This window comes from Myxococcus sp. AS-1-15, assembly GCF_020037055.1.
Classification (GTDB): Bacteria; Myxococcota; Myxococcia; order Myxococcales; family Myxococcaceae; genus Myxococcus; species Myxococcus fulvus.
In genome coordinates this window covers 288,358-456,920 of sequence record NZ_JAIQDF010000007.1, presented here as the reverse complement: position 1 = coordinate 456,920, position 168,563 = coordinate 288,358, and the positions used below count along the sequence as shown (strand labels likewise).

Sequence of the window (168,563 nt, the reverse complement as noted above, 5' to 3'; positions counted from 1 at the left end):
GTGATGCCGGGCGACAACATCGCGATCGAGGTGGAGCTGATCACCCCTGTCGCGATGGAGAAGGAGCTGCGCTTCGCCGTTCGCGAGGGTGGCCGCACGGTGGGCGCCGGCGTCGTGGCGGAAGTGATCGAGTAGCAGACCTCCTCCCGGCTCCCCGGAGCTCCCTTCCGGGGAATTTCCAGGGAGCCGGAGGAAATCCAGTTGCATACACTGGGGCGGGATGGTAATCACCGCGCCCCTTCGTTCTGAAGAAACGGCTCTGTGACAACCAGGGGACGTCGGTCGTAGCGCCTTCCGGGGCGTTGGCACAAAGTTCGTTCTAAGAGGTTCTTGCGAATGGCGACACAGAAGATCCGCATCCGGCTGAAGGCATACGACTCGAAGCTCCTGGACCAGAGCGCGGGTGAGATCGTCGAGACGGCTAAGCGCACTGGCGCGAAGGTGGCCGGTCCGATCCCCCTTCCTACGCGCATCAACAAGTTCACCGTGCTGCGTTCCCCGCACGTGGACAAGAAGAGCCGCGAGCAGTTCGAGATCCGCACCCACAAGCGCCTGCTCGACATTCTCGAGCCTACGCAGCAGACGCTGGATGCGCTCATGAAGCTGGATCTGTCGGCCGGCGTTGACGTCGAGATCAAGTCCTAGGAAGCGGGTGGGCGTCTGAGTGGTTTCACTCCGACCCCCGCGAGGAAAGTGCCATGGCGAAGTTTGACGTTGTCGACCTGGATTTGAAGAAGGTGTCGGAGATCGAGCTCTCCGACGACATCTTCGGCGCTGAGCCGAACACGCACCTCTTTTACGAGGTCGCGAAGATGCAGCAGATCAACCGGCGCCGCGGCACGGTGGGGGTGAAGAACACCTCGCTGGTCAGCGGCGGCGGCAAGAAGCCCTGGAAGCAGAAGGGCACCGGCCGCGCCCGCCAGGGTTCCATCCGCGCTTCCCACTGGGTGGGCGGCGGCAAGGCGATGGCTCCCAAGGCTCGCGACTACTTCTACCGCCCGCCCCGCAAGGTGCGCCGCGGTGCGCTCAAGTCCGCGCTGTCCCTGCGCGCCAAGGAGAAGACGCTCATCATCCTGAGCGGGTTCTCCCTGGACGCCCCCAAGAGCAAGCAGGCCTTCGAGGTGCTGACCAAGCGCCTGAAGCTGCAGAACGCCCTGGTGGTGGACGAGAAGGGCAACACCAACCTGCACCGCAGCGTGCGGAACCTGGCCAAGTTCGACGTGCTTCCTCCCGAGGGTGTCAACCTCGAGATGGTGCTGAAGCACTCGCACCTGGTCCTGACCTCCGCGGCCGCGAAGACCCTCGAGGGGGCGCTGTCATGAAGATCCACGACGTCATCAAGGGCCCGCTCATCACGGAGAAGCTGGACAAGGCCCGCGAGAAGCTGCGTCAGTACTCGTTCATCGTTGACCTCAAGGCCACCAAGCACGACGTGGCCAACGCGGTGTCGACGCTGTTCAAGGTCACCGTCGAGGACGTGAACACCAACATCGTCCGCGGCAAGATCAAGCGCGTGGGTCGGAGCATCGGCAAGCGGCCCAACTTCAAGAAGGCGGTCGTCACCCTCAAGGAAGGCGACTCGATCGAACTCTTCGAGGGAGGGGCGGCCTGACGCTACGGCGTTGAGGTCAGCCTGAGGAACACACCATGGGCATCAAGAAGTACAAGCCGACAAGCGCCGCCCGCCGTCTGATGACGGTGTCCGATTTCGCGGACATCACCAAGGACGCGCCCGAGAAGAAGCTGACCGAGCCGCTGAAGCGCTCGGGTGGCCGCAACGTTCACGGCCACATCACCCGCCGTCACCAGGGTGGTGGTCACAAGCGCCGCTACCGCGTCATCGACTTCAAGCGTCGTGACAAGGACGGCGTGCCGGCCAAGGTCACCGCGGTGGAGTACGACCCGAACCGCACCGCCAACATCGCCCTGCTGACGTACGCGGACGGTGAGAAGCGCTACATCCTGGCCCCCGTGGGCCTGAATGTGGGCGACACGGTGTTCGCCGGCGAGAACGCGGACATCCGTCCGGGCAACTCCCTGCCGCTGCAGAACATCCCGGTGGGTACCGTCATCCACAACGTGGAGCTGAAGCCGGGCCGTGGCGCCCAGGTCATCCGCTCCGCCGGCACGTCCGGACAGCTGATGGCGAAGGAGGGCCGCTACGCGCAGGTGCGCATGCCTTCCGGGACCGTCCGCATGGTCCTCATCGAGTGCCGCGCCACCGTGGGCCAGGTGGGCAACATCGAGCACGAGATCATCCGCGTCGGCAAGGCGGGTAAGAGCCGGTGGCTGGGCATCCGCCCGACGGTTCGTGGTCTCGCGATGAACCCCGTGGACCACCCGCACGGTGGTGGTGAGGGTAAGTCCGGTCAGGGTAACCCGCACCCGGTGTCGCCGTGGGGCAAGAAGACCAAGGGTCTCACCACGCGCACCAACAAGCGTACTGACAAGTTCATCGTGAGCGGCCGCCGCCAGGGCGCGCGCAGCCAGTAAGAGGATTCGCAAGCCATGGCTCGTTCGATCAAGAAGGGTCCGTTCGTCGACGACTTCCTCGTCAAGAAGATCGAGGACATGATCAAGACGAACAAGAAGACTGTCGTGAAGACGTGGTCCCGCCGCTCCACCATTCTGCCGGAGTTCGTGGGTCACACCTTCGCGGTGCACAACGGGAAGAAGTTCATCCCGGTGTTCGTCACGGAGAACATGGTGGGCCACAAGCTCGGCGAGTTCGCCCCGACGCGTACGTTCGGCGGTCACTCGGCGGAGAAGAAGGTCGCCAAGGCCCCGGGCAAGTAGCCTGGCGCATTGCCTGAGAGCCTGAGGAGATGACCATGGAGTCGACTGCACATCTGCGTTTCCTGCGCATGAGCCCCCGCAAGCTGTCCACCGTTGCGGCGCTCGTCCGGGGCAAGCCCGTTGAGGCGGCCCTCAACATCCTGAAGTTCACCCCGCGCGCCGCGGCCCTGCCGGTGGAGAAGCTCATCAAGAGCGCCGTGGCCAACGCGACCGACAAGTCCAAGGGACAGGTCGACGTGGACACGCTCTACGTCAAGACCATCTCGGTGGACCAGGGTCCCACCCAGCGCCGGTTCATGCCGCGCGCCATGGGCCGGGCCACCCCCATCAAGAAGAAGACCGCCCACGTCCACGTGGTGCTGGCCGAGGCCAAGAAGTAGGACCCGTCGGGCCCTGCCCGGACGTTCAAGGAGATTCACGTTGGGACAGAAAGTTCATCCGATCGGGTTCCGGCTTGGCGTCATCAAGACCTGGGACTCCAAGTGGTTCGAGCACAAGAACTACGCGCAGTGGCTCCATGAAGACATCCGCATCCGCGAGTTCGTGAAGAAGTCGCTGAACCACGCGGGCGTGTCCAAGGTGGAGATCGAGCGCGCCGCCAACAAGGTGAAGGTCAACGTCCACACCGCGCGTCCGGGCATCGTCATCGGCAAGCGCGGCGCGGGCATCGAGACGGTGAAGAAGGACCTCCAGCAGTTCACGAAGAACGAGGTCTTCCTCAACATCGTCGAGGTCCGCAAGGCGGAGACCGACGCGCAGCTGGTGGCGGAGAACATCGCCACGCAGCTCGAGCGCCGCATCGCCTTCCGCCGCGCCATGAAGAAGGCGCTGCAGACGGCCATGAAGTTCGGGGCGAAGGGCATCCGCGTGGCCTGCTCGGGTCGCCTGGGTGGCGCCGAGATGGCTCGCTACGAGTGGTACCGCGAGGGCCGCGTGCCCCTGCACACCCTCCGCGCGGACATCGACTACGGCTTCGCCGAGGCCAAGACGACCTACGGCAAGATCGGCTGCAAGGTCTGGGTCTGCAAGGGCGAGGTTCTCCCGGGCAAGGGCGGCCAGGCCCCCATGCCCTCCAACCGGTAATTGCCCTCCCGCGCCGGGTGTCTCCGCGAGGAGGCGCCCGGGGCAGGGTAGGGAAGGACAGCGACGATGCTTCAGCCTGCACGTACGAAGTACCGCAAGATGCACAAGGGCCGCATGCCGGGCGCCGCTCACCGTGGCAGCGACCTGACCTACGGCGAGTTCGGTCTGATGAGCCTTCAGCCGGGCTGGATCACCTCCCGGCAGATCGAGGCGGCCCGTATCGCGATGACCCGCCACGTGAAGCGCGGCGGCAAGATCTGGATCCGAATCTTCCCGGACAAGCCCATCACCAAGAAGCCCGCCGAGACCCGAATGGGTACCGGTAAGGGTGGCGTGGAGTACTACGTCGCGGTGGTGAAGCCCGGCCGCATCCTCTACGAGATGGAGGGCATGACGACCGAGGTGGCCACCGGGGCGCTGAAGCTGGCGCAGGCGAAGCTGCCCGTGCTCACGAAGATCGTGAAGCGCGCGGACCTGAGCCTCTAGGCACCGCGGCGGGAGCCGTCCTCTGGGTGGCTCCCGCACGCATGTGGAGATTGCAATGGCGACTGCGAAGGAACTGAGGGAGCTGTCGGCGGACGACCTGCAGCGGCGGGCGACGGAACTGCGTGAGACGCTGTTCCAGGACCAGCTCAAGCGGCGGACCGGTTCGCTGGACAACCCGGCGGAGCGGACCGGGCACCGGCGTGACCTGGCCCGTGTCCTGGCCGTGCTGACCGAGAAGAAGAAGGCGGCGAAGGCGTAACGCCTTCACCCGCGAATCCTCCAAGCGCGCTCGCCACAGGTCGGGTGCGCAAGGCCATCCGGGACGTGAGAGCGCCCGGGTGCATGAGAGACAGTGAGAGAGAAGATGGCTGAGACGACCGAAGCGCCCAAGGCAGAGACCTCCACCCGCGGCCGTCCCAAGACGCGCGTGGGAATCGTCACCTCCAACAAGATGCAGAAGACGGTGGTGGTCACCGTCCAGCGCCGCGCTCCCCACCCGAAGTACGGGAAGATCATGAGCCTGCGCGAGAAGTACAAGGCCCACGTGGAGGACCACGACTACCCGAAGAAGGTCACCATCAACGAGGGTGACCGGGTCCGGATCGCCGAGACCAAGCCCGCTTCGAAGGACAAGCGTTGGCGCGTGGTCGAGGTGCTGGAGAAGAGCAAGAACGTCTAGCACGCACCTCCACATGCGCGGCCGAGAGGCTGCGCGGTGGAGACACCGGCGATAGGAGATTCCCAGATGATTCAGATGACGAGCGTGCTCGACGTGGCGGACAACTCGGGCGCGAAGAAGGTGTTCTGCATCAAGGTGCTCGGCGGTTCGAAGCGCAAGTACGCGTCCATCGGCGACGTCATCGTCGTGTCGATCCGCGAGGCGCTGCCCAACTCGAAGGTGAAGAAGGGTGACGTGGCCAAGGCCGTCATCGTCCGCACCAAGCGCGAGGTGGGTCGTCCCGACGGCAGCTTCATCAAGTTCGACGGCAACTCCGCGGTCCTCATCAACAAGGACATGGAGCCCATTGGTACGCGTATCTTCGGGCCGGTCGCCCGTGAGCTCCGCGCCCGCAAGTTCATGAAGATCATCTCGCTGGCGCCCGAAGTCCTCTGAAGAGGACCCACCAGGCCGGACGGCGAGCAGCCAGAGAGACGAGGAAGCCATGCAGAAGATGAAGGTGGGAGACACGGTCCAGGTCATGGCCGGGGCCGAGGCCTCCGAGAAGACCCCTGCGACGAAGCGCGGCAAGGTGCTGAAGATCGACCAGGAGGCCGGCCGGGTGACTGTGGAGGGCCTGCGCCTGGTCAAGCGGCACCTGAAGAAGACGCCGCAGAACCCCGAGGGTGGCATTGTCGAGAAGCCCGGCACCATCGCCCTGGCGAATGTCCAGGTCGTTTGCGTGAAGTGCGACAAGCCGACCCGCGTGGGCATCAAGACGGACGGTGAGAAGCGCCAGCGGTTCTGCAAGAACTGCGACGCGCTGATTGACTAGGAGTCCCTGTTGGGGCATGTATGCGCGCCCTTCTGTCCGCCCTGGTAGGCGGGTAGGGGGGCGTGCAGGCAACGAGGGCCTGGGTAGTCCACGGGGCCCTCGCGGTGTTTTCAGTTTCCAGGTGAAGGACTGATCGGACGCGCTGGGTCACGACGGCGCCCGAAGCAGAGGATACGACGATGGCTGACGAGAAGAAGCCGGACCAGAAGGAAAAGAAGGCGAAGCGGGGCAAGAAGGAAGAGGCCAAGAAGGTTGGCTTCGCGGCGAACATCGAGGAAGGCCTCGAGAGCAAGCCGGCCCGCATGAAGGAGCGCTTCCGCAAGGAAGGGGTGCCCGCCCTGATGAAGGAGCTGGGCCTCAAGAACCCGATGGAGGTTCCGCGTCTCCAGAAGATCGTCGTCAACATGGGTCTGGGCGAGGCGCTCGCCAACAACAAGATCCTGGAGTCCGCGGTGGACCAGCTCGCGGCGATCACGGGTCAGAAGCCCATCGTGACGCGCGCCCGCAAGAGCATCGCGAACTTCAAGCTGCGCCAGGGCCAGGCCATCGGTGCCGCCGTCACCCTGCGTGGCGCCCGCATGTACGAGTTCATGGACCGCCTCATCACGGTGGCGCTGCCGCGCGTGCGTGACTTCAAGGGCGTGTCCCCGAAGGCCTTCGACGGGAAGGGCAACTACACGCTCGGCGTGCGCGAGCAGATCATCTTCCCCGAAATCAACTACGACCAGATCGAGAAGGTGAAGGGGCTCAACATCAGCTTCGTCACCACTGCCCGGAACGACGAGCAGGGGTTGGCGCTGATGCGTCACTTCGGCATGCCCTTCCGCCAGTAAGCCCTCGAGCCAAGGACCTCAAAGACAATGGCCAAGCTCTCCAAGATTGCCCAGGCGAAGCGCAAGCCGAAGTTCGCCGTGCGCCAGTACAACCGCTGCCCGCTGTGCGGCCGGCCGCGCGCGTTCCTGCGCAAGTTCAAGATGTGCCGCATCTGCCTGCGCAACCGTGCGCTGCGCGGTGAGATCACCGGCGTGACCAAGTCGTCCTGGTGAGTCGGTAGGGCAGGGTGCCAAAGGGGCCTTGACGGTCCCGTTGGCGCCCTGGACGCGCTTCGGAAGGAGCGTGTCCACGAGCAGTTTCAACCCAGGTAGTTGCGCTCGGCGCGAACCCCCGGGATGGGCCCGGCAGGCGCGACGAACGCGAACACGAAGCACCCGGACAGGGTGCTCGTTCGGAAGGTAGCCCATGCCGGTCAATGATCCCGTTGGCGACATGCTGACCCGCCTGCGCAATGCGTCGCGCGCGCGTCACGACAAGGTCGTCATTCCCCACTCGAAGCTCAAGCTCGAGGTCATCAAGGTCCTCAAGGACGAGGGCTACATCGGGGAGTACGTCGTCCACACGCAGGACGGCTCGCCCCAGAGCGAGATCAGCGTTCAGCTCAAGTACGGGCCGGACCGCGCTCCCGCCATCACCGGCATCCGCCGCGTGTCCAAGCCGGGCCTGCGCCGCTACGTCGGCGTGAACGACATCCCGCAGGTGCTGGGAGGCATGGGTATCTCCATCCTCTCCACGTCCCGCGGCATCCTGGTGGACTCCGAGGCCCGCAAGCAGAAGGCGGGCGGCGAGCTGCTCTGCACCGTCTACTAGCCAGCGGCCTGGTGGCCGCGCCTCGTGAGAGTGCGCGCCCCGGGCATACAGGACCGAGGCAACCATGAGTCGGATTGGAAAACTGGCGATCAAGCTCGGCGACAAGACGAAGGCCGTCGTCGCCGGCCAGCAGGTGAACTTCGAGGGCCCCAAGGGCAAGCTGTCCGTGAAGCTGCCCGGCAAGGTCAAGGTGGAGATCAAGGACGGTCAGGTGACCGTGCAGCGCGCGGATGATTCGCGCGAGGCGCGCAGCCTGCACGGCCTGACGCGCACCATCCTCGCCAACGCCGCGAAGGGCGTGTCCACGGGCTTCGAGAAGAAGCTGGACATCCGCGGCGTCGGTTTCCGCGCCGAGGTGAAGGGCAAGGCCATCCACTTCGCGCTGGGCTACTCCCACCCCGTCGTCTTCGACCTCCCCGAGGGCGTGACGGCGGAAGTGGACAAGACGGCCCGCACCGAGGACAGCCTCCCTACCGTGGGGCTGACGCTGCGTTCGGCGGACAAGGAAGTGCTCGGCGCGACGGCGGTGAACATCCGCTCGCTGCGCCCGCCCGAGCCGTACAAGGGCAAGGGCATCAAGTACTCCGAGGAGCGCATCCGCCGTAAGGAGGGCAAGACCGGAACGACGTAATCGTTCCGTCTGTCCTGAGTGTTCCCAATCCCGCCGGGCCCATGGGGTCTGGCGGCATCATCCGGCGGCGGAAGACCGCATCGCCGCCGGAAGGACAAGGAAGCAGCCATGCCGACGAAGATCGATCCCCGTATCAAGAGGAAGAACCGCATCCGCAAGAAGCTCTCGGGTACCACCGAGCGGCCGCGGCTTACCGTCTACAAGAGCCTCAAGCACATCTACGCGCAGGTGGTGGACGACACCACGGGCAAGACCCTCGCGTACGCCTCGTCGCTGTCCAAGGAGCTGAAGGGCCAGGACGAAGGCGACAAGAAGGCGGACGCGAAGCGGGTGGGTGCCCTCATCGCGCAGCGGTGCAAGGCTGCCAACGTCGAGGCGGTGGTGTTCGACCGCAACGGCTTCCCCTATCACGGGCGCATCGCCGCCGTGGCTGACGCCGCGCGCGAGGCCGGGCTGAAGTTCTAGCTTTCGAAAGGATTTCCAAGTGGCAACTCCGATCAATCCGAACGATCTGGACCTCACCGACCGCGTGGTGAACATCAACCGCGTCGCCAAGGTGGTGAAGGGCGGCCGGCGGTTCTCGTTCGCCGCCCTCGTGGTGGTGGGTGACGGCGCCGGACACGTGGGCGTCGGCCTGGGCAAGGCCAACGAGGTTCCCGAGGCCATCCGCAAGGGTGGCGAGAACGCGAAGAAGAACCTGTTCCGCGTTCCGCTGATGGGTCACACGATTCCGCACGAGGTGCTCGGGCACTTCGGCGCCGGCTGGGTGCTGCTGAAGCCGGCCAGCGAAGGTACGGGCGTCATCGCGGGTGGCGCGGTGCGCGCGGTGCTGGAGGCGGCGGGCATCCGCAACATCCTGACGAAGAGCCAGGGTTCGCGGAATCCGCACAACGTGCTGAAGGCCACGGTCGCGGGTCTGAAGCTGCTGCGCAGCGCGGCGCAGGTGTCGCGCCTCCGCGGCAAGGACGTCGAGTCGGCGAAGCTCGCCGGGGAGCAGAGGGGCTAGTCATGGCGCTCAAGGTGAAGCTGACGAAGAGCTACGCGGGCGCTTCCGAGGACATGCTGGCCACCATCCGTGGCCTGGGTCTGAAGAAGTTCGGTGATGAGCGCCTGCTGAAGGACACGCCGGCCATCCGCGGGATGGTGTTCAAGGTGAAGCACCTGGTCTCCTCGGAGACGGTGTCCACCGAGGCGCCGGCGCCCAAGCGCCGCAAGCCGCGCAAGATCGCCCTGCGGGACCGCGCGCGCGCCTACCAGGCCAAGGCCTGAGCACGAGAGGACCTAAGACAATGAGCACTCTGCACGGTTTGAAGCGCCCCTCGCGCTCGTGGCACCGCAAGAAGCGCGTGGGCCGCGGTCAGGGTTCCGGCCTGGGCAAGACGGCCGGCCGCGGTGGCAAGGGCCAGAAGGCCCGCACCGGTAACATGCGGTTCGAAGGCTTCGAGGGTGGCCAGAGCCCCCTGCAGCGCCGCCTGCCGAAGTTCGGCTTCAACTCCCCCAACCGCACGGTGTACGCGGTGGTGAACCTGTCGGATGTGGACACCCACTTCGACGCCGGTTCCACGGTGGATGAGGCCTCGCTGAAGAAGGCGGGTCTGGTGAAGGGCCGCTACGACGGCGTGAAGCTGCTGGGTCGGGGCGCGCTGACGAAGAAGGTGACCATCCGGGTGCACAAGGCCTCCGAGACCGCCAAGTCGGCGGTCGAGAAGGCGGGTGGCGCGGTGGACGTCCTTCCCCTGATGGCCCACAAGCCCGAGGCGGCCGCCAAGGCGCACGCTGGCAAGGGCGTCAAGGCCCCTCGGCAGCCGAAGGCCTGAGCATGTCCGACGCGCATCACTTGTCGGTGGTGCGCGTCATTTCGCTTGTGTAGGCTTCTGCGCCCCTTTCCCATCCGTGGAACAGGGGCGTTTTGTCGTCCTGGCAGAACCCTCACGAAGAGGATGGCTACCCCGTGGCTCTCAATGCCTTCGCCAACGTCTTCCGCATCGCGGAGCTGCGCAGCCGGCTCGCGTACACGCTAGCCCTGCTGGCCGTCTACCGCATCGGCATCTTCATCAACACGCCCGGCGTGGACCGGGCCGCGATGAACGCCTTCATGGACGCCCAGAAGCAATCGGGCGGTCTGGTCTCGCTGTTCAACCTCTTCTCCGGCGGCGCGCTGGAACAGATGTCCATCTTCGGATTGGGCATCATGCCCTACGTCAGCGCCTCCATCATCATGCAGCTCCTGGCGGTGGTCATCCCCAGCCTGGAGCGCCTGCAGAAGGAGGGGGCGGCGGGCCGGCAGAAGATCAACCAGTACACGCGCTACGGCACCATCGTCCTCTCCGTCATCCAGGGCATCGGCATCTCCCGCTGGCTGGCGTCGCTGGGGCGCTCGGACGCGGGGCAGAGCGGCTTCAACCAGGTGGTGGTGCCGGACGACAGCGTCTGGTTCACCTTCATGACGGTGGTCAGCCTGACGGCGGGCACGGCCTTCATCATGTGGCTGGGTGAGCGCATCACCGAGCGCGGCATCGGCAACGGCATCTCGCTCATCATCTTCGCGGGCATCGTGGCGGGTGTGCTCCCCGGCGCCAGCACGCTGCTGGACCTGACGCGGCAGGAGGTCATCGCGGTCGCCGAGGTCCTGGCGCTGCTGGTGTTCATGCTCCTCATCATCGCGGTGGTGGTCTACGTGGAGCGCGGCATGCGCCGCATCCCCATCCAGTACGCCAAGCGCATGGCGGGGCGGCGGATGTTCGCGGGCCAGGCCACGTACTTCCCGATGAAGGTCAACACGGCCGGCGTCATCCCGCCCATCTTCGCGGGCGCGGTGCTGTCGTTCCCGGCGACGCTGGGCACGTGGTTCCCGTTCCTCCAGGACGTGCAGCGGGCCATCGAAGGCAACCTGTGGATCTACAACGGGCTCTTCGTGCTGATGGTCATCTTCTTCGCCTACTTCTACACGGCGCTGACCTTCCGTCCGGATGACGTGGCGGACAACATCAAGAAGCAGGGCGGCTACATCCCGGGCATCCGCCCGGGCCGGCAGACGGCGGAGTTCATCGAGCGGGTGCTGAACCGGCTCACGTTCGGCGGCGCCATCTACCTGGCGGTCATCTGCGTGATTCCGTCGGTCATCAGCGGTCTGCTCAACGTGCGCTTCACGTTCGGCGGCACGGCGCTGTTGATCGTCGTGGGCGTGGCCCTGGACACGGTGCAGCAGATCGAGGGTCACCTCATCAGCCGCAACTACGAGGGCTTCGCGGGTCCGCGCGGCCCCCGCATCCGCGGCCGGGTGCGCGTGGCGGCCTGAGTCACGGCGACAACGTCACGGGCGCCTCTCCTCGTCGTGGGGAGGGGCGCCTCGTCGTTCCGGGGCGCAGTCATTCGAGTTATTCGGTGGTGCACATGGGGGGCGCGTGAAAGTTTCGTGGCTGACGACTTCCGTGCCTTCCTTGGGAGCTGAGAGGAGCACATGAACCTGATCCTGTTGGGACCGCCGAACGCGGGGAAGGGTACCCAGGCGAAGAAGCTCTTCGCCGACTTCCACATCCCGCAGATCTCCACCGGTGACATCCTCCGCAAGGCTGTGGCGGAGAAGACGGAGCTGGGGAAGGTCGCGGGGCCGCTGATGGCGGCGGGCCAGTACGTGCCGGACGAGGTCGTGATTGGAATCGTCGAGGAGCGCCTGAAGGAGGCGGATGTCGCTCAGGGCTTCGTCCTGGACGGTTTCCCTCGCACTCCGGGCCAGGCGGACGCGCTGGACAGGATGCTGGAGCGGCTGGGCAAGAAGCTCGACGCCGTCGTGTCGCTCGAGGTGCCGCACGAGACGCTGGTGAAGCGTGGCTCGGGACGGCGCGTGTGTCCGAAGGACGGCAGCGTCTACCACGTGGAGACGAGCCCGCCGAAGCGCACGGGCTTCTGCGACAAGTGTGGCGAGGGCCTGGTGCAGCGGCCGGACGACATGCCGGAGGTCATCGAGAAGCGCCTCCAGAAGTACGACGCCGAGACCAAGCCCCTGAAGAACTTCTACGAGAAGAAGGGCGTGCTCAAGAGCGTGGACGGCGTGGGCTCTCCGGAGGGCATCTACGAGGAGATCAAGGCCGCCGCGGGTCGGAGCAAGGCCTGATGGACGGACGGGCTGGCGAGCGGAGCTCGGGGGCTTGCGGTGCCTCGAGTCGCTGGCCACCCGTGTCCCGTGCAGGTGAGGTTGGCGCGGGACTCCGATGAGCCAGGTGGAGATCAAATCCCGGGAGGAGATTGCGCTCATGCGCGAGGCCGGCCGCATCGTGGCCGACGTCCTGGATGCGCTCGAGCAGGCCGTGGCGCCGGGCATCACCACCTGGGAGCTGGACGCGCTCGCGGAGAAGATGACCGCGGAGCGGGGCGCCAGGCCGGCCTTCAAGGGCTACCTCGGCTTCCCGTGTGTGCTCTGCGCCTCCATCAATGACGAGGTGGTGCACGGCATCCCCAGCCGGAAGCGGAAGCTGGTCGAAGGCGACCTGATGAAGCTCGACTTCGGGGTGTCGTACCGGGGGTGGTTCGGGGACTCGGCGCGGACGGTGCCGGTGGGGAAGGTGTCCCCGGAGGCGCGGTCCCTGGTGGAGACCACCCGGGAATCGCTCCAGAAGGCCATCCAGGCCATGAAGCCGGGCAACCGGCTGGGGGGGACATTGGCCATGCCGTCCAGCGGCACGTGGAGGCGCGGGGGTTCTCCGTGGTCCGGGATTTCACGGGCCACGGGATTGGCCGCAAGCTCCACGAGCACCCACACGTGCCCAACTACGGGCAGGCAGGGGCGGGGATGAAGCTGCGCGCGGGCATGGTGCTCGCGGTGGAGCCGATGGTGAACGCCGGGACCTCGGACATCGAGATCCTGGAAGACGACTGGACGGCGGTGACGGCGGACCGGAAGTTGTCCGCCCACTTCGAGCACACCATCCTCATCACGGATGGGGGGCCCGAGGTGCTCACCCGAGGGCGTTGAGGACGGCCGGGACTGCGGGTGAAATAGGTCCTTGTTACGGTGGGTTGGTAGGAATCCGAGTTTTGCTGCGCGGGACGCTTGCCACTTGCGGACCAAAGTGCTACTCCGCCGCGCTTCCAAGAGGTTCGTGGTCCGGGAAGAGGTTTGACGCTTGCCGAAGGATGATTCCATCGAAGTTGAGGGGACGGTGATGGAGCCCCTCCCCAACGCGATGTTCCGTGTGGAGCTGGACAACGGCCACAGGGTGCTCGCGCACATCTCGGGCAAGATGAGGATGCACTTCATCCGAATCCTTCCCGGTGACAAGGTGAAGGTCGAGCTGTCTCCGTACGACCTGACGCGTGGACGGATCACGTACCGGGCGAAGTAACGAAAAGGGCGGCCCGCCGATGTAGGGGTGGGTGGCCCGCTGGCTTTTCTCTGTTCGAAGGAAGGAAGTTCGCTCCATGAAGGTTCGGGCGTCCGTCAAGAAGATCTGCGACAAGTGCAAGGTTGTCCGCCGCAAGGGTATCGTGCGCGTGATTTGCGCCTCCAACCCCCGGCACAAGCAGCGCCAGGGCCGATAGCCGCAAGGCTGTTGGCTTCAGACCAACTCCACTCCAGAAGGAAGACCGAAGATGGCTCGTATCGCCGGCATCGACCTGCCGCCCAACAAGCGCGCCGTGATCTCGCTCCAGTACATCTACGGGATCGGCAACAAGTCCGCGCAAGACATCATCGCGGCGGCGGGTATCGACCCCACCACCCGGACCAAGGACCTCACCGAGGACCAGGCTCGAAAGATCCGCGAGATCATCGAGGCCAGCTACAAGGTCGAGGGTGACCTCCGGCGTGAAGTGACGATGAACATCAAGCGCCTGATGGACCTGGGCTGCTACCGGGGCCTGCGTCACCGCAAGGGTCTGCCCGTCCGCGGCCAGCGCACCCACACCAACGCGCGCACCCGCAAGGGTCCGAAGCGTGGCATCGTCCGGGCGAAGCCGGCGGCTCCGGCTCGGTAAACCGCAGCGCCGGCGCCATGAGGCGCTGGCGTCGATCACCTCTCAGGAGCAGCAACTCACATGGCTGACGAGACCAATACTTCGGCTGCGGCGCCCACGGGTGCCGAGGGCGAGGCCCCGGCCGCGAAGAAGTCCAAGCGCAAGGGCAAGAAGAGCATCCTCAACGGCGTGGTCCACATCCAGTCCACGTTCAACAACACCATCATCACGATCACGGACGTGTCCGGGAACGTGATCTCCTGGTCCTCGGCCGGGGCGCGTGGCTTCAAGGGAAGCCGCAAGTCCACCCCGTTCGCCGCCCAGGTGGCCGCCGGCGACGCCGCCGCGAAGGCGATGGAGCACGGTCTGAAGAACGTGTCCGTGTTCGTGAAGGGGCCGGGCGCGGGTCGTGAGTCGGCGCTGCGCGCGCTGGCCGCCGCTGGCCTGAAGATCAACCTCATCCGCGACGTGACGCCCATCCCGCACAACGGGTGCCGTCAGCCCAAGCGTCGTCGCGTCTAAACCCTTCGTCCGGGTCGCCCCGCGTGCTCACGCGCGCCGGGGCGGCTCCAGATCATCTCCAAGGACAAGACCATGGCCCGTTATACCGCGAGCGCTTGCCGTATCTGCCGGCGCGAAAACCTCAAGATGTACCTGAAGGGCGACCGCTGCTACACGGACAAGTGTGCCATCGAGCGCCGCCCGTATCCCCCCGGTCAGCACGGCCAGGGCCGCGTGAAGTTCTCTGGTTACGGCGTGCAGCTGCGCGAGAAGCAGAAGGTCAAGCGCATGTACGGCCTGCTGGAGAACCAGTTCCGCGGCTACTACCACCGCGCGTCCGCCGCCAAGGGCAAGACGGGTGAGAACCTCCTGCAGCAGCTGGAGCTCCGCCTGGACAACGTGGTGTTCCGCATGGGCTTCGCGGACACGCGCAACGAGGCGCGCCAGCTGGTGCGTCACGGTCACTTCCAGGTGAACGGCCGTAAGGTCAACATCCCCTCGTTCTCCATCAAGCCGGGCACGGCCGTCGAGGTGGTGGAGAAGAGCCGCAAGGTGCTCCGCATCTCCGAGGCGCTGGAGACGGTGGACCGCCGTGGCGTTCCGCAGTGGATCGACCTGGACAAGAAGGCGTTCAAGGGCACGGTTCGCACGGTCCCCAACCGCGAGGACCTGACCATGCCCATCCAGGAGCAGCTCATCGTCGAGCTGTACTCGAAGTAATCGTCCACGCCAGGCGCAATCTGGCGCCTGGAAGTGGAACCCAGCGCCCTGGCCGACGAGGCCGGGGCGTCGTGCTTTATCGCAGTCCCCTACGTGTCCATCCTCCCGCCGTGCTGGTGGGTAAGTCGGTGGTGGCGCACGTCTTCAGGAGCCGTACACCATGGCAGATACGTTCGTTGCGAAGAACTGGCGTGACCTCATCAAGCCGCGCCGGATGGAAGTGGACCAGGACAGCCTGACGCCCACCTACGGCAAGTTCGTCGCGGAGCCGCTCGAGCGCGGCTTTGGCACGACGCTGGGCAACTCGCTGCGCCGGGTGCTCCTGTCGTCGCTGCAGGGCGCGGCGATCACGTCCGTGAAGATCGAGGGCGTGGACCACGAGTTCACCACCATCCCCGAGGTGTCGGAGGACGTCACGGACGTCGTGCTGAACCTGAAGGAAGTCCTCCTTCGGATGCACACGAACGAGACGAAGACGCTGCGCATCGAGGCGGAGGGCCCCAAGGAGGTCAAGGCGGGTGACATCATCGCCGACGCCGACGTGGAGATCCTCAACCCGGGCCACCACATCTGCACCATCTCCGAGGGTGGCAAGCTCCGCATGGAGCTGACGTGCCGCCGGGGCCGTGGCTACGTGCCGGCCAACTCGAACAAGGTGGCGGGCTCGCCCATCGGCACCATCCCCATCGACTCGCTGTTCTCGCCCACGCGCAAGGTGAACTACCAGGTCACCAACGCCCGCGTCGGTCAGGTCACCGACTTCGACAAGCTGTCGCTCGAGGTCTGGACGGACGGCTCGGTGTCGCCGCAGGACGCGGTGGCGTACGCGGCGAAGATCATCAAGGAGCAGCTGACCGTCTTCGTGAACTTCGATGAGACCGAGGAGCCGGTCATCGCCGAGGCGCCGAAGGAGGAGGCGAAGCTCAACGAGAACCTGTTCCGCTCGGTGGACGAGCTGGAGCTGTCGGTTCGCTCGGCCAACTGCCTGCAGCAGGCGAACATCAAGACCATCGGCGACCTGGTGCAGCGCACCGAGGCCGAGATGCTCAAGACGAAGAACTTCGGCCGCAAGTCGCTCAAGGAGATCAAGGAGATCCTGGCGGAGATGGGCCTGTCGCTGGGCATGAAGCTGGAGAACTGGCCGCCGAAGCAGGCCCCGGCTCCCGCGGCGCCCAAGGCCTAGGTCTTTCGCGGTACGTGGTACTTTCCCCGCGCGCCCGCGACATGGCGGCAGGCGGCGCGCGGCGGGAAGGAGCCCGGTGAAGTCCTCCGGGTTCGACGAGCAGTGGTGGGCCTCGTGTCGGGTCCACCCTTCCCACCCGGTACCTGATACGGCCGGAGTGGTGGGTCCCCACGGGGGCCCGGAGCACGACGATGCGTCACAGGGTAGGACAGAGGAAGCTGCACCGCACCACGAGCCACCGGCTCGCGATGCTGAACAACATGGTCACCTCGCTGCTCGAGCACCAGGCCATCCGCACCACGCTTCCCAAGGCCAAGGAGGCCCGGAAGCTGGCGGAGCGCATCATCACGCTGGGTAAGCGTGGTGGGCTCTCCAACGTGCGCCTGGCGGCCCGGACCGTGAAGGACCGTGACGTGCTGAAGAAGGTCTTCAGCGAGTACAAGGACCGTTACGCCAACCGCCCCGGCGGCTACACCCGCATCGTTCGTCTCGGCTTCCGCCGGGGTGACGCCGCGGAGATGGCCCTGCTGGAGCTGGTGGATCGGCCCGAGAAGAAGGCCGCGCCCGCCGCCGAGGCTCCTGCGTCCACCGAGGAGACCAAGGCCGAGTAACGGCCGCCAGCCGCGCCCCTTCGCGAGGAGGGGCCGGTGGCAACGCGAGGGCGCTCTTCCCGCTGGGGAGGGCGCCCTTCGCTTTTGCGGGGCTACTTCTTGGGGCTCAGCAGGCGCTTCCACTCGTTGCGCAGGTCCTCGGTGAGGTTCGCGCTGTCGTCGTGGCTGCGCATCTCCAGCGTCTCGAAGCGCAGGTCCGCGGGGGCCGCGCCGCTGGTGCCCATGAGCTGCTTGGGGGTGATTGTCATGAACTCCCCCGCGCCCACGGACGCCACCGCCGCGCGGTACTGGCCGTTGACGATGAGGGTGACGTCCTTCCACTCCTCCTTGCTCTCGTTCCAGATGGTGATGGACGGGCGGTCCAGCTTGTCGCTGAGCACCAGGCGCGCGTCCATGTCACCCGTCTGCACGGAGCTGCCAGGGCAGGCGATGGCGAAGCTCGCCGCCGTCATCACCAGCCACCCGGCGACGATGGAGGCCTTGTACTTGAAGAACCTGTCGCGGTTGCTGAAGTCCGCCGCGAACTCCTTGAGGACGGAGAGCGCGTTGAGGGCCTGATTGGAGGCCTCGCCCGCGAGCCGCTTGCCCAACGGCCCATCCTGCTTCGACTTCTCCAGCGGCGCGGTGCGCGCGGCGGACATCACACGCATGCCGGGGCTCGTCGGCGTGCGCGGCATGCCCGGATTCGTCGGAGTGCGCGGCTGGGAGCCCGTGGGGGCGGCCGTGCTCGGAGACTTGCGACCTTCGCTCATCGGAACTCGAAGTGTAGAGGGCCGGGCCCGTCGGTGGCTACTGGCCCTTGAGGCTTTGCAGCGCGCGCGAAGCCATCGCGTTCTCCGGCTGCGCTTCCAGCACCTTGGAGAGCCAGCGCTCCGCCTCCTCGGCCGCCGCCTTGCGCACCTGCGGGCGCGTGGACTTCAGCGTCTGCTCGGTGAAGAGCAGCCCCAATCGCAGCGTGAACTCGACGTTCTCCGGGTCCTTTTCGACCACGTGGCGCAGCTCGCGCTCGGCGGCGGGGTAGTCCCCCTCGAGCTGGTACACGAGGGCGAGCTTGCCGCGCGCGGGGAGGGAGTCGGGCGTGAGCGACACCGCGACGGTGAACGCCTCGCGCGCCGCGGGCAAATCCCGCCGCTCCAGGTGCAGGTCTCCCAGGCGGAACCACGCCGCGTCCAGGAGAGGGTGCAGCGCGACGGCCTTCTCGAACGAGCCGCGCGCCGCGTCGGGGCGCTGGCGGGCCGCGTAGAGCTCGCCCAGGTACAGGTGGTTCTTCCCGTCGCGCGGGGCGCGCTCGATGGCCTGCTTGAACTCGTCCACCGCGCGGCCCGCGTCGTCCAGGCGCTGATAGGCCAGGCCCAGCAGCGAGTGGAGCACCGCCAGGTCCGGGTAGTCGTGCAGCACCTCCTCGAAGGCGAGGATGGCGTGCTGCGGGGCGTCCAGGTCGTTGAGGTAGCGCAGGCCCTCTTCCAGCTTGGCCTCGGCGGCCTTGGGGATGCCTCCGAAGGGGTCGCTGATCTGCTCCATCAGCGCGCGCGCCGTGGCCACGTCCGCGGCCGAGGGGCGGCCTCGCACCACGACGCCGAGCGCCTCCACCGCGCCCGGGGAGTCCCCGGTGCGATGCAGCGCCTTGGCCAGCGGCAGGCGCCACGCGGTGCGCTCCGGCGCGAGCAGGGCCGCGCGGCGCAGCGGCTCCACGGCGGCGGGGTACTGCTCGGACTCGAGGCGGGCGACGCCCAGGCGGTAGTGGTACTCGGCCGTGTCCGGGGCGAGGGCGATGGCGCGCTCGAAGGCGGCCACGGCGGGGGCGCCGGCGTCCCTCGCGCGGGAGAACAGGGCCAGGCCCAGCATGTACTGGTCCACGGCGCGCTCACCCGTGGCGATGCGCCCCTGCAGCTCCTGGATCCACGCGTCCGCGCGGCCCGCCTTCACCTGGGCTTCCGTCAACGTGCGCGCGACATCCAGGTCCTCGGGGGAGCGGGCATGCAGGTCCGCGAGAATCCCGAGGGCCTTCTGGGGCTGGTTCTCCTCCAGGTAGGCCCGCGCGCGGGAGCGCTCGTCGGTGGGGGCCTCGGCGCCCGTCTTCGTGGCGGAGGTGTGGCCGCAGCCAGCGGCGAGCAGTCCCAGACCCAGCACGGCGGCGCGAGCCCAGGGGCGGAAGCGGAAGGCGGGAGTCATCGTCACGGAGCGTGTCTCAGGGAATGAGGGAGGCGTGGGCGGAGCCGACGCCCTCGTGGCCGGCGGAGGCGATGGCGTCCTCGCGGTCGCCGCCCTTGCCGCCCATCGCCAGGTTGTCCGCGATGATGGCCTCGCGCACGGCCCGGGCCAGGCCCTCGCGATCATTCTCCGCGAAGCCCGTGGTGTCGATGGGCTTGCCCACCCTCACGCGGATGGGGCCGGGGGTGATGTTCCAGCTGTCCTTGGGCATGAGGTCCCCGGAGCCCTCGATGGTGACGGGGCAGATGGGGACGCGGGCCTTGAGCGCGAGCGCGAAGGGGCCCTTCTTGAAGGGCAGCACGCGGCCATCCGAGGAGCGGGTGCCCTCCGGGTACAGGAAGATGCTGGTGCCGCCGCGAATCTTCGCCGCGGCCGCCTCCAGGGAGCTGATGGCCTTGGCGCGGTTGGAGCGGTTGATGAAGACGTGGCCGCCCAGCGCCAGGTACCAGCCGATGAGCGGCACCCACTTGAGCTGATCCTTGGCCACGAAGCGGAAGGGCACCGGCACCGCCATGAAGTGGGCCGGGATGTCGATGGTGGACTGGTGGTTGCCCACGTAGATGGTGGGGCGCTTGGGGTCCACGTTCTCCTGGCCGGAGACCTCCAGCCTCGCGCCACCGGCCCACAGGAGCACCGGGGACCACAGCTCGCGGACGACCCACAGCGCGCTCGAGGAGCGCAGCGTGACGAGCATCGCGACGAGGGTCAGGGGAAAGCAGACGAGCGTCCAGACTCCAGCGGTCAACATGCAGAAAAGCTTGCGCATCCCTCGGCCCCCTCCTCGGGGCCGGCTCGACGCCCAGGCAGAGGCCTGGACCCGAGGGCAGTCCCGCCGCGAGATGTCCTGTCCCGAACGTCCAGACGGGCGGCCGCACCCTGGGTGGTGGCGGCTCCCGGGACGTGGCGGGACGGTGAGGGCGGGGGCATGCACTTCTTCTACCACGAGCCTTCCGTACCTTGTTGCTGGTGTGCTCCGCTCGCCGGGGTTACAAGCAGGGGTGGCTTGGCCAGGAAAAAGTTCATCGCCATCGCGGGCAACATCGGCGCCGGGAAGACGGAGCTCACGTCCTTCTTGTGCCGGAAGTACGGGCTGACTCCGTCCTTCGAGCCCAATGACCAGAACCCCTATCTCGCGGACTTCTACAAGGACATGAAGACGTGGGCGTTCCGCTCACAGCTCTTCTTCCTCACGCACAAGTTCCGCCTCCACCGGGAGTTGGAGCGCACCTCCGGTACCGTGTTGCAGGACCGCACCCTCTACGAGGACGCGGAGATCTTCGCGAAGAACCTCCACCGCCAGCGGCTCATCGACAAGCGGGACTGGAAGACGTACTGCGAGCTGTACGAGACCATCTCCGAGTCGCTGCGGCCCCCCGACTTGATGATCTACCTGCGCTGCCCGGTCCCGACGCTCAAGGCGCGCATCCGCCTGCGCGGCAGGTCCATGGAGAAGGACATCCCCACCCGCTACCTCCAGCGCCTCAATGCCCTGTATGAGGAATGGTTCGGTGCCTACCGGTTGTCTCCAGTGCTGGTGCTGGCCACCGACAAGCTCGACTACCTGACCAACCTGGTGGACCGCGTGGACCTCTTTCAGCAAATCGAGAAGCACCTGTGATGGAGGTCTACCTCCTGGCGACCGAGCAGGAAGGGCCCGTGCCGTTGGATGCCCTGCGGGCCTCGTTCGCGACCGATGAGGTGGAGTTCACCCCGGACGAGGATGCGCAGGGGTTCGTGCTCCGGGCGGACAGCTCGGAGGTGCGGGTCCGGCTGACCGTGGGCCCCCAGGAGCTGCCGAAGTTCAACAAGGCGGCCTACAGCGGCAGTCCGGAGGCCTTCGCCAGGCTGGGCAAGGCGCGCGCGTACTACCACCTGTCCCTGGAGCCCGGTGGGGCGCAGCCCACGCTGCCGGTGTTCGAGGCGCTCTGGGCGGTGCGCACGCTGCTGGAGCACGTGCCCGGCGTCCTGGTGGACCTGGCGGCCTACAAGCTGCACGAGCCCGAGGACGTGGTGGAGATCACCGAGCTGGACTTCGACATCCGGGACCACGTCCACCTGCACGCGGTGGAGGTGACCGAGGGTGACACCCCGCTGTGGGTGCACTCGCACGGGATGGAGAAGTTCGGGGCGAGGGATTTGGAGATCTTCCACCTGGCGGAGCAGGACCTGCTGCCGGCGGAGAGCTTCCTGCACGAGCTGTGCACGGACCTGGCCTTCGGGCAGGGGCCGGCCTTGCGCTCGCAGGTGGGCACCAGCGAGGGCCAGGCTTTCATGGTGGTGCCGTCGGAGGAGGCCCGGGCGAACCTGCTCGGCGTGCCGCTGGAGACCTTCGAGGGGCATGAGGGGCTGTTCCTCACGGTGGTGTCACCCCTGGGGCGGCACAACACGTCCCAGCTGTTGGCACCCTACCGGGAGCGCTTCTCGCAGGAGCCGGAGGAGCAGACGGAGTCCATGCGCCGCGAGGCCCAGGCGCTGCTGCCGGCGTTCCTGGCGCGCTTCCAGCGCCGGGGGCTGATGGAGCCGCTCACCTTCCTCGTGCGGGCGCCGTTCGACACCCACCCGGATGGGAACAAGGTGGTGGAGAACCTGTGGCTGGAGCTGATGGCCCGGGACGACGGCAGCCTCGTGGGCAAGCTGGTGGATGGCGCGGTGCACACCACGGAGTGGCGCAAGGGCGCCCACGTGGAGGTCGAAGAGACCCAGGTCAACGCGCTGGCGCTCAGCCGCGAGGGCCGGGCCCTGGACGAGTCCGAGATCCGGGCCCTGCTCAACGCGGAACGACCGATGTAGTGCGACGCGGCTCCGCTTGCCCGCGTCGTCCAGGGCGCTAGGCTCGCGCGCCGCATGCCCGCACTCCTGCTGCTCACCGGCCCGTCCGCGGGGCGCCATTACGAGGTGCTCTCGGACATGGCCATCGGCCGCAGCCCGTCCTGTGAAATCCCCCTGCGGGATGACCAGGTGTCGCGCAAGCATGCCCAGCTCACCGTGCACGAGGGGCAGGTCCGGCTGACGGACCTGGACTCGCGCAACGGGACACTCGTCAACGGCGCTCGCATCAGCGGGCAGGTGGTGCTGCAGCCGGGAGACCGCGTCCGCGTGGGCTCCACGATGGCCGTCTTCGAGCCGGCGCCGGTGACGCTGGTGGAGGGCGGGCCGACGTCACCAGGGCATGTGCCCATCGAGGAGGTGCTGCCTCACGTCGGCGCGGCGGCGGCGCTGTACTCGGCGGGCACCGCGCTCCTGGGCGCCACCAGCGAGGCCATGGTGCTGCGCAGGCTGGCGGACGAGACGGCGCGCGCGCTCAGCGCGGACCGGGCGGCGGCGCTGCTCGGGAGCAACACGGGCCTGCTCACCGCGGCGGTGTCGGGCGCGGACGCGGTGGCGGTGCCCCGCTCGCTCGCGCAGGTGGCGCTGGACCGCAAGGAGCTGGTGCAGGCGGAGACGGAGATGTGCGCGCCGCTGGTGGCCTCGGGGGGCATGCCGTTCGGCGTGCTCTATGCGACGCGGGCGGACTCGTCGTTCACCGGTGGAGAGGGACAGCTGCTCGCCGCGCTGGGGCGGTTGGGGGGCGAGGCGTATACGGCGGTGCGCTCGCGGGTGGAGGCGGAGGCGCCGGTGCCCTTGCTGCTTGGCACGTCCAGGCCGCTGCGCGCGCTCGCGGATGCGGCGCGACGGGCCGCCAACAGCGCAGCGCCAGTGGTGCTGCATGGCGAGCCGGGCACGGGCAAGACGCTGCTGGCTCAAGTCATCCATGCCCGCTCTCCGCGCGCGCTGGAGCCCCTGGTGACGGTGGACTGTCGTCTTCCACAGGCCGCCGTGGAGGAGGCCCTGTTCGGCCGCGCCAGCGCGCCGGGACAGCCTCCGGTGGCGTCCGCGTTGCTGCGCGCGGACCGGGGCTCGCTGCTGCTCCAGCACGTCGAGGCGCTGCCTCGCGCCACGGCGGAGCGACTGGTGCGGCTGCTGGCCCGGAGGACGGCCCCCGCGCGGCAGGGCGGCGAGGAGCCCGTGGACGTGCGGCTGCTCGTCACGTCGTTGGCGCCGGTGGCGGCGCTGGGCTCCAAGGGCGAGGTGGACGCGGCCCTGGCCCGGGCGCTGATGGGCTTCGAGCTGGAGGTGCCGGCGCTGCGGGAGCGGCGCGCGGATGTGATGGCGCTGCTCGAGGGGTTCCTCGCGCGGGCCTCGCGTCGGGTGCGCCGTGAGCCGCCGACGCTGGGGCCCGATGCCCGCCGGCTGCTGACGGACTACCCCTGGCCCCACAACGTGCGGGAGCTGGAGCTCGTGGGCGAGCGGCTGGGGTTGCTGTACGCCGGTGCTCGCGTGGGCGCGCTGCACCTGCCGCCCGAGGTGCAGCAGGGCGCGGCGGCGAGTGATGCGCAGACGCTCCAGGCCCGTGTCGGGAGGCTCGAGCGCGACGCCATCGCGGAGGCGCTGCGTGAGGCGGGCGGCAAGAAGGTGAAGGCCGCGGCGCTGCTCGGCATCAGCCGGCCCACGCTGGACAAGAAGATCGAGGAGTACGGCCTGTCGGTGGAGCGCGGACGGCGAGGCGAGGACGGGCGCTGACGGCCGGCGCGGCTTGGTTTCCGGCCCCGCGCTGTCAATCCTCGACGCGAACCAAGGCGAAGGGCCTCAAGCGGGCCGCGAGCCGAGGACGGACGCGGTGCTGCCTCGAGGTGGAGGGGCGCTCAACGACTCACGGGTATCGCGATGTGGCTGGGGCCGAGGCTCCGCGGCTCACTCTAGCAGGCGCCCTTGCTGCCTCGGGACTCTCTCGGTCGCGCCGAGGGAACGGGAGATGCGTCGAGGGGCGTGATGGTCGTCCGCTCACTTCCTGCGGCTGAGCAGCACGCCCCCGAGGATGAGCACCGCGCCCAGGGCCTGGAGCCACGTGGGCCGCTCGCCGCGCACGCCCCACGCCGTGAGCGCCGCCACCACGGGCACGCCCGTGTTGTAGAGCGACGCGCGGGCGCTGCCGACCTGCTGCACGGTACGGCCCCAGATGAAGTAGCTGAGCACCAGCGGCACCAGCGCCGAGTACACCACGCCGGCCCACGCCCCGAAGCCGATGCTCCCGACGTCCAGCGCGAGCACCTCCGGCACTCCCGCGAGCACCACGCCCGGCGCCCCCGTCAGCATGGTGATGGCGGTGATGCGCAGCGCCGACACCTCGTTGCCCACCGAGCGGATGCCCACCGTGTAGAGCGCCCAGCACGCGCACGCCCCCAGGATGAGTCCGTCGCCCAGTCGCGTCCCCGTTCCCAGCGACGGGCCTCGCGCGGCGACCACCAGCACCATCCCCACCACCGCCAGCGACATGCCCATCACCAGCGGACGGCCTGGACGCTCCACGCCCAGCACCGCGCCCAACGCCGCCACCAGCACCGGCGTCACCGCCGTCAGCAGCCCGCTGTTCGCCGCCGTGGTGTTCGCCAGGCCCAGGATGAAGCACAGCTGGTACAGCGTGTTTCCCACCAGCCCCAGCGCCGCGAGCTTGAGGAACACCGGCCGGCTCAGCGGCTTCCAGCCCTCCACCACGAGCAGCAGCGCGGCCATGGCCACCGAGGCGATGGCGAAGCGCACCGCCATGAAGGCGAGCGGCGGAATCGTTCCCAGCGCCTCCTTCACCACCGTGTAGTTGGTGCCCCAGACAACGACGACACACAGGATGGCCACGTCGTTCGCGGAGAAGGTGCGAGGCGGCGCGGCGGGAGCGCTGGCGACAGTCGTGGACACGGCGCGCGAGGGAATAAGGCCCGGCACTCCCGCGTGCAAGCCGACGTTTCCGCGCGCGCCTGGCTTGTGCCCCAACGACAGCCATGGCTTAACCGCGCGTCATGGAACTACGCTTTTCGGACGAGGTGCGTCGCGCCCTCGACTCGCGCCAGCCTGTGGTCGCGCTCGAGACGAGTGTGGTGGCTCAGGGGCTTCCCTATCCGGACAACCTCGCCGCCGCTCGCGCCTGTGAAGAGGCCATCCGCCGCGCGGGCGCCGTGCCCGCCGCGACCGCCGTGGTCGATGGTCAGGTGTGCATCGGCCTGGAGGACGCGCAGCTGCGTCGGCTCGCAGAGGGCAAGGAGAAGCTGCTGAAGCTCGGCTCTCGTGACCTGGCCATCGCCGTGGCCACGCGCGCCACGGGCGGCACCACCGTCAGCGCCACGTGCGAGCTGGCCGCCGCGGCCGGCATCCGCGTCTTCTCCACGGGCGGCATCGGCGGCGTCCATCGGGGCGCCTCCGAGCACTGGGACATCTCGCAGGACATCGCCGCGCTGGCGCGCTTCCCCGTGGCCGTGGTGTGCGCGGGCGCCAAGTCCGTGCTGGACCTGCCCAAGACGATGGAGTTGCTGGAGACCGCGGGTGTGCCCGTCATCGGCGTGGGAACGCGCGAGCTCCCGTCCTTCCACAGCCGCGAGTCCGGCATCCAGCTGGAGCACAGCGTGGGGGACGTGGCGACGGCCGCGCGCATCGCTCGCGCTCGCTTCGAGACGCTGGGGCAGGGAGGGGTGCTCTACACCGTGCCGCCGCCGGAGGAGACGGCGCTGCCCAAGCACGAGGTGGAGCTGCAGATCGCCTCCACGCTCGCGGAGGCGGAGCGTCAGGGCATCCGTGGCAAGGACGTGACGCCGTTCCTGCTGCGCGAGCTGGGCAATCGCACGGGAGGCAAGACGCTCAAGGCCAACCTCGCGCTGCTCGCCAACAACGCCCGCTTCGCCGGACAGCTCGCCGTGGCCTACGCGCGCGGGGACTGAGCCCGCGCGCCCGGGCCCGCGTCGTCTACTCCTGGAACCAGCGCATCATCGTCTCGAGCTCGCGGCGGTCCACCTCGTCGAAGGTGGACTTGCTCGCGGAGTCGATGTCCAGCACGGCGATGAGCTCGCGGTTCTTCCCGTACACGGGCACGACGATCTCCGACGCGGAGCGCGCGTCACAGGCGATGTGCCCCGGGAAGGCGTGCACGTCCGCCACCACCTGCGTCTCACCCTTCTCCGCGGCCGTGCCACACACGCCCTTGCCGAACTTGATCTCCAGGCACCCCAGCGTGCCCTGGTAGGGGCCCACGCGCAGCAGCTTGCCCGGCGTCACCACCCGGTAGAAGCCCGTCCACAGGTGGCCGAAGGCGTGGTGGATGAGGCAGCTCATCGTCGCCATGCCGGCGATGGGGTCGTCGATACCCGCGAGCGCGGCCTTCACATGCTGCTGAAGCTCCTCGTACGCCTGCGCCTTGGGAACCGCGGTCAGGTTCAGCGTGATTTCCGCCATGATGGGCTCCTCGAGCCAAGGGCTTGCGCACCCACGAGTCAGCCCCGGGGGCGGTCAACGTCCCGCTTCATAACCTGAATCCCATGTCGTGCAGGAGGCTCCATGGAAACGCTCCTTCTTGATTCCAATACCTGGCTGCTCGTCCTCACCGGCGCCGGCGTCTCCGCCGAGAGCGGAGTGCCCACCTTCCGAGGAATGAACGGCTTGTGGGAGGACCAGCCCGTGACGGAGGTGGCCTCGCCGCGGGGCTTCGCCAAGGACCCGATGCGGGTGTGGCGCTTCTACTCACAGCGCCGGGCTGGAGCAGCCGACGTCTCGCCGAACCCGGGCCACGAGGCCCTGGTCGCCTGGGAGCGCCACCTGGGAGACCGCTTCCTCCTGGCCACGCAGAACGTGGACGGCCTGCACCGCCGCGCCGGCAGCCAGCGCGTGGTGGAGATGCACGGCAACCTCTTCACCTCCCGCTGCAGCAACCCCGACTGCACGCGCCCCCCGTTCCCGGATACCACCGTGTACGCGTCCGGCACCGTGCCCGGCTGCAAGGAGTGTGGAGCCCTGCTGCGGCCCCACATCGTCTGGTTCGGGGAGCAGTTGGACCCCGACGACCTCACCCGCATCGAGTCCTTCGCGGTGAAGGCGATGCGCTCGGGCGGGCGCCTCGTCTTCCTCGCGGCCGGCACGTCCGGCGCCGTGTATCCCGCGGCGGGCATGGTGGACAACGTGCGGGCCGCGGGCGGAGAGACGTGGCTCGTGAACCTGGATGCGTCGGAGAACGCCTCCAGCTTCGAGCACTTCGTCCAGGGCAAGAGCGGTGAGGTGCTGCCGAAGCTGGGCCGGCTCGTCTGAAGCCCCCGTCGTGCGGCGCGGCTCCCCGTGAGGTGACGGGGAGCCCGGGCCACGACTCACTCGAAGACGTTGATCTCCTGCCCGGAGTTGGTCGGCCGGGTGGGGCGCGGCTTGGGCGGCGTGGCGGCGCGGATGGGCTCCAGCGACACGTCCACCGTCTGGCTGTCTCCCGCGACGCGGCTGAAGTTGAGCGAGCGCTCCTCCGACTTGTGGTTCGCCAGCCGGAAGGTGAGCTGGTGCGACTTGTCGCGCGGGAGCATCAGCTCGATGGGGGTGGTGCCGATCTGCTCCTCACCCTCGAAGATGGCGGCGCCCGCCGGCGACGAGTTGAACTTCACCCGGATGGACTGCGCCGCGGCCTGCGTGGGCGGCGTGTTCGCCGTCGTCGGCGGAGGGCTCGTGGGACGATCTCTCGGGACCTCGACGACCTGCGTGGGGGGCGTCTTGGAGCCGCCCTGGCCTCCGATGACCACCGCGGCGGCGATGCCGATCAGCAGCAGCGGCACCACCACGAGAGCCGCCTTCTTGCCCGTGGACATGCCCTCCGGCGCGGGGGGCTCGGGAGGCGGGGCCTGGACCGGCGCGGGGCGAGGCGGGCCCTGGCGGACGCGGCTGGGAGATGAGCCGCTGCCTCCAGGCACTCCCGCCTGGCTGCGGGCCACGACGACGTTGGACGGCGTGGAGCCCCGGCCCGGTGCGCCGCCGGCGCGAGACCGCACGCCACTGCCGCTGCCCGCGGAGGGACGTCCGGCGCGGCTGCTGGCCCGGCTGCCGCTGCCGCGCTCGTTGACGCCGGAGGAGGAGCCGCCGCTGGGCATCGCGTCGAACTGCTCGGGCGTCGCGTCCGCGACCGAGTCCATCATCGCGTCGATGAACTCCTGCGCGTTCTGGTAGCGGTCGTCCTTCTCGGGCGCGAGCGCCTTGCGGAAGAACGCGTCCAGCGCGGGCGGGACGGGGGCGCCCTGGCGCTTGGTGTTGACCGCGGGCACCTGCTGCGTGAGCGACGCGGTGAGCGCCTTGCGCACGGTGTTCGCGCCGAACGGCGAGCTGCCCGTGAGGCAGAAGTAGAGCACGCCCGCCATCGAGTACAGGTCCGAGCGCTGGTCCACGGACTCACCGCCGGCCTGCTCCGGCGGCATGTACTGGGGCGTGCCCAGCACCTGGCCGGTGGAGGTGAGCTGCTCCTCCTCCTCGGCCTCGAGCGCCTTGACCAGACCGAAGTCCAGCACCTTGACGAAGTCCCGCCCGCCCAGGTCCTGCACCATGATGTTGTGGGGCTTCAGGTCGCGGTGGACGCAGCCCTCGGCGTGCGCGTGCGCGAGACCCTGGGTGGCCTGCTCCAGGAGGCTCGTCGCGCGGCGCAGGGACATGGGCCCCTCTCGCTTGACGACCTCCTTGAGGCTCTCGCCCTGGAGCAGCTCCATCACGTAGTAGCAGGTGCCGTCGGGGGCGCGGCCGAAGTCGAAGATGGTGATGACGTTCGGGTGGCGCAGGCGGCTGGCGATCTCCGCCTCGCGGCGGAAGCGCTCGAAGAACTGGGGCGCGGCGGCGAGCGACGGGTTGAGCGTCTTGACGGCGACGGGGCGCTGCACCGACGTCTGGGTGGCGCGGAACACCATGCCCATGCCGCCCTGGCCGAGCACGCTCTCAATCTTGTAGCGGCCATCGAGCACCTGTCCGATGAGCTGGAGGCTCTGGCCTGCGCAGAGGTGGTCGACGCCGTCGGTGCTTCCGCAATGGGGACAGGGGGCAGCCATGTGGGGCCGGAGTATAGGCAGGCCCCGGGCGGGTCCGGAAAGGGGGCGTTGGGCCGCAGGGCCTCCGGGCAGGCATCTGCGCCATTTCCCGAGGCGCCGGAGGCTGTTACATCCCCGCCCGCCATGAGCCTCGTCATCGCCCAGGACCTCAGCCTCTCCTATGGGAAGAAGGTCCTCTTCGACAGCGACAACTTCACCCTCGGCCCCAAGGACCGTGTAGGCCTCGTGGGGGCCAACGGGACGGGGAAGAGCACCCTGATGAAGATTCTCGCGGGGGTGCTCCAGCCGGACTCGGGGACCTTGACGTACCGGCGCCGCGCGCGGTGGGGGTATCTGCCCCAGGAGATCGCCGGCCTGCCGGAGGGCACGGTGGTGGAGGCGGTGATGAGCACCGTCCCCGGGCGCGACTCGCTGGAGGTGCGCCTGAAGGACACCGAGGAGGCGCTCGCGGCGGCCACCGACGAGGAGGAGCAGCTCGAGCTGGCCCAGTCCCTGGCCGACCTGCACGCGGAGCTGGACGACTTCGAGAACCGCTTCGGGAAGCACCACGCCGAGCGCATCCTCAAGGGCCTGGGCTTCAGGGACCTGGACCTGGCCAAGCCCACGTCGGCGCTGTCGGGCGGCTGGCGGATGCGCGCGGCGCTGGCGGGCCTGCTCCTCCAGGACCCGGACCTGTTGCTGCTCGACGAGCCCACCAACCACCTGGACGTGCCCACGCTGGCCTGGTTCGACGGCTTCTTGCGCCGCTCGAACAAGGCGCTGGTGCTCATCTCCCACGACCGCGACTTCCTCAACCGGCAGATCGACCGGGTGGTGTCGCTGGAGCTGGAGGGCGTGCGCGAGTACGCGGGCAACTACGACGACTACAAGCGCCTGCGCGCGGAGGAGAAGGAGCTCCTGAAGGCGCGCGCCGAGAAGGTCGAGGCGCGGCGCGCGGAGCTGCAGGGCTTCATCGACCGCTTCGGCGCCAAGGCCACCAAGGCGAAGCAGGCGCAGAGCCGCGCGAAGATGCTGGAGAAGCTGGAGAAGGTGCACGTCCTGGAGGAGCGCTCGACGATGCGCTTCCGCTTCCCGGAGGTGGATCGGAGCGGCCGGGACGTGGTGACGCTGGAGCGCATCACCAAGAAGTACGGCGCGCAGACGGTGTACGACGGCCTCACGGGCCGGGTGGAGCGCGGGCAGCGCATCGCCGTGGTGGGCGCCAACGGCGCGGGCAAGACGACGCTCCTGAAGATGGTGGCGGGGGAGCTGGCGCCGGACACGGGCACGGTGACGCTCGGGCACAACGTGGTGGTGGGCTATTACGCGCAGCACCACGCGGACAAGCTCGACCGGCAGAACACCATCATCGAGGAGGTGCGGCCCCTGGCGGCGGACAAGCCGGAGAGCTACGTGCGCGGCGTGCTGGGCGCGTTCCTCTTCAGCGGTGACGACGTGGACAAGCCCATCGGCGTGCTCAGCGGTGGTGAGCGCGCACGCGTGGCGCTGGCCAAGCTGCTGCTGGTCCCCTCCAACTTCCTCTTGATGGACGAGCCCACCAACCACCTGGACCTGGACTCGTCCGAGATGCTGATTGAAGCGCTCAAGGGCTACGGCGGCACGCTGCTGTTCGTCAGCCACAACCGCAGCTTCATCAACGGGCTGTCGTCGCACGTCTGGGAGGTGGCGGAGGGCAAGCTGACCCCGCACCCGGGCAACCTGGACGACTACCTGTACCACCAGGAGCAGCAGCGACTGGAGGCGGAGGCCGCGGCGGCTGGCGCGTCACGCGGAGGGGAGAAGGTGTCCTCCGGGCCCGTTTCGGAGAAGGACCGCAAGCGACTGGAGGCCGAGGCGCGCCAGCGTCGCAGCGTGGTCGAGGGGCCGCTCAAGAAGGAGATCGCGAAGCTCGAAGAGCAGATCGCCAAGGTGGAGGCGGAGCAGAAGGAGCGCGAGGCGCAGCTCGCGGACCCCGTGCTCTACAACGACTTCGCGCGCGCCAAGCCGCTGATGGATGCGCACCGCGCGGGCAAGGAGTCGCTGGAGGACCTCTACGCGCGCTGGGAGGCGGCGCAGGAGAAGCTGGCGGAGGCGACGGCGTCGTTGGGCTGAGCCGTCCGTGAAACGCGGGTCCGCGCGCGGGCCGCGTCACCCCGTGACGTGAGCCTCAGCCCGCCTTGCGCTTCCGCTCGCGCTTGCTGGCGCGCGGGGCGGGGGAGGGCGGCTTGGGGGGCTCGCGCAGCTCCTCGGGCACGGGAATCGACTGGGAGATGCGCGTGGCCGGAGGCGGCGTTCCCGTTCCTTCCGGCAGCGCCTCCACGGGCTTCTCCACCGGCAGCGCGGGCATGCGGATGATGAACGTGGTGCCTTCGCCCGCCTTGCTCTGCACGGAGATGCTGCCTCCGTGGTTCTTCACGATGCGCTGACAGATGGCGAGCCCCAGCCCCGTGCCCTTCTGCTTCGTCGTGAAGAACGGCACGAAGATGTGCGGCTGCTGGTCCAAGGGGATGCCCGGGCCGGTGTCGGAGACCCGCACCTCCAACAGCTCGCCGCCCGCGTTGCGGAACTCACCGAAGCGCTCCGGCCGCTCCGTGCGCACCGTGATTCGCCCCTCGCGCGTGTCCAGCGCCTGCACCGCGTTCTGGACCAGGTTGATGAGCACCTGCTTGAGCTGCTCCGCGTCTCCGTCCACTCGCGGGAGCTGCAGGTCCAGCTCCACCGCCAGCGCGACGCTCGACGGCACGTCGTTCTGGATGAGGCGCATGGTGCGCGTCACCACCTCGTTCAGGTCCGTGGGCCCGAAGCTCTGCTTCATCGGCCGCGCGTAGTCGAGGAACGCCGTCACCACGCCGTTGAGCCGGTTGACCTCCTCGACGATGACCTCCAGGAACTCGCCGTCCTCGCCCGGCAGCCGCCTGGGGTCCAGGCACTGCGCCGCGCCCTTGATGGCCCCCAGCGGATTGCGGATCTCGTGCGCCAGACCCGCCGCCATCTCTCCCAGCGCCGCCAGGCGATCCCGCTCCCGGATCTTCTCGTAGAGCTTCGAGTTCTCCAGCACCGTCGCCAGCTTCTCCGCCACCTCCAGGATGAGGGCGATCTCGTCGGACGCGTACGCCTCCGGCACCCGCTCGTCCCACAGGTTCAGGAAGCCGATGACCCTGTCGTTGCCCACCAGCGGCACGCTGATGCCCGCGCGCATCTGCACCAGCGCCGCGCGCGTGTCGTTCAACCGCTTGAGCTCGTCGCGATACCGGCGCCCCTCCACCGACTGGAGCCGCATCGTCGCGCCCCGGCGCTCCACGTTCTCCAGCAGCACCGCCTTCTGCCCGCTCGCCACCGCGAACAACAGGCCCCGCGCCGCCGCCGTGTCGAGGAACGCCACCGGCAACGGCCCGCGTGAGTCGAGCAGCCGGTAGCCGGGCCGGTCCTCCGCGAGCAGGTACACCGAAGAGTGCGTCACGCGCCCCGTCTCGTGCAGCGTGTCCAGCACCAGCGTGGCCAGCTCGGAGATGTCGATGACGTTCGCCATCCGCGCGCGCAAGGTCCCCAGCGCGTCCAGCAGCGCGAAGCGCTCGCGGAAGAAGATGCGCACCACCATCTCCTCCACCTTTGTTCGCAGCGGGTCCAACAGGATGAGGATGACGAAGGCCGCCACCACCGTGTTGAACAGGAACAGGCCCGTGTCCTCGTCCACCCACGCCGTCAACACCGTGAAGACGGCCGCGAGGATCACCGCCAGCACCGTCTGCGACGCAATCTTCCCCAGCAGCTCGTGCAGGTCCATCAGCCGCAGCCGCAGCAGCGTCTGCGCGAGGAAGAACAGGTACAGCGTGGTGAAGACCGGCCCCAGCGTCGGCAACGGCACCGAGCTGCCGATGAAGTCCAGCGCGGAGAACAGGATGCCCGCCGCCGCGCCGATGGCCAGGTACATCAGCCGCAGCTGCTCGATGCGCGACTCGTTGCTGCGGACCCGGTGGAGCAGCAACGACACCGAAGCGAGCAGGGAGCCGTGCACCCAGACGCCCATGGCCACCCGGGCCCACAGCTTGTCGGCCAGGGGGGTGACCGCCACGGCCAGGCCCAGGAAGACCGACAGGAGGGCGAGCCGGCGGCCCACCAGGTGTGTTCCCTTGCTGACATCCAAGAACTCGAGGAAGAACCCCACGGCGGCGCCCGGGATGAGCGAGGCGACCAGGACGGTGATGCCCAGGGTGATGCGGTGCGCCCAGGGGTACGTCACCTCGGGGAAGAGGCTGTGGAAGAAGAACGAGAGGTAGTACCCGGCCACCGTCAGGGCGAAGACGGAGTACAGGGTGAGCACCTTGGGCCTGGCCGGGCGCAACAACATGGACACGCCAAGGGCGAGGCCGATGATGGATGCCAGCAGCGCGCTCTGAGTCCGGATGTCCATGGGCGGGCGGACAGTCTAACCTGTGACAGCCTCCGGAAATTTTCCATGCACCCCCGGTTGTCCTGGGGCGAGCCCGCGCCCACCTCCCAGGCTCCCCAGCCCCGCGTATGAAGCCCTTCCTGCCCAAGCTCGCCGTCATCGCCTCCGCGCTCATGCTGTCCGCGCAGGCTCCCTCGTCCCCGGCCCCCTCCGGGACGGAGGCCTCCGAGGCCCCCACGACCCACACCGAGAACGCGCCTCCGGAGGCGCAGCTCTCACCGCCGCCGGACGCCGAGAAGTCGCCGCTGCCGCCTGGCTTCGTGGAGGTGTTCAACCCGGCCTTCCCCAACGCCGCGCCGCCCGCACCCGTCGTCCACCGGGGCCGCCGCTACGCGCTGGAGGACCTGTCGCCGTACTTCGGCGAGGGCAAGAAGAAGGAGGCCCGCGCGGCCTTCGACAAGGGGCACTTCGCCCGCGCCCGCGAGCTCTTGAAGGACGAGGGTGACAGCCCGCCGGTGCGCTACCTGCGCGCGCTGGCCGCGCTGCGCTCGGGGGACGAGGAGACCGCCGCGAAGGAGCTGGCCGCCCTGGCGCCGGACTACCCCGCGCTGAGGGACCGGTGCCTGACCCACTCGGGCGTGGCGCTGGAGGGGCTGCGCCGCTACGACGAGGCCGCGGTGCAGCTGGCCCAGGTGCCGCCCGAGTCCCGGCTGTACGTGGACGCGCGGCTGGCGCTGTCCCGGGTGCTGCGCAAGAAGAAGGACGCGGAAGGGGCCATGGCGGCGCTGGAGCCGCTCACCTCGCGCGCGGCGCCCAGTTGGGGGCGCAACGTGGGTGCCGAGGCGCTGATGGCCATCGCCGACATCGCCGCGGAGAAGAAGGACAAGGCCGCCGAGCGCGCCGCGCTGTGGCGCCTGTGGGGCGCGCATCCGTTGTCACCGCTGGCGGTCCAGGCCGACAAGCGGCTCAAGGGGCAGACGGCGCCGGTGGAGGCCCGGGTGGCTCGCGGCGAGGCGCTGGTGGAGCTGCACCGCAACAAGCAGGGCCTGGCGCAGCTGGAGCCGCTGCTCACGCAGCTGAAGCTCCCGGACGCGCTGGCGTGCCGCGCGCACTTCTCCTACGGCAAGGGCCTGCGCAAGGAGCGCGAGCACACGCGCGCCATCCAGATGCTGTCGCCCGTGGTGGAGAAGTGCACGGACAGAGACCTGCTGGCACGGGCGCTGTACGTGCTCGGCTCGTCGCGCTCCATCGTCGACTCGTCGCGCGGCACGGAGACGTACGAGCGGCTGGCGCGCGAGTTCCCGGACCACAGCTTCGCGGACGACGCGCTCTTCTACGCGGCGGACCTGTACGTGAAGACGGGCCGCCCCAAGGAGGCGATGGCGCGGCTGGACGAGCTGTCGCGGCTGTATCCCCAGGGGGACTTCCTGGGCGAGGCGCTCTTCAAGGCGTACTGGATCGCGCGCACGAGCAAGGTGGAGGACGCGGGCCTGTCGTTCCTGGACCGCATCGAGCAGCGCTTCGCGCAGGCGGACGAGAGCTACGACGTGGAGCGCGCGCGGTACTGGCGGGCCCGCACGTTCCAGGACCAGGGCAACATCCAGGGCGCGGCGGAGCTGTTCGAGAAGATCTCCGTGGAGCACCCGGCGACGTACTACGGGCTGATGGCGCGCTCGCAGCTGGCCGCGTTGGATCCGCAGCGACTGGAGCGGATCTCCCCGGAGATCTTCGCGGTGCCGGAGGCGGCCAGTCCCTGGCCGCTGTTCGCGGGCCCGGTGGGTGAGGACCCGCACTTCCGCGCGGGCGTGGAGCTGTTGCGCCTGGGCTTCCCGGAGGCGGTGTCGTCGGAGCTGCTCGCGGTGAGCCGGACGAACCAGCCCGCGGAGGCCATCCGCTTGTTGGTGCTGGTGCTGCACGAGGCGGGCGATGAGCGCGCCGCGCACGCGGTGGCCCGGTTGGCGCTGCGCAAGGACTTGAGCGGACGCATCACGAGCGAGACGCGCGTGGTGTGGGAGGTGGCGTATCCCAACGCGTTCCGCGACCTCATCGAGAAGCACACGGCGGTGTCGGGTGTGGAGGCGGACCTGCTCCAGGCGCTGATGCGCGAGGAGAGCGCGTTGGACCCGAAGGCGCTGTCGTGGGCCGGCGCGCTGGGGCTCACGCAGCTCATGCCGTCCACCGCGAAGGGCGTGGCGCGCGAGCTGAAGCTCAAGCGCTTCACGGTGGACCAGCTGCTCCAGCCGGACCTCAACATCCGCTTCGGCGCGCACTACCTGGGCGGGCTGCTCAAGAAGTTCGGCGGGCACACGCCGTACGCGGTGGGCAGCTACAACGCGGGGCCGGGCGCGGTGAATCGCTGGCGCGCGGACAAGCCGGACCTGCCGCTGGACGCGTGGGTGGAGGAGATCCCCATCTCCGAGACGCGCGGCTACATCAAGCGCGTGCTGCGCTCGTACAACACCTACCAGCTGCTCTATGGTCGGGCGCCCAAGCTGCCCGTCATCAAGACCGCGAACCGGGAGTGAGGGCACAGCGGCTCGCTCACGCTGCAGGGCCGTGAGCGAGCATGGCGCGCCGCCAGGGGCGCGAGGGCACGTGGGGCGCATCCGTCGATCGCGTTGCTCGCAATCCGGTACGTGCTCCGGCGCAAGTGTGACTCCGCCATGGGCATCGGCCTGTCTGTCCGCGCAGTCGAAGCGGAGGCTGCCTGTGCGTGGCTGCGCCCCTCCGGCATCGGGTCACGACGCATCCAGGCCGGACGTCGCCGCGCCGACCTCCTCCTCATCCCAGGACCGTCGTCAACGCGCCCCCACGCCGGACCATCGCGAGGGCCCGAGGCCGATACTCAGTCGAGTCGCTTCAGGGCGCGCCCGATGGACGTGCCCTTGCTTCGACGCGCGAGCCGCGCCAGCACGAAGCACTCGAAGAGGACGGATTCAGCCGGGTCGCTTCAGGACGCGCCCGATGGACGTGTCCTTGTTCCGACGCGCGAGCAGCGTCAGCGCGAAGCACGCGAAGAGGACGGGGACGGAAGACGTGCCCGGTGACGCCGAGCAGCCACCGGATGACGGAGTCCTGGGCGGAGCCGGGGGCGCCTGCACTTCGATGCGCACCCGTCCCATGACGGTCTCGAGCCCGTCGGACGCCGTGTACGTGAACGACGCCTCACCCGCGAACGAAGAGCTGGCGCGATAGGTCAGCGTCGGCGCCTCCCCCGTGAGCGTGCCCGACGCGGGCGCCTGGGTGATGGCATACGTCAATGCATCGCCGTCCGGGTCCTCCGCATCCAGCACGATGTCGATGGACTCGCCCTGCGGGACGACGAAGGTCTGCTCCCGGATGACAGGGGCCTGGTTCCTCCGCTGGGTGACCTCAATCGTCACCATCGCCGTCGCGCCGAGCGAGCCATCGCTGACGGAGAACTCGAACGAATCCTCCCCCGGCTCCGTTTCATCCGCGCGATAGACGAGGCGAGGCGGTGTGCCCGAGAGCGCTCCCCTCATGGGCTGCCGGGTCACGCGGTACGCCAGCGTATCGCCATCGATGTCGCTGCCCTCCAACGTCACCTCGACGCTCCCCGCCGCGGACACCGTGAAGCGGCCGGCCCGGGCGATGGGGGCGTCATTGACGGGTGTCACCGTGAGCGACGCGGCGACGGGCGTCGAAGCCTGCCTGCCATCGTTCGCGACGAACTCGAAGGCATCCACGCCATGGAAGTCCGCGTGTGGCGTGTACGTGAGCCTCGGCGGTGTGCCCGTCAGCGTGCCGTGCGCGGGTTGCGCCGTGACGGTGAACATCAGCGGGTCTCCATCTCCATCCGAACCGTCGAGCACGAGCTGCGCCGCCGTGTCCTCCTGGAGTGAGAGCGTGAGCGCCTTCGCGACGGGGACATCCTCCTTCGATGTCACCGTCAGCGACACGGTGGTCTCATCCGAGGGCGCGCCACGGTCCCTGACGAGGAACCGGAACTGGTCCGTCCCATGGAAGTTCTCGTCCGGCGTGTAGACGACCTGCGGCGGCGTGCCCGTCAGCGTGCCGTGCGCGGGAGGCTCCGTGATGACGAATCCGAGCGCATCGCCCTCCGGGTCCGTGCCCGTGAGCGTGATGGGCCGAGGCGTGTCCTCATCCAGCACGGCGTGTCCCGATTCGGCCTCGGGGCCCGCGTTGTAGGCGACCTCCCGCGTGTGGACCCTCGGTGCGGCGTGGGGCTCGCCCCTGAGTCGCGAGGAGACCAGCATGAAGTGCCCCGGGCCCACCGAGGCGATGCTCGAGCCTTGAGGCGCGTGTGGGTCCTGGTCCGGCGCCACCTCCATCAGGTCTCCGAAGGCTTCGCCCGAGGGCAACACGCGCCGGGCCCAGACCCGCCAGGGGTGGTGCCACGGTTCCCCGGACAGCCTGCTCACGATGCTGACGAGGAACCCCTCTCCATCGAATGCAAGGTTCGGCGTGCTCGGAGCCTCGAGCCCGGAGGCGAGCACCCGCGGCTCCAGGTCGAGGAGGGTCCCGGACCTGCTCACGCGCCGGCTCCACACCGTCGTCTGCTCGCCCCAGACCATGAGGTGGTTCTGCCCGTCGAACGCCAGCCCGGGCCGGCTCACCAGGTCCTTGTTCGGCTCCCCGAGCACGAATCGCCCCGGTTCCAGGAGGAGTCCATCCTTGTCGACGCGAACTCCCTCCAGTTGATGGACCCCGTCTCCGAGGAGGTAGCGGTTCCAGATCACCATGAAGTCCGCTCCGTCGAATGAGACGGAGGGCGCGGCCATGACGTTCCACACGTCCGGCGTCAGGACGATGGGCTGAGGATCCAGGACCACGCCCGCCGCGCTCACGCGCGCCGCGAGGATCTGGTAGCCGCTCCCCCAGGTCACCAGGCATGCGCCACCGCCGCAGGCGACCTGCTGGTCCATGTTGTACTCGTACTCCGTCGAGATGGGGAACTCGGCTCCGAGCGCTCCGTGGCCGGGCGGCGGAATCCTCCGACCGTAAAGCTTGGGCTTCTGGGGCGTGGCGCGCTCGTCCTGCCAGACCACCAGGTACTGCGTCCCATCGAACGCGACGGTGGGGAACCGCTGGACTCCCACGGCGTCGCTGATGACGAAGCCTCCAGGCGTCAGCTCCGTGCCCGCCGCGCTCAGGAAGGTTCCATGGATGTCCTCGAACCGGGGCGTCCGGGTTCGGTTCGTCCAGACGACCAGGTACCCATGGCCATCCGTGGCGATGGCGGGGAAGGTCTGCGTATTCGTGGAGCTGCTGAGCCGCTGCTCTGATTTCAGGACGGTTCCCGACAGGCTCATCACCGAGGCCCACGTGTCCTGCTCATCACTCGCGGGGGAGGCGTCGTGCCACGCGACGAGCACGGAGCCCTGGCTCAGCGCCAGCCCGGTGGCCTGACGTGCTCCATCCACGGTGTTCCTCCGGAGGACGATGCTGGCCGGGGTGAGCACGGCGCCCGCGCGACTGATGCGCGTGGCGCGCAGGCCACCCGAGTCGTAGGGCTCGCCCCCCGCGTAGTCAGTCCAGGCCACCACGTGGTTCGTGCCGTCGAACGCCACGCCCACGGGCCGTCGGTCACCCGCGCCGGAGAAGAGCGTGACGGCGGTCGCCATCACGCCCGCGGCGCTCACGCGTGCTCCCATGACCGCGACGGCGGTGCGGTTGACGTCGTGGGCCTCGCTCCAGGTGACGAAGTACCCTTCGCCGTCTGAGTCGATGGCGGGATGCCCCAGGATGCGCCCCTGGGGCCGCTCCAGGAAGATGCGCTCGATGAGCGCGCCGCTCGCGTCCAGCCTCGCGCCCCAGAGGGCGTTGTTGGAGAGGAAGACCCCATTGGAGACGACGAGATACTCCGAGCCACTCCAGGCCACCCTCGCGTCACCCCCGTGGTACAGCTCGTGGCCGACGGGGGTCGCCGGGAGCCCGTCCAGGCTCACCCGGGTCGCGCGAAGCTGAGGCGTCTCTGAGGAGGCGACCTCCCGCTCGCCCCAGACGAGGAGGAGGTCCGTCCCGTTGGAGACGAGCGTCACTTCGACGAACTCCCGATGGGACGCGGAGGGGGCGGGGACGATGACCTGCGGCGTGGCCTCGACAAGAGTGCCTTCCGGACGGACCCGGACGCTGTTGAGGAGCGTTCCTCCCGTCGGGGCCTGGCCCACCCAGACGACGCGGTAGTTCGTGCCGTCGAAGACCACGGCGGGCGGATGCCGGGTCTCGCTCCCCGGCAGCGCAATCCCGAGCGGGTCCAACAGCTCTCCCGACGGACTCACGCGTGTCGCGCGAAGCTGGCTCGCGTTGCGTTCGTCCCGGTCGTCGATCCACACGACCAGGAAGTTCGTCCCATCCGACGCGGCCCTCGGTGTGGACTGCGTCCTGCGTGCGGGGCCGAGCTGCCGCGCGCCCACGTCGCGCTCCGATGAGAGGAAGGGCGGGGTGCCCTGGGCCGGAACCAGGTCCAATCCGTGCGATGGGGCCAGGAAGTGCCCGAGCTGCCCTGCGGACCAGGCGTCGTGCGTCGCGGTGTCGGGCCCGCGAGAGACAGCCGCGCCGGACACATTCCTCGATGAGGTGGTGCCCCATGCAGGGCTCGGCCTCATGCACATCCCAAGACACACCATGAGCGCGGCGATGGCTCGCGCTCGCATCCACGATGACGACATGTCTGACCTCGCTGGGAGTCGAGGCCGGGGGGGTGTTTCGTCGGTGGCACTTCAACCCGAAGGGGCGAAGGCGCTCATCACGGAATCATCATGACTTCCGCATGCGTGGGGCACCGTCGCGCCCGCGGGACGGCTGAAGCCAGGCTTCCATGAGGTGGCCTCGAATGCCGCGCGTGGGCCCGAAGCGACGCGGGCCCACGCATGACTCCCGGTTTCAGCCGAGGTGCTTCGTGGCGCGTGCCCTCACGAGGCCGAGGGCGCGCTGTCGCCGCGCGAGCAGAGCGAGGACGCCGAGCACCAGCATCAGCGACGGTGCGCCGCCGGACGACGAGCATCCTCCCGACTTCCCGGCGGGCGGATCCACCGGTCTGGCCAGAGACCGGATGAACACGCGGCCGGTCGCTGACTCCAGACCATCGCTGACGACGTAGGTGAAGGACACCTGGCCGGTGAACGAGGCGCTCGCCTGGAACCGCAGGTGGGGCGGCTCGCCGGACAGCGTGCCCGAGGCGGGCCGTTCGGTGAGCTCGTAGGTCAACACGTCACCGTCCAGGTTCTCGACGTCGAGCTCGATGTCGATGCTCTCGCCGGGGTTGACGGAGAGCTGTTGATCCACGGCGAAGGGCGGCACGTTCAGGAACCGGACATCGATGGTGACGGTGCCCGTGGCTACACGCTTCCCGTCGCTCACGGTGAAGACGAGCGACTCGTCCTCCCGGGCATGGGGGAAGGGCGTGTAGACCAGGTTCGGCGCGGTGCCGGTGAGCGTTCCATTCCGCGGTTGCGCCACGGAGTAGGTGAGCGCATCTCCATCCACGTCGTGGGCCTTCAGCACGATGGCGACGGAGGCGTCCCGGTCCACGGCATAGGACGAGTCCTCGGCGACCGGCGCGTCATCGACGGGATGCACGGTGATGCTCACCCGGACCCGCGCGGACTCGAGGTCGCCATCGCTCGCGGCGTACTCGAAGAAGTCGGTGCCGTTGAAGTCCGGGTGCGGCGTGTACGAGAGGTCCGGCGGTGTCCCCATGAGCGTGCCGTGCATGGGCAGCGGGCCGATCAGATACGTCAGCACATCGCCGTTCTCATCCGTGGCCAGCAAGCGGAGGGTGACGCTCGTGTCCTCGTCCAACTCGATGCCGAGCGGCTCCACCTGGGGGGCCACGGGCGCGCGGAGGACCTTCACCCGGACGGTGGCGGTGCTCGCCATGCCCTGGGCATCGGTCGCGGTGAACTGGAAGCGGTCCTCGCCCCGGAACCCGGACTCGGGCGTGTACGTGACGTCGGGCGGTGTGCCCGTCACCGCTCCGTGCGCTGGCCTCTCGCTGACGCTGAACGTGACGTCGTCACCCTCCACGTCGCGCGCGGTGAGCGTGAGGTCGAGCGGCGTGCTCTCCACCAGGTCGTACGAACGGTCCGTCACCTGGGGCGCGGTGTTGTAGCGGGCAGCGCGCGTGAAGACCCGGTGTGTGCCATGCGGCGGCCCCTCGAACCGGGAGTAGGCCACGAGGAACTGCCCGCGCTTCACGGACGTGCCCGCGGCGAAGGTGTCGCTCCACGGCGCGGCGGCCAGGACCTGGGGCGTGCCCGGGGTGCTGTCGAACGCCATCGTCCGGGTGCCATGAATCGTGTTGAGCGTCGAGCCCTCGGGAGGCCGCGAGGCCCAGAGCACGAGCGAGGAGATTCCGTCGGAGACGACCCTCGGACGCTGCTCGAGCGAGGCCTCCACGGGAGACATCTCCCAGGCCGGAGTGTCCAGCACGGCGCCACCGGGGCTCACGCGGGCGGCGCGGACCTGCGAGCCCTCCATCCACGCGACAACATGGTTCGTCCCATCGAACGCGACGGATGGAGCGCGCAGGCCCGGTGACTCCCCGCTGATGGGGAAGGTGCTCATGGCGGGCTGGTTGGGAGACGCCGCCACGCGCTTGCCTTCGACGCGCATCAGGTTCGCGCCCGTGCTGAAGCCCGAGCTGTAGACCAGCAGGAAGTGACTTCCATCGAAGGAGACCGACAGGTCCTGCTCCAGGGGGCCGCGCCCGATGATCTGAGTGGATGAGAGCTGGGAAGGCGCACCTTCATCCGGGCCCACGTAGCTGCCGACGATTCTGTCCCACGATGGGTCGGAGCTCTGGGAGTACCAGGCCACGAAGCACGTCTTCGTGTCGCACGCGAGCCTCGGCCGGGCCGAGGGCCTCTCGTTGGGCTGGAGGCGGAACTCGGGGGTGACGGGGGCCCCGAACGCGGGGACCCGTCGCGCCATGATGTCGACGGTGTCGGAGTCGGTCTCCGTCCAGGTCACCAGGAAGTTCGTGCCGTCGAACGCGACGGCGGGGTGCTGTTGGTCCCTCGCGGACTGGGTGATGGCGAAGCCGCCCGGTGTCAGCTCGACGCCCGCGTCATCCAGGAAGGTGCCGAAGATGTCCGAGCCCTGCGGGAGCGCGTTCGGCTCGCTCCAGACCACCAGGTGGTGATTGCCACCCGCGGCCGGCGCGGGCGAGAGCTGGGGGTTGGACGACGACGAGACGAGGAGATGGTCCTCCAGGAGCGCTCCCGTGCTGTCCAGCCGCGAGGCGTGGAGGGTGGAGTCGGGGGCCTCGAAGTCGCTCTGCCAGACGAGGAGGATGTCCGTGCCGGAGGCCGCCATCGCCTCCTGCAAGAGGAAGACGTTCCCCGGGTTGCGCCGCACGATGTAGCCGCTGGCATCCAGCACCGCGCCGGCCGGAGACACGCGTTTGGCGTAGACGGTGGTGACACGCGCGCTGTTGAGGCTCTGGTCGTCCTGCCACGTCACCACGTAGTTCGTGCCATTGAAGGCGACCTGCGGAGAGGGCTGGAAGGCGGGGGCGTCGTGGAGGGAGAACGGCGCCCCGAGGACACCCTGCGTGGCGCTGACCCGCGCGCCCATGACGTTCTGTCTCCCGCTGTTCTCCGCCTCCGGCTCGGTCCAGACGACCAGGTGGTTCGTGCCATCGGACGCGAGGTGGGGTGGGCTGGCGCGCGTGGCTTCAGGTGCGCTGATGCGGAACGCGCTCCCCTGGGCCTCTCCACGTGTGCTCACCCGGACGCCCCAGACGCCCCGGGACCCGTAGGTGATGAACCCGCCCTGGGGTGTCCAGGTCACTGTCCCGGCGCCGCCCTCGCCCAGCTCCACGCCGTCGGGGTCGAGCACCGTTCCATCCAGCTCCACCCGCGTGGCGCGAACGTGTTCCACCCCCATGTCCGACTCCTCGTCCCAGACCAGCAGATAGCCGTCACCGGTGAATGCCAGGCTGGTCCGCGTGGAGGTGCCGGGCTTCGGGCGGAGCAACTCCCGGTCGGCCCACAGGACCTGTCCATCCGCGCCCACGCGTGTGCCGCGCAGGGGCGCGACGGTGTTGCCGTCGACCGAGGCGTCCTGCCAGACCACGAGGAAGCCCGTGCTGTCCCCGGCGATGGAGATGCCCTGCTGATAGAGCGGCACATGGGAGCCCCGGGTCAACCGGATGCCCGCGGGGTCCAGCACCTCCCCCGAGGCGTTCAGCCGGGTCGCGTAGACCTGCGTCCCTTCTCCGCCTTCCCCATGGATGCCGTGGCGCTCGTCCACCCAGGCCGCGAGGTAGGTCGAGGTGCCCCAGGCGAGGGCGGACTCGGTCTGGCTCAGGTGCGCCGGGCCCCGTCTCGTGGCGCCTGCCGGCCGCTCCGTGGAGAGCACGGGCCCCGACTGTGGCGTGGCACCCCACGCGCGCCCCTGAACGCCCGACACCCCGAGACAAAGGACGAACGCCGCGATGGCTCGCGTTCGCATCCGTGACGACCACATGGTTGACCTCGAAGGGAGCCGAGGCCGGGGGGGCTTGCGTCATGAACGGACGTCGGACGTCCGCGTCGCACGCGAATCCGCTCGAGGGCTGTCCTCACCTGGAGAAGAACGACGGGCCGCGCGAACGGGGCGTGTCCGCGCGGCCCGTGGTGGCGTCAGCCCTGGATGAAGGCGAGCAGGTCCTCGTTGATGATGCCCTTGTTGACCGCGCACATGCCGTGGCTGAAGCCGGGGTAGACCTTGAGCTTCGCGCCCTTGACCAGGGTGGCGGTGAGCTTGCCCGCGCCCTCGAAGGGGACGATCTGGTCGTCATCACCGTGCATGACCAGCGTGGGCACGTCGAACTTCGCCAGGTCCGCGCGGAAGTCCGTCTCCGAGAAGGCCTTGACGGTGTCGTACTCGGCCTTGATGGAGGCCATCAGCCCCTGCATGACGAACGTGTCACGAAGTCCCTCGGAGACCTTCGCGTTCGGGCGGTTGAAGCCGAAGAACGCCAGGCTCAGCTCGCGGAAGAACGACGCCCTGTCGGAGCGCACGCCCGCGCGGATGTCGTCGAACACCTTCATGGGGAGCCCGTTGGGGTGCCAGTCCGTCTTGAGCATGATGGGGGGCACGGCGCCAATGAGCACCGCCTTCGCCACGCGCGAGGTGCCATGCCGGCCGATGTACCGGGCCACCTCGCCACCGCCCGTCGAGTGGCCCACGTGCACGGCCTTGCTCAACCCCAGCGCCGAGGTCAGCTCCGCGAGGTCGTCCGCGAAGTGGTCCATGTCATGCCCGCTCCACGGCTGTGACGAGCGACCATTGCCCCGCCGGTCATGCGCGATGGTCCGATAGCCGCGGTCCGACAGGAACATCATCTGGTCCTCGAACGCGTCGGCCGACAGCGGCCAGCCGTGCGAGAAGACGACGGGCTGGCCATCCCGGGGGCCCCAGTCCTTGAAGTAGATCTGCGTGCCGTCGCGGGTGGTGAGGTAGCTGCCGGAGATCTTCCCGGCCCCTGTGGACGCTTGTGTCGCCATGGCGTGTCCTCGCGTTTCGGGTGGGTGCAACCGTCGCGAAGATGGGGACCTGAATCAGGGGACGCCATTGAACCCGGGCGCGCGGACGGACGACGATTCGGGTGCCAGGCGGAGGGAGCCGACCAGGCTGGCCAGCAGGGGAGCGCCTGGGAGCGGACATCCGATGACACGGAAGGATGCAGGCCGCGTCGGCGGTGCTACCCTGCGCCGCGATGAAGAAAGTCCTCGCGGCTCTGGCAGTGGTCATCGTGTTGGCGGCGGTGGCGGGTGTGGGTGCCTTCGTGGTGATGGAGGGGGCGGTCAACAAGGCCGTCGCCGCTCCGGGTGCGCCCGTGGTGGAGTTCACCGTCCCCAAGGGAACCTCGGGCAGGGGCCTGGGCGGCCTGCTCGTCACGCAGGGGTTGCTCTCGGACACCAGGGTCTGGCGCTACCACCTGTTCCGTCGGGGTGGGTTCTCGCCCAAGGCGGGGCGTCATCCGGTGAGCCCGTCCATGACGGTGGCGGAGCTGGCCAAGGCGCTGGAGGGCAACCCGCTCCCGGACGACATCCCTTTCGTGGTGGTGGAGGGCTGGCGGCTTCGCGACACGGACGCGGCGCTCGTCGCGGCGAACCTCATCAAGCCGGGCGAGTACATCGCGGCGGCCAGCAACCCCAGCCGCTTCAAGGCGCCGTTCCCGCTGCCCGTCACCACGCTGGAGGGTTACCTCTACCCGGAGACGTACGGCATCATCCCAGGGGACGTGGACGTGGAGGACCTCATCCAGCGGCAGCTGGACGCCTTCGCCGCGCGCTTCTACACGCCGAACAAGGACGCCATCGCCAGGAGCGGCCGCTCGCTGCACGAGGTGGTGGTGATGGCCTCCATGCTGGAGCGCGAGGAGCCGGTGCCCGCGCAGCGTCCCCTGGTGGCGGGCATCCTCTGGAAGCGCGTGGACAAGGGCTTCCCGCTCGGCGTGGACGCGACGTCGCGTTACGTGCTGGCGCAGTGGAACGACCGCAAGGAGTTCCTCAAGCGCCTGCGAGACCCCGAGGACCCCTACAACACGCGGCACCGCAAGGGCCTGCCGCCGGGTCCCATCGGCGCGCCCACGGTGGAGTCGCTCCAGGCCGCCATGGCGCCGAAGCCGAGCGAGTTCTGGTACTACCTGCACGACGCGCAGAAGAACCTGCACCCCTCGCGCAACGCGGACGAGCACGAGGCGCTGCGCAAGAAGTACAACGTGTACTGAGCCTGGATGGCGCCCCCCCGCCGAGGAGGCGGGGGAGCGGTGCCTCGGCTCCATCTGTCCTCGGGTGGCCAATCGCTGGCGCACCTGTTGCTCAGCGACCTCCCTCGTTGAACACGAGGGAGAGGTGCCGTGCGGCGCAAGACAGTCGGGGCGGTGGGGTGGGGGCTGGGTGTGGCGCTCGGGCTCCTGGGTGGGTGCGGGCCTTCCCAACCAGGGGAACGGAGTGCCACTCCTCCGGTGGAGTCGTCCCCGGACACGCGCCCGGAGTCGAGTGACGAGGAGCTGGTCACCCGGACGGTGACGTTCGGCGCGGGCGCGGACACGCACGTGGTGGCGACGTCGCCGACGACGAGCTTCGGCTCCTCGCCCACGCTGGAGGTGGACCGCGCTCCCGAGTCCGAGGCCTACCTGCGCTTCTTCATCGAGCCCTTCTCCGGCACGGTGACGACGGCGCGGCTGCGGGTCTTCGCGGTGGATGGCTCGGTCGATGGCCCCACGGTGTACGACCCGCCCGGCGTGCGTTCGTGGAACGAGCTGACGACGTGGAGCAACCGCCCGGACTGGGGCGGGTACTGGGGCGTGGTCAGCGCGGGCGCCGTGGCCAGCGGCACCTGGATGGAGCTGGACGTCAGCGACATGTCCATCTCCCAGGGCAGCTACGTGGACGTGTTCCTGCGCGCGGACAGCACGGACGGCATGACGCTCGCGTCGAGCGAGCACCCCGACCCGGCCCTGCGTCCCCAGCTGGTGCTCACGTTGGAGTCCGCGTCGGACCATCCGCCGCCGCGCCCCGTGCCGCTGACGGTGTCCGGTGCGCCGGTGTCCTTCGCGCCGAGCGCGGACACGTTCGTCTCCGAGGATGCGCCGGGCTCCTCGGAGGGTGGCTCGGCGCGGGCGCTGCGCGTGGGCACGAGTCCGGGGCGCGAGGCGCACCTGCGCTTCTCCGTGACGGGGTTGACGGAGACGGTGCAGCGCGCGGTGTTGCGCTTGCGAGTGGCCGCGGACGGTACGGAGGGCGGTCCGTCCGTCTTCGGGACCCAGGGCACGTGGAGCGAGTCGGGCCTGACGTGGAGCACGCGTCCGGCGCGGGTGGGGGGCACGTTGGACCGGGCGCCGTTCCTCGCGCCCTATGGCTTCGTGGAGTACGACGTCACGAACCAGGTGCGTGGCAACGGGGACGTCACCTTCGGGCTGTATGGCAATTCCAGGGACGAGGTGACGTTCCACTCGCGCGAGGCCGCGGACCTGGAGCCTCGGCTGTTCGTGTGGGCGGGTGCGTCTCGGAGCGAGCCGGGCGATGACTGCATGACGCGACAGGAGGTCATCGCGACCACCGTCCCTCCGCTCCATGACACGTATGCGACGCCGGAGACGCCGTCGACGACGTACCACCGCGAGGCCTCGCTGCGCGTGGATGGGGCACCTCGAGCGGAGGGCTTCCTGGACTTCGACGTGCAACTGGGCACGCAGCCCGTGCGCCGGGTGCTGCTGCGCCTGTATACGCTGGATGCGTCGGCGAATGGACCGCAGGTGTTCTCGGCGCGGCCGTTCGACGAGGCGACGACGGACTGGGCCCATCGCCCCGTCGTGAGCGGGAGCGCCCTCGCGAACCTGGGCGCGGTGACGCGGGACTCCTGGGTGGAGATCGACGTGACCGATGTGGTGACGACGTCGGGGCGTCATGCCTTCGCGTTGGTGCCGGACTCGGCGGATGGGTTGCGCTTCGCCTCGTCCGAGGCCAGCGAGCGCGGCATCCTCGACGCCGCGCCCCAGCTCGTCGTCGTCAAGGACGCGGCGCCGCGCTGCTCGTACCGGGGCACCCGGCCCTCGGGGACGACGGCGTGGGTGAAGCAGTCCACGGCGGCGGAGGCGGAGCGCTCGCACCACACCGCGCCCGCGCCGGGCGGGGGCTTCGTCGTCCTCAGCCACCGGGAGCAGACGCGGGATGCCCCTCCGTCTGCCGAGCGGACGGACGTCGTCACGCTGCACCGCGCGGACGGGGGCGTGGTGTGGACGCGGGCCTTCACGCAGGCGCAGGTCTCCTTCTCGAGGGTGGCGGTGACGGCGCGGGGACACGTGCTCGCCGCCGGCTCCTACGCCGGGACACCGGACCTGGGGACGGGCGCGCTGCCCCAGGGCACCGGCATGTTCGTGCTGGAGCTGACGGCGTCGGGCGCGGTGGCGTGGGCGCGGGGCTACACCGCGTGGTTCCAGCGGGCCGACGAGCGGCTCGACAATCCGATGCAGGTGCTCGACCTGGCCACGGACGCGCAGGGCGGCGCGGTGCTGGTGGGCACGTTCTGGGGCTACACGGACTTCGGCGCCGGGCCCGTCTACTCCGGCAAGCCGTTCCCCTATGACGACACGTATCCGAACTCGTACGTGCTGAAGCTGGACGGGCAGGGGGGCTATCAGTGGGCGAAGCTGCTCCTGGCGGACACGCTGCGCGGCACGGAGGCGACGAGCGTGGCGGTGGACGCCGGAGGGCAGGTCACCGTGGGCGGCTGGGCGGGGAGGGCGACGGACTTCGGCGCGGGACCGGACGCGCGAATCGGTCCGTTCGTGGCGCGGTGGGACGCGAGCGGTGCGCTCGGCTGGGTGCGTGTCATCCCGGTCTACTTCAGCAGCCTGCGTGCCCTGGCCGTCATGCCGGACGGCGGCGTCGCGTTCATCGGAGACTTCGGTGGCCGCTTCGACTTCGCGGGCCAGCCCTACGCCAGCCGCGAGCCGGACGAGTACGACGGCGGGCCTCGGGACACGATGCTCGGTCGGCTGGGCGCCACGGGGGCGGACGTGGTGCTGCGCACGTTCCGTGAGCTGACGTTCCAGGACCTCATCGTGGACGCCCAGGGGCACCTGGTGACGACGCAGGCGGGCGGCGGGAGTCTGCTGGGCCTGGGAGACGTGGGCCCGTCGGAGTCGGAGGCGCCGTACCGGCCCACGGTGGCCAGCTTCACGGACGCGCTGGAGACGCGCTGGGTCCGGGTGTTCGACCTGCTCCCGTCGAACCTCCTGCTCACGCCGCAGCCGGGCGGCATCCTCTTCACGGGAGACCTGGTCAGCGCGTTCGAGGTGGATGGCGTCTGGTACACGCCGACGTCACGCCGCTCGGACGTGCTGCACCTGCTGCTGCGGCCCTAGCGAGGCTCGAATCTTCGTTGCGCGGGGGACGGGCGCGGGCACCCACGGTGGGGCTCGCGCCCGCACGCGTTGGCGCACCTGTTGCTTTCCCATCGCAATGGCAGCACGCGAGGGAGAGATGACGTGAATCGGTGGACATTGGGAGCCGTGGGTGGGGGTCTGGGAGTGGCACTGGTCTTCCTGGGTGGGTGCGGGGGTGCCCAGGAAGGTGTTTCGGTTTCACAGACGGAAGTCATCGAGCAGGAACGTGACGCGCTGGTCACGCGCACGGTGAGCATCATCGCGATGGCGGACACGCACGTGTCCTCCGCGCAGCCGACGTCGAGCTTCGGCTCATCACAGACAATGGTCGTGGGGCGCGCTCCCGAGTCGGAGGCGTACCTGCGCTTCTTCGTCGACCCCATCCCGGAGGGGCGCATCACCACGGCGAGGTTGCGGGTGTATGCGATGGAGGGCTCCTCGGATGGGCCCACCGCCCATGGGCCGGGCGTGTACCGGAGCTGGAACGAGGAGACGACGTGGAACACGCGGCCCGTGCACGCCACCTCGTGGCTCGCGACGTCGGCGGTGGTGCCGGATGGCTCGTGGATGGAGTTCGACGTCACCAACGTCCACGTCGGTCCCAACGCCTTCAATGACCTCTTCTTGAAGGCGGATGGGGACGACGCCGTTACCATCGCCTCCAGCGAGCATCCCGACCCCGCGCTGCGCCCCCAACTGCTGCTCACCGTCGAGAGCGCGCCGGACCACCCCACGAACCCGCTGGTGCCCCTCGCGGTGGCCACCCCTCCGCTGACCCTGGTCGCCGTCGCCGACACGTTCGTGTCCGCCGACGCGCCGACGTCGTCCGCGGGAGGCAGCGCCGACACGCTCGTGGTGGGCAATGCCCCGGAGCGCGAGGTGCACCTGCGCTTCAACGTCCAGGGGCTGCCGGAGACCGTGCAGCGCGCGGTGCTGCGGCTCCACCTGGGGTTCGACGGCACGACGGGCGGCCCGTCCGTCTTCGCGACCCAGGGCCCCTGGAATGAGGCGAGCGTCACCTGGAGCACCCGCCCGACGAAGACGGGCCGTGAGCTGGACCGCATGCCGTTCCTGGAGCCCTGGGGCTATGTCGACTACGACGTGACGGCGCACGTGCGCGGCAATGGGAGCGTGACGCTGGGGCTCTACGGGAGGTCCGCGGACGCGGTGACGTTCCACTCGCGCGAGTCCGACCTGTCGTCGGCGAATCCTCCCCAGCTCCTCATCTGGACGGGGACTCCCCGCGAGGCGCCGATGGATGCCTGCCTCACACGCCGCGAGCTCCAGACGACGACGGTGCTCCCGCTGCATGACACCTATGTCGACGCGCTCCACGGCACCCGGACGTTCCATCGCGAGGCGACGCTGCGCGTGGACGCATCGCCGGGAGCCGTCAGCTACCTGGACTTCGACGTGCAGCCGTTCCCGGGACAGGTCCGCCGTGTGCTGCTCCAGCTCTACGCCCTGGAGGCGACGGGCAGCGGCCCGCGCATCTTCAAGGCCCGGCCCTTCGACCCGTACACCATCAACTGGCACCAGCAGCCCACCACGCTCTACCCCTTCGGAGACCTGGGCCCGGTGAAGAAGGACCAGTGGGTGGAGTACGACGTGACGAGCGAGGTGACGGCGCCGGGTCGCCACGCCTTCGGGCTGGTGCCGGACTCGTCCGACGGGCTGAGCTTCGCCTCGGTCGACGCGCACTGGGGCTATATCCTGCACGCCGCGCCCCGGCTGGTCATCGTCACGGAGAGCGAGCCGTTCTGCTCGTATCGCGGCACGAACCCCGCGGGAGGGACGCTGGAGGGCACGCAGGCCGGCCGTCCGGAGGCCGAGCGTTCGAGGGACACGGCGCCCGTGCCCGGTGGCGGCTTCGTCGTGTTGAGCGCGGTGGAGCAGACGCTGGACAGCACGCCCTGGTCCTCGCAGACGGACGTCGTCACGCTGCACCGTGAGGACGGCGGCGTCGCGTGGTCGCGCGAGTTCGCCCAGCCGGGTGTGGAGCTCCGCAAGGTGACGGTGACGACGCTGGGCAACGTGCTCGTCGCCGGTGAGTACCGGGGCGCGCCGGACCTGGGCAAGGGCCCGCTGCCCCTGGCCGGGAACACGGGCCTGTTCGTGATGAAGCTGACGCCGTCGGGAGCGGTGGACTGGACGCGCGGCTACACCGCCTGGTTCGACGACGGCACGGTGCGCCACGAGAACCCGATGGCGGTGTTCGACCTGGCCACGGACGCGCATGGCAGCGCGGTGGTGACGGGCAGCTTCTGGGGGAAGACGGACTTCGGTGGCGGGGAGCTGCACTCCGGCAAGACCTTCCCCTACGACGACTCCCGCCCGAACAGCTTCATCGTGAAGCTCCAGTGGGATGGGGCCTATGCGTGGGCCAGGACCCTCAAGTCACCGGGCATCCGAGGCGCCCAGGCCACGGCCCTCACGGTGGACGCGCAGGAGAACATCACCGTGGGCGGCACCACGGGGCAGGGCATCGACTTCGGTGATGGCCCCGTCTACCGCAATGGCCTGTTCGTCGTGCGATGGAGCCCGAGCGGCGCCTATCAGTGGTCCCGGGTGATGGGCGTGAACCACTCCAGGATGACGGGGGTCGTCGTGCTTCCGGACGGCGGCGTGGCCTTCGCCGCGAGCTTCGAGGGAGGCCTCGTCTTCGGTGGGCGCACCTACCTCAGCAAGGAGCCGGACGAGTACGAGGGAGGTCCCTGGGACGCGGTCCTCGGCCGATTGAGCGCCACGGGCGAGGAGGTGTCGCTGCGGCACTTCCAGCAGACGCCCGCTCACTCCAGCTTCTTCCACGACCTGGTACTGGACGGTGCGGGCAACCTGGTGGTGTCGCTGGGGGGCTTCGGCGGGCTGCTCGGGCTGGGCGAAGTGGGGCCGCCGGGCGTCACCTCGCCGCCGCGTCCGACGGTGGCGAGCTTCACGGCCTCGCTGGAGCCGCGCTGGGTCCGCGTGCTCGACGTGCTCCAGTCGGACCTGCGCCTGACGCCCGCGGGCGAGGGCGTCATCGTCACCGGTGACTTCGCGGGGGCCTTCGAACTGGAGGGCACCTGGTACACCTCCATGGCCCAGCGCTCGGACCTGCTGCACTTCAAGCTCCGGCGCTGACCCGCAATCCCTGACGTGATGTTCGCGACCGCTCGGTCCGCTGACCGGGCGGTCGCATTTTCATGTCAATCGCAGACACTGCGAGTGGCCCAATGACTCACACGCGTTGGCGCACCTGTTGCTTTCCCAATTCAGTGGCAGCACGCGAGGGAGAGGTCACGTGAAACGGTGGACAGTTGGCGCAGTGGGTTGGAGTCTGGGAGTGGCACTTTTCTTCCTGAATGGGTGTGGAAGTGCCCAACCAGGAGCAGGGGTTGACCCGGAGACGGGGAGCCACGAGCAGGAGCTCGTCACGCAGACGGTGGCGATCGTGGCGGCGGCGGATACGTATGTGTCGGCGGCCTCGCCGGCGACGAGCTTCGGCTCGCAGCCGACGATGGAGGTGGACCAGTCACCCGAGTCGGAGGCGTACCTGCGCTTCTATGTCGCTCCGGTGGACGGCACCATCACCACGGCCCGGTTGCGGGTGTATGCCTTGGATGGCTCGGCGGACGGGCCCACGGCGCATGACCCTCGCATCGGGGGGCGGGCCTGGAACGAGCTGACGACCTGGAACACGCGGCCGACCCGGGATGGGTTCTCCGCGTTGAGCAGCGCGGGGGCGGTGGCCAGTGGCACGTGGATCGAGCTGGACATCACCGGGATGCACATCTCCACGAGCGCCTTCACGGACGTCCACCTGGTGGCCGACAGCACGGACGGCGTGACGATTGCGTCGAGCGAGCATCCGAACACGTCACTGCGTCCCCAGCTGGTCCTCACCGTCCAGTCCGCGGACGACCACCCCCCGCACCCCGCGCTGCCCATCACGGTGTCGAGCCCTCCGGTGGTCTTCACCGCGAGCGACGACACGTATGTCTCCGCCGACGCGCCGACGTCCACCGAGGGCGGTTTCGCCACGGACCTGCGGGTGGGGCAGTCGCCCGACCGCGAGGTGCACCTGCGCTTCGACGTGCTGGGCCTGACGGAGTCGGTGCAGCGCGCGGTGCTGCGGATGCACGTGGGCCTGGATGGGACGACGGGTGGACCGGCGGTCTACGCCACGCAGGGGCCCTGGAGCGAGATGAGCGTCTCCTGGAACACCCGCCCCACGAAGGTGGGCGCGGAGGTCGACCGGCTGCCCTACCTGGCGCCATCCGGGTACGTGGACTACGAGGTGACGGACCTGGTGCGTGGCAACGGCAACTTCACCTTCGGCGTGTACGGGACGTCGGGTGACGCGATGCTCTTCCACTCGAAGGAGTCCTGGTCCGGGGGCGGAGGCCCGCGGCTGCTGGTGTGGACGGGGGCGCCCAGGGCCGCGCCGACGGATGCGTGCATGACGCGTCGGGAGCTGCTCTCGAAGGTGAGCGAGCTCCGGCATGACACCTATGTGAGCGCGGAGCGTCCGACGACGACGTTCCACCGCGAGGCGTCGATGCGCGTGGATGGCTCGCCGGGGCTGAGCGGCTTCCTGGAGTTCGACGTCCAGCTCGACGCGACGCCGGTGCGCCGCGTGCTGCTCCAGCTCTACGCCCTGGAGGCGACGGACAACGGGCCGCTGCTCTACCAGGCGCAGCCGTTCGACCCGGCCGCCGCGACCTGGCAGCACCCGCCCGCGGTGACGGACCTGGTGGGGGACGCGGGCGCGGTGAAGAAGGACCAGTGGGTGGAGTACGACGTGACGAGCGTGGTGACGGCCTCGGGGCGGTACGCCTTCGGGCTGCTCGCCGACTCCTCCAAGGGATTGAGCTTCGCGACGGGGGACGCGAGCGCGAAGGGGCTCCTGGACGCGGCGCCCCGGCTGGTCGTCGTCACGGAGAGCGCGCCGTTCTGCTCGTACCGGGGCACGCAGCCCTCGGGGACGACGGCGTGGGTGAAGCAGACGAACAACGCCTCGGCCGAGCGCGCGCGGGACACGGCGCCCGCGCCGGACGGTGGCTTCGCCGTCGTGGGCACGCAGGAGCAGACGCGGGACGGCGAGTCCTGGGCCGAGCAGACGGATGTGGTGACGCTGCACCGGGCGGATGGCTCGGTGGCGTGGCGACTGACGTTCGCCCAGCCGGGCGTGGAGTTCCGCAAGGTGACGGTGACGACGCTGGGCAACGTGCTCGTCGCCGGTGAGTACCGGGGCACGCCGGACCTGGGCAAGGGCGCGCTGCCCCGGGGCACGGGCATGTTCGTGATGAAGCTGACGCCGTCGGGCGCGGTGGACTGGACGCGGGGCTACACGGCGTGGTTCCGCATGGACGACGAGCTGCTCGACAACCCCATGTTCGTGCACGACCTGGCGACGGACGCGCACGGCAGCGCGGTGGTGACGGGCGGCTTCTGGGGGAAGACGGACTTCGGTGGCGGCGAGGTCGACGCCGGCAAGCCGTTCCCCTACGACGACGAGTACCCGAACTCCTTCGTCCTCAAGCTCCAGTGGGACGGCGCCTACCAGTGGGCGCGCGTGCTGAAGACGAGCGCCATGCGGGGCACCCAGGCGGTGAGCGTCGCGGTGGACGCGCAGGAGAACATCACCGTGGGCGGCTGGGCCGGACCGGGCACCGACTTCGGCGCGGGCGCGCTCGCGCGGGGTGGAGTGTTCGTGGCGCGCTGGAGCGTGACGGGCGACCACCAGTGGCACTGGCTGCTGCCGACGTCCTACGACACGGTGTTCGCGGACCTGTACCAGGTGGCGGTCTTGCCGGATGGGGGCGTGGCCTTCACGGGCGACTTCGACGGCCGCTTCACCTTCGCGGGGACCCCGTATGTCAGCGCGGAGCCGGACGACAACTACGATGGTCCCCGCGAGGCGATCCTCGGCAGGCTCACCTCCACGGGCGCGGAGCTGACGCTGCGGCAGTTCCCGCTGAGCACGACGAGCTCCTATGGCCTGGGCTCGCTGGTCGCGGACGCCAACGGGAACCTGTTCACGGTCCAGGCGGGGCACGGCGGCCTGTTGGGGCTGGGCTCCGTGGGGCTGCCGGAGACGGTGGCGCCACAGCGACCCACCGTGGCCAGCTTCTCGTCGACGCTGCAGACGCGCTGGGTGAGGGTGTTCGAGCCGCTCCAGTCCCCCCGGCTGACGGCGGTGACGGGCGGGGTGGTGCTGACGGGGGACCTGGGGGGGGCCATCGAGCTGGATGGCACCTGGTACACGCCGACCTCCCGCCGGCTGGACCTGCTGCACGTCAAGCTGAGGCCGTGAGCGACGGGTGACTCCGGGGCTGTGACCGTCCGTGCTTGTCCGGGCGGGCGGTCACCTGCCCGGGGTGCGACGAGGCGAGCCACCTGTCCATTGGCGCGCGTTCGTCATGTTCGCGGGGGATGGTCTCTTCCTGCTTCCCGGGAGCGGGATTCGCGATATGGACGGAGGGGTACATGACTCCTTTCCCCAAGAAGCTCCAAGATCGTGCAGAGGCCCTCGAGGCCGCGGATGAGCAGCTCACCACGTTGGACGAGGACGGCCTGTTGGCCGCGCCCGTCGATATCTTCTCGATGCTGCGGGATGGCATCGACCTCCACGAAAACCTGAAGGACACCTCCCGGACGTTCGCCTCGAACGACTGCGTGGTGGTGACGGGGAACGTGGATGTGGAGACGCTGGTGTTGAAGGGGCCGGGCGGGATGCTCGTCCTCGGTGACCTGCGGGTCGGCACGGCGGAGCTGCACGCCAACGTGCTCGTGCTGGGGAACTGTGAAATCTCCGAGCGTGTCGTCGGACACGACGAGCCGCACACGCTCACCGTCCTGGGCGAGGTCCAGGGTGGCCGGGCGGAGATGCAAAAGCAGTTCATCATGCAGTTCCTCGGCGGCGGCAAGCTGACGGCGCTGGTCGACAGCGAGGGTGGCGCGGCGGAGCTGCTCGAGCTGCTGAGCGGCGCGGGCAGTGAGCTGGAGGTCGACGAGGTCGACCCGTAGTCGTCGTGCAGGCAGACCGCCGGGACGCGCAATGCGTCCCGGTGGCTCCGACCCGAGGTGTCAGGCCGCCACGCCGAGCAGCTCGCGGAGCTGACGCAGCATCTCGATTTCGCTCGGGTGGATGTGCCCGTCGCTGGCGATGAGGTCATGCGCCGCGTCGATGACGGCCTTCGGGTCGGCCTTGAGGATGCCCAGGTTGGGCGCGGGCAGCGGCGTCCCGTTCTGCAGGCACTTCGCCAGCTGCTCCAGGTCCGGCAGGGGAACGCTCATCCCCCGGGCCGTGGCCATGATGTGGTCGATCTCCTCCCGGCTGACCCCCTCGTCTCCGCTGGCGACCTGGAGCAGCAGCTTGAGGACTTCAATCTGGAAGCGGGCGTCGGGGCTTGAGGCGGTGGACATCCTTGGTACATCCTCCGAGGTGGGCTCGCGAGTGGGCGCGACACATGTATCGCTCCTACAAGTGCACGGGCTTCGCGGAGAAAGCTTCTCATGAAAGTGGTGGAGACGGAGCGGCTCGTCCTGCGTCGCGTGACGCACGAGGACGCCGCCTTCATCCTGGGGATGTTGAACGAGCCCGCGTGGCTGCGCTTCATCGGAGACCGTGGCGTGCGCACCATCGAGGGCGCGCACGACTACATCACCAACGTGCCCCTGACGCAGTACGCCCAGCTGGGCTACGGGCTGTACCTGGTGGAGGGCCGGCAGGACGGCGTGCCCATGGGGTTGTGCGGCCTGCTCAAGCGCGACTCGCTGGAGCACCCCGACATCGGCTTCGCGTTCAAGCCCGCCTACTGGAGCCAGGGCTACGCGCGGGAGGCCGCCGAGGCGGTGCTGCGCCACGCCCGGGAGGACCACAAGATTTCGCGCGTCGCCGCCATCGTCTCCAAGGACAACGTCAGCTCCATCAAGCTGCTGGAGCGGATGGGCCTGCGCTTCGAGCGGCACATGCGCCTGCCCGGCGCCACCGAGGAGATCAGCCTCTATCTGACGGCGCCGTGAGTCGAGCGGGGAATCCAGGAAGACGCCCGCGCGTGAGCGGGACGTCACCTGGCTGACACCGCCGCTGGCTTGGCGTGCGGGGCGTGCGTCTCCTAGACTCGCGAGCGTGGGCCCACCGTCGAACAGCGTAGACGGCGGGAAGAACGCGCTGCTGCGCGCACTCCCCTCCATCGAGCAGCTCCTGCGACGGCCGTCGCTGGAACCGCTGCTGTCTGGTGTTCCCCGCGCCAGGGCCGTGTCCGCGCTGCGGCTGGCCGTGGACCGCGTGCGCGCGCGCCTGCTCCAGGGCGACCCGCGCCCCTTCGACGACGCGGACGTGGGCGAGGCGCTCAGCACGCTGTCCACGCCGGGGCTGCGCGCGGTGCTCAACGCCACGGGCGTGGTGCTGCACACCAACCTGGGGCGCGCGCCGCTCGCGCCGGAGGCGGTGGCGCGGGTGGCCCAGGTGGCGCGGGGCTATTCGAACCTCGAGTACGACCTGGACGAGGGCGAGCGGGGCAGCCGCTACGCGCCGGTGGTGGGGCTCTTGCGTCAGCTCACCGGCGCGGAGGACGCGCTCGTCGTCAACAACTGCGCGGGTGCGGTGCTGCTCGTGCTGGCCGCGCTGGCGTCCGGCCGCGAGTGTGTCGTGTCGCGCGGGGAGCTGGTGGAGATTGGCGGAGGCTTCCGGGTGCCGGACGTCATGCGGCAGTCGGGCGCGCGGCTCGTGGAGGTGGGCACCACCAACCGCACGCGGCTGTCCGACTACGCGGCCGCGGTGGGCCACGACACGGGCCTGTTGGTGAAGGTGCACCGCTCCAACTTCGCGGTGGTGGGCTTCACCGAGGAGGCGAGCGTGGGAGCGCTCGCGACGCTGGGCCGGGAGCGCGGGGTGCCCGTGTTCCAGGACCTGGGTTCGGGGGCGCTGGTCCCCATGGTGGGAGAGGGGATGGGACAGGAGCCCACGGTGGCCGAGGTGGTCGCCGAGGGAGCGGATGTGGTGGCGTTCTCGGGGGACAAGCTGTTGGGCGGGCCGCAGGCGGGCGTGGTGGTGGGACGCTCGGCGTTGCTCGCGCGCATCAAGGCGCATCCGCTCACCCGGGCGTTGAGGGTGGACAAGCTGACGGTGGCCGCGTTGGAGGCCACGCTGGAGTTGTATCGGGACGGCAAGCCAGGGGCCGTGCCCACGTACAGACTGCTCGCCCAGTCGTCCCAGGAGCTGCGCGCCCGCGCGCTGCGGCTTCAGGACTTGCTGGCCGAGCAAGGCGTGAGTGCCCGAGTGGACGGGGTGATGGGACAGGTGGGCGGGGGCGCCATGCCGCTGGCCCGGTTGCCTTCCTTTGCGTGCATCCTCAACGTGGGTGCACCGGAATCTTTCCTCGAGCGCCTGCGCGCCGGCGGAATGCCGGTTATTGGCAGGATCGCGGATGGCGAGGTGGTCCTCGACGTCCGCTGTCTCGCGGAGGAGGAGCTCAGGTCGGTCGCCGAAGCGGTGGCGACCGCAAGTCCCGGGAAACCACCATGATCAACAGCGCCGTCCTCGTACTCAACCGGTATTACCAACCGGTGCATGTCACGTCGGTGAAGCGGGCCTTCAGCCTGTTGTATCAGGGCGTCGCCAAGGCCATCGACGCGCAGTACCGGCTCTACGAGTTCGATGATTGGGCGGCGCTGAGCGCCACCAATGACTGCATCACCACCATCAACCGGACCATCCGCGTCCCCCGGGTGCTGGTGCTCAGCGCGTATGACCATCTGCCCCGAGGGCGGGTGCGCTTCTCCCGGCTCAACATCTACGCGCGCGACGCGGACACCTGTCAGTACTGCGGCAAGAACCTGCCGCGCAGCGAGCTGAACCTGGACCACGTCATGCCCCGCACGCAGGGGGGCAAGACGACGTGGGAGAACGTCGTGTGCTCGTGTGTGCCCTGCAATCTCAAGAAGGGGGGCCGCACGCCGGAGCAGGCGGACATGCGGCTCCTGAAGAAGCCGGTGCGCCCGCGCTGGACGCCGTTGTTCCGGGGCGCCACGCGCAAGGTGACGTATCAGGAGTGGCTGCCGTTCCTGCACCTGGCGGATGCCTCGTATTGGAACGTGGAGCTGCTGGACGAGTAGGGCGCCCGAGCGCTTGCTCACCGGCCTGCCCGGCGAACCCTGTAAAATGGGGTGTCGCGGGGGGAGTCATGGCTCGGGTTGATCCACGAAGTGGCCACGGATTGGCGGGGAGTCGACTCGGGCGGTAGGACGGGCTTTGATGCCCCTGCCCATGTCCAAATCCACGCGAGCGCCCCAGGCCGATGCCCGTGCCCTGGGGACCCCGACCGCCGAGCCGGTGGCCCCAGGGCCTGGCGGCGCTCGGCAGCGGCCCCGGCGCATCATCGCCGTGGGCGGTGGCAAGGGCGGCATCGGCAAGTCGATGGTGTCCGCCAACCTGGGCGTGGCGCTGGCCCAGGCGGGGCTGAACGTGCTGCTGGTGGACGCGGACCTGGGCGGAGCGAACCTGCACACGTGCCTGGGGGTGGGGCAGCCGGAGGCGACGCTGTCGGACTTCCTCAGGCGCAACAAGTCGCGGCTCGAGGACGTCATCGTCCCCACGGGGGTGCCCCGGCTGTCGCTCATCGCGGGCGCGCAGGACGCGCTGGACGCGGCGAACCTCAAGTACGCGCAGAAGCAGAAGCTGCTCAAGACGCTGATGGGCGCGTCGGCGGACTACCTCATCCTGGACCTGGGCGCGGGGACCAGCTTCAACACCATCGACTTCTTCATCCTGGCGGACCACGGGTTGTTGGTGGTGCTGCCGGAGCCGACGTCGGTGGAGAACGCGTACCGCTTCGCGAAGGCGGCGTTCTTCCGGCGGCTGCAGCAGATGGAGGCGGAGTACGGCATCCAGGACCTGGTGGACAGCGCGCTCACCACCCGGGAGGGCTCGCTGCGGACGCTGCATGACGTGCTGGCGCAGGTGCGCAACAAGGACCCGGTGGGTGCGGAGCGACTGGAGCGGGAGCTGTCCGAGTTCCGCATCCGGCTGGTGGTGAACCAGGCGCGCACGGACGCGGACCTGAACGTGGGTGCGGCGGTGGCCTCGGCGTGGAAGAAGTTCTTCGGCATCGCGATGGATGACCTGGGCGCCATCCGGTATGACGATGAGGCCTGGCGCGCGGTGCGCAAGCGGCGCCCCGTGCTCATCGAACGACCCGACGCCCCGGCCGCCCTGGCCATCCAACGTATCGCCTCACGACTGCTCGCCCTCGACGCGACCCCCGACCCTTCCTCGTCACCATGAAGCCTTTCGCGCAGCAGACCTATTACGAGCTCCTGGAGGTCCCGGTCACAGCGCCCATGGAGGAGATTCGCGCCGCGTACTCCCGACTCATGGAGCTGTATGCGCCGGACTCCATCGCGGTGTACGCGCTGGTGGAGCCGGACCAGGTGGATGCGCTCCGCGCCCGGATGACCGAGGCGATGGAGATCCTCACCGATGGCGACCTGCGCGGTGAGTATGACCGCGACCTGGGGCTGCCGGCGCCGTGGGGCACGGTGAAGGCGGCCGAGGCGCTGGCGAGCGCGGTGGCGGAGGGGAAGAAGAAGCGCGCGTCCGAGGACGAGGCCCCGGCCCTGAGCGGGCCCGAGGCGTTCCGGGCGAGCTTCGTCAGCGGCTACTCGCTGTCGTATGTGACGAGCTCCCTGCAGACCGCGCCGCTCGTCGGTGGGCTGGTGGATGTGCCCGCCTCGCTGAGCGTGGGCGCGGAGGCGCAGGCCCCGGCGGCGGAGCCGGGGCCCGTGTCGTCCAGCTCGAAGGCCGTGGGCGCCATGGCGCAGGGTGGCGCCTCGGTGGAGTCGGCTCCAGTTGCCGCGCCCCGGGTCGCGCAGTCGGTGGAGTCCGCTCCTGTCCCCGCTGTCCCGTCGGCGCCTGTCGCCCCGATACCGACCGAGTCCTCTCCGTCGGCGGCGTCCGTCCCCGTTGCCTCGGTCTCGACCGGAGGCTCGTCCTCGGTCCCCGCGCCTGTTGCCTCGGCACCGGCCGTGGTGGCGCCACCGGTCGAGTCTGCCCCTGTGGCCGCGCCGCCGGTCGCGTTCTCCTCGCCTGTGAGCTCGGCGCCGGTTGGGGCCGTCCCTCCCGTGGAATCGGCCCCTGTCGTGGCTCCGGTTGCCTCGGCGCCGGCCGTGGTTGCTCCGCAGGTGGGGGCGACGCCTGTTGCCTCGGCACCGGTCGCGGTCACGCCGCCCGCGGAGCCGGCGCCCGTTGTCGCAGCACCGGTCGCGGTCACGCCGCCCGCGGAGCCGGCGCCCGTTGTCGCAGCACCGGCCGTGGTCGCGCCGCAGGTGGAGACGACTCCTGTTGCCTCGGCACCGGCCGTGGTCGCGCCGCAGGTGGAGGCGACTCCTGTTGCCTCGGCACCGGCCGTGGTCGCGCCGCAGGTGGAGGCGACTCCTGTTGCCGCGGCACCGGTTGTGGTCGCGCCGCAGGTAGAGTCGACGCCCCCCGTCGCCTCGGCTCCGGCCGTGGTCGCGCCACAGGTGGACGCGACGCCCGCTGCCTCAGCGCCCGAACCGTCGCCGGCTCACGTCGCCACGGTGAGCCCCGCTCCGGCCCCCGTCGCCGTGGCCGCGAGCCCGGACGTCCCCGCGTCGGTGCCGACCCAGCCCTCGGAGCCCGGGACGTCCATCGTCGTGGCTGGAACGCCCGCCAGGGCTCCGGAGCCCGCGCCGCCCCCCGTGACGCGTCCGGTCGGACCGACGGCGCCGCCGCCCGTGGCCCCCTCGCAGAACCGTGTTCAGACGGGGCGGCAGTTGAGCGAGGCGCAGGTGCTCGCCCAGGACTCCGCCATCGCCACGGCGGAGGCCGCGCTGGCGCAGGTCGCCGCCAGGACTCGCGAGCCTCGTCCCCGTCTGCCGGACATCCCCGCCGACGCCGAGTTCAACGGCGAGCTGCTGCGCCGCGTCCGCGAGACGCGGGGCTACACGCTCCAGCAGGTCGCCGACCGCACCCGCATCTCCTCGCGCCACCTGGAGAACGTGGAGGCGGACCGCTACACGGCGCTGCCCGCGCAGGTCTACCTCCGGGGCATCCTCATGAACCTCGCCCGCGAGCTGGGGTTGGATCCGCTCCGGGTGTCCAGGAGCTACCTGGCCTTGGCTTCTGAGAAGTCAGGCAAGAAATGACGCCGCCCTGGAGGGGTGCCGACTTTTGCTCGTACCACAAGGAAAGTTGACTCCCCTCCGAGCGGTGCCTATGTAGGAAAGACGATGACGGACGAGGAAAAGATCAAGGCGATGCGGCTCGCCCGTGCGATTGCCTCGGATATCTCGCTCTACAACGAGCAGAAGATCATCAAGGGTATCGAGCAGGACAACCTCTTCGAGGTCCTCAAGGAGGAGCTGGAGGAGGGCCGAGAGCTCTACAAGAGCCGCGTCAGCCAGGAAGTCTTCACCACGGCGAACTTCTTCGAGCGCGCCATCAACGACATCGTCCTGCGCTCCAAGGCGCACGTGAAGTCGAAGATCTGGTAGTCCGCCCCCCGTGGCAGCGCCCGACACGCGAGAGCATCGCGCCCCGCCGGAAGCCCGCGGAGAGCGCATCGACCAGTATCTCGCGGGCGTCTTCACCGACCTGACCCGCTCCCGCATCCGGGGACTCATCGACGACGGGCACGTGCTCGTCGCCGGCAAGCCCGTGAAGGCGGCGATGCGGCTGCGCGGTGGCGACACGCTCACCCTCCATGTCCCGCCGCCCGTGGCCGCCCTTCCGGAGGCCGAGGAGCTGCCGCTGTCCCTGCTCCACGAGGACAAGGACCTCGTGGTGGTGGACAAGGCCGCGGGCATGGTGGTGCACCCCGGCGCGGGCCACGCCTCCGGCACCCTGGTCAACGCGCTCCTGCACCGCGTGAAGGACCTGGCCGGCGTCGGCGGCGAGCTGCGCCCGGGCATCGTCCACCGGCTCGACAAGGACACCACCGGCTGCCTCGTGGTGGCCAAGAACGAGCAGGCCCTCGTCGCGCTCCAGAAGTCCTTCAAGGGGCGCGAGGTCTCCAAGACGTACCTGGCCCTCGTGCACGGCGTCCCCCCGGCGGAAGGCCGCATCGAGACGCTCTACGGCCGCCACCCCGTGCACCGCCAGCGCTTCACCGGCAAGGTGCGCGAGGGCAAGCCCGCCATCACCCTGTTCCGCGTGCTCCAGGCCTTCGACGGCGCGGCCCTGGTGGAGGTGGACCTGCTCACCGGCCGCACGCACCAGATCCGCGTGCACCTGGCCGAGTCGGGCCACCCGCTGCTGGGAGACACCCTCTACGGCGCGGGCCGCAAGCCCAAGGGCGAGGCCGCCGCCGCGCAGGAGCGCCTGGGACGTCAGGCCCTGCACGCGTGGAAGCTGGCCTTCGCGCACCCGCGCACGGGCAAGGCGCTGTCGCTGGAGGCGCCGATTCCGGAGGACTTCGCCGCGGCGCTCACGCTGCTCGGAGGCCCGGACGCGCCTCCGGTGGCGGAGGCGAAGCAGAAGGCCCCCGCTCGCAAGAAGGCGGCGACGAAGAAGCGCGCGGCTACAGCCCGGAAACGCTGAGCGACTGCTGGCGCTTGCTCAGCACCTTCACCGGCTGGATGGCCATGACGCGCATGAAGACCTCGAGCAGCTCGGGGTCGAACTTGTTGCGCATCTCCGTCCACATCAGCATCAAGGCCACTTCCGGTCCGTAGGCATCCCGGTACGGGCGCTTGGACGTGAGCGCGTCGTACGCGTCGCAGATGGCGATGATCTTCGCGTATGCCCCCAGGTTCGTCTTGGGGATGATCATCTGGATGTTGCCGCGTGAGTCGCGCACCGCGGTGCCGAAGTCCGTCTTGTGCTCGAACGTCGTCACCACGCGCAGCAGCGTGGAGCGGCTGAAGCCCTTCTCCATGAGGATGTTGCGCACGGAGATGAGCGGCGCGCGCTGCACCGCCACGCGCTCCTCGGGCGTGAGCGCCCCGCGCTTGGTGGCCAGCTCCTCCGGCAGCGTCGTCATGCCCGCGTCGTGGAACAGCGCGATGTAGCCCAAATCACGCAGCTGCGGCTTCGTCAGCCCCAGCTCCGCGCCGAAGACGATGCTCATCAGGCACACGTTGACCTGGTGGTACACGAGGTACTCGTCCTCGCGCCGCATCGTCGTCATGCCCAAAAAGTGCGTGCGCTGGTCGTAGCTGATGTCCACGAAGTCCTGCACCAGCCGCAGCGCCTTGGAGGCGTTGATGGGCTTTCCGGCGCGCACCGACTCCAGGTACTTGCTGAGGAAGAACACCGAGCGGGCGTAGACGGTCATCGCGTACTTCTTGCGATCGACCTTCTGGTCGCCCGGGTTGTTCATGTCCTTGTCCAGCTTCTCCTTGAGCTTGGAGAACTTGGCCACGCGCATGTTGAGCAGCTTGCGGCCGGACAGTCCGTCCTCCTCAGACTGGGCCGTCTGCTCCTTGCTGAAGATCCAGATGAAGTTCTTCAGCTCCGGCACCGTCACCGGCTTGGTGAGGGTGAAGCCGCCCACGTCCTTGCCGCGCATCTCGGCGAGCAGGTAGCGCTGGTTCTCGATGGAGTTGAGGTCCACCTTCACCAGCATGCCGTTCAGGTAGAACGAGTCCTTGACGCCCGCGAGCTCCAGCCGGCCTTCCTTGCCGATGATTTGATTGATGATGTCCTGGAGCTGGTGCAGCGGCTTCTGGAAGACGGCGTTCTCGGGGTCATACATCTTCACCGAGCGCACGAGCATGTAGAGGCCAGCCACCATGGCGCGCGAGAGCGACTGGAGCTTCTCGTTGTGCTCGCGCCCGAACTCGCTGGTGTTTTCGTCCTGGCTCTGGGTGATTTTCAGATTCTCGGCCATCGCTCAGTTCTCCTCCGGCAGTGCCGAGTCCCCGAACAGCGCCTTGCGTGTCTGATACATCGCCTTGCGACCCGCGGTGAGCAGCTCCACCGGCTGGTTGCGGTCCTCGACGACGGCCTGCAACATCTTGTAGCTCTGGATGGAGCACGCGCCCGCCAGCCCCGCCACGGCCAGCAGCTTGTCCTCCAGCACCCGCTTCTTGTTGAGCAGGGACGGCTTCACGGCGAGCAGCTGCTGCATGTGCGAGAGCGCGCCCGGCGTGCCCGTGGCGCCCACCGCCGCGTAGAAGGCCGTGCGCTCGTCGGGCGTCTTCTTGTCGAAGGCCGGCTCGCGGATGAGGCGCATCAGGTCCGAGTACGCCTTGTCCCGGTCGAACTCCGGCAGCATCCGCGCGGCGAGCATGCGCACCTGGGAGACGGGGTCCGCCAGGGCCTCGGCCACCAGCCGGCGCGCCTCGCCGGTGCGGCCGCGGCCGATGATGCCGAGCACCTCCAGCTTCACCACCAGGTTGGGGCTCTTGAGCACCTGGCCGAACATCTTGATGCGCTCGGGGTGGTTGCTCTTCTCCAGGATGTAGACCATGTCGCGCACCGTCTGCGGACGGTCCGACGTGAGCCGCGCCACGAAGGGCTCGGGCGTGTCCCGCGCGACGATGGCCAGCGCGTCGCAGAGCAGCGCGCGGTTCTCGGGAATCTCCAGCGTCTCCAGCACGGTGAGCAGCGGGATGACGGAGTCACGCCCCAGGGCCTGCAGGTAGCGCGTCACGTCCTGCGGCTGCTTGGGCCGCGCGCCCTTGAGCGACTCGCCCAGGCGCATCAGCCGCTGCTCCTCGCCCATCCTGTGCAGGAAGGACTCCAGCAGCTTCTCCAGCGACTGTCCTCCGTCCTTCTGCGACAGCGCGCGCAGCTTGAGGACGATTTGATTGATGGTGCCGAAGTCGTCCTGGAGCAGGAGCATGTCGAGCAGCTGCACGAAGATCTCCTCGAGCAGCGTGCCGTCCTCCACGCCTCCTTCGACGACCTGGAACACGGCGCTCACCAGCTTGGGGAACAGCCGCGAGCCCTCCTCCTCCATCACCTCGCGCTGCAGCCGCGCCTTCAGCTCGTCCGACGCGTGGCGCCCGCCGACGACCAGGCCGCGGATCTGCTCCACGCCGTCCATCTTCGCGTCCAGGTCCTCCGCGGACACGCGCGCGAAGCGCAGGTAGTCATCCGAGTTCGTCTGCAGGCGCGAGTAGAGGTAGCCCACCACCTTGTCCACCTCGACCTGCACCTCCTCCTCGCTGGCGTTCTCCATGGAGAAGCCTTCCACCACCACGTACTCCACGTGCTCCATGCCCGCGCGCCACAGCTGCGCCAGCACGTCGTCCGCGCCGCGCTCGGGCTCGGACAGGGAGATGAGCGTGAAGGTGGTCAGCTCCTCCACCGTGAGGCCGGGGCGGAAGATGAGCTGACGGATGCCGTCGCGGTAGAACTTGTAGGGGAGCGGCGTGTCTTCCGAGAAGAGCGAGTCGTTGTGGAGCGTGAGGTTCTGCTGCTCCACCTTCAACGACAGCGGTCCGAACTTCTCCGTGTACTGGGAGATGGCCTCCAACGCCTTCGAGAGGAACTCGGGGAAGCGAGCCTCGTTGTGGCGGTACATGCCGATCTGCTTGATGCCCTTGAGGAGATGGAACGCGAACGTGCGCGCCATCTCCACCTTCTCTCGGACCTCCGGGGACTGCTCGGCGTCCGTGCTCGCGTCCTGGGTCTTTTGGGGCTGGGCCATGCGTCTGCAACTCTCCGCTCGGGCGGTATCACCAGCCTACTCCGAAATCCTCCGAACCCCCAGCCGGCGGCGGTAGGAACTACGAGGACTTGGAGGGAGATGGGTCTACCCCGACACGCGCGCACAGGGATTCCCGAGTAAGAGCCGGGTGCTGGGCTCCGTGGCCTTGCTCCGAAGCAGTGCGTCAGACGTGCTCGCTAGGCTTCCTTTCGAGGGGCCAGGGAACTGGCCTCCATTGGAGGAGTTCACATGCATCGTCTCTTGAAGCGCGGAGCCTCGGCCTGCTGTGTCGCGACGTTGCTGGCCGCGCCCGCGGTCCTCGCTGGTTTCACGACGGAGTCAGCCCATTGTTACAAGAACGCGGATGGCTCTGGCCGGTGCCAGGGCAGCCTCCTCGGCTTCCGCAATCACGCCGGCGCCAACACGCAGGCGCTCTTCTCACGGTCCAGCAACGCGGCGCCGTACTTCTACGCGGCGCTCACCACGGGCGCGACGACGGAGTACTTCAGCTGCACGCCCGACGCGGTGACAGGGGCTCACTGGAACAAGGCCATGAACCACGAGGGCTTCTTCTCCATCTACTGGTCGGCCGGGGGGAGCTGCTATTCGTTGTTCCTGATCAACGGCAGCCAGTACTCGAATTTCTGAGCCATCTCATGAACACCCAGGTGTTTCAGGGCTGGCTTCCGAGCCTGACCACGGCGGTGGGGTGCGCATTGGGGTGCTGGCTCGCGGTGAGCCAGGCGCAGCAGTTCCAGGAGCAGCGCGTGGAGCAGCTCACGGATGAGGTGGGGGCGCTGCGCCGGGCACTGGAGTCTCGTGCTCACGCCGCGGGGGCTGGCTTGATGGTGGGCGCGTCCTCCCCAGTGGCCTCCGGGCAGGGGCGCCTCTCCGGGGAAGAGCTGGAGGCCATGGCCCTGCGGGTGGCCACGTTGCTGAAGGCGTCAGGAGGGCCCGTCGTGGGGGCCGGTGAGCCCGAGGCGTCCGCGCCTTCCGTGCCGGAGCTGTCCTCCGAGCAGCGCGAGTCGGCAACGCGGGTGGGCACGATGGTGGACCGGGTGGTCTCCAGCGGACGCATGACTGCGCAGGACGTGCTCGAGATTCGGCGCGAGCTCGCCCACCTTCGAGGCCGTCCCGAGGCCGACGCGCTCCGCAAGCAGCTCATCGTCGCCATCAACCAGGACCGGCTCATCCCCGCTCCGGATGCCGATGGTCTTCCGTAGCTCTCGCTTCACTTCGCTTCGAGCAGTCGAACGTCACACGGCTCAGGAGTCACAAAACATGAAGCAGCTCTCTTCTTCGAGGTCCCTTGTTCGCAAGGGCCTGTTGCCTGGTATTGCGCTCGCGGCCCTGGCGCTCGCTCCCGTCGCGTGGGGAGGACTCCAGTCGCAGACCCTCTTCTGCCAGAAGAACACGGATGGCTCGGGGCATTGTTTCGGCAACCTGGTCGGCTTCCGCCAGGACGCGGTGACGACCTCCTCCGCGTCCTTCCGGGATGACATGGTCGGCGGTCGCCTCTTCCAGTCCTATTTCACCCCGGCGGGGGCCGCCACCCACACCATCTACAGCTGCGTGCCCGACGCGGTCGTGGGCGAGCTCTGGGAGCAGGCCCTGAGCACCCGGGGCTTCTTCCGGGTGGAGTGGGACGCGACGGGCACCTGCAAGTACCTCCGGCTCGTGAACGGCTCGCAGAACACGAACTTCTGATGACTGGAGGGACGGCGCTCCCAGCAAAGGGGAGCGCCGTCGCCTCACGGGGCTACTTGCCGGCGGGCGGCGGAGACACCGCGGCGCTGGGGCCACGCAGGGCCGAGCGCAGCAGGAACAGCGTCAGGCCGCCGAAGAAGAGCAGGCCCCAGAGGTTGGACCAGAGCGGATGCGCCAGCTCGCTCTCGCCCACCGTGTTGAGGAAGCCGCCGATGGCGCCCTCGTGGCCGAGCACGGCCGGCAGGTTGATGGCGCGCGAGCCGGCGCCGTCCGTGGCGATTTCCAGGAAGGCGATGAGCACGCCCGCGATGGAGCCGCCGGCGATGTAGCCGGAGGAGAGCAGGGTGCCCGGGGAGAAGTCGGACTCACCGCCGCGCACGCGGTCCACGAAGTAGCGCACCATGCCGCCCACGAAGAGCGGCGCGCTGCTGCTGATGGGCAGGTACACGCCCACCGCGAAGGGCAGCGAGGACACGCCGCACAGCTCCAGCATCAGCGCGATGAACACGCCCAGCAGCACCAGGTCCCACGGCAGCCGCTGCGTGAGGATGCCGTCGATGATGAGCGCGAACAGCTGCGCCTTGGGCGCCGCGTAGCGGGTGAGGGCCTGGCCCTCGTAGGTGCTGATGCGGCCGCCGATGCCCGGGTCCACCACGTACTGGATGGTGCCGGCGCCGTCGACCAGGTACTTGCCCGCGGGCACCGGCGTGTCCGCGCCGCGCACGTAGCCTTCCTTGAAGGTGCGCTGGGGGCCCTCGGTGACGGCGCCCAGGTCGGACACCTTCACCTGCGAGCCGCCCGTGGGGCTCAGCGTCACGCCGCCCACGTCCTGCGCGCCCACCTGCCGCCAGCTGCGCAGCTCCAGCGCGCCATGGGTGTTGGCCAGCTCGTAGCCCTGCGCCCAGGCCGCCTTGCGCAGCGCCGCCTCGTCCAGGTTGCGGCTGGCCAGCGCCTCCGCGGACACGCTCCAGGGGAACACGTACTGGGTGCGCGTCTCCTCGGTCAGCTCGGTGACCTGCACGTTCGGGTGCGGCTCCGGGATGGTGACGGTGGCGCCCTTGTTGAGCGTCACCAGCACCAGGCCGATGAACATGGCGCTGGTCAGCACGCCCACGAAGAGCGCCGTCTGCTGCCGCCGGGGCGTGCCGCCCACCAGGAAGGCCGTCTTCAGGTCCTGCGCGGTGGTGCCGCCGTTGGACGCGGCGATGCCGACGATGGCCGCCGTGGTCAGCGCCATGAAGCGGTCATTGGAGTTCGTCCAGCCCAGCATCAGGTACACCAGGCACGTGACGAGCAGCGTGGCCACCACCATGCCGGAGATGGGGTTGGAGGAGCTGCCAATCTCGCCGGTGATTCGCGCGCTCACCGTCACGAAGAAGAAGCCGAAGACGATGATGAGCAGGGCGGAGATGAAGTTGACGTGCAGCGGGGGCGCCAGCCAGATGGTCAGCACCAGCATCAGGCTGCCCACCAGCACCACGGTGATGGGGAGGTCCTGCTCGGTGCGCAGCAGCTGCGGCGCGCCGCCGTGCGCGCGCGAGGCCTTGAGCGACTCCACGCCGCGCTTGAACGCGCCGATGATGGTGGGCAGCGAGCGGATGAGGCTGATGAGGCCGCCCGTCGCCACCGCGCCCGCGCCGATGTAGAGCACGTACGCGTTGCGAATCTGGTCCGGGGACATGTCCCGGATGAGCTGCCCGTTGTGCACCAGCAGCGGCTGATCCAGCCCGCCGCCGAAGAAGGAGATGGCGGGGATGAGGATGAGGTAGCTCAGCACGCCACCGGCGAAGGTGATGGCCGCCACCCGGGGACCGATGATGTAGCCCACGCCGAGCAGCTCCGGGCTCACCTCGGTGGAGAGCGTGGCGCTCTTGAGGCCCTTGAGCGGGGTGCTCAGCACCTCGCGGAACAGCTTCATGCCGGAGTAGGCGAACTTGTAGATGCCGCCCACCAGGAAGCCGATGATGACCGTGCGCGCGTTGGTGCCGCCCTGCTCACCGACGATGAGCACGTCCGCGCTGGCCGTGCCCTCCGGGTAGGGCAGCTTGCCGTGCTCCTGGACGATGAGGCCCTGGCGCAGCGGAATCATCATCAGCACGCCGAGCACACCGCCCAGCGCCGCCGTGAGGAACGCGTGCGTCAGGCTGATGTCGTAGCCCAACAAGAGCAGCGCCGGGAGCGCCGCCGCCACGCCGAAGGCCAGCGACTCTCCCGCCGAGCCCGTCGTCTGGACGATGGTGTTCTCCAGGATGTTCGACTTGCCCAGCGCCCGGAAGATGGCGATGGAGAGCACCGCCACCGGAATCGACGCGGACACCGTGAGGCCCACCTTGATGGCCAGGTACACGGACGAGGCGGCGAACACGATGCCCAGCACCGAGCCGAGCACCAACCCGCGGATCGTCATCTCCGTGGGGGACTGGTCGGGTGGGATGTACGGGGAGTGTTGGTGGGGCGCGTGCGATTGCGCGAGCGGAACACGCTCGTCGACGACCGGCGGGGTACCGTGGGCCAAGCGAAAGGCTCCTTACGAGGGAATCGGGCCCCTTCTAGCAGGGCCCCGCCCGGCGCGCGAAGCAATGCCCCTCAAATGGCAAGCGCCCCCACCCCGGGAGGGATGGAGGCGCTCGGGGGGGCCCCCGTGGAACCGGGGCCGACCTGCCGCGTCAGGCGGGGACTACTGCTGCAGCGCCGCCGCGTCCGGGTCCACCTCGGCCATCAGCGCGGCCAGCTCCGCCTTGAGCTTGTCCTTGGCGCGGATCTCCAACTGGCGGGCGCGCTCGCGCGAGAAGCCGAAGTGCTCGCCCAGCTCCTTGAGCGTCATGGGGCGCTCGTTCATCACGCGCTGCTCGATGATGAAGCGCTCGCGCGGGTCCAGGCGCATCAGCGCGGTGCGGACGCGGGCGTTGATGAGGCCCGCCTCCTCCTTGTCGGCGAACTCGTCGTCCTGCGGGGCCGCGGCGCTGACCACGAAGTCCACGTGGCTGTTGCCGCCGTCCTCGCCCATGGGCGCGTCGAGCGAGAGGTCCCGCCCGCCCATGCGCTGCTCCATCTCCCGCACCTCGCCGGGCTTCACGTGCAGCCGGCGGGCAATCTCCTCCACGTTGACCACGGCCTCGCCGTTGCCGAACTTCTCCAGCTCACGGCGCGTGCGCGCCAGGCTGAAGAACAGCTTCCGCTGCGCCTGGGTGGTGCCGAGCTTCACCAGCGACCAGCTCTTGAGGATGTAGTTCTGGATGTACGCGCGAATCCACCACACCGCGTAGGAGATGAGGCGGATGCCCTTGTCCGGGTCGAACTTCTGCACGGCCTTCATCAGGCCGATGTTCCCCTCCTGGATGAGGTCCGACATCTTGATGCCGTAGGAGCGGTACTCATAGGCGACCTTGACCACGAAGCGCAGGTTGCTCGTGACGAGCCGGTGGCCCGCGGCCAGGTCTCCCTGGATGAAGCTGCGCGCCAGCGCCTGCTCCTCCTCCACGGTGAGGAGGTTGTAGTGGTTGATCTCCGAGAGGTACATCGCCAGGGAGCCGGAGTTGGACGACTGCTCGGTGGACGCCTGCATGGATGGTTTCTCCCGACGTGGGGCCTCGTGGAGGCCGCTAGGTTTTTTCGGACCGCTTGACGACTGAACGAGGGCTGTCATGAGCAACCCGGATGCCAGCGCCACCCACACCACCTTCCCCTGTGTCTGCGGGGGGTTGGCGGAACCGTCGCTCATGTACAAAGAAGGAGGGCTGTAACCGTTACGGCCGACCTGGGAACTCGCCGGGACTTCGCGGCTGTAGAATGTGCCCGTCTGTGCACGTGACGCCTCCAGGGAGGAGCACCTGGGCCCTGTCGAGGAGCCGAGGTGCCGAGCGAGCGCGGAAGCTCCCTTGCCCGCCTGGCAGGTGAGCCCCCTTGGACGAGAGGGCCGCGCACTGCGCCTTTCGCCTTCCCGTGGATGAACGGCTAACGACTCCGGCGGCCGCTGTCCGGCGCGATTTTCCGCGCCCGGGGGGACGCCCGGAGGGCCACCCGCCACGCGAGCCCATGGCGCCCGAGGCGGGCAGGGCGGTGAGGCTCAGCCGCGCCGGGCGCGACCCCCCGGCGGGAATCCCTGGGGTCTGCCGCCGTGCCGGGGCTCGCCGTTCGAGGCGGGCGCGTGCCGGTGCGCGCTCCCTCAGGAGGCGCGGGCGCGACGCTCATCCGTACGGGCCCGAAGCTGGGCCTCCAGGCGGACGAAGTCGGAGACGGCGCTCTTCAAGGAGCGCAGCAGCGTGTCTGCTTCGCCCTGGCGCAGCGGACGCCCGCCGAAGCGGGCCTCCAGGTAGCGCCGGGTGATGGGCGCGAGCGCGGGCGCCAGCGCGTGGCCGTCCGAGGCCATCCGCGCGTGCAGCTCCTCCAGCGTCTCGTCGTCACCCCGCGCGATGCCCGCCGAGGCGAGCTGTGCCTCCACCGCGTCCACGAAGCGCGTGGCCTCCAGCGGACGAGGCCGTCCCGACAGCCGCTCCACGAGCCGCCACCCGGCATAGACGAGCATGCCCACCACCAGCGCCGCGCCCCAGGCCCGCGCGGGGGGCAGCTGGCTGCGCTCGTTCTTCTCGGAGCCCTTGGGCGGACGCACCAGCGCGCGCGCCACGTCCACCTGGTCCCGGAACGAGTAGTCGACGACGGAGTTGCGCCACCGCGACTCGATGGCCTCGTACAACCCCAGCAGCCGCTGCATCCACTTCGAGCCCTGGCCCGGACGATTCGCGGGCGGCGTCGCGTCCACGGTGACGAAGCCGCGCTCGGGCACCAGCACGTGCGTCCACGCGTGGGCGTCACCGGCGCGCAGGATGTAGCCCTCGTTCACCCGCTCGCCGCCGAAGAAGCCCGTGGCCAGCCGGGCCCGGATGCCCTGGGTGCGCAGCATCAACGTGAGCGCGGTGGCGAAGTGCTCGCAGTGCCCGGCCTTGCGCTCGAAGAGGAAGTCCGCCAGCGGGTCATCCCGCTCGCCGGCCTGCTCCAACGTGTACGAGTGCTCGCGCTGCAGCCACGCGGCCAGCTTCTGCGCGGCGGCCATCGGCTCGCGCTCGCCGTCGAGCACCCGCGCCGCCGTCTGGGCCACGCGTGGGTCGATGTTCTCGGGCAGCGCCAGCAGCGCGTCCTGCTCCACCGGGGGCAGCTTGCGGAACCGGTCGCCACTGCCACCCGGCGGCAGGCTGTACGCCTCATAGGAGTAGGAGATGCCCGGCTCCAGGAAGCGCGCCTCGCCGCCGGACAGCTCCTGGAGCGAGGTGCGCCGGCCGCCCGTGCTCGTGTTCGCCACCGCGTTGCCCAGCCGCGACGGCGTCTCGAGCGCGATGAGCGTGCGACCGCCGTAGGCCGGCAGCAGCTCCACGCGCTGGTGCACCAGGTTGTCGCCGCCCGGACGCAGCGTCAGCAGCGGCTCGCGCTCCTTGCGCACGCCGCCCGCGTTCGTCCACTCCAGCCCGTCGAAGATGTCGTAGGTGCGGCCCACCCAGTACGCGCCGAGCGCATCCACGCCCGGGTCCGGGTTCAGCGTCGCCCGCAGCACGACGCGCGGGTTGTCCTTGATGGTCCCCGTGCCGCCCAGCCGCACCGTGTTGGAGAAGCCCGTCGTCGCGGGGCCGATGCCCGGCGACGCGCGAGGCCCCGTCATGTTCCAGTTGAGGCGGGGGAAGAGGATGAAGAAGGCCACCGCGCCGGCCACCGCGAAGCTGACGCCCGTGCTCAGGGGGCGCAGCACCTGGCGCACCGGGATGGGCTCACCCTCGGGCACCGCCGACTCCACCACGCCCAGCGCCAGCGAGACGCTGGACAGCACGCTGAAGGCGACCAGGAACAGGCCGTAGACCAGCTCACCGGACAGCGCCGCGCCGCCCGCCACCATCAACAGACCGGACAGGTGCACCTGCCCATCCGTGGCCGGGTCCGGCGTGGACAGCAGCCGGTGCGCGGAGATGAGGCCCGCGAAGGCACACGCGGCCACCACCAGGTTGAGCGAGCCCGCCGTGACATTGACGGCCAGCACCGCCGCCACGCCCAACAGCAACAGCGCGGTGAGCTTCGCGCGCCGGGCGAACAGCCGCTTGCCCAGGAGCGCCGCCACCAGCGAGAAGCCATAGAGGCCCAGCGTCCACAGCGGCAGCTGGCCGGACACGGCCATCGACCCGAACGCGCAGCCGGAGGCCACGTCGCGCAGCACCAGTCGCAGTCGCGAGCCGCGCGTCATGCCGCCGCCTCCTCGTCCCGCGGCCGCTCGAAGCCCAGCCACGCCAGGGCCCTGAGGATGCGCCGCTCCTGCGCCGCGCCCGTGCCCGCGCGCAGCCGCTCCTCCGCGGTGTGGAGGCCCACCTCATGGCCCTCCTCGAGCAGCCGGTGGGCCAGCGCCGCGACCTCCTCGCAGCGCCGCTCCAGCGCCTCGCCCTCCAGGCCCGGCTCGATGGACAGCATCCACGTGCGGCGCTCCTCGCGCTCGCGCTCCACGCGCAGGAGCTTCCCCATCGACGCGCTCTTGAGCCAGTGGATGCGGCGCGCGTCCTCGCCCTCGGCCAGCTCGCGCAGGCCCGTCACGTCGCCGCTGCCGTCGTTGCGGCGCGGGTTTCCCGCGTCCCCCACCGGCCCTCGCTCGGCGTCGCCCGGGTCCATGCAGGCATAGCCGCGCTTGGGATAGACGAGCAGCAGGCCGTCGAGGGAGAGCACGCGCGTCTTGGCGAACAGCCCCAGGGGCCACGTCGTCGTCACCTGCACGCCCGTCAGCCGCACCGGCCCGCGGCGGGGCGCGACCAGGTCCGCGCGGACGATGTGCTCCACGCCGGAGGGCAGGTAGCCCACGCCGCCCGCGCCCGTCAGCGGCGAGTCCGCCTCCGCGAGCGCCAGGGCGAAGGCCTGCCCCTGCTTGCGCGACACGGCCCAGCGGAAGGCGAAGGGCTCACCCGCGAAGGCCGCGTCCGTGCCCACCCGGCGCACCGACAGGTCCCGGATGCACCGCTCCGACAGCACGCCGGACACCACCACCATGCTCAGCAGCAGGCCCAACAGCAGATAGAGCAGGTTGTTGCCCGTGTTGAGCGCGCCCAGCCCCACGCCGAACGTCACCACCAGGTACGTGCGGCCGATGCGCGTCACCCGGAGGGTCCGCGGCGGACGGAGCCTGGCGCGAAGCCGCGCCCAGCGCTGCTTCCACGTGGACTTCACCGCGGCGCCGGGACCTTTCGGACCAGCTCCTCCAACAGGTGCGCCGCCTCGTCCCGCGCCGCCACGCCCTGCACGGCGCTGCGCAGCAGCACGCGGTGCGCCCAGCACGGCACCAGCACCGCCCGCACGTCCCCGGGCGTCACGAAGTCCCGGGCCTCCCAGAGGGCCTGCGTGCGGGCCGCCGCGCCCAGCGCCAGCACCGCGCGCGTGGAGGCGCCTCGCTCGATGTCGCCGTGCTCCCGCGTCGCCCGCGCCAGCCGCACCACGTACTCCGCCACGGACGCGTCCAGCCGCTGCTCCGCGGACAGCGCGCGCAGGGCCGCCAGCTCCTCGGGGCTGGAGACGCCCTTGACGGCCTCCAGGGGCGGCGTGCGGCCCCGCGTGGCCAGCAGCCGCGCCTCCACGTCGGCGGCGGGGTGCCCCAGGGACAGGCGCACCATGAAGCGGTCCAGCTGCGAGTCCGGCAGCGGGTAGGTGCCGGAGAAGTCCACCGGGTTCTGCGTGGCCACCACCGTGAAGGGGGAGGGCAGGGCGTGCGTGCTCCCGTCGAGCGACACCTGGCCCTGCGCCATGGCCTCCAGCAGCGCGGACTGCGTGCGCGGCGGGGCGCGGTTGAGCTCGTCCGCGAGCACCAGCTGACGGAAGAGGGGACCGGGACGGAACTGGAAGGTGGCCGTCTGCGCGTGGAAGACCTGGGCGCCGAGGATGTCGGCGGGCATCAGGTCCGCGGTGAACTGCACGCGCGCGAAGCTCAGCCCACAGGCCCGGGCCAGGGCCTCCGCGAGCGTCGTCTTGCCGACACCCGGCACGTCCTCCAGCAACAGGTGCCCACCGGAGACCAGGCACGTCGTCACCAGGCGCGCCTGGGCCTCCTTGCCCTCGACGGCGCGCCCGAGCTCGGCGGCGATTCTCTCCATCGCCGGGCGCGCGGAGGCGGGGGACGGTACGTCGGCGGCGAGGACGCGGGCGGGCTGGGTCATCCGCCGTCACTCTAGCCGACTCCCCCGGGGGCCGGCACCGCCAACTCCAGGGCACCCTCCAGGGGCGCCCGCCTGCTCGGCCTCCATCGACTAGAGGGAGAGCACGTCCTCGGGCGTGTAGTACGGACGCTGCACCACCACGCCCGTCGTCACGCCGAAGTAACGGAACATCCGCTCGTGGTGCGACGCCAGCCCGCGCAGCTTCACCGAGTTCGCCAGGTTGCGCGTCAGCACCCCCACCGCGCTGTCCTTGAACTCCCGCAGGTGGGTGAAGTCCACCACCACGTCCTGGCCCTGCAACGTGTCCAGCGACGTCTGCACCTCCTGCGCCGTCTTGCCGTCCAGAACCCCTTCCAGACGCAGGGTGATGCGACCTGCGACGTCCTCACGGTGGATCTGCAAACCCGCCATTGCTGTGCTCTCCCAATCGATGCGTGTGCGCGCTGTGCCGAAGTCTCGGGCACGGCGGCAGGAGCACATTCCGGGCCAATGTCGCACCCGGAAAACCCATGGAATATCCATGGGGTGCACTGCCAGGCGCGAACACTGCCTGGAGATGGGAAGGAATTTCAGCCACCGGGATGCAACATCTACACGACTGTCAGATGGCGGGCGTCCTGGTTGTCGCCTGCCGATCAACCCTGCCGGTCAATCGTCTTCTGCTGATCTCGCAGGGTCAGCTCGCGCTCCTGCTGGGCCTTCAGCTTGCGGAACTCCTTCACCACCTTGGTGGGGTAGCCCGCCATGAACTTCGTGCGCGCGTCCTTCTTGGCGAGGATGCGCCGGGCCAGCCCCGGGCCCGCGTTGTAGGCGACCAGCGCCTTCTCCACGGAGCCGAAGCGGTTGATGAGGTCCGCCAGGTAGGCCGTGCCCAGCGTCACGTTCGTCTCCGCGTCGAACAGGTTGGTGGAGCGGCCCAGCCGGAAGCCGGCCTTGTCCGCCAGCCACGTGCCCGTGTCCGGCATCACCTGCATCAGGCCCATGGCGCCCACGTGGGACACCGCGTAGTTGTTGAACGAGCTCTCGCAGCGGATGACCGCCACCACCAGCAGCGGGTCCACGTTGTTGCGCTGCGCCTCGCGGACGATGGCCACCGCCAGCCGGCGCTGCTGGTGCACCGGCAGCCCCGACGCCTTCACCATCTCCACCACGCCCAGGCGCTCGGCCTGCGCGAACATCGCCTCATCCTCGTACTTCTCCAGCTTCGCCAGCGCCGCCTTCAGCTCCCGCTCCCGCTGCTCCAGCGAGGCGCGCAGGTACATCATCTCCGCGGGCTCCCCCTGAGGCCCCGTGGGCACCTGCACCGGAAACGCGTACGCCCCCGCGCTCAACAGCATCGCCGCCGCCGTCACCGCCACCGTCCAGCCCCTCATCCCACCCTCCCCGGCAACCCCATGCCCACAAGCCCACGAAAGTCGCGCTCATTCACCCGACTTCGACGAGGAGGCACCCAAGCAGGCGCCGTGCCAGGGCCCAAGGTGCCCCTTGCGCGCGGGTATCTCCTTTAGATCTCTTGGAACACCGAGTTCCTGGTGGGCACGCGGGCTTCTCGGGCGTCGGAAAAAATGCCCGGACAGGGAACTTTGCTTCCTGTGAAAAGCACTGGGTTGCCGGTGGGCAATCGCGTTCCTAGTTTGGGCCGCTCCGGGATGGGGATACGGGGGAGGTGCCGACGTGTACTGGACCATGGGGATGATCCTGCTCGTGCTGTGGGGCACGGGCCTGACGGTGGGCTCCACGGAGGGCTACTGGGTCCACCTGTTGCTGCTGTTCGCGCTGCTCACGTTCGTGTTGGGCGTGGTGGCGCGGGGCCGGAGGACGGCGGTGTCATGAGCGCGGTCCGAGGTCCCAGGGCCGACGGGGTGGAGCTGCCCCGGGACACCGCGGGCTTCACCCGCCGCGAGTGTCCCAGCTGCATGCGCGCGTTCAAGACGCGCCCCGGCCCGCATGACGCCCGTGCGCTGCTGCACAAGCTGCAGGCGTTCTTCACGCTGGAGAACGCGCACGAGGGCGAGGAGGGGCTGCCGGTGTGGCGCTGCCCCTACTGCGGCCACCGCGCGGAGGCGGACGGCTTCCTCACGCCCGCCCAGCAGACGCATCTGGAGTCGGTGGCGCGCGCGTGGGCCAACCACGTCCGCTACGAGCAGCTGGCGCACGTCTCGCGCACGCTGTCGCTCAACCCCCGGCCCACCTTCGTCGCCGTGGAGCCCGAGTCGATGCCGGGCCCCATGGACCCGGAGCCGGATGAGCTCCTGCGTGTGATCCCCATGCTCTGCTGCGGCGAGGACGTGAAGCTCCTGTGGGAGTGGGATCAGCTCATCTTCTGCCCCCGCTGCGGCGCCCGTCATGGCGGGCTGAGCGGCCGGCAGCAGATCCAGCTCGAGGTCATCCAGGAATAGGGCGGGGTGGACTCGGGCGCCGCCCGGCGGCAGGCTCGCGCGCCATGAAGAGCTTCCCCTGGTGGGGGCTTTGGGCGGGCCTGCTCCTCGGCGCGCATTCCGCCTCCGCCCACGACGCAGACATCCTCTACACCCAGGTGCGTCGCACGCCGGACGCCCGCGCGTCCCAGGTGCGTCAGGTCCTCACCATGACGGCCACGACGCTCGGGCGGCTGGCCCCGGCGGGCCTGGACGCGGACTCGGATGGTGCCCTGTCGCAGGCGGAGCTGGACGCGCGCCCCGATGTCCTCTCGAGCGGCGTGTGGGACGTGCTGCCGCTCACCGCGGGCGGCGCTCCTTGCGCGCGCACGGCCCAGGCGGCGCGGGCGCGGGCCACGTTCGTCGAGCTGACGGCCACCTTCACCTGTCCCGAGGGACGGATGCGCCAGCGCTACGGGGTGTTGTCCGTGCTGCCCTCGGGCTACCGGGTCATCCTGGGCAGCGTGGGGGAGGGCGGGGCGCCGGGCGCGCTGTTCGCGGAGGCGGGCCAGCCCTCGCTCGACATCCCCGACCCCGGGGAGGTGTCCTCGTCCGCCATCGGAGGTTTCCTCGGCTGGGTGGGGCTGGGCATGCGCCACATCGTCGAGGGCGTGGACCACCTGGTGTTCTTGCTGGCCGTGCTGCTGGTGGGCGGCGGGTTCAAGCGCGTGCTGCTGCTGGTGACATCGTTCACCGTGGCGCACTCGCTGACCCTGGGGGCCACGGCGCTCGGCTGGGTGGTGCTGGATGGCGAGCGGGCGCGCTGGGTGGAGGCCGCCATCGCGCTGTCCATCATCTACGTTGCGGTGGAGAACCTGGTGCTGCGCGAGCACCGCCACCGCGCGCTCGTCACGTTCCTCTTCGGACTGGTGCACGGCTTCGGCTTCGCGAGCGTGCTGGCGGGCTACGGCCTGGGAGACTCCGTGGTGAAGGGGCTGCTCGGCTTCAACCTGGGCGTGGAACTGGGCCAGGCGCTCGTGGTCGCCGTGCTGCTGCCGCCCCTGCGGATGCTCCAGCGCCGGCCGCGCGCGCACCTGGGGACCGTCCGCGTGTTGTCCGTGGGCATCCTCGCGGCTGGTGGGTACTGGATGGTCCAGCGCGCACTCGGTTGAATCCCGCGGACCCCGTCCCTACGTTGGCCTCGAAGAGGGTAGGGATCGGGGGACGTAGATGGGTGCGAGGCATACCCGGCTGGCCGCGGCACTGGCGGCCGCGTGGGAGGCGGAGGTCGTCTCCGCGCGGCGGATGACGATGCTCGCCGAGCGGATCATGGATGCGCGCATGCGCGCGAGGCTGATGGTGCTGGCCGCCTTCTGCCGGGCGCATGCCTCCAGGTTGCTCGCGCGACTGGCGGCGCTGGGACGGGGGCCGCTACCGGTGCCTCCCGAGGAGATCATCCTGGACCCGGACACCCTGTTGGAGCTGCGGCGCGAGGGGGCCTTCGCCCGCGCGTCCGCCGCCCGCTACGAGGCCACCGCGGAGCTGGCGCGCCAGCAGGCGGACCTGTCCTCGGCCTGGGTCTGCGAGCTCAACCGCACCGAGGAGCAGGACCGCTCCCGCGAGCTGCTCACCATGGCCGAGGGCGCCCTGGCCGGCGCCACCATGGCGAGCCCCGCCCAGGCCGCCGCGCCCGCCGACTCCTGAATTCGAGCGCCGGGGGCGCGCTCTCCCGGTGACAGTCCGGGGGCCTTGGGCGTAGAAATCCGCCCATGGCGAAGGAGAGCTACGACGACCTCATCTTCCAGCTGGGAGACCTGTCCCGCGACAGGCTCCCGGGCAAGCCGACCTGCCCCCGCTCCATGGACCGCGTCTACAAGGCGGAGGAGGCGGTGGTGGCGCGCCGCGAGGAGCTGGCCGCGTTCGAGCAGGAGATGAACGACGAGGATGCCGCCTACCAGGCCTTCCTCGACGAACAGGAGCAGGAGAAGGCCGGCCACCAGGCCATCGTCCGCAAGTGGAAGAAGGCGGTGGATGCCATCGACGGCAAGGTGAAGGACCTGCGCAAGACGCTCGCCAGCCGGCGCGCGGAGCTGCGCTACGCCGCCGACGGCCTCATCAAGCTGGAGAAGAAGATCGCGGACATGGAGCTGACGCGGCAGGACCCCGCCCGCATCGACACCGCGCGCACCAACCTCAAGAAGAACCGCCTCACCCAGATGCGGCTCGGCCGGGAGGTCGAGGACCTGGACGCGCGCCTGGCCACCGCCCTCACCCCGGAGCCCGGCCAGCCCGGCGCCCCCGGCATCCTGGCCCACAAGCGCCTGCTGGAGATGGAGGACGAGGCCGAGGCCCGCAAGGAGGAGCACGAGGCGCGCATGGCGGAAATCGACCAGTCCATCGCCACCCTCGAGGAACAGGTGAAGGCCGCCGAGGATTATCTGGACCAGGCGCTGTTCCTGCTCGGGGAGGACGTGTACGCTCAACGCATCGCTGATCCACAGCTGGCCGCGTTCTATCCCCGGCTCGATCGCGCGCAGTGAGGGATCCTGGCTCCCGTAGTGCTTGACGTCAGGGGTATGTCTGCTACATTGCGCCGCTTCCTGGGGACCGCAGAGTAGTTCGCGGGCCAGATCATTGATTTTATTGGGTTTTTCCGCGCCTACGCGCGCTGGCAGTGTGAGGACGACGTGAAGGGTCTGATTGGCAAGAAGATCGGAATGACCCAGGTGTTCACCGACGAGGGCAACCTCGTTCCCGTGACGGTCATCGACGTGAGCACCTGCCAGGTGGTGGGCAAGCGCACTCCCGAGAAGGATCAGTACTCCGCGGTCACCCTGGGCTTTGGTGAGATCCGCGAGAAGATCCTGAACAAGTGCGAGCGGGGCTTCTTCAAGAAGAACAACGCCCCCTACCGCCGGCACCTGAAGGAGTTCCGCGTCACGGTGGAGGAGGCGACCTCCTTCAACGTGGGCGACGCCGTCAAGGCGGACCTGTTCTCCAAGGGCCAGCTCGTGGACGTCACGGGCGTGACGAAGGGCCGCGGCTTCTCCGGCGTCATGCGCCGCTGGAGCTTCAAGGGTTCGCAGACGAAGACGCACGGTACGCACGAGTACCAGCGTCACCCGGGCGCCATCGGTCAGCGTAAGACGCCGGGCCGCACCTACCCCAACAAGAAGATGCCGGGTCACTACGGCGTGGAGCAGGTCACCACGCAGAACCTGACCGTCGTCGACGTGGACCTGGAGAAGGGTCTCGTCCTGGTCAAGGGCGCCGTCCCGGGCCACAACAACGCCATCGTGTACGTCCGTCCCAGCATCAAGGTGGCCATGCGCGAGCAGCACAAGGCCGCGCGCCGCGCCTGATCCGCTGTCCGAGCGGCTTCGCCTGAAGCCCTCATGACGCCCCGCCTCCGGGCCCGATTCGTCGGGCATCCGGGCGGGGCGTTCGCTTTTCCGCCTCTGGTTCCCCCGCGGTGAGTGGGCACAGGTGTGTCCCGCCGTGGGAAGCGTGGTGGACCATCTTCCGTCCTCGGGGGCTGTCGGGCATCCGGAAACGTTGAGAGGTGGTCGGCGCGGGAGCCTCGGGGTGAAAATAATTCCGCCTCCTGGGCTCCGTGGCTTGTCTGGCGTGGAAGGCGTGTGCACATGGATGCGCCATGAAGGGGCCTGGCCGTCGGTGACGCAGGCGCCCTGGCACACGTCGGCCCAACCCCTTGGGCCGGGCAGGAACCATGAACGCACGCACGCTCCGCGTCTTCGCACCACTGGTGGTCTGGCTGGCGGCCTCGGCGGCCGCCGCGCAGGATGACGAGGCCGTCCTCGACAACGTCGTCGTCCGCAACCGGCTGTACGAGCCGGGCGGCAAGCTCGAGGTGTCCCTGGGGGTGGGGCTGCCCCTCCAGACGCACCTGACGGCGCACTACTTCTTCAACCTCGGCGTCGCCTACAACCTCTTCAACACCTTCGCGGTGGAGGCGCGCGCGGGCTACGCGGCCAGCCGCCACACGGGCCTGGCGCGCTCCATCTCCGAGAGCTTCCTGGCGCGCGAGGACAAGCGCGTCACGGACGAGCTGGAGGACCTCTGGGAGATGAACCTCCACGGCGTGGCGGGCATCCGCTGGGCGCCCATCTACGGGAAGCTGAGCCTGGTGTCGGACCTGCCCGCGCACTTCCAGGCCTATGTGTGGGCCGGCGGCGGCCTGGGCAGCTTCCAGCGCAACTCCGTCATCCAGTGCTCGCAGGTCGTCAACCGCCAGGCGGGCGTCTGCGACAACCGCACCTCGCTGGATGACCGGGGCAGCGCGTCGGAGGACTACTGGGTGCGCGAGACGCGCGTGGCGCCCATGGTGTCCGCGGCGGTGGGCTTCCGCTTCTTCATCCTCGACAAGCACGGGCTGCGGCTGGAGGTGCGCGACTGGGTGTTCCGCGACAACTACCGCGTCAACCTGGTCCGCGAGGACTGGGAGGCGGGCCGCGTGACGGGTGAGTCCGCGTCCAGTCCGGGCCTCACGCACCTGGTGCAGTTCGACCTCGGCTACACCTACTCCTTCTAGGGCACCTTCGAACCATGCGACCGATTCTGTCCCTCGCGCTCCTCGTCGCCGCGGTGGCCCAGGCGGCCCCGCGCTTCCCGACGTCCGCGGCCTTCCTCGCCCAAGCCGAGGAGGCGCCGTCCGTGCCCGCTCCGGGCGCGGAGACCTCCGTGCCGCCGCCTCCCGCCGCGCCCGAGCCGAAGCTGGAGGCGCCCCGCGCGCCGGCCTCGCGTCCGGAGCCCACCGTTCCCACGCAGTCCGCCGAAAAGCCCTCGGTGCAGCCCGCGCTCGCGCCGGTGCAGGAGGAGCTGCCTGTCCAGGAGGACACCGAGCCCGCGGTGGCCGAGCCCGCGCGCGAGCACGACGTGGACGCGCCGGTGACGCCGGATGACGCGCCGGTGCTGGCCTCGTCCGACGAGGCGCCGCGCACCACGGACGCGCAGCAGCAGCGCCTGGTGAACGGCGCGCCGCTCTACAACCCCAACGTGTCGCTGCACATCGTCCAGAAGAAGCGCTTCGCGGACGAGGGCAAGCACGAGCTGGCGCTGTACCCGGCGGTGGTGCAGGTCAACGGCAAGTACACCAACCACGCCGGCACCGCGCTGCAATACATCTACCACCTGCAGGAGAACTTCGGCCTCCAGGTGACGGGCCAGTACAACTGGCACACCAACGAGAGCGGCTTCAACCTGGAGCTCATCGACAAGGTGCGTGAGCAGGCGCAGGCGGCCTCGTCGCTCTTGCTGGTGTGGGGCGCGCAGGCGGGCGTGGAGGTGACGCCGCTGTACGGCAAGTTCGCGTTCCTGGACAACAAGCTGGCGCAGTTCAGCCTGGTGCTCAGCGGCGGCGCCGGCATCGGCTCCACGCGCCACCTCATCCGCCCCGCGGTCTCCAACGAGGTGGACGGCCAGCGCTACGACGTGCCGGCGCGCTTCGGCGACACGGGCACCAAGTTCCTGGGCTCGGTGGGCGGCGGCTTCCGGCTGCAGTTCGGTGAGTCCTACGCGTTGCGCCTGGAGGTCCGCGACCTCATCTACACGGCCCGCGTGGACAAGGTGGACGGCTGCAACCTGGCGGACTTCGAGGCGCTGGAGGCCGCGCGCTCCACCGGGCAGGACTTCGCCGCGCTGCAGCTGAGCGGCAGCTGCAACTACCAGAAGTTCGACGGCGTCGACCCGAAGACGAAGAAGAACTACCGCGAGGACATCATCCTCGGACGCGACCTGGTGGCCGAGCCGTCCTCCGACGTGCTCAACAACATCAGCTTCTACGCAGGCTTCTCGTTCCTCTTCTGATTGCGCCATGAAGGCACGACTCGCCATGAAACGACTGCTTCCTCTCCTCGCCGTCCTGGCTCCGCTCGCGGCCAGCGCCCAGGACCCGGGCGGCTACAACCGCGCCCTGGCCGCCTTCAACGCGGGCGACCTCGACACCGCCGCGCCGCTCTTCTTCCAGGCCTCCGAGGCCGGCGGCGACGCGCAGACGCAGGGCAAGGCGGAGTACTTCCTCGCCCAGTCGCTCGCGAAGAAGGGCCTGCCGGTGGCGGCCTTCATCTCCTACGCGGCCATCGTCAACGCCGGGCCCTCGCACCCCTCGTACCTCAAGGCGGTGGAGGGGCTGGTGGACATGCAGCAGCAGTTGGACGAGCAGAACCTCATCCCCAGCATCCTCAACCAGGCGTACTCGGACGAGGTGAGGGACCAGTGGGTGACGCTGCCCAAGGAGGTGCTCGCGCGCATCAACTACCTGGTGGGCACGGTGAGCCAGCGTCGCATGCGCTTCGAGGAGGCGCGCTCGCTGCTGGAGGCGGTGCCCAGGGACAGCCGCGTGTACGCCAAGGCGCGCTACCTGCTGGGCGTGGTGCTGGCGGACCCGCGCTTCCCCGGCCGTCCCGGTGAGGGCGAGGCGCTCGACAAGGAGGCGCTGGCCGCCTTCAACGTCGCGCTGGCCTCCCAGGAGCCGCAGGTGGAGCTCAAGGCGACGCAGCACCTGGCGCTCATCGGCCTGGGGCGGCTGCACTACCGCCGGGGCGAGTACGCGGAGGCGACGGCCGCGTACGAGCGGGTGCCGCGCTACACGCGCTACTGGGACCAGGCCCTGTTCGAGAACGGCTTCGCGCGCTTCCAGAACGAGGACTTCGGCGGCGCGCTCGGCAGCCTCCAGGCGCTGCACGCTCCGCAGTTCGCCGGGGCCTTCCAGCCCGAGTCGTGGATCCTCAAGTCCACCGTCTATTACTACTCGTGCCTCTACGACGAGGTGAAGACGACGCTGGCGGCCTTCGACGAGTTGTACGGCCCCATGGCCAGGCAGCTCGAGCCCTTCACCGCCGAGGACGGCGACCTCATCCAGGCCTACAACCTGGTGGCCGCGGAGAACCGCCGCCTGCCGCGCCCGGTGTACCTGTGGCTGCGCAACAACGAGCGCATCCGCGAGGTGATGCGGGTGCTGGCGCGCGTGGACCAGGAGAAGCGCGAGCTGTCCTCCGGGCCCTGGCGCGGCACGCCCCTGGCGACGCAGACGGTGGCGTCGCTGGAGGAGATTCGCGGCACGCTGCTCCAGGTGGGCGGGACGCTGGCCAGGAGCCGCATCCGTGAGGCGGCCGACAATCTGCGCACGTTCTCCGACCAGGCCGAAATCATCCGCGTCCAGACGGCGCTCGACGAGAAGGACCTGCTGCAGGCGGGCCTGGACCAGAAGACGCTCCTGACGCGCCAGTCGCTCTACCGGCCGAAGATGCCGGGCGCGGCGTGGAACTACTGGAAGTTCCAGGGCGAGTTCTGGATCGACGAGATCGGCTACTACCAGTACACCCTGAAGCGGGGCTGCCCGGCGAAGACGGCGGACGCCCAACAGCCGTGACCTCCCGGGCACACGGTGCCCGGCTTTCGTACCCAAGGGGACCTCCTTCGCGCACATCGTGTGCCGGGGTGGTCCCCTTCGTGTTTCCTGCGTCGCAAGAGCCGTTCCACACCACTTCTCATTCAGGGTAGGCGCGTCTACTTTCGTTCGTCCCTCGTCGCCGGGTGAATGACTGCTCGGGGGGCGGGGCGGCGTCACAGGCGGGAGCTCGCATGAAGGTGGTGCTTCGTTTCGGTGCGCTGGCGGTGGGCGTGGCGCTCGCCACCAGCGGGGTGGGGGAGGCGGCGGAAGCGCCGGCGCGCAAGGCGGCGAAGAAGCCCGCGGCTTCGGCGTCGAAGAATCCCGGTGCGGACAAGGGCAGGAAGGGCGCCCAGGCGAAGAAGGCCGAGGAGAAACCTCAGCCTCCGCCCGGCGTCGCGCCCGAGGACGTGCGGCGGGGCCCCGCGCGCGTGAAGCCCGCGACGGCCAAGTTCGCGGACATCCCGCGCATCGCGGACTCGCGAAAGAACGCGCTGGCGGACAAGAAGCGCGACGAGGCGATTGAGGCCTTCAAGCGCCTCATCCCCAAGCTGCAGGACGGCAACCAGCAGAAGGCGGAGATGCTCTACCGCCTGTCGGAGCTGTACTGGGAGAAGTCCAAGTACCTCTACCAGCTGGAGATGGACCGCTTCCTGGCGGAGGAGAAGAAGTACGACGCGGCCGTGGCTCGCGGCGAGAAGGCGGAGCCGCCCAAGCAGGACCATCGCGACAGCGAGCGCTACCGCACCGAGACGATGGGCATCTACGAGGACATCCTGCGCGGCTACCCGCAGTACCCGCAGCGCGACGAGGTCCTCTTCTCCATGGGCTACAACCTCTACGAGCTGGGCCGCCGCGACGACGCCGTGGCCCGCTACGAGGAGCTCATCAAGGAGTTCCCGCGCTCGCAGTTCGTGCCGGACGCGTACATCCAGCTCGGCAACCACTACTTCGAGTCCAACAAGCTCATCCCCGCCAAGGCCAACTACGAGAAGGCCCGCGACTCCGGCGTCCCGAAGATCTACGCGTACGCCGTCTACAAGCTGTCCTGGTGTGACTACAACACCGGCGACTACGACGCGGGCCTGGCCAAGCTGCACGAGGTGGTGGACTACGCCGCGAAGCAGCCTGAGCTTGGCGACCTGCGCACCGAGGCGCTCAACGACCTGACGGTCTTCTACGTCCAGCTGGACCAGCCCAAGCAGGCCATCGCGTACTTCCGCGAGAAGGCGCCGGCGAAGCGCCAGGGACGGCTGCTCGCGAAGACGGCCGCGGGCCTGGTGGACGCGGGACACTTCGACAGCGCCATCCTCCTGTACCGCACGCTGGTGGATGACGAGCCCATGGGCGCCAACGCGCCGGAGTACCAGCAGGCCATCGTCCGCGCCTTCGAGGGCTTGAGGAACCGCCAGCAGGTCCGCAAGGAGATGAAGCGGATGGTGGACCTCTACAGCCCGGGCGGCGAGTGGTGGAAGTCCAACGAGGGCAAGGCCCCCGTGCTGCGCAACGCCTTCAACGTCACGGAAGAGGCGATGCGGGTGATGGTGACGGAGTACCACCAGGAGGCGCAGAAGACGCGCCAGGTGGAGACCTACCGGCTCGCGCGCGACATCTACAAGCAGTACGTGGACGCCTTCGCGTCGAACGCGAACCCGGAGTTCGTGGCGGACTCCGCCTTCAACCTGCGCTTCTTCTACGCGGAGATCCTCTGGGCGCTCGAGGAGTGGCAGGCCGCCGCGGCCGAGTACGACGCCGTGGTCGCCTTCCAGATTCCGGACCGCGACTCGGCGCGCGAGGTCTCCAACGAGAGCTACCGCAAGAGCGCCGCGTTCAACGCCATCCTCGCCTACGACAAGCTGGTGAAGATCGAGCGCGGCCAGCTGGCCAAGAGCGACCTCAAGGACGGCCAGAAGGTCGACGAGAAGAAGGACAAGGGCGACGTCGCCCGCCAGAAGATCGTCAAGCGCGACGCGAAGGAGAAGCAGGAGGAGGCGCTCACGAAGTTCGAGGAGCGGCTGGTCTCCGCGTGCGACGTCTACGTGAAGCTCTACCCGGGCACGCAGGATGAAATCGACCTGCGCTACCAGGCCGCCGTCATCCTCTACGACCGCAGCCACTTCGTGGACGCGGCGCGGCGCTTCGGAGAAATCATCGAGAAGTTCCCGGAGGAGCGCCGCTCGCGCGACGCCGCGGACCTGACGATGTACGTGCTGGAGAGCCGCCAGGAGTGGCTGGAGCTGGCCACGCTGTCGCGCAAGTTCCTCGAGAACAAGAAGCTGTCCAAGCCCGGCTCCGAGTTCGCCGCCCGCGTCGCCCGCGTGGTGGAGGGCAGCCACTACAAGTGGGTGGACGAGGTCGTCTACAAGCAGGAGAAGAACCCGAAGAAGGCCGCCGAGGAGTTCCTCAAGTACGTCAAGGAGTTCCCCAAGTCGGAGAACGCGGACCGCGCCCTCACCTACGCCATGTCCATCGCCCAGGAGGCGGGGGAGCTGGACCGCGGCATCGAGGCGGGCGAGCGCGTGCTGGCCGAGTACCCGCGCAGCCCCTTCGAGCTCAAGGCGCGCTACACGCTGGCGGGCCTCTACGAGAAGGTCGCCGACTACCGCAAGGCCGCGACCCTGGCCGAGTCCTTCCTCTCCAGCTACGACGCCGCGCTGAAGGCGGGCGATGCGGAGGGCAAGAAGGGCAAGGACGCTCGCGCGAAGACGGTGGCGAAGAAGGGGGACACGCCGGGCGCGGAGGAGGACGCGGACTCGCGCCGCTCGCAGAAGGCCGCCGAGCGCAAGGCGCTGGTGGCCGAGGCGGGCGCGTGGGTGGCGGATGCCCAGTTCAACGCGGGCGTGTGGTGGGAGAGCGCCGGCGAGGCCCAGAAGGCCGTGGCGGCCTACAACGCCTACGTCGCGCGCTTCCGCGACCGCAAGGACGTGCCGCAGGTGGCGTACTCCGCGGCGCTCGTCTGGGAGAAGGAGCGCAAGTGGAGCGAGGCGGCCCGCGCGTTCGGCGCCTTCGCGGACGGCTATGGCCGCGACTCGCGCGCCACGCCCTCGCAGCTGTACCTGGCGCGCTACCACGAGCTGCTCGCGTGGCAGCAGCTCAAGAACGTGCGCGAGCAGGAGCGCGTGCAGACGGAGCTGGTGCGCGCCTGGGGCCGGCTGCCCGAGGCCACGCGCAAGGAGGACGCGGCGCTCAACGCCTACGCCCACGCGCGCTTCCTGGCGCTGGAGCCGGCGTGGAAGCGCTACACGGACATCCGCTTCTCGCGCGTCGCCACCATCCGACGGGATTTGACGGCCAAGCAGCGGGAGATCCAGCGCGTGGAGAAGGAGTACCTCGCGGTGCTCTCCACGGGCTCGGGTGAGTGGGGCATCGCGGCGCTCACGCGCATCGGCCTCGCGTACGCGGACTTCGCGCGCAACATCATGGACTCGCCGGACCCCACGGGGCTCGACGAGGAGCAGCTCGGCATGTACCGCTCGGAGCTGGAGAACCTGGCGCTGCCCCTGGAGGACAAGGCCAACGAGGCGCTGGAGAAGGCGCTGGAGAAGGCCTACGAGCTGGGCATCTACAGCCCGTGGACGCTGGCCGCCCAGGACCAGGTCAACCGCTACCACCCGGGCACCTACGCCCAGGTGCGCAAGGTGGGCTACCGCACGCACGACTCGCTCGCGGCGGCGGAGCTCGCGCGCGAGCCCGGTGGCCCCTCGGGCGCGACGGCCACGCCCGCGGTGACGCCGGAGCCGGGCGCTCCCTCGATTCAGCTCCCGCCGGTGGAGGGCGCGCCGAAGACGCCCCTGCCGGAGGACAGGACGCAGGCACCCACCGCCCAGGTCCAGGAGGTGCGGCCATGACCCGCGACGCGAAGAACGCCTTCACGCCTCACACCGGAATGATGCCGATGAAATGGTTCCGCTCGCTCGTCGTCGGCTCGCTGGCCTTCACGGCCGCGTGCGCGACGGGCCCCCAGACGAAGCCCACCACCACCAGCGCGCTGCCGGAGAAGCCCACGGCCGCCGCGCCCTCGACGACTCCGGAGGCGACCCCCGCGGCGCCCAAGGAGACGTCCACCATGGCCGAGCAGTTCGCGGCGGCCATCAAGTCCTACGAGGCCGGTGACCTGGACGCCGCGCGCCAGGGCTTCGAGAAGGTGCTGGTGATGTCGCCGCAGACGCTCAACGCCCAGTTCAACCTGGGCGTCATCGCCGAGCGGCAGGGCCGCGTCGACGACGCGCGCACCGCCTACGAGAAGGTCCTGCTGCTGGACCCGGCCCACACGCCGTCCGTCGTCAACCTGGCGGGCGTGTACCGCGCGCAGGAGCGGGGCGATGACGCGATTGCGCTGTTCGAGAAGGCCTTGAAGACGCCGGGCCGCGCGTACGACGCGTCGCTGCTCAACGGGCTGTCCGCGACGTACCGGCACCTGGGCAAGCTGGACGAGTCCGAGGCCACCGCGCGCCGCGTGCTCGAGCGCAACAAGGACCACCCCGGCGCGTACAAGAACCTGGCCTACGTGGCCTACGCGCGGGAGAAGTACCGGCAGGCGGAGCTGCTCGTCGGCACCGCGCGCAAGCACGCGGAGAAGGACCCGTCGCTCTACAACCTGCTGGGCATGGTCTACCTGAAGCTGGATGAGCGCTCGCGCGCGCTGGCCCAGTTCCAGAAGGCCGTGTCGCTCGATGACCGGTACGCGCCGGCCTACGTGAACCTGGGCGCGCTGGCGCTCAGCTACCGTGACTACGCGGGCGCCGAGAAGGCCTTCACCCGCGCCACGGAGCTGGAGCCCGACTCCGCCGAGGCGCGCCTGTCACTGGCGTGGGCGCTGGATGGCCAGAAGGGCAAGGACCCGAAGAAGGGCATCGCCGCGGGTGAGACCTTCGAGAAGGTGCTCGCCAACCGCGCGGACCTGCCCGAGGCCGTGTGCGGCGCGGGCTGGGCCTATGCCTCCGACCGCACGGGCTGGGAGCGCGCCATCGGCTTCCTGGACCGCTGCAAGACGCTGGAGTCCACGTCTGAACAGGACCGGCAGATGATCACCGCCAAGGTCACGGGCCTCACGAACATGCTCAAGGCCCCGCCGCCCGAGGCCGCGACGGCCGGCGCGGAGGGCGACAAGAAGGACGAGGCCACCGGCGGTGGGGGCAACATGCTCAACAGCCTGCCGCAGGACGCGAACGCTCCGGAAGGCGCACCGGCCGACGGCGCGCCCGCCGAGGGCACCGACGCCGCGGAAGCGACGCCGCCCGCCGACGAGCAGGCCCCCGCGGGCGCGTCCAACGCCGTGCAGCAGGGAACGGACGCCCAGGCGCCCGCGCCCGTGCCCACGGCCCCGCCGCAGCAGGACGCGAAGCCCGCGCCTGCTCCGTAGGACGGCAGTCCCTACAGGGCCGGGAGGAAGTTTTTTCCTTCCTCCGGGCCCTGGTTTGGAAGGCGGCGAGCGAGTTCCATAGGATTCAGGGACTTGGGTGTGGATCGCCTCGTGCAAAGAGTCGCGGGTACCCAACTCGGAACCCGCTGTCACACCCGAGGAAGCAAGAGGAGGTCTGGAGATGCGGCGACTGGCAGCGACGGTGACGATGATGGGCCTGCTCGCGGCGCCGGCGGTGATGGCGCAGGAGCAGTCAAAAGACTCGGTGAAGATCATCCAGGAGGAGGACCGCACGGTCTTCCGGAAGAAGACGGTGATCGACTTCACCGATGTCGCGGTGGAGGGCGAGCTGACGAAGCCGGAAGGCTCATACGTGCTCCACCGCAAGAAGACGGACTTCCAGAGTCTCATCAAGGTCCGGGAGAACTTCGACCCGGAGCTACAGAAGTCCGTCGACAACCTCTAGCGGCGGCGGTCAGGCGTTTTCGGGAGCGGAAGGGAAGAAGGAAGAACTTCATGGCGGCGGCGAAGAACAACGGCTTGACCCTTCGAATCACGGAGCCTGATGGCTCCACGGTGGAAACCGTGTCGGAGGCGGAGAGCGTTATCGTGGGGTCGGGCGCCCAGGCGGCGGTGAAGGTTCAGGATCCGCGGGTCTCCAATCTCCACGTGATGCTCAAGGTGGACAAGGATGGTTCGGTAACGGCCATCGACCTCGGCAGCGAGGGCGGCACGGAGGTGAGCGGCCAGAAGCTGGTCATCCCCACCGCGCTCAAACCCGGGGATGTGCTGCGCGTGGGAGGCACGCGGGTGGAGGTCCTCTTCGGAGGCTCCGACGAACCCGAGCGTCTCGCACCCGCGGGCGCGAAGGTGGCGGGACCGCGCTTCCAGGGCTCGTTCCAGGGCTCTGTGACGCAGCGGACGCCCACTCCGCCGCCCGTGAACCGGACGGTGCCGGAGGTGGTCACTCCTCCGTCGGCGGCGGGCGGCAACACGCGAGGCGGCTTCGTCTTCACGAATCCGCGTCCTGCTCCCTCGGCGAACGTCGGCGGCCTGCGCACCGAGCGCGTGGCTCCGCCCGGCCTCAACCGCGTGGGACCTCCGCCTCCGCCGCCCATGGCGCACGAGGAAGCGCGGCCCACGCCCCGGGTGGACACGCCTCCCGTCGCGGCGGCCCCGCGTCGCGCGGTGCTGCCTCACCTGCAGGAGCAGCTCCCGCCGGAGGCCATGCCCACGGCGCGGGAGAAGGTGCTCCAGGTGTCCATGCTGTGGGGCGACACCCTGTTGCAGGTGCAGCACTTCAAGGACGGCGTCCCCGTCACCATCGGCGAGGGCAAGAAGAACTTCTTCCACGTCTTCGCGCCGACGGTGGGCAAGCGCCACGAGCTGGTCATCAGCCGCGGTGACGTGCTGGAGGTGCACGCGCCGCAGGGCACGGGCGTCATCGTCACCGAGCGCGGCAACGTGAAGTCGAAGGACACGCTGCGCGCCGCGGGGCTGCTCACGGGCACGCCCGAGGACAAGGAGCAGGTCTTCAAGCTGGGCCTGCATGACCGCGTCGAGGTGTCGTTCGGCACGGTGGCCTTCGTCGCCCGGTACGTGAAGCCGTCGCCGGCCATCGCCGCCACCTCGTTGGCGGAGGCCGACTACACGTTCTTCAAGATCGTCAGCATCTGCCTGCTCGCGGGCGCGGCGGTGGTGGCGGCCATGGCGCTCACGCCCCGCTCGGAGCAGGCGCCGGCGAACGACATCTTCGAGTCCCAGCAGCGCGTGGCGAAGTTCCTCATCACCCCGGAGAAGAAGCTCGAGCAGAAGAAGCTCCAGCTGTCCGGCGTGGAGGAGGGCGCGAAGGCGAAGGACGAGGAGGGCAAGTTCGGCAAGGAGGAGGCCAAGCAGGCCGAGGCCGCGCCGTCCAAGCCCGGCACGCCCGTGGTGGACAAGACGAAGAAGGAGAAGGACCGCCAGGTGGTGGGCAAGGTCGGTCTGCTCGGCGCGTTCAAGGGCCTGAAGGGCGGGGCCTCGGACGTGTTCGGCCCCGGCGGCTTCGGCACCGGCCTCAACAACGCGCTGGGCGGCCTCAAGGGCGGCGCGGCGATGGGTGACGCCCAGGGCGTGGGGGGCCTGGGTTCGCGTGGCTCCGGCACCGGCGGTGGCGGCACGGCCATGGGCATCGGCGGCCTGGGCACCAAGGGTGAGGGACGCGGCGCGGGAGGCTCGGGCGGCATCGACCTGGGCGGCCGCGGCAAGTCCATCACCAAGGTCATCCCCGGCAAGACGACCGTGGTGGGCGGCCTGGACAAGGACGTCATCGCCAAGGTCATCCGGCGCCACCAGAACGAGATCAAGTACTGCTACGAGTCGGAGCTGAACAAGGACCCGAGCCTCGCGGGCAAGGTGGCGGTGGCCTTCACCATCGACCCGGCGGGCATGGTCTCCGACGCGACGGTCTCCGAGTCGACGCTGGGCAACTCCCGCGCAGAGCAGTGCATGATCTCCCGCATCCGTCGCTGGAAGTTCCCGGAGCCCAAGGGCGGCGGCGTGGTGGCGGTGACGTACCCGTGGATGTTCTCGCCGGCGGGCTCCGAGGGCGAGGGGTAGTCACGCGGGTGTAAAGCCCGGGACGGCGCTCCGCCGTCCCTCCAAGTGGCGTGGACGGAACGGTCCACGCCATTTTCATTCCCGCCCCTCATTGCCGGAACGAGGGGGGCGTCATTAACGTCCGTCGCCACTTCCGGTTGGACCGGAGGGGCACCGCGTGGGGAGGACCCGTGAAGAAGTCCCAGCTCGTTGCCGCGCTCGCCTTGCTGTCGTCTCCGGCCCTCGCGGCCACGCCGCCGGAGGGAGTGGAGTTCCAGCCGCGCCGCGGCTTCTACACCGACACCAACGTCGGCGTGTTCTTCACCGTGGGCGGTGAGAACGCGTACTCGAACGCTCAGACCTACCTGCAGCTCGGCATCGGCTACGACCTGACGGAGCGCATCTCCCTGGGCGCGCACTTCGGCATGGGCTCGTCCGCGCAGAACTGCTTCGCGGGCTACCTGCCGGGCACGGAGACGTGCTCGCTGTCCGACAACTTCACCATGCAGTTCCTGGACGTGTCGGCCGCGTACCACGTGCCGCTGATGAACCGGCTGTACCTGACGCCCAAGCTGGTCGCGGGCTACACGCGCATGGACCCGGCGCCGGTGGACCCCGACGAGAACGATCCGGGCCGCGCCGTCAGCTCGCCCAACGCGGGCGTGGGCGTGGGGCTGGAGTACGCCACGGGCATGGACCACTTCACCGTCGGCGCGGACCTGCTGGCGCGCTACGTCATCGGCCCCAACATCACGTCCTTCGCCATCTTCCCGAAGGTGAAGTACACGTTCTGAGCGTGGGCTGAGGGCTTCACGGGAAGAAACGCCGGGGCCGTCGTTGTCCCGGCATGTCCCCTGGAAGGTCCCTGCCTCCGCGCTGGCCGACGCGGGGGCTCGTGCTGTTGTCGATGTGCGGGGTGCTGGGCGTCCTGTGGGGACTGTCCTCGCGCATCGCGCCCTCCCGGCCTGGAGGACCGCTCCCCGTGTCCCTGCCGGTGTCCCCGGGCTGTGAGGGCCTGGAGGTGGACCCGCGCCCCCAACATCATCCCGCGTCGTCGTGGCGGCCATGTGGCGAGGGCTGTCAGGAGCTGGCACCGGACCCGGGCTCGGGGCACCGGTACTTCGCGCTCTTCGGCGCGGCTCGCGATGGGACGCGGATGCTGGGCTACTCCCAGGTTCGTGACTCCGCGCTGGAGCTGAGAATCGAGAACCTCTCGCTGGGGCAGGTCCTGTTCCTCGCCCGCGTGCTCGATGGGGCGAAGGGCTGCGACTTGCGGCTGCGGGACCTGCGCACGGACCAGGCGCTGTTCGAGGGCAACGCCGTCGACGGGCGCACGCGTCCGCGAAGCCTCATCGGCGTGTTGTTCGAGGACGCGGCGTTCCGGGTGTGGCCCCGGCCCGAGGGCTCGAGCCCCCTGGAGGCCGTCCTGGGGCCTGGATGGATGGCGAGCACCCCCACGCGTCGCCGGGTCTGGAGCGCGCATTGGGAGGGCGACGGCGGGCCCGTGGAGGCATGGAGCGCGCCGGACCGGACCGTGACGGCGCACCTGACCGTGGGCGGCGACGCGCTGCTCTTCAGCGCGTTGGACGAGGGCCGCGCGTCGCTGTGGTCCTGGAGGGAAGGGGAGCCCGCGCAACCGCTCGTGGTGCCCTCGATGGGCGGCGGCGCGGCCTGTCCCCGGACGGATGGCGAGCACCTGGTCTGGTTCGAGGGCCACGGCTACGACGCCGAGCGCCACGCCTTCACGCGCATGGACCTGATGACCTCTCCGCTGGCGCACCACGCGGAGGACCTGCGCCCGAGGCGTCTGCGCGCCTCGCGGCAGGACTTCCTCACGGAGGTCTCCGCCGTCGTGGGCGGAGGTCACGCGCTGCATCTGGAGACACGCAGAGGCGAGCCGCAAGGGACGCTGGTCCTCACGCGCCTCTCCGATGGCGCCACGTGGCACCTCCCGCCGAGACCCGGCTTCCACTGGGGCGCGCCGCTCTACGTGGACGCGGAGGAGCTCGCGGTGGTCGAGGACGCACCCGAGCGAGCCTTCGCCTCGGGCGAGCTGGGCCCCGGCGAGTCCTGGACGGTGGTGCGCCGCACGTTGGCCTCGCTGGGCCCACCGGACCTTGAGCCGGTGACGCCTTCGGGCATGGATGCCTCGTGCAGCGCCACGTCCGACTGAGAAGCAGGCCAGTCGGGCCCCGCGAGACCCGGTGCCTCGTGGGTCGAAGCCGTGGACCAGGAAGCCACCCGGAGCCCGCGGCCGGCGATGCCCCTCGAGGCGGAAGGCCCGCCCCTGGAAACACGAAGGGCCCGCTCCCAGGAAGGAACGGGCCCTCGTGCATCAAATCAACTCAGCGCGACTACTCGGCCTCGGCCGCGCGGTCCTCGCGCTTGCGGTCGCGCTCGGCGCGGTAGCGCTCGCCCACGGAGAGGGCCTTCTTGCGCATGCGCACGGACTTGGGCGTCACCTCGACGAGCTCGTCGTCGGCGATCCACTCCAGGGCCTTCTCCAGCCCCATCTCGCGCGGCGGGACGAGGATGACGTTCTCGTCGCGGCCGGCGGCGCGGATGTTGGTGAGCTTCTTCTCGCGGCAGCAGTTCACGTTCAGCTCGGACGGGTGCGAGTGCTCGCCGATGATCATCCCCTCGTACACGGTGGTGCCCGCGCCCACGAAGAGCTGACCGCGCTCCTGGATGCTGAACAGCGCGTACGGCACCGTGTCGCCCAGGCGGTCGGAGACCATGGCGCCGTTCTGGCGCTTCGCGATGTAGCCGAACCACGGCTCGAAGCCGTCGAACTGGCTGCTCATGATGCCCTCACCGCGCGTGATCGTGAGGAACTCCGAGCGGAAGCCGATGAGGCCACGCGCGGGGATGCGGAACTGGAGGCGGGTGCGCCCCGAGCCCAGCTGCCCCATGTCCGTCATGCGGCCCTTGCGCGTGCCCATGCGCTCCGTCACCGAGCCGACGCTCGTCTCCGGCACGTCGCAGAACACCAGCTCCATGGGCTCGTGCAGCACGCCGTCCACGGTCTTGGTGATGGGCTCCGGGTTGGAGGCCGTCAGCTCGTAACCCTCACGGCGCATGTTCTCGATGATGACGGCCAGCGCGAGCTCGCCGCGGCCCACCACGCGGAACGCGTCCGGCGTCGCGGTGTCCTCCACGCGCACGGCCACGTTGCGGTAGGCCTCGCGGTACAGGCGCTCGCGCAGGTTGCGCGACGTGACGAACTTGCCTTCCTTGCCGGCCAGCGGTCCGTCGTTGACCTTGAAGATCATCATCATCGTGGGCTCGTCCACGGTGATGCGCGGCAGCGCCACGGGCTTCTCCGGGTCGCCGAACGTGTCGCCGATGGACACGTCCTCGATGCCCGCGATGGAGACGATCTCACCCGGGCCGGCGTCCTGGATTTCGACGCGCTTGAGGCCCGAGAAGCCGTACAGCTTGACGATCTTGCCAGGCTCGACCTTGCCCCCCTCGCGAACGACGGAGATGGGCATGTTGGGCGTGAAGCGACCTGCCTGCACGCGGCCCACCGCGAGACGGCCGACATAGTCGTCGTAGTCCAGGTTGGCCACGAGCAGCTGCGGCGTCGTCTCCTGGGAGGCCGGCGGGGGCGGGATGTGGTTGATGATGGCGTCGTACAGCGGCTCCAGCGTCGTGCCCGGGACGTCGAGCTTCGTGGACGCCTGCCCCTGACGGGCAATCGTGTACAGCACGGGCATCTCGAGCTGCTTATCGTCCGCGCCCAGGTCGATGTAGAGCGAGTAGACCTGGTCCAGCACCTCGGGGGCGCGGGCGTCCTGACGGTCGATCTTGTTGATGACCAGCACCGTCTTCAGGCCCATCGCCAGCGCCTTGCTGAGCACGAAGCGCGTCTGGGGCAGGGGACCTTCGGCGGCGTCCACCAGCAGGATGACGCCATCGACCAGGCGCAGACCACGCTCCACCTCACCACCGAAGTCGGCGTGACCCGGGGTGTCGATGATGTTGATCTGCATGCCCTTGTAGGAGACCGCGGTGTTCTTCGCGAGAATGGTGATGCCCTTCTCGCGCTCGAGGTCGTTGGAGTCCATCACCCGTTCGGCGACGTGCTCGTTGCTACGGAAGGTGCCCGCCTGCCGCAGCAGGTGATCGACGAGCGTGGTCTTGCCATGGTCAACGTGGGCGACGATGGCGACGTTACGGATGTTTTCGCGAGGAATCATACGAACCGAACTGAGGTGAAAGGGCGGGGGGGATGCCCCGAGAAAGACAGGTCTCCCGAACCCCACCGGAACCCGGAAGGCGGGGGCTTATATGCCGTGAGTGCGTCCCCTGCAATGAGCGCGGACGGCCCCCGGGCGACTGGACGGCCGGCACACCCCTCCCGACAGGGGCTCCCAGGGGGGCCTTGTCACCCCGTCGTCACTCTCAGGAACCCGCGGTGGGGGCTCGGACGGACGGAGCGAGGGGCCGGGCAGCGGAGGGCCCGCCCAGCCGCTCCCGGAGGAAGCGCTCGACGCGGACCTCGACCAGCCCCGGGGCCTCCAGGGGGGCGGTGTGGGTGCCGTCGGGGATGAGGACCAGCTCGGCCTCGGGGATTCGGGAGGCCATCTTCCGCGACAGCCACCCCGGGGTGAACTTGTCCCGACCTCCGGCCACCACGAGCGAGGGCACGTCCACGTGGAGCAGGTGGTCCCACGCGCTGTGCTCGGACAGCGAGTCCAGCGTGCGCACGAACACCACCGGGTCCATGCGGGCCAGGTGCTCGAAGTAGGGGGCCAGGTCGTTTCGCGCGATGCGCTCGCGGTTCATCTCCAGGGAGATGGCCAGCTGCACCGCCAGCTCCGTGCGCAGGGCCGCGTGGATGAGGCGCGCGGATTGCTCGGGGAAGCGCTCCACCACCCGGCGCAGGGAGGGGAAGAGCTTCTTGAGCACGTTGGAGTCATGGAAGGTGTCGAGCGGGTTGCCGTAGCTGCCGCAGATGAGCACCAGCCCCGCGACGCGGCTGGCGTAGCGGCGGTGGAACTCCAGGGCCACCTGCACGCCCATGGAGTGGCCGAAGAGCACGGCCTTCTCCATCCCGGCCGCGTCCATCACCCGCTGCAGGTCGTCGCAGGTGTAGAGCATGCCGATGCGCTCGCGGTCCTCGGGGATGCCCGAGCGGCCGTGCCCGCGGTAGTGCCAGCGCAGCACGCGGTGGCGGCGCGACAGGTACGGGGCCAGGTACTTCCAGGCGAACCCGTCACAGCCCAGGCCGTCGCACAGCACCACGCCCGGCTCTCCGTCGCCGGTGACCTGGTAGTACAGGTCGGCGCCGTCGGGGACGCGCAGGTAGTCCTGGTGGAAGTAGACGGCCTCCGCCTTCATGCCTCCACCTCGGCCTCTTCGTCCTCGGGCAGGCCCCGGTCCAGCCCGTAGCGGGCGATCTTCAGGATGAGGTTGGAGCGGCTGATGCCCAGCTCGCGCGCCAGCCGGCTCTTGTTGTTTCGCGTGCGCAGGAGGCCCTGGTGGATCATCTCCCGCTCCAGCGCCTCCACCGCCTCGTGCAGCCGGCCGTGCGCGCGCGGCGGGATGAAGGGGCCACCGCCAGGCACCACCGCGTCGCGGATGCGGCTGGAGAGCAGCTCCGCGGGGAGCATCTCCAGGTCTCCGCCGAGCACGAGCAGCCGCTCGATCTCATTCTCCAGCTCGCGGATGTTCCCCGGCCACGCGTAGGCGCCCAGGATGGCGAGCGCCTCCGGGGACAGGCCTCGCGTGCGCTGGCCCTCGCGGTGGTGCTTGCGCAGGAAGTGGTCGATGAGGACGGGCAGGTCATCGCGGCGCTCGCGCAGCGGGGGCAGCTGCACGCGGATGACGTTGATGCGGTAGTAGAGGTCCTCGCGGAACTCGCCGCGCTTGACCAGCTCGCCCAGGTCCTTGTGCGTGGCGGCCACGACGCGGACGTTGACCTCCTTGTGGTGCGTGCCGCCCACGGGGAGGAAGGTGCCCTCCTGGAGCACGCGCAGGAGCTTCACCTGGAGGGCGGGGGACATGTCGCCCACCTCGTCGAGGAAGAAGGTGCCGCCGTCGGCGACCTCGAACAGGCCCTTCTTGTCGCGCAGCGCGCCGGTGAAGGCGCCGCGCGTGTGGCCGAAGAGGGCGCTCTCCAGCAGGTTGTCGTTGAAGGCCGAGCAGTTCTGCACCACGAAGGGCTGGTCCTTGCGCGGGCCGTTGTGGTGGATGGCGCGCGCGACCAGCTCCTTGCCGGTGCCCGACTCGCCGTTGATGAGCACGGTGGAGTCGGAGTTGGCCACCTTCTCCATCAACCGGAAGACCTCCATCATCGGCCCGGAGCGGCCGATGATCTTCTCGAACCGGTAGCGCTCCTGCACCTCGGGGGATGGCGGGGGCAGCTGCTCCTCGCGCCGGGCGAGCTCCGACTCGTGGTTGGCGATCTCCAGCGCGGCGAACTCGAGCAGGTCGGACAGCTTCGCCAGCTCCGCGCCGTCGAGCACGGGGACGCGCTCATCGGCGCGGTCCAGGTCGGAGAAGGGCGGGGCGAACTGGAGCAGGCGTGAGCGCAGCACCTCCACCTCACGCGCGTTGAGCATCTGGCGGGAGAAGCCCTCGACGAAGAGGCAGCCGGCGTACTCGTTGTCGACGTAGAGCGGGGCGCCCACGATGCTGAAGTTGAGGTGGCAGTCGTGGAAGAGCGAGCGGCGCAGCTTCTTGTTCCCGCGGAACTTCTCGTGGAGCACGCGCACGGACTGGCTGCAGCGGCGCAGGCCCTCCCTCGAGAACAGGGCGATGCGACAGAACGGGTTGGGAGGCGGGGAGATGTCCCCCCGCTGCCACTCGTGCACCACGCCGTGGCGATCCGCGAAGGAGAGCTCCATCTGCCACCACTTGCGGATGACATCTCTCAGCATGATGATGGTGTGCAGGCTCTGGTGCTTCTCGAAGTCCATCCCTACCTCCGTCCGGCCCCGCGCTCCGGGGAGGGACCGGGCCGTCGGAATCGCGTTTCTCCCCTCTCTTACCCCAGGACCCGGCTGTATCCTCACTTCTCTCTCCCGTGACTACCTCCACTCACACACGCGGCGGGGCGGGGCATGGGCATGACCACGACCACGGGCATGACCACGGCCATGGGCATCACCACCATGGGCATGGGCACGGCCATGGGCACGGTCCCAAGCGGGGGGGCCTGGCGGAGGAGCGGCGCAAGGACCGTCGGCGGCTCATCTTCGCGTTGGTGCTGACGGCGACCATCGCGTTGGCGGAGGCGGTGGGGGGCTGGCTGACGCACTCGTTGGCCCTCATGTCGGACGCGGGTCACATGTTGACGGACGTGTCCGCGCTGGCCCTGAGCCTGGTGGCGCTGTGGTTCGCGGGCAAGCCGGCGGACGTGAAGAAGACGTACGGCTACTACCGGATGGAGATCCTGAGCGCGCTGCTCAACGGCGTGCTGCTGCTGGGCATCACCGGGTTCATTCTCTACGAGGCCTGGGAGCGCTTCCACTCGCCGCAGCCGGTGGACGTGAAGCCGATGGCGTTGGTGGCCACGGTGGGTCTGGTGGCGAACCTGGGGGCGTTGGGGTTTTTGCATCGCACACACTCGATGAACGTCCGTGGCGCGTTCCTTCACGTGCTGGGGGACACGTTGTCCTCGGTGGGCGTGTTGATTGGCGCGGGCATCATGGCGTTGACGGGGTGGTTCGTGGTGGACCCCATCATCTCCGCGGTCATCTCGGTGGTCATCGTGGTGGGCGCGGTGCGGCTGGTGCGGGACGCGGTGGACGTGCTGATGGAGGCGGTGCCCTCGCACGTGGACATGCCGCAGGTGCGCGAGCTGATGCTGCGCGTGCCGGGCGTCACGGCGGTGCACGACCTGCACGTGTGGACGATCTCCAGCGGCGTGTACGCGCTGTCCGCGCACCTGGTGGTGCTGGACCCGATGGTCTGCAACAACGACGAGATTCTCTCGGCCGTGAAGCACGACCTGTACGACAAGTTCGGCATCGACCACACCACCATCCAGATAGAGAGCGAGAGCTACGCCCATCTGGGTGAGGTGCACTGAGGGCGGTCGGCGCGTACGAGCGCGAAGTCAACCGAATGTCATGACAGACCGGATGGGTACGGTCTGGCGCGTGCTGGGAATTGCCAGCGCGATAGAGCGGCGTAGGGGTGTCACCGCAAGAGGTGGCATTGGCCGTCAGGATGGACGACGAGGCACTGACCACCCCGGAGTGCCCCAGCCCGCGTCAGCGCAGTCGCTGCCTTGCCTGTCGCGGCGGCAATGCATCAGAGTCGCCGCATGCTCAACGCAGGCGCCCTCGTGCTCGCCGCCGTGCTCACTGCTTCACCCACGAACAAGGCCGACGTGGACCTGGATGGTGACGGCACACGCGAGCACCTCACGCTCGATGTAACGAAGCCCGGCGCCTTCCGGCTCACCGTGGGCACTGCCGTCACCGAAGGCGAACTGCCCGGAGTGCGCGGCATCACCGTGCTGGACCTCGACAGCAGCGACAAGCAGCGCGAGGTGCTCGTCCACGGCGAGTCACGCTTCCGCCTCTTCCGCCAGGAGGGCACGGCGCTCCGGGAAGTGCCGCTGCCTCCCGGAGTACCGAGCGCCTCCGGCAATGGCATCCTCCTGTGCGACGTCCCCATGTCCGACGGCTGGGCTCGCCGCGACAAATACCTCTACGACGCGAAGCAGCCGGGCTTCACCGAGGTGCCGCAGGAACTCTACGCCGTGGGCCGCGACCTCCCGCCTCCAGGGTGGGTGTCGCTCCAGCAGACGCCCGGCAGCAAGGACGTCGTCACCCTGGCCGGCCCCGAGAAAACCCTCTCGCTGCACGCCTTCAAACCAGACCCCGGGGACCGTGATGGCGGCTGGTACCTCGCGGGACTCGCGCGCAAGTCCGAAGACGCGCTCGGCTGGGTTTCCGCCCGGGAGCTCCGGAAGAAGGTGAGCGTCGACGACGGCGCGATGCTCGGGGCCATCGTCGTGTTGCCAGAGCTCTACGCCTCGGGCGCCAGATCGAAGGTCGCCACCTCCTTCTCGCTCCTGCGCACGCGCCAGGACGACGCGGAGCCCGTGGCGAAGCTGCGCGCGGGCAGCACCGTCACCCTGCTGGCCACGGACGGTACGTGGTATCTCATCCAGTCGGAGACGCGGCTGCTCGGCTGGGCCCGAGCCGGTGCGCTGTCCGCACTGAAGAAGGCCCCGGTGCCCGACAAGCGCGCCCAGCTCTCCACCCTGCAGCACCGCCTGCGCGCGGCGATGCCGAAGCCCACCGCGAGCGGAGACTGGCGACCCGACGCCGCGGGACTCATCCTCGAGAACGAGTACGCCAGCACACTGGACACCTACCACTTCTGCCCAGACGGCCGCGTGGTGCTCGAGTTCCTCGTCGACGACTACAAGAAGCACGGCACCTGGACGCTCGACAGGGACACGCTGAAGCTGGCCTTCACCCGCGAGACGAAGCAGCTCGGCGTGGGCGAACCCATCGGGCCTCCGGAGGGCGTGGAGGGTGTGCGCCAGTACCGCGAGACCATGCCGCACGAAGCCACCCTGGCCGAGACCCAGACACTCGACTGGAACGAAGTGCTGGAGGACGTGAAGACCCCTTCCTCCAGCTACAAGCCGAGGCGCGGCAACCCGAGCTGCCGCTGAACGCAGACGCGACACCCGGGATGCCAGGTCACACTGCCAACAGCGACCGCATCGATAGACGCCTCGCGTCCACACGGCAGGCGCGCATTCTCCTGGCACCGCTGGAAGTGCACGCAAGGGATTGCGTACGCTGAGTCCGCCATGGCCGAGCGTGCTCAAGAAATGCGGAGTCCCGCATCGAACGTCGACGAACTGCGCCGCCAACTGGAAGGAGGGATCGAGTCCATCGAGTCGGCCTCCTCCAGCTACGCGCGGCTGGTGAGCGCGCTGCGCCGCTCGAAGTGGCGCGCGCTGCTATGGGCTCAGCCAGCCCTCGTGGCCGAGGTGCTCGCCCAGGACGCCGCCTGTGTGGAGGCACTGGAGCGGGGCCTGCGCCGCGCGGAGCAGGAGCGATGCGCTCCGCTCCGTGTCGCCACAGGAACCCACCTTCCTTGTGTGCGTGCCTCAAGCGTTCCCGACGCGGCGAGCGAAGCTCGGTCAGGCACACCCGTCGCGACGCGGCTGTGGCTGTCTGCCACTCGGACCGAGGGGAGCGCGCGGGCTACCTCGCGCTAGCGCTTCTTCGTGCAGCGGGCGTCGGGACGGAAGGGCAGGGCATGCAACTCGCGCCCGGTGCTTTGCTCCGCGGTGAAGAACACGTCCCAGCCAGAGCGGATGAAGTCGCGGGGGGAGGAGGAGGCCGGGCCTGGCGCGACCTCGTCGAGCGCCCGCGTGCCAGAGGTCGTGCCGTCACTCACCCAGGGTTCGGCCCCACGTCCTGGCGTCGTCGCGCTGAAGAACAGCCAGTCCTGAAGGGCCGTCACGCTCGCGGGAGCGGCCCCCTGGGCTCCGGGCACGATGTCCTTGAACAGCCTCGTGCCGGAGGCCGTGCCGTCGCTCATCCACAACTCGCGCCCGTGCGCGCCATCATCCGCGGCGAAATAGAGCCTCCCTCCGGCGACCGCCAGGGCGGTGGGCTCCGACCCAACTGCACCCGGGCGCACGTCTTTCACCCGCCGCGTGCCCTCTGTCGTGCCGTCGCTGACCCAGAGCTCCTCACCCTCGGGCAGGCCCGAGCCCGCGCTGAAGTACAGCTTGCCGTGAAGCGCCACCAGGTCGTGGGGAACTCTCCCTGGGAAGAAGCGGAGGTTGCGCGTGCTCGAAGCCGTGCCCTCGGTGACGTAGAGGTGAGCCCCGCCGTCGTTGAAGTCCACCAGGAAGAAGAGCTTCCTGCCTACCGACTTCATGCGAAAGATGAGCGTGTCCTCCGTGAGCGTGCCGTCGTGGACCTTGAGCATCGGAATGATGCTTGTTCCGCCGTCGCTGCGTACCAGCCAGTTCTCATCCCCCATGCTGATGACGAAGAAGAGAGATCCGTCGTGGACGATGAAACGGCGCGGGAAGGAGCTCGCCTGTCCGGGAGCGATGTCCTTCACGCGATAGGTGCCCGCCTCGGTGCCATCGCTCGTCCACAACTCGTACCCATCCGTGCCATCTGGAACGACCGAGGAGAAGTAGAGCCGGTTCTTGTAGGCCACCAACGTCTGGCCCTCACCGAAGCTTGCGTCGATGGGGAGCACCCGCTTCACCAGGACGGTGCCCGCCTCGGTGCCATCGCTCGTCCACAAGGCGCGGCCTCGCACGTCGTCATCCGCGACGAAGAAGAGCCGGTCCCCCACCATCGTGAGCTCCGTGGGCCCCGAGCTCTCCAGCCCTCGCGCGATGTCTCGCACGATCACCGTGCCCGCGCCCTCGGTACCGCTGCTCATCCAGAGCTCGGTGCCATGGACGCCATCGCTCGCGGCGAAGAAGAGAACGCCATCCCCGTGGACGAGGTCGTAGGCGTAGACGCGCGCCGAGCCGAGATTCCTCAGCCTGCGGGGCGTGAAGCCACAGGGCGCCCACTCACGACGGCTGAGCGCCGCCACCTCCAGGCTCTCACTGGATGGCTCGGCCTCGTCGGCCATCGACGGCGCGCAGCCCACCAGCAGGCCCAACGGGAGGAGAAGGGCACCCAAGGGCTTCATCATGGCTCGCTGTCCTGTTCTGGAGTCCAACCCGTGTATCGAGATGAATGGCATCGACGGCGCTCGCTGTCGGCGCCGGGCTACTCGTCATGGAAGCTTCCTCGTGCCGGGCCTTGGCTCGAGGGTGAGCGGCAGGGCGGGCGAATCCTCGATCTCGGCATCGTGGCCCACCCGAGTCCCCAGCACGAAGTGGGGCACGCCAGGCGTCGAGCTCTCCCCCGCGCCGTATATCGCGAGGAAGCGGTTGCCTCCGTAGACGACCGCTGGTCCGAAGGCCTGTGAGGTGTCATTTCCCGAGACAGGGAAGCCCGCTGGGTCCCACGTCGAGCCATCCTCGCCGAGGCGCGTCCCTCAGACGCGGTGCGAGCCTTCACGCGTGTCATCCCAGACGACGAGGGACTTCGAGCCGTGGTGGGCCAGCCGAGGGTCCCGCTGTTGTCCTGGAGCCACGGAGACGTCGAAGCCCGCGGGAGTCTCGACCGAGCCATCCCGGCGCACGAGCGCACCGCGGATGTTGGCGTCCATCCCCTCGAGGTCGGACCAGACGACCTGGAACCTGCGCCCGGTCCACGCCACGTCCGGAGTCACCTGGAGCCCTGGAGACGTGGAGATGGCGAACCCGGTTCCGTCGAGGATGATGCCGCTCTCGCTCACCCTGTTGCCGTAGATGTCGTTCTCGTCCTCCGTGTCACCACGGGCGTCGGACCAGACGACGAGGAACTGCTGCGTGCTGGGGTTCCAGGTGACGGCGCTGTCGAAGGCGAAGGCGAACCCCTGGCTCACGGTCTCGTCCGGGGAGGGCTGGACGACGCCCTCACGGCTCACCCGCTTGAAATGGATGACGGACTCATCCGTGCCGATGACCGTGAAGGTCACCAGGCAGGCCTGAGGGGAGCATGCGATGCGGACGGGGCCGAAGGTCTCACCCGAGCTGATGACGGAGAAGACCTTCCCCTGCACTGTACCGTTCGTCCCGACGCGGATGCCTTCGATGCCACTGCCCGTCTCCCAGACGACGAAGAAGTGGGTGCCATCAAAGGCGATGGCGGGGGCGCGGCCCCTCGACGTCCCCACGTTGATGCGGATGCCTGCGGGGTCCAGCACGGTGCCGTCCCTCGCCACCCGGGTGCCGTAGATGCCTCCCTGGCGAATATCTCCCCAGACCGCGAGGTATTTGCCACCACCCGAGGCGACCGCCGCACCACTGCGGGCCAGCGGCGCCGCCTGGAACGCCTTGTTCGGCGCATGCCTGTTCGCGAGAGGGGACTCCTCTACCGCGCTCGGCTTCTCTCGAATCGTCGTCTCCACTTCCTCCCGAACGGGTCCACATCCCGCATGAAGTGCACCCGCCAGGATTGCGCTCCCCAGGACCATCGTCCACGTGCGTCGCATGGGCCCTCCCGTTCCGTGACTCCGCGAAGGTGGGGGCCGTGCGGCGCCTCGGGCCATCCGCCCGGGGGAGGGCAACAAGGATGAATTTCAGCGACGGGGCATCCCCTTCAACCGATGCCTCGACCTGGTTCCGCCTGTGCTCGCGGCGACGTGCGAGGGACTCGCTTCAGCCGAGAGGGAGGGACAGGTAGCCGAGCGGCTGGTCGGAGTCGCCGCATCGAGCATTCCGGACACCGCTCGCGGATGGACACCCTCGGCTGCCGCGGAATCGAGTCAGTGTCTCCTGCGGATGAACCTGCCGCCCCCTCGTGTGCGGGCACAGCTTCGGCTTCATGCGGCTGCGCGGCTTCTACCGTGGCATCTGCTTGGTGCCGTAGGGTTTCGATATGCTGGCGACGTGAGCGAGGCCCATGACGTGTCGCGGAGCGCCCGCATCCTGGAGCAGTGGTTGCCCCGCGTCCATGCGAACCCCGAGGACGAATCCACGCGGCTGGTGATGGCGGACCAGTTGCTGGAGGTGGGCGACCCCCTGGGCGAGTTCATCGTGCTCCAGTGCTCCGCCGCTCCGGACCCGACGCGCATCGACGCGTTGCTCGCGAAGCATGTCCGGAGCTGGGAGCTGTCCCTGGGGGGCCTCGTCGAGCCTGGGACGACCCGGTTCGAGCGGGGCTTGCCCGTGGCGGTGCGGATGTCGGGAGAGGCGGCGCGTCGGATTCCCCCCGAGCCAGGACCGGCCTGGTGTTCGGTGCGGGAGATCGACTGGGTGGGGCTCGCGTGGTCTGTGGTCCATGGACAGTGGCTCGCGCATCCGCACCTTCGGGGCGTGACAAGGATGCGGAGCGTGGAGCTGTTCTGGGCCCGGTTGATGGGGCAGCCACCTGGCGTCACTCGACTGGAGCTGTGTGGGCCTGTCGTGCCCCAGGTGCGCGGCACGCCCGTGGCGGCGGATGTGTTCGACAGGCTGGCCCTGCTGCCGAGCCTGTCGTGGCTGGAGCTGCGTGACGCGCACCTGGACGATGTGAGCCTGTGCGCGGGCTCCAGGCTGGCGACGAAGCTGGCGCGCATCGACATCGTCGGGCAGGGACGCTGGTCGCTCACGGTGAGGCCGGGCGCGGAGGTGCCCATCGAGGCGACGCTCCTGAGCGAGCGGGCCATCGATGATTTCGAGCGGGTCCTGCGCGCGGCGGAGGGGTTCGGGGCCCGGGGCCTGCGGGTGCACCGGGAGCACAGCCTCGATGCCGTGCGCGTCGAGCGCCTGCGCCGGGCCGCGTCTGGGTTCTCCCACGTGGAATGGATGTGAGCGTGTCCACGTCGCGGTAGAGTGGTGGTGTGGAAGACAGCGTGTTGGGTCACCTGGAGCGCGCCGCGGAGTCCTTTGCCCGGTACGACGAAGACGAGGCGCTCGGCGCCCTGTTGGCCGCCTGGCGGGTGTGTCGCTCACCGGCGCTGGTCAAGCTGTGTGAGGAGGTCGAGCAGCGCCTGGTCGCGAGTCGTCTCGACGCGGAGGGCAACGAGAAGCCGTCGCCGGACGGGACGCGGGAGGTCACTCCCAGAGCCATGGCGTCGACCCTCGTGTCGGAGACAAGGCGGTCCTCGACACTGGAGATGTTCTACCTCGACCAGGTCCTGCGGATGTCCCCGAACCCGCAGCTCGGGCCCGCGCTGGTGAGCCTGTCCGGGCGGCCCGAGTTCCAGGTTCCGCTGAACCTGACGAAGCTGTGTCTGGCGCTCAAGCACGTGGGCCCGCCCTTCGACATCGCGCCGCTCCAGGCGCTGCAAACCAGACTGGCGCCGGACAACGAATCCGCCGGTCGGCTCGCCTTCATCATCCGGATGGGGCGTGAGTGGGTGCCTCCGGTCCTGGGTGCGCGCGCCGAGGCCGTGCTGCGGGACGTGCGCAACGCGCTCGACGCGAGAGGGGACCACGAGCGGCGCCGCGCGAGCATCCGGGAGCAGTGGCTGCCCCAGGTCTACGCCCAGCTCGACGACGATGCCGCGCGGCTGGTGATGGCCGATGAGCTGGTGGCCCTTGGAGACCCCTGGGGCGAGTTCATCGTGCTGCAATGCTCGCCCGCTCCCGATGAGGCCCGGGTCGACGCGCTGCTCGCGGCGCATCGAACGAGCTGGGAGGAGCCTCTGGGGCTGCTCGTCATGCCGGGCACGACGCGTTTCGAGCGAGGGTTCCCAGTGGCTGTCCAACTGGGTGGGAGAGCCACCCTTCAACCGCCCTGGCCCGAGCCGGGCGTCGCGTGGAGCACGGTGCGTGAGATTGATTGGGGCGGAGGGCTCGACAGGGAGTGGTTCATGCATGCGCACCTGCGCGGTGTCCGACGGATTCGTCGGATGGCTTTCGCGGCGGCGCACGACCTGGACCTCCATCCTTCCGTGAGCAGGCTGGAGTTGTGTGAGTGCGGAGGGCACGGGGCCCATCTGGTCGCCGGGCCTGGGGTTGGCTGGTCGAAGACGTTCGAGAAGCTGGCGCTGCTGCCGAGCTTGTCGTGGCTGGAGCTCCGCGACGCGGACCCGGTGGGCCTGCGCCACTGCGCCAACTCTTCCCTGGCGAGGAAGCTGGAGCGCCTGGATGCCGACAGGCAGGCCGCATGGCGGCTGACGGTGCGGCCCGCGGAGCAGGTGCCCATCGAGGCGACGCTGGTGAGCGAAGAGGCCGTCGGCCGTTTCGTGGACGTCCTTCGCGCGGCGGAAGGATTCGGGACGCGAGGGCTTCGCGTGCGCTGCGAGCGCAGGCTCAAGCCCTGGCAGATGCAGGAGCTGAAGCAGGCCACGGAGGCCTACGCTCACGTCGAGTGGGGGTGAGGCCCGCTGGGCCCAAGGACAATTCATCTGTCCGGTGGCGGACTGCCCTCCCGCGCTCGCTTGAGCAATGTCTGGCAATCCCTACCATCTCCAGGTGGAGGTCCCACGCCCATGGACACCCGACTCGATCTCCTGTCCCGCGAATACCTGGAGTCGCCTCACGCTCATCTCGCGGAGCTGCGACGCCGTGGCCCCGTCGTCCAGGTGGACCCCGGTGGCATGTGGCTCGTCACCCGCTACGACGAGGCACAGCAGGTGCTCAAGTCCGCGAGCCTCTTCTCGTCCCAGGGGCTGCGATTGACCGCGCAGCCGCCCTGGCTCCAGCGCGTCAACCCCTTCGCCGACTCGCTCCTCTTCCTGGATCCGCCCCAGCACGGGCGACTGCGCGCGCTCATCAGCCGTGCCTTCACTCCCGCGGCGCTGGCACAGTTGGAGGCCCGCCTGCGCGGGGTCGCCCGGCGGCACGTGGCCGACATGATGGACAAGAAGCACGTGGATTTCGTGGACGCCTTCGCCATGCCCATTCCCGCGACCGTGATGGGCTGGCTCCTCGGGCTGGATGCCTCGTTGCAGCAACACTTCATGCGCTGGACCCATGTCCTCGTCACCATGAATGGAGTCCAGCCGGAGGGCGCAGTGGAGATGGAGCGCCAGCACCGCACCCTCGATGAGATGGAGCGGTATTTCCAAGGCGTGCTGGACGAGCGGCGGAGCGCTCCGCGGGATGACATGGTCAGCGACCTGCTCCGGGCGCGGATGGACGGGGTGGCGCTGACCCATCACGAGTTGATGAGCTTCCTCTTCCTGCTGCTCGTCGCGGGGCTGGAGACCACCGTCAACCTGCTCAGCCAATGCGCGCGGGTGTTCTTCCACCATCCGGAGCTGCTGCTCCGCCTGCGCAAAGACCCCACTCTCATCCCTCGCTTCGTCGAGGAGACCCTGCGCTACGAGCCCAGCGTGATGTCCACGCTGCGCCTGTGCACCCAGGACGTGACGCTGGCCGGAGTGGAGCTGCCCCAGGGGGCCCTGGTCCTGGTGTCGCTGGCCTCCGCCGCCCGCGACGAGAAGTATTTTCCGGACGGCGACCGGTTCATCCTGGAGCGGGAGGGCCCGCCGCGCCTCTCCTTCGGACATGGGGCCCACTACTGTCTGGGGGCCATGCTCTCGCGGATGGAGGCGCGCGTCGCCCTGGAGGAGCTCGTCTCCCGGGTGGAGCGGCTGGAGCTCCGCACGGAGCACATCGACTGGACGACCTCCCTCATCGTCCGTGGGCCGGTCACGCTTCCCGTCGAGGTCTTTGCTCCCGCGACGGGACAGCCCCTGCCGGCGCGCCTCGCGTGACCCAGGACCTGTCCGCCAGTCTCGTCACCCTGGGGAGCCTGGAAGGGGAGGGGAGACCAGTTCCAGTGGTCGGACGAAGCGCGGGCCGCGAGGGAAGGCGGGGTGGGTGGGGCCCAGGGCCAGGATGGCCACCAGGGTGATGAGCGACTGCTGCTCCCAGCTCAGGGCCCCTGCGGAACGTAGCGCAGGCGGGTGCCTCCGATGCCGTGCTCGAGGAGCACCTGTTCGAGCGGGGAGGAGAGGTCTCCGCCCGTGGCGGTCCGCTTCAGTTGGTCCTTCTGTCGGTTCTCGACCTTCGTGGGCGGGTGGGCGGCCTTGTTCGCGAAGAGGTTTCTCTCGGACTCCTCTGCCTTCCGTCCTGCCTTCGCGGTGCCTCCGCCGGTCATCGGATACAGGCCGTCGTCCGGGAGCATGTCCGCGAATTTGTGGGTTCCGTTGGCGATCTCCTGGAGACTCAGCACGCTGTTGAAGATGACGGAGCGGTGCCGGGCGGGCTCAGCGACCATCCAGGTGACGAGCATCTCCCTCAGCAGGTCGTGGAAGCTGGCGAGCGCGTCCGGAGGATCCTCGGCGGGGTTCTTCACCATCGCCAGCATCGCCTGGGCGAGCACCGGGTCGTCCACGCTCTCTGCTGCCTGCAGATGGGTCAGTCGCTTGAGGAACTCGGGATAGCTGACCTTGTGCTCCGGTCCGGCGTTGCCGGGCGTTCGCAATCCCTGCTGGTTGGGGTTCTCGTCGTAAGCAATCGGCGCGCCATGTCCGAGAACGATGAACTCTCCCTTGAGCAGGCTCTTGCTCGGGCCCTTCACGCCAATGGGGACCCTCCCGGAGCCCACCGGCAGGTGGAGCAACTTGCTTTCTGTCTTTTTGCTCTCCGCGACCTCGCGCAGGCCCTGGGCCGCCGAAGCCCACCAGATGAGCCCGTCACCACTGGGCGTCAGCTCGCCAGTGCTGACGGAGCGGGTCCGGCCGGTGGGATCTTCGGATATCGCGGAGTCGATGACGTCCACGTCAATGGGGGCCCCGGGCGTGTCGGTTCCAGGCTTGACGTGGTCATGGAGCCTGTTGGCCGCGCCGCCCAGCGCCAACGAGGCCCTGGCGCTCTCGTTGTCTGGGGGGAGGGTCGGCTGTTCACGGAGCACGGGGCGGCTCTTGATGGCTTCGATTCGCGCCTTGAGCCTGAGGCCCGCCATCTCCTCCTCGCTGCCCGGAGGCGCCTCTTTGGCCATCCACGCCCCGATGTTCTTGGACAGGGTGTTGAGCTTGGGGAGATAGTTCTTGAGAACGTTCTTGCTCGCGGCGGGCGGACCCTCGCTCAGCATGTCGAACTGCGCTTGCAGGTCCCCTGGAACCAATGCGTCTCCCGGCTGGGGCACGTGATGGTTGGCGCGAAGCAGCCCGGTGGCGCCGTCGTAGATGTTGTTCGTGGCGTCATCCCAGATCTGGTGCTCCAGCAGTCCCGGAGGAATCAGTGCGAGGTCGGGCGCCGGGCCGGCGTAGGTGGTGTCCTCCGGGACGACGCCCGCTCCCTGCCTTCGCCATTCCATCCGCTGGATGGGCGCGGCGGAGCTCGGTGCGCCCGGGTTGAGCGAGGTGTCGACGCGCGACAGCGCCCGCACGCGAGGACTCTGGTCGAGCTCTCCCTGACGCGCTCTCAACTGGCTGACGTGGGGAGAGTCCGTCGTGTGCCCCGCGCGCATCACGGGCTGCCTGGCGCGCTCGTGGGTTGACCGGGCCATCTGGGTCCGCATGCGGGGCTCCTGTCCATGCCACGTGGAGGCCAGGGATTGTGGAGGGCCCCCCGGGGCGAAGGAAGGAGCGGGGACGTTCGGCCCTGTCCCAGGACTCGCTGGGGCGGTGGGATGCACCACCGCCGACCTTGTCAGGTCCACGAACTCCATGACGGGTTCGAGCGCGAGTGGAAGACGGAGGGCTGACGAAGCCGCGTCGGCGGTGGCCCCAGGGGCGGGCTGAGGGTAGCGTGACCGTCCATGCGTCACACTCTCATCGTGTCCTTGTCGGTCGTGCTGTGGGCGACGGGCTGTGCCCATTCGGGGGCTCCGTCACTCCCCGCGAGTCATGGACAGCTCTCCCTCGCGATGGCGTACCAACTGGACCCGGAAGGCAATCCGCGCGAGGCCTCGGAGCTGCCACCCGAGTCGTTGTTCAACCCGGGGGCGAAGGGAGGCGTCGCGCCGGAGCGGGCGCGTGAGGCCTTCGCCGAGGCCGTGGCGCTGTTGAAGGGCGCGCCCACGGAGGTGCAGGTGCGGCAGGCCTCCGCGACGCTGTCGGCCGCTTGCGCCGTCGACCTGTTCGACGCCTGTGAGTTCCTGCTCACGAACTTCCAGCCAGTGAAGCGGGTGGAGGGGCCGTCGATGCCGGACATCCCGAGGGAGGCTTTCCTCCTCCGCAAACCACAGGTGGTCGTCCTCCGGGGCCGGGTGGACACGGACGGACGCGCGCGGGAACTCCAGGTCGTGGAGTCTCTCTTCCCGAAGTTCGGCGAGGAGCTGGTGAAGGTCTTCGCCGCGACCCGGTATCAACCGGCCATGCTCGCGGGGCATCCCATCGCGACCTCGCGCCTCTTCCGGATCCACTTCCAGATGCCCCTCGAGAACCGGACTCCCGAGGCGGAGCTGGAGTGGGTCCGGATGCGCGTCGCCCGCTTCCCCGAGAGCGCCGACGCCTGGTCGCACCTGGCGAAGTTGCTGGGCTCACAGACTCCCGAGGCCCCTGGCTATGTCGAAGCGCTCGAGCGGTTGAACGCGTTGGCACCGACGTACTGGTGGGCCGCGAACGAGCTGTCATGGCACTACGTCCAGGCGGGGCGCCACGCGGAGGCGGAGCCGAGGGTGCGGGTGGCCCGGCAACTGGCGCCGCGCAACGCCTATGTGCTGGAGACCTCCGCCGCGGTCCTTCGGGGGATGGGGCGGTGCGAGGAGGCGCTGGCGGACCAGCGGCAAGCCGTGGCGAGGCTCCAGGAGCAGTGGCCGCGAGAGGAGCGGGAGCGGTTCGAGCGCACCCTCGCGGACTACCAGCGGGACTGCCCGGGTGGGTCCCCGCCCGCGCCGAGTCCTGTCGCGCCCTGAATCGCCGCGTCGTCGTCCTGCCTCACGCGACCTGGCTGGTGCCGAATTCTCCCGGCGCCGCCTACGCGTGAAGAAGGAAGCCGCGAGCGCCGGGTTGCGAGGATGCGCGGTTCGATGATTCCTCTCATCCGCGAGCGCCCAGGCCCACGTCGCGGGAGGCTCCCGCTTCATGCTCCACCGCATCGGGGAGGTGGGGTCGCCATGGCGAAGCTCTCGCTGCCTCGCCTCATCGCGGACGTGCGTGGCGTGACAGCCGCGTGGCGGTTGGAGATCATCTCGTGAGCCCATGCACCTCCGCGCGGGCGCCGTGAACCCTCACGAGGTCATCCAGCGATGCACACCGTCATTCAACGGGTCGAGTCAGCACGGGCTTTGGAGTCGCATGCGGCGAGGCCGGTCGCGCAGCGCTTCTCCGCGGGAGGGAGCGCGTTGGGGATGCTGGCGGAGCGCCTCAATCAGCGCCCCTCGGTCCAGGCGCAGCTCCAGCGTCAGCGCGCGTACGACGGAGGGCCTCGCGCGGCGCCGGTGCAGCGGATGTCGTGGGGCGGGAGCGGCGTCGTCCAGCGCGAGGGTGACAGCGACAGCGAGGACGTGGTGGACGCGGACCCGTCGAAGTACGCGGACTTCGATCGGAGGGCGCATGAGGAGTTCCTGCGCAACCCCATCTATCAGCAATGGGTGCAGTCGATCCTCGAACAAGGCTCGGTCAATGTCAGCACCGGGAACACGGACCCATATGCCCCGCTCGCGGCCTGGCGCCCGCTGGCCCGGCAGATTCTCATCCAGGAGCGGGTGACGCCGTCGCCCCGGCGCGCCAGCATGATGGCGTTCGAGATGACCAATGCCTTGCAGACGCCGCGGACGGACGCGTTGAAGGCGCGGGCGCTGGCGGGCGAGTTCGAGGACCCGTCCGATGTGAACGCGGGAGAGACACGCTATGCCCACGAGGCGGAGCGCTCCGAGTACGACGGCCTGTCCATGCACCACCAGATGATGGCGCATGGCATCCAGAACCTGGGATGGCCCGCCGCGCTCGACACCTACGGGCCGAAGCTGCAGGAGGGTGGAGTCTGGGACACCTTCGAGAAGTACCTGGCGCAGCAGGAGCAGCGCGGGCACACGAACATGCATCGCTCCAACTACAACCAGTGGCGCGCCCCCTGATACCGGGGGGCTGGCGGTCCCAGGTTCCTCGCGGCATCAGCGCGGTCGTCAGCGAGGCTGTGTCGCGTGGACCTCCCACGCGACCTCCAGGCTCTCGTGCCGCCGGACGGTGACGCTCTTCAAGAAGCCCGGCGTCTGCCCTGGCACCCGCCGGAGCCCCGGGAGGCTCCGGAGCAGGGCCTCCAGCGCCAGGCGCGCCTCGAGCCGCGCGAGCGGGGCGCCGATGCAGAAATGCAGCCCCTGCCCGAAAGCGAGGTGCTTCTTGACGTCAGGCCGTCGGACGTCGAAGCGCTCCGGCTCGTGGAACCGGGCCTCGTCGCGGTTGGCGGACGCGTAGACGATGCGGATGTGGGCGCCCTTGGGGATGGGGACGCCCCCGAGTTCCACGGGCTCCAGCGCGGTCCGGAACATGGCATGCACGGGGGAGGTCATCCGCACGGCCTCCTCGACGGCGCCCGCGATGAGGCTCGGGTCGTCCCGAAGGGCCTGGAGCTGCTCCGGATGTTCGAGCAGGAGCTCCACCGCGCCCACGATGAGGCCCGCGGTCGTCTCGTGCCCCGCGAAGTGGACCTGCATCAGCATGCTGACGAGCTCCGCCATGCTCAGGGGCGGCGTCAGCTCCCGCGAGCCGGTGACGATGTCGCTCAGCAGGTCCTCCCGGGGCGCTGTCTTGCGTTCCTCGAGCGCCTGGGCGAGGTAGCGCTGGAACTCGACCACGCCTCGGGCGCAGGCGACCTGGTGCTCGATGGGGCCATGGGCGGCGAGGACCGTGGTCAGCTCGTCGGACCAGCGCCGGAACCGGTGGATGTCCGCGCGGGGGATGCCGAGGATCTCCGCGATGATGCTGGCCGACAGCGGATGGGCGAACCGGAGGAACAGGTCCGCCTTGCCCTCGTTCCGGAAGGAGTCGATGAGCTCCTCCACGAGGGCGCGGATGAAGGGCTCCTTCTGCGCGAGGCGCCGTCCGGTGAAGGCCTTGCTGACGAGGCCGCGGAAGCGCGAATGCGCGGGCGGATCATTGTCGACGAGGCTGGGGACCAGGGGGTAGCCGTCCATCAGCGCGGCGACGACTTCGGGAGGCGTGGTCGCGGCGCCCACGGTGATGGATTCAGCGGAGGAGAAGCGCTCGGTATCGGCGACCACGGCGCTGATGTCCGCATGACGCGTCACCACCCACGCCCCCAGCGCCGGGCTGAAGAACACCGGCGCCTCCCGCCGCGCACGCGCGAGGAACGGGTGGGGGTTCTCGAGTTGGGGAGAATCGAGCGGGCGGTACTCGGACCCGAGTCCTGACGCGGCGCTGTCCTTGAACATGCGTGCTGCCCTCCCTCGAAGATTGGTCGGAGGCCAGAAGCCTAACCCAAGGGAGGGCCGCCAGCTCAGGGCTCGGAGAAGCCGCCGCGCACCCATGCGTTGGCGGTGTCTCTGTTGAACTTGAAGTTCATCGGCACGCGATGCTTGGCGACCGTGGTGCCCGCGTCGTCGATGGCCGAGAGCAGGGCGTGGGGCTCATACTCGTCGGCCACCAGCTCCATGCGGACCTCGTACCAGCGCCCCTCCCAGGCGATGGAGAGCTTGCGGGTCATGGCCTGGTCGCGCTGTCGGGCGGAGCGGTCGAGGACCTCCGAGGCCGTCTTCACGAAGGTCGCGAACGCGGGCGCATCGAAGGGCTTGGGGTTCTTCTTGTCGCGGCCCATGACCCACGGGCTGATGAGGACGGGCTCGGGGATGCCCTGCTTGCGGATCTCCACGGCCCAGCCGTCATCCTCCTCGTTCTTGATGACGCGGGCCGACCAACCATTCTTCCGCCAGAACGTGGGCTCCATCACTTCGGGTTCGGCGGGCGTACGCTCTTCACTCATGCGGTTCTTCATACCCTCCGACGGCGGTGGGACGGAGCGGAGAATGCGCCTTCTCCGCACCCCGGCAGTCGGCCGCGCGCTCGACGCCCTCGCTGTCGAGCGCTGCGCGTGTCCGCTCAAGGGGGCGTGCCGGCTCCGCCAAGGTCCTCGGGCGTGAGCTTCAGCGCCTCGCTGATCGCCAGGACGTCCTGGTACTCACGCCAGTGTTGGATGAGGCCGTCTCGGACCCGCAGCACGCCGATGAGGACCGCCGAGGCGCGCCGGCCGGTGGTGGTGACCGTCCCAGTCAGCTCGTATTCGACGATGATGACCTCGGGGTCGCCGGTCTGATGAGTCGCCAGCTCGCGGAGCTGCTCGAACCGCACTGGCAGGACCGCGCTTCGGGCCCGGTAGAACGCCAGCCATGCCTCGCGGCCCTCATGACGTCGCATGCCTGGAGGAGAGAACGGAGTCTCGACCACGACATCCTCGGCCAACAGCTCCGCTGGGAGCAGCGTCGCCTCGTCACCGAGGAGGGCTTCCTGCATGCGCCGGTAGAGGGTGAGCGGACCCGCGGCCCCCGTCGCCGTCTGTGACATGGTCGTGCCTCCTGAGATAAAGTGAGTGCGACTCAGGATTGATAGTGAGTCCGACTCACTTTTTCAAGGAGGAACGGCGGATGGAGAGAAAAGGTGGGCCGCCCGCGGGCGGTGGTGCGGGTGAACAACCCGTTCGTGCGGATGCCCGCCGCAATCGTGCGCGCATCCTGGATGCGGCCGAGGCCGTGTTCGCCGAGCAGGGCGCGTCAGCCTCGACCGAGGCCGTGGCCGCGCGCGCCGGCGTCGCGATTGGCACCGTGTTCCGGCACTTCCCAACCAAACCCGAGCTGCTCCAGGCCGTGGTGATGCACCTGCTGGACCGACTCATCACGGAAGTCGATGCGATGGTCGACAAGCAGGACGCAGGCACCGCCCTGTTCGAGTTCTGCGCCCGCGTCATGGCCATCAGCGCCCGCAACAGGGCGGTGTTCGCCCGACTCGCCGAAACCGGCGTCCGGGTCCGCGTCGGCGATGCGCTGGCCCGCCTCCGGCCCGGCGTCGATCTGCTGCTCGAACGCGCCCAGAAAGCGCGCACCGTCCGCGACGACCTGCGCCCCGCCGAGCTGATCGCCCTGCTCGCGGCCATCTGCCAGGAAGCGCTCGCGGATGAGTGGAGCGAATCATTCCGCAAGCGCGCGCTCAACCTCCTCTTCGACGGCCTGCGGCCGACCGCGAGACGTTGACCGCCATCCCGCGCCGGACAGGGCCGCCGCCTCGGCGTCCAGGGCCGTTGGGACGTGGGAGCCTCAGGCCGCCGTCGCTGGCTTCCTGAGCAGCTCGACGAGGGCGGAGATGCTGTGTTCCCCGTGGCCCCTCGCGACGGCCTCGCGAAGCAGGTCGTGCATGGGCTCGAGCCACGAGACGTCGAGGTTCCCCTCGGCTCCTATCTCGTGGTCGTAGGGGATGCCCTCGTGGAACAGCCCCAGCGATGAAGCGGGCTTGCTGTAGTCACCCGTGTCGATCTCCTCCGCCAGCGAGGGCAGCACAGCGCAGATCATCTGCAGCCATTTGACGGTGTAGGGCACCAGCGTGCTCGCGCTCTTGCCTCGACTCGTGACGAGGGCTGCTCCCTGGAAGAAGCCCAGGAGCGCGGGGAGGAGGGTGCCACCCACGGCCATCTCGTACAGCTTGGCGAGGTCGGGTTCGGTGCTGAGGTGGACGGTGTCTCTGCCGAGCACCTTCAGCACGACCTGGTGCTCGTCGAAGACCGCCTTGTCGCCGCTGTAGAGGAGGAGGGTGTCCGGTTTGCCCACCGCGTCCGGGACGTTCTTCACCGCGCCGTCCAGGAAGCGGAGGTCATGGCGCGTGGCCCACTCGGCCAGTCCGCGAGCGCTGGCGGGTGTTCCGGAGTTCAGCGTGACGAGGGTACGGCCCGCCAGGGCGGACGCGGTGGGGGCCAGCACCTGGAGCGTGGCGTCGTAGGTCGTCAGGCAGGCGATGACGAGCGGGCTCGCGGCGACCGCGGCTTCGATGTCGCGGACGTGCGTGGCGCCCCTCGCCACCAGGGGGGCGGCCTTCGCAGTGGTGCGGTTCCACACCGTGGTCGGGTGCCCGGCGTCGAGGAAGGCCCCAGCCAGCGCGGCCCCCATCGAGCCGAGCCCGATGACGCTCACCGCGATGCGGTGGTCGTCCTGTGAAGTCTTGTTCCTGTGCTTGGATGCGGCCATCGACGTGATGGGCGGAAAATGGAAGGCCCTCATCCTGTGGGCGTTGCAGACCGGAGCGATGCGCTTCGGTGAGCTCAAGCGCTCGGTGCCGGGGCTCAGCGAGCGGGTCTTGATTGCTCAGCTCAAGGAGATGGAAGCCAGCGGGCTGGTGCATCGCGAGGTGTTCCACCAGGTGCCCCCGAAGGTGGAGTACTCGCTGACGGAGCTGGGCCACTCGCTCATCACCGCGCTCCTTCCGCTGGGGGAGTGGGGCGAGAAGAACATGGCGCGCATCGAGGCCATCGCACGCCGGGCCCAGCCGCGCTCTTGATCGGGGAAGGCTGGACAGGCGTGCCACGATGACACCCGCCTGGGTTGCCTTTGTGAGCGCGCGCGCGGCTGCGGTAGGGGTTGTTGCTCGCCGTGGAGCTCCTGCTCGGGGAGTTGAGCCGGCTGGAGCACGCCTTTCGCGCCAAGGGGAGGGAGCTCACGGGCCTGCTCAAGGTGGGGCGCACCCAATTGCAGGACGCGGTGCCCATGACGGTGCGCCAGGAGCTCGAGGGGTTCGCCACCACCCTCGCGGAGGAGCACCCGCGCTACGCGGTGGCGATGTCCGCGTTGTGCTCGATAAAGCTCGTCCCTTCTTCGTGGGTGCTCTCAGCGAGGAGCGCGGCTGCCTCCAGTGTCCTGTCGCGGTGGTGTCAGTGCCTCACCCGCGTGGCGAGCCACGCCATCGGCAGGTACGCGACCACGATGTCGAGCACGATGAACCACTTCGGCGCGGGAATCATGAAGCTCGCGGCGATGCCGCCGGCCAGGAAGAGCGCGCCCACCGCGAACGCGAAGACCGTGCGATGACTCCCAGCGACGAGGAACGCGACCAGCGCTCCAGCGAACGTGCCGAGCGCGTGGGCCAGGAACGGGAACACGAAGTGCTTCGGCTCGAACAGGTGAATCGCGGCGGCGAGACTCTCGGCGTTGGAGGTATCGACACCGGAGGGGGCGGGAATCACCCGTGGGCCGAGCATCACGAGCGCCATGTTGACGACCGAGCCCACCGCGAAGCCGACGATGACCGCGAGGATGTTGCGGATGATTTTCATGGGGCAGGCCGCGCAGTGTGACATGCCGCTGCGCGGCTGTCCCTCTATCGGCGACGCTTCACGTGGCTACGGGGTCGTCGTACAGGCGTACGGTGTCCAGGCGGAGGCGCCCGCCGCGTTCTGGGAGCGGATGGCGAAGCACATGTACGTGCCGGACGCGAGGCCACTCCAGGTATACGTGGTGGTGTTGGCGCCGAGGTTCAGCGTGGTGACACCGTTGGTGAGCTGGAATCCGGTCTCGTTGCCGGAGGTGTCCGTCCAGTTCACCCGGATGCTGGAGCTGTTGAGGGCGGTGGCTGTCGGGTTCGTCGGCATGGCGGGCACCGTGGGCGTGGTGGTGCATGCCCACGGCGTCCAGGGGGAGGTGCCCGTGGCGCTGTAGGAGCGGATGGCGAAGCACATATAGGTGTTGGGCGACAGGCCCGCCCACGTGTACGTGGTGGTGTTGGCGCCCAGGCTGACGGTGGTGACACCGGTGGTGAGCTGGAATCCGGTTTCATTGCTGGACCTGTCGGTCCAGTTCACCCGGATGCTGGTGCCATTGAGCGCGGTTGCCGTCTGTCCGGTGGGCGCCGCCGGAACGGTGAAGAATGCGCTCTTGTTCGTGGCGAGGGAGTTCCGGTCGTAGTCGTTCAGTCCGATGGTGGGGTAGTCCCACCAGAAGCCCATCACGGAGGTCTCCATCGCCCAGCCCACGCTATCGGGGTGGGGAAGGCCGAAGCCGTGGCCGAGCTCGTGAGCGACGGCGCCGGTCTGCTTTCGCTGGCCGGACCACCAGTAGGCGCCCTCCGACACGTGGCCCTGGAGGCTGTCGATGGCCCAGTCGCCGACGATGGCCTGTCCGCCGTTGCCGCCGGTGTACCCACGGCCTCCCGCGAAGCCGCCGGCGCCCTTGAAGAAGATCATCGTGACGTAGCCGCTCTGATTTTGAGCCGGAGGGGTGGGGTAGCCGCGGGAGTGCAGCTCCGCCATGACGGCCCCTTCCATGTTGCCCGTGATGGTGATGACCCCGTCGTCGTAGATGTTTCCCGGCCCCCAGGAGATGCCGTACGACTCCTTGTTGCCGTTGGCCTGAACCACCTGCACCGGGTTGAGCACGAAGGTCGCGCCGTTGTTGTAGGTCGCATAGAAGCGCTGGATGTCGGCCATCGCGTTGTTGATGGCGGTGGCCTCTGCCTGCACTTCGGCGCTGCTCACGCTCCAGTCGGTGGGCACGAACAAGACTGGCACCACCGAGTAGTCCGGCCAGGGATACGGAAACGTCGGGCTGGCTGTCGCGACGTCTGGCCCCAGCGCGCTGGAGAGGACGAGGATCGCGCAGAGGATGCTGAGACATCTGTTCATTGAATGCTCCTGAATCAGGCTTGCCCCGGTCAGGGATTCGGGCCGAGGAGGGGTGTGGCGCACGGGAGTGTAAACCGCGCATGTGTTGCCCGATAGGACACCCGGAAGGCGGAGCGGACTTGTTGTGGAGCGTGTTTTACAATTGCAATGCGATTGTTCGGTGAACCCATGCTGATTGGGGCTTCGGGTTCGGAAGTGCGCGCCTTGCCTCGCTACCGAAGACAGTGCATCCCCAGCTCAGTCGAGTGGCAGGAAGTCCGGCCGGGACGCGCTCTTGGACATGGGCCCGGTGGGCCCGTCGTTGAGGATGCACTCGCCGGCGATGGGCTCGGACACTTCGCAGCCCGACTTCGGGTTGCCCCAGCGCTCGGTGCGGTTCAGCCAGGACAGGCTCCCCTCGAAGGTGCCCGGCGTGCGCCAGTCGAAGGGCACCAGCGCGCTCCACGTGTCCCAGGCGATGCCGCGGCCGGTGTCGTCCGCCAGGAAGTCGCCGTTGGGCAGGTTCCGGTAGATGTGCCGCGCGGCATCCGCGTAGAGGCCATGCGAGCCGTGCGCGGAGAAGAGCTCCGGTCGCCAGCCCAACAGGCCCAGGCCCTTGTCGCCATACGTAAAGGTCTGCCCGCTGGCGTGCTGGCTCAGGTAGACCTGCGACGGGCGGCCGTCCACGAATCTCACCGTGGCGTGCTCCCAATCCCCCACGTGGTTGCCGAAGGTGGAGTAGCCGCCCACGCAGCCCCAGGGAGAGTACCAGCCGATGCAGACACGCTTGCCATTGTTGTAGGGATAGAACATCCAATACACCACGTCGGTGGTGGACGTGGGCTGGCCATTCACGGTGCGGGTGATGACCTCCGCATAGACAGGCACCGGCGTCTGGTTTGGGCGCTGCCCGTCCAGGAACTGTGGGTCCGTGCAGGAGTCGCAGCCCAGCGCCTGGTTCGTCACCTGATGACCGCCCTCCACGTGCACGTTGGCGAGGTGGAACTCGGTGGAGGAGGGGAAGTAGGCCTCGCTCGGGTGCAGCCACACGCGAGGGGCGAAGGCCGCCGCGGTGGCCGCGCTCACGGGCAGCCCCTGGAGCTCCGGGTGCGCCGTCGCGCTCTTGTTGATGGCCCAGTAGCGGCTGCCCCCCGTGTCCGAGTGACTGGGACGCGCGACGAAGGTTGAGGCGGGCAGTCCCCGGTGATCCCTGGCGTTCGGCTGCCAGAGTCCCACGTCATTGTCCGCGCCGGAGCCGCTGTCATTCCACAGGGCGACCGGAGCGGCGGCCACCACGTACTCGCTCTTGAGGCAGCGGATGAGGTCCGTGGAGGGCTTGCCGTAGCCCAGCACGCCGACCGCGCCCAGGCAGGTGTAGCCAGCGGGCGCCACGGGCTCCCAGAACGAGCCGTCATGGGTGCCGCCGGAGCCCTTGTCGTTCCAGACCCAGACGTAGTCCACGGGCCGCGCGAGCAGGTCTCCCTCGCCTTGCACCACGAGCGCTGTCGAGGGGGCGGGGCCTCCGCCGCCATTGGGCATCGCGACATCGCCCAGGGAGTAGTAGCCCGGAGCCTGGGCGAGGTTGGGCCGCCAGATGGAGATGTCGTTGTGCGAGCCCGTGCCGCTGTCGTCGTAGATCCACTGGAAGGCGGAGACGGGCTTGAGGAGGAGTCGCTGGCTGAAGCGCAGCGGCGCCCTGTCGGAGGTGAGGGTGAGGTCCGCGCTCTGGCCCGGAGAGGCCGTCGCCGCGACGAGCTTGTACGTGCCGGGGGAAAGGGAGGCGGAGATCCGCGCGCCCAGGTTGCCCGCGCTGTTGTCGTCCTCGGCGAGCACGTTGCCGCTGGCGTCGAGGAGATAGAGGTAGGCGTCCACGGACGAGGTGAGCGAGAAGGTCACCGTCGCCGAGGGGCCCGCATGGTCGACGATGAAGGTGCGATTGCCGGGATGCGTGGGATTCCTGCCACCCGAGCCGAGCCAGCGCCCATACACCGTGTTGCCCTGGAGTCCCGCGAGGGACGCCTCCGTGTCGCGGAGCACGGTGTCTTCCACGGCCTCCAGCGGACCTCCACATCCCAACGCGCTCACTCCCAGCGACGACAGCACGAGCCAGCGGCGTGAACCCAGACGTCCAGCGAGCATATGGGCCTCTTCATGAGCCTGCGTGAGCGCGCAGGATACACTCGATGCGGAACGCGACCATCGCTGCCCCAGGCTCCAGGCAGCGGGCCTGGCATTCGAGCCCCGGACCCGAGAGGGCATGTCAGACCGGTGATGTGCAATCTCCTCGGCGGGCGCGCGCGGCCCAGGGGAAGGCGGACCCCTCTGATCAGCGGCGCCACGACATGACACCGTGGAGGCTTGGGACTTGGAACCCTCTGGACGCAGATTCGGAAGCGCCGTGGTCATTGGCGGCAGCATGGCGGGACTCCTGAGCGCCCGGGTGCTCGCGGACCACTTCGACACGGTGACGCTGGTGGAGCGGGATGTCCGGGGGGAGGGGCCCGCAGCGCGCAAGGGTGTTCCGCAAGGGCCGCACATCCACGTGCTGCTGGACGCGGGCCGGCGCATCCTCGACAAGTACTTCCCGGACCTGTTCGAGCAACTCCAGGTCCAGGGCGCCGAGCTCATCGACTCGAGCGGGGACCTCGCCTGGCACCACTTCGGGGTGTGGAAGCTGCGCCGCACCAGCGGCATCCCCGGGTTGCTGTGCACCCGGCCCCTGCTCGAGTGGAACGTCCTGCGCCGGGTGAAGGCGCGGCCCAACGTCGTGGTGCGCGAGGGCTGTTCCATCGAAAAGCTCATCCACGACGAGAAGGGCACGGGACGCATCACGGGCGTCCGGGTCAAGACACCCCAGGGCGAGGAGTCGTGGTCGGCGGACCTCGTCGTGGATGCCAGCGGCCGGGGCTCGCGGATGCCTCAGTGGTTGGAAGCCATCGGCTACGCGCGCCCGGAGGAAGAGCAGGTCGTCGTGGACCTTTCCTACACGACGTGCCTGCACGAGCCGCCGCCCCACTTCCAGAAGGAATGGAAGGCGCTCTTCCTCTATCCAAATCCTCCCAAGGCCTGGCGCGCGGGCTTCATCTCCCACGTCGAGGGAGGCCGGTGGATCGTCACCCTCAATGGCTACTTCGGGGAGCACGCGCCCACCGAGTACGCGGGGTTCCGCGAGTACGCGCGCTCACTGACGCGTCCGGACCTGTACGACTTTCTGAAAGAGGCCACGCCGATAGGGCCCATCTCCCAGCACAAGGTGAAGGACTGCCGGTGGCGGCACTACGAGAAGCTGCCCCGCTTTCCCGAGGGGCTGGTCATCCTGGGAGACGCCGCGTGTGCCTTCAACCCTCTCTACGGGCAAGGCATGTCGGTGGCGGGACTTGGCGCCGACCTGCTGGACACCTGCCTTCGCGAGCAGACCGGACGAGGCGAGCTGTCGGGCCTGGCGCAGCGCTTCCGCGAGCGGCTGCCTGAAGTCATCCGGCTCCCGTGGCTGTTGGGCACGGGCATGGACCTGCTGTATCGGCAGGCTGTCGGGAAGCGGCCCTTCGGGCTGGGCTTGCTGCACTGGTACATCCTGCGGCTGATGGAGCGCACGTCGACGGACGCACACGTCCATCGCCAGTTCTACCGGATGCTGCACCTGCACGCGGGGCTGGAGGCGGTTCTCCAGCCCTCCGTGGCCTTGCCCGTGTTGAGCCATGGCGTCATGTCGCTCTTCCGCCCTCTCGAGCGGCTGGCGAATACCGAGACACGACCTCCCCCTGTCACGCCCCCGCGTCCAGGCCCTGTCCCGGTCGAGAAGTCGACGGGGTAGAGGGGCGTGCTCAGCCTCAACCCTCGCTGCGCGGAGAACTCCTTCTGCGTCAGGCCGCTCGCATCGAAGGCTTCGGCGACCTGGAATCCCTCCTGCTTCTCAACCGGCTTCGACATTCCGGCCAGGGCCCTCCACAACTGCTGGCCCGGCAGTGCCTCCCGCCACGTCGCTCGCCGGACGGTGACGTCCGTTCTGCTCGGCCAGGGGACGGGAACCGCCAGCTCATCGCGGCTTGCGCGCCATCAGGAATACGTTCTGCGCGCTGTCGCCGACGTCGGGCGTCTCGATATCGACGAACCCCGCATCGGCGACAGCGGCCCGAAGCTCGTCTCGGCGGAGCACCGTCACCCGTGGCGCCTTGCCAAGCCAACGCATCACCGCGAGGAGGCCCCCGAATATTGGCCCCAGGGGGCCGCCGAGGCACGCAGTGGAGGTGACGAGCGTGCCCCCCGGCACGGTCACGCGATACATCGCGTGCAGGAGCGCCGCTGGATCGTCAAGCAGGTGCAGGAGGTTGTAGGCGCATACGCAGTCGAACTGCGCGTCCGTGAACGCGTCCAGCGTGCCGGCAGGCTGCGCGTGGAAGACGACGTTCGCGGTGCCCGCAGCCGCGGCCTTGCGGTGGGCGATGGCGATCATGTTCCGCGAGATGTCGACCCCATGTGCCTCCGCCACGTGGGGCGCGAGCTCGAGGACGATGCTGCCGGTGCCACACCCCACGTCGAGCAGTCGGTCCGTCGGGCGGAGCCGGTCCCTGCTCAGTGCGAGCTTGCGAGCGGTCGCGGCGGGGTTCGGGAGCGGTTTCTTCGCGTACCTCTCGGCGATTCCGTCCCAGAATCGAGCGTTCGGGTGCGTCGTCATGTCGGCCTCCTGGTCCGCTGGTGGATACACCGGAGGCGTTCGGTCAGGCTGGTGCGTCGGCGGAACGCTGTGGTGCGTCCGTGCGCCGCCCGGCGTACCGCGCGATGCGACGCTCGAACCCCTCGCGGATGACGCCGCGGACCGCCTGCACGCGCGCGTTGTCGCGCAGGTCCGGGTGGTACAGGAGCCAGATATCGGCGACGTGCCGGGCGTCTGCCTCTGGAAGCCGTACCAGCCCGGGCTCCGCGTCTCCGACATAGGCGGGGAGGATCACGAGGCCGAGCCCCTCGCTCGCCGCGCGCACCAGCAGTTGCAAGGTGGAGAACGCGCCCCACATCGGCAGCCCCGGATAGCTGCCCTCGCGGACGAGGGGCTCGAGTTGACGACGATCTTCGATGGTGAGCCACCGCGCCGCGCCCCCGCGTGGATCAAGCCGCTCCACATGCGCCGCTCCAACGAAGTTGACGCACACGATGGGGGCAAGCCGCCGCCCGGCCAGGTACTCCGGTGGCGTGGTGTCCCTGGGGAGTGCCCGCACGGCGAGGTCGGCTTCGCCCTTGGCGAGGTTGAAGGGCCGGCTGTCAGTCGTGACCGCGATCTCCACGCTCGGGTGCTGCTCGCACCAGGGCCGCAGGTCCTCGAGGATCTGCCCTGCGACGTACTCGTCGCAGCACGTGAGATGGACCGTCCCCGACAGGCTCTCGTCATGTCCGGCAGCGCCGCGCGTCAGCGCGCAGACCTCGTCTTCGACGCGCACGGCCGCCGGCATCATTCGCTCGCCGGCATCGGTGAGCACGAACCCGTCGCGATGCCGGTCGAACAGCCGGGTCCTCAGCTCGAACTCGAGCGCGTCGACCCGCCGGACCACCGTGCTGTGGCTCACGCCGAGTGCAGCGCCGGCGGCGCGCACCGAGCCGAGCCGAGCCAGGGCGAGGAAGTAGCGGAGATCGTTCCAGTCCACGGGGGAAGACTATACCTGTGACGCACGGTAACGAGCCGCCGCGGAGCGAACCTCCGTCAACTCCACCGCGCGAGGGGCTGAAGCACAGGACGGAGACAAAGGGCCTGGAATCCTTGAGGTTTCCCTCTCGACTCCAGGTCCTTCCAGGGGCGCGGCGTACGGGACTCGACCCCGTACTCCAACCGACGCTCCCCCCACGCTGCACCTTGCCACGGGCCCCACGGGCGGACGATTCTCCGCGCCCCATGAGCGTGCTCGACAAGGTGCTGTCATTGCGGCCCGGCAACACGGTGGCCCGGGTGGGCGCGAACTCGCGCGTGCCGCTGCTCAACCCGCGTGAGCCCCTGCGCGCCCTCGAGCGCCTCCCGGTGGCGCTGGCCTGTCTCCCCGTCCAGTCGAAGGCCGCGCTGCCGGGCCTGCTCCGCGCCGCGCGCTCCGAGGACGCGGTCCTCGGACTCGCCTGTCCGCACCCCACCGCCGATCGTGGTGCCGCCGAGCGCTTCGTCGCGGCCGTGCACGAGGCCGCCGCCGAGGCCGACCACGCGCGCCCCCTGTTCCTCCAGGCCGGTCCCATCCGCGTCACCGGCTCCGACGAGGACTCCCTCGCCCCCCTGCGAGAGGGCCTCTTCCGCGTCGTCGACGCGGGCTTCACCCTGGTCTCCCTCGACCTGTCCCGCCTGGACTCCTACGCCGCCGTGGAGGCCGTGAACGCCCTCGTCGGTCCCGTGACGGAGCGCGAGCTCGCCCTCGAACTGAGCGCCCCGACGCCCGCCTCGGGCGGCCTCATCGACGCCTACCGCACGCTCCTCGAGGGCCTGTCCCAGTGGAAGGTCCCCCTCCGCTTCGTCCGCGTCTCCGAACGTGACCTCGGCGGCGCCGAACCCGACGTGGGCACGCTGCGCTCCATCGTCGACCTGGCCACGGACTACAACGCCTCCGTCTGCGTCGGCGACGTCCGCGAGGGCTTCCCCCGCATGCTCCCCACCTATGTCGCCGCGGGCGCGAAGAAGGTCGACTGCGTGGGCCCCTTCGAGCGGCTCGCGCTGACCTCCTGGCCCCCCGAGGTCCGCGAGAGTCTCGAGTCCAGGTCCACCGCCTCGGGCGTCGCCGCCGGAGAGCTCCTCAGCGTCGTCGAGGACTCCCTGCCACCCCTCGACCCCCAGGCCCGCGAGCGGCTCGAGGCCCTCTCCTTCGCCGAAGCCGCCGAGGTCCTCGCCGCCCTGGGCGCCGCCGGCACGGGCCACTCCGTCATGCGCTTCCTCGCGCAGAACCAGGGCGAGTAGCCCCCGCGCGGTGTAGAAGGCCCCCATGCGAATCGTCTCAGGCTCCGCGAAGGGCAGGGCGCTGGCCGGCCCCAAGCCCACGTCGCAACACATCCGCCCCACCGCGGACCGCGTGCGGGAGACCCTCTTCAACGTGCTCGGCCAGTTCCTCGACGGCCAGCGCGTCCTCGACCTCTACGCCGGCACCGGCGCCCTCGGCCTCGAGGCCCTGTCCCGCGGCGCGGGCGCCGTGGTCCTCGTCGACCAGGACCGCGAGGCCCAGGCGCTGTGCAAGCAGAACACCCAGGCGCTCGGCTTCTCGGCCCAGGTGGAGCTGCTCTCCCAGCCCGTGGCGCGAGGGCTCGACACGCTGGGACGCCGGGGCGACCGCTTCGAGCTCATCTTCGCGGACCCGCCCTACGCGGCGCGCGTGGTGGAGACGGTGCTGGAGGCCGTCACGGCGGCGAAGGTGCTCGCGCCCGGCGGGATGCTCGTCGTCGAGCACGACAAGCGCGAGGAGGCCCCCGAGTCGCACGCCGGGCTCACCCGGGAGGACCAGCGCCGCTTCGGGGACACCCTGGTCAGCTTCTACCGGGCGCCGTGAGCATTCCTTGACCGGCCCTCGGCCCCGTCCGAGACTCCCCGTCGCATGCCTGTCGCCATCTACCCAGGTTCGTTCGATCCGCTCACCAACGGGCACCTGAGCCTCATCCAGCGCAGCCTGAAGATGTTCGACAAAGTCATCGTCGCCATCGCGGTGAACCCCAAGAAGACCCCCCTCTTCACCGAGGACGAGCGCCGCGACCTCATCCGCGACGCCGTGAAGGACGACCGTGTGGAGGTGGACGCCTTCCATGGTCTGCTGGTCGACTACGTCAAGCGCCGCGGGGTGAACGTCATCGTCCGCGGGCTGCGCGCGGTGTCGGACTTCGAATACGAGTTCCAGCTCGCGAACATGAACCGCAAGCTGGCGCCCACCGTCGAGACGGTCTTCATGATGACAGGTGAGGACTACTTCTACATCTCCTCCCAGCTCGTGCGTGAAGTCGCCTCGTTCGGAGGGGACGTCACGGGGCTGGTCCCGCCCAATGTCCACGCGGGGCTGCAGGCGAAATTCGCGCGGAAGACGTAGCGGCCCGACAGCACTTGTCGGGCCGGCCCTGGCGCGCTACGCATCCGGGCCATGAAACTTGCCCGCCGGCTCCAGGCCATCAAGCCCTCCCCGACGCTCGCTCTCAATTTCCGCGCCAAGGCGCTCGCGGCCCAAGGCGTGGACATCGTGGTCCTGGCGGCGGGCGAGCCCGACTTCGACACGCCCGACTACATCAAGCAGGCCGCGGTCGACGCCATCAACGCGGGCTTCACCAAATACACCGCCACCGCGGGCATCCCCGAGCTGCGTGAGGCCATCTGCAACAAGCTGGAGCGCGACAACGGGCTGCGCTTCACCCCCGAGCAGGTGCTCGTCACCTCCGGCGGCAAGCAGGCGCTCTACAACTTCTGCCAGGCGGTGCTGGACGAGGGTGACGAGGTCATCATCTTCGCGCCCTACTGGGTCAGCTACCCGGACATGGTGCGGCTGGCCGGCGCGACGCCCGTCATCGTCAACACGCGCGAGGAGGACGGCTTCGCGCCGGACCCGGACGCCATCCGCCGGGTGCTCACCCCGCGCACGCGCGCCATCATCATCAACAGCCCGGGCAACCCCACCGGCGCGGTGTACTCGCGCGCCGCGCTGGAGGGCATCGCCGACGCCGTGCGCGGCCACGACTGCCTCATCGTCACCGACGACATCTACGAGAAGCTCCTCTACACGGGCGAGCGGCTGGGCCTCAGCGACGTGGCCCCGGACCTGGTGCCCCGGCTGGTCGTCGTCAACGGCATGAGCAAGGCGTACTCCATGACGGGCTGGCGCCTGGGCTACGCGGCGGGGCCCCGGCCCGTGCTGTCCGCGATGCAGCTGGTGCAGGACCAGTCCACGTCCAACACCTCGTCCATCGGCCAGAAGGCGGCGCTGGCGGCGCTCAAGGGCCCGCCGGACACCATCACGGCCATGGTGAAGGAGTACCAGGAGCGCCGGGACTTCTTCGTGGGCGGCCTCAACGCGCTCGACGGCGTGCGCTGCCGGATGCCCGAGGGCGCCTTCTACGCGCTCGCGGACGTGCGCGGCCTCTACGGGCGGCCCTACAAGGGCAAGGCCGTGGCGGGCTCGGTGCAGCTCTCCGAAATCCTGCTGGACGACTTCCGCGTCGCCGCGGTGCCGGGAGATCCGTTCGGCGCCGAGGGCTACATCCGCATGAGCTTCGCGACCTCGCGCCAGGTGCTCGGCAAGGGGCTGGAGCGGCTGGGCGAACTGGTCCAGGCGCTGCGCTGAAGTCCCTCGAGCGCTCCGGTGTCGCCCGAGTGCGACGCCGGAGCGAACGGGCTCAGTCCGTGTAGGCGAAGGCGCGGTGCTCCTCGCCATAGGGGCGGTAGACGAGCACCGCGGCGCGGCCGGAGAGGTTGCCCACGGCCACCCAGATGTCCTTGGCGTTGCGCAGGTCCAGGCCCAGCCGGGCGGGGGCCTTGCCGTACTTCTTCTCCATCGCCTCGAGCGTGAGCACCTCCACGTCGTAGAGCGAGATGAGGTCCGTGCGCTTCACGCGCAGCTGCTTCACCCACGCGGCGACGAGCTCCTCGGGCGTGGCGTAGCGCTTGTCCTCGAGCTGGAACGGGTAGAACAGCTCGTTGGCGGTGCTGCGCACGTCGCCGGTGAGCAGGAACTGGAAGAGCACGCGCGCGCTCGTCTGGATGTCCTGCCGCTTGAGCTCCTCCGCGGAGGTGGGCGGCGGGGGCGCCGTGTCGAGCCCCGCCTGGAGGTTCGTGGGCATGGCCGGCACAGGCGCGGCGGCCGTCGGGGGCGCCGTGGTGGGCTTCTGTGCGGGCGCGGGGGCGACGGGCTCGGCGCGCCTGGGCGGCGGAGGCTTCGCGTCCGCGGCGGGCTTCTCTGGCGCGGCGGCGGCGGGCTTTTCCGCGGCGGCGGGCTTCTCCGGGGCCGCGGCGGGCGTCTCCGCGGCGGCGGGGGGCTCGGCCGGCTTGGGGACGGGGGCGGGGGGCGGCTCGGCCTTCACGGGAGGCGAGGCGGCGGGGGCCTGGGCGGCGGGCTCCTGGGGGGCGGGGGGCGCGGCGGTGGGCTCGGGCGTCTCCTGCGCCAGGGCGAGCGCGGGCGAGGTGAGGGAGAGGATGAGGGCCAGGGACCAGCGACGCATGCGACCTCCGAGAAGGGGCGGAGCGTAGCAGAGCGGGGCGCCCTGGCGCGTGCCGGGTGTGGACCCGGCGCACCGGGCGGCTGGGCGGCCGGCAGGACACGGCCACATAACATCCGTGCATGCCGGGGCAGAGGTTGGTATGGGGGCGCCCCGATGCCCAAGCGTACCGATATCCGCAAGGTTCTGGTGATTGGCTCGGGCCCGATTGTCATCGGGCAGGCCGTCGAGTTCGACTACTCCGGTACTCAAGCCATCAAGGCTCTCCGGGATGAAGGCGTGGAGGTGGTGCTGCTCAACAGCAACCCCGCCACGGTGATGACGGACCCCGAATTCGCCTTTCGCACCTATATCGAGCCCATCACCGTCGACGCGGCGGAGCGCATCCTCGCCGCCGAGCGGCCGGACTCGCTGCTGCCGACGATGGGTGGCCAGACGGCCCTCAACCTGGCCAAGGCGCTCGCCGAGCAGGGCATCCTGGAGAAGTACGGGGTGCGGCTGATCGGCGCGTCGCTGGAGGCCATCAACAAGGCCGAGGACCGCCAGCTCTTCAAGGCGGCCATGCAGAAGATCGGCGTGGCGCTGCCCAAGAGCGGCTACGCGACGACGCTCGACCAGGCCATGTCGCTGGTGGAGGAGATCGGCTTCCCGGCCATCATCCGGCCCTCCTTCACGCTCGGCGGCACCGGCGGCGGCATCGCCTACAACCGCGAGGAGTTCGAGACCATCTGCCGCTCGGGCCTGAAGGCCTCGCCCACGTCCACCATCCTCGTCGAGGAGAGCGTGCTGGGGTGGAAGGAGTACGAGCTGGAGGTGGTCCGCGACACGGCGGACAACGTCATCATCGTCTGCTCCATCGAGAACCTGGACCCCATGGGGGTGCACACGGGTGACTCGATCACGGTGGCGCCCGCGCAGACGCTGACGGACCGCGAGTACCAGCGGATGCGTCAGGCGTCCCTGGCCATCATCCGGGAGATTGGCGTCGACACGGGTGGCAGCAACATCCAGTTCGGCATCCACCCGAAGGATGGCCGGATGGTGGTCATCGAGATGAACCCGCGCGTGTCGCGCTCCAGCGCGCTGGCGTCGAAGGCGACGGGGTATCCCATCGCGAAGATCGCCGCGAAGCTGGCGCTGGGCTACACGCTGGACGAGCTGCGCAACGACATCACCCGCGACACGCCGGCCTCGTTCGAGCCGACGCTGGACTACGTGGTGGTGAAGGTGCCGCGCTTCAACTTCGAGAAGTTCCCGCACGCGGACCGGACGCTGACCACGAGCATGCGCTCGGTGGGCGAGGTGATGGCCATCGGCCGGACCTTCCCCGAGGCGTACATGAAGGCGCTGCGCTCGATGGAGCTGGGGCGCGTGGGGCTGGAGCCGCCCGAGCTGCCGCAGGAGAAGGAGGAGCGTGAGAAGGTGCTGCGCGAGGCCCTGCGCATCCCGCGCCCCGAGCGGCCGTGGTTCGTGGCCCAGGCCTTCCGCGAGGGCCTGACGGTGGCGGACGTGCACCAGCTGTCCGCCATCGACCCGTGGTTCCTGCGCTACATCGAGATGCTGGTGCGCGAGGCGCAGTCCATCCAGGAGTACGGCCGGTTGGATCAGCTGCCGGACGAGGTGCTGCGGCAGGCGAAGGCGCACGGCTTCTCCGACAAGTACCTGGGCAAGCTGCTCGGCTACCCGGAGGAGGAGGTGCGGGCGCACCGGCACTCGCGCAACATCCGTCCGGTGTTCAAGCGGGTGGACACGTGCGCGGCGGAGTTCGAGGCGTTCACGCCCTACCTGTACTCGACGTACGAGGAGGAGGACGAGGCGCCTCCGACGGACCGGCAGAAGGTGCTCATCCTGGGCAGCGGTCCCATCCGGATTGGACAGGGCATCGAGTTCGACTACGCGTGCGTGCACGCGGCCTTCGCGCTGCGCGAGGCCGGGTACGAGACGGTGATGGTCAACTGCAACCCGGAGACGGTGTCGACGGACTACGACACGTCGGACCGGCTGTACTTCGAGCCGCTGACGATTGAAGACGTGCTCGAGGTGTCGCAGCGCGAGAAGCCGGTGGGGGCGATTGTCCAGTTCGGTGGGCAGACGCCGCTGCGCATCTCGGTGCCGCTGGAGAAGGCGGGCCTGCCGATTCTCGGGACGCCGCCGGACGCGATTGACCGGGCGGAGGACCGCGAGCGGTTCAGCGCGCTCATCGAGAAGCTGGGGCTGACGCAGCCGGAGAACGGGGTGGCGCGCAGCCACGCGGAGGCGTTCAAGGTGGCCGAGCGCATCGGCTACCCGGTGATGGTGCGGCCCTCGTACGTGCTGGGCGGGCGGGCGATGGAGACGGTGTACGACGCGGCCAGCCTGGAGCGGTACATGCGTGAGGCGGTGAGCGCGTCGCCGGAGCACCCGGTGCTCATCGACCGGTTCCTGAAGGACGCCATCGAGGTGGACCTGGACCTGGTGGCGGACCGGACGGGCGCGGTGATGATTGGCGGCGTGCTGGAGCACATCCAGGAGGCCGGGGTGCACTCGGGTGACGCGGCGGCGACGCTGCCTCCGCACTCGCTGTCGCCGGACCTGGTGGAGCGGATGAAGGACCAGGCGATTGCGCTGGCGCAGGAGCTGGGCGTGGTGGGGCTGATGAACGTGCAGTTCGCCATCCAGGGGAAGACCATCTACATCCTGGAGGTGAACCCGCGTGCGAGCCGCACGGTGCCGTTCATCTCGAAGGCCACGGGTGTGGCGATGGCGAAGATCGCCGCGCTGTGCATGGTGGGCAAGACGCTGGCGGAGCTGGGGGCGACGCAGGAGCCCCAGATGAACCACGTCGCGGTGAAGGAGAGCGTGTTCCCGTTCGCGCGCTTCGCGGGGGTGGACGTCATCCTCGGGCCCGAGATGAAGTCGACGGGCGAGGTGATGGGGCTGGCGCAGGACTACGCGTCGGCCTTCGCCAAGAGCCAGCTGGCGGCGGGGGTGAAGCTGCCGAAGAGCGGCAAGGTGTTCATCTCCGTGAAGGACGATGACAAGCCGGCGGTGGTGGACCTGGCGCGGCGCCTGCGGGCGATGGGGTTCACGCTCATCGTGACGGCGGGGACGCACAAGTACCTGGCGACGAAGGGCATCGAGGCGCAGGTGGTGCAGAAGGTGAAGGAGGGCCGGCCGAACATCGTCGACAAGATCGTCGACGGGGAGATCGTGCTGGTCATCAACACAACCTTCGGCAAGCAGGAGATCGCGGACAGCTTCTCCATTCGCCGTGAGTCGTTGATGCACTCGGTGCCGTACTACACGACGGTGCAGGCGGCGCGCATGGCGGTGGGCGCGCTGGAGTCACTCAAGCGGGCGGACCTGGAGGTCAAGCCGCTGCAGGAGTACCTGGGCGTCACGAGCACGGTGCCGGGCAAGGCGCGCCGGTAGGGTTCAGGACGCTCGGTCCTGAGGTGAGTCGCGGCCCCGTTCCCCTGAGTTGGGAGCGGGGCCGTGGTGCTTCCGGGGGAGGAATGCCTCGGTTGAATGGTTACCGAGCCCGAGACAGCGTCACCGTCAGCGAGGTGATTGCCGGCGGCAGGGAGAGGGAGACAGTGCCTGCCTTGAGCTCATCCTGGGTGAGCTGGTGCTTGATGGTTCCAATCTCGTCGTCGAGGAGCGTGTCGATATCGAGGACCTTGAACTCGATGGGCTGGGCGAGCAGCACCTCCGCGGAGGTGGAGCAGCCACCCGTGCTCCACTGGGGCGTCCAGCTGGAGATCTCGGGTGTCCGCGTCACCAGCGGCTCGCCAGCGACGGAAGTCGGGCACCGCAGCTCGACGACCACATCCGGCGCCGAGCCATCGACGTCCCAGTCAAGGTTGTCGTTGGGATCCTGCGCGGAGATGGTGGCCTGAGAGGGCTGGATGGCCACCAAGGAGGAGACATCCAGCACGCACTCTCGTCGCTCGACATTGCAGGAGTTCAAACCCACGCACGCGGAACAGTAGAGGCCGCTGTTCCCACAGGCGTTCGTCGTGTTCCCCGCGATACAGGTGGTTCCCTGGCAGCAGCCCGAACACGACTCCGGGGTGCATTCCACCAGCGGGGGCGGTAGCGGCTCGGAGGTATCTCCGCAGCCACCTTCATCCGCTCCCATCAACACAACGGCGAGTACAGCCAGAAACAGGGATTTGTGCATGAGCTTTTCAGGTGATGCGACGTGAAGGATTCAACGAGGCGCGGTGGGCTGCGCCTCGGATGTGAAAGTCAGCGAGGTGCTTCGCTCAGCGACACCAGGAGGACTCTGCTTCCTCCGTCCGAACGCAGCCCCAAGGAGGAAATCCGCTGAAAGGGGACACCGAGGAGCTGCTGTCGTTCCGAGTCAGGACGCGGAGCGAGCACGAGGTTCATGGCTCGACCTTGGTCAAAGGCCGTTCGGCTCGCAGGCTGGACGTAGCCGACCAGGGTGAAGGTGTCGTTTCGAAGGCGGTGGAGCTCGAAGGATTCGCCGGTAGGGGAGGCGACGACGGTGGCCGATCTCAACTGATAGACCGTCTCCGTTGATGCGAAACCGTAGGAACCCTCCGGCATGTCGTTCGCACGTTGAGGTCTATTGCTTCGAGGGATAGGACTGACCTGGTTCTTGCTGCGGAGCCCCTCGATGGTGGAGGGGTGAGTTGAAGCACCGACAAGGCCGCTGATGGGAACGGCTCGCGGTGGTGCGGGCTGCTGCGCGACTGGAGCGATCGGCAGGTCGGGGTTGCTCCCTCTCGACTCCCGCTGGCGCTGGGACCTTCCGCGCTCTGGAGAGGGCGTGGTGGGCTCGGGGCGGTGGGGCGTCGACTCGGACTCGCGCAGGTACAGGAATCCCACTGCGACCAGTAGCAGAGGGACCAGCAGTCGTGGCCCGAAGCGCGTTCTTGAAGGTTCGACTTTCGTCGGGGGGAGGCTCGCTGTCGGAGCCACGGGTGGAGCGACTCGCTCGGCGGTGGTCACAGGGGGCGCTGGAGGCCCGGCCTTCACGACGTCGGCCGGACTCGGGCGAGGTGGGGCTGCGACCGGAACGAGGACCTCCCTGGGCACGGAGGGGGGCGGAGCAATGGGCGTAGGCGTTGCCAGACGTTCAATTTCCTTATGGAGGTCTTTGAACATCGTGTGACAGTTGATGCCTCCGTACCCGCGGAACCGGCCGCGCCCGTGAATGGAGCCAACACTCGAGAAGAGAGATTTGTATCGAACGTGGACCAGGGCACTGTCCGACTCATAGAAGGCCCAGACGATGTCCACATTGGCGTGAGTGTCATGGCGACACCTCGCCAGGGCTTGCATGACGATATCGTCCCATCCGCCGTAGCCGACTACGACCAGGATGTACTCACGCAGAAGTGACTGAAGCGACGCGTCGAGATACGGACGATCCTGGGTCAACTGGATCGGGGTATGGAGCGTATCCGACCGGGTCCAGTACCCATGCAGATGGACGACGCGATGGTCGCCCCGTTCGGGCCTCGCGGCATCCAGTTGTCCGTCTGCGTGAAGAATGACCTGCGAAACCCGGCCCCCCGCTTGGCGAATGGCGGCGGAGATAAGGGGGTCGAAATTCGTTGTCAGGATGGGACCGAATCGCTCGGGGAACGAGACGACCAGCTTGCCAAGATCTCGTGTCGCGGCAGGCAGGTACCAACCGTGGTGGTCTTCGTCAAAGCGCTGGACGTCAGTGCTATCGACGGAGGATGCCGTCAGCCGCGCTTGAAGTACGGCTTCACGAATGACCCGGTTGACCGCATCCTGATTGCGCCAACTCCGAAGGAGTTGCATCGCGAGTTGGTACTGTCGCGTGCTGTCCGCCGTGGCAAGAGTGGCATCGAACTCGGCCTCTGCCTTCGCGCCTGCTGCCGCCCTGGCGCGCCTGACCATCTCCGCGGTGCCTGGGACACCGGGGGATCCGGGTGTGTCCGGCATCGACAACGGAGAACCCACAAGAAAGGCGATCTTCTTGTCGCTGTTGCTCAGCGAGTTGAGCAGGGAGTTGGGTGACGCGAGTCGTTCAAGGGCTTCAACGGGCATGAGTGGGGCGGGTTCCTGAGTAGGTCAAACTGACGTCGCGTTCTCGGAGGAGCCACCATCGGCGTTACCGCTGCTCTGCCTCCTGGCTTCCTCCTCGTAGGCGACGAGCACCAGCGTCCGGAGCTTCTCGATGTCGCCAGACGCGTTGAAGTAGATGCGGCTCCTACCGATGCCGTCCGGCGCCGCCTCCACCTCGAACCCCGGGGCGAGCATCGCCGCCTGTTCCGCGGGTAGCCGGGTGACGAGCGATTTCTTCTTCCCATTGGTGAAGGCCCGGATGAACCAGGACGTCACCTTGCCCAGGTTGATGCCGAAGTAGGTGGTCGAGTCCTTGTAACTGATGGACTGCCTGAGCGCGGACTCGGCGCACTGCTTCTGGACGATTCGGAAGATCTCCAGCTCGAGCTCCGTGGTCTCGATCTGTGGCACCACTGGCCCATCCGCGACCTCTGCCGTTCGCTGCAGCGCCTCCGCGGGACTCGGCGCGGCGGCACTGGGGGCGTTGGGCTGGGCGATTTCCTGCTGGATCGACTTTGTCATCATGTCCAGGAGCGTGGTCTGGATGGACTTCTTCACGATGGGGACGAAGCGCTCGACCACGTTGCGTGTGACGCGCCCGGAAACCAGCTCGACCTCCGCCAGCAGGAACCGAACGAAGCTCTCGGAGGGGTTGCGCAGCAGCTCGTTGATGAGCGCCGTGACCTTGCCGACGAAGATGATCTCCTCTGCGTGTCCCTGGATGGACGTCGCATCGAAGAACTCCTTCGTGAAGGGGCGAAGCAGGTCGACATCCCGATCGGTGAAGTTGAGGACGTTGAACTCCATGAACGGAGTCGCATCCATCATGTTGGAGGACTGGAGGTCGGTGAAGAACCGGTAGCGCGTGCCATTCGTCACGACTCCGATGCGCACGGACGGCGTGGCGTTGAAGTAGCGCGCCAGTTGTCCGTCGTGGTCCTCGGGAACCGCGTCCGCGGCCTTGCACTCGATGAAGAGCGCGGGCTGCCCCTTCAGGTGCAGCGCATAGTCCACCTTCTCCATGACGCCGCCGCGCTTCTTGGCGAAGTCCGCGACGTACTCCGGCTGCGTCTCCGTGGGATCGTAGATGTCGTAACCCAGCGCTTGGATGAACGGGAGGATGAGAGCCTGCTTCGTGGCCTCCTCCCCCTTGATGAACGCCTGCCGCTTACGAACCTGCTCGGACAGCAGTCGCAAATCTTCGCCAAGGCCCATGTCGTTCCCCCACTTCGTGCACGGCGCACCGCCGCATCCCTTACACGCTAACTCATGGCGCGAATCACTCAAACACCTCTCGGTATCGGCTGTTTGAGCAAGGTCAAGGCAGACCCTGTGTCACGCTTTGACCCTACTACCGTGGTGGTATTGCATCTGGCATTGGGTTCGCTCGCGGTGTGCTCTGCCTTCGTCGCCGGACGGAAGCGCTTCCCGTCCCACGCTTGGGCGGCTACCCTTGACGCGCTGCTTCCGCCCCTGGACCTACATCCTCCCCCGAGGAGCTTCACGCATGTCGTCGTCTCTGCCCCCCGCCTTCAACATCGCCTCCGTGGACGTGGAGGGCTTCCACCGGGACCTGAAGGCACTGCGCGCGGAGCTCGACGCCAATCTGGGCGAAGCGGATGCGAAGCATCTCCGCAAGATCGAGCGCTGGGGCCGCATCGGTACGCTGCTGGGCATCGCCACCTGCTGGATCGCTCCGAACCCGTTCAGCGCCGCCGCGCTCAGCGTGGGCCGCTCGACGCGCTGGCTCCTCATGCATCACGTGGGACACCGCGGCTATGACCGCGTCCCCGGGCTCCCTGCGTCCCGCACCGGCAAGGGCTTCGCCAAGGGGGCACGCCGCTACCTCGATTGGCTCGACTGGATGCTCCCGGATGCCTGGGTGTTCGAGCACAACGTCCTCCACCACTCGTACACCGGTGAGGAGTCGGACCCCGACCTCCTCGAGCGCAACGCGGAGGGCACGCTGCGCAACCCGGCCCGGCCCCTGTTCCTGCGCTACGTCCAGCTCACGCTCCTGGCCCTCACCTGGCGCGCCTCGTACTACGCCCCCGAGACGCTCAGCGCCCTGCGCCGCAAGGGCCGTCGCGATGGTGGCTCGCTCTCCGGCGCCGAGTGGAAGGAGCTGCTGCTGCGCTGCTACCTCCCGTACGCCGCCGTCCAGTTCGTCCTCTTCCCGGCCCTGTTCCTCATCATCGGTCCCTGGGCGGCGTTCAGCGCGTTCTGCAACTCGCTGATGGCGGACGTGCTCACCAGCGTCCACACGTTCCTCGTCGTCGGCCCCAACCACACCGGTGAGGACCTGTACCGCTTCGACACGTCCCCCGCGAACAAGGGCGAGCGCTACGTTCAGCAGGTCATCGGCAGCGCGAACTACCGCACCGGTGGAGACCTCAACGACTTCGCCCACCTCTGGCTGAACTACCAGATCGAACACCACATCTGGCCCGACCTGCCGATGCTCAAGTACCGCGAGGCCCAGCCCAAGGTCCTCGCGCTCTGCCAGAAGTACGGCATCCCCTACGTCCAGGAGAGCGTCTGGACCCGCGTCCGGAAGATGGTGGACGTCGTCGTGGGCAAGCGCTCCATGCGCAAGCTCACCCCGCGCGAGAGCGCGGAGGCCGCTCCGGTCGCCCCCGAGTCACTCCAGGCCCACGTGGCCTGACGTCGAGGGCTCAGCTCGGCGACGCGCGACGCTGGCGGGGCGGCATGGCTCGCGTCAGCGTCTTCTCCGCCGTGCCACCGTTGTCCTCACGGCGCAGGACCTCCGCATCCACCACCCGCGCACCATCGGCGGAGACCGGCGGCCCGAGCGTCACCACGAGCACCCGGTAGGACTCCTCCAGCCGCTTGTGCAGCTTGATGAAGTTCACCTGCGCCGTGCCCGGCATGTCCTCGGTGTACGTGAAGTACCAGCGCAGCTCGTCCAGGTGCGTGTAGTACCGGTCCACCACCGCCTGCTCCTGCTCGGGCAGGTGGATGAGCTGCTCGAAGGCCCCCTCCGCGTACCGCGAGGCGATGGTCTCCAGCAGCGGCTCGCGGCTGCGCAAGCGCGAGAAGAGCGCGAACATCTCGTCACGCCGTGCTTCCAACCGGCGCATGATTCCAGCCGCGTCCATCGCAATCAGGTTGCGGACACGCGCGGCGATCTCATCGGCCTTCTTGCGACGAGCCATGGGACCGCAGCCTAACCTCTGCTCACAAGCCGGGCCAATGGGGGGCGAACAGCGTGGCCTGACAGACGAATCGCGGGCCGCCGTTTTTCGGCGGCAGGGGACTCCAGTTCGCCTGCTACGCTCGTCGCATGGTGCTCAAGATCGTCCAGGCGGGAGAGCCGGTACTTCGTCAACAGGCGCGAGACCTGACGCCCGAGGAGATTGGCAGTCCGGAGATTCAGCGGCTCATCGTGTTGATGCGCGACACGATGCGAGACGCCCCGGGCGTGGGGCTCGCGGCGCCCCAGGTCGGCGTGGGCCTTCGGCTGGTCGTCATCGAGGACCGCGCGGAGTACCAGGCCGGCGTGGCACCCGCGGACCTCGCGGCGCGCGAGCGGCAGCCGGTGCCCTTCCATGTGCTCATCAACCCGAAGCTGACGGTGGAGGACGCGACCCCCGCCGAGTTCCACGAGGGCTGCCTCAGCGTGACGGGCTTCGCGGCGCTCGTGGCCCGAGCACGTGGCGTACGCGTGGAGGCGCTGGACGAGCAGGGCCGCCCCGTGACGATTCGCGCCTCGGGCTGGTACGCCCGCATCCTCCAGCACGAGCTGGACCACCTCGACGGTACGCTCTACGTCGACCGGATGGCCACTCGCAGCTTCACGACGGGGGAGAACCATCGTCGCCACTGGGCCGGGCGCTCCACCGCCGAGGTGCGGTCCGCGCTCCGGATTGCCTCCGACACCGACGCGTCCTCGGCCTGAGGAGCACAGCTTCGACAGTCCCCCAGCGGTACAGCGCGAAGTCGAGCCCTCCTCGCGTTGTACCCGGGGAGGGGAGCGCCTACGGTGACCTCCGTCAAACCCTGACGGGGGTACACCGATGACTGTCGCGAACGAAGACCTCACCCGGCCCATCCTGATTGGCCGCTCGAGCTCTCACTTCACCCGCATCGCGCGCATCTTCGCGGCGGAGCTGGGCGTCGCCTACGACTTCCACATCCTGCGCGACATCATGTCGCCCAATCTCCAGGATTACGGCGGCAATCCCGCGCTCAAGATTCCCGTGCTGCGCACGGCCCGAGGCTCGTGGTTCGGTACGCTCAATGTCTGTCGCGAGCTGCGGCGCCACTCGACCCACAAGGCACGCGTGCTGTGGCCCGAGGACCTGACCGAGTCCCTGTCCGCCAACATGCAGGAGCTGGTCCTCCAGACCATGGCCACGGAGGTGACGATCGTCATGTCCAAGGTGGGGGGCGGGGCCCAGGCCGGGGCTCACCACGACAAGCTGCGCACGAGCCTGCTCAACATGATGGCGTGGCTGGAGCAGAACGTGGACGCCGCGCTCGCCGAGCTCCCCTCGGAGCGAAGTGTGAGCTTCCTCGAGGTCTCCCTCTATTGCCTCGTGATGCACCTGTCGTTCCGCGAGGTGCTGGACACCACTCCCTACGCGGCGCTCACCGCGTTCTGTCAGCGATTCGGCCAGCGCGCCTCGTGCGTCGAGACGACCTTCCGCTTCGACACCTGAGCACTCGCGTCATGCCCGGGGCCTGCCGTGCCCCGGGTTGCGACGTGACACGAGTCGCGCGATAAGCGACGGCGATGATCACCGAGGTCCAGGCAGGTCCCTATACCGTCCGAGGCATCTCCGTCGGCGGTGTCTACACCTCCCTCCAGGTGCCCGAACTCGACGTGGTGCTCGACGTCGGCATCCCCATCCGCTCGTTCGCCGGGTGCGATCGCATCTTCCTCAGCCATGCGCACCCGGACCACGCCAGCGCGCTCGGGGCGCTGCTCGGCATCCGCCGGTTGATGGGGAAGGGCGCTCCGCAGCTCTTCATCCCCGCCGAAATCGAGGCGCCCGTCCACGAGGCCCTCCAGGTCCTCTCCCGGCTCCATCACACGTCGATGGAGGTGACCACCGTCCCCATGCGGCACGGAGACGTGCAGCCCCTGGGGCAGGGGCTCCACGTGCGCGCCTTCCGCACGCATCACCCCGTGCCTTCTCTCGGCTATCAGTTCTTCCGCCGCGCGACGAAGCTCCGCCCCGAGTTTCTCGCGCTGCCGCCTCAGGAGATCGCCCAGCGCCGCAAGGCCGGTGAGGACCTCTTCACGCAGGTGGACCACCTGGAGCTCGCCTACGCGACGGACACGCTCTCGCGCATCCTGGAGACCGAGCCGACCTTGTTCGACTCGCGCGTGCTCGTCATCGAGTGCACCTTCGTCGACCCGAAGCGCTCCGTGCAGGACGCGCGAGATCGCGCGCACCTCCACCTCGACGAACTCCTCGCCCAGGCTGACCGCTTCCGCAACGAGGCCCTCGTGCTCATGCACTTCAGCCAGGCGCTCGGGCCGCAGGAGGTGCACGCCCTCGTTCGTGAGCGGTTGCCGCCCACCCTCGCGGAGCGCGTCCGCATCTTCGCGCCCGAGTCGGGCCGCTGGTTCGGTTGAGCACTGGGCTGTCGCGCTGAACAGCTCAGTCCGGCCGCAGTGCCTCCAGCTCCGCGAGCACCGCGCGCAACTCAGGCGCCTCCAGCGCCTTCTCCACCGACGCGAAGAACTCGGACAGGTCTCCCGCGCCCTGGTGCTCGTAGACGCAGGCCTGTAGCCCCATCTCCAGCCTGTCCACCTGCCGCACGAGCCGCGCCTCGAACGACGTGCCCTGCTCGTACTCATCCCAGAGCGCCAGGTACTCCGCGCCGCGCGGCAGCTTCCCCACGAGCTGCTCCATGGCCCGCCGCTCCCGCGCGTGCTTGTCCTCGCGCCCCACGCCGTCGTGCGGCGTCAGGTCTCCCACGTACGCCTCACCCAAATCATGCAGCAGCGCGATGCGCACCGCGCGGCTCGCGTCCGCCTCCGGGAAGTGGCTGTCCGCGATGAACAGGCACAGCAGCGCCACGAAGAGCGAGTGCTCCGCCACGCTCTCGCAGCGCTCGGCTGGAATCCCCACCCGCAGCCAGCCCTGACGGAAGAGCTGCTTCAAGTGGTTCAGCTCGAAGTACGTCTCGATGAGCGGGAGCGTCTTGCGTCCTCGCAACAGGGCCACGGGCGGCGAGCTCTTCGTCTTCATGTCGCCCTCCACGGTACACCGGCCCGCGTCCGTACTCCGGGTGGGTCGCCGTCCCAGGTCCGGGAACCCTCCGTGTGCGTCTTCGCTGGGCCCACGTGCGTTCACCCCGTCACCTCGGGTAGAGGGGAGGCGAGGGGAGCGTGTCCACGCATCCGGACATGGCTCCGAGGAGGGGGAAGCACCCATGGAGTCGTCTCGTTGGTTCGTCGCCGCGCTGCTCGTGTGTGTCGTCGCCTGCAAGCAGGAGCCTCCCGCGCCCCCGCCGGCGCCCGTGGCCGCGCCCGTTGTCACGGAGCCCGAAGACCTGCCGTTCCCCGAGACACCCCTGCCGCTCGTCGCCGAAGCCGCGCCGCCCGACGCCGAGCCCGCGAAGCCTCCCGAGCCCCCGTTCACCGGTGACCTCCCGGCCCTGCGCAAGCGCGGCGTCCTGCGCATCCTCGTGGAGACCACCGATGAGAGCTCCCTGCCTCGCCAGGGCACGCCCCGCTCGCAGGACCGCGAGCTGCTGGAGCGCTTCGCCGAGAAGCACGGCGTGTCCGTCGAGCTCATCGCCGTGGAGCGCTTCGACCAGCTCATCCCCCTGCTGAAAGAGGGACGCGGGGACATCATCGCCGCCGACCTCACCGTCACCCCGGAGCGCTCCCGCGAGCTGTCCTTCACCCGCCCCATTGCCCTGGTCAACGAGGTGCTCGTCGGCAAGAAGGGCGCCACGGACCTGCCGCGCAAGCCCCAGGACCTCGCGGGCCGCGCCGTGCACGTGCGCGCCAGCTCCACCTTCGCCACGTCCCTCGCCGCGCTCGCGAAAGCCCAGGCCCCGGGCCTCACCGTCCATCCCGAGCCCGAGAGCCTCGACTCCGAGGAGCTCGTGTGGCAGGTCTCTCGCGGCGAGCTGCCCCTCACCGTGGTCGACAGCCACCTGCTCGCGGCCATCCAGACCTACAACCCGGACGTCGAGGCGCTCTTCCCCGTCGCGGAGAAGCGCGCCCTCGCCTGGGCCGTGCGGCTGGAGAACCCCCTGCTGCGCACCGCGCTGGACGCCTTCCTCGTCGAGCGCGCCCTCACCGACCACCGCGAGCAGCGCTTCACCGGAGACCTCGACGGCATCCGCAAGCGCGGCGTGCTCCGCGTCCTCACGCGCAACAGCCCCGTCACGTACTTCCTCCACCGCGGCGAACAGGCGGGCTTCGACTACCAGATGGCGAAGCTCGCCGCGGACGCGCTCAAGGTGCGCCTGGAGGTCGTCGTCCCGGACACGTACGAGGAGCTGCTCACGTGGCTCAAGGAAGGCCGGGGCGACGTCATCGCCGCCGCGCTCACCGTCACACCCGAGCGCCAGCGCGAGGTCGCCTTCAGTCGCCCGTATCTCTTCGTGGAGGAGGTCCTCGTGCAGCGGGTCGGCTCGCCGCGTCCCGCGTCCCTCGCGGACCTGAAGGGCCAGTCCATCCACGTGCGTCGCACGTCCAGCCACTTCTCCAATCTGAGCACCCTCGCGACCCAGCACGGGTTCACCGTCGTCGAGGAGCCCGAGGACCAGGACACCGAGACGCTCATCGACCGCGTGGCGCGCGGCGAGATTCCCTTCACCGTCACGGACAGCCACATCCTCGCCGCCGAGCGCGTCTATCGCGAGGACGTGGAGGCCGCTTTGACGGTACCGGGGCAGGGCGCGCCCGCGGGCAAGGACGGACACCACGGCATCGCCTTCGCCGTGCGCCCGGGGAGCGTGAAGCTGCGCGCCTTCCTCGACGGCTTCGTGCAGAAGACCTACCGCGGGACCGAATACAACCTGGCTCGCCGCCGCTACTTCGAGGGCCGCCGCGCCGAGGCCCCGGCGACCACCGAGGCGGCCGTGGCCACGGGCACCATCTCCCCCTATGACTTGCTGGTGCGCTCGTACTCCTCGCGCTACGGAATGGACTGGCGATTGATGGTGGCGCAGATGTTCCAGGAGAGCCGCTTCGACCCCACGGCGCGCAGTTGGGTGGGCGCGCAGGGCCTCTTCCAGGTCATGCCCGCCACGGGCCGCGAGCTGGGCTTCCGCAAGCTCGAGGACCCTGAGCAGGGCATCCACGCGGGCGTGAAGTACATGCACCAGCTCCTCGGCCGCATCGCCCCGGAGATTCCCTTCAAGCAGCGCCTGCGCTTCGCCCTGGCCTCCTACAACGCGGGCCTGGGCCACGTGCTGGACGCACGCCGGCTCGCGCAGGAGCAGGGCCTGGACCCCAACCGCTGGTTCGGCAACGTGGAGAAGGCCATGCTCCTCCTGGAGAAGCCCAAGCACTACCGCCGCGCGCGACACGGCTACTGCCGGGGCTCGGAGCCCGTGAAGTACGTCTCCGAAATCCAGACGCGCTACGGCGCCTACGTGTCCGTCGTCCAGCACTGACGGGCACGGGACGGAGTCACAGTCCCACGCCCACGTAGGCCGCGGCCCACGGGCCGCTGAGCGAGACGGAGAAGCTGTCCGGGCCCTTCACCGGGCTCACCTGGAAGTTCTTCGCCTGCGACACGAACTGCGTGTAGCCGACCTGCATCCGCGTGTGGAACCAGCGGTTGAGCTGGTACTGCAGCGCCGCGCCCGCGCCTCCGCCGAAGATCCACTTGCGCGAGCGCGCCTGGAAGTACCGGCCGTCGATGACCGGATCTCCGCCGCCCGTCCCCGGGATGTTCGCGGAGATGCGGCCGGTGGCGAGCGACACCTCCGACGCGGCGCCGAACAGGCTCACGCCCAGGCTCAGCGAGTCCGTGAGCGACAGGCGCTTCTCCATGCCCGGCCGCAGCGCCAGGACCTGGACGTCGTCACCCAGCAGGTACCAGTCCACGCCATTGGTCCACCACCAGTCCGTCCGACCGGAGCCGCGCACCATGTTGAAGTGGATTCCTCCGGCCAGTCGCACCGCGTTGGCCCGGGCGCCCACGGTGCGCACCTCGTTCCTCAGCCCGGGGATGTCCGTGGTCGGGTGCTGCATCCGCCCCCAGCCGCCGCCCACGTCCACGGCGACCTGGGGGATGCGCCGCTCCTGCTCGGGCTCCGGTGGAGGAGGCGGCGTGTCGGCGAAGGCCGGGGACACCGGCCCCCACGCCATGAGCAACCCGAGTCCATACAGGGACGTGCGCATGAGGGACCTCTAGAGCCCCGCCACCTTCGCGGCGCTGCTCACCGTGTAGACCAACGTCAACTCCTGCTGAGAGCGCGGCGGCGCCGTCAGCTCGAAGCGGGCGATGCCCTCCGCGCTCACCTTCGTGGGCGCCGGGCGGGTGGTGTCCTTCTGGAGCGTCACCTCCACCGACTCCACCTCCGAGACGGGGATGCGCTCCTCCAGCGCCACCGCCGCGGGCTGGGCGCTCATGTTGGAGAGGAACATCTTCACGTGGTGCGTCTTCTGCTTGCGCCCCGACAGCCGGCTCGTCTCCTCCTGGATGTCCGTCATCCGGGCGACGCGCAGCGAGTCCTCGCTGCCGAAGCCCAGGCGCACGCGCTCGCCCTTGCCGGTGAAGCGCAGCTGCGAGCGCCCCACGTAGCCGCTGGTCCGCACCAGGTCCACGGGCCCCGCCAGCAACACGGACGGGCCCACGTTGTCGAACCTCGCCACGCGGTGCACCAGCGGCGACAGCTCCGGGCACACCACCAGCTCCGACGCGGCGGGCGCGGTGAAGTGGAACAGGGGGATGCGGTGCGGCTCTCCGTCCGCGGGGATGTGGGCGCGGTGGGGCGCGGTGAGGGACAGCGCCTCGCCGCCGTCATCCATGCCGGGAAGGCCCTCGTCGCGTCGGGCACCGGCGCCCTCGCCCGTGTTCTGGATGACCTCCTCGCGCACCGAGACGTCCACCACCTGCTTCTCGCGCTCCGTCTTGTCGCGCAGGAAGAGCCAGTCCGACTCCAGCCGGGGCGGCGCCGCGCCCAGCGTGGGACGCGCCGTGGACAGCGCCAGCTCCACGTCCTTCCATTCCTCCTCGGTGCGCTGCCACACCACGGCCTCGCACTCCAGGCGCACCGTCGGACCCTGGGTGCCCTGGGCCGGCTCCAGCGTCGCGCGGTACGCTGGACGCCACGCGGCGCAGGGCACCAGGTAGGTGATGGACAGCAGCGCCGTGCCGCCCGCGGGATGGCCGACCTCGAGCTCGGCGTGCACGTCCAGCTTCGTCTCGGGCTTCTGCGTGTTCGACAGCGCGCCGCGCGCCTGCGCGAGCTGCTGTTGCAGGCGCTGCTCCTCCACGGCCGCCAGTCGCCGGGCCGAGTCCACGGCCTCCAGCGCCTCGCGCACGTTGTCGAGCTGCTGCTTCCACGTGTCGGGCTGCGCGACGCCTCCGCCGGACTGCTCGGAGATGGCGCGGTACACGTCCGCGTGGGCCGCGGTGAGCAGGCCGTGGCGCGTGTTCAGCCGCTCCCGGTCCGCGCGGGCCTGTCGCTCCAGGCGCTCCAGGTCCGCGACGCGACGGCTCAGCTCCGTGGCGTGCTCGCGCAGCGCCTCCGGAGGCTGGGCGCGCGTCACGCGGCGCACGCGGGCCTGGGACACGGTGCCTCCGGCGAGCTTCGCCTGGAGCGAGCGGTCCACCGCCAGCGGCGACAGGCCGGCGATGACCAGCCGCTGCGCTCCGGGGACCAACGGGACTTCTCCGCGACGCTCGACGAGCGCGCGATCTTCCAGGACGGTGACCTTGACCACCGGCAGGGTGAGGGGCGTGCTCATCAGGTCCTCCGGTTTCCGCCGCCCAGCATCTTGCTGGCGGGAATCTTCACGGTCCACGTCGCCTTCAGGGTCTGCGCCTCACCGGGCTGGAGCACCACGCGCCAGGCACGCTCGCCTTCCACGGGGGCCTCGCCCGGAAGCGGCGTGCGCTTCTGCCAGGGGGGCGCCGTCTCCGTCTCCTCCACCTTGATGTCCTTCTCGTAGCCGGTGGGCACGGCGGGCACGCGCTCGCAGACCTCCACGAGGATGCGGTTGGAGAGCCGGTTGGCCAGCTCCACCGACACGTGGTGCGTGAGCATCGTCGCGCCGCCGAAGATACCGCCGGTGGCCTCGTCGAAACGCGTGTTGCGCGCGACCTTGATGGACTCCTCCACGCCCAGGCCCAGGCGCTGCGTGGCGCCCGGGGGCATCGTGGGCAGCGGGGAGGTCATCAGGAACTCGTCGCCGAGCGTGACGTCCACGGGGCCGGCGAGCAGCGGGTAGGGCGTCCGGTTCTCCACGCGCACCGTGCGGAAGGCCCTCGGCTCCACGGAGGGGACGATGACGTACTCGGCGGACAGGCCCACCGGCACCGACAACACCGGCAACGTGTGCCAGGCCGAGTCCGAGGGCACGTCGACCCGCGACTCCAGATCGAACTTCGCGTCGAAGTGCATCGCCGACTCGCGCGGCGGCACGGACCACGTCGGAAGGGGCAACTGGCGGAGGCTCGACACCTGCTGCTCGCTCACGGCGATGAACGAGAGGACGTTCACCTGGATCTGCATGGCCTGCAGCGCGATGAGCTCCCGCGTGACGTGGGTGGGACGTGAGCGCAGTCGGCCCCGGCCCTCCAGGTCATCGGCTGCGGCCAGCGTGAGCCGGTCGTAGTCCAGCAGGCTGTCGGAGGGCTCCAGGCGCGGCGCGGCGGCGGAGAGTCGGTCCACGCTGGCGCCTCCACCTCCCCTGGCCCCGTCGAAGTCGGCGAGGTCCATGGAGGCCATCGGCATGTCGTCGTCGTCGCCCGGCGCTTCGGCCAGGACCTCTTCCTCCAGGGGCGCCTGGTTCCTGGCGAAGCCGCCTCGCGAGCGCGACAGCTCCCGCTGGGGCGCCATGGAGGGACGGGGCGGTATGGACGGAGCGGCGAGACGCTTGGCCCTCGCCGACGGTGGCGCGGAGCCCACGGCGCCACCGGGCGCGCTGCGGAGCCTCTCCATTCCCGAGTCAGTGCTCTCGTGGTCCGCGACGTACGGCGCGGGCGCGGGGGGCGGAGGTGGCTCCATCGGCGGCGGCCTCGGCTTGGTGAGCGCCGGAGCGCGCCGGGCGTCGTAGCCCGCGAACAGCTCGTCGAGCCCCGGCGGTGGCTCACGCCAGCCCGAGCGCGGCGGTGGCGGCTGGCGACGACCGATGCGCAGCGCCTTGAGCTCGGGAACCTCGGCCCGGCGGTCCAGGGCCGCGGTGGAGACGGACAGCTTCACGCCGGTCCAGTCCTCACCGGTGTTCTGGCTGACGGTGGCCCGCATGCGCAGCGTGCCTTCCTCCAGCGTGCGAGGCAGCCGCAAATCGTAGGTCGGGACCCAGAGCGCGCCGGGCACGGCGTACTCCAGCGCGATGAGCGCGGGCGTCTCGCGGGGCCAGGGGTTGCCGGACAGCGTGAGCACCGCGGCGCGGTACACGCGGGCGCGCTCGCCGCGGACGGACGAGGAGGCCTCGTGCAGGCGCTGGCGTCGCAGGCGGACGTCGCTCTCCGCGTCGCGCAGCTCCCGCTCCAGGTCGAGCAGCCGCGCGTTCAGCGTGGCCAGCTCCGTGTCCACGAAGGACGTGAGCGCCAGCAGTGAGTCGAGGGGCGTCTGGTGGGGCGTGTAGCGGGCCTTCTTCTGCGGCGGGAAGGTGGGCTTGAGCTTGCCCACGGCCTGCAGCTCGCGCCGGGTGACCTCCAGGCGTGCCGTCACGTCCGAGACGCGCGAGAGGGCTTCCTCCAGGGCGCGGTGCTCCTGGGGGACGTCGACCTCGGGAGGGAGCTGGACATCGAAGGTGGGCCGGATGGCGCGGATGGTGAGGCCGGGCGGGCCCTGTCGCACCGCGGCCCGGAGCGTCCCGGTTCGCAGCGAGAGGGGAAGTCCGTTGAGCTGGATTTCATTGGGGACGCGGTCCTCCACCAGCTGGAGGGTGGCGATGCGCGTGCAAAGCGCCCCCTCCGCGTGAACGGTGACCGCATCCAACATGGATGGCACGACGAGCATGCGCCCCCTCGGCTCAGGTGAGGGCGCAAGGGTAGTCGAGATGGGCTCCGGAATCATGTCCCCCTGGGGACGTCCACCCCGGGTGGGGCCATGGGGCCCTGGGGGTGGGGTTCCGGGGCCCACCGCAGCACGCGTCCACCGGGCAGTCGCAGGGCCCACTGGCGCCGGCGCGTCGTGTCGTGACGCCGGGCGATGAGCACGATGCCCCAGCGTCGCACCAGCTCGCCCGAGGCTGTCACGCGCCAGCTCGCGTCGAAGTCGAGCAGGTCCCTGGACAGGTCGCCCGGCAGTCGGCCCTCGTCGCGCAGGGCCTGGGCGAAGCGCCGTCCCTCCACGCGCGAGTCGGGCTCCATGGACATGGGGTTGGACCGGGCCCATTGCTCGAAGCGCGGCGCGAAGTCGGGACCGAGCGCGGAGGCCAGCAAGGGCCACGCACGCTCCACGCCCCGGCGGCGCTTGCTCATCAGGGACTGCGCGGCCGCGAGCACGCGGGCCTCGTCGAACCCTGGTGGAACAGGCGCGCCGACTCCGAGCGCGCGCACGAGCTCCGCCTGGGCGCGGGCTTGTCGCTCACGGGCGCTCATGCCATGCCCTCCCGATTCGCGTCGGTGGCGCCGCGCTCCTGCGTGGCACTCCGCGTATCCCGCTGCTCATGGACCCCGCGAGGGACACCCCGCTCGGGCGTGCTTCGGTGGGCCTCTCGGCCATGTCGCTCCGTGCCGCGCAGGAGCGCCTGCTCCATCGCGGACAGCTCCGCGGTGAGCTCCGCCTCGGGCGGGAAGCGGTCATCGCGCTCGAGCATCACCGGAACGGGCCCCAGTCGCGCGGCCAGTCGCTCCAGCAAGGTGAGCGGCCTCGGGGGGAGCGGATGCGCATGCGTGTCGTGATACAGCCCGCCGCGCTGGACGCCGCCGGCCACGTGCACATAGGCCAAGCGCTCACGAGGCACGGCCGCGAGCACCGCGTCCGCATCCGTGCCGTGATTCAGCACGTGGGCGTGGAGGTTGGCCACGTCCAGGAGCAGCGAGGCCCCGGTCCGCTCCAGCACGCCGCGCAGCAGGTCCGCTTCCGAGAAGGCCGCGTCGGGCCACTCGAACAGCGAGGCCACGTTCTCCAGCGCGAGCGGCACGGGCAGCGCGGCCTCGGCCATCCGGATGTTCTCGGTCAGCACCTCCAGCGCCTCCTCGGAGCGCTGCACCGGCAGCAGGTGCCCCGACTCGAGCCCTCCCGCGCGGACGAACGCGAGGTGCTCGCTGACGCACACCGCGCCCAGCCGCTCCGCCAGTCCCGCCAGCCACGCCAACCGCCGCGGGTCGGGCGGCTCCGCGGAGCCCAGACCCAGCGAGACCGCGTGCAGCACCACGGGGACACCGCGCTCGCGCAGCCGTGAGAGCGGCTCGGGGATGGGGCCCTTCGGCGAGAGGTGCTCGGCGAGCACCTCCACGAAGCCGAGCCCGGGGCGCCGGTCGATGAAGAGCGCCAGCTCGCGTCGCCACCCGATGCCGACCTTCCGAAGACCGGGCACCGTCAATCGCCACCTCCACCGCAGCCGCCGCAACCACCACCGCCGCCTCCGTCGCCGCCGCTGCTGCAACTGCTGGAGCCGCTGCAACCACTCGAGCTGCTCACGCCGCCGAAGGATGAGCCCGAGGGGTCGATGTGCCGGCGCATCAGCTCGAAGTCGCTCATCGCCACCGCGCCCAGGCCGAAGAGGGCCACCGCCACCCCCAGGTCCTGGCTGTTCATCACCTGGGAGTTCTCCGTGCTCATGACGGACGTCTTCAGCGGCTGCTGATTCCAGCGCAGCGCGTGGAGCAGCGCCGAGCCCCGGCGGCTGGTCCACACAGGCCTCGTGAGGAAGAAGAGGGTGACCGCCGTGACGAAGCAGAGGAAGACCAGGAAGGACACGGGCTTCTCGCGCTCCAGGCCCACGTTGATCTTGGCGAGCCCCAGCAGGAGGACGCCGAGCAGCGGCAGCAGCGGCAGCCACCGGGCCCGCGTGGCCTGTCCTTCGTCGACCAACCAGCCGCGCTGTTGCAGGGGATGCTTGAGCCGCTCCAGCGCGGGCTCGATGCTGGCGACCAGCTCCGCGTTGCTCTTCTTCGACTCATGGACCGCGGCGTAGACGAGCCGCTCGAAAGGGGACGCGAAGTCGGACCGCTTGCCCGTCGTCGTCAGGGTCGTGCCGTCCATGACCAGGGCCTTGTCGTGGAGCAGCCTCGCCAGGGCCGTGTGCGCCACGGCCTTGGGGCCGGAGAGCATCGCGAGCTCATACGGGTCCAGCTTCTGCGGCAACACGTCCGGGCCGCCTCCCGGTGTGCGCAGCATCCAGCGCAGCAGCAGTCCGAGCGCCACGGCGCCCATGGCCAGCAGGACATACAGCGCGAGGAAATCCGGGCCCGACAGGTTCAAGGGGTCCATCATTGCGCCCTCCCACGGTGGGTTCGCCCCTTGATGAAACGCTGCCGGGCGCACGTGACAGCCCGGTCCCGTGACGTCTTCGTGACGTCCGGGTGTCACCGGGGCGCCATGTGTCGGGACCTGTCGGCCAGCCTAGCGTGGAAGCCTTTTCGCTGGGGAGGTGCGGCCTGCGCGACCCAGGGTCAGCTCGCGTCCTGACGTGCGACGGGCTCGGGCGTGGGCTTGGGGCGCTTCACCTCCTTGCCCGTGCAGTCGTGTCCGACCACGGGTGGGAAGGTGCTGCTGGGGCGGTACTCCCAATGCCACGGCTCGGAGGGCACGGTGCGGCGGAAGCCGAAGCGACAGGCATTGGCCTGGAGCCATTGATAGCGCTTCGACGTGCGCTTGCCGATGACCAGGTCCACCGCGAGCCCGCGCTGATGGTTGGAGCGTCCGGGCCGCGCCGCCTTGTTGCCCCGACCCCGGCGGTACTGCTCGTACAGGAGGCGTTGCTCGGGCAGGGAGCGGTAGCCGCTGGTGACCCGGAGGGCGATGTCGTGCTTCGCCGCGTCCAACGTCATGCGTTGGAGCGCGGAGGCCGCGTCGCGGTGGAGACGGTGGCCGCCATCGATGTGGACCAGCTTCGCGGCCTTCGCCTTGCGACGAGGACGGGCCTCGGCCGCGAGGACGGCGGTCGTGAAGAGGCACACGAGGAGAACGGCACTCCAGCGGAATAGCGCGAGCGACATGGCGGAATCCGGCCCGGGGGGTTGGGGCCTGACTTTCGCGCGTCCATTCCCGCAGGCAAGCAGCCGGGGAGCCGAGCCCTCGACGGACGGTTTCGCGTCGTCAGAACAACGAGAGCTGCGCGGCGGCGGGCTTGGCCGTCGGTGCGGGCAATGGTTGGAAGCCGCGGGCGCGCGCCCAGTCCTCGCTCGGGCCGGACCAGTGGTGCAGGTCCATGCGCGCCTGGCCTCGCTCGTCGAACCCGACGCCCTCGGCCTCGAGCAGCTCCTTCTGTCCGTGGCCCGTCAGGCTGATGCCGCCCGTGCGGTTGATGATGCGCTGCCAGGGCACCGTGGCCGAGCGTGCGCCCAGCGCGCCCAACGCATGGCCGACCACCCTCGCGTCGCAGCCGTCACCGACGATGGTCGCGATGTCGCCGTAGGTGGCCACCTTGCCGGAGGGGACGGCCTGGACGACGGTGTAGATGCGCTCGAAGTAGTCGCGCTCGTCGCGCGCGGGCTGCGTCATGGGGGCGTTGCTCCTGTCGAGGACACTGTCACCCTGTGGGGCCTTCAGCCGCTGCGCGAGCCCAGGCCCGTGGCTTCGCCTGCCTTCAGGCGCTCGTGCAGCGTGCGGGCCTCCAGGTACCAGAACTGCACGTTGCCGAAGCTGAGGATGTCGCCGTCGCGCAGCGTCGCCTCGCGCAGGCCCAGGGTGCCCGCGTTGAGGAACGTGCCGTTGGTGGAGCCCAGGTCCTGCACCGTGCAGCGGTGCTGGGATTCGTTCCAGCGCAGCTCGGCGTGCAGCTTGGAGACGGACGCGTCGTCGATGACCACGTCGCAGTCCATGCGCCGGCCGATGCGCAGCCGGTCCGTGGCGTGCAGCGGCGGGAGCGTGGCGACGCGCAGGTGTTCGAATTCGAACAGGAGGGTCATCATGCCCAGGCTGATGTCCTCGGGCGCGGCCATGCGGGTGGGCGCGAGCACGGCGGCCGAGGCCTCCGAGGGGGGACGCTGGATGAGGGCGAAGGGCCCCAGCTGGCGCTCGAAATCCCTGGCGGGCAGTGACGCGGCGAGCGCGCGCAATTCCTGGACGGACAGCACGGAAGGCAGCCTAGCGGCTCACCCCGCGTGCGCCCAGCGTCCGCGAGGGTCCCTGTACGGCTTTCATTGACCTGCATGTCACGGGTTCCCTACATTGGGACCTTCATGGAGGGGGCCGGGCTCCGGGAGGAGCGCCGGCCCTCGACTTTTTCGTGAACCTGGGAGTGGTGGAAGGAGCTGTGTCGATGGCTAGCGGGAGCGACAACATCCCGATGACCCCCTCCGGGCTGCGCAAGCTCAAGTCGGAGCTCAAGCACCTGCAGTCCGTCGAGCGAGGCAAGATCTCGCGAGAGATCGAGGTCGCCCGCGCCCACGGGGACCTGCGCGAGAACGCGGAGTACCACGCGGCGAAGGAGAAGCAGTCCCACATCGAGGGCCGCATCCTGACCCTCAATGACTGGATTGCGCGCGCGGAGGTCATCGACCCCAGCAAGCTGGGCGGTGACAAGGTCATCTTCGGGGCGACGGTGGACCTGCTGGACACGGAGACGGACAAGCCCGTCACCTACCGCATCGTCGGGGAGATGGAGGCGGACCTGAAGAAGCGCTGGCTCGCCGTGACGTCGCCGGTGGCGCGGGCGCTCATCGGCAAGCGCGTGGGCGACATCGCCACGGTGCAGAGCCCCGGTGGCACGCGCGAGCTGGAGATCCAGGAGATCCGCTTCGAGGATCCCCAGGACGAAGCCCCGGCTGGCGAGGGCTGAGTCCGCCGTCCGACGGGAACAGCTGAGGACAGCGGACCGGGGGAGCGGGCCTTGGCTCGCTTCCCCGGTCGCGTTTTCTGGGAGACGTCACCCCCGTTCCGTAGGATGGATGGACGTGACTCACGCGTGAACCATCCGCTCGCCAGTCTTGTAGGGCCCCTGCGCTACGCGTGTCAGCGCGACTTCGCCATGCTCGCGACGGTGAAGGGGCTGACGCCCGTCCTGGAGCGCGCGCTGGCCGGAGCCAGCGGCGTGAACGCCGAGGCGCTGGGACACCTGCGCGCGGCGCTGCCGTACGTGGACCATCCCACGCCCGAGCGCCGCAAGGCCGCGCTGCGGCGGGTCGTCGCGGGCCTGAAGCTCAGCGGCGTCGCGCTGCCGGCGGAGCTGGAGGGGCTCGCGAGCGGGGAGGGGACCGAGGACGCGGGGCACGAGTCGCGTGGGACGCTGGCATCGGAGCCGCGCGGTGAGGCGTCAGGCGCGCGGCGCGCTCCTTCTGGCGAGCCGAACCCTCCGCGAGGGACGTCGGAGTCGGAGCCTCGCGGTCATGCGGCCAGCGCGCGGCGTACACCTTCGGGCGAGCCGAACCCTCCGCGAGGGATGCCGGGTTTGGAGCCTCGCCAGGCCGCGTCCGGAGCACGTCCTCCGGCGTCGGGAGACCAGGCGCGTGGAGGGGCCGACACGGCGCGGACGCCTCGCCCCCATCCGAACGCGGGACGGGTCCAGGAGGGGCAGTTGGGCCCGGTGGTCCGGGGGGCGAGCGGACGCGCCTCGGTGGACGGCGGACAGGGTGGGCCGCCTCCGGGCTACGTCCAGATTCCACCGTGGAGGTCGAACGAGCCCGTGCCGACCTCTGCCCGGGCGAAGACCGCGGCGCCCCGCACCGGGGGCGCGGAGATGGGGAACGCGCCCCGCGCTTCATACGGCGCGCAGGCGGGACTCGCGCGTCCTGGTACGCCCCCAGCCCCGCGCGCCGACGGACGTCCGGGCCGACAGACCTCCATCGACACGGGCCCCGCGAGCACGTCCCCGGCCAAGGCGCGCAAGGAGAAGGAGCAGCGCAAGAAGAAGCGCGCCGTGGCGGCGGAGGCCTCCCGCTCCGAGGCGAAGCTCTTGTCCATCGCGCCGCGCTCGGGGCCGTTGTCCTCGCCGCTGAAGACGCTGGGCAAGCGACTGGGGCCCCGGCTCATCTCCGCGTTGGACAAGAAGGGCCTCCGGCGGATGGGCGACATCCTCTTCCTCCTGCCTCGCTGCTACGAGGACCGCAGGCGGCTGCTCACCATCGCCGAGCTGGAGCCCGGCGCGCGCGGCGTCACGGTGGGCATCGTCAAGGTCGCCGACTTCGTGCCCGGCAAGCAGGGACGGCGGATGTTCCGCGCGGTGGTGGGGGACCGCTCGGGCAGCATCGCGGCCACGTATTTCAACGCCGGCCCGTGGCTCAAGAGCCGCTTCACCGTGGGCAAGCGCATCGTGCTCTCCGGCGAGGTGCGCGCGACGATGAGCGGGCGCGAGATGGCGCACCCGGAGATCGAGCCCGCCGAGGACCTGGACTCCGCCGGCTCCGTGCACTTCAACCGCATCGTCCCCGTGTACCCGGGCTTCGAGCGCGGCGAGCAGCGCTCGTTCCGAGAGCTGGCCTCGCGCGTCGGTGAGCAGTACGCGCACGAGCTCGAGGACCCGCTGCCCCCGGAGCTGCGCCGTCGCCTGGAGCTGATGCCGCTGCCGGAGGCGCTGCGCTTCATCCACTTCCCGCCGGACTCGGCCGACCTGGAGGCGCTCGACGTCCACCAGAGCCCGGCGCACCGTCGGCTCGCGTTCGACGAGCTGTTCTTCCTCCAGCTCGGCATGGCGCTCAAGCGCCAGGGCGTCAAGGCGGAGCTGGGCATCGCGTTCGACGTGTCCCCCACGCGGATGGACAAGGCGCGCGCGGCGCTGCCCTTCCAGCTCACGGGGGCCCAGGCGCGCGTGGTGGAGGAGCTCGCCCGGGACATGGCTCGCGAGGAGCCGATGAACCGGCTGGTGCAGGGCGACGTGGGCAGCGGCAAGACGGCGGTGGCCATGGTCGCCGCGATGGTGGCGCTGCAGGCCGGCTACCAGGTCGCGGTGATGGCCCCCACCGAAATCCTGGCGGAGCAGCACGAGCGCAACTTCCGCAAGGTGCTCGGTCCGCTCGGCTTCCAGGTGGGGCTGGTGAGCGCGTCCGGCGCGGCGAAGGCCAAGCGCCAGGTGCGCGACGCCGTCGCCCGGGGAGACATCCACCTGGCCGTGGGCACGCACGCCCTCATCCAGCAGGACATGTCCTTCGACAAGCTGGGGCTGGTGGTCATCGACGAGCAGCACCGCTTCGGCGTGCTCCAGCGTCACTCCCTGATGAGCAAGGGCCCCAAGCCGGACGTGCTGGTGATGACGGCCACGCCCATCCCGCGCACGCTGGCCATGACGCTCTATGGAGATCTGGACCTCTCCATCATCGACCAGCTCCCGCCTGGCCGCACGCCCATCAACACGCGCGTGTTCAACGACAAGCAGCGCGCGCGCGTCTACGAGTCCATCGCCTCGGAGCTCGCCAAGGGCCACCAGGCCTACGTCGTGTATCCGCTGGTGGAGGAGTCGGAGAAGCTGGACCTGGAGGACGCGACGCGCGGCGTGGAGAAGCTGCGGGCGGCCTTCCCCCAGGCGAAGGTGGGCCTCCTGCACGGGCGGATGAAGGCGGAGGAGAAGGACGCGGTCATGGAGGACTTCCGCGAGAAGCGGCTGGACGTCCTCGTGTGCACCACCGTGGTGGAGGTGGGCGTGGACGTGCCCAACGCCTCGGTGATGGTGGTGGAGGCGGCGGAGCGCTTCGGCCTGTCCCAGCTCCACCAGCTCCGTGGGCGCGTGGGACGTGGCGCCGCGGCCAGCTACTGCTACCTGGTGGCGAGCAGCGCGCGCTCGTGGGAGTCCACCGAGCGGCTGTCGGTGATGGAGGCCAGCAGCGACGGCTTCGTCATCGCGGAGAAGGACCTGGAGATTCGCGGGCCGGGCGAGTTCCTCGGCACGCGGCAGAGCGGCCTGCCGGAGCTGGCGGTGGCGAACCTCGCGCGGGATGGGGACCTGCTCTCCATGGCGCAGGCCGAGGCCCGGCGCATCCTCGCCAGGGACCCGGACATGAAGTCTCCCGAGCACCAGGGCCTGGTGAAGGCGCTCGAGGAGCGGTGGGAAGGCCGGCTCGCGCTCGCGCGGGTGGGGTAGCGCGCGTCAGGGCTCCGCGTCGGGGCTCTTGGGCTTCGGGAGCGGCTCGTAGCCGCGCTCCTCCACCCAGGCACGCTTGCGCGTGGCTGTCCTCCCCTCCGGTCCGGCGAGGACGCCCTCGCCCTCGGTGCAGGCCAGGCCCAACCTCCGCTCGCACGGGTCCACCGCGACGACCGTGCAGCCCTTGAACGAGTAGATGCCGGGGCTGTCGTCCGAGGTCCCGGCGAAGGTGTCCTGGCTTCCACCCAGGTCGATGGTCGTACAGCCCCCACCCTCCGAGGACTGGGGCTCGGAGCACAGGAAGACCGCGCTGTAGGAGCCGCCCGAGGTCTCCCCGGACGTTCGATAGAGGTCCGAATACGGGTCGGCGCAGAGCCAGGCGGTCTCGGCGCACGCTGGCAGGTGGGCCTTCTTGCAGGGGGCGTCGTCCCCATCGCGGGTGAACACCCCATCCTCCCCGCCGAACTTGTCCAGGTTGAAGTAGGTGCTCTTGCGGGTCTTCTCATCGCCCCAGCGCACGGCGTGGCGCGCGGCGTCGAGGGCCGCGGGCTTCTTCTTCGCGCGGAACAGGCACAAGGACAGGTCCGCCCACGCGGCGCCGTCCTGGGGTGACAGCTGGGTGAGCTTCTCGAACAGGGGACAGGCCTTGGCGAACTGCTTCGCGTCATAGGCCTTCTGGGCCTGGGCACGCAGGGTGGCGGCGTCCGGAGGCGCGGCCGTGAGCAGCAGGAGCAGGGGTGTCAGCATGGAGGGCGTCCGCGTCAGAGGCGGGTGGCGGCCGTGACGTACACCGGGAGGCGGAAATTCACGTCCAAGGTCTTTTCCTGCTCGGTGACGCCCCAAACCTCGAGCTCCCAGGAGACCTCCTCGCCCAGCTGTCGCCAGGTGGAGGAGCGCGCGTCGGTGATAGCGTCCGAAGACGCGGCGTGCCTTCCAGCGGCGATAGAAGGCCCGCAGCAGGAAGCGCCAGGTCACGTAGAGCCCCAAGGTCGTCAGCGCGAGCAGCATGAATCCACCGCCGAGCCGCTGCTTCTGGGGCGTGTCCGGGCCCAGGACCTCGGGGGCGAGGTGCCCGAAGGCGCCGAGCAGCCCCACGATGGCGAGGCCCCCGAGGATGGGACGCAGGAGCGGCCCGGTCGCGAGCTGGGGGGCCACCGTCTCCTGGGTCCAGGGGTGGTCCCACAGCCAGGGCTCGGCGCGGTGCGCCTTCGCGAAGGCTCGCAGCCGCAGCGAGCGCCGCATGCGGACCGCGCCCCAGACGCCACACACCAACGTCCCCACGAGCAACGCGCCCTGGACGCTGACCGGCTCGAGCGTGGTCGGCCGGAGGCCGAGGAGCTGATACCCGCCGACGAGCGCCAGCAGCAGCGGGATGATTCCCTGGACGAACGGGAGACGCGTGGGCGGAGGTTGGATACCGCCTGGGGATTCGACTCGCCCGAAGATGTACGCCGGCTCGGCCATCGCGCGAGCGTAGGGTGGGGGGCCTTGCCTTGGATAGCGTGCCGCCGGGGAAATTCCCGCGAGGCTTGTCGGACCCGCCCGCTGCTGCGAGCGCCTCGCGTGGTTAGGCTTCGGGCATGGGAGATCTGGAGCGCGCCGAGTATCTGTCCCGACAGGGCATCCATGATCCTCGGGTGCTGGAGGGCATCGGCCGCTTGAGCCGGGCGGAGTTCGTGGCGGAGCACTCGCGCTCGGAGGCGGGCGTCGACGCGCCGCTGCCCATCGGCCATGGACAGACCATCAGCCAGCCCTATGTCGTGGCGTTCATGACGCAGGCCCTGCGCCTGGAGGGGCATGAGCGGGTGCTGGAGATCGGCACGGGCTCCGGCTACCAGACGGCGCTGCTGTCGCTCTTGTGCCGCGAGGTGTTCACGGTGGAGATCGTCCCGGAGCTCGCCCGCTCGGCGCGCGAGCGGCTCCACCGGCTGGGCTTCCAGAACGTGTACTTCCGCCAGGGCGACGGCGCGGAGGGCTGGCCGGAGCAGGCGCCGTTCGACGCCATCATGGTCACCGCCGCGCCGGTCGAGGTGCCCTCCTCGCTGCTCTCCCAGCTCCGGCGCGGGGGCCGGATGGTGGTCCCCGTCGGACCGCTGGAGGGCGCCCAGCAGCTGCTGCTCATCCATCGGGCCAAGGAGGTGGGTCATCTCCCCCGGGTGGAGTCCCTGCTGCCCGTGCGCTTCGTCCCCCTGACGGGGCCGACGGGAGTCCCCCGGCCCTGACGGGTCCGAGAGGGGAGCGGTCCGCCCGGATGCCTGGAAGCCACCACGGGCCGAGAAGTCGCGTTGCCCCCGAACGTGGCCGCCCGCTAACGTCCCGGCATCATGATCATCTGTCCGGTCTGCGACCACGTACAGCCCGAGGGCACCGAGTGCGATGTCTGCGGGAAGCGCTTCCCGGTGGACGCCGCGGGCGCGACGCCCCCGGTGGCCCCGCTGCCGGAGCTGGAGCTGACGCCGCACGCCGGTGGCCGCGACGCGGTGAACGCGCAGCCGCTGCCGGAGCTGGACATCACGCGCCTTCGCAGCGGGCCGGACCTGCCGCCGCAGGTGGTGCAGGACCTGGAGCTCACGCGCTCGGCGCCGACGGGGGACCTGCCGGTGGCGGTGCTCCCCGAGCTGGACACGGGCCGCGCGCCGGATGACGGCGTGCGCACCGCGGCCCCGCTGGGCGCGGTGGTCTGCCGCTACTGCCGCAACGTCCAGGCGCAGGGGCTGCTCTGCGACAACTGCGGCATGCGGCTGCCTCGCGCCCGCGTGGCGCCTGTCGTGGTGGCCGGGAAGCCGGGCGAGGACAACGACTGGATGGCCTGCCCCTCGTGCCACACCCGGGGCCGCCCGGGTCGGGCCTGCTCCGAGTGTGGCACGCGGCTGGTGGAGCAGACATGAGCGCCTCGGAGTCCGGCTTCAAGGCGGAGTACGCGTGCAGCGAGGGCTGCGACTTCCGGGCCTCGCTCCTGGACGTCGTCTATCGCTGCCCCCGCTGCGAAGGCCTGCTGGAGGTGCGTCACGACGTGGACGCCCTGCGCGCGGTGCCCGCGGCGGAGTGGAAGCGGCGCTTCGAGTCGCGCTTCGGTTCATCGCGCCTGCCGGAGGGCTCCGGCGTGTGGGGCAAGCGCGAGTGGGCCTACCCACAGCTCCCCGTGGAGGACATCGTCTCGCTGGGCGAGGGCCGCGTCCCGCTCAAGCCCCTGCCGCGCATGGCGTCCGAGCTGGGGCTGTCCGCGTTGGACCTGAAGGAGTGCGGCGTCTCGCCCACGGGCAGCTTCAAGGACTGGGGCATGACGGTGCTCGTGTCCGCCGTGAAGCACATGCGGGCCCGGGGCATGCCCCTGCGCGCCGTGGCGTGCGCGTCCACGGGAGACACCTCCGCGGCGCTGTCCGCCTACTGCGCGGCGGCGGGGATTCCCGCGGTGGTCTTCCTGCCGCGCGACAAGGTCTCCCTCGCGCAGCTGGTGCAGCCCATCGCCAATGGCGCGCGTGTGCTGTCGCTCGACACGGACTTCGACGGCTGCATGCGCCTGGTGCAGGCGGTGACGGCGGACACGGGCCTGTACCTGGCCAACTCGATGAACTCGCTGCGCATCGAGGGCCAGAAGATGGTCGCCGTGGAGCTGTGCCAGGACCTGGGCTGGGAGCCACCGGACTGGGTGGTGATTCCGGGCGGGAACCTGGGCAATGCCAGCGCCCTGGGCAAGGGCTTCGAGCTGATGCTCGAGCTGGGCCTCATCACCCGCAGGCCGCGCATCGCCGTGGCGCAGGCCCAGCGCGCCAACCCCCTGGCCCGCGCCTTCCGGGGCGGCTTCCAGGAGCTGCGGCCCATGCAGGCCGAGAGCACGCTGGCGTCCGCCATCCAGATTGGCAACCCGGTGTCCTTCCGCCGCGCGGTGCGAATCCTCAAGGCCTTCGACGGCGTGGTGGAGGAGGCGACGGAGTCGGAGCTGGCCAACGCCGCCGCGCGCGCGGACCGCGAGGGGACGTTCACCTGTCCCCAGACGGGCGTGGCGCTCGCGGCGCTGGAGAAGCTCGTCGCCCAGGGCGTCATCGAGAAGGGCTCGCGCGTGGCGGTGGTGTCCACCGCGCACGGGCTGAAGTTCGCGGACTTCAAGGTGGGCTACCACCGGGGCACGCTGGCGGACGTCACCAGCCGCTACGCGAATCCTCCGGTGCAGCTGCCCGCGAACCTCGATGCGGTGCGCTCGGCCCTGTCGGACCTGGGCTGACGTCGCGAGGGAAGGGCGGGGCTCACCTCGAGGGGAGCCGCCGCCCCCGGAGACGGCGAGGCGCGCGTCAGTCCGCGAGCAGCGGGACGCGCTTGTCGATGGTGAGCCCGAAGCCCGCGAGGCCCCGGTAGGTGATGTCCGTGTTGGTCATCACCTGCAGCGTGCGCACGTTCAGGTCGTTGAGGATCTGGCAGCCCATGCCCAGGTCGCGCGTCTCGTGCGGGCCGCTGCGCAGGTCGGCGCTGCCGTCCGCGTTGCGCTTGTGGTGGATGCCGAAGTCGTCCCCGTGCATGCCGGGCAGGTACACCAGGACGCCGGTGCCCTCACGCGCGATGCGGGCGAGCGACTGGTCCAGCAGCGCGTTGCAGTTGCACGTGGGCGAGCCGAACACGTCGCCCATCGTGCAGGCCGCGTGCAGGCGCACCAGGGCGCTCGGGCGGGCGGCGGGGTCTCCCTTCACCAGCACCAGCGACTTGGCGCCGTCCGGCAGCCACGTGTACGTGAGCGCCGTGAAGTCGCCGTAGCGGGTGGTGACGGTGTGCTGGCCCGGCTCGCGGCGCACCAGCCGGTCCTTGCGGCGGCGGTACTCGATGAGGTCCGCGATGGTGATGACGCGCAGCTTGTGCTCCAGCGCGAAGGCCTGCAGGTCCGGCATCCGCATCATGGTGCCGTCGTCCTTCACCAGCTCGCACAGGATGCCGGAGGGGCCCAGGCCCGCCAGCCGGGACAGGTCCACGGTGGCCTCGGTGTGGCCCGCGCGGCGCAGCACGCCGCCCTCGCGGTAGCGCAGCGGGAAGATGTGCCCGGGGCGCAGGAAGTCGTTGGCCTGGCTCTCCGGGTCCGCCAGCGCCAGGATGGTCTTCGCGCGGTCCGCCGCGGACACGCCCGTGGTCGTCCCGTGCCGGTAGTCCACGGACACCGTGAAGGCCGTGCGGTGGGACTCGGTGTTGTCCGACACCATCTGCGGCAGCCGCAGCGCGTCCAGTCGGTCCGCCAGCATGGGCATGCAGACGATGCCGCTGGTGTGGCGCACCATGAAGGCCAGGTGCTCGGGCGTCACCTTCTCCGCCGCCATGATGAGGTCGCCCTCGTTCTCGCGGTCCTCGTCGTCCGCGACGATGACGAACTTGCCGTCGCGGATGTCCTGGATGGCATCCTCGATGGAGGAGAGCTTGGCGTCGTGGCTCATGGTGGCTTCGGTCCGCTCGCGGGTCTGCATGTGCAGGCGCATGTAGCGTCTAGGTCCGGGGCTGGCAAGCCAACCCGCCTCCCGGCGTGCGCCCGGATGATGGGCCGGAGTAGGTCCTCCAGGGGCGCTCCTCCGACTGCCCGTTTCGGTGTGGGCGGAATCGTGTGCGACCTGGAAGGTTGGAGTCCCCAGGGACGATGACTCGACGCGTGGGACGGGCTGCTGTAGGGTGCCCGGTTCCGAGATGAGCGCCAACACCCAGGACTTGAGGACGCGGCTCGACCAGCTCCAGGAGAGCCTGTCCGTCCGCCAGAGCACCACCCACTTCGCCCACACCGGGGTCGCCACCATGGTGGCCCTCATGTTCGGTGGGGCGGCGGGCAAGCTGTTCTACGACTCCCTGCGCACCCCGCTGCTGGCCTGGGGCGTGGCCCTGCTGGCCGTGGTGCTGCTGGGGTACGCCTTCCGCCGCTACGTGCTGGGACGCCGGGTGCTGGCGGACGAGCTCCAGCGCTACCAGACGATGCTGGAGCTGCGCAGCCAGCTCCGGCTGGACGAGCCCTCCGCGCTGCTGCCCCAGTGAGCGGGGCGCGCAAGGTCTCCCGTCGGGGCCGGTTCATCGTCCTGGAGGGACTGGACGGCGCCGGCACCACCACGCAGGCGGAGCGGCTGGCGGCCGCGCTGCGGGCGGAGGGGCATGGAGTGCTCACCACGCGTGAGCCCTCGGACGGGCCGGTGGGCACGCTGATTCGCCAGGCCCTCACGGGCCGCCTGGGCCTGCCCCAGGGCGCGGGGCCCCTGACGCCCCAGACGCTGGCGCTGCTGTTCGCGGCGGACCGCACGGACCACCTGGCGGCGCGCGTGTTGCCCGCGCTGGAGGAGGGCAAGCTCGTGCTGTGTGACAGGTACGTGCTGTCCTCGCTGGCCTACCAGGGGGCGTCCCTGCCCATGGGCTGGGTGGAGCAGGTGAACGATTACGCCGTGTCGCCGGACCTGACGCTGTTCGTGGGCGTGGCGCCGGAAGTCGCCGCGAAGCGACGGGCGGCGCGGGGTGGGGCGGCGGAGCTGTTCGAGGCGGACGAGGCGCAGCGGCGCATCGCGAAGCAGTACCTGGCCGCCATCCGCCGCCGCGCGAAGAAGGAGCGCATCGTCCACATCGACGGTGAGCAGGGCATCGAGGCGGTGACGCAGGCCTCGCTGGTCCAGATTCGCAAGCTGCTCGGACGCAAGCGCTAAAGGGGGCCTGCAGCCCCCCGTGGTCGGGTGCGCCCCAGCCCCGAGGGGCGGGGCCGAGCCCTTTGAATTCGGACATCGCGGACAGTCCCCCCGACTCGCGCCACGGAAATCCGAGCCGTTGCGGTAGAGTCCGCCGCTCCATGGAGCGCACGGGCGCGGCGGCGATCATCATCGGCAACGAGGTCCTGACGGCGAAGGTCCAGGACCAGAACGGTCCGCACCTCATCAAGAGGCTGCGCGAGGTGGGCATCCCCCTGCGTTCGGTGGAGACCATCCTGGACGACGTGGACGCCATCGTGGACGCGATGAACCGGGCGCGGCAGCGCGCGCGCTACGTGTTCACCAGCGGCGGCATCGGCCCCACCCACGACGACGTCACGGTGCGCGCGGTGGCGATGGCGCTGGGCAGGTCCGTGGTGCGCCTGCCGGAGATGGTGTCGCTCATCGAGGCGCGCGCGCCCGAGGGCAAGGTGACTCCGGAGGGCATGCGCCTGGCCGACGCGCCCGAGGGCGCCGTGCTGCTGCCCCAGGCGGGCACGTGGTACCCGGTGCTCACCGTCGGTGACGTCTACCTGCTGCCCGGCGTGCCGCAGCTCTTCCGGATGCAGCTGGAGACGGTGCTCGCGCGCCTGAGCGGCAGTCCCGTGGTGCTCCAGAACCTGTTCCTGCGCCTGGGCGAGAGTGAAATCGCCGCCGTGTTGGACCACGTGGCGCTGAACATGCCGCACGTGGCCATCGGCTCGTATCCGGAGTTCGACCCGGCCAAGGACTACCGGGTGAAGATCACCGTCGAGGCCGGCGAGCGAGGCCCGGTGGAGGAGGCCGTCGCGCGCATCATCGGCGGCCTGCCCGACGGCGCGGTGCTGCGGCGGGAGTGACGAAGCCTCCCGCCGCGACCGGCGACTACAGCGACAGCCCCAGCCGCTGGCGCAGCCGGAAGAAGTCGTCGGTGAAGGACCAGGACACCAGGGTGCGCAGCCGCTCCCCCTCGCGCACGGCCTGGATCACGGGCTCGGCCGAGTCCAGCTTCGCGCCCGCGAAGTTCGGGTCCTCGCGCAGCACCATGCCCAGGCCCACGGACACGTCACCCGCCATCAGCAGGCCCGCGCGGTCCGCCGAGTAGTCCAGCGCGTCCAGCCACGGCGCCAGCTCCAGCTTCTGCACGTCGCCCAGCGACATCGCGGGGCCCTCCAGCGCCTTGATGGCCTTGCGGGAGAACGCCTTGCGCAGCTGCTTCACCGCCTCGTCGTTGCGCCGGCCCAGCGCGGAGAAGTTCTGCGCGTGGATGCGGATGGCGTTGCCGAACAGGTCCGCCGTCTCGCCCTGCGACAGCTTCTCCAGCACGGCCGCCTTGTTGAGCAGGCCCAGCGCCGCGCGGCCCAGCAGGAACTTCTGCTCGCGCGCGTTGAAGCGGCGCACCACGTCCTGACCGATGCACACCGACATGGGCTCGGTCGTCTCCAGCACCGTGAGCCCGCGCCGCGCCTGGTACGCGTCGAACTCCTCGACGCCGAACACCTGCGCCACCGCGCGCACGGCCTTGTACACCGCGCTGTCCGGCTTGAGCTTGTCCGTCTTCGGGTTGACGCCGACGATGTCGAAGCTCGGCGGGTAGACCTTCTCCAACTGGTCACCCATCGCCCGCAGCACCTCCAGCAGCGGGCCACGGACGCCCGGGTGCAGCAGCACCGTGTCCACGTCCGTCGACGTCAGCGCCTCGCGAGCCTCCTGCGCCAGCCGCGCGCGGCCCTCCGTGTAGAAGGCCAGCTCCACCTCGTTCGTCGAGCGCAGGAACTGGAGCACCGACGCCACGCAGAACGCCTTGTCCAACTGCTTGAGGCCCTCCCACAGCTTGAACAGCGCGTGCAGGCTGTCC

147 protein-coding genes and 3 pseudogenes (1 of these 150 running past the window's edge) are annotated in these 168,563 nt (G+C 69.5%); 97 read left to right on the top strand and 53 right to left on the bottom strand.

The window, feature by feature from the left end:
• From tuf to rplQ, 31 genes and pseudogenes are all read left to right on the top strand, one after another.
• Nucleotides 1–135: pseudogene (tuf, locus tag K8625_RS21610) on the top strand (elongation factor Tu); the annotation flags it as partial.
• Between the two features lie 201 nt (nucleotides 136–336).
• Complete coding sequence (gene rpsJ / locus K8625_RS21605) at nucleotides 337–645, top strand: 30S ribosomal protein S10 (RefSeq protein WP_002633608.1); 309 nt, start codon at nucleotides 337–339, stop codon at nucleotides 643–645.
• A 53-nt stretch (nucleotides 646–698) separates the two neighbouring features.
• Nucleotides 699–1,322, top strand: a complete 624-nt coding sequence (rplD, locus tag K8625_RS21600; protein WP_046714303.1) for a 50S ribosomal protein L4 — start codon at nucleotides 699–701, stop codon at nucleotides 1,320–1,322.
• Nucleotides 1,319–1,612 carry a 50S ribosomal protein L23 gene (locus tag K8625_RS21595; protein ID WP_141327458.1) on the top strand — a complete coding sequence of 98 codons (294 nt, stop codon included), beginning with the start codon at nucleotides 1,319–1,321 and terminating at the stop codon, nucleotides 1,610–1,612. Before rplD ends, K8625_RS21595 begins: the two co-directional genes overlap by 4 nt.
• A gap of 35 nt (nucleotides 1,613–1,647) precedes the next feature.
• Nucleotides 1,648–2,493 carry a 50S ribosomal protein L2 gene (gene rplB, locus K8625_RS21590; RefSeq protein WP_046714301.1) on the top strand — a complete coding sequence of 282 codons (846 nt, stop codon included), beginning with the start codon at nucleotides 1,648–1,650 and terminating at the stop codon, nucleotides 2,491–2,493.
• A 15-nt stretch (nucleotides 2,494–2,508) separates the two neighbouring features.
• Nucleotides 2,509–2,796: a 30S ribosomal protein S19 gene (gene rpsS, locus K8625_RS21585; protein ID WP_046714300.1), complete on the top strand. Its 288-nt coding sequence runs from the start codon at nucleotides 2,509–2,511 to the stop codon at nucleotides 2,794–2,796.
• A gap of 35 nt (nucleotides 2,797–2,831) precedes the next feature.
• On the top strand, nucleotides 2,832–3,176 hold the full coding sequence (gene rplV / locus K8625_RS21580) for a 50S ribosomal protein L22 (RefSeq protein ID WP_141327456.1): 345 nt from the start codon (nucleotides 2,832–2,834) through the stop codon (nucleotides 3,174–3,176).
• A gap of 40 nt (nucleotides 3,177–3,216) precedes the next feature.
• Nucleotides 3,217–3,879: a 30S ribosomal protein S3 gene (gene rpsC / locus K8625_RS21575; protein ID WP_002633602.1), complete on the top strand. Its 663-nt coding sequence runs from the start codon at nucleotides 3,217–3,219 to the stop codon at nucleotides 3,877–3,879.
• Between the two features lie 66 nt (nucleotides 3,880–3,945).
• Nucleotides 3,946–4,365, top strand: coding sequence for a 50S ribosomal protein L16 (gene rplP / locus K8625_RS21570; RefSeq protein ID WP_046714299.1), 420 nt, complete (start codon nucleotides 3,946–3,948; stop codon nucleotides 4,363–4,365).
• A gap of 43 nt (nucleotides 4,366–4,408) precedes the next feature.
• Nucleotides 4,409–4,624, top strand: coding sequence for a 50S ribosomal protein L29 (gene rpmC, locus K8625_RS21565; RefSeq protein ID WP_174816815.1), 216 nt, complete (start codon nucleotides 4,409–4,411; stop codon nucleotides 4,622–4,624).
• 93 nt (nucleotides 4,625–4,717) lie between these two features.
• Nucleotides 4,718–5,044, top strand: coding sequence for a 30S ribosomal protein S17 (gene rpsQ, locus K8625_RS21560; protein WP_194869291.1), 327 nt, complete (start codon nucleotides 4,718–4,720; stop codon nucleotides 5,042–5,044).
• Between the two features lie 66 nt (nucleotides 5,045–5,110).
• Complete coding sequence (rplN, locus tag K8625_RS21555) at nucleotides 5,111–5,479, top strand: 50S ribosomal protein L14 (protein ID WP_046714296.1); 369 nt, start codon at nucleotides 5,111–5,113, stop codon at nucleotides 5,477–5,479.
• Nucleotides 5,480–5,528: 49 nt separating this feature from the next.
• Nucleotides 5,529–5,858: a 50S ribosomal protein L24 gene (gene rplX, locus K8625_RS21550; RefSeq protein ID WP_141327454.1), complete on the top strand. Its 330-nt coding sequence runs from the start codon at nucleotides 5,529–5,531 to the stop codon at nucleotides 5,856–5,858.
• A 302-nt stretch (nucleotides 5,859–6,160) separates the two neighbouring features.
• A complete protein-coding gene (gene rplE / locus K8625_RS21545) occupies nucleotides 6,161–6,691 on the top strand; it encodes a 50S ribosomal protein L5 (protein WP_174816817.1) in 531 nt (176 codons plus the stop codon).
• 27 nt (nucleotides 6,692–6,718) lie between these two features.
• The gene (locus K8625_RS21540; RefSeq protein ID WP_015350175.1) at nucleotides 6,719–6,904 is read left to right on the top strand and encodes a type Z 30S ribosomal protein S14; all 186 of its coding nucleotides are present in this window, start codon (nucleotides 6,719–6,721) and stop codon (nucleotides 6,902–6,904) included.
• Nucleotides 6,905–7,097: 193 nt separating this feature from the next.
• Nucleotides 7,098–7,502, top strand: coding sequence for a 30S ribosomal protein S8 (rpsH, locus tag K8625_RS21535; RefSeq protein ID WP_223747254.1), 405 nt, complete (start codon nucleotides 7,098–7,100; stop codon nucleotides 7,500–7,502).
• Nucleotides 7,503–7,566: 64 nt separating this feature from the next.
• A complete protein-coding gene (rplF, locus tag K8625_RS21530) occupies nucleotides 7,567–8,133 on the top strand; it encodes a 50S ribosomal protein L6 (RefSeq protein WP_223747255.1) in 567 nt (188 codons plus the stop codon).
• 108 nt (nucleotides 8,134–8,241) lie between these two features.
• Complete coding sequence (gene rplR, locus K8625_RS21525; protein ID WP_046714291.1) at nucleotides 8,242–8,598, top strand: 50S ribosomal protein L18; 357 nt, start codon at nucleotides 8,242–8,244, stop codon at nucleotides 8,596–8,598.
• 19 nt (nucleotides 8,599–8,617) lie between these two features.
• The gene (gene rpsE, locus K8625_RS21520) at nucleotides 8,618–9,139 is read left to right on the top strand and encodes a 30S ribosomal protein S5 (protein WP_046714290.1); all 522 of its coding nucleotides are present in this window, start codon (nucleotides 8,618–8,620) and stop codon (nucleotides 9,137–9,139) included.
• A gap of 2 nt (nucleotides 9,140–9,141) precedes the next feature.
• Complete coding sequence (gene rpmD / locus K8625_RS21515) at nucleotides 9,142–9,402, top strand: 50S ribosomal protein L30 (RefSeq protein ID WP_223747256.1); 261 nt, start codon at nucleotides 9,142–9,144, stop codon at nucleotides 9,400–9,402.
• 20 nt (nucleotides 9,403–9,422) lie between these two features.
• Nucleotides 9,423–9,950 carry a 50S ribosomal protein L15 gene (rplO, locus tag K8625_RS21510; protein WP_046714288.1) on the top strand — a complete coding sequence of 176 codons (528 nt, stop codon included), beginning with the start codon at nucleotides 9,423–9,425 and terminating at the stop codon, nucleotides 9,948–9,950.
• Nucleotides 9,951–10,084: 134 nt separating this feature from the next.
• A complete protein-coding gene (secY, locus tag K8625_RS21505; RefSeq protein ID WP_046718097.1) occupies nucleotides 10,085–11,431 on the top strand; it encodes a preprotein translocase subunit SecY in 1,347 nt (448 codons plus the stop codon).
• A 162-nt stretch (nucleotides 11,432–11,593) separates the two neighbouring features.
• A complete protein-coding gene (locus tag K8625_RS21500) occupies nucleotides 11,594–12,247 on the top strand; it encodes an adenylate kinase (protein ID WP_074951662.1) in 654 nt (217 codons plus the stop codon).
• Nucleotides 12,248–12,344: 97 nt separating this feature from the next.
• A pseudogene (gene map, locus K8625_RS21495) lies at nucleotides 12,345–13,105 on the top strand (type I methionyl aminopeptidase).
• A 151-nt stretch (nucleotides 13,106–13,256) separates the two neighbouring features.
• Nucleotides 13,257–13,475, top strand: coding sequence for a translation initiation factor IF-1 (gene infA, locus K8625_RS21490; protein ID WP_046714285.1), 219 nt, complete (start codon nucleotides 13,257–13,259; stop codon nucleotides 13,473–13,475).
• A gap of 76 nt (nucleotides 13,476–13,551) precedes the next feature.
• On the top strand, nucleotides 13,552–13,671 hold the full coding sequence (gene rpmJ, locus K8625_RS21485; RefSeq protein ID WP_074951669.1) for a 50S ribosomal protein L36: 120 nt from the start codon (nucleotides 13,552–13,554) through the stop codon (nucleotides 13,669–13,671).
• Nucleotides 13,672–13,722: 51 nt separating this feature from the next.
• Nucleotides 13,723–14,106, top strand: a complete 384-nt coding sequence (rpsM, locus tag K8625_RS21480) for a 30S ribosomal protein S13 (protein ID WP_141327449.1) — start codon at nucleotides 13,723–13,725, stop codon at nucleotides 14,104–14,106.
• A 60-nt stretch (nucleotides 14,107–14,166) separates the two neighbouring features.
• Entirely contained in the window at nucleotides 14,167–14,607 is a 441-nt protein-coding gene (rpsK, locus tag K8625_RS21475) for a 30S ribosomal protein S11 (RefSeq protein WP_141327448.1), read from the top strand.
• Nucleotides 14,608–14,679: 72 nt separating this feature from the next.
• On the top strand, nucleotides 14,680–15,306 hold the full coding sequence (gene rpsD / locus K8625_RS21470; RefSeq protein WP_015350163.1) for a 30S ribosomal protein S4: 627 nt from the start codon (nucleotides 14,680–14,682) through the stop codon (nucleotides 15,304–15,306).
• Nucleotides 15,307–15,466: 160 nt separating this feature from the next.
• Nucleotides 15,467–16,489, top strand: a complete 1,023-nt coding sequence (locus K8625_RS21465) for a DNA-directed RNA polymerase subunit alpha (protein ID WP_141327447.1) — start codon at nucleotides 15,467–15,469, stop codon at nucleotides 16,487–16,489.
• Between the two features lie 191 nt (nucleotides 16,490–16,680).
• A complete protein-coding gene (gene rplQ, locus K8625_RS21460; protein WP_046714281.1) occupies nucleotides 16,681–17,100 on the top strand; it encodes a 50S ribosomal protein L17 in 420 nt (139 codons plus the stop codon).
• A gap of 92 nt (nucleotides 17,101–17,192) precedes the next feature.
• On the opposite strand, the gene K8625_RS21455 is transcribed toward rplQ, so the two are convergent.
• Genes K8625_RS21455 through K8625_RS21445 form a run of 3 tightly spaced genes read right to left on the bottom strand, consistent with a single transcriptional unit; the run spans nucleotide 17,193 to nucleotide 20,077 of the window.
• Nucleotides 17,193–17,852: a hypothetical protein gene (locus K8625_RS21455; protein ID WP_223747258.1), complete on the bottom strand. Its 660-nt coding sequence runs from the start codon at nucleotides 17,850–17,852 to the stop codon at nucleotides 17,193–17,195.
• 37 nt (nucleotides 17,853–17,889) lie between these two features.
• A complete protein-coding gene (locus tag K8625_RS21450) occupies nucleotides 17,890–19,272 on the bottom strand; it encodes a lipopolysaccharide assembly protein LapB (RefSeq protein WP_223747476.1) in 1,383 nt (460 codons plus the stop codon).
• Between the two features lie 16 nt (nucleotides 19,273–19,288).
• The gene (locus K8625_RS21445; protein ID WP_223747259.1) at nucleotides 19,289–20,077 is read right to left on the bottom strand and encodes a 1-acyl-sn-glycerol-3-phosphate acyltransferase; all 789 of its coding nucleotides are present in this window, start codon (nucleotides 20,075–20,077) and stop codon (nucleotides 19,289–19,291) included.
• A gap of 237 nt (nucleotides 20,078–20,314) precedes the next feature.
• On the opposite strand from K8625_RS21445, the gene K8625_RS21440 reads away from it, so the two are divergent.
• Genes K8625_RS21440 through K8625_RS21430 form a run of 3 tightly spaced genes read left to right on the top strand, consistent with a single transcriptional unit; the run spans nucleotide 20,315 to nucleotide 23,871 of the window.
• Complete coding sequence (locus tag K8625_RS21440) at nucleotides 20,315–20,929, top strand: deoxynucleoside kinase (protein WP_046714277.1); 615 nt, start codon at nucleotides 20,315–20,317, stop codon at nucleotides 20,927–20,929.
• Nucleotides 20,929–22,101, top strand: a complete 1,173-nt coding sequence (locus tag K8625_RS21435; protein WP_223747260.1) for a DUF2314 domain-containing protein — start codon at nucleotides 20,929–20,931, stop codon at nucleotides 22,099–22,101. The genes K8625_RS21440 and K8625_RS21435 overlap by 1 nt, the downstream gene beginning before the upstream one ends.
• Before the next feature lie 54 nt (nucleotides 22,102–22,155).
• Complete coding sequence (locus tag K8625_RS21430) at nucleotides 22,156–23,871, top strand: FHA domain-containing protein (RefSeq protein WP_223747261.1); 1,716 nt, start codon at nucleotides 22,156–22,158, stop codon at nucleotides 23,869–23,871.
• A 261-nt stretch (nucleotides 23,872–24,132) separates the two neighbouring features.
• Here the strand turns inward: K8625_RS21430 and K8625_RS21425 are convergent, their stop codons facing one another.
• On the bottom strand, nucleotides 24,133–25,041 hold the full coding sequence (locus K8625_RS21425) for a DMT family transporter (protein ID WP_223747262.1): 909 nt from the start codon (nucleotides 25,039–25,041) through the stop codon (nucleotides 24,133–24,135).
• 101 nt (nucleotides 25,042–25,142) lie between these two features.
• Between K8625_RS21425 and K8625_RS21420 the strand changes: the two genes are divergently transcribed.
• Nucleotides 25,143–26,054 carry a pseudouridine-5'-phosphate glycosidase gene (locus tag K8625_RS21420; protein WP_223783746.1) on the top strand — a complete coding sequence of 304 codons (912 nt, stop codon included), beginning with the start codon at nucleotides 25,143–25,145 and terminating at the stop codon, nucleotides 26,052–26,054.
• A gap of 25 nt (nucleotides 26,055–26,079) precedes the next feature.
• On the opposite strand, the gene K8625_RS21415 is transcribed toward K8625_RS21420, so the two are convergent.
• Nucleotides 26,080–26,565 (bottom strand): GAF domain-containing protein, encoded by a 486-nt coding sequence (locus K8625_RS21415; RefSeq protein WP_141327440.1) that lies wholly within the window; start codon nucleotides 26,563–26,565, stop codon nucleotides 26,080–26,082.
• Between the two features lie 102 nt (nucleotides 26,566–26,667).
• Here K8625_RS21415 and K8625_RS21410 point away from each other — a divergent pair, with 102 nt between their 5' ends.
• The gene (locus K8625_RS21410) at nucleotides 26,668–27,411 is read left to right on the top strand and encodes an NAD-dependent deacylase (RefSeq protein WP_223783745.1); all 744 of its coding nucleotides are present in this window, start codon (nucleotides 26,668–26,670) and stop codon (nucleotides 27,409–27,411) included.
• Nucleotides 27,412–27,467: 56 nt separating this feature from the next.
• Here K8625_RS21410 and K8625_RS21405 read toward each other — a convergent pair whose 3' ends face one another.
• Nucleotides 27,468–29,036, bottom strand: coding sequence for a serine/threonine protein kinase (locus K8625_RS21405; protein ID WP_370640342.1), 1,569 nt, complete (start codon nucleotides 29,034–29,036; stop codon nucleotides 27,468–27,470).
• A gap of 255 nt (nucleotides 29,037–29,291) precedes the next feature.
• On the opposite strand from K8625_RS21405, the gene K8625_RS21400 reads away from it, so the two are divergent.
• Entirely contained in the window at nucleotides 29,292–31,259 is a 1,968-nt protein-coding gene (locus K8625_RS21400) for an ABC-F family ATP-binding cassette domain-containing protein (RefSeq protein WP_223747266.1), read from the top strand.
• Nucleotides 31,260–31,314: 55 nt separating this feature from the next.
• On the opposite strand, the gene K8625_RS21395 is transcribed toward K8625_RS21400, so the two are convergent.
• Nucleotides 31,315–33,558, bottom strand: a complete 2,244-nt coding sequence (locus K8625_RS21395) for an ATP-binding protein (protein WP_223747267.1) — start codon at nucleotides 33,556–33,558, stop codon at nucleotides 31,315–31,317.
• Between the two features lie 107 nt (nucleotides 33,559–33,665).
• Here K8625_RS21395 and K8625_RS21390 point away from each other — a divergent pair, with 107 nt between their 5' ends.
• A complete protein-coding gene (locus K8625_RS21390; protein WP_223783744.1) occupies nucleotides 33,666–36,062 on the top strand; it encodes a transglycosylase SLT domain-containing protein in 2,397 nt (798 codons plus the stop codon).
• A gap of 411 nt (nucleotides 36,063–36,473) precedes the next feature.
• On the opposite strand, the gene K8625_RS44510 is transcribed toward K8625_RS21390, so the two are convergent.
• From K8625_RS44510 to K8625_RS21375, 3 genes are all read right to left on the bottom strand, one after another.
• Nucleotides 36,474–40,085 carry an Ig-like domain-containing protein gene (locus K8625_RS44510; protein WP_223783743.1) on the bottom strand — a complete coding sequence of 1,204 codons (3,612 nt, stop codon included), beginning with the start codon at nucleotides 40,083–40,085 and terminating at the stop codon, nucleotides 36,474–36,476.
• A gap of 319 nt (nucleotides 40,086–40,404) precedes the next feature.
• On the bottom strand, nucleotides 40,405–43,884 hold the full coding sequence (locus tag K8625_RS44505) for an Ig-like domain-containing protein (protein WP_223783742.1): 3,480 nt from the start codon (nucleotides 43,882–43,884) through the stop codon (nucleotides 40,405–40,407).
• Nucleotides 43,885–44,147: 263 nt separating this feature from the next.
• Nucleotides 44,148–45,014 (bottom strand): alpha/beta fold hydrolase, encoded by an 867-nt coding sequence (locus K8625_RS21375; RefSeq protein WP_223747271.1) that lies wholly within the window; start codon nucleotides 45,012–45,014, stop codon nucleotides 44,148–44,150.
• A gap of 212 nt (nucleotides 45,015–45,226) precedes the next feature.
• Between K8625_RS21375 and mltG the strand changes: the two genes are divergently transcribed.
• The 5 genes from mltG to K8625_RS21350 all read left to right on the top strand — a co-directional run bounded on the left by mltG (nucleotide 45,227) and on the right by K8625_RS21350 (nucleotide 56,413).
• Nucleotides 45,227–46,243: an endolytic transglycosylase MltG gene (gene mltG / locus K8625_RS21370; protein WP_141330544.1), complete on the top strand. Its 1,017-nt coding sequence runs from the start codon at nucleotides 45,227–45,229 to the stop codon at nucleotides 46,241–46,243.
• A gap of 237 nt (nucleotides 46,244–46,480) precedes the next feature.
• Nucleotides 46,481–49,384, top strand: coding sequence for a DNRLRE domain-containing protein (locus tag K8625_RS21365; RefSeq protein ID WP_223783741.1), 2,904 nt, complete (start codon nucleotides 46,481–46,483; stop codon nucleotides 49,382–49,384).
• Nucleotides 49,385–49,549: 165 nt separating this feature from the next.
• Nucleotides 49,550–52,525 carry a DNRLRE domain-containing protein gene (locus K8625_RS21360; protein ID WP_223783740.1) on the top strand — a complete coding sequence of 992 codons (2,976 nt, stop codon included), beginning with the start codon at nucleotides 49,550–49,552 and terminating at the stop codon, nucleotides 52,523–52,525.
• A gap of 202 nt (nucleotides 52,526–52,727) precedes the next feature.
• Entirely contained in the window at nucleotides 52,728–55,700 is a 2,973-nt protein-coding gene (locus tag K8625_RS21355) for a DNRLRE domain-containing protein (RefSeq protein ID WP_223783739.1), read from the top strand.
• Between the two features lie 173 nt (nucleotides 55,701–55,873).
• Entirely contained in the window at nucleotides 55,874–56,413 is a 540-nt protein-coding gene (locus tag K8625_RS21350) for a hypothetical protein (protein WP_223747276.1), read from the top strand.
• Between the two features lie 60 nt (nucleotides 56,414–56,473).
• On the opposite strand, the gene K8625_RS21345 is transcribed toward K8625_RS21350, so the two are convergent.
• Complete coding sequence (locus tag K8625_RS21345; protein ID WP_223747277.1) at nucleotides 56,474–56,812, bottom strand: TerB family tellurite resistance protein; 339 nt, start codon at nucleotides 56,810–56,812, stop codon at nucleotides 56,474–56,476.
• A gap of 90 nt (nucleotides 56,813–56,902) precedes the next feature.
• On the opposite strand from K8625_RS21345, the gene K8625_RS21340 reads away from it, so the two are divergent.
• The 7 genes from K8625_RS21340 to K8625_RS21310 all read left to right on the top strand — a co-directional run bounded on the left by K8625_RS21340 (nucleotide 56,903) and on the right by K8625_RS21310 (nucleotide 63,947).
• The gene (locus tag K8625_RS21340; RefSeq protein ID WP_223747278.1) at nucleotides 56,903–57,412 is read left to right on the top strand and encodes a GNAT family N-acetyltransferase; all 510 of its coding nucleotides are present in this window, start codon (nucleotides 56,903–56,905) and stop codon (nucleotides 57,410–57,412) included.
• Between the two features lie 106 nt (nucleotides 57,413–57,518).
• Nucleotides 57,519–58,916: an L-seryl-tRNA(Sec) selenium transferase gene (gene selA, locus K8625_RS21335; RefSeq protein WP_223783738.1), complete on the top strand. Its 1,398-nt coding sequence runs from the start codon at nucleotides 57,519–57,521 to the stop codon at nucleotides 58,914–58,916.
• Complete coding sequence (locus K8625_RS21330) at nucleotides 58,913–59,506, top strand: HNH endonuclease (protein WP_015350138.1); 594 nt, start codon at nucleotides 58,913–58,915, stop codon at nucleotides 59,504–59,506. Before selA ends, K8625_RS21330 begins: the two co-directional genes overlap by 4 nt.
• Nucleotides 59,507–59,723: 217 nt before the next feature.
• Nucleotides 59,724–60,674 (top strand): P-loop NTPase, encoded by a 951-nt coding sequence (locus tag K8625_RS21325; protein WP_370640343.1) that lies wholly within the window; start codon nucleotides 59,724–59,726, stop codon nucleotides 60,672–60,674.
• Nucleotides 60,671–62,554 (top strand): helix-turn-helix domain-containing protein, encoded by a 1,884-nt coding sequence (locus tag K8625_RS21320; RefSeq protein ID WP_223783737.1) that lies wholly within the window; start codon nucleotides 60,671–60,673, stop codon nucleotides 62,552–62,554. Before K8625_RS21325 ends, K8625_RS21320 begins: the two co-directional genes overlap by 4 nt.
• Nucleotides 62,555–62,638: 84 nt before the next feature.
• A complete protein-coding gene (locus tag K8625_RS21315; protein ID WP_046714254.1) occupies nucleotides 62,639–62,902 on the top strand; it encodes a hypothetical protein in 264 nt (87 codons plus the stop codon).
• Between the two features lie 10 nt (nucleotides 62,903–62,912).
• Nucleotides 62,913–63,947, top strand: coding sequence for an RluA family pseudouridine synthase (locus tag K8625_RS21310; RefSeq protein ID WP_223783736.1), 1,035 nt, complete (start codon nucleotides 62,913–62,915; stop codon nucleotides 63,945–63,947).
• Here the strand turns inward: K8625_RS21310 and K8625_RS21305 are convergent.
• The gene (locus K8625_RS21305) at nucleotides 63,928–65,238 is read right to left on the bottom strand and encodes an HD-GYP domain-containing protein (RefSeq protein ID WP_223747283.1); all 1,311 of its coding nucleotides are present in this window, start codon (nucleotides 65,236–65,238) and stop codon (nucleotides 63,928–63,930) included. The two genes, K8625_RS21310 and K8625_RS21305, sit on opposite strands and share 20 nt — an antisense overlap.
• A gap of 3 nt (nucleotides 65,239–65,241) precedes the next feature.
• Nucleotides 65,242–67,005: a HEAT repeat domain-containing protein gene (locus tag K8625_RS21300; protein ID WP_223747284.1), complete on the bottom strand. Its 1,764-nt coding sequence runs from the start codon at nucleotides 67,003–67,005 to the stop codon at nucleotides 65,242–65,244.
• A 249-nt stretch (nucleotides 67,006–67,254) separates the two neighbouring features.
• Between K8625_RS21300 and K8625_RS21295 the strand changes: the two genes are divergently transcribed.
• Genes K8625_RS21295 through K8625_RS21285 form a run of 3 tightly spaced genes read left to right on the top strand, consistent with a single transcriptional unit; the run spans nucleotide 67,255 to nucleotide 68,712 of the window.
• Nucleotides 67,255–67,653: a hypothetical protein gene (locus K8625_RS21295; RefSeq protein WP_223747285.1), complete on the top strand. Its 399-nt coding sequence runs from the start codon at nucleotides 67,255–67,257 to the stop codon at nucleotides 67,651–67,653.
• Between the two features lie 8 nt (nucleotides 67,654–67,661).
• Nucleotides 67,662–68,228: a hypothetical protein gene (locus tag K8625_RS21290; RefSeq protein WP_223747286.1), complete on the top strand. Its 567-nt coding sequence runs from the start codon at nucleotides 67,662–67,664 to the stop codon at nucleotides 68,226–68,228.
• 58 nt (nucleotides 68,229–68,286) lie between these two features.
• The gene (locus tag K8625_RS21285) at nucleotides 68,287–68,712 is read left to right on the top strand and encodes a hypothetical protein (protein WP_223783735.1); all 426 of its coding nucleotides are present in this window, start codon (nucleotides 68,287–68,289) and stop codon (nucleotides 68,710–68,712) included.
• 52 nt (nucleotides 68,713–68,764) lie between these two features.
• Here the strand turns inward: K8625_RS21285 and K8625_RS21280 are convergent, their stop codons facing one another.
• The 7 genes from K8625_RS21280 to K8625_RS21250 all read right to left on the bottom strand — a co-directional run bounded on the left by K8625_RS21280 (nucleotide 68,765) and on the right by K8625_RS21250 (nucleotide 78,253).
• On the bottom strand, nucleotides 68,765–71,227 hold the full coding sequence (locus tag K8625_RS21280; protein ID WP_223747288.1) for an OPT family oligopeptide transporter: 2,463 nt from the start codon (nucleotides 71,225–71,227) through the stop codon (nucleotides 68,765–68,767).
• Nucleotides 71,228–71,389: 162 nt separating this feature from the next.
• Nucleotides 71,390–72,277, bottom strand: a complete 888-nt coding sequence (locus K8625_RS21275; RefSeq protein WP_141329544.1) for an RNA polymerase factor sigma-32 — start codon at nucleotides 72,275–72,277, stop codon at nucleotides 71,390–71,392.
• A 600-nt stretch (nucleotides 72,278–72,877) separates the two neighbouring features.
• A complete protein-coding gene (locus K8625_RS21270) occupies nucleotides 72,878–74,935 on the bottom strand; it encodes a DUF3488 and transglutaminase-like domain-containing protein (RefSeq protein ID WP_223783734.1) in 2,058 nt (685 codons plus the stop codon).
• Entirely contained in the window at nucleotides 74,932–75,900 is a 969-nt protein-coding gene (locus K8625_RS21265) for a DUF58 domain-containing protein (protein WP_223783733.1), read from the bottom strand. The genes K8625_RS21270 and K8625_RS21265 overlap by 4 nt, the downstream gene beginning before the upstream one ends.
• Complete coding sequence (locus K8625_RS21260; protein WP_223747291.1) at nucleotides 75,897–76,880, bottom strand: MoxR family ATPase; 984 nt, start codon at nucleotides 76,878–76,880, stop codon at nucleotides 75,897–75,899. Before K8625_RS21260 ends, K8625_RS21265 begins: the two co-directional genes overlap by 4 nt.
• Before the next feature lie 90 nt (nucleotides 76,881–76,970).
• Nucleotides 76,971–77,291 carry an STAS domain-containing protein gene (locus K8625_RS21255; RefSeq protein ID WP_223747292.1) on the bottom strand — a complete coding sequence of 107 codons (321 nt, stop codon included), beginning with the start codon at nucleotides 77,289–77,291 and terminating at the stop codon, nucleotides 76,971–76,973.
• A 224-nt stretch (nucleotides 77,292–77,515) separates the two neighbouring features.
• A complete protein-coding gene (locus tag K8625_RS21250; RefSeq protein ID WP_223783732.1) occupies nucleotides 77,516–78,253 on the bottom strand; it encodes a lytic transglycosylase domain-containing protein in 738 nt (245 codons plus the stop codon).
• Nucleotides 78,254–78,554: 301 nt separating this feature from the next.
• Between K8625_RS21250 and K8625_RS21245 the strand changes: the two genes are divergently transcribed.
• From K8625_RS21245 to K8625_RS21175, 15 genes are all read left to right on the top strand, one after another.
• Nucleotides 78,555–78,713, top strand: a complete 159-nt coding sequence (locus K8625_RS21245) for a lmo0937 family membrane protein (RefSeq protein ID WP_143097068.1) — start codon at nucleotides 78,555–78,557, stop codon at nucleotides 78,711–78,713.
• Nucleotides 78,710–79,279 (top strand): hypothetical protein, encoded by a 570-nt coding sequence (locus K8625_RS21240; RefSeq protein ID WP_046714240.1) that lies wholly within the window; start codon nucleotides 78,710–78,712, stop codon nucleotides 79,277–79,279. The genes K8625_RS21245 and K8625_RS21240 overlap by 4 nt, the downstream gene beginning before the upstream one ends.
• 44 nt (nucleotides 79,280–79,323) lie before the next feature.
• Nucleotides 79,324–80,409: a HupE/UreJ family protein gene (locus K8625_RS21235; protein WP_223783731.1), complete on the top strand. Its 1,086-nt coding sequence runs from the start codon at nucleotides 79,324–79,326 to the stop codon at nucleotides 80,407–80,409.
• A 58-nt stretch (nucleotides 80,410–80,467) separates the two neighbouring features.
• Nucleotides 80,468–80,941: a hypothetical protein gene (locus tag K8625_RS21230; RefSeq protein ID WP_074951744.1), complete on the top strand. Its 474-nt coding sequence runs from the start codon at nucleotides 80,468–80,470 to the stop codon at nucleotides 80,939–80,941.
• A gap of 65 nt (nucleotides 80,942–81,006) precedes the next feature.
• Nucleotides 81,007–81,777 (top strand): hypothetical protein, encoded by a 771-nt coding sequence (locus tag K8625_RS21225; protein WP_223747295.1) that lies wholly within the window; start codon nucleotides 81,007–81,009, stop codon nucleotides 81,775–81,777.
• A gap of 147 nt (nucleotides 81,778–81,924) precedes the next feature.
• On the top strand, nucleotides 81,925–82,599 hold the full coding sequence (gene rplC, locus K8625_RS21220; protein WP_074951747.1) for a 50S ribosomal protein L3: 675 nt from the start codon (nucleotides 81,925–81,927) through the stop codon (nucleotides 82,597–82,599).
• Nucleotides 82,600–82,967: 368 nt separating this feature from the next.
• Complete coding sequence (locus tag K8625_RS21215; RefSeq protein WP_223747296.1) at nucleotides 82,968–83,789, top strand: outer membrane beta-barrel domain-containing protein; 822 nt, start codon at nucleotides 82,968–82,970, stop codon at nucleotides 83,787–83,789.
• A 14-nt stretch (nucleotides 83,790–83,803) separates the two neighbouring features.
• A complete protein-coding gene (locus K8625_RS21210) occupies nucleotides 83,804–85,063 on the top strand; it encodes an outer membrane beta-barrel domain-containing protein (protein ID WP_223783730.1) in 1,260 nt (419 codons plus the stop codon).
• Between the two features lie 25 nt (nucleotides 85,064–85,088).
• Nucleotides 85,089–86,627 (top strand): tetratricopeptide repeat protein, encoded by a 1,539-nt coding sequence (locus K8625_RS21205; RefSeq protein ID WP_223783729.1) that lies wholly within the window; start codon nucleotides 85,089–85,091, stop codon nucleotides 86,625–86,627.
• A 212-nt stretch (nucleotides 86,628–86,839) separates the two neighbouring features.
• Nucleotides 86,840–90,493 carry a tetratricopeptide repeat protein gene (locus K8625_RS21200; RefSeq protein ID WP_223783728.1) on the top strand — a complete coding sequence of 1,218 codons (3,654 nt, stop codon included), beginning with the start codon at nucleotides 86,840–86,842 and terminating at the stop codon, nucleotides 90,491–90,493.
• The gene (locus tag K8625_RS21195; protein ID WP_223747300.1) at nucleotides 90,490–92,007 is read left to right on the top strand and encodes a lipopolysaccharide assembly protein LapB; all 1,518 of its coding nucleotides are present in this window, start codon (nucleotides 90,490–90,492) and stop codon (nucleotides 92,005–92,007) included. Before K8625_RS21200 ends, K8625_RS21195 begins: the two co-directional genes overlap by 4 nt.
• Before the next feature lie 181 nt (nucleotides 92,008–92,188).
• Nucleotides 92,189–92,473 carry a hypothetical protein gene (locus tag K8625_RS21190; protein ID WP_063789782.1) on the top strand — a complete coding sequence of 95 codons (285 nt, stop codon included), beginning with the start codon at nucleotides 92,189–92,191 and terminating at the stop codon, nucleotides 92,471–92,473.
• Between the two features lie 50 nt (nucleotides 92,474–92,523).
• Nucleotides 92,524–94,605 (top strand): TonB family protein, encoded by a 2,082-nt coding sequence (locus K8625_RS21185; protein WP_223783727.1) that lies wholly within the window; start codon nucleotides 92,524–92,526, stop codon nucleotides 94,603–94,605.
• 170 nt (nucleotides 94,606–94,775) lie between these two features.
• Nucleotides 94,776–95,378, top strand: coding sequence for an adventurous gliding motility protein CglE (cglE, locus tag K8625_RS21180; RefSeq protein ID WP_141323891.1), 603 nt, complete (start codon nucleotides 94,776–94,778; stop codon nucleotides 95,376–95,378).
• A gap of 53 nt (nucleotides 95,379–95,431) precedes the next feature.
• Nucleotides 95,432–96,757 (top strand): hypothetical protein, encoded by a 1,326-nt coding sequence (locus tag K8625_RS21175; RefSeq protein ID WP_223783726.1) that lies wholly within the window; start codon nucleotides 95,432–95,434, stop codon nucleotides 96,755–96,757.
• 181 nt (nucleotides 96,758–96,938) lie between these two features.
• Here K8625_RS21175 and typA read toward each other — a convergent pair whose 3' ends face one another.
• From typA to K8625_RS21160, 3 genes are all read right to left on the bottom strand, one after another.
• Nucleotides 96,939–98,786, bottom strand: coding sequence for a translational GTPase TypA (gene typA, locus K8625_RS21170; protein WP_223747304.1), 1,848 nt, complete (start codon nucleotides 98,784–98,786; stop codon nucleotides 96,939–96,941).
• Between the two features lie 205 nt (nucleotides 98,787–98,991).
• Nucleotides 98,992–99,930, bottom strand: coding sequence for an alpha/beta fold hydrolase (locus K8625_RS21165; RefSeq protein WP_223783725.1), 939 nt, complete (start codon nucleotides 99,928–99,930; stop codon nucleotides 98,992–98,994).
• On the bottom strand, nucleotides 99,927–101,510 hold the full coding sequence (locus K8625_RS21160; protein ID WP_223747306.1) for a sigma 54-interacting transcriptional regulator: 1,584 nt from the start codon (nucleotides 101,508–101,510) through the stop codon (nucleotides 99,927–99,929). The genes K8625_RS21165 and K8625_RS21160 overlap by 4 nt, the downstream gene beginning before the upstream one ends.
• Before the next feature lie 107 nt (nucleotides 101,511–101,617).
• Between K8625_RS21160 and K8625_RS21155 the strand changes: the two genes are divergently transcribed.
• Both K8625_RS21155 and K8625_RS21150 read left to right on the top strand, forming a co-directional pair.
• Nucleotides 101,618–102,625: a cation diffusion facilitator family transporter gene (locus K8625_RS21155; protein ID WP_223747307.1), complete on the top strand. Its 1,008-nt coding sequence runs from the start codon at nucleotides 101,618–101,620 to the stop codon at nucleotides 102,623–102,625.
• A gap of 237 nt (nucleotides 102,626–102,862) precedes the next feature.
• Complete coding sequence (locus K8625_RS21150; RefSeq protein ID WP_223783724.1) at nucleotides 102,863–104,230, top strand: SH3 domain-containing protein; 1,368 nt, start codon at nucleotides 102,863–102,865, stop codon at nucleotides 104,228–104,230.
• 551 nt (nucleotides 104,231–104,781) lie between these two features.
• On the opposite strand, the gene K8625_RS21145 is transcribed toward K8625_RS21150, so the two are convergent.
• Nucleotides 104,782–106,236, bottom strand: a complete 1,455-nt coding sequence (locus K8625_RS21145; RefSeq protein WP_223783753.1) for an ELWxxDGT repeat protein — start codon at nucleotides 106,234–106,236, stop codon at nucleotides 104,782–104,784.
• A gap of 351 nt (nucleotides 106,237–106,587) precedes the next feature.
• Nucleotides 106,588–107,544, bottom strand: coding sequence for a hypothetical protein (locus tag K8625_RS21140; RefSeq protein WP_223783723.1), 957 nt, complete (start codon nucleotides 107,542–107,544; stop codon nucleotides 106,588–106,590).
• A gap of 481 nt (nucleotides 107,545–108,025) precedes the next feature.
• Here K8625_RS21140 and K8625_RS21135 point away from each other — a divergent pair, with 481 nt between their 5' ends.
• From K8625_RS21135 to K8625_RS21125, 3 genes are all read left to right on the top strand, one after another.
• On the top strand, nucleotides 108,026–108,928 hold the full coding sequence (locus tag K8625_RS21135; RefSeq protein ID WP_223783722.1) for a TIGR02996 domain-containing protein: 903 nt from the start codon (nucleotides 108,026–108,028) through the stop codon (nucleotides 108,926–108,928).
• A 41-nt stretch (nucleotides 108,929–108,969) separates the two neighbouring features.
• The gene (locus K8625_RS21130; RefSeq protein ID WP_223783721.1) at nucleotides 108,970–110,442 is read left to right on the top strand and encodes a hypothetical protein; all 1,473 of its coding nucleotides are present in this window, start codon (nucleotides 108,970–108,972) and stop codon (nucleotides 110,440–110,442) included.
• A gap of 111 nt (nucleotides 110,443–110,553) precedes the next feature.
• Nucleotides 110,554–111,783 (top strand): cytochrome P450, encoded by a 1,230-nt coding sequence (locus tag K8625_RS21125; protein ID WP_223783720.1) that lies wholly within the window; start codon nucleotides 110,554–110,556, stop codon nucleotides 111,781–111,783.
• 161 nt (nucleotides 111,784–111,944) lie between these two features.
• On the opposite strand, the gene K8625_RS21120 is transcribed toward K8625_RS21125, so the two are convergent.
• Nucleotides 111,945–113,534, bottom strand: coding sequence for a hypothetical protein (locus tag K8625_RS21120; protein ID WP_223783719.1), 1,590 nt, complete (start codon nucleotides 113,532–113,534; stop codon nucleotides 111,945–111,947).
• A 240-nt stretch (nucleotides 113,535–113,774) separates the two neighbouring features.
• Between K8625_RS21120 and K8625_RS21115 the strand changes: the two genes are divergently transcribed.
• Nucleotides 113,775–114,872: an energy transducer TonB gene (locus K8625_RS21115; protein ID WP_223783718.1), complete on the top strand. Its 1,098-nt coding sequence runs from the start codon at nucleotides 113,775–113,777 to the stop codon at nucleotides 114,870–114,872.
• 333 nt (nucleotides 114,873–115,205) lie between these two features.
• Nucleotides 115,206–116,036, top strand: a complete 831-nt coding sequence (locus K8625_RS21110) for a hypothetical protein (RefSeq protein WP_223747318.1) — start codon at nucleotides 115,206–115,208, stop codon at nucleotides 116,034–116,036.
• Between the two features lie 48 nt (nucleotides 116,037–116,084).
• On the opposite strand, the gene K8625_RS21105 is transcribed toward K8625_RS21110, so the two are convergent.
• The 3 genes from K8625_RS21105 to K8625_RS21095 all read right to left on the bottom strand — a co-directional run bounded on the left by K8625_RS21105 (nucleotide 116,085) and on the right by K8625_RS21095 (nucleotide 118,476).
• Nucleotides 116,085–117,350, bottom strand: coding sequence for a cytochrome P450 (locus tag K8625_RS21105; RefSeq protein WP_223783717.1), 1,266 nt, complete (start codon nucleotides 117,348–117,350; stop codon nucleotides 116,085–116,087).
• A 65-nt stretch (nucleotides 117,351–117,415) separates the two neighbouring features.
• Nucleotides 117,416–117,898, bottom strand: a complete 483-nt coding sequence (locus K8625_RS21100) for a hypothetical protein (RefSeq protein ID WP_223747320.1) — start codon at nucleotides 117,896–117,898, stop codon at nucleotides 117,416–117,418.
• 116 nt (nucleotides 117,899–118,014) lie between these two features.
• Nucleotides 118,015–118,476: a nuclear transport factor 2 family protein gene (locus tag K8625_RS21095; protein WP_223783716.1), complete on the bottom strand. Its 462-nt coding sequence runs from the start codon at nucleotides 118,474–118,476 to the stop codon at nucleotides 118,015–118,017.
• Between the two features lie 80 nt (nucleotides 118,477–118,556).
• Between K8625_RS21095 and K8625_RS21090 the strand changes: the two genes are divergently transcribed.
• On the top strand, nucleotides 118,557–119,159 hold the full coding sequence (locus K8625_RS21090; protein WP_223747322.1) for a TetR/AcrR family transcriptional regulator: 603 nt from the start codon (nucleotides 118,557–118,559) through the stop codon (nucleotides 119,157–119,159).
• Between the two features lie 63 nt (nucleotides 119,160–119,222).
• Here the strand turns inward: K8625_RS21090 and K8625_RS21085 are convergent, their stop codons facing one another.
• On the bottom strand, nucleotides 119,223–120,089 hold the full coding sequence (locus K8625_RS21085; protein ID WP_223783715.1) for an NAD(P)-binding domain-containing protein: 867 nt from the start codon (nucleotides 120,087–120,089) through the stop codon (nucleotides 119,223–119,225).
• On the opposite strand from K8625_RS21085, the gene K8625_RS21080 reads away from it, so the two are divergent.
• Entirely contained in the window at nucleotides 120,079–120,453 is a 375-nt protein-coding gene (locus K8625_RS21080; protein ID WP_305070904.1) for a helix-turn-helix domain-containing protein, read from the top strand. The genes K8625_RS21085 and K8625_RS21080 overlap by 11 nt on opposite strands.
• 92 nt (nucleotides 120,454–120,545) lie before the next feature.
• Nucleotides 120,546–120,767: pseudogene (locus K8625_RS21075) on the top strand (lyase family protein); the annotation flags it as partial.
• Nucleotides 120,768–120,823: 56 nt separating this feature from the next.
• On the opposite strand, the gene K8625_RS21070 reads toward K8625_RS21075, so the two are convergent.
• From K8625_RS21070 to K8625_RS21060, 3 genes are all read right to left on the bottom strand, one after another.
• The gene (locus K8625_RS21070) at nucleotides 120,824–121,225 is read right to left on the bottom strand and encodes a hypothetical protein (protein WP_223747482.1); all 402 of its coding nucleotides are present in this window, start codon (nucleotides 121,223–121,225) and stop codon (nucleotides 120,824–120,826) included.
• Between the two features lie 66 nt (nucleotides 121,226–121,291).
• On the bottom strand, nucleotides 121,292–122,569 hold the full coding sequence (locus K8625_RS21065) for a fibronectin type III domain-containing protein (protein WP_223747325.1): 1,278 nt from the start codon (nucleotides 122,567–122,569) through the stop codon (nucleotides 121,292–121,294).
• A gap of 237 nt (nucleotides 122,570–122,806) precedes the next feature.
• Nucleotides 122,807–124,687 (bottom strand): Vps62-related protein, encoded by a 1,881-nt coding sequence (locus K8625_RS21060; RefSeq protein WP_223783714.1) that lies wholly within the window; start codon nucleotides 124,685–124,687, stop codon nucleotides 122,807–122,809.
• Between the two features lie 211 nt (nucleotides 124,688–124,898).
• Between K8625_RS21060 and K8625_RS21055 the strand changes: the two genes are divergently transcribed.
• On the top strand, nucleotides 124,899–126,362 hold the full coding sequence (locus tag K8625_RS21055; protein WP_223783713.1) for an FAD-dependent oxidoreductase: 1,464 nt from the start codon (nucleotides 124,899–124,901) through the stop codon (nucleotides 126,360–126,362).
• Between the two features lie 222 nt (nucleotides 126,363–126,584).
• Here K8625_RS21055 and K8625_RS21050 read toward each other — a convergent pair whose 3' ends face one another.
• Complete coding sequence (locus tag K8625_RS21050) at nucleotides 126,585–127,223, bottom strand: class I SAM-dependent methyltransferase (protein ID WP_223783712.1); 639 nt, start codon at nucleotides 127,221–127,223, stop codon at nucleotides 126,585–126,587.
• Nucleotides 127,224–127,266: 43 nt separating this feature from the next.
• Nucleotides 127,267–128,184 carry a LysR family transcriptional regulator gene (locus K8625_RS21045; protein WP_223783711.1) on the bottom strand — a complete coding sequence of 306 codons (918 nt, stop codon included), beginning with the start codon at nucleotides 128,182–128,184 and terminating at the stop codon, nucleotides 127,267–127,269.
• Between the two features lie 245 nt (nucleotides 128,185–128,429).
• Here K8625_RS21045 and K8625_RS21040 point away from each other — a divergent pair, with 245 nt between their 5' ends.
• Genes K8625_RS21040 through K8625_RS21025 form a run of 4 tightly spaced genes read left to right on the top strand, consistent with a single transcriptional unit; the run spans nucleotide 128,430 to nucleotide 131,820 of the window.
• Nucleotides 128,430–129,467: a hypothetical protein gene (locus K8625_RS21040; RefSeq protein WP_223783710.1), complete on the top strand. Its 1,038-nt coding sequence runs from the start codon at nucleotides 128,430–128,432 to the stop codon at nucleotides 129,465–129,467.
• Nucleotides 129,468–129,492: 25 nt separating this feature from the next.
• A complete protein-coding gene (gene rsmD, locus K8625_RS21035) occupies nucleotides 129,493–130,050 on the top strand; it encodes a 16S rRNA (guanine(966)-N(2))-methyltransferase RsmD (protein WP_223783709.1) in 558 nt (185 codons plus the stop codon).
• A 45-nt stretch (nucleotides 130,051–130,095) separates the two neighbouring features.
• Nucleotides 130,096–130,578 (top strand): pantetheine-phosphate adenylyltransferase, encoded by a 483-nt coding sequence (coaD, locus tag K8625_RS21030; RefSeq protein WP_046714191.1) that lies wholly within the window; start codon nucleotides 130,096–130,098, stop codon nucleotides 130,576–130,578.
• 51 nt (nucleotides 130,579–130,629) lie between these two features.
• On the top strand, nucleotides 130,630–131,820 hold the full coding sequence (locus K8625_RS21025) for a pyridoxal phosphate-dependent aminotransferase (RefSeq protein ID WP_223783708.1): 1,191 nt from the start codon (nucleotides 130,630–130,632) through the stop codon (nucleotides 131,818–131,820).
• Nucleotides 131,821–131,872: 52 nt separating this feature from the next.
• On the opposite strand, the gene K8625_RS21020 is transcribed toward K8625_RS21025, so the two are convergent.
• Nucleotides 131,873–132,694 (bottom strand): hypothetical protein, encoded by an 822-nt coding sequence (locus K8625_RS21020; RefSeq protein ID WP_223783707.1) that lies wholly within the window; start codon nucleotides 132,692–132,694, stop codon nucleotides 131,873–131,875.
• 153 nt (nucleotides 132,695–132,847) lie between these two features.
• On the opposite strand from K8625_RS21020, the gene carB reads away from it, so the two are divergent.
• Nucleotides 132,848–136,102, top strand: coding sequence for a carbamoyl-phosphate synthase large subunit (gene carB, locus K8625_RS21015; protein WP_223783706.1), 3,255 nt, complete (start codon nucleotides 132,848–132,850; stop codon nucleotides 136,100–136,102).
• 100 nt (nucleotides 136,103–136,202) lie between these two features.
• Here the strand turns inward: carB and K8625_RS21010 are convergent, their stop codons facing one another.
• The 3 genes from K8625_RS21010 to K8625_RS21000 form a co-directional block, all read right to left on the bottom strand.
• Entirely contained in the window at nucleotides 136,203–136,607 is a 405-nt protein-coding gene (locus tag K8625_RS21010; RefSeq protein ID WP_141323460.1) for a hypothetical protein, read from the bottom strand.
• Between the two features lie 314 nt (nucleotides 136,608–136,921).
• Nucleotides 136,922–138,721 carry an SIR2 family protein gene (locus K8625_RS21005; RefSeq protein WP_223783705.1) on the bottom strand — a complete coding sequence of 600 codons (1,800 nt, stop codon included), beginning with the start codon at nucleotides 138,719–138,721 and terminating at the stop codon, nucleotides 136,922–136,924.
• A gap of 24 nt (nucleotides 138,722–138,745) precedes the next feature.
• Nucleotides 138,746–139,954, bottom strand: coding sequence for a type I restriction enzyme HsdR N-terminal domain-containing protein (locus K8625_RS21000; protein WP_223783704.1), 1,209 nt, complete (start codon nucleotides 139,952–139,954; stop codon nucleotides 138,746–138,748).
• A gap of 292 nt (nucleotides 139,955–140,246) precedes the next feature.
• Here K8625_RS21000 and K8625_RS20995 point away from each other — a divergent pair, with 292 nt between their 5' ends.
• Nucleotides 140,247–141,404 (top strand): fatty acid desaturase, encoded by a 1,158-nt coding sequence (locus K8625_RS20995; RefSeq protein WP_223783703.1) that lies wholly within the window; start codon nucleotides 140,247–140,249, stop codon nucleotides 141,402–141,404.
• 10 nt (nucleotides 141,405–141,414) lie between these two features.
• Here K8625_RS20995 and K8625_RS20990 read toward each other — a convergent pair whose 3' ends face one another.
• Nucleotides 141,415–141,915 carry a hypothetical protein gene (locus K8625_RS20990; protein WP_141323456.1) on the bottom strand — a complete coding sequence of 167 codons (501 nt, stop codon included), beginning with the start codon at nucleotides 141,913–141,915 and terminating at the stop codon, nucleotides 141,415–141,417.
• Nucleotides 141,916–142,043: 128 nt separating this feature from the next.
• Between K8625_RS20990 and def the strand changes: the two genes are divergently transcribed.
• The 3 genes from def (at nucleotide 142,044) to K8625_RS20975 (ending at nucleotide 144,344) form a co-directional block, all read left to right on the top strand.
• Nucleotides 142,044–142,658, top strand: a complete 615-nt coding sequence (gene def / locus K8625_RS20985; protein ID WP_223747336.1) for a peptide deformylase — start codon at nucleotides 142,044–142,046, stop codon at nucleotides 142,656–142,658.
• Between the two features lie 118 nt (nucleotides 142,659–142,776).
• On the top strand, nucleotides 142,777–143,421 hold the full coding sequence (locus K8625_RS20980; RefSeq protein WP_223783702.1) for a glutathione S-transferase domain-containing protein: 645 nt from the start codon (nucleotides 142,777–142,779) through the stop codon (nucleotides 143,419–143,421).
• Between the two features lie 74 nt (nucleotides 143,422–143,495).
• On the top strand, nucleotides 143,496–144,344 hold the full coding sequence (locus K8625_RS20975; protein WP_074951870.1) for an MBL fold metallo-hydrolase: 849 nt from the start codon (nucleotides 143,496–143,498) through the stop codon (nucleotides 144,342–144,344).
• Between the two features lie 25 nt (nucleotides 144,345–144,369).
• On the opposite strand, the gene K8625_RS20970 is transcribed toward K8625_RS20975, so the two are convergent.
• Nucleotides 144,370–144,963 carry an HD family hydrolase gene (locus K8625_RS20970; protein ID WP_223783701.1) on the bottom strand — a complete coding sequence of 198 codons (594 nt, stop codon included), beginning with the start codon at nucleotides 144,961–144,963 and terminating at the stop codon, nucleotides 144,370–144,372.
• 184 nt (nucleotides 144,964–145,147) lie between these two features.
• On the opposite strand from K8625_RS20970, the gene K8625_RS20965 reads away from it, so the two are divergent.
• A complete protein-coding gene (locus K8625_RS20965; protein WP_223783700.1) occupies nucleotides 145,148–147,349 on the top strand; it encodes a transporter substrate-binding domain-containing protein in 2,202 nt (733 codons plus the stop codon).
• Between the two features lie 16 nt (nucleotides 147,350–147,365).
• Here K8625_RS20965 and K8625_RS20960 read toward each other — a convergent pair whose 3' ends face one another.
• The 9 genes from K8625_RS20960 to K8625_RS20920 all read right to left on the bottom strand — a co-directional run bounded on the left by K8625_RS20960 (nucleotide 147,366) and on the right by K8625_RS20920 (nucleotide 156,105).
• Nucleotides 147,366–148,082, bottom strand: a complete 717-nt coding sequence (locus tag K8625_RS20960) for a hypothetical protein (RefSeq protein ID WP_223783699.1) — start codon at nucleotides 148,080–148,082, stop codon at nucleotides 147,366–147,368.
• Nucleotides 148,083–148,091: 9 nt separating this feature from the next.
• The gene (locus K8625_RS20955) at nucleotides 148,092–149,654 is read right to left on the bottom strand and encodes a DUF4139 domain-containing protein (RefSeq protein WP_223747342.1); all 1,563 of its coding nucleotides are present in this window, start codon (nucleotides 149,652–149,654) and stop codon (nucleotides 148,092–148,094) included.
• Nucleotides 149,654–151,876, bottom strand: coding sequence for a DUF4139 domain-containing protein (locus K8625_RS20950; RefSeq protein ID WP_223783698.1), 2,223 nt, complete (start codon nucleotides 151,874–151,876; stop codon nucleotides 149,654–149,656). The genes K8625_RS20955 and K8625_RS20950 overlap by 1 nt, the downstream gene beginning before the upstream one ends.
• Before the next feature lie 53 nt (nucleotides 151,877–151,929).
• A complete protein-coding gene (locus K8625_RS20945; protein WP_223783697.1) occupies nucleotides 151,930–152,460 on the bottom strand; it encodes a hypothetical protein in 531 nt (176 codons plus the stop codon).
• On the bottom strand, nucleotides 152,457–153,401 hold the full coding sequence (locus K8625_RS20940) for a DUF692 domain-containing protein (RefSeq protein WP_223783696.1): 945 nt from the start codon (nucleotides 153,399–153,401) through the stop codon (nucleotides 152,457–152,459). Before K8625_RS20940 ends, K8625_RS20945 begins: the two co-directional genes overlap by 4 nt.
• A 2-nt stretch (nucleotides 153,402–153,403) precedes the next feature.
• Nucleotides 153,404–154,300, bottom strand: coding sequence for a TIGR04222 domain-containing membrane protein (locus K8625_RS20935; RefSeq protein ID WP_223783695.1), 897 nt, complete (start codon nucleotides 154,298–154,300; stop codon nucleotides 153,404–153,406).
• A 179-nt stretch (nucleotides 154,301–154,479) separates the two neighbouring features.
• Nucleotides 154,480–154,986: a D-alanyl-D-alanine carboxypeptidase family protein gene (locus K8625_RS20930; protein ID WP_223783694.1), complete on the bottom strand. Its 507-nt coding sequence runs from the start codon at nucleotides 154,984–154,986 to the stop codon at nucleotides 154,480–154,482.
• Between the two features lie 139 nt (nucleotides 154,987–155,125).
• Entirely contained in the window at nucleotides 155,126–155,530 is a 405-nt protein-coding gene (locus tag K8625_RS20925) for an MGMT family protein (protein ID WP_223783693.1), read from the bottom strand.
• Nucleotides 155,531–155,574: 44 nt separating this feature from the next.
• The gene (locus K8625_RS20920) at nucleotides 155,575–156,105 is read right to left on the bottom strand and encodes an FHA domain-containing protein (protein WP_141323443.1); all 531 of its coding nucleotides are present in this window, start codon (nucleotides 156,103–156,105) and stop codon (nucleotides 155,575–155,577) included.
• 185 nt (nucleotides 156,106–156,290) lie between these two features.
• Here K8625_RS20920 and greA point away from each other — a divergent pair, with 185 nt between their 5' ends.
• Nucleotides 156,291–156,809, top strand: a complete 519-nt coding sequence (greA, locus tag K8625_RS20915; protein ID WP_141323442.1) for a transcription elongation factor GreA — start codon at nucleotides 156,291–156,293, stop codon at nucleotides 156,807–156,809.
• A gap of 126 nt (nucleotides 156,810–156,935) precedes the next feature.
• Entirely contained in the window at nucleotides 156,936–160,040 is a 3,105-nt protein-coding gene (gene recG, locus K8625_RS20910) for an ATP-dependent DNA helicase RecG (protein WP_223783692.1), read from the top strand.
• 6 nt (nucleotides 160,041–160,046) lie between these two features.
• On the opposite strand, the gene K8625_RS20905 is transcribed toward recG, so the two are convergent.
• On the bottom strand, nucleotides 160,047–161,504 hold the full coding sequence (locus K8625_RS20905; protein ID WP_223783691.1) for a M48 family metallopeptidase: 1,458 nt from the start codon (nucleotides 161,502–161,504) through the stop codon (nucleotides 160,047–160,049).
• 116 nt (nucleotides 161,505–161,620) lie between these two features.
• On the opposite strand from K8625_RS20905, the gene K8625_RS20900 reads away from it, so the two are divergent.
• The 3 genes from K8625_RS20900 to thrC all read left to right on the top strand — a co-directional run bounded on the left by K8625_RS20900 (nucleotide 161,621) and on the right by thrC (nucleotide 164,262).
• The gene (locus K8625_RS20900; protein ID WP_223747350.1) at nucleotides 161,621–162,262 is read left to right on the top strand and encodes a protein-L-isoaspartate(D-aspartate) O-methyltransferase; all 642 of its coding nucleotides are present in this window, start codon (nucleotides 161,621–161,623) and stop codon (nucleotides 162,260–162,262) included.
• A 102-nt stretch (nucleotides 162,263–162,364) separates the two neighbouring features.
• The gene (locus tag K8625_RS20895; protein ID WP_141323439.1) at nucleotides 162,365–162,928 is read left to right on the top strand and encodes a hypothetical protein; all 564 of its coding nucleotides are present in this window, start codon (nucleotides 162,365–162,367) and stop codon (nucleotides 162,926–162,928) included.
• Nucleotides 162,925–164,262, top strand: coding sequence for a threonine synthase (gene thrC / locus K8625_RS20890; RefSeq protein WP_223783690.1), 1,338 nt, complete (start codon nucleotides 162,925–162,927; stop codon nucleotides 164,260–164,262). The genes K8625_RS20895 and thrC overlap by 4 nt, the downstream gene beginning before the upstream one ends.
• 67 nt (nucleotides 164,263–164,329) lie before the next feature.
• On the opposite strand, the gene ribB is transcribed toward thrC, so the two are convergent.
• The gene (gene ribB / locus K8625_RS20885; RefSeq protein ID WP_324289193.1) at nucleotides 164,330–165,481 is read right to left on the bottom strand and encodes a 3,4-dihydroxy-2-butanone-4-phosphate synthase; all 1,152 of its coding nucleotides are present in this window, start codon (nucleotides 165,479–165,481) and stop codon (nucleotides 164,330–164,332) included.
• A gap of 214 nt (nucleotides 165,482–165,695) precedes the next feature.
• Here ribB and K8625_RS20880 point away from each other — a divergent pair, with 214 nt between their 5' ends.
• The 3 genes from K8625_RS20880 (at nucleotide 165,696) to K8625_RS20870 (ending at nucleotide 167,565) form a co-directional block, all read left to right on the top strand.
• Nucleotides 165,696–166,034, top strand: coding sequence for a hypothetical protein (locus tag K8625_RS20880; RefSeq protein ID WP_223747354.1), 339 nt, complete (start codon nucleotides 165,696–165,698; stop codon nucleotides 166,032–166,034).
• Complete coding sequence (gene tmk, locus K8625_RS20875) at nucleotides 166,031–166,687, top strand: dTMP kinase (protein ID WP_223747355.1); 657 nt, start codon at nucleotides 166,031–166,033, stop codon at nucleotides 166,685–166,687. The genes K8625_RS20880 and tmk overlap by 4 nt, the downstream gene beginning before the upstream one ends.
• A 140-nt stretch (nucleotides 166,688–166,827) precedes the next feature.
• Nucleotides 166,828–167,565 (top strand): molybdopterin-binding protein, encoded by a 738-nt coding sequence (locus K8625_RS20870; RefSeq protein WP_223783689.1) that lies wholly within the window; start codon nucleotides 166,828–166,830, stop codon nucleotides 167,563–167,565.
• A gap of 25 nt (nucleotides 167,566–167,590) precedes the next feature.
• Here K8625_RS20870 and K8625_RS20865 read toward each other — a convergent pair whose 3' ends face one another.
• Nucleotides 167,591–168,563, bottom strand: partial view of an Adventurous gliding motility protein K gene (locus K8625_RS20865; RefSeq protein ID WP_223783688.1) — the 3' portion only. Its footprint extends 4,100 nt past the window's final position; the window shows 973 of its 5,073 coding nt (coding positions 4,101–5,073); the start codon falls outside the window, past its right edge — the gene reads right to left on this strand; the stop codon is at nucleotides 167,591–167,593.

Coding starts and splice junctions, on each gene's coding strand:
- K8625_RS21415 (WP_141327440.1), bottom strand. CDS start 26,565: ATGGCGGAAATCACGCTGAACCTGACCGCGGTTCCCAAGGCGCAGGCG.
- K8625_RS20975 (WP_074951870.1), top strand. CDS start 143,496: ATGATCACCGAGGTCCAGGCAGGTCCCTATACCGTCCGAGGCATCTCC.
- K8625_RS20980 (WP_223783702.1), top strand. CDS start 142,777: ATGACTGTCGCGAACGAAGACCTCACCCGGCCCATCCTGATTGGCCGC.
- K8625_RS21160 (WP_223747306.1), bottom strand. CDS start 101,510: ATGGACTTCGAGAAGCACCAGAGCCTGCACACCATCATCATGCTGAGA.
- rplD (WP_046714303.1), top strand. CDS start 699: ATGGCGAAGTTTGACGTTGTCGACCTGGATTTGAAGAAGGTGTCGGAG.
- rsmD (WP_223783709.1), top strand. CDS start 129,493: ATGCGAATCGTCTCAGGCTCCGCGAAGGGCAGGGCGCTGGCCGGCCCC.
- K8625_RS20950 (WP_223783698.1), bottom strand. CDS start 151,876: ATGCTCGTCGTGCCATCCATGTTGGATGCGGTCACCGTTCACGCGGAG.
- K8625_RS21285 (WP_223783735.1), top strand. CDS start 68,287: ATGAAGCAGCTCTCTTCTTCGAGGTCCCTTGTTCGCAAGGGCCTGTTG.
- K8625_RS21435 (WP_223747260.1), top strand. CDS start 20,929: ATGGAGGTCTACCTCCTGGCGACCGAGCAGGAAGGGCCCGTGCCGTTG.
- K8625_RS21145 (WP_223783753.1), bottom strand. CDS start 106,236: ATGAAGCCCTTGGGTGCCCTTCTCCTCCCGTTGGGCCTGCTGGTGGGC.
- K8625_RS21430 (WP_223747261.1), top strand. CDS start 22,156: ATGCCCGCACTCCTGCTGCTCACCGGCCCGTCCGCGGGGCGCCATTAC.
- rplE (WP_174816817.1), top strand. CDS start 6,161: ATGAAGGAGCGCTTCCGCAAGGAAGGGGTGCCCGCCCTGATGAAGGAG.
- K8625_RS21040 (WP_223783710.1), top strand. CDS start 128,430: ATGAGCGTGCTCGACAAGGTGCTGTCATTGCGGCCCGGCAACACGGTG.
- K8625_RS20960 (WP_223783699.1), bottom strand. CDS start 148,082: ATGCGCACGTCCCTGTATGGACTCGGGTTGCTCATGGCGTGGGGGCCG.
- rplV (WP_141327456.1), top strand. CDS start 2,832: ATGGAGTCGACTGCACATCTGCGTTTCCTGCGCATGAGCCCCCGCAAG.
- rplO (WP_046714288.1), top strand. CDS start 9,423: ATGAGCACTCTGCACGGTTTGAAGCGCCCCTCGCGCTCGTGGCACCGC.
- K8625_RS20990 (WP_141323456.1), bottom strand. CDS start 141,915: ATGGCTCGTCGCAAGAAGGCCGATGAGATCGCCGCGCGTGTCCGCAAC.
- mltG (WP_141330544.1), top strand. CDS start 45,227: ATGAAGAAAGTCCTCGCGGCTCTGGCAGTGGTCATCGTGTTGGCGGCG.
- rplX (WP_141327454.1), top strand. CDS start 5,529: ATGCAGAAGATGAAGGTGGGAGACACGGTCCAGGTCATGGCCGGGGCC.
- K8625_RS21020 (WP_223783707.1), bottom strand. CDS start 132,694: ATGCGTCGCTGGTCCCTGGCCCTCATCCTCTCCCTCACCTCGCCCGCG.
- rplF (WP_223747255.1), top strand. CDS start 7,567: ATGAGTCGGATTGGAAAACTGGCGATCAAGCTCGGCGACAAGACGAAG.
- K8625_RS21345 (WP_223747277.1), bottom strand. CDS start 56,812: ATGTCCACCGCCTCAAGCCCCGACGCCCGCTTCCAGATTGAAGTCCTC.
- K8625_RS21105 (WP_223783717.1), bottom strand. CDS start 117,350: ATGTTCAAGGACAGCGCCGCGTCAGGACTCGGGTCCGAGTACCGCCCG.
- K8625_RS21195 (WP_223747300.1), top strand. CDS start 90,490: ATGACCCGCGACGCGAAGAACGCCTTCACGCCTCACACCGGAATGATG.
- typA (WP_223747304.1), bottom strand. CDS start 98,786: ATGATTCCTCGCGAAAACATCCGTAACGTCGCCATCGTCGCCCACGTT.
- K8625_RS20965 (WP_223783700.1), top strand. CDS start 145,148: ATGGAGTCGTCTCGTTGGTTCGTCGCCGCGCTGCTCGTGTGTGTCGTC.
- thrC (WP_223783690.1), top strand. CDS start 162,925: ATGAGCGCCTCGGAGTCCGGCTTCAAGGCGGAGTACGCGTGCAGCGAG.
- K8625_RS21240 (WP_046714240.1), top strand. CDS start 78,710: ATGAGCGCGGTCCGAGGTCCCAGGGCCGACGGGGTGGAGCTGCCCCGG.
- K8625_RS21395 (WP_223747267.1), bottom strand. CDS start 33,558: ATGGACATCCGGACTCAGAGCGCGCTGCTGGCATCCATCATCGGCCTC.
- K8625_RS21375 (WP_223747271.1), bottom strand. CDS start 45,014: ATGGCGACACAAGCGTCCACAGGGGCCGGGAAGATCTCCGGCAGCTAC.
- K8625_RS21115 (WP_223783718.1), top strand. CDS start 113,775: ATGCGTCACACTCTCATCGTGTCCTTGTCGGTCGTGCTGTGGGCGACG.
- K8625_RS21190 (WP_063789782.1), top strand. CDS start 92,189: ATGCGGCGACTGGCAGCGACGGTGACGATGATGGGCCTGCTCGCGGCG.
- K8625_RS21175 (WP_223783726.1), top strand. CDS start 95,432: ATGTCCCCTGGAAGGTCCCTGCCTCCGCGCTGGCCGACGCGGGGGCTC.
- K8625_RS20925 (WP_223783693.1), bottom strand. CDS start 155,530: ATGACGCAGCCCGCGCGCGACGAGCGCGACTACTTCGAGCGCATCTAC.
- K8625_RS20945 (WP_223783697.1), bottom strand. CDS start 152,460: ATGAGCGCCCGTGAGCGACAAGCCCGCGCCCAGGCGGAGCTCGTGCGC.
- K8625_RS21200 (WP_223783728.1), top strand. CDS start 86,840: ATGAAGGTGGTGCTTCGTTTCGGTGCGCTGGCGGTGGGCGTGGCGCTC.
- K8625_RS21005 (WP_223783705.1), bottom strand. CDS start 138,721: ATGCCCGTTGAAGCCCTTGAACGACTCGCGTCACCCAACTCCCTGCTC.
- K8625_RS21455 (WP_223747258.1), bottom strand. CDS start 17,852: ATGAGCGAAGGTCGCAAGTCTCCGAGCACGGCCGCCCCCACGGGCTCC.
- K8625_RS21250 (WP_223783732.1), bottom strand. CDS start 78,253: ATGAGGGGCTGGACGGTGGCGGTGACGGCGGCGGCGATGCTGTTGAGC.
- K8625_RS21215 (WP_223747296.1), top strand. CDS start 82,968: ATGAACGCACGCACGCTCCGCGTCTTCGCACCACTGGTGGTCTGGCTG.
- K8625_RS21255 (WP_223747292.1), bottom strand. CDS start 77,291: ATGGCGGGTTTGCAGATCCACCGTGAGGACGTCGCAGGTCGCATCACC.
- rpmJ (WP_074951669.1), top strand. CDS start 13,552: ATGAAGGTTCGGGCGTCCGTCAAGAAGATCTGCGACAAGTGCAAGGTT.
- K8625_RS21260 (WP_223747291.1), bottom strand. CDS start 76,880: ATGACCCAGCCCGCCCGCGTCCTCGCCGCCGACGTACCGTCCCCCGCC.
- carB (WP_223783706.1), top strand. CDS start 132,848: ATGCCCAAGCGTACCGATATCCGCAAGGTTCTGGTGATTGGCTCGGGC.
- K8625_RS21065 (WP_223747325.1), bottom strand. CDS start 122,569: ATGAACAGATGTCTCAGCATCCTCTGCGCGATCCTCGTCCTCTCCAGC.
- K8625_RS20935 (WP_223783695.1), bottom strand. CDS start 154,300: ATGATGGACCCCTTGAACCTGTCGGGCCCGGATTTCCTCGCGCTGTAT.
- K8625_RS20905 (WP_223783691.1), bottom strand. CDS start 161,504: ATGGCCGAGCCGGCGTACATCTTCGGGCGAGTCGAATCCCCAGGCGGT.
- K8625_RS21595 (WP_141327458.1), top strand. CDS start 1,319: ATGAAGATCCACGACGTCATCAAGGGCCCGCTCATCACGGAGAAGCTG.
- ribB (WP_324289193.1), bottom strand. CDS start 165,481: ATGCAGACCCGCGAGCGGACCGAAGCCACCATGAGCCACGACGCCAAG.
- K8625_RS21340 (WP_223747278.1), top strand. CDS start 56,903: ATGAAAGTGGTGGAGACGGAGCGGCTCGTCCTGCGTCGCGTGACGCAC.
- K8625_RS21315 (WP_046714254.1), top strand. CDS start 62,639: ATGACGGACGAGGAAAAGATCAAGGCGATGCGGCTCGCCCGTGCGATT.
- K8625_RS21070 (WP_223747482.1), bottom strand. CDS start 121,225: ATGAAAATCATCCGCAACATCCTCGCGGTCATCGTCGGCTTCGCGGTG.
- K8625_RS21000 (WP_223783704.1), bottom strand. CDS start 139,954: ATGGGCCTTGGCGAAGATTTGCGACTGCTGTCCGAGCAGGTTCGTAAG.
- K8625_RS21320 (WP_223783737.1), top strand. CDS start 60,671: ATGAAGCCTTTCGCGCAGCAGACCTATTACGAGCTCCTGGAGGTCCCG.
- rpsK (WP_141327448.1), top strand. CDS start 14,167: ATGGCTGACGAGACCAATACTTCGGCTGCGGCGCCCACGGGTGCCGAG.
- K8625_RS20970 (WP_223783701.1), bottom strand. CDS start 144,963: ATGAAGACGAAGAGCTCGCCGCCCGTGGCCCTGTTGCGAGGACGCAAG.
- K8625_RS21500 (WP_074951662.1), top strand. CDS start 11,594: ATGAACCTGATCCTGTTGGGACCGCCGAACGCGGGGAAGGGTACCCAG.
- K8625_RS21205 (WP_223783729.1), top strand. CDS start 85,089: ATGAAACGACTGCTTCCTCTCCTCGCCGTCCTGGCTCCGCTCGCGGCC.
- K8625_RS21090 (WP_223747322.1), top strand. CDS start 118,557: ATGGAGAGAAAAGGTGGGCCGCCCGCGGGCGGTGGTGCGGGTGAACAA.
- coaD (WP_046714191.1), top strand. CDS start 130,096: ATGCCTGTCGCCATCTACCCAGGTTCGTTCGATCCGCTCACCAACGGG.
- rplN (WP_046714296.1), top strand. CDS start 5,111: ATGATTCAGATGACGAGCGTGCTCGACGTGGCGGACAACTCGGGCGCG.
- K8625_RS20870 (WP_223783689.1), top strand. CDS start 166,828: ATGGAGCGCACGGGCGCGGCGGCGATCATCATCGGCAACGAGGTCCTG.
- K8625_RS21165 (WP_223783725.1), bottom strand. CDS start 99,930: ATGAAGGCGGAGGCCGTCTACTTCCACCAGGACTACCTGCGCGTCCCC.
- K8625_RS21290 (WP_223747286.1), top strand. CDS start 67,662: ATGAACACCCAGGTGTTTCAGGGCTGGCTTCCGAGCCTGACCACGGCG.
- rpsJ (WP_002633608.1), top strand. CDS start 337: ATGGCGACACAGAAGATCCGCATCCGGCTGAAGGCATACGACTCGAAG.
- K8625_RS20900 (WP_223747350.1), top strand. CDS start 161,621: ATGGGAGATCTGGAGCGCGCCGAGTATCTGTCCCGACAGGGCATCCAT.
- K8625_RS21410 (WP_223783745.1), top strand. CDS start 26,668: ATGGAAACGCTCCTTCTTGATTCCAATACCTGGCTGCTCGTCCTCACC.
- K8625_RS21150 (WP_223783724.1), top strand. CDS start 102,863: ATGCTCAACGCAGGCGCCCTCGTGCTCGCCGCCGTGCTCACTGCTTCA.
- K8625_RS21025 (WP_223783708.1), top strand. CDS start 130,630: ATGAAACTTGCCCGCCGGCTCCAGGCCATCAAGCCCTCCCCGACGCTC.
- K8625_RS21445 (WP_223747259.1), bottom strand. CDS start 20,077: ATGCGCAAGCTTTTCTGCATGTTGACCGCTGGAGTCTGGACGCTCGTC.
- K8625_RS21390 (WP_223783744.1), top strand. CDS start 33,666: ATGAAGCCCTTCCTGCCCAAGCTCGCCGTCATCGCCTCCGCGCTCATG.
- K8625_RS21095 (WP_223783716.1), bottom strand. CDS start 118,476: ATGTCACAGACGGCGACGGGGGCCGCGGGTCCGCTCACCCTCTACCGG.
- K8625_RS21350 (WP_223747276.1), top strand. CDS start 55,874: ATGACTCCTTTCCCCAAGAAGCTCCAAGATCGTGCAGAGGCCCTCGAG.
- rpmD (WP_223747256.1), top strand. CDS start 9,142: ATGGCGCTCAAGGTGAAGCTGACGAAGAGCTACGCGGGCGCTTCCGAG.
- K8625_RS21230 (WP_074951744.1), top strand. CDS start 80,468: ATGGGTGCGAGGCATACCCGGCTGGCCGCGGCACTGGCGGCCGCGTGG.
- K8625_RS20880 (WP_223747354.1), top strand. CDS start 165,696: ATGAGCGCCAACACCCAGGACTTGAGGACGCGGCTCGACCAGCTCCAG.
- rpsS (WP_046714300.1), top strand. CDS start 2,509: ATGGCTCGTTCGATCAAGAAGGGTCCGTTCGTCGACGACTTCCTCGTC.
- K8625_RS21465 (WP_141327447.1), top strand. CDS start 15,467: ATGGCAGATACGTTCGTTGCGAAGAACTGGCGTGACCTCATCAAGCCG.
- K8625_RS21080 (WP_305070904.1), top strand. CDS start 120,079: ATGACGCTCACCGCGATGCGGTGGTCGTCCTGTGAAGTCTTGTTCCTG.
- K8625_RS21100 (WP_223747320.1), bottom strand. CDS start 117,898: ATGAGTGAAGAGCGTACGCCCGCCGAACCCGAAGTGATGGAGCCCACG.
- greA (WP_141323442.1), top strand. CDS start 156,291: ATGGCTAGCGGGAGCGACAACATCCCGATGACCCCCTCCGGGCTGCGC.
- K8625_RS21210 (WP_223783730.1), top strand. CDS start 83,804: ATGCGACCGATTCTGTCCCTCGCGCTCCTCGTCGCCGCGGTGGCCCAG.
- K8625_RS21405 (WP_370640342.1), bottom strand. CDS start 29,036: ATGGGCATGGTGTTCCGCGCCACCCAGACGTCGGTGCAGCGCCCCGTC.
- K8625_RS21185 (WP_223783727.1), top strand. CDS start 92,524: ATGGCGGCGGCGAAGAACAACGGCTTGACCCTTCGAATCACGGAGCCT.
- K8625_RS21270 (WP_223783734.1), bottom strand. CDS start 74,935: ATGACGCGCGGCTCGCGACTGCGACTGGTGCTGCGCGACGTGGCCTCC.
- K8625_RS21450 (WP_223747476.1), bottom strand. CDS start 19,272: ATGACTCCCGCCTTCCGCTTCCGCCCCTGGGCTCGCGCCGCCGTGCTG.
- rpsD (WP_015350163.1), top strand. CDS start 14,680: ATGGCCCGTTATACCGCGAGCGCTTGCCGTATCTGCCGGCGCGAAAAC.
- rpsH (WP_223747254.1), top strand. CDS start 7,098: ATGCCGGTCAATGATCCCGTTGGCGACATGCTGACCCGCCTGCGCAAT.
- K8625_RS21305 (WP_223747283.1), bottom strand. CDS start 65,238: ATGGCCGAGAATCTGAAAATCACCCAGAGCCAGGACGAAAACACCAGC.
- K8625_RS21295 (WP_223747285.1), top strand. CDS start 67,255: ATGCATCGTCTCTTGAAGCGCGGAGCCTCGGCCTGCTGTGTCGCGACG.
- K8625_RS21110 (WP_223747318.1), top strand. CDS start 115,206: ATGCACACCGTCATTCAACGGGTCGAGTCAGCACGGGCTTTGGAGTCG.
- K8625_RS20895 (WP_141323439.1), top strand. CDS start 162,365: ATGATCATCTGTCCGGTCTGCGACCACGTACAGCCCGAGGGCACCGAG.
- rplQ (WP_046714281.1), top strand. CDS start 16,681: ATGCGTCACAGGGTAGGACAGAGGAAGCTGCACCGCACCACGAGCCAC.
- K8625_RS20995 (WP_223783703.1), top strand. CDS start 140,247: ATGTCGTCGTCTCTGCCCCCCGCCTTCAACATCGCCTCCGTGGACGTG.
- rpsM (WP_141327449.1), top strand. CDS start 13,723: ATGGCTCGTATCGCCGGCATCGACCTGCCGCCCAACAAGCGCGCCGTG.
- K8625_RS21225 (WP_223747295.1), top strand. CDS start 81,007: ATGGCGAAGGAGAGCTACGACGACCTCATCTTCCAGCTGGGAGACCTG.
- K8625_RS21120 (WP_223783719.1), bottom strand. CDS start 113,534: ATGCGGACCCAGATGGCCCGGTCAACCCACGAGCGCGCCAGGCAGCCC.
- K8625_RS21235 (WP_223783731.1), top strand. CDS start 79,324: ATGAAGAGCTTCCCCTGGTGGGGGCTTTGGGCGGGCCTGCTCCTCGGC.
- K8625_RS21540 (WP_015350175.1), top strand. CDS start 6,719: ATGGCCAAGCTCTCCAAGATTGCCCAGGCGAAGCGCAAGCCGAAGTTC.
- K8625_RS21125 (WP_223783720.1), top strand. CDS start 110,554: ATGGACACCCGACTCGATCTCCTGTCCCGCGAATACCTGGAGTCGCCT.
- def (WP_223747336.1), top strand. CDS start 142,044: ATGGTGCTCAAGATCGTCCAGGCGGGAGAGCCGGTACTTCGTCAACAG.
- K8625_RS20955 (WP_223747342.1), bottom strand. CDS start 149,654: ATGAGCACGCCCCTCACCCTGCCGGTGGTCAAGGTCACCGTCCTGGAA.
- K8625_RS21275 (WP_141329544.1), bottom strand. CDS start 72,277: ATGCAGGCGTCCACCGAGCAGTCGTCCAACTCCGGCTCCCTGGCGATG.
- rplR (WP_046714291.1), top strand. CDS start 8,242: ATGCCGACGAAGATCGATCCCCGTATCAAGAGGAAGAACCGCATCCGC.
- rplB (WP_046714301.1), top strand. CDS start 1,648: ATGGGCATCAAGAAGTACAAGCCGACAAGCGCCGCCCGCCGTCTGATG.
- K8625_RS21400 (WP_223747266.1), top strand. CDS start 29,292: ATGAGCCTCGTCATCGCCCAGGACCTCAGCCTCTCCTATGGGAAGAAG.
- rplP (WP_046714299.1), top strand. CDS start 3,946: ATGCTTCAGCCTGCACGTACGAAGTACCGCAAGATGCACAAGGGCCGC.
- K8625_RS21060 (WP_223783714.1), bottom strand. CDS start 124,687: ATGCTCGCTGGACGTCTGGGTTCACGCCGCTGGCTCGTGCTGTCGTCG.
- K8625_RS21300 (WP_223747284.1), bottom strand. CDS start 67,005: ATGGCCCAGCCCCAAAAGACCCAGGACGCGAGCACGGACGCCGAGCAG.
- K8625_RS21420 (WP_223783746.1), top strand. CDS start 25,143: ATGGAACTACGCTTTTCGGACGAGGTGCGTCGCGCCCTCGACTCGCGC.
- K8625_RS21330 (WP_015350138.1), top strand. CDS start 58,913: ATGATCAACAGCGCCGTCCTCGTACTCAACCGGTATTACCAACCGGTG.
- K8625_RS21050 (WP_223783712.1), bottom strand. CDS start 127,223: ATGACGACGCACCCGAACGCTCGATTCTGGGACGGAATCGCCGAGAGG.